Source organism: Xanthomonas rydalmerensis (genome assembly GCF_033170385.1).
GTDB classification, from domain to species: Bacteria; Pseudomonadota; Gammaproteobacteria; order Xanthomonadales; family Xanthomonadaceae; genus Xanthomonas_A; species Xanthomonas_A rydalmerensis.
In genome coordinates, this window is sequence record NZ_CP126170.1 from 2,819,931 (window position 1) to 3,049,958 (window position 230,028).

Annotated in this window: 201 protein-coding genes, 6 tRNA genes and 7 pseudogenes (2 of these 214 running past the window's edge); 92 read left to right on the forward strand and 122 right to left on the reverse strand. The window is 67.0% G+C overall.

The features are described 5' to 3' along the window. From QN245_RS11725 to QN245_RS11765, 9 genes are all read left to right on the forward strand, one after another. Positions 1-400, forward strand: partial view of an ABC transporter permease gene (locus QN245_RS11725; protein ID WP_160964839.1) — the 3' end only. Its footprint begins 914 nt before the window's first position; only the last 400 of its 1,314 coding nucleotides appear in the window; its start codon lies beyond the left edge, outside the window; its stop codon occupies positions 398-400. Between the two features lie 10 nt (positions 401-410). After that, complete coding sequence (locus tag QN245_RS11730; protein ID WP_160964841.1) at positions 411-1,646, forward strand: ABC transporter permease; 1,236 nt, start codon at positions 411-413, stop codon at positions 1,644-1,646. After that, positions 1,643-12,880, forward strand: coding sequence for a non-ribosomal peptide synthetase (locus QN245_RS11735; protein WP_317843247.1), 11,238 nt, complete (start codon positions 1,643-1,645; stop codon positions 12,878-12,880). The genes QN245_RS11730 and QN245_RS11735 overlap by 4 nt, the downstream gene beginning before the upstream one ends. A gap of 63 nt (positions 12,881-12,943) precedes the next feature. Continuing rightward, complete coding sequence (locus QN245_RS11740) at positions 12,944-13,924, forward strand: 2OG-Fe(II) oxygenase family protein (RefSeq protein ID WP_317843248.1); 981 nt, start codon at positions 12,944-12,946, stop codon at positions 13,922-13,924. A gap of 58 nt (positions 13,925-13,982) precedes the next feature. After that, complete coding sequence (locus QN245_RS11745; RefSeq protein WP_160964845.1) at positions 13,983-14,942, forward strand: 2OG-Fe(II) oxygenase family protein; 960 nt, start codon at positions 13,983-13,985, stop codon at positions 14,940-14,942. A 37-nt stretch (positions 14,943-14,979) separates the two neighbouring features. Continuing rightward, positions 14,980-15,921, forward strand: coding sequence for a 2OG-Fe(II) oxygenase family protein (locus QN245_RS11750; RefSeq protein ID WP_167087617.1), 942 nt, complete (start codon positions 14,980-14,982; stop codon positions 15,919-15,921). Between the two features lie 67 nt (positions 15,922-15,988). Then, positions 15,989-17,215, forward strand: a complete 1,227-nt coding sequence (locus tag QN245_RS11755; RefSeq protein ID WP_317843249.1) for an aminotransferase class V-fold PLP-dependent enzyme — start codon at positions 15,989-15,991, stop codon at positions 17,213-17,215. Between the two features lie 144 nt (positions 17,216-17,359). Further along, on the forward strand, positions 17,360-18,529 hold the full coding sequence (ampC, locus tag QN245_RS11760; protein ID WP_317843250.1) for a class C beta-lactamase: 1,170 nt from the start codon (positions 17,360-17,362) through the stop codon (positions 18,527-18,529). Positions 18,530-19,209: 680 nt separating this feature from the next. Beyond that, complete coding sequence (locus QN245_RS11765; protein ID WP_317843251.1) at positions 19,210-19,755, forward strand: hypothetical protein; 546 nt, start codon at positions 19,210-19,212, stop codon at positions 19,753-19,755. Positions 19,756-19,807: 52 nt separating this feature from the next. On the opposite strand, the gene QN245_RS11770 is transcribed toward QN245_RS11765, so the two are convergent. Further along, positions 19,808-21,418, reverse strand: coding sequence for a MobA/MobL family protein (locus QN245_RS11770; RefSeq protein ID WP_317843252.1), 1,611 nt, complete (start codon positions 21,416-21,418; stop codon positions 19,808-19,810). Positions 21,419-21,684: 266 nt separating this feature from the next. On the opposite strand from QN245_RS11770, the gene traD reads away from it, so the two are divergent. From traD to QN245_RS11785, 3 genes and pseudogenes are all read left to right on the forward strand, one after another. Beyond that, positions 21,685-22,011, forward strand: coding sequence for a conjugal transfer protein TraD (gene traD / locus QN245_RS11775; RefSeq protein WP_317843253.1), 327 nt, complete (start codon positions 21,685-21,687; stop codon positions 22,009-22,011). 253 nt (positions 22,012-22,264) lie between these two features. Further along, positions 22,265-22,375: pseudogene (locus tag QN245_RS11780) on the forward strand (HNH endonuclease); the annotation flags it as partial. Between the two features lie 19 nt (positions 22,376-22,394). Next, positions 22,395-23,348, forward strand: coding sequence for a GIY-YIG nuclease family protein (locus QN245_RS11785; protein ID WP_317845418.1), 954 nt, complete (start codon positions 22,395-22,397; stop codon positions 23,346-23,348). A 136-nt stretch (positions 23,349-23,484) separates the two neighbouring features. Here QN245_RS11785 and QN245_RS11790 read toward each other — a convergent pair whose 3' ends face one another. Together QN245_RS11790 and QN245_RS11795 are read right to left on the reverse strand one after the other, a co-directional pair. Continuing rightward, the gene (locus QN245_RS11790; protein ID WP_317843254.1) at positions 23,485-23,943 is read right to left on the reverse strand and encodes a hypothetical protein; all 459 of its coding nucleotides are present in this window, start codon (positions 23,941-23,943) and stop codon (positions 23,485-23,487) included. Further along, positions 23,940-24,398 (reverse strand): hypothetical protein, encoded by a 459-nt coding sequence (locus QN245_RS11795; protein ID WP_317843255.1) that lies wholly within the window; start codon positions 24,396-24,398, stop codon positions 23,940-23,942. Before QN245_RS11795 ends, QN245_RS11790 begins: the two co-directional genes overlap by 4 nt. 453 nt (positions 24,399-24,851) lie before the next feature. Here QN245_RS11795 and QN245_RS11800 point away from each other — a divergent pair. The 4 genes and pseudogenes from QN245_RS11800 (at position 24,852) to QN245_RS11815 (ending at position 27,549) form a co-directional block, all read left to right on the forward strand. Beyond that, a pseudogene (locus QN245_RS11800) lies at positions 24,852-25,327 on the forward strand (Y-family DNA polymerase). Then, positions 25,324-25,953, forward strand: a complete 630-nt coding sequence (locus QN245_RS11805; protein ID WP_317843256.1) for a DinB/UmuC family translesion DNA polymerase — start codon at positions 25,324-25,326, stop codon at positions 25,951-25,953. Before QN245_RS11800 ends, QN245_RS11805 begins: the two are co-directional and overlap by 4 nt. 63 nt (positions 25,954-26,016) lie before the next feature. Next, positions 26,017-26,112: pseudogene (locus QN245_RS11810) on the forward strand (DUF4113 domain-containing protein); the annotation flags it as partial. Positions 26,113-26,172: 60 nt separating this feature from the next. Then, entirely contained in the window at positions 26,173-27,549 is a 1,377-nt protein-coding gene (locus tag QN245_RS11815; RefSeq protein WP_317843257.1) for a hypothetical protein, read from the forward strand. 240 nt (positions 27,550-27,789) lie between these two features. Here QN245_RS11815 and QN245_RS11820 read toward each other — a convergent pair whose 3' ends face one another. From QN245_RS11820 to QN245_RS11855, 8 genes and pseudogenes are all read right to left on the reverse strand, one after another. Next, positions 27,790-28,851, reverse strand: a complete 1,062-nt coding sequence (locus QN245_RS11820; protein ID WP_317843258.1) for a Shedu anti-phage system protein SduA domain-containing protein — start codon at positions 28,849-28,851, stop codon at positions 27,790-27,792. A 10-nt stretch (positions 28,852-28,861) separates the two neighbouring features. Further along, entirely contained in the window at positions 28,862-31,513 is a 2,652-nt protein-coding gene (locus tag QN245_RS11825; RefSeq protein ID WP_317843259.1) for a DEAD/DEAH box helicase, read from the reverse strand. Positions 31,514-31,515: 2 nt separating this feature from the next. Further along, positions 31,516-33,132 (reverse strand): site-specific DNA-methyltransferase, encoded by a 1,617-nt coding sequence (locus QN245_RS11830; protein ID WP_317843260.1) that lies wholly within the window; start codon positions 33,130-33,132, stop codon positions 31,516-31,518. Between the two features lie 138 nt (positions 33,133-33,270). After that, complete coding sequence (locus tag QN245_RS11835; protein ID WP_317843261.1) at positions 33,271-35,844, reverse strand: XVIPCD domain-containing protein; 2,574 nt, start codon at positions 35,842-35,844, stop codon at positions 33,271-33,273. A gap of 35 nt (positions 35,845-35,879) precedes the next feature. After that, positions 35,880-36,539, reverse strand: coding sequence for a DUF1629 domain-containing protein (locus QN245_RS11840; RefSeq protein ID WP_317843262.1), 660 nt, complete (start codon positions 36,537-36,539; stop codon positions 35,880-35,882). Positions 36,540-36,653: 114 nt separating this feature from the next. After that, positions 36,654-37,337 (reverse strand): thermonuclease family protein, encoded by a 684-nt coding sequence (locus QN245_RS11845; RefSeq protein ID WP_317843263.1) that lies wholly within the window; start codon positions 37,335-37,337, stop codon positions 36,654-36,656. Positions 37,338-37,445: 108 nt separating this feature from the next. Continuing rightward, positions 37,446-37,645, reverse strand: a pseudogene (locus tag QN245_RS11850) (hypothetical protein). A 69-nt stretch (positions 37,646-37,714) separates the two neighbouring features. After that, the gene (locus QN245_RS11855) at positions 37,715-38,197 is read right to left on the reverse strand and encodes a JAB domain-containing protein (protein WP_317843264.1); all 483 of its coding nucleotides are present in this window, start codon (positions 38,195-38,197) and stop codon (positions 37,715-37,717) included. 484 nt (positions 38,198-38,681) lie between these two features. On the opposite strand from QN245_RS11855, the gene QN245_RS11860 reads away from it, so the two are divergent. Continuing rightward, positions 38,682-39,065: a hypothetical protein gene (locus QN245_RS11860; RefSeq protein WP_317843265.1), complete on the forward strand. Its 384-nt coding sequence runs from the start codon at positions 38,682-38,684 to the stop codon at positions 39,063-39,065. A gap of 21 nt (positions 39,066-39,086) precedes the next feature. Here QN245_RS11860 and QN245_RS11865 read toward each other — a convergent pair whose 3' ends face one another. Then, positions 39,087-39,548: a hypothetical protein gene (locus QN245_RS11865; protein ID WP_058358372.1), complete on the reverse strand. Its 462-nt coding sequence runs from the start codon at positions 39,546-39,548 to the stop codon at positions 39,087-39,089. A 374-nt stretch (positions 39,549-39,922) separates the two neighbouring features. On the opposite strand from QN245_RS11865, the gene QN245_RS11870 reads away from it, so the two are divergent. The 3 genes from QN245_RS11870 (at position 39,923) to QN245_RS11880 (ending at position 45,676) form a co-directional block, all read left to right on the forward strand. Next, a complete protein-coding gene (locus tag QN245_RS11870; protein WP_317843266.1) occupies positions 39,923-41,320 on the forward strand; it encodes a site-specific integrase in 1,398 nt (465 codons plus the stop codon). Positions 41,321-41,516: 196 nt separating this feature from the next. Next, positions 41,517-43,847, forward strand: a complete 2,331-nt coding sequence (locus QN245_RS11875) for an AAA family ATPase (protein WP_317843267.1) — start codon at positions 41,517-41,519, stop codon at positions 43,845-43,847. Then, positions 43,844-45,676, forward strand: a complete 1,833-nt coding sequence (locus QN245_RS11880; RefSeq protein ID WP_317843268.1) for a UvrD-helicase domain-containing protein — start codon at positions 43,844-43,846, stop codon at positions 45,674-45,676. The genes QN245_RS11875 and QN245_RS11880 overlap by 4 nt, the downstream gene beginning before the upstream one ends. Positions 45,677-45,734: 58 nt before the next feature. Here QN245_RS11880 and QN245_RS11885 read toward each other — a convergent pair whose 3' ends face one another. Further along, positions 45,735-45,971, reverse strand: a complete 237-nt coding sequence (locus QN245_RS11885; protein ID WP_317843269.1) for a hypothetical protein — start codon at positions 45,969-45,971, stop codon at positions 45,735-45,737. After that, entirely contained in the window at positions 45,968-46,312 is a 345-nt protein-coding gene (locus QN245_RS11890) for a helix-turn-helix domain-containing protein (RefSeq protein WP_317843270.1), read from the reverse strand. The genes QN245_RS11885 and QN245_RS11890 overlap by 4 nt, the downstream gene beginning before the upstream one ends. A 111-nt stretch (positions 46,313-46,423) precedes the next feature. Here QN245_RS11890 and QN245_RS11895 point away from each other — a divergent pair, with 111 nt between their 5' ends. From QN245_RS11895 to QN245_RS11910, 4 genes are all read left to right on the forward strand, one after another. Next, positions 46,424-47,194, forward strand: a complete 771-nt coding sequence (locus QN245_RS11895; RefSeq protein ID WP_317843271.1) for a hypothetical protein — start codon at positions 46,424-46,426, stop codon at positions 47,192-47,194. A 49-nt stretch (positions 47,195-47,243) separates the two neighbouring features. Next, positions 47,244-47,558: a hypothetical protein gene (locus QN245_RS11900; RefSeq protein ID WP_317843272.1), complete on the forward strand. Its 315-nt coding sequence runs from the start codon at positions 47,244-47,246 to the stop codon at positions 47,556-47,558. After that, the gene (locus QN245_RS11905) at positions 47,555-47,923 is read left to right on the forward strand and encodes a hypothetical protein (protein WP_425612864.1); all 369 of its coding nucleotides are present in this window, start codon (positions 47,555-47,557) and stop codon (positions 47,921-47,923) included. The genes QN245_RS11900 and QN245_RS11905 overlap by 4 nt, the downstream gene beginning before the upstream one ends. A 365-nt stretch (positions 47,924-48,288) precedes the next feature. Further along, the gene (locus QN245_RS11910) at positions 48,289-49,029 is read left to right on the forward strand and encodes a DNA/RNA non-specific endonuclease (RefSeq protein ID WP_317843273.1); all 741 of its coding nucleotides are present in this window, start codon (positions 48,289-48,291) and stop codon (positions 49,027-49,029) included. A gap of 113 nt (positions 49,030-49,142) precedes the next feature. Here the strand turns inward: QN245_RS11910 and QN245_RS11915 are convergent, their stop codons facing one another. From QN245_RS11915 to rlmE, 19 genes are all read right to left on the reverse strand, one after another. Continuing rightward, positions 49,143-49,478, reverse strand: a complete 336-nt coding sequence (locus QN245_RS11915; protein WP_317843274.1) for a hypothetical protein — start codon at positions 49,476-49,478, stop codon at positions 49,143-49,145. Positions 49,479-49,851: 373 nt separating this feature from the next. Beyond that, complete coding sequence (locus QN245_RS11920; RefSeq protein WP_317843275.1) at positions 49,852-50,322, reverse strand: hypothetical protein; 471 nt, start codon at positions 50,320-50,322, stop codon at positions 49,852-49,854. A 190-nt stretch (positions 50,323-50,512) separates the two neighbouring features. Beyond that, a complete protein-coding gene (locus tag QN245_RS11925) occupies positions 50,513-50,917 on the reverse strand; it encodes an H-NS histone family protein (RefSeq protein ID WP_317843276.1) in 405 nt (134 codons plus the stop codon). 768 nt (positions 50,918-51,685) lie between these two features. Continuing rightward, on the reverse strand, positions 51,686-52,117 hold the full coding sequence (locus tag QN245_RS11930; protein ID WP_317843277.1) for a hypothetical protein: 432 nt from the start codon (positions 52,115-52,117) through the stop codon (positions 51,686-51,688). A gap of 107 nt (positions 52,118-52,224) precedes the next feature. Next, on the reverse strand, positions 52,225-53,685 hold the full coding sequence (locus QN245_RS11935) for a DUF6538 domain-containing protein (protein ID WP_317843278.1): 1,461 nt from the start codon (positions 53,683-53,685) through the stop codon (positions 52,225-52,227). A gap of 81 nt (positions 53,686-53,766) precedes the next feature. Further along, positions 53,767-53,859, reverse strand: a tRNA-Ser gene (locus QN245_RS11940). Between the two features lie 82 nt (positions 53,860-53,941). Then, positions 53,942-54,157 carry a carbon storage regulator CsrA gene (csrA, locus tag QN245_RS11945; RefSeq protein WP_160964895.1) on the reverse strand — a complete coding sequence of 72 codons (216 nt, stop codon included), beginning with the start codon at positions 54,155-54,157 and terminating at the stop codon, positions 53,942-53,944. A 136-nt stretch (positions 54,158-54,293) separates the two neighbouring features. Further along, a complete protein-coding gene (alaS, locus tag QN245_RS11950) occupies positions 54,294-56,945 on the reverse strand; it encodes an alanine--tRNA ligase (RefSeq protein WP_317843279.1) in 2,652 nt (883 codons plus the stop codon). Between the two features lie 105 nt (positions 56,946-57,050). Continuing rightward, complete coding sequence (gene recX / locus QN245_RS11955) at positions 57,051-57,545, reverse strand: recombination regulator RecX (protein ID WP_184643208.1); 495 nt, start codon at positions 57,543-57,545, stop codon at positions 57,051-57,053. A 115-nt stretch (positions 57,546-57,660) separates the two neighbouring features. Next, positions 57,661-58,698 (reverse strand): recombinase RecA, encoded by a 1,038-nt coding sequence (gene recA, locus QN245_RS11960; protein ID WP_160964901.1) that lies wholly within the window; start codon positions 58,696-58,698, stop codon positions 57,661-57,663. A 196-nt stretch (positions 58,699-58,894) separates the two neighbouring features. Continuing rightward, a complete protein-coding gene (gene lexA / locus QN245_RS11965; RefSeq protein ID WP_184643210.1) occupies positions 58,895-59,530 on the reverse strand; it encodes a transcriptional repressor LexA in 636 nt (211 codons plus the stop codon). A gap of 346 nt (positions 59,531-59,876) precedes the next feature. Further along, complete coding sequence (ubiB, locus tag QN245_RS11970) at positions 59,877-61,553, reverse strand: 2-polyprenylphenol 6-hydroxylase (RefSeq protein WP_160965205.1); 1,677 nt, start codon at positions 61,551-61,553, stop codon at positions 59,877-59,879. A 34-nt stretch (positions 61,554-61,587) separates the two neighbouring features. Further along, entirely contained in the window at positions 61,588-62,082 is a 495-nt protein-coding gene (locus QN245_RS11975) for a CinA family protein (protein WP_048489001.1), read from the reverse strand. Positions 62,083-62,238: 156 nt separating this feature from the next. Further along, on the reverse strand, positions 62,239-63,564 hold the full coding sequence (hflX, locus tag QN245_RS11980) for a ribosome rescue GTPase HflX (protein WP_184448511.1): 1,326 nt from the start codon (positions 63,562-63,564) through the stop codon (positions 62,239-62,241). Between the two features lie 26 nt (positions 63,565-63,590). Then, positions 63,591-63,866 carry an RNA chaperone Hfq gene (hfq, locus tag QN245_RS11985; RefSeq protein WP_010341316.1) on the reverse strand — a complete coding sequence of 92 codons (276 nt, stop codon included), beginning with the start codon at positions 63,864-63,866 and terminating at the stop codon, positions 63,591-63,593. Between the two features lie 106 nt (positions 63,867-63,972). Beyond that, entirely contained in the window at positions 63,973-64,923 is a 951-nt protein-coding gene (miaA, locus tag QN245_RS11990; RefSeq protein ID WP_317843280.1) for a tRNA (adenosine(37)-N6)-dimethylallyltransferase MiaA, read from the reverse strand. Continuing rightward, complete coding sequence (gene folP, locus QN245_RS11995; RefSeq protein ID WP_317843281.1) at positions 64,923-65,825, reverse strand: dihydropteroate synthase; 903 nt, start codon at positions 65,823-65,825, stop codon at positions 64,923-64,925. Before folP ends, miaA begins: the two co-directional genes overlap by 1 nt. A gap of 281 nt (positions 65,826-66,106) precedes the next feature. After that, positions 66,107-68,044 (reverse strand): ATP-dependent zinc metalloprotease FtsH, encoded by a 1,938-nt coding sequence (gene ftsH, locus QN245_RS12000; RefSeq protein WP_184448514.1) that lies wholly within the window; start codon positions 68,042-68,044, stop codon positions 66,107-66,109. Between the two features lie 71 nt (positions 68,045-68,115). Then, a complete protein-coding gene (rlmE, locus tag QN245_RS12005; protein WP_017910618.1) occupies positions 68,116-68,748 on the reverse strand; it encodes a 23S rRNA (uridine(2552)-2'-O)-methyltransferase RlmE in 633 nt (210 codons plus the stop codon). Positions 68,749-68,814: 66 nt separating this feature from the next. On the opposite strand from rlmE, the gene yhbY reads away from it, so the two are divergent. Both yhbY and QN245_RS12015 read left to right on the forward strand, forming a co-directional pair. Next, positions 68,815-69,120, forward strand: a complete 306-nt coding sequence (gene yhbY, locus QN245_RS12010) for a ribosome assembly RNA-binding protein YhbY (RefSeq protein WP_160964913.1) — start codon at positions 68,815-68,817, stop codon at positions 69,118-69,120. Between the two features lie 19 nt (positions 69,121-69,139). Next, positions 69,140-69,514, forward strand: a complete 375-nt coding sequence (locus QN245_RS12015; RefSeq protein WP_160964915.1) for an Mth938-like domain-containing protein — start codon at positions 69,140-69,142, stop codon at positions 69,512-69,514. A 340-nt stretch (positions 69,515-69,854) separates the two neighbouring features. Here the strand turns inward: QN245_RS12015 and QN245_RS12020 are convergent, their stop codons facing one another. The 4 genes from QN245_RS12020 to surE are packed head-to-tail and all read right to left on the reverse strand — an operon-like array spanning position 69,855 to position 72,745. After that, positions 69,855-70,661, reverse strand: coding sequence for a peptidoglycan DD-metalloendopeptidase family protein (locus tag QN245_RS12020; protein WP_317843282.1), 807 nt, complete (start codon positions 70,659-70,661; stop codon positions 69,855-69,857). Beyond that, the gene (locus QN245_RS12025; protein ID WP_160964919.1) at positions 70,658-71,272 is read right to left on the reverse strand and encodes a YqaA family protein; all 615 of its coding nucleotides are present in this window, start codon (positions 71,270-71,272) and stop codon (positions 70,658-70,660) included. The genes QN245_RS12020 and QN245_RS12025 overlap by 4 nt, the downstream gene beginning before the upstream one ends. Before the next feature lie 19 nt (positions 71,273-71,291). Continuing rightward, positions 71,292-71,969, reverse strand: coding sequence for a protein-L-isoaspartate(D-aspartate) O-methyltransferase (locus QN245_RS12030; RefSeq protein ID WP_010341528.1), 678 nt, complete (start codon positions 71,967-71,969; stop codon positions 71,292-71,294). Then, entirely contained in the window at positions 71,966-72,745 is a 780-nt protein-coding gene (gene surE / locus QN245_RS12035) for a 5'/3'-nucleotidase SurE (protein ID WP_160964921.1), read from the reverse strand. The genes QN245_RS12030 and surE overlap by 4 nt, the downstream gene beginning before the upstream one ends. Before the next feature lie 225 nt (positions 72,746-72,970). Here surE and QN245_RS12040 point away from each other — a divergent pair, with 225 nt between their 5' ends. The 5 genes from QN245_RS12040 (at position 72,971) to QN245_RS12060 (ending at position 78,995) form a co-directional block, all read left to right on the forward strand. Next, positions 72,971-73,504, forward strand: a complete 534-nt coding sequence (locus QN245_RS12040; RefSeq protein ID WP_160964923.1) for a Smr/MutS family protein — start codon at positions 72,971-72,973, stop codon at positions 73,502-73,504. Positions 73,505-73,861: 357 nt separating this feature from the next. Continuing rightward, entirely contained in the window at positions 73,862-74,932 is a 1,071-nt protein-coding gene (locus tag QN245_RS12045) for a VirK/YbjX family protein (protein WP_184643220.1), read from the forward strand. A gap of 48 nt (positions 74,933-74,980) precedes the next feature. Beyond that, positions 74,981-75,529, forward strand: coding sequence for an RNA polymerase sigma factor (locus tag QN245_RS12050; RefSeq protein ID WP_184643222.1), 549 nt, complete (start codon positions 74,981-74,983; stop codon positions 75,527-75,529). Further along, on the forward strand, positions 75,529-76,497 hold the full coding sequence (locus QN245_RS12055) for a FecR family protein (protein WP_317843283.1): 969 nt from the start codon (positions 75,529-75,531) through the stop codon (positions 76,495-76,497). Before QN245_RS12050 ends, QN245_RS12055 begins: the two co-directional genes overlap by 1 nt. Positions 76,498-76,610: 113 nt before the next feature. Further along, positions 76,611-78,995 (forward strand): TonB-dependent siderophore receptor, encoded by a 2,385-nt coding sequence (locus tag QN245_RS12060; protein ID WP_317843284.1) that lies wholly within the window; start codon positions 76,611-76,613, stop codon positions 78,993-78,995. 28 nt (positions 78,996-79,023) lie between these two features. Here QN245_RS12060 and truD read toward each other — a convergent pair whose 3' ends face one another. From truD to QN245_RS12110, 10 genes are all read right to left on the reverse strand, one after another. Then, a complete protein-coding gene (truD, locus tag QN245_RS12065; RefSeq protein ID WP_317843285.1) occupies positions 79,024-80,025 on the reverse strand; it encodes a tRNA pseudouridine(13) synthase TruD in 1,002 nt (333 codons plus the stop codon). 44 nt (positions 80,026-80,069) lie between these two features. Next, the gene (gene ispF, locus QN245_RS12070; RefSeq protein WP_184448521.1) at positions 80,070-80,573 is read right to left on the reverse strand and encodes a 2-C-methyl-D-erythritol 2,4-cyclodiphosphate synthase; all 504 of its coding nucleotides are present in this window, start codon (positions 80,571-80,573) and stop codon (positions 80,070-80,072) included. A 38-nt stretch (positions 80,574-80,611) separates the two neighbouring features. Then, positions 80,612-81,082, reverse strand: coding sequence for a hypothetical protein (locus QN245_RS12075; protein ID WP_317843286.1), 471 nt, complete (start codon positions 81,080-81,082; stop codon positions 80,612-80,614). Beyond that, positions 81,082-81,780, reverse strand: a complete 699-nt coding sequence (gene ispD, locus QN245_RS12080) for a 2-C-methyl-D-erythritol 4-phosphate cytidylyltransferase (protein WP_425612865.1) — start codon at positions 81,778-81,780, stop codon at positions 81,082-81,084. The genes QN245_RS12075 and ispD overlap by 1 nt, the downstream gene beginning before the upstream one ends. Next, the gene (gene ftsB / locus QN245_RS12085) at positions 81,780-82,136 is read right to left on the reverse strand and encodes a cell division protein FtsB (RefSeq protein WP_160964937.1); all 357 of its coding nucleotides are present in this window, start codon (positions 82,134-82,136) and stop codon (positions 81,780-81,782) included. The genes ispD and ftsB overlap by 1 nt, the downstream gene beginning before the upstream one ends. Positions 82,137-82,139: 3 nt before the next feature. After that, positions 82,140-83,432: a phosphopyruvate hydratase gene (gene eno / locus QN245_RS12090; protein ID WP_160964939.1), complete on the reverse strand. Its 1,293-nt coding sequence runs from the start codon at positions 83,430-83,432 to the stop codon at positions 82,140-82,142. Positions 83,433-83,517: 85 nt separating this feature from the next. Beyond that, a complete protein-coding gene (locus QN245_RS12095) occupies positions 83,518-83,871 on the reverse strand; it encodes a hypothetical protein (RefSeq protein ID WP_317843287.1) in 354 nt (117 codons plus the stop codon). A gap of 78 nt (positions 83,872-83,949) precedes the next feature. Then, complete coding sequence (kdsA, locus tag QN245_RS12100) at positions 83,950-84,780, reverse strand: 3-deoxy-8-phosphooctulonate synthase (RefSeq protein WP_184643229.1); 831 nt, start codon at positions 84,778-84,780, stop codon at positions 83,950-83,952. A gap of 245 nt (positions 84,781-85,025) precedes the next feature. Further along, complete coding sequence (gene pyrG / locus QN245_RS12105) at positions 85,026-86,690, reverse strand: CTP synthase (protein WP_019799956.1); 1,665 nt, start codon at positions 86,688-86,690, stop codon at positions 85,026-85,028. A 136-nt stretch (positions 86,691-86,826) separates the two neighbouring features. Further along, positions 86,827-87,081 carry a hypothetical protein gene (locus QN245_RS12110; protein ID WP_317843288.1) on the reverse strand — a complete coding sequence of 85 codons (255 nt, stop codon included), beginning with the start codon at positions 87,079-87,081 and terminating at the stop codon, positions 86,827-86,829. Between the two features lie 165 nt (positions 87,082-87,246). On the opposite strand from QN245_RS12110, the gene parE reads away from it, so the two are divergent. Next, positions 87,247-89,136 (forward strand): DNA topoisomerase IV subunit B, encoded by a 1,890-nt coding sequence (gene parE, locus QN245_RS12115; RefSeq protein ID WP_160964943.1) that lies wholly within the window; start codon positions 87,247-87,249, stop codon positions 89,134-89,136. Between the two features lie 179 nt (positions 89,137-89,315). Here parE and QN245_RS12120 read toward each other — a convergent pair whose 3' ends face one another. Continuing rightward, on the reverse strand, positions 89,316-90,134 hold the full coding sequence (locus tag QN245_RS12120) for a CDP-diacylglycerol diphosphatase (protein ID WP_317843289.1): 819 nt from the start codon (positions 90,132-90,134) through the stop codon (positions 89,316-89,318). A 208-nt stretch (positions 90,135-90,342) separates the two neighbouring features. Here QN245_RS12120 and QN245_RS12125 point away from each other — a divergent pair, with 208 nt between their 5' ends. Further along, complete coding sequence (locus QN245_RS12125) at positions 90,343-91,794, forward strand: S10 family peptidase (RefSeq protein ID WP_425612956.1); 1,452 nt, start codon at positions 90,343-90,345, stop codon at positions 91,792-91,794. Between the two features lie 98 nt (positions 91,795-91,892). On the opposite strand, the gene QN245_RS12130 is transcribed toward QN245_RS12125, so the two are convergent. Continuing rightward, positions 91,893-93,014 (reverse strand): inorganic phosphate transporter, encoded by a 1,122-nt coding sequence (locus tag QN245_RS12130; RefSeq protein ID WP_160964947.1) that lies wholly within the window; start codon positions 93,012-93,014, stop codon positions 91,893-91,895. 85 nt (positions 93,015-93,099) lie between these two features. Next, complete coding sequence (locus tag QN245_RS12135) at positions 93,100-93,726, reverse strand: DUF47 domain-containing protein (protein ID WP_160964949.1); 627 nt, start codon at positions 93,724-93,726, stop codon at positions 93,100-93,102. A 258-nt stretch (positions 93,727-93,984) separates the two neighbouring features. Between QN245_RS12135 and QN245_RS12140 the strand changes: the two genes are divergently transcribed. Together QN245_RS12140 and QN245_RS12145 are read left to right on the forward strand one after the other, a co-directional pair. Continuing rightward, positions 93,985-95,328: a hemolysin family protein gene (locus QN245_RS12140; protein WP_160964951.1), complete on the forward strand. Its 1,344-nt coding sequence runs from the start codon at positions 93,985-93,987 to the stop codon at positions 95,326-95,328. Then, positions 95,312-95,974: an exopolysaccharide biosynthesis protein gene (locus tag QN245_RS12145; protein WP_317843291.1), complete on the forward strand. Its 663-nt coding sequence runs from the start codon at positions 95,312-95,314 to the stop codon at positions 95,972-95,974. Before QN245_RS12140 ends, QN245_RS12145 begins: the two co-directional genes overlap by 17 nt. Before the next feature lie 37 nt (positions 95,975-96,011). Here QN245_RS12145 and QN245_RS12150 read toward each other — a convergent pair whose 3' ends face one another. Together QN245_RS12150 and QN245_RS12155 are read right to left on the reverse strand one after the other, a co-directional pair. Beyond that, positions 96,012-96,254: a hypothetical protein gene (locus tag QN245_RS12150; protein ID WP_255421689.1), complete on the reverse strand. Its 243-nt coding sequence runs from the start codon at positions 96,252-96,254 to the stop codon at positions 96,012-96,014. Between the two features lie 145 nt (positions 96,255-96,399). Continuing rightward, the gene (locus tag QN245_RS12155; protein WP_160964957.1) at positions 96,400-97,398 is read right to left on the reverse strand and encodes an LLM class flavin-dependent oxidoreductase; all 999 of its coding nucleotides are present in this window, start codon (positions 97,396-97,398) and stop codon (positions 96,400-96,402) included. 870 nt (positions 97,399-98,268) lie between these two features. On the opposite strand from QN245_RS12155, the gene QN245_RS12160 reads away from it, so the two are divergent. Next, entirely contained in the window at positions 98,269-99,075 is an 807-nt protein-coding gene (locus QN245_RS12160) for an SDR family oxidoreductase (protein WP_317843292.1), read from the forward strand. Positions 99,076-99,281: 206 nt separating this feature from the next. Here the strand turns inward: QN245_RS12160 and QN245_RS12165 are convergent, their stop codons facing one another. Continuing rightward, positions 99,282-100,019 (reverse strand): sulfurtransferase, encoded by a 738-nt coding sequence (locus QN245_RS12165; protein WP_184448528.1) that lies wholly within the window; start codon positions 100,017-100,019, stop codon positions 99,282-99,284. Positions 100,020-100,129: 110 nt separating this feature from the next. Continuing rightward, positions 100,130-100,495 (reverse strand): DUF6164 family protein, encoded by a 366-nt coding sequence (locus QN245_RS12170; RefSeq protein WP_317843293.1) that lies wholly within the window; start codon positions 100,493-100,495, stop codon positions 100,130-100,132. Between the two features lie 67 nt (positions 100,496-100,562). On the opposite strand from QN245_RS12170, the gene QN245_RS12175 reads away from it, so the two are divergent. Then, positions 100,563-101,006 (forward strand): FKBP-type peptidyl-prolyl cis-trans isomerase, encoded by a 444-nt coding sequence (locus QN245_RS12175; RefSeq protein ID WP_160964965.1) that lies wholly within the window; start codon positions 100,563-100,565, stop codon positions 101,004-101,006. Positions 101,007-101,019: 13 nt separating this feature from the next. Next, positions 101,020-102,282 carry a TIGR03862 family flavoprotein gene (locus QN245_RS12180; protein ID WP_317843294.1) on the forward strand — a complete coding sequence of 421 codons (1,263 nt, stop codon included), beginning with the start codon at positions 101,020-101,022 and terminating at the stop codon, positions 102,280-102,282. A gap of 26 nt (positions 102,283-102,308) precedes the next feature. On the opposite strand, the gene QN245_RS12185 is transcribed toward QN245_RS12180, so the two are convergent. From QN245_RS12185 to QN245_RS12200, 4 genes are all read right to left on the reverse strand, one after another. Beyond that, entirely contained in the window at positions 102,309-104,495 is a 2,187-nt protein-coding gene (locus QN245_RS12185; RefSeq protein WP_317843295.1) for a diguanylate cyclase domain-containing protein, read from the reverse strand. 186 nt (positions 104,496-104,681) lie between these two features. Beyond that, positions 104,682-105,170 carry a GNAT family N-acetyltransferase gene (locus QN245_RS12190; RefSeq protein ID WP_317843296.1) on the reverse strand — a complete coding sequence of 163 codons (489 nt, stop codon included), beginning with the start codon at positions 105,168-105,170 and terminating at the stop codon, positions 104,682-104,684. After that, on the reverse strand, positions 105,167-106,789 hold the full coding sequence (locus QN245_RS12195; RefSeq protein WP_317843297.1) for an FMN-binding glutamate synthase family protein: 1,623 nt from the start codon (positions 106,787-106,789) through the stop codon (positions 105,167-105,169). The genes QN245_RS12190 and QN245_RS12195 overlap by 4 nt, the downstream gene beginning before the upstream one ends. Positions 106,790-106,940: 151 nt before the next feature. After that, positions 106,941-108,230, reverse strand: coding sequence for a nucleotide sugar dehydrogenase (locus QN245_RS12200; RefSeq protein WP_317843298.1), 1,290 nt, complete (start codon positions 108,228-108,230; stop codon positions 106,941-106,943). Between the two features lie 358 nt (positions 108,231-108,588). On the opposite strand from QN245_RS12200, the gene QN245_RS12205 reads away from it, so the two are divergent. Next, a complete protein-coding gene (locus QN245_RS12205) occupies positions 108,589-108,912 on the forward strand; it encodes a transposase (RefSeq protein WP_160964977.1) in 324 nt (107 codons plus the stop codon). 16 nt (positions 108,913-108,928) lie between these two features. Continuing rightward, complete coding sequence (locus QN245_RS12210; RefSeq protein ID WP_317843299.1) at positions 108,929-109,105, forward strand: hypothetical protein; 177 nt, start codon at positions 108,929-108,931, stop codon at positions 109,103-109,105. Positions 109,106-109,190: 85 nt separating this feature from the next. On the opposite strand, the gene QN245_RS12215 is transcribed toward QN245_RS12210, so the two are convergent. Beyond that, entirely contained in the window at positions 109,191-110,171 is a 981-nt protein-coding gene (locus QN245_RS12215) for a LacI family DNA-binding transcriptional regulator (RefSeq protein WP_317843300.1), read from the reverse strand. A 160-nt stretch (positions 110,172-110,331) separates the two neighbouring features. Here QN245_RS12215 and ptsP point away from each other — a divergent pair, with 160 nt between their 5' ends. The 14 genes from ptsP (at position 110,332) to QN245_RS12285 (ending at position 126,970) form a co-directional block, all read left to right on the forward strand. After that, on the forward strand, positions 110,332-112,845 hold the full coding sequence (gene ptsP / locus QN245_RS12220) for a phosphoenolpyruvate--protein phosphotransferase (protein ID WP_317843301.1): 2,514 nt from the start codon (positions 110,332-110,334) through the stop codon (positions 112,843-112,845). Further along, positions 112,842-113,795 (forward strand): 1-phosphofructokinase, encoded by a 954-nt coding sequence (pfkB, locus tag QN245_RS12225; protein ID WP_317843302.1) that lies wholly within the window; start codon positions 112,842-112,844, stop codon positions 113,793-113,795. The genes ptsP and pfkB overlap by 4 nt, the downstream gene beginning before the upstream one ends. A gap of 55 nt (positions 113,796-113,850) precedes the next feature. Next, positions 113,851-115,581: a PTS fructose transporter subunit IIC gene (locus tag QN245_RS12230; RefSeq protein ID WP_317843303.1), complete on the forward strand. Its 1,731-nt coding sequence runs from the start codon at positions 113,851-113,853 to the stop codon at positions 115,579-115,581. Between the two features lie 92 nt (positions 115,582-115,673). Continuing rightward, the gene (locus tag QN245_RS12235; protein ID WP_317843304.1) at positions 115,674-116,942 is read left to right on the forward strand and encodes a carbohydrate porin; all 1,269 of its coding nucleotides are present in this window, start codon (positions 115,674-115,676) and stop codon (positions 116,940-116,942) included. A gap of 771 nt (positions 116,943-117,713) precedes the next feature. Beyond that, positions 117,714-118,421, forward strand: a complete 708-nt coding sequence (locus QN245_RS12240; RefSeq protein WP_160947424.1) for a response regulator — start codon at positions 117,714-117,716, stop codon at positions 118,419-118,421. Then, positions 118,418-119,839 (forward strand): sensor histidine kinase, encoded by a 1,422-nt coding sequence (locus QN245_RS12245; RefSeq protein WP_160964989.1) that lies wholly within the window; start codon positions 118,418-118,420, stop codon positions 119,837-119,839. The genes QN245_RS12240 and QN245_RS12245 overlap by 4 nt, the downstream gene beginning before the upstream one ends. Next, positions 119,836-121,260, forward strand: a complete 1,425-nt coding sequence (locus QN245_RS12250; protein ID WP_317843305.1) for an efflux transporter outer membrane subunit — start codon at positions 119,836-119,838, stop codon at positions 121,258-121,260. Before QN245_RS12245 ends, QN245_RS12250 begins: the two co-directional genes overlap by 4 nt. Next, positions 121,260-122,393 (forward strand): ABC transporter permease, encoded by a 1,134-nt coding sequence (locus QN245_RS12255; RefSeq protein ID WP_317843306.1) that lies wholly within the window; start codon positions 121,260-121,262, stop codon positions 122,391-122,393. The genes QN245_RS12250 and QN245_RS12255 overlap by 1 nt, the downstream gene beginning before the upstream one ends. After that, positions 122,390-123,154 carry an ABC transporter ATP-binding protein gene (locus tag QN245_RS12260; RefSeq protein WP_160964995.1) on the forward strand — a complete coding sequence of 255 codons (765 nt, stop codon included), beginning with the start codon at positions 122,390-122,392 and terminating at the stop codon, positions 123,152-123,154. Before QN245_RS12255 ends, QN245_RS12260 begins: the two co-directional genes overlap by 4 nt. Continuing rightward, a complete protein-coding gene (locus QN245_RS12265; RefSeq protein ID WP_317843307.1) occupies positions 123,151-124,050 on the forward strand; it encodes an HlyD family secretion protein in 900 nt (299 codons plus the stop codon). The genes QN245_RS12260 and QN245_RS12265 overlap by 4 nt, the downstream gene beginning before the upstream one ends. Positions 124,051-124,142: 92 nt before the next feature. Continuing rightward, on the forward strand, positions 124,143-124,970 hold the full coding sequence (locus tag QN245_RS12270; RefSeq protein ID WP_160964999.1) for an alpha/beta hydrolase: 828 nt from the start codon (positions 124,143-124,145) through the stop codon (positions 124,968-124,970). Then, positions 124,970-125,332 (forward strand): EamA family transporter, encoded by a 363-nt coding sequence (locus QN245_RS12275; protein ID WP_317843308.1) that lies wholly within the window; start codon positions 124,970-124,972, stop codon positions 125,330-125,332. The genes QN245_RS12270 and QN245_RS12275 overlap by 1 nt, the downstream gene beginning before the upstream one ends. Continuing rightward, complete coding sequence (locus QN245_RS12280) at positions 125,329-125,727, forward strand: DMT family transporter (RefSeq protein ID WP_019802414.1); 399 nt, start codon at positions 125,329-125,331, stop codon at positions 125,725-125,727. The genes QN245_RS12275 and QN245_RS12280 overlap by 4 nt, the downstream gene beginning before the upstream one ends. Further along, the gene (locus tag QN245_RS12285) at positions 125,717-126,970 is read left to right on the forward strand and encodes a DegT/DnrJ/EryC1/StrS family aminotransferase (RefSeq protein ID WP_184643275.1); all 1,254 of its coding nucleotides are present in this window, start codon (positions 125,717-125,719) and stop codon (positions 126,968-126,970) included. The genes QN245_RS12280 and QN245_RS12285 overlap by 11 nt, the downstream gene beginning before the upstream one ends. Before the next feature lie 151 nt (positions 126,971-127,121). On the opposite strand, the gene QN245_RS12290 is transcribed toward QN245_RS12285, so the two are convergent. Continuing rightward, complete coding sequence (locus QN245_RS12290; protein ID WP_184643277.1) at positions 127,122-128,000, reverse strand: arginase family protein; 879 nt, start codon at positions 127,998-128,000, stop codon at positions 127,122-127,124. 1 nt (position 128,001) lies between these two features. Further along, on the reverse strand, positions 128,002-129,069 hold the full coding sequence (locus QN245_RS12295) for a GNAT family N-acetyltransferase (protein WP_317843309.1): 1,068 nt from the start codon (positions 129,067-129,069) through the stop codon (positions 128,002-128,004). A 112-nt stretch (positions 129,070-129,181) separates the two neighbouring features. On the opposite strand from QN245_RS12295, the gene QN245_RS12300 reads away from it, so the two are divergent. After that, positions 129,182-129,457 (forward strand): acyl carrier protein, encoded by a 276-nt coding sequence (locus QN245_RS12300; protein ID WP_160965009.1) that lies wholly within the window; start codon positions 129,182-129,184, stop codon positions 129,455-129,457. A gap of 6 nt (positions 129,458-129,463) precedes the next feature. Next, positions 129,464-130,705 (forward strand): beta-ketoacyl-[acyl-carrier-protein] synthase family protein, encoded by a 1,242-nt coding sequence (locus QN245_RS12305; RefSeq protein WP_317843310.1) that lies wholly within the window; start codon positions 129,464-129,466, stop codon positions 130,703-130,705. A 65-nt stretch (positions 130,706-130,770) separates the two neighbouring features. Here QN245_RS12305 and QN245_RS12310 read toward each other — a convergent pair whose 3' ends face one another. Together QN245_RS12310 and QN245_RS12315 are read right to left on the reverse strand one after the other, a co-directional pair. Beyond that, positions 130,771-132,126, reverse strand: coding sequence for an aspartate aminotransferase family protein (locus QN245_RS12310; RefSeq protein ID WP_184448744.1), 1,356 nt, complete (start codon positions 132,124-132,126; stop codon positions 130,771-130,773). Between the two features lie 122 nt (positions 132,127-132,248). Continuing rightward, positions 132,249-132,941, reverse strand: coding sequence for an MtnX-like HAD-IB family phosphatase (locus tag QN245_RS12315; RefSeq protein ID WP_160965015.1), 693 nt, complete (start codon positions 132,939-132,941; stop codon positions 132,249-132,251). A 709-nt stretch (positions 132,942-133,650) separates the two neighbouring features. Here QN245_RS12315 and QN245_RS12320 point away from each other — a divergent pair. From QN245_RS12320 to QN245_RS12330, 3 genes are read left to right on the forward strand one after another with little or no spacing between them, the layout of a single operon-like run. Next, complete coding sequence (locus tag QN245_RS12320) at positions 133,651-134,094, forward strand: RrF2 family transcriptional regulator (RefSeq protein WP_160965017.1); 444 nt, start codon at positions 133,651-133,653, stop codon at positions 134,092-134,094. 2 nt (positions 134,095-134,096) lie between these two features. After that, the gene (locus QN245_RS12325) at positions 134,097-134,999 is read left to right on the forward strand and encodes an NAD(P)/FAD-dependent oxidoreductase (RefSeq protein WP_160965019.1); all 903 of its coding nucleotides are present in this window, start codon (positions 134,097-134,099) and stop codon (positions 134,997-134,999) included. Positions 135,000-135,018: 19 nt separating this feature from the next. Then, positions 135,019-135,693 carry a class I SAM-dependent methyltransferase gene (locus QN245_RS12330; protein WP_160965021.1) on the forward strand — a complete coding sequence of 225 codons (675 nt, stop codon included), beginning with the start codon at positions 135,019-135,021 and terminating at the stop codon, positions 135,691-135,693. Here QN245_RS12330 and QN245_RS12335 read toward each other — a convergent pair. After that, entirely contained in the window at positions 135,648-136,328 is a 681-nt protein-coding gene (locus QN245_RS12335; protein WP_425612866.1) for an NAD(P)H-dependent oxidoreductase, read from the reverse strand. The genes QN245_RS12330 and QN245_RS12335 overlap by 46 nt on opposite strands. A gap of 74 nt (positions 136,329-136,402) precedes the next feature. Here QN245_RS12335 and QN245_RS12340 point away from each other — a divergent pair, with 74 nt between their 5' ends. After that, a complete protein-coding gene (locus QN245_RS12340; RefSeq protein ID WP_160965025.1) occupies positions 136,403-137,011 on the forward strand; it encodes a TetR/AcrR family transcriptional regulator in 609 nt (202 codons plus the stop codon). Between the two features lie 12 nt (positions 137,012-137,023). On the opposite strand, the gene QN245_RS12345 is transcribed toward QN245_RS12340, so the two are convergent. Next, the gene (locus QN245_RS12345; RefSeq protein WP_160965027.1) at positions 137,024-137,644 is read right to left on the reverse strand and encodes a TetR/AcrR family transcriptional regulator; all 621 of its coding nucleotides are present in this window, start codon (positions 137,642-137,644) and stop codon (positions 137,024-137,026) included. 171 nt (positions 137,645-137,815) lie between these two features. Between QN245_RS12345 and QN245_RS12350 the strand changes: the two genes are divergently transcribed. Continuing rightward, positions 137,816-139,051, forward strand: a complete 1,236-nt coding sequence (locus QN245_RS12350) for an MFS transporter (RefSeq protein WP_317843311.1) — start codon at positions 137,816-137,818, stop codon at positions 139,049-139,051. A gap of 97 nt (positions 139,052-139,148) precedes the next feature. On the opposite strand, the pseudogene QN245_RS12355 reads toward QN245_RS12350, so the two are convergent. The 10 genes and pseudogenes from QN245_RS12355 to QN245_RS12400 all read right to left on the reverse strand — a co-directional run. Further along, a pseudogene (locus QN245_RS12355) lies at positions 139,149-139,534 on the reverse strand (transposase); the annotation flags it as partial. A gap of 194 nt (positions 139,535-139,728) precedes the next feature. After that, complete coding sequence (locus tag QN245_RS12360) at positions 139,729-140,190, reverse strand: YbbD-related protein (protein ID WP_317843312.1); 462 nt, start codon at positions 140,188-140,190, stop codon at positions 139,729-139,731. A 30-nt stretch (positions 140,191-140,220) separates the two neighbouring features. Further along, complete coding sequence (locus QN245_RS12365; protein ID WP_317843313.1) at positions 140,221-140,595, reverse strand: hypothetical protein; 375 nt, start codon at positions 140,593-140,595, stop codon at positions 140,221-140,223. A 394-nt stretch (positions 140,596-140,989) separates the two neighbouring features. Next, positions 140,990-141,328 (reverse strand): annotated as a pseudogene (locus tag QN245_RS12370) (RHS repeat-associated core domain-containing protein); the annotation flags it as partial. 200 nt (positions 141,329-141,528) lie between these two features. After that, a complete protein-coding gene (locus QN245_RS12375) occupies positions 141,529-141,966 on the reverse strand; it encodes a hypothetical protein (RefSeq protein WP_184643309.1) in 438 nt (145 codons plus the stop codon). 1 nt (position 141,967) lies between these two features. Continuing rightward, positions 141,968-146,740, reverse strand: a complete 4,773-nt coding sequence (locus QN245_RS12380; RefSeq protein WP_317843314.1) for an RHS repeat-associated core domain-containing protein — start codon at positions 146,738-146,740, stop codon at positions 141,968-141,970. A 294-nt stretch (positions 146,741-147,034) separates the two neighbouring features. Further along, positions 147,035-147,590 (reverse strand): annotated as a pseudogene (locus QN245_RS12385) (TraB/TrbI/VirB10 family type IV secretion system protein); the annotation flags it as partial. Between the two features lie 93 nt (positions 147,591-147,683). Next, positions 147,684-147,770, reverse strand: a tRNA-Leu gene (locus tag QN245_RS12390). 189 nt (positions 147,771-147,959) lie between these two features. Continuing rightward, positions 147,960-149,366 carry an oxygen-independent coproporphyrinogen III oxidase gene (hemN, locus tag QN245_RS12395; protein WP_317843315.1) on the reverse strand — a complete coding sequence of 469 codons (1,407 nt, stop codon included), beginning with the start codon at positions 149,364-149,366 and terminating at the stop codon, positions 147,960-147,962. A gap of 44 nt (positions 149,367-149,410) precedes the next feature. Continuing rightward, entirely contained in the window at positions 149,411-149,881 is a 471-nt protein-coding gene (locus QN245_RS12400) for a group III truncated hemoglobin (RefSeq protein ID WP_160965045.1), read from the reverse strand. Between the two features lie 185 nt (positions 149,882-150,066). On the opposite strand from QN245_RS12400, the gene QN245_RS12405 reads away from it, so the two are divergent. The 3 genes from QN245_RS12405 to QN245_RS12415 all read left to right on the forward strand — a co-directional run bounded on the left by QN245_RS12405 (position 150,067) and on the right by QN245_RS12415 (position 152,728). Next, a complete protein-coding gene (locus QN245_RS12405; protein ID WP_160965047.1) occupies positions 150,067-150,390 on the forward strand; it encodes a hypothetical protein in 324 nt (107 codons plus the stop codon). A 101-nt stretch (positions 150,391-150,491) separates the two neighbouring features. After that, positions 150,492-151,523, forward strand: coding sequence for a 4Fe-4S dicluster domain-containing protein (locus QN245_RS12410; protein ID WP_184644209.1), 1,032 nt, complete (start codon positions 150,492-150,494; stop codon positions 151,521-151,523). Positions 151,524-151,747: 224 nt separating this feature from the next. After that, positions 151,748-152,728, forward strand: coding sequence for a hypothetical protein (locus QN245_RS12415; RefSeq protein ID WP_317843316.1), 981 nt, complete (start codon positions 151,748-151,750; stop codon positions 152,726-152,728). Positions 152,729-152,779: 51 nt separating this feature from the next. On the opposite strand, the gene QN245_RS12420 is transcribed toward QN245_RS12415, so the two are convergent. The 3 genes from QN245_RS12420 to QN245_RS12430 all read right to left on the reverse strand — a co-directional run bounded on the left by QN245_RS12420 (position 152,780) and on the right by QN245_RS12430 (position 154,348). Beyond that, the gene (locus QN245_RS12420) at positions 152,780-153,094 is read right to left on the reverse strand and encodes a putative quinol monooxygenase (protein WP_317843317.1); all 315 of its coding nucleotides are present in this window, start codon (positions 153,092-153,094) and stop codon (positions 152,780-152,782) included. 100 nt (positions 153,095-153,194) lie between these two features. Further along, positions 153,195-153,989, reverse strand: a complete 795-nt coding sequence (locus QN245_RS12425; protein ID WP_160965053.1) for an alpha/beta fold hydrolase — start codon at positions 153,987-153,989, stop codon at positions 153,195-153,197. Beyond that, complete coding sequence (locus tag QN245_RS12430; protein WP_184448556.1) at positions 153,986-154,348, reverse strand: nuclear transport factor 2 family protein; 363 nt, start codon at positions 154,346-154,348, stop codon at positions 153,986-153,988. The genes QN245_RS12425 and QN245_RS12430 overlap by 4 nt, the downstream gene beginning before the upstream one ends. A 105-nt stretch (positions 154,349-154,453) precedes the next feature. On the opposite strand from QN245_RS12430, the gene QN245_RS12435 reads away from it, so the two are divergent. Then, positions 154,454-155,248 carry a helix-turn-helix domain-containing protein gene (locus QN245_RS12435; protein WP_184448557.1) on the forward strand — a complete coding sequence of 265 codons (795 nt, stop codon included), beginning with the start codon at positions 154,454-154,456 and terminating at the stop codon, positions 155,246-155,248. A 169-nt stretch (positions 155,249-155,417) separates the two neighbouring features. Here the strand turns inward: QN245_RS12435 and QN245_RS12440 are convergent. Further along, a tRNA-Gly gene (locus QN245_RS12440) sits at positions 155,418-155,493 on the reverse strand. A gap of 138 nt (positions 155,494-155,631) precedes the next feature. Here QN245_RS12440 and QN245_RS12445 point away from each other — a divergent pair. Then, positions 155,632-155,880 (forward strand): hypothetical protein, encoded by a 249-nt coding sequence (locus QN245_RS12445; RefSeq protein WP_184448558.1) that lies wholly within the window; start codon positions 155,632-155,634, stop codon positions 155,878-155,880. A gap of 91 nt (positions 155,881-155,971) precedes the next feature. Here QN245_RS12445 and QN245_RS12450 read toward each other — a convergent pair whose 3' ends face one another. Next, positions 155,972-156,352, reverse strand: coding sequence for a DUF4087 domain-containing protein (locus QN245_RS12450; RefSeq protein ID WP_317843318.1), 381 nt, complete (start codon positions 156,350-156,352; stop codon positions 155,972-155,974). A gap of 284 nt (positions 156,353-156,636) precedes the next feature. Beyond that, positions 156,637-156,710 (reverse strand) — tRNA-Cys (locus QN245_RS12455). Positions 156,711-157,096: 386 nt separating this feature from the next. Here QN245_RS12455 and QN245_RS12460 point away from each other — a divergent pair. Continuing rightward, positions 157,097-158,281, forward strand: a complete 1,185-nt coding sequence (locus tag QN245_RS12460; protein ID WP_317843319.1) for a hypothetical protein — start codon at positions 157,097-157,099, stop codon at positions 158,279-158,281. A gap of 325 nt (positions 158,282-158,606) precedes the next feature. Here QN245_RS12460 and QN245_RS12465 read toward each other — a convergent pair. The 11 genes from QN245_RS12465 to QN245_RS12515 form a co-directional block, all read right to left on the reverse strand. After that, positions 158,607-158,682: transfer RNA gene (locus QN245_RS12465), tRNA-Gly, on the reverse strand. Between the two features lie 36 nt (positions 158,683-158,718). Continuing rightward, positions 158,719-159,354, reverse strand: coding sequence for a CDP-diacylglycerol--glycerol-3-phosphate 3-phosphatidyltransferase (gene pgsA, locus QN245_RS12470; protein WP_160965063.1), 636 nt, complete (start codon positions 159,352-159,354; stop codon positions 158,719-158,721). A 9-nt stretch (positions 159,355-159,363) separates the two neighbouring features. Then, positions 159,364-161,223 (reverse strand): excinuclease ABC subunit UvrC, encoded by a 1,860-nt coding sequence (gene uvrC, locus QN245_RS12475; protein ID WP_184643339.1) that lies wholly within the window; start codon positions 161,221-161,223, stop codon positions 159,364-159,366. Next, a complete protein-coding gene (locus QN245_RS12480) occupies positions 161,220-162,641 on the reverse strand; it encodes a hypothetical protein (protein WP_317843320.1) in 1,422 nt (473 codons plus the stop codon). The genes uvrC and QN245_RS12480 overlap by 4 nt, the downstream gene beginning before the upstream one ends. Next, positions 162,638-163,126 (reverse strand): low molecular weight protein-tyrosine-phosphatase, encoded by a 489-nt coding sequence (locus QN245_RS12485; RefSeq protein WP_317843321.1) that lies wholly within the window; start codon positions 163,124-163,126, stop codon positions 162,638-162,640. Before QN245_RS12485 ends, QN245_RS12480 begins: the two co-directional genes overlap by 4 nt. Further along, complete coding sequence (kdsB, locus tag QN245_RS12490; RefSeq protein WP_184448561.1) at positions 163,123-163,902, reverse strand: 3-deoxy-manno-octulosonate cytidylyltransferase; 780 nt, start codon at positions 163,900-163,902, stop codon at positions 163,123-163,125. Before kdsB ends, QN245_RS12485 begins: the two co-directional genes overlap by 4 nt. A gap of 499 nt (positions 163,903-164,401) precedes the next feature. Next, positions 164,402-165,436 (reverse strand): tetraacyldisaccharide 4'-kinase, encoded by a 1,035-nt coding sequence (gene lpxK / locus QN245_RS12495; protein ID WP_317843322.1) that lies wholly within the window; start codon positions 165,434-165,436, stop codon positions 164,402-164,404. Next, the gene (msbA, locus tag QN245_RS12500) at positions 165,433-167,205 is read right to left on the reverse strand and encodes a lipid A export permease/ATP-binding protein MsbA (RefSeq protein ID WP_317843323.1); all 1,773 of its coding nucleotides are present in this window, start codon (positions 167,203-167,205) and stop codon (positions 165,433-165,435) included. The genes lpxK and msbA overlap by 4 nt, the downstream gene beginning before the upstream one ends. Further along, the gene (locus QN245_RS12505; protein WP_019800228.1) at positions 167,202-167,639 is read right to left on the reverse strand and encodes an ExbD/TolR family protein; all 438 of its coding nucleotides are present in this window, start codon (positions 167,637-167,639) and stop codon (positions 167,202-167,204) included. The genes msbA and QN245_RS12505 overlap by 4 nt, the downstream gene beginning before the upstream one ends. Positions 167,640-167,643: 4 nt before the next feature. Then, complete coding sequence (locus tag QN245_RS12510; protein WP_317843324.1) at positions 167,644-168,312, reverse strand: MotA/TolQ/ExbB proton channel family protein; 669 nt, start codon at positions 168,310-168,312, stop codon at positions 167,644-167,646. Then, a complete protein-coding gene (locus QN245_RS12515) occupies positions 168,206-170,689 on the reverse strand; it encodes a DNA internalization-related competence protein ComEC/Rec2 (protein ID WP_317845360.1) in 2,484 nt (827 codons plus the stop codon). The genes QN245_RS12510 and QN245_RS12515 overlap by 107 nt, the downstream gene beginning before the upstream one ends. A gap of 324 nt (positions 170,690-171,013) precedes the next feature. Here QN245_RS12515 and QN245_RS12520 point away from each other — a divergent pair, with 324 nt between their 5' ends. Next, a complete protein-coding gene (locus tag QN245_RS12520) occupies positions 171,014-172,078 on the forward strand; it encodes an SDR family oxidoreductase (RefSeq protein WP_317843325.1) in 1,065 nt (354 codons plus the stop codon). A 652-nt stretch (positions 172,079-172,730) separates the two neighbouring features. Here QN245_RS12520 and lolD read toward each other — a convergent pair. The 9 genes from lolD to QN245_RS12565 form a co-directional block, all read right to left on the reverse strand. Continuing rightward, entirely contained in the window at positions 172,731-173,438 is a 708-nt protein-coding gene (gene lolD / locus QN245_RS12525; protein WP_486684762.1) for a lipoprotein-releasing ABC transporter ATP-binding protein LolD, read from the reverse strand. Between the two features lie 37 nt (positions 173,439-173,475). Next, positions 173,476-174,720 carry a lipoprotein-releasing ABC transporter permease subunit gene (locus QN245_RS12530; RefSeq protein ID WP_160965081.1) on the reverse strand — a complete coding sequence of 415 codons (1,245 nt, stop codon included), beginning with the start codon at positions 174,718-174,720 and terminating at the stop codon, positions 173,476-173,478. Positions 174,721-174,743: 23 nt separating this feature from the next. Continuing rightward, positions 174,744-175,196 (reverse strand): hypothetical protein, encoded by a 453-nt coding sequence (locus tag QN245_RS12535; RefSeq protein ID WP_317843327.1) that lies wholly within the window; start codon positions 175,194-175,196, stop codon positions 174,744-174,746. After that, entirely contained in the window at positions 175,147-175,395 is a 249-nt protein-coding gene (locus QN245_RS12540) for an FAD assembly factor SdhE (protein WP_267096640.1), read from the reverse strand. The genes QN245_RS12535 and QN245_RS12540 overlap by 50 nt, the downstream gene beginning before the upstream one ends. Before the next feature lie 127 nt (positions 175,396-175,522). Next, on the reverse strand, positions 175,523-176,305 hold the full coding sequence (locus tag QN245_RS12545; protein ID WP_010342653.1) for a succinate dehydrogenase iron-sulfur subunit: 783 nt from the start codon (positions 176,303-176,305) through the stop codon (positions 175,523-175,525). Between the two features lie 106 nt (positions 176,306-176,411). Continuing rightward, entirely contained in the window at positions 176,412-178,202 is a 1,791-nt protein-coding gene (sdhA, locus tag QN245_RS12550; protein ID WP_160965085.1) for a succinate dehydrogenase flavoprotein subunit, read from the reverse strand. A gap of 29 nt (positions 178,203-178,231) precedes the next feature. Beyond that, positions 178,232-178,618, reverse strand: a complete 387-nt coding sequence (gene sdhD, locus QN245_RS12555; protein WP_160965087.1) for a succinate dehydrogenase, hydrophobic membrane anchor protein — start codon at positions 178,616-178,618, stop codon at positions 178,232-178,234. Further along, positions 178,615-179,007: a succinate dehydrogenase, cytochrome b556 subunit gene (sdhC, locus tag QN245_RS12560; RefSeq protein WP_160965089.1), complete on the reverse strand. Its 393-nt coding sequence runs from the start codon at positions 179,005-179,007 to the stop codon at positions 178,615-178,617. Before sdhC ends, sdhD begins: the two co-directional genes overlap by 4 nt. 60 nt (positions 179,008-179,067) lie before the next feature. After that, a complete protein-coding gene (locus QN245_RS12565) occupies positions 179,068-179,376 on the reverse strand; it encodes a DUF1674 domain-containing protein (protein ID WP_317843328.1) in 309 nt (102 codons plus the stop codon). Here QN245_RS12565 and ygfZ point away from each other — a divergent pair. Then, positions 179,278-180,150, forward strand: a complete 873-nt coding sequence (gene ygfZ / locus QN245_RS12570; protein WP_317843329.1) for a CAF17-like 4Fe-4S cluster assembly/insertion protein YgfZ — start codon at positions 179,278-179,280, stop codon at positions 180,148-180,150. The genes QN245_RS12565 and ygfZ overlap by 99 nt on opposite strands. A 30-nt stretch (positions 180,151-180,180) precedes the next feature. Here ygfZ and QN245_RS12575 read toward each other — a convergent pair whose 3' ends face one another. Next, on the reverse strand, positions 180,181-181,305 hold the full coding sequence (locus tag QN245_RS12575) for an ABC transporter ATP-binding protein (protein ID WP_184643357.1): 1,125 nt from the start codon (positions 181,303-181,305) through the stop codon (positions 180,181-180,183). A 432-nt stretch (positions 181,306-181,737) separates the two neighbouring features. Here QN245_RS12575 and zwf point away from each other — a divergent pair, with 432 nt between their 5' ends. The 5 genes from zwf (at position 181,738) to QN245_RS12600 (ending at position 187,672) form a co-directional block, all read left to right on the forward strand. Further along, positions 181,738-183,174 (forward strand): glucose-6-phosphate dehydrogenase, encoded by a 1,437-nt coding sequence (zwf, locus tag QN245_RS12580; RefSeq protein WP_160965095.1) that lies wholly within the window; start codon positions 181,738-181,740, stop codon positions 183,172-183,174. Beyond that, positions 183,171-184,178 (forward strand): glucokinase, encoded by a 1,008-nt coding sequence (gene glk / locus QN245_RS12585; RefSeq protein WP_160965097.1) that lies wholly within the window; start codon positions 183,171-183,173, stop codon positions 184,176-184,178. The genes zwf and glk overlap by 4 nt, the downstream gene beginning before the upstream one ends. Further along, positions 184,175-184,894 (forward strand): 6-phosphogluconolactonase, encoded by a 720-nt coding sequence (gene pgl, locus QN245_RS12590; protein WP_048488905.1) that lies wholly within the window; start codon positions 184,175-184,177, stop codon positions 184,892-184,894. The genes glk and pgl overlap by 4 nt, the downstream gene beginning before the upstream one ends. Positions 184,895-185,023: 129 nt before the next feature. Then, positions 185,024-186,940: a phosphogluconate dehydratase gene (gene edd, locus QN245_RS12595; protein WP_317843330.1), complete on the forward strand. Its 1,917-nt coding sequence runs from the start codon at positions 185,024-185,026 to the stop codon at positions 186,938-186,940. Positions 186,941-187,018: 78 nt separating this feature from the next. Continuing rightward, the gene (locus tag QN245_RS12600) at positions 187,019-187,672 is read left to right on the forward strand and encodes a bifunctional 4-hydroxy-2-oxoglutarate aldolase/2-dehydro-3-deoxy-phosphogluconate aldolase (RefSeq protein WP_160965101.1); all 654 of its coding nucleotides are present in this window, start codon (positions 187,019-187,021) and stop codon (positions 187,670-187,672) included. A gap of 158 nt (positions 187,673-187,830) precedes the next feature. Here the strand turns inward: QN245_RS12600 and QN245_RS12605 are convergent, their stop codons facing one another. The 9 genes from QN245_RS12605 to QN245_RS12645 form a co-directional block, all read right to left on the reverse strand. Continuing rightward, a complete protein-coding gene (locus QN245_RS12605; RefSeq protein WP_317845361.1) occupies positions 187,831-190,947 on the reverse strand; it encodes a discoidin domain-containing protein in 3,117 nt (1,038 codons plus the stop codon). A gap of 227 nt (positions 190,948-191,174) precedes the next feature. Further along, positions 191,175-192,011: a carbohydrate ABC transporter permease gene (locus QN245_RS12610; RefSeq protein WP_160965105.1), complete on the reverse strand. Its 837-nt coding sequence runs from the start codon at positions 192,009-192,011 to the stop codon at positions 191,175-191,177. After that, positions 192,008-192,889: a carbohydrate ABC transporter permease gene (locus tag QN245_RS12615; protein WP_317843331.1), complete on the reverse strand. Its 882-nt coding sequence runs from the start codon at positions 192,887-192,889 to the stop codon at positions 192,008-192,010. Before QN245_RS12615 ends, QN245_RS12610 begins: the two co-directional genes overlap by 4 nt. Beyond that, entirely contained in the window at positions 192,886-194,181 is a 1,296-nt protein-coding gene (locus QN245_RS12620) for a sugar ABC transporter substrate-binding protein (protein ID WP_317845362.1), read from the reverse strand. Before QN245_RS12620 ends, QN245_RS12615 begins: the two co-directional genes overlap by 4 nt. An 11-nt stretch (positions 194,182-194,192) precedes the next feature. Then, positions 194,193-195,779 (reverse strand): glucoamylase family protein, encoded by a 1,587-nt coding sequence (locus QN245_RS12625; protein WP_425612957.1) that lies wholly within the window; start codon positions 195,777-195,779, stop codon positions 194,193-194,195. Between the two features lie 106 nt (positions 195,780-195,885). After that, a complete protein-coding gene (locus tag QN245_RS12630) occupies positions 195,886-198,858 on the reverse strand; it encodes a TonB-dependent receptor (protein WP_184448573.1) in 2,973 nt (990 codons plus the stop codon). Between the two features lie 104 nt (positions 198,859-198,962). Then, complete coding sequence (locus QN245_RS12635; protein ID WP_184448574.1) at positions 198,963-199,976, reverse strand: LacI family DNA-binding transcriptional regulator; 1,014 nt, start codon at positions 199,974-199,976, stop codon at positions 198,963-198,965. Between the two features lie 235 nt (positions 199,977-200,211). Then, positions 200,212-200,496, reverse strand: a complete 285-nt coding sequence (locus tag QN245_RS12640) for a BolA family protein (protein ID WP_317843332.1) — start codon at positions 200,494-200,496, stop codon at positions 200,212-200,214. After that, a complete protein-coding gene (locus QN245_RS12645) occupies positions 200,493-200,792 on the reverse strand; it encodes a YciI family protein (protein ID WP_317843333.1) in 300 nt (99 codons plus the stop codon). The genes QN245_RS12640 and QN245_RS12645 overlap by 4 nt, the downstream gene beginning before the upstream one ends. Positions 200,793-201,165: 373 nt before the next feature. Here QN245_RS12645 and QN245_RS12650 point away from each other — a divergent pair, with 373 nt between their 5' ends. From QN245_RS12650 to QN245_RS12660, 3 genes are read left to right on the forward strand one after another with little or no spacing between them, the layout of a single operon-like run. Continuing rightward, on the forward strand, positions 201,166-202,107 hold the full coding sequence (locus QN245_RS12650) for a segregation and condensation protein A (protein WP_167087596.1): 942 nt from the start codon (positions 201,166-201,168) through the stop codon (positions 202,105-202,107). A 23-nt stretch (positions 202,108-202,130) separates the two neighbouring features. Beyond that, on the forward strand, positions 202,131-203,123 hold the full coding sequence (gene scpB, locus QN245_RS12655) for an SMC-Scp complex subunit ScpB (RefSeq protein WP_317843334.1): 993 nt from the start codon (positions 202,131-202,133) through the stop codon (positions 203,121-203,123). Then, a complete protein-coding gene (locus QN245_RS12660) occupies positions 203,116-204,675 on the forward strand; it encodes a pseudouridine synthase (RefSeq protein ID WP_317843335.1) in 1,560 nt (519 codons plus the stop codon). Before scpB ends, QN245_RS12660 begins: the two co-directional genes overlap by 8 nt. A 172-nt stretch (positions 204,676-204,847) precedes the next feature. On the opposite strand, the gene QN245_RS12665 is transcribed toward QN245_RS12660, so the two are convergent. Next, complete coding sequence (locus QN245_RS12665; protein ID WP_317843336.1) at positions 204,848-205,294, reverse strand: pesticin immunity protein; 447 nt, start codon at positions 205,292-205,294, stop codon at positions 204,848-204,850. Positions 205,295-205,539: 245 nt separating this feature from the next. On the opposite strand from QN245_RS12665, the gene QN245_RS12670 reads away from it, so the two are divergent. Next, the gene (locus QN245_RS12670) at positions 205,540-206,247 is read left to right on the forward strand and encodes a hypothetical protein (protein ID WP_317843337.1); all 708 of its coding nucleotides are present in this window, start codon (positions 205,540-205,542) and stop codon (positions 206,245-206,247) included. A 202-nt stretch (positions 206,248-206,449) separates the two neighbouring features. Here QN245_RS12670 and QN245_RS12675 read toward each other — a convergent pair whose 3' ends face one another. From QN245_RS12675 to QN245_RS12690, 4 genes are all read right to left on the reverse strand, one after another. Further along, positions 206,450-206,887, reverse strand: a complete 438-nt coding sequence (locus QN245_RS12675) for a hypothetical protein (RefSeq protein WP_160965231.1) — start codon at positions 206,885-206,887, stop codon at positions 206,450-206,452. A gap of 418 nt (positions 206,888-207,305) precedes the next feature. Further along, the gene (locus tag QN245_RS12680) at positions 207,306-208,133 is read right to left on the reverse strand and encodes an amidohydrolase (protein WP_317843338.1); all 828 of its coding nucleotides are present in this window, start codon (positions 208,131-208,133) and stop codon (positions 207,306-207,308) included. Next, the gene (locus tag QN245_RS12685) at positions 208,130-208,438 is read right to left on the reverse strand and encodes a hypothetical protein (protein WP_160965127.1); all 309 of its coding nucleotides are present in this window, start codon (positions 208,436-208,438) and stop codon (positions 208,130-208,132) included. Before QN245_RS12685 ends, QN245_RS12680 begins: the two co-directional genes overlap by 4 nt. A 72-nt stretch (positions 208,439-208,510) precedes the next feature. Further along, on the reverse strand, positions 208,511-209,659 hold the full coding sequence (locus tag QN245_RS12690; RefSeq protein ID WP_317843339.1) for a pyridoxal phosphate-dependent aminotransferase: 1,149 nt from the start codon (positions 209,657-209,659) through the stop codon (positions 208,511-208,513). A gap of 204 nt (positions 209,660-209,863) precedes the next feature. Between QN245_RS12690 and ccmA the strand changes: the two genes are divergently transcribed. The 10 genes from ccmA (at position 209,864) to metX (ending at position 218,549) form a co-directional block, all read left to right on the forward strand. Next, the gene (gene ccmA / locus QN245_RS12695; RefSeq protein WP_160965131.1) at positions 209,864-210,511 is read left to right on the forward strand and encodes a heme ABC exporter ATP-binding protein CcmA; all 648 of its coding nucleotides are present in this window, start codon (positions 209,864-209,866) and stop codon (positions 210,509-210,511) included. Then, entirely contained in the window at positions 210,508-211,203 is a 696-nt protein-coding gene (ccmB, locus tag QN245_RS12700; protein WP_317843340.1) for a heme exporter protein CcmB, read from the forward strand. The genes ccmA and ccmB overlap by 4 nt, the downstream gene beginning before the upstream one ends. A gap of 113 nt (positions 211,204-211,316) precedes the next feature. After that, a complete protein-coding gene (gene ccmC, locus QN245_RS12705) occupies positions 211,317-212,066 on the forward strand; it encodes a heme ABC transporter permease CcmC (protein ID WP_160965133.1) in 750 nt (249 codons plus the stop codon). Beyond that, on the forward strand, positions 212,063-212,239 hold the full coding sequence (locus QN245_RS12710) for a heme exporter protein CcmD (RefSeq protein WP_048488884.1): 177 nt from the start codon (positions 212,063-212,065) through the stop codon (positions 212,237-212,239). Before ccmC ends, QN245_RS12710 begins: the two co-directional genes overlap by 4 nt. Beyond that, a complete protein-coding gene (ccmE, locus tag QN245_RS12715; protein WP_184448583.1) occupies positions 212,236-212,685 on the forward strand; it encodes a cytochrome c maturation protein CcmE in 450 nt (149 codons plus the stop codon). The genes QN245_RS12710 and ccmE overlap by 4 nt, the downstream gene beginning before the upstream one ends. A gap of 207 nt (positions 212,686-212,892) precedes the next feature. Beyond that, entirely contained in the window at positions 212,893-214,827 is a 1,935-nt protein-coding gene (locus QN245_RS12720; RefSeq protein ID WP_160965137.1) for a heme lyase CcmF/NrfE family subunit, read from the forward strand. Next, entirely contained in the window at positions 214,827-215,432 is a 606-nt protein-coding gene (locus QN245_RS12725) for a DsbE family thiol:disulfide interchange protein (RefSeq protein ID WP_160965139.1), read from the forward strand. The genes QN245_RS12720 and QN245_RS12725 overlap by 1 nt, the downstream gene beginning before the upstream one ends. Beyond that, a complete protein-coding gene (locus tag QN245_RS12730) occupies positions 215,429-215,884 on the forward strand; it encodes a cytochrome c-type biogenesis protein (RefSeq protein WP_160965141.1) in 456 nt (151 codons plus the stop codon). The genes QN245_RS12725 and QN245_RS12730 overlap by 4 nt, the downstream gene beginning before the upstream one ends. 4 nt (positions 215,885-215,888) lie before the next feature. Further along, complete coding sequence (locus tag QN245_RS12735; RefSeq protein WP_317843341.1) at positions 215,889-216,929, forward strand: tetratricopeptide repeat protein; 1,041 nt, start codon at positions 215,889-215,891, stop codon at positions 216,927-216,929. Positions 216,930-217,436: 507 nt separating this feature from the next. Further along, positions 217,437-218,549, forward strand: a complete 1,113-nt coding sequence (gene metX / locus QN245_RS12740; protein ID WP_317843342.1) for a homoserine O-acetyltransferase MetX — start codon at positions 217,437-217,439, stop codon at positions 218,547-218,549. 313 nt (positions 218,550-218,862) lie between these two features. Here metX and cydC read toward each other — a convergent pair whose 3' ends face one another. Both cydC and cydD read right to left on the reverse strand, forming a co-directional pair. Beyond that, positions 218,863-220,539: a thiol reductant ABC exporter subunit CydC gene (cydC, locus tag QN245_RS12745; protein WP_317843343.1), complete on the reverse strand. Its 1,677-nt coding sequence runs from the start codon at positions 220,537-220,539 to the stop codon at positions 218,863-218,865. Beyond that, a complete protein-coding gene (gene cydD / locus QN245_RS12750) occupies positions 220,536-222,281 on the reverse strand; it encodes a thiol reductant ABC exporter subunit CydD (protein WP_317845363.1) in 1,746 nt (581 codons plus the stop codon). The genes cydC and cydD overlap by 4 nt, the downstream gene beginning before the upstream one ends. 261 nt (positions 222,282-222,542) lie before the next feature. On the opposite strand from cydD, the gene QN245_RS12755 reads away from it, so the two are divergent. The 4 genes from QN245_RS12755 to QN245_RS12770 all read left to right on the forward strand — a co-directional run bounded on the left by QN245_RS12755 (position 222,543) and on the right by QN245_RS12770 (position 225,587). Next, a complete protein-coding gene (locus QN245_RS12755) occupies positions 222,543-224,132 on the forward strand; it encodes a cytochrome ubiquinol oxidase subunit I (protein ID WP_317843344.1) in 1,590 nt (529 codons plus the stop codon). A 19-nt stretch (positions 224,133-224,151) separates the two neighbouring features. Beyond that, positions 224,152-225,303, forward strand: a complete 1,152-nt coding sequence (cydB, locus tag QN245_RS12760) for a cytochrome d ubiquinol oxidase subunit II (RefSeq protein ID WP_317843345.1) — start codon at positions 224,152-224,154, stop codon at positions 225,301-225,303. A gap of 27 nt (positions 225,304-225,330) precedes the next feature. After that, positions 225,331-225,450: a cytochrome bd-I oxidase subunit CydX gene (gene cydX / locus QN245_RS12765; RefSeq protein ID WP_184643391.1), complete on the forward strand. Its 120-nt coding sequence runs from the start codon at positions 225,331-225,333 to the stop codon at positions 225,448-225,450. Between the two features lie 60 nt (positions 225,451-225,510). After that, positions 225,511-225,587, forward strand: a tRNA-Pro gene (locus QN245_RS12770). A 479-nt stretch (positions 225,588-226,066) separates the two neighbouring features. Here the strand turns inward: QN245_RS12770 and QN245_RS12775 are convergent. The 4 genes from QN245_RS12775 to QN245_RS12790 form a co-directional block, all read right to left on the reverse strand. After that, complete coding sequence (locus QN245_RS12775; RefSeq protein ID WP_317843346.1) at positions 226,067-226,615, reverse strand: cyclophilin-like fold protein; 549 nt, start codon at positions 226,613-226,615, stop codon at positions 226,067-226,069. Positions 226,616-226,630: 15 nt separating this feature from the next. Continuing rightward, positions 226,631-227,851 (reverse strand): MFS transporter, encoded by a 1,221-nt coding sequence (locus QN245_RS12780; RefSeq protein ID WP_317843347.1) that lies wholly within the window; start codon positions 227,849-227,851, stop codon positions 226,631-226,633. An 88-nt stretch (positions 227,852-227,939) separates the two neighbouring features. Continuing rightward, positions 227,940-228,974 carry an alpha/beta hydrolase gene (locus QN245_RS12785; RefSeq protein WP_160965157.1) on the reverse strand — a complete coding sequence of 345 codons (1,035 nt, stop codon included), beginning with the start codon at positions 228,972-228,974 and terminating at the stop codon, positions 227,940-227,942. A 14-nt stretch (positions 228,975-228,988) separates the two neighbouring features. Then, positions 228,989-230,028, reverse strand: the 3' portion of a protein-coding gene (locus tag QN245_RS12790; RefSeq protein ID WP_317843348.1) for an NAD(P)-dependent alcohol dehydrogenase. 10 nt of this gene lie beyond the right edge of the window; 1,040 of the gene's 1,050 nt are visible here — the last part of the coding sequence; its start codon lies off the right edge, out of view; the stop codon is at positions 228,989-228,991.

Consider the following 230,028-nt stretch of genomic DNA (forward strand, 5'->3'; position numbering starts at 1 on the left):
GCCGGAATCGAAGATATCGGCGCTGCTGGGCCTGGGCTTCCTGTTGATCTGCCTGGTCAACACCATCGGCCTGTTGCTGGCCAAGTTCATGCGCCGCGCAGCGGAGATCGGCATCCGTCGTGCGCTGGGCGCGCCGCGCAGCGCCATCTACATGCAGTTCCTCGTGGAAGCCGGCACCGTCGGCCTGGCCGGCGGCGTGCTCGGTTTGCTGCTGACCGGCCTGGGAATGCTCGGCACCGACCTGGTGTTCGAGCCGGAAATCGCGCGCCTGGCCGAGCTGAACGTGTCTTTGGCGGCACTGACCCTGGTGGTGGCGACGCTGGCCACCGTCATCGCGGCGCTCTACCCGATTTGGCGCGCGGCACAGGTGCAGCCGGCCTGGCAACTGAAAGCGAACTGAGGCGACAACCATGCGACAACTTGCTCCCATTCTTGCCGCGCTCAAGAAACACAAGGCCGGCACCATCCTGATCGCATTGCAGATCGCACTCACGCTGGCAGTCGTCTGCAATGCGCTGTGCATCATCCAGCACCGCATCGAACGTATCTACCGACCCACCGGCCTGGCGGAACACGAGCTGCTGACGATCCAGAGCGACCGTGTTGGCGTTGCGCCCAAGGACATGCCGCCGCTGATCGACGCTGATCTGATGGCGTTGCGCCGCTTGCCGGGTGTGGAGGACGCCACCGAAAGCAATTCGTTCCCGCTGGGCGGAGACAGCTGGCCAGAGGGCGTCCGTCTGGATCCGAATGCACGGGAACGAATGGCCCGCACCGAGCTGTACTTCGTCGACGACCATGGTCTCTCCACGATGGGCGCCAGGCTGATCGCCGGACGCAACTTCCATCCGAGCGAAATCCAGACCGGCGACGAGCACGACTTCGCCTGGCCGGGCCAGGTGATCATTACCAAGGCGCTCGCGGACAAGGTCTTTCCGGACGGCGGTGCGCTGGGCAAGGCAATTTACCTGGGGAACACTGATCCAACGCCGAGCACCGTGATCGGCATCGTCGATCATCTACAGGCCTCGTGGTCCGGCGCCGACAGCTATGGCTACATGGACAACGTCACGCTGCTACCGATGCGGCTCACGCGCAGCGACAGCACCTACCTGGTGCGTGCCAAGCCGGGGCAGCTGGACGCGGTAATGCGCTCGGCGCCAGCGACCTTGGTCAAGCTCGATCGCATGCGCGTTTTCCCGGCCGAGCGAGGCGTTCGCACCTTCACGACGGTGCGCGAACAGGTCTATAAAAGCGACCGCGGAACGGCCTACTTGATGGGGGCCATCTCCCTGGTGCTGCTCGGCGTCACCGCGGCGGGGATCGTCGGGCTGACCAGCTTCTGGGTCGGCCAGCGACGAAAGCAAATCGGCGTGCGCCGCGCCCTGGGCGCGACCCAGCGCGACATCGTCAACTACTTCCTAACCGAAAACCTGCTGATCGGCATGATCGGCGTGGCGCTTGGCAGCGTACTCGCGATCGGACTGAACGTCTGGCTGATGAGCTCGTTCGAACTGACCAGGCTCTCTCCGCTCTACATCCTCGTGGGCATGGTCGTACTGCTGCTGCTCGGCCAGGGCGCGGTACTGGCGCCGGCATTACGCGCCTCGCGCGTACCGCCGGCGGAAGCAACCCGCTCGGCATGAAAAGCCTGCGTCAGCCATCCGGCGCCACGTCTCGTATCAGCGGCAATGCCACCCCATTGCCGCAACAGCAGGGAGCTTATTACGACATGAGCAACTCACTACTCCTTTCAAGCGTCGCCGACTGGCGCCAGCGCATCGATGCCGCACGGAATGATCGCTGCGATCTCGACATCCTTCTGAAGGATACATGGCGCCACAAGATCGTCGTCAGGGACGACGGCCGCGACTTCGGTTCGGCGCATACCGTGTCGGCGGTGATAGAGCACGCCGGATATGCCAGCCTGATGGATTTCATCGCTGGCAATCCGGACACCTCGATAGCGGCGATGGCGCTGGTGAGCCTGCATAGGGTGCTGGAGGCCTATGGCAACGGTGCGCAGACGGTGGTTGGTTATATCCGTAGCAGCCGCGACGCAAGCGGCGACGCGCCACAGAGGCTGCAACCATCCATCATCGATCATCGGCTGCAATCGTCCCTGAGCTGTCTGCAGGCGACCCAGGAAATCGAACGCGACCTGCGCCAGGATGACGCGTTTGTCCTCGCGGACGCGCTGCTCGGTCAGGGCTGCTTCGACGCCGTCGTGCTCGACGCTGCCGATCGCCTGCCATCCTCGGCGACGGCCTTGCCGCTGGCGCTGCTCGTGCACGACGACCGTGCCGACCGCCGCCTGCAATTGCGCATGAGCTACGCGCCCGATCTGTTCGAAGACCAGACCATGCGCGGCGTTCTCGACATCGTCGTGGAAGTGCTGCACCAGATCGTGGCACGACCGCACGGCACGATGATCGATCTGGAATTGATCTCCGAAGACCAGAAGCAACAGCTGCAGCAATGGAACGCCACCGACGGCGACTTCCCGGAAGCTTCGCGCCTGGACGAGTTGTTCGAGCAAGCGGCCGGCGCATCGCCCGAGCGCTGCGCCGTTGTCTGCGGCCAGGATCGGCTTTCCTATAGCGAGCTGAACGGGCGATGCAACCGCATGGCGCATTGGCTGCTGCGGGAGGGCGTGAAGCCCGGCGAGATCGTCGGGCTGTATCTCGACAAGAGCTACAGGATCGTCGTCGCGACACTGGCGCTGTGGAAGGCGGGCGCGGCCTATACCCCATTCGATCCGAGTTACCCGCCCGAGCGCATCCAGTTCACCATGCAGGACACCGGTTCGCGGCGCATCCTGACCCATCGCCACTATTTCGATCGGCTTCGGGAGATGCTGTCCGACGCCGGCCTCGACGTCGAACTCGTCGACATCGAGCAGGCATTGCAGGACGACAATGTCGCCGCCACGAATCCGAACCTGGGCCTCGGGTCCGACCAGGTCGCCTATGTCACCTATACCTCCGGGACCACCGGCGTTCCCAAAGGGGTGGCCAAGCTCCATCGCAGCGTCGTCAACAGCATTACCGACCTCTCCGAGCGCTACCGGATGCGTCATGCGGGCATCGAGCACGTCGCCCTGTTCGCTGCACTGGTGTTCGAGCCATTCATGCGGCAGACCTTGATCGCCCTGATCAACTCGCACACCCTGGTCGTGGTTCCGGACGACGTGAGGCTGGATCCGCTGCGCTTTCCCCGTTTCGTCGCCGACCACCAGATCAGCTACCTCAACGGGACGCGTTCTGTACTCCAGCATTTCGACCTCAGCCACTGCAGCTCGCTGAAACGTCTGCTGCTGGTGGGAGAGGAACTGACGCCATCGGGTCTGCGGACCCTGCGCGAGAAGTTCCAGGGCAGGATCGTCAACGAATACGCGTTCACCGAAACCGCATTCGTCACCGCCATCAAGGAGTACCCGCCGGGAGACGCCACCCGCAACGACCGCAGCATCGGCCGGCCGCTGCGCAACGTGAAGTGCTACATCCTCAGCCAGAACATGAAACAGGTGCCGATCGGCGCCATCGGCGAGTTGTACATCGGCGGTGCCGGTGTGGCGAGCGGGTATCTGAACCGCCCGGAGCTGACCGCCGAGCGCTTCCTGGCCAATCCTTTCCAGACCGAGCAGGAGCGGCTTGCGGGCCGCAACGCCCGCATCTACAAGACCGGCGATCTGGCGAAGTTCCTGCCCGATGGCCAGATCGAATTCATGGGGCGCAGCGATTTCCAGCTCAAGCTCAATGGCGTTCGCGTCGAACCTGGCGAAATCGAGGCGCGGGCACTGGAATTTCCCGGCGTTCGCCAATGCGTGGTGGTAGCGCGCGGCGACTCGATCGAAACCGGAAACTGGCGCCTGATCGGCTACTACGTCGCCGACACCGATCAGCCGGTCTCCGAAGCCGACCTGCTGGCCTTCCTCGAATCGCGCCTGATCCGAGTGATGGTCCCCGCACGCATGGTACGCATGGACATCCTGCCGGTGAACGTCAATGGCAAGGTCGACCGTCATGCCCTGCCTGACGTCGGGCTGCATGCCCTGCCCACGTCGCTCCTGGACCAGGACAGCGCCGCGTTGGCGGAGGAAGGCGTCGTTGGCGTGTTGAAGGCTGAGTGGGGCGAAGTGCTCGGCATCCGCGCCGGCGAGATCGGCGAGGACGACGATTTCTTCCGCCAGGGCGGCCAGAGCATCAGTTGCCTGCAGCTGATCATGCGGATATGGCAGCGGATCCGCATCGCAGTCAGCGTCGAGGACGTATATCGGCTGAAGACGTTCGGCCAGTTGTCCCATCACCTGACCCTCAAAGTGGCGCAGGAGGCCGAAGCGCCGGTCGTCCCGCGCAGCGAGGACGGCGGCGACGGCAGCGACGGCGTCACGATGCTGGCCACCGGACTGCAGCAAGGCATGCTCTACCAGTGGATGAAGAGCGCGGCCACCAATGACGCCTACGTCATGCAGTCGCTTCACCACTACCACCGCGCCATCGATGCCGATGCCATGCGCCAGGCATGGAGTCTTGCGCAACGCAAGTATCCGAGCTTGTCCCTGCGCTTCGAGTGGCGAGAAGAGGCCCTGCAGCGGATCGAACGCAACAATCGCTCACTGGCGTGGCGCTACATCGACCTGAGCCAGATGCACGACCGCGGCGAGCGCGACGCCTACCTGGCGGCGCTGCAGCGACACGACCGGATGGAACCCTACGAACTCGATCAAGGCCAACTGTTCCGGGTCTACCTGATCAAGCAGGAAGAGCAGCTTTACTCGCTTCTGTTCAGTTGCCACCACATCATCCTGGATGGCTGGAGCCTTCCGCTGCTGCACGACACCGTACACCGGTTCTACATCCAGCTGCGGCGCGGCGAGTCGATCGAACTGCAGGAGGACACCACCTACGTCGCCGCACAGCGCTACCTGGAATCGCATCGGCACGAGCACCTGCAGTACTGGCAGGAACAGTTCGAACGTCTGAGCGACAGAGGCGATTTCGCCGGCATCGTCAACGCGCAGCTCCGCTACAAGGCCGATTTCGGCGACTACGACAGGATTCTCGAACACCGTACCAGGACCTTGTCCGTGGATGCGCGCTGTGTGGCCGCGATCAAGCGCTGGTGCGCGCAGAACCGGGTGACCATGCATTCGGTGCTGCAGTTCGCGTGGCACAAGGTACTGTTCGCACTCGGCGGCCACCCCATCACCGCAGTGGGCACGGTCGTCTCCGGTCGCGGCTTGCCGGTCGATGGCATCGAGGATTCGGTCGGCCTCTACATCAATACCCTACCCGCGATCGTCGATCATGCCGAGCAGGCAGGCAAGACGATCGCCGCAGCACTGATCGACATCCAGGAAACCATCAACCGGATGAACAGCCGCAGTGCGGTAGAGCTGTTCATGGTCCAGACCACAGGCAGCAAGCGGCGCCTGTTCGAAACCTTGCTGGTGCTGGAAAACTATCCACGGCTGCTCGGAGAAGACGAAGCCGCGCTGCACCACGAGTACCTGCACTTCGAAAAGTCTTACGACGCAGACAAAGTCGATTATCCGATCGCCGTGGTTGCACGGGAACATGGCGACGCGCTCGAAGTCGATCTGTGGTATGCCGGCGAACTGTTCGATGACGACACGATCGACAACTTGCTGGGAACGCTGGACGCCGTGTTCCAGCAGATTCCGCACGACTTCGAACGCCCGGTACAGGCGCTGGAGCTGATCAGTGACGGCGATCGCCGCCGATTCGAGGCCTGGAACCGGACTTGGACCGATTTTCCCGCCGAGCGCACCTTGCACGCGGCATTCGAAATCGCGGCGGAGCGCTGGCCGGACGTGATCGCGGTGGTGGCGGGCGAGCAGCGGCTGAGCTACCGCGAACTGAACCTGCGCGCAAATCAGCTCGCACGCCTGTTGCTCGCATACGTCGCGCTGAGGCCCGACGATCTGGTCGGCTTGGTGGTCGACAAGAGCGAGTGGATGATCGCGGCGATCCTCGCCGTGTGGAAGACCGGCGCGGCATACGTCCCGATCGACCCGTCCTACCCGGACGAGCGGATCCGCTTCGTCCTCGAAGACACCCAGGCGCAACTGGTCCTGGCCGACGTTGCCCACGCAGGGCGTCTGGACCAGCTCGTGGACGACCTTCACTGCCAGGTGCTTGGCCTCCAGGACCTGCCTCTGGAACGCCATGCGGCGGACAACCTGGAGAGCTTCGCCGCCAGCACCGATCTGGCCTATGCCATCTACACGTCCGGCACCACCGGCCGGCCGAAGGCCGTGCTCATCGAGCACCGGGGCGTAGTAAACCTGCATGCGTCGCTCGAGCAGTTGTTCGGGCTGCGCAAGGACCAAGGCGACGAAGCCATTCTGTCCTTCTCCAACTATGTCTTCGACCATTTCGTCGAGCAGATGACCGATGCCCTGCTGTCCGGGCAGACCCTGGTGATGCTCGACGACGCGATGCGCAGCGACACGTCACGGCTGTATGCCTACATGAACCTGCACGGGGTCACCTACCTGTCCGGAACGCCATCGGTGCTGTCCCTGTACGAATACGGCAGCATTCCCTCGTTGAAGCGAATCGATGCCATCGGCGAGGACTTCACCACACCGGTCTTCGACAAGATCCGTTCCACCTTCGATGGCCTGATCATCAATGGCTACGGACCGACCGAGATCTCCATCACCAGCCACAAGCGCCTATACCCCAGGCACGTACCGCGCCTGGACAAGAGTATCGGCCATCCGGTCGCCAATACCGCCTGCTACGTCCTGAACCTGGGCATGCAGCGCGTGCCGGTCGGCGGCGTGGGCGAACTCTACATCGGTGGCATCGGCGTGGCGCGGGGGTACCTGAATCGCCCCGAGTTGACCGCGGAGCGCTTCGTCTCCAATCCGTTCCAGACGGCTGAAGAGATGACGCAGGGCGTCAATGCACGCCTGTACAAGACCGGTGACCTGGTGCGTTGGCTGCCCAACGGCGAACTCGAGTATCTCGGCCGCAACGACATGCAGGTGAAGATCCGCGGCCAGCGCGTGGAGCTGGGCGAGATCGAGGCGACCCTGTCGTCCTATCCGGGCATCGCACGTGCGATCGTGCTGGCTCGCGAGTACGCGGATTCCGCCGCCGGCGGCGCTTCGCAGAAGTATCTGGTCGCCTTCTACCTCAGCGCCGGCCAGTTGCAGGAGACCGAACTTCTGCAGTGGATGAGGGCCAGGTTGCCACAGGCCATCGTTCCTGTACGCATCATCCGGATTCCCGAGATTCCGGTGACCGGCAGCGGCAAGCTGGATGTCAAGCGCCTGCCGCCCACGGAGTTCGCGATTGGCAGCGACACCGACTACGCCCCTCCTGCAAACGAGGTGGAGCGGGAACTCTGCCGGCTCTGGTCACATGTCATCGGTCTTGCCCCGGACCGGATTGGCAGCCGCGACGATTTCTTCGGCGTCGGCGGCGACAGCCTCCGCGCCATCAAGCTGGCGCAGGCCATCACCCAACATTTCGCGCAGAACCTCAATGTCGCCGCGGTGTTCGCACATCCGAACATCGCCGCGCAGGCCCGCTTCCTCAAAGCCAACGCACATGCCACCGGCACCGATCGTGCCTCGCCCGCCGGCCTGGCCGAGGCGTCCGGCGCGATGACGCCGGCTTCCCTGGCGCAGGAACGACTGTTGTTCATCGACGACCTGGTCGATGGCACCGCCGCCTACAATATCCCCTTCGCCTTGGCGATCGACCTGGACCGCCCCACCGCACAGGACGACGTCGCAGCAGCGCTTCGCGCCCTGCTGCGACGCCATGCGGCGCTACGCACCCTCCTGCAAGGCACGGATGAGGGCCGCCGCATCCAGCGCATTCTCCCGGCAGAGCAAGCCTTGCTGCGGTTCGAACTGCGATGTTCCGATGTATCCGACCGCAATGCGCTGGATACGCTGCTCGTGGCCGAAGCCGGCCATGTGTTCAGACTGAACGAAGAACTCCCGCTTCGCGCCCACCTTCTTACCGTCGGCGGCATGCCCCATCGCATCGTGGCCAGCCTGGTTTTCCACCACAGTTGCTTCGACGGCTGGTCGTGGCGGATTTTCCGCGAGGAACTGCAGGCACTGCTGCAAGGAACAGCATACGACGCACTGCCACCACTGAAGGCGACCTACGCGGACTTCGCTCTCTGGCAGCAGCAACAGCTCACCGAGCAGCGCATGGACGCGTTGTTCCACTACTGGGAACGTTCGCTCGCCGGCTGGCAGCCGCTCAACCTGCCGATCGACCATCCGCGCCCAGCGCAATTCGACTATCTCGGCCGGGAGATCGTCTTCGACATCGACGTCGGCACCTCCGACCAACTGAAGGTCCTGGCGCAGACCACGCGCACCAGTTTCTTCAGCGTACTGCTCGCCGCCTACTACCTCACGCTCAAGGTCTACAGCGGGCAACACGATCTGATCGTCGGCACCCCATCGGCCAACCGCAGGCACGCCGATTTCGATGGCGTGGTGGGGTTCTTCGTCAACCTGCTGGTGCTGAGGACCAGCATCGACGGCAGTGGCCGACTGCTGGACTACCTGCGAGACGTCGGCGGCGTCGTGCTGCAGGCGCAACTGCACGAGGACCTACCGTTCGAACAACTGGTCAAGCGCCTGGAAGTCGCCAAGGACACCAGCCGCCATCCTATCGTCCAGGCGGTCTTCAGCCTGCTGAACAGGGAGTCGGTGGAGACTGGTTGGTCGGCGATCCATGTGCACGTGCCAGAGGACGAAGGCAGAACCACGGCCAAGTTCGACCTATCCGTGACCGTTTCCGAAAAGGCCGACGGGCTTGGGGTCAACTTCACTTATGCCGCGTCGCTGTTCGATGCCGCGAGCATCGACGGCATCATCGCCACCTATCGGCATATCCTTCAGGAGTTCTGCCGTCTCGCGCCGATGGCCGAGTCCGCTGCGTTGTCCGACATCCGCTATGTCGGCACGGACCTGCGTGCACTGCCGGCGGCGCCCCTGGCCGTACCGCGACCGGCCGAGACCTTGCACGCCGCCTTCGAGCGGATCGCCGCAGACATGCCGCACGATGTCGCCCTGGTGCATGGCGACATGCGCCTGACATATGCCGACCTCAACGCACGTGCCAACCAACTGGCGCATGTCCTGCTGAACCGCATATCGCTCGAACCCGACGATTTCGTCGCGCTGGTGCTGGACAAGACAGAGTGGTCCGTGGTCGCCATTCTCGCCGCATGGAAGGCCGGCGCTGCCTATGTGCCCATCGACCCCGGCTACCCGGACGAACGCATCGCGTTCATGCTGGAAGACACGCGCGCACGGATCGTGGTGACGGAAGCCGCCCACGAACAGCGCGTCCAGCAACTGGCACGCCATCACGACATACCAGTCGTGAACGTGCAGACGCTGCCACTGCAGGACGCAACGTTGCCGAACCCGGCGACGACTGCCGACGGCGGCCACCGCGCCTACGCGATCTACACGTCGGGCACCACCGGCAGGCCCAAGGCCGTCCTGGTGAGGCACCGCAATGTGCTGAGCTTCCGCGATGGCCTGGCACGTCGCTACTTCGGCGATGCCGAGGCCGGATCGCCGCGCCAGGGTGTCCTCTTCCTCGCCAACTACGTGTTCGATTTCTCGGTGGAGCAGCTGGTGTTGTCGATCCTGAGCGGCAATACCTTGATCATTCCCGAGTCCGCACTGGTGTTCGACGACGCATTCTATCGACGCATGAACCAGGAACGTCTGAGCTACATCAGTGGCACCCCGACCCACCTGCAACTGTTCGACCTGTCCCGATTCGATCACCTATGCGCAGTGCTTGTCGCGGGAGAAACATTTCGGCGCCATCACTTCGAGAAGATCCGTCAGGAGTATCGAGGGCCCTTGTACAACGCCTACGGAACCACCGAAACCAGCGTCTACAACACCATCAGGTACTTCGCGCCCGACGCGCCATACCGCAACGACATTGGCCAAGCCATCCCGAACAGCGCGCTGCTCATCCTTGACGACACACTGCGCGAACTGCCGACGGGTGGCCTTGGTGAGATTCACTTGGGGGGCGATTGCGTCGGCGCAGGTTATCTCCACCGCGACGAACTGACGCGCGAACGCTTCATCGCCAATCCCTTCCAGAGCGCAGAGGATCGACAACAAGGGCGCAACGGCCAAGGGCGCAACGGCATCCTGTACAAGACCGGCGACCTGGCCCGGCGCCGCCACAGCGGCGAACTGGAGTTCTTCGGCCGCAACGACCGGCAGGTGAAGATCAACGGCATTCGCATCGAAACCGGCGAGGTCGAGGAGGTAGCCGCGTCCTTCCCGGGCATGATGCAATGCGCCGTGATCGCCCGCTGCGACGACGAAGGAGGCGACAGGCTTGTCTGCTACTACGTCGCCGAACCAGCGCTCGACGAACATGCCCTGTCCCGCCATCTGCGTTCGAAGCTGCCAGGGGCGATGATGCCCTCGAGCCTGGTCAGGGTGGAGCATGCTCTACCACTTACCGTGAACGGCAAGCTCGACACCGGCGCGTTGGCGCGCCTGTGCCCAGAGGAACCCGGCGCAATCTATGCGGCGCCCTCGCAACGGATCGAATCGCGCCTTTGCCGCATCTGGAGCGACGTTCTGCATGGCCGGGCGGTTGGGATCCACGATAATTTCTTCCAGATCGGCGGCGACAGCATCGCCGCTCTGCACCTGACCAGCCAGATCCGCAGAAAGTTCGGCCATAAGGTCAGCGTGAAGCACATCTTCGACTTTCCCACTGTCTCCGCGTTCGCCGAACATGTCCTGAAGGATCCGGCAGACAGGTTGCCTGCGCAGGCCCATACGGCACCTGCCGGCGAATGTCCGCTGCTGCCCATCCAGGCATGGTTCTTCGCCAAGGACTTGCACGACCGCGGGCACTGGAACCAGTACCTGACCATCCGCACTCCTGCGCTGGACACCGACCGGCTGCGCATCGCGCTCGGCAAGCTGTCGCGACACCACGATGCATTCCGCCTCAGGTATAGAACCGCGACGATCGCCCGCACGGGCATCACCCAGTTCTACGCTCAGGACAGCGACATTCCGCTCCACGCTATCGATCTGCGCGTCTCCGGCGAAGACACATTGGCGTGGCAACTGGCTGCACTACAGGGCGGCTTCGACCTCGAGCGCGGGCCGCTGTGCAGGGCTGCCGTGGTACATGGATTCGCCGACGGTTCGGCGCGCATCTGGATGTCCTTGCATCACCTGATCGTGGATTCGGTGAGCTGGGAAATCCTGTGTCGCGATCTGGAAGCCCTCTACCATGGCGCAGAACTGGATCCGCCGGCGGGCGACATCCTCCGCTGGGCCCAGGCGTTGCAAGCGTATGTCCCGGCAGCCGGAGAAGTGCAGCATTGGCAGCAGATCGCGCAACAGGTCACGGCGGACCGGCCGGTGCTACGCGCGGACCCGTCCACAGCCGCCGGCCATCGCACGCGCTTCGCGCTCAGCGACGAAGACACGGCGGTGTTGATCGGCCGCGGGCGCAGAGCCGGTGAGGCGCACACGCTCGACCTGATGCTTGCCGCGCTGGCTCGAGCGCTGCGCGGCGTTACCGGCCGGACCCGTCATTTCGTTACCATGGAAAGCCATGGCCGGGAAATACTGCACGATGCCCCGGACGTACAGGACGTCCTAGGGTGGTTCACCGCCATGTATCCACTCGCCATCGTCGGCGAGGACGACATGGGGCAAAGCCTGGCGGCGACACGTGCGAACCGAGATTGCGTTCCCTCCAATGGCGTCGGCTACGGCGCGCTCCGCGGTGTCTACGGCAGCGACGCTGCTCCACTTCCCGAGATCAGCTTCAACTACCTGGGTAGCTTCGCCGATCCTGGCACCGCCGACGCAGGCGATGCGCACGATGGCACCGCGCGCTGGCGACTGGACCCGGCGATGTGCGGCATCAGCACGTCCGGCAGCGATCAACACGCGAGCGACTGCGTAATAGATATCACCGCACGCTGCATCGGGACGCGGATGGTAGTGGATGTGGACAGTCGCTTGGCTGCCGAACAGGCCAGGCAATTTTCCAGGTCGCTGGAAGCGGCGCTGCAAACGTTCTGCGCGTATGTGGGCAAGCACGCGACGCAACGCGCCGAACCCGCAAAGCCCTCCCCCGTGCGTCCCCGCACCGTGGATTTCGAGCCCTACTTCGTCATCAACGAAGCCGCGGCCGGCCCCACGCTGTTCGTCCTTCCGCCCGGCGAAGGCGGCGCGGAAAGCTACCTCAACAACCTGGCGAAACAGCTCCCGACCCTGCGCCTGGTGCTGTTCAACAACGTGCACCTGCACAGCCCCATGCAGTCCTTCGAGGAAATCGCCAAGTACTACATGCACCACGTACGCCAGCTGCAACCAAGCGGCGCCTACAACTTCTTCGGATGGAGCTTCGGCGGCGTGGTCTCCCTGGAGATGTCGCTGCAACTGCTGCGCGAGGGTGAAGCGGTTTCGAATCTGCTCATGGTCGATTCGTTCTTCAACGTCGAGAAGGCGGTGGACGATCTATGCCTGCCTAAACATGCAAACTCGCTCGATCCGATCAATCACCGCTACAGACCAAATCAAAAGGCGCTGGCAACGCTAGCGGAAACCGCCGACAACATCGTGCTCTTCAAGGCCGTTGAGCCCATTGCCGACCATCGCAGCGACGAGCAGCGCAAGGTGTTCGAGTACTACGCGAGTTCGCCCTTCAACAATCTCGATACGTTGCTGCCGCCGTCGTCCTTCACACTGCAGACCCTCGGAGACAACAGCCATTTCTCCTGGATCCACGAGAAAGCGACCGTAGGCAAGGTGTGTTCGACGACGGCATCCCTGATCCAGGAAAGGGCGACCATCTAGACCCGAGCGCAACACGACATCCGCCTGACGCATCGACAACTTCCCTTAGCGACAGAGATGACCATGAACAGCCATGCAGACGTACCGGTGATCGACATTTCCAGACTCGCCGGCAGCGACCCGGCCGCCAAGCGCGCTGCCGCCGACGAAATAGACCGCGCTTGCCGCAGTTCCGGATTCTTCTATGCAGCCAATCACGGCGTCGATCTGGCAGCGCTGCAGAAGGTAACCACGGACTGGCACATGGCCATGTCCGAGGCAGAGAAATGGGCCTTGGCGATCAATGCCTACAACCCGACCAATCCGAGGAACCGCAACGGCTACTACATGGCAGTTCAGGGCAGGAAGGCCAACGAGTCGTTCTGCTATCTGAACCCATCATTCGACGCGGAGCACGCATCGATCAGGGAAGGACTGCCTTCCCACGAAGTCAACATCTGGCCCGACGAGGAAAAGCATCCCGGCTTTCGCCCATTCTACGAGCGCTACTACACGGACGTGTTCGACGTCGCATCCTTGGTCCTGCGCGGTTTCGCCATCGCTCTGGGCAAGGATGAAACGTTCTTTGAGCCCCACTTCACCGCGCAAGACACCTTGTCGGCGGTGTCACTGATCCGCTACCCGTACCTTGAAGACTATCCGCCAGTCAAAATCGCAGCCGATGGAACGAAACTCAGCTTCGAGCATCACCAAGACGTCTCGCTGATCACCGTCCTCTATCAGACCGCCGTTCCCAACCTTCAGGTCGAGACCGCAGAAGGCTATGTGGACATCCCCGCATCCGAAGAGCACTTCCTGGTCAATTGCGGGACCTACATGGCGCATATCACGCACGACTACTACCCAGCGCCGATGCATCGGGTCAAGTTCATCAATGCCGAGCGGCTTTCCATACCCTTCTTTGCCAACCTCTCCTACAGAAGCACCATCACACCGTTCGCCCCTGCGCAACATCGTCCCGCCTACACCAACAGGGCGCTCTCCTACGGCGACTATCTGCAGCACGGGCTTCTCGACCTGATCAAGGCCAATGGCCAGACCTGACCCACGTAACCTGAGCCGCACACGACATCTGCATATCACCAGCGCCGAGGCGACACACATGACCGACACCGGGATCCATGTCTTTGAACTGGATGAGCTCAAGCAGCGCATTCGCACCGATTCTTTACGCAAGTCTCTGTTCGAGACCGGCGTTTTCTACATCAGGGAGGACGACGACCTGAAACTACAGCATCGGAGGGCGATGGAGGCCGTCATGGACCTGTTCGAGAACGGCAGCGCGGAACAAAAGAACGCGCTGCGCAATCTCACCCCCAACATCCGACGGGGACTCTCCGACCTCGAGGCAGAAAGTACCGCAAAAATCACCAAAGGCGGCCAATACACGGACTACTCGATGGTCTACTCGATCGGCCTTTCGCAAAACCTGTTCCCCTCCAAGCCCTTCGAGGACGTCTGGACCGCTTACTTCGATCGTTTTTACGGCGTTACCAAGGACATCGCACGGTGCGCCCTGCAGGCCGCCGACGTGGATCCCGACGAGGGGCTGGATGCGTTCCTGGAATGCGATCCATTGCTGCGTTTCCGCTACTTCCCCGAAGTGCCTGAAGACCGATGCGCGGAACAGGAGCCACGCCGCATGGCGCCGCACTACGATCTCTCCATCATTACCACCATCCAGCAGACGCCCTGCGCCAACGGCTTCGTCAGCCTGCAGTGCGCCGTGGACGGCCGCTACGTCGATCTTCCACCGCTGCCTGGTTGCATGGTGGTGTTCTGCGGCGCAGTCGCTCCGCTCGTATCGAATGGAAGGATCAAGGCACCGCGGCATCAGGTCGCTTCGCCGTCGATCAGCCAGCGCAGCGGCAGCGCGCGAACTTCCAGCGTGTTTTTCCTGCGTCCGAAGCCAGATTTTCGATTCTCGGTCGCGCTTGCCAAGGCCGCCGGCCTGGACGTCGATTTCACCGGCGACACCGCCACGTTCGGCGAATGGATCGGCGGCAACTACGTCAATCTCCGCTCCGCGGCCAGCGGTTCGCTTGCCCCAGCCCTCGCTTGACCGTTGAAGCGACCCATCACAGAAGGAGTGCAAACGCATGAACGAACGGACCGTTCCGACTTTCGCGCTGGAAAACATCATGCGTGGCGAGCAGATGGAAGAACTGCGACGTTGCGCGAGCGAGCAAGGCGTCTTCTATCTCGAGGTGAACGGCCCACTGAACGATGCGCACATCCAGGCCGGAAACGCCGCGATGACGTTCTTCGCCAATGCCGACGACGCTGCAAAGCAGGCTGTCACCAACAGTAGACCGAACATGCGCCGTGGCTTTTCTCCGCTGGGCTCCGAAAGCACTGCGCGCTGCACCAATACCGGCGAGTACTCCGATTACGCGATGGTCTACTCGATGGGAATCTCCGGCAACCTGTTTCCCACGCAGGACTTCCAACGGCTGTGGAGCAATTACTTCGACATCTACTACGCGATTTCGCAGCAGACGGCGAAAGCCGTGCTGCGGAGCATGGATGTCCATCTCCACACCGATATCGACACCCTGCTCGATTGCGATCCGGTACTGCGATTCCGCTACTTCCCCGATGTCCCCGAAGACCGTTGCGCCGAACAGCAGCCCAACCGCATGGCGCCTCACTACGATCTGTCGATCGTCTCACTGATCCTGCAGACCCCATGCCCAAACGGATTCGTCAGCCTGCAGGTGGAACTCGACGGGCACTTCGTCGAGCTGGCGCCACGTCCAGGGTGCGTAGTGGTTTTCTGCGGGTCCATCGCGCCCCTGGTTTCCGATGGGAAGATCAAGGCACCGCAGCACCGGGTAGTATCACCGAGCAGGACGCAACGGATCGGCAGCAATCGCACATCGAGCGTGCTCTTCCTGCGGCCGCGTTCGGAATTCACCTTCTCGGTGCCGCTAGCCAAGGCGCTCGGCATGGGCGACGACCTGAGCGGCGAGCGTGCCACGTTCGGAGAGTGGTGCGGCGCCAATTACATGGAGATGCACGTCATGTCGCCTCAACCTTAGTACATCCGGCATGGCCACGCTATCAGTGCCCGCCAGCGCGCCGTCATCCCACCGGGAGTGCCCGTTCATGATTTCGCACATCGACGCGACGCGCGTGCGTGAGCGCATGCTGTTACCGCCCTCCGTCGTCTATCTGAACGCTGGCTCATTCGGCCCACTTCCGCGCGCCGTATTCGACACAGCCGCGGCGCTTCGGCACCGGCTTGCACAGGAACCAACTGACTTCCTGTTGCGCCAGGTGCCCGACCTGCTCTGGCGCGCACGCGAGCAGTTGGCCGAATTCCTGGATTGCGCCCCCAACCGCCTTGTTTTCACCGCGAGCGTCAGTGCCGCGACAAGCCTGGTGGCATCCTCGCTGGCGCTTGCCACTCCCGGCGAAATCCTGCTCAGCGACCAGGAATACCTGACCATGCGATGGTGCTGGGAACGCATTGCGGACCGGCACGGCCTGGCGCTTCGCACTTTCCAGGCTCCGCCCATGCCGTCGGACCCCGAGGAGATCGTGCAAGCGGCCGTTCACGCCATGGGACCGCGTACTCGCCTGCTCTTCTTCAGTCATATCGCCTCGGCAACCGGGCTGGTACTGCCCGCCCGGCGGATCTGCGAAGAAGCGCAAAAGCGCGGCATCATCAGCGTGGTCGACGGCGCGCATGCTGTGGCGGCCAGCGCACTGCGGCTGCAACAGATCCCCTGCGATTTCTACGTCGGCAGTTGCCACAAGTGGCTGCTTGCGCCGAGCGGTGCCAGTTTTCTCTATCTGGGACGCGAGCGGGAAGAGCGACTGCAACCACTGACGATCAGTTGGGGGCACCACAGCGCACAGGCCGCATCGGCGCCAGACGAACGTGATCGATTCGGGAGCACGCCTCGGCTGCGTCGGCTTGAATGCGAGGGAACACGCGACATCTGCCCATGGCTCGCCCTGCCGGAGGCCATCGCCTTCCACCGCTCTTTCAAGCCAGACCAGGCCATCGCCCATATGCGCATGCTGGCCGAGTATGCGCGGGAACGCCTCGCAACGCTGGGCCTGATCGCTGCGACGCCCACCGACCCTTCGTTGAGTGGGCCAATGATCGCCTTCGAGCTACCTTCGGCGGCAACGCCGGCACAACTGCAAGGCGCGCTTTGGGACCGGTTCCATCTCGAGGTTTCCGTCATCGAGCGCCAGGACGTGGCACTGCTTCGGCTATCTCCTCATGTCTACAACACCTGTTCGGACATCGACTATCTGGTGGAATGCTTGGCTGCGCTCATGCGCAAACCGTCATCGAGGCGCCGATCGGCGGTCGTTTAGCCGGCACCGGGCGGCTAGCGCAAATGGGCCGCTTCCCTCCCGCTGCCTTTTTGTCCATCCTGTAGAACGCGAAAGCGGCACGGTCCACGCAGTGGACGTGATCGCCACAATCTCAAGCAGGTAGGAAAAGGCAGGGTATAGACGATGAAGAGGCTTTTGGCCTTCTGTTTGCTTTTCGTTGCCGCCATCGGCAGCGCGAAGGACGTGCCCACTTCGCGGGCAGATGCGCAGAAGCAGCTACAGCACACCGTGCAGACTTTCATGCAGCAGTACGACGTGCCCGGCGTGGCCATTGCCATAACGGTCGATGGAACGGACTACTACGCCACCTACGGCGTGTCCTCGCGAACGACGCAGGCGAAGATCAGCAAGGACACCTTGTTCGAAATCGGCTCGATCAGCAAGACTTTCACCGCCACCTTAGCCGCCTATGCGCAGGTCAACCACAAGCTGTCCCTAATGGATCACCCCAGCAAATATCTGCCGGAGATGAAGGGTCACGACTTCGACAAGGTCACGCTGCTCAATCTCGCGACGCATACAGCAGGCGGCTTCCCGATGCAGATGCCTGAGGATGTCAAAAGCGACGCTCAGGTAACTGCCTATTTTCAGGCATGGAAGCCTCAGTACCCCGCAGGCACGAAGCGCACTTACGCAAACCCGAGCATTGGCATGTTGGGGCTGATCACGGCAAAAAGCATGCATGTCCCGTTTCGCAAGGCGATGGAAGGCATCCTGCTTCCCAGGCTTGCGTTGCCCAACACCTACCTCTACGTTCCGCCCGGAAAACAGGCGCTGTACGCGCAGGGCTACGACGAGAACAATGCCCCGGTACGCATGAAGCCAGGCGCTCTATGGGAACCGACATACGGCATAAAAACCACAGCCGAGGATCTGCTGCGCTTTGTCGAAATCAATCTCGACCTGATCGAAGTGCAGCCTGCGCTGAGGCAAGCCATCAAAGACACCCACACCGGCTACTTCAAGCTCGGTGACATGACCCAGGACCTGGTCTGGGAACAGATTCCCTACCCCACCAACCAGAACGGGCTGTTGACGAACAGTTCCCAGAAGGTCATCTACGAGAGCAATGCTGTGGACACGCTAACGCCACCATTGCAGCCACAGCAGAATGTGCTGATCAACAAAACCGGCTCGACCCGGGGCTTTGGCGCATACATTGCCTTCAATCCGTCGGACAGGATCGGCATCGTCCTGCTGATCAATCGAAACATCTCCATGGAAGCGCGACTGCGCCTGGCCAATGCCGTGCTGGATGTCGCACGCGGCTTGCCAAACGGGCATTCACACTAAGCGCCTTTTCCGCTTCGCCGGGTGCACACGACATAAAAGCACATGCGAGCTTCGCTGATCGGCTCGATGGCCCTGAGCTCCAACATGCGCACGACGCACCGAGTGCCGTCCGGCCAATTGCTGAAGGAGCGACAGGTGCTTGTCGTGCTCTGTGGCCACCCGGACGAAGCACCGTCCAGCAGCGTCAAAGCAGCAACGCATCGCCAAGGAAGGCGTGATCGCAGATCGTGCTGATCTTCTCGCTGGGTGCGCTTGCGCCCGAGGCGTGCCTGCAGGTCAGCAGGAACGCGCAAACGAACGTAGTAGCGGCCAGTCTCGCCGCGGGTGAGGTAGTGCGCGACTCGCATGGAAGTGTCCAAGCGAGTGTCCAAGGTGGCGAAAAAGAAAAACGCCCGCAAGCCTTTGATTTGCGGGCGTTTCCTTGACACTGGCGGAGTGAGAGGGACACCATGCAGAGCCCTCTAACCCATTGATGCCAATCGTCTTTTGCCACCTGGACACCCGCAAATTGTGCCCAAGGGATGGTCCTACCGCCGGGATCGTAGCCGAGGCGGCATGCAATGTTGATCCCCCCATACGGCCAGTCCCTCTCCCTGTGCGATGAACCGATGCGCCACTCGTCAGGACGCTGATAGGAACAACGCGGCTCACGTCCCGGGGCGCGCCGTCGACGCCGAACCTTGACCGTCGATCAACTCCTTCTAGGCGTCTCAGGACAGCAAAAAACCGACCTCGAAGCGCGTATTTATATTTGTGAAATTTCTCTGAAATTTGCACTTGCGCAATGGCGACTCGGTGCTTGGATGAAAGCTCCTCAATCGCTCAAAGGAGCATCCATGCAATCCGAACCACTCACGCTTCAAATCGCCAGCCGTCTCGTCAGCGGCCTTCTTTGCCATGAGCGGCACTGCCGCCTCCCCGACCGCGTCAACGACATCCGGCACGCTCTGGAGGTGGCCGGGGAAATGATGCGCCAATACCGCGGCGGCTCTTCCGCTCCTCCGGTGTACGACTACGCCCCGCCCAAGCCTGGGCCGACGCTGCCACCACCAGCATCGCTGTCCCAGCCGCAAGTGCCGCGCCCACAAGAGACCCGAACTCAGCAGGCCATCGTGGTGCGCGAGATTCCGTCCGTTGAAGAGTGGCGAAAGAACCGCCGGCGCAAAGTCGCCCTGCATCCGGATCCGATGGCGAACACGAAGAGGCCGAAGCCGACATTGCACTGACACGCACCAACGCCCCGACAACAAAGTGCCCCGCTTGCGGGGCACCGTTGTTTCAGTGGAAGCGTGGGCGCGGTGGACGGGGGCCGCTCGGCGCAAGATCCGGGGCCGGCGGGTCGTAGAGCGCAGTCGGTTGAGCGTCCTGGGAGCCAAGGACCAGCGGTCGGTCGAGCTCGAGGGGATAGCGCCTGAGCATCTCCTGGCTCCAGGCCTCCAGGTGGTGGGCACGCTCTGCTGCCGCCTTCTCGCAGATGGCTTTTTGCTCCGGCGTGACCCGTGCCCGCGCTTTAGCTAGCTCGGCCCTCCGCTTCTCTACGATGCTCAAGCGCCATGCCCGGCGCTGCTTCCAGTGCTGCTCCGTCCAAGGGGTGCCAGGCTTGGGATTGCTGAAGGTGAAGTTCTCCCAATACCGCTCCGCGAGATGAAGGAGCTTGGAGGCGCGTCGCTCGGCCCGCAGGTGTCGTGCAAACCTCGTCAGGCTGGCTTTGAATCCGCGCAACCGCCAGGCGAGCTCCAACACGTCAGCGTCGAACCGGGTGTGCTCGACGAATGCCGCGGCGCGCTCGGCCGCCCAAGCCAAGAGTTGGCGGGTGGCATGGAGCGCCCGCGCCACGCCCTCGTGGCGCAGCGCTGCCCACTCCTGGCTCAGCTCTGCGACGAGCACCGGGATGGACAGCGACTCCGGGGGCGGCGCCCCGGGAGCGCTCTCCTCCAGCAACCCCAGCCGTTGGGCGTTGATCTCGATGTTGCGACGGACCTCGATGTCCCCTTCCCCGCGGGCCAGCGACAGTCGCAGCAGGGCTCCAAGACGTAGTCTCTCCCGTTTGGCCTGTTCGTGGCTGTGGCCGTCGGGCACTTCCAACGCTCGCCCCTCGCTCTCGAAGCTGGCGGCGAGTTCTTGGAAGGCCTCTTCGTTGCGCTCTTCAATCCGGCGGTTTGCCTCCACGCGCTCAGAGGCCTGGCCCCGTCGGGCCATGGCGGTTGCGTTCTTGCCCACGTGTTTGGTGGGCTCACGCGAGAGCACGGCAGCAGCCACCAGGTCGCCGCGGGCCAAGGCGTCATTGGCCTGTGCTTCCAAACGGCGATGGTCCACCTGAATCCCTAGGCCAGCCGCCTCGAGGTAGGCATTGACGGTGGTAGCGATCAGTTCGCGCACCCAGTGCACCTCTGCCCTGCCCAACGGCCCACCGTCCAGTTCCTTGGTTTTTTCCGTGAAACCTTCCGGCCCCACGCGCCGCGTCGTTGCCAAGACGTGAACGTGCCAGTTCAAGCCGTCTTTGCTGCCTGGGCTATGGATGCTCGCTTGGGCTGCGAACCGGTAGCGACTGACCAGCGCACGGGTGACCTCCAGGGCCAGCTCGGATCGCTGTTCATCATCGAGTTCGTGCGGCAGTGCGAATTCGAACTCGCGTGCGATCGTGGCGTCCTTGCGCCGCTCAGCCGCCTCCGCCGCCGGCCAGAGTGCGGCGGGGACAAGTGCCCAGTCGGGCGCGTCCTCGGGAGCGACGCAGCGGGTTTCGACCACGCCGTCCCGACGGCGGTAGTCGTGGCGCTGCCCGGTCTTCTCGTCTTCGAGAAGCAGGCCAGCGCGGTAGGCAGCCGCCGCGATGGACGAATGTCCCTTGGCGCGGCTGAAGGTCTTTACGTTGGCATGGTAGATGGCCATGAGGTATGTGCTCCGAAGCAGTGGGGTTGCTTCGTTTATGCCTTGGCTTTTGATTTGCGCAAGCGCCGTCGGCGCTTGGGGTTCAAGGGGCGGAGCCCTTTGCGCACACGTTCCGCAGGAACGTCTAGGTGCGCTCTTGCTTCTTTCTTTTAAGCCTTGTTTTTCAGATCTTTTCAATTTCGAGGGAGCACAAATTTTCAAGCCGGCGCGAACTTGACGCGAGCCATTTCTTTGGTTGACTCGTAAGCAAGCAGAGGAGAAATCAGATGAGCGCGACAAACCACTACCACGACCGAATCCATCGAGCTACCGAACGACTGGCGCAGCTTCAAGCGCGCGAGCTTTTAGCGAGCCAGCGCCAGGCAGTGAAAGCGAAGGAAACACAGCGCCGCGAAGAGGCCAAGCGACGCACGCGGGTCGCAGAGCTTGTGTTCTTGGCCGGCGTCGAAACGCTGGAGGATGCTGAGTTGGTCGGCGCGCTGTTGAGCTATGTAGAAAGCCGCAATGACCATGATGTCCGCAACCAAGCACGCTCACGCGGGACCTTGCGGCTGACAATGGCAAGCGCCGAAGAAAGCCATGCCAAGCACTGACCTGGCTCTGCACTTGCTCGCTACCTTCGAGTTGCGGCGGTCTTAGAGTTGAGCTAAAACATGTTTGCCGGTCGCTGAGCGTCGGTGTTGTGCCCGCATGCCAAACGGCTCCGGGTGCCCGAGGTCCACCCAATGGGGGCGCGGGAATCGTCTTTTGATTCCGGAGCCTCCCATGAGCAACAGACGCCTCAAAACCCTTCGTGCCTACGCCTTCCACGCCCAAGCCGGCCGCTGTTTCTATTGCGGCCTCCCCATGTGGCTCTCCTCGCCTGACGAGCTAGGCTTGCGCCCCCGATCGTCCCGCGCCTACCAATGCACGGCCGAGCATCTCCAGGCTCGCCAAGACGGTGGCAAGGACGTGGCCGATAACGTGGTGGCCGCGCATGCCCGCTGTAACCAAAGACGCCACAAAAGGTCTGGGCCGCCCCTCCATCCCGACGCATTCCGGGCACTGGTTCAGAGGCGGCTCGCAGTGGGAAAATGGTGGCCGTCACTACCGCCAGGGATTGCGCGTGCTTCTTTTTGACCTCATCAAGCTTCACGAACCCTCGTTCGAGACGTCGAAGGCCAAGATTCATTTGGCACGACACAACCAGATCAGTCACCCCATCAACGAATGGCTGGCTGGTGACTTCGATAACTGGCAACGCACCCAGACCCGCAGGAACTTCAAACTCGACCTAGTTGTATCGCTGATCCAGGTGCCCAAGACGTATCGGTGGATGTTTGCCGGCCTGTTCCGCTCGCATGGATACGAGGAGTGGAAAAACGAGGTGAACAAGCTCCACTACGTTTACAACCTCGAACGCATCCCCAGCACCGAAGCCTTGGAAGGCCGCTTGTTCCTCACCGGAAAATATACCGGCCAACAGTCCTACCCAGGTGCAGACAGCCTCATTGGCGACATGGAAGTCTACGAACTGCTTCCTGAGAAGTTGGGCATCGGAGCCTTTCCAGGCTTCAAGAAGGTGGACATCGACAAGGGCACCCTTGATCTGCTGATGCGCACAAACAACAGCGCATGGCGAACGGCCCTGTCTTCTGTCAAAGGCATCTACCTCATCACTGACACCAAAACTGGCAAGCTCTACGTGGGCAAAGCCGACGGTGAGGAAGGCATCTGGGGACGCTGGGGTCACTACGCCAGCACTGGACACGGTGGCAACCGGGCTCTTGTCCAAGAGCTCGGCCTGAAAGCGAGCGACCGCCAGAACGATCTGAAGTTCTCGCTCCTAGAAATCGCAGACATCCAGACCGGCGATCAGGAGATCGATGAGCGAGAGATCCATTGGAAGAACATCTTGATGAGCCGAGCCTACGGCTACAACCGCAACTGACCCGGGCAAAAAATAGCCCGGGGGTGAGCCGGCTGAAGGGTCTCGAGGAACAAGGGATGGTCAGGAGTATGCCTATCCCGATTCGCAGTGATTGAGACCCTTGGCCAAAATCCCGTCTGCGCTTCTGACTTGGCTGTCAGGCGGATGCTGGAAGCCTGACAAGTTCCATCCAGCCGGACTGCGCCGTGGAAGCGCTCGCCATCAAGGGCCCGTACCCCGGGATGACCTTCAGCTGGTCCACGCCGTCCTGGTCTTGTGGGAAGAACGGCCCATCTGGGCTGAAGACGTAGTGGTCTCCCTGCAGCGCGCCGCAGGCCTCACAGTGGTTGGCCAGGTAGCTCTGGTTGGCCGTCTGCGAGTAGTTGGGCTTTAGCCAGGGGGCCGCGGCCTTGACCCGGGCCATCGTGCCCACGTCCAGTTCGCTGACGTATTTCAGCAAGGATGGGCCGCCCTCCTCGGGGTATTCCTCGTCCTCGTTGTCGATGAAGCCAGGCACCCAAATGGCGGTCACAGGGATAGACGCCGAGCACTTCCAGCAGGTGGTCTCGCCTTGGAGCAGGGCGTAGCTGGTGGCGTTGATGTTGAGTTCGGTCATGGGGACTCGTCCACGTATGCACCGCGATCCCAGGAGCGGTAGCGCCAAGGCAACACCTCCTCTAGGAACGTGATGCGGGGGCCGGGGAGGTTCTTCAAACCGCCGATGGCGCATTGGATGCCCTTGGCGTTAGCCTCCGATACGAAGAGCCAGGGCCGCGCACTGCAATCCAGCGGCACGCCGCTGTCCCGGGCCAACGCGGCCCTGACACCAGGCCAATGCTCGTCCCACGCCCTCAAACGCGCCCGGAGCGACGGCGCACGTGCAGCGTAGGTGATTTCGCAGAGGTAAGCCGCCTGCTCCTTGAAGCTGACCGCCACCGCGTCGCAATACCAATGCGGTCCGCTCGTATCGGGGTTGGCGCCTTCGTTGAGTTGGATGCAGCACTGGCTGTTGACGAACAGCGCGCGATCTGCGCGCAGATAATCCAACACCACGCCTTCAAAATGGTCCACGGATAATGGTCCTCTAGGATGGTGGCTACATGGTCAAGCCGCTCCGCCGCCGCGGTGGGCGCCTGGAGCTTCATTCCGGCAAACCAGTCAACTCTCCCATTTTCGTTCCCGATGACGTGGGGCTTGACGTCTGGGGCGTGGTGACCTGGAGCTTTAGGAAGCAGCTTAGGCGCTGACCGATGACCTAGGGTCGCCTGTTCAGCGGAAGTCGCGTTGACTCCCTCCGATTAGGGTCATCAAGGTGCTGCTGGATATCCGCGTCCTTGATCAAACGCTCGTTTCGCTCCCTCCTACAGTTCCTTGCAACCTCCATTTGGTAGTCGTGATATCTGGAGTTGCGCTCGCTTTCAGATAGACCCGCCTCACGCAGCTTTTTGAAGTAGTCCATTGCCTCCTGCGTGTCCTGCACAAACCACCCAGTTCCCCTGCACTCCCAACACATATCCAGCCTCTATGCTTGGCCTCGTTGACGGAAACAACTTCTACGCCAGTTGCGAGAGAGTGTTCAACCCCTCGCTGCGCGGTCGCCCGGTCGTCGTGCTGTCCAACAACGACGGCTGCGCCATCGCGCGGTCGCAGGAAGCCAGGGACCTGGGCGTAGGCATGGGCCAGCCCATCCACGAAGTCCCGCCAGAGGTGCGCCGGCAGCTCAAAGTCCTAGCAGCCAACTTCGGGCTCTACGGCGACTATCGGGCGCGTGGTGTCGATCCTGCGGGACCTGTTCCCCCCAGATCGAGGTCTACTCCACCGATGAGTTTTTCGTGTCCTTCGACGGCATCCCGGAAGCCGAATACGAGCGCGTCGCTGCCGAGGCCCGAGCGCGAATCCTGATGTGTACCGGGATTCCCTGCCGCGTCGGCATCGGGCCCATCAGGACGCTCGCCAAGCTGGGCAACAAGGCAGCAAAAAAGCCCCGCACGGGGTCATGACCGCCCTGCCCAGCTCCCCGTTGCTGGGACGGTTCGAGGTCGATGATGTGTGGGGCGTAAGCCATCGCACACGGGCCAAGCCCGACGTGGAGGGGATCTTGACCGCCGCGGGCCTGGCCCGGGCTGACTCCGAAACCCTGAGGGCGCGGTGTGGCGTCACCCTGGCCCGCACCCTGCGGGAGCCGCAGAGCATTGCTTGCTCCAGTCTGGAAGAGGTGGAGCCGGACCGACAGCAGATCGTCGTGTCGCGTTCGTTCGGAAAAGTGGTGGTGGCGCTGGAGGATCCGCAGCGAGCGGTGGCAACATTTGCCCAGCGCGCCTGCGAGAAGCTCCTCGCGCGTTCGCTTCAGGCCGGCGGGGTCTTGGTCTTCTTGCACACCAATCCTTTCGAGCCCGGGGCGGCGCAATACCACTTCAGCAAGGCCTTCAACTTCGTGACCCCAACCATTGACACCCGAGAGATGCTCATGGTGGTTCAAGGGCTGACCAAAGCGATGTGGCGACCGGGTAACCGCTATAAAAAGGCGGGCATTGGCTTGCTGGACCTGACGGCGAGCGACATCCACCAAGGCGACTTGTTCGCCCAGGTGGGTCCCCGTTCGAAAGCCCTCATGGAAGTCATATAAGGGGCGAACACCAAGTTTCGCCGCGGCTCGACGGCGCTTGCTTCATCGGCAAAGCGGGCGCGTGGTGGAGAGCGGCGCAAGCAGGTCTGGGCAATGAACCAGGCGGCGCTGTCTCCGGCTTACACGACTCGGTGGGATCAACTCGTCCGGGTGCGATGAGCCAACTCAAACAGTAAACTTCAGCAACAAATGCCAAAGGGGGCAAGAATGGATTCAGTATTGCTGATGTCGATCGTCGGGTCGGCAGTTCTGGGCGCGGCCATCGGAGCATTTCTGGTGCGTCAGAGGAGGCCTGGCTACAAGGTTGTGGCCACCACAGAGCGAGCTGCTCCGGCAGGTGGCTTGGCACTTGTTCCCGCGTCCTCGAGCTCCTTGGTCATTCAAGATCGCACGGGCTCAAACGCATTGGCTGTCACTCAGCTTCCTACGGAACTGTTTGACCAAATCGACGCACCAGCGCAAGGGAAGCCGAGCAAGAAGCTTTCGCGCTTGAATGCGCTGTTTCAAGGCGCACCTACCCTTGTCAACGCAGCCCAGGGCACCCCTGCGAACGTGTGGGAGGTCGCGATCAACGGCCCCCTTCTTCGTGCGCTTGACGAAAATAAGGAACCCATCAAGGGCGCCTTCCGAGCGATGACGCATGGAACGAAGGGTCACCACTTCAAGGAACACGCCCTGCTCACCAAGCCGGAGAGCGTCAATGCCTTGATGGGTGCCACCGCGTTCTGGCAGATCGCTTCGATTGTTGTGGCCCAGAAGCATTTGGGAGACATCAGCCAGCGTCTTGAGGGAATCGAAACGGGATTGGAGCGGGTCGAGTCCAAGATGGATGCCAAGCGCCGCAGCGAGCTCAAGGGCGTCATCGAATATCTGAAAGAGATCTCGGACTCCATCCTGGCAGGCGACTACTCGCCTCACTTTCGCTTCAAGCTGGAAGATCATGCGGAGCAGATGCTCAAGGCCAAGCATGAGATCGCGGACTTGTTGAAGGCGCGGATCAACGCCCTACTCAACATCAAGGACCCGGACGCTATCAACGCAGACGGTTACGCAGACCTCATCCGAACAGAAATGGCTGTCATCGCGACACTGTTCCGAGAATGGCTGCTTTGCTCGCGCGCCCGCTTCCAGGCATGGTCGCTTCTTGCAGTCATGCCGGGCGATGAGGTTCTCAAGCCCAAGCGCTACAACGGCATTGTGAACGATCTGGTCACCATGATGGACCCCAGTGGCCCCATGGGCGCGTTCTCCAAAAACATCCATGTCATGACGTCTCGCATCCACGCTCGTGTTTGGAGTGCGGAAGCGCTATCGAACCTTCGCATGAAGGTCTCGAATGAGTTTGAAGACCTCAAAAAGGACCTTTGGGCTGACTTTGAGGCAGAACGAAAGCTGGTGGACCAAGGCGCTGAACTGCTCAAAGACATCGAGCAGCCGACCCGGATCCTGGTGCAGATCAAGGGCGATGAAGTAGTCTCCCTGAAGCACCTGCCAGCCAATGAGCTTCCGCAGATTGCTCATCAGAACCTATTGCCGTCGGTGTTCTCGCAGCAGACGATTCAAGCGGCAGCACAAGCAAGACAGCCGCGAAACTGAGTCAAAAGAGCTGACTCACGGCTAAGCGGGCGTGTTAACCGCAAGTCGGTTTGGCGGTGCCAATCTGATGCTTTTGCGGTCCAACGCCAGGTTTAGCCGAGGGCTTATGGCGTTCGCCTCGTCGCCCATTGCGGCGGCGCGGTGGTCAGCAGCGCCGCCGGATCTGGGCGGTGAACCAGGCAGCGGTGTCAGAGGCTTATACGACTCGATGAAAGCAACTTGTCCGGGGGCAGTGACGCCCTACCAAGGGATGCCGTCGTCAATCGCTGCCGGAACAAGCGCTTCACTTACCGAAGGTGACATCATCTCGATCAGCCGCTCGCCTTGGGCCAGCAAATGGTCGTAGGTCATTACCGAAATACCATGCAGGCGGCGATTCAAGCCATGCAGTGACCGCTGCTGCTCCTCATCCCATTCATTCGAGCGCCCAATAACGATGGTCGCTCGCGGGTGATAAGCGACGACTTCCTTGTGATCCAGCAAGCCGTGCTTCGCCTGCTCATGCAGGATGTCCAAATAGCGATGGCACTGCCCAATGGCCTTGGAAACATCAGCAGAGAAGTAGTAGTTCCGATGCGCCGAGTCATAGACCAACACGTCTTTGTCGGGCCGCTTCAGCTCAACGATGTCTCTGTAGCCGGCGATGACGCTGGGCAATAGCAAGTCGAGGCTGTCGCCCGATGAAATGTTTCGCACCTCATCCCGGATGACGTAGGCATTCCCGAACGCCCAGCAATGCTTTTCGCACCAAGCCTGATACACCTGTTCGCCCACTTCACGTCCCAGGTTCGAGCGTAGTTCTGCGACAGCCGAACGCATCTCACTTAAACGAATAGAACCACGAAGCGCGGCGCTCAACTCGTGCGTAAGTTCGGCAGTCGAAAGATGTTGGACGAGCTCCGGTTGAGAAAGCACCTTGGTCAGCGCCCCCACCAACTCCTCCGGCTTGTGATCGGAGAGATTGGCCTCGCCGTTGGAGACCTTGATGAGGATGAACTCCCCCGTTCCCGATTGTGCTGCAACAGGGAGGTGGGTTTGAAGGTATTTCAGAAGCTGTAGAGAAGAGGCCTCCGTCAATGTGAGCGTCTTCGCCTTGTCCTCGACCCATGGCTGATTTTTCGACTTAACGAAGCCCTCAAGCTTGAGTGAGAACTCGGTGCGGTCGCTATGCGGAATGAACCACGCAAGCGCCTGAAGCTTGCTCTTCGTTGTCTCGTTCAAGACGACGGGAGGCGCATAGTCCAGCTTCCCGCTGCTGGCTGCCTTCCTGACAATCCTCTGCACCTTGCTCGCGTCCTGCATGCTTATCCCTCTATCTTTCGATGGCTGCCTTCAGCTGCTCGGTCACGCTGTTGCCCTTCTCGTCTTTCAGCTGGGCCATGAGGTAGACCCCTCTGCCCTTACTCTTGGTGGCCCACAGCTCCCCGATCATGCGCTTCTCCTTCTCGGAGTCGGCCGTATATCGGTCGCCGCCCTTGTATTCAACAACCAGAAGGCGCCCATCCTTTAGCCGCGCGACGAAATCCGGGTAGGTGCGCTGCTTGGACGTGGGCATCCAGAACTGGCTCTTGTCCACCAAGTTGCGGACCCAGTGCTCCACCTCGTCCAGTTGGTCAATGGCTTGGGCGCAGAGGAACTCTTCCCCCAGCTTGCCCCCGGCCGTCTTCCACTTCAGATCGCCCACCCAGGGATAATAGTGCTTGCGGAAGCGGTAAGTCCCGCCTTGCTGTTCGTAATAGGAATGCCCTGGATACTGCCTGAAGTCCGCTGGGTAGGTGAACATGGCATCGGGCTCGTCGCTGACCACGATGTCGGCGTCGGCTCCGAACAACGCTTGCTGAAAGCCGTCCTTCAGCGCCTCAGCCTTGGCTATCTGGAGCTGCTCGCCCAGTTTTCGGCGCAGGACGAACTGACCATTGAGCAACTGGGACAGCGAGAAGCCGCGGTCGTCCTCCAGGCCGCTGATGGCCCGGCGCAACCACTCGCGCAGAACCGGCTGCTTGACGCCCGGGTCTCGGATCTTCTGGTCCAACCAGCCCACTAGGTCCGCCTGAGTGCGGTCTTTCGCGAAGCCTGGCAGGTAGGTGTTCACATCGTCGTCGATCTTGGTGTAACTGACCTTCGAATCGACCAGGTCCACCTCGAACGTCTGGCTGTCCGCGTTGAACTTAAGGCTGGAAAGATCCGGGGGGTAGGCCAGCAGGTCCCAGGCGAAGCCCGGGGGCGTGGCGCCGCTCTCCACGAACTCCAGCTCGCCCTGTTCCATGACGCCAAGCCGGGGCACACTGAAAACCACTCCGTTCTGGCTGGGTGCTTTCAGCACCTTGGAGGCAATCTGGTGCCGTTCGATGGTGGCAGTGGCTTCCTCACGCTCCTTGGCCGGCACTGCCTGCGTGATCACCTCCACGGTCGAGTCGTCCAACTCGCCCGTGATCTCCACCGACCCGCCCTTACCTTCTTCGTTCAGGGTAAATACGACATTGGCTTGGTCCCGCGCCGGGATACCGGCCAGGTCCGGCTGCTTGCTCACGGCAATCGTGGTCTTCGGCGTAACAGGCGCCGGATTGGCATTACCGCCTTGAAGCTGCAGGCCAGGGCCTGGGGTGAGATCCGGAAGCACCGCGCCCACGGCTTCCAGCGGGTTGAATCCGATGTCGATGAGGGATTTGGTCAGCTCGGCCGCGGCCAGGTTGAAGGCCGTGGTGGTGACGTGGGCGTAGGCCTTGTTCATAGCCTCCTGCTTGCGACGGGTGGCATAGGGCATGCGCAACACGCGGCCCAGCAACTGCTGGATGTCCTTGTCGCTCTTAACCTGGGCCACCGAGCAGAAAACGTAGGCAAACGAGCAGTCCCACCCTTCCTTGAGCGCTTGCTTGGTGATGATGACCTCGATGGGGCAGTCCTTGGCGAACAGGTCCACGCCGTCGATTTCGCGCTGATCGCCCGTAGCAATGGCGATGGCCTTTTCAGGCACTTTCTCGTTGTCGATAAGGTGCTTTTTGACCTCCTCGACCGTGGCCGTGCCTTTGGCGCTCTCGGCCTGGATCAGCAGGATCGGCCGGATGTAGTCCGGCTCCCCGAGCGCGGTCTTGCCCAACTCGTTTCGGCGGGCCACTGCGCTGCCAACGGCCACCTCCCACTGCCCGACGTGCTCCTTGAGCACGACCGGGAACTTGATCATGTTCGCGTTCTTCAGCTCAAACGCGCTGACACTCACCAGCACATTGCTTTTGCTAGCTTCCGGCGTGGCCGTGAGCTCCACCACCACCTTGGCGCCCAGACGCTCGTAGACCTGGTAGGAGAGCGGCGTGTTGGCGTTGTGCGCTTCGTCGGTGATGACCAACGGGCCGTGGAGCTTGAGCAGGTTGGCAAAGGACGCGATGGCCTTGCCCGCCTTGTTCTGCTCCAGGTAGGCCAAATCGGACACGCTGCCGGCGAAGTGCGCTTCCAACTCCTCGTGGTGCTCGTAGACCTTCCGGCCTTCCTGGTTCTCCACGCGCAGCGCGGCCATGGTCGAGATGACCACGCACACCTTGGTGCCCAGATCGGCGGGGCGGATGTGGGAGAAGTCCTCCACGTCAAAAACGGCGACCTTGCCCCCGAACGCCTCGTCCAGCTCCTGGCGGTAGGCGTGGCGGGGGTTCTTAAAAGCTTCCAACGTCTGAGCCTTGATCTGAGTGGTGGGCACCATCCACATGACCAGCGGGAACTCGCGCTCCAGGTAGGCGTCGCCTGCAGCCTGGATGATGTGCGCGCCCATGACCGTCTTGCCGCCGCCCGTGGGAATGCGCAGGCAGACATAGGGTGAGGCCTCCAGGTGGGGCATGGGCTTGTAGCGGGTGTCTAAGCCCGCGTCTACGTTCTTCTCAAACGCGGGTGCGGGACCGGTGAGGCGTGTGTCTTCGAGAAACTGGGCCAGGCTCGACAAGGCCCGCTGCTGATACACCTTGAGGGAAAGAGCCATGCTTAGCGTGCCTTGATGTCGTAGGGGGTCTGCTTGAAGGTGATCTGAAGTTCTTCCAGCCGCTCCTTGGGCAAGTCGCAGGATTCCCCGTAGATCACCTTGGGCCCCTCAAAGGGCTGCAGGCCTTTCAACACCCGCTTGGTCAGCACGTTGCCACCTGTCTTGCTTTCGTCGCCCAGGATGCCGTTGAACAGCAGATAGTAGCCGGTCCCGTGGTGCTCGCCCAAGAACGGCTGTTTGGGGGCACGGGTTGAGCGAGCGATGCCGGTTTCAGCGAACCAAACGTGGGCGGCTAGGTGCTCGAATCTGATCCCTTCACGGATATGGCCGAACTCATCAAAAACCGGCACACCAAGCTTGTAAAAGCGAAAGCCACTGCCGCCCTTCCAATCCACAGATTTGGAGATTCCCGATTGCTCGCCATCCACCACAGCTTTCAAGCGCGGCTGGCACTTTGTTTCAGCGTGTTCGCCACGCTCGATACCGATCCAGTGTCGCTTCATTTTGTGTGCTACTGCAGCAGTGGTTCCGGAACCAAGATAAGAGTCGAGCACCAAGTCACCTTCATTTGTTGCAAGTTCAAGGCAGCGTTTGACCAATGCCTCGGGCTTCTTGCTCTTCGGAAACTCAACACCACCTTCCTTATGCAGATTGTTCGACAGGAGGTCGTCCCACAGCGTAGTAAGCGGTTCACCGGCTACGAGGACTCCATCAACTTCCTTCAACTTCCCCGAATAGAATATGATTCTCTGCCCGCCAATGAAATACATGTCCGCGTGCCCTTCACGCCCCAAATGCATGATTTCATCTGGCTTCTTCAAAGACTCATCAATCACGCGCTGAGCTTCCTTGCTCACTGCGTTGTAGTCGGGCCGAACAAACTGGGCAACCCGACTTGCGTTCTCTATAACAAAATCATTGAGAAAACTTTCTAGACCATCACCATACTCTTTCTTGAGGTCAGAAGCTTTTTTCCCTGAAAATTCGGAAACGGCAACAGTGAGAGTGACAAACTTCCATTTGCTGAAATGCTCATGGGGATTGACTAAAAACTTACCATAACGCTTATCTCTCTCGCGCCCGGTGAATACACGGTTAGGCCTCCACTTCGCCTTGTTTTTGGCATAAACAAGAATGAAGTTTGTTGTGCTCACCATACCAGGATTAATCGCCTTGTGCCCCGTTGGCGCCCCCTGCTTAAATGAAACCACAGCAACTCGATTTTTCCGGCCCATGATCTCGTCAAGGATGGCAATTAGGTAACCGAGTTCGTTATCGTCAATATGAACAAATAAAGTTGCGTCCTCCGCCATTAGCTGGCGAATCAGATCCAACGCGGGATACATCATTGACAGCCAGATGGAGTGTTCGAGGTTGTCGTCATAGTCACTCAATGCCTGCCCGGTATTGAAAGGGGGATCGGCATAAACACACTTGACCGAGCCGGCATAGTAGGGAAGCAATGCCTTTAAGGCATCAAGGTTATCGCCCTCGATCAGCATATTGGGGGAGTCGACCTCCCCATAGGACAAGCTGGAAACCGGCTCAAGAAGCCGGTAAGGCGTCAAGGCGGAACGGGTCAGGTCCTCATCACGGTTGGACCAGTTGAGCAGCGGCATCTAAGACATCCCTTCGAACAAGTGCTAAGTATCGGCCAGGGGCGCCGCAAGGCCAACGCCCGCGCAAAGCCATCAACTACATGTGACTGATTAGACTGAAATTTTCCAATCTCAGAAAACGAAACAAAACCACGGTATCTACAGCGTCATCCTTGACCCTTGTTCCTGACGATGGGTCTGCTGCTGGGTCTGCTCCAATGCCTGCTGGCGCACCTGATCCTGCTTGATGACCTCCGCCTGCTGGAGGTTCTGCTCTGCAGGCTGCTGGGCCGCTTCCCGCCCATCCACCCGCGCATGAAAAAACGGCGCCTTGTCGCCAAAAGGCGCGTAGACCGCCAGCACGTTCTCGGCCCCGTCCTTGCCCAGCGCTCCGGTCACCCGGTCCACTCGCTTCACCAATGGGTCCTCGGCCTGCTGCTTGTAAAGCGCCGCGGTAACGTTCCGGCTTTCCTCTTCGTTCCAGTTCCTCGTCCCGCTGACCCAGGAATGGATCGTCTGGTAGGTGGAGTGGTCCGGGTGCGCAGGGTTGTCGGCCAGCATCGGCCCCTGCGCCCCCTTCTCCTGAGCCGGTTCGGCCTCCGGCTCTTTGCTTCGGCTCGGCGCGGTCACCGAGACCGTCGCCAGCGTCGGCACGTGCGCCATGGCCGGCTGGCCCAGCTCGGCCTTGGCTTGGCGCAATTCCTCAGAAGTGGTAACCGCGACCTGATGGGCCACCCCGTCCTGGCCGACCTTGTAATGCGCTATTGGGCTGTCGTAGCCATATTGGCCTTGCTCGTTGGGCTTCAACTTCTGAATCGTCGGACCGGTGAGGCCTTCGGCCTCCTTGGTCCGCTGCGTGGCGAGTTCCACTGCCTGCAGGTTGTGCTCCTGCGCGTTGAGGTCGACGCCAGCGGCTCGATACCGATGCAGGAGCTCGTTGTGCTCCATCTGCGCCGCCGTGGGCGCTGGGCGAGCCTCAATGGCCGCCAGCGTCTCCTGAGCACGCTCCAGCGAGGGCTGGCGCATCTGGTTCGTGAGCTCCAGCTCCGCCGCCAGGTTGCCGGCAGCCGCCCCGTCCTTGCCGAGCCACTGCCCGGCCTCGTTGCGCTGGTAGGTCTGGCCGTCGTGGCCTTGCACCCGGTCTTGCTTGGCACGAGCACTTTCCACGGCGGCAGGAACGCCCACCCCATAGTCCTGCCCGCGCTGGGCCGCATGGCTCTCCAGGTAGGCCTGGGCGATGGCCTCGCGACCGTTGGCGATGTTGTTTTCGATGCGCGCCAGGGCTTCCTGGTTCAGGCGCTGCGTCTGCTCTGCGCTCGCGAACTGGGGCTCGTAGACACCCCGGTCGTTGGCGCCGTCCACACCGGTCTTGACCTGGCGCTCCCACTTCTCCGTGTCCGGATTGCGGTGCCAGTTCTGATTGTCCAACCCAATCCGATCGCCGGGCTGGGCCGGCAGGTCGAACGGATCCTGCGGCCGGGGCACCTTCCCCAGCGCGAACTCGACAGCTTTGGCATTGGCCATCGCGCCCAGTTCCTGGGACTTGGCATAGCTGGCGACCACGTCTTGCTCGACCGCCTTGCCCTGCCCTTCTTGGAGCTGGCCTTGGCGCTCCCAGTTGCGGCCGTTGAATTGCCAGTCCACGCCGGACCGATCGGTCTGGTGGAAGATGTCGCGGTTCTCTTTGAGGTCGACGGCCTTGTCGAAGGCCTTGCTCATCAAGACAGCATCGCCCACCACCAGGGCCGCGGGCACAAAGCCGCCGCTGCTACCCAGCGCGGCCGCCGTGGACGCGCCGCCGGCCCAGCCGCCCACGTTGCGCGCAACGGCGCGATTGACCTCCGACTGCGCAGCGGTGAGGTTGCCCTGCTCCATCAGCGCAGACGCCGTGCGGGCGGTCATGACCGCATCCGCGCCCGTGGCCAGGAGTCCGCCGGCACGCGTAAGGCCGCGGGCGGACGCCTCGCCCATCAACAGCTCCATGGCGACTTCGCCACGCTGTCCGCGCGGCACGCGAATGTTCTGGGCGGCTTCCGGACCCAGCACCTGCTCGACCTTGAGAATGCCCTGCTCGGACAAGACCACACGCCCATCGTGATGGGCATTGGCGATGGCGAGCGACAACCCGCTGCGTTGAAGCTGGATATCCCCGCCTCGAACGATCGCGGCGTTGCTGACCTGGATTTGGTTGAGCGTGGTGACGATGCGCGACTCGGAATGCGCGACGGCACCCCAGCCGTGGTCCACCCCCGTGAAGCCCTTCAAGGCCTCGACCTGCTGAGAGTGGGTCTGATAGTAGGCGGGGATGTCTTTGAAGAACTGACGGACTCTCTGGCTCGTCTGCGTCGGAAGTTCGCCTACTGGCGTGTTGGTGTTCAAGTCGCCATTGATCAGCCCGACCTTGACCGTATCGCGCAGTTGCTCCACACGTTTGGCGACCCGATCCATCGCACCAGGGTCACCCATCAAAGCAGCTTGACCATCCCGCGTCGATTGGATGCGGTTCAACCGTTCAAGCATGCCCTTCTGGTATTCCGCCAAGGGACCGCCACTGTGTGGGGTCACCCCAAGCGCGTCAGCCAGTTGAGGACTGGCTGGCAGGAACAAACGGTTCTCAGGGGCATGGATATGAAACTTCCCGACCTCTTGCAACTTCGCCAACAGCTCGCTGTTCTTCAGCGTCTGCTGTTCGATGTTGTGATGGTCTTGGAAAAGCGTCCGATAGTTCGCCATGGATCAGGCTCCTTCCTTGCTGCCCGTGTTCGCAATCAGCAGTTCACAACGTCGTAAAACCAAAGCCCATTGGACTTGCTGGGCGTAACAATACCCGCCGCTTCAACGGCCTCCTTGAACGCTCTATCGCAGAAGACACCACCATGGAAAGCCAACCTAAAAACATGCGCCGAACCCAACACATCCCGCCTGAAGGCCAGACGGATGTCGCCGGTGAGGTCGTAGTATTTCCCGGTCTCAAATTCGTCACTGATTTCAATGTTGAGCTGGGAAGCCTCTTCATCCAAGGCATCCAATGTGCTGACGACGTCGCAGAGGAAGACAGTCGGCCCCTTGGATCCATCGGCCAAACGATAGTCGACCTCAGCAAAAGCGAAGGCCTCCGCATCCACTGACTCCATCACGCGACGCAGTCGGTCGGAAACCAACCAATAGCCGCTGAAGCCGCCCTCTAGATCTTCAGGCAGCGCGCCCTCGCTAGGGTGGTAAACCAGGCGCGGGGTTTCGCGCAATGGCGGGAACCCACCTTCCGTTGGCTTCACGATGAGGCGCGGCGGCGTTCGCAGCACACTCTCATTTTCAAAGACCACTCCGTGGCCTTTGCCTCCACGCCGAGCATCCGGCTGCAGCTGGAAGAACTCGCCCTTCTTAGGCTGATTTGCCATCTTGGTTTCCATGCGTTGCACCCCGTCCATAGGCTCACGTCTATCGATTACTGTGATCGGAGTCTAGCGCCATCGTCCGCAACTTGGGCAGACAAATGGGAAGGGCCCCGCCTCTGCTGTGGCCGCCCGGCTGCGTCCAAGAGCTCAGCGCTGTGCCGGCTGCCACCCTGCCCGTGCGGCCTCCTCGGGGCGGCAGAACATGCGCTCGCCACGGCTCAGATCGATGCTGGTGCGCTCGTAGTCCCGCTGGCCTGGCACGTGGTAGATCTTCTTGCCCTGACGGGAGATGTTGCCCTTGATGCGGCATCCGCTGGGCATGGGTGGCGTGGCCACCTGGGCTTGGCGGGCGGCCTGATCGCGCTTCGCGCGCCGGTAGTCGGCGGGCATCTGGAAAGGTCCTTGCCAGAGGTTCCGCTGGTGCTGGCGCGCGTCGGCTTCGTCCGCGATGAACGCCGTGGCGTATTGGCGATATGCGACCGCCCAGCCTGAGCGCACCATCCAGCCGTTGACGGACTGCCCTTGGACGAAGCACTCCGCGACCACCCGGCCATAGCGGTCCGTGTCCTTGGGTTGGCATCGAACGGTCTTGTCCAGTACGTAGCTGTCCAGCGCGGCGGCGGCCCGCCGGCCACAGGGCCAGGAGCGTCCGTCCTTGGTGGTGCATTGCTGGGTGCTTTCCGGGGCATCGATGCCCCACAGGCGGATGCGCTGCTTCTCCACCGTGAGGGTGTCCCCGTCCGTGACCGTCGCGCGACCGACCAACTCTGCTGCCACGCCAGGAATCGAAGCAAAAAACAAAGACAGAACCAACAAACCCTTCAACGCCATCAACAACGACTTCCTCTACGCGCACGCTCTGGTGGCGAGCGCCAGTTTAAACAGGGCCAGACACTTTAGCGGAAGCGGGGAACGGGCGCCGGCCAACTCGCCAGTTCTTCAATCCCGACTTACGTTCCTGGCGTGGTCGCCTTCGGTCTCATCTACGACAACGAAGTTGCTCACCAGCCAGCCGTATGCTCGCTGAGCGCATCGGCGATCCCCTCTTCGCTCTCGCATTCGACTGTGGCTTCGGCCGGCAACGCAGGACGCTTGCCATCGGTCTCCCAGACAATCCCTCGCACGTGAAACGCTTTCATTCCTGCTCCATGGATGTGCATCTGCCTTGGCAGTCTAGCTTCGGCAGACCGCATAGGTGAAGGGGCGGGCTATGCCCACCCCCTGCTTGCCAGGCTGGTGTGCTGGTGGCCGCCGATGATCAGGTGGTCGAGGACTCGGATGTCGAAGAGGCGAAGCGCTTGCTTCAGGCGCTCGGTGACCTGGCGGTCAGCGTCGCTGGGCTCCGGGTTTCCGCTCGGATGATTGTGGAAGAGAATGACCGCGGCAGCGTTGAGGTCCAAAGCGCGCTTGGCGACGACTCGGTTGTGGACTTCGCATCCGTCGACGGTTCCAGTGAACAGGTGTTCGACGGCCAAGATGTGATGTTTGGTGTCGAGGAAGATGACGCCGAAGACTTCGTGAGGCAGGTGGGCGTAGCGGGCGACGAGGTAGCTGCCGGCGTGGATGGGGTTGTGGATCCGGCCTTGCCGCTGGAGGCGACGCTCCAAGATGCTAGCGGCGGCGAGCAAGATGCCCTCCTCGTCCATCTGGAGTTGGTATTGGGCCGTGCGGTCCTTGGTGCTGCGCTTCATCGGTTCTTCTCCACCAGCGCGTTGTGCGCCTCGTGGGAACCGGCAGGCGAAGCGTTAGGCTCGACAGCACCCGGGAGTGAGCACCGTTAGGCGCGCAGCGGAGGGCCGCAACAGAGCGCCAGCGCCGAGGAGGAGGCTCGCCCTTGCGGTCGGGACAGCGAAGCTAGGATTCCCTTCGAGAGGCCCAGCGCTGGTGGATAGCAATGATGTGCGGCTCCCCTGCCCGCGATTGAAAAGCCAAGGGGACTTGAGTGCTGCGCGCGTGCAACTTTTGCCCACCGTCCTCGCACACGTTGGCGACTGCTGGCTTGCTGTTGCCGTGAGCGACCGCTCACTGAGAGTGCTCATGCCCACAGCATTCAAGTTCGATAGTCTCTGGTGCGCATCTCAACCGTGGATTGCATAGCTGTGGGACACTCGGGCCATCTTCAGAGGCACCATCTCCATGCGAATCCACCAACGAAAAGCTGTCCCGGCCTCTTGGATGAGAGTGAAGCTATTTGCAGCGCTGACGGCCGCCTCACTTGCAGGGTGCGCGGCAAGTAATCAGGTCGCGAGCCATCCCGTTGAAGGCCCTGTTCGCCTGGGAGAGATTGCGGCGGTTGATGGCCCCAGGGTGCGCGCCGACCGCGTCATCGAGGACAGCCGTTGCCCAGCCGACATTCAATGCATCCAGGCGGGCCGGCTGGTCGTTAGGGCAACCGTATTCGGTGGCGGCTGGTCCAAAGAGGTTGACGTCACGCTGGGCGTCCCGGTGCCAGTTGCCGATGGCATGTTGACGCTGGTCGACGCCACGCCCGTGCCCATCAGTGGGGAGACCGCCGCGTCCGCAGCTCGCTTCACCTTCAAATTTCAGGGCGGCCGTTAGGCCCAGGAGATGCCTGGCTCCTCATTGCTCGGCTGGGTCTTGGTAAGCCCCTCGATCCCAAGAGCGATAGCGCCAGGGCACGACGTCTTCAAGGAAGGTGATGCGGGGACTTGGAAGGTTGCCGAACCCTGCCAGGCTGGCGCGCAGCCTCTCGGCCTGAGCCTCAGGGACAAAGAGCCAGGGCCTGACTATCCAGTCCAGCGGCACGCCGCTATCGCGAGCCAGTGCCGCCCTAACTCCAGGCCAGTGTTCGTTCCACGACTTCAACCGAGCCAAGAGCGAAGGCGCCCGGGCTGCGTAGGTGATCTCGCAAAGGTAGCCGGCCCGCTCCTTGAAGCTCACAGCCACCGCGTCGCAATACCAATGCGGGCCGCTGGTGTCCGGGTTGGCGCCCTCGTTGAGCTGGATGCAGCACTGGCTGTTAACGAACAACGCTCGATCCGCCCTCAGGTAGTCGAGCACCACGCCTTCAAAGTGATCCATGTTCGCAACTGCTTTTGCCGTTATTCGAAGGATAGATTTTTCCAAAAATAATCAAAACAAAGCAAAATAAACTAACTTTAAAATAGCTAACATTTATCTTATATTAAGCTTCAGTCACTCAATTTTAGCCGATTTAGTTAGCTTATTTATCACTAACAGTACGGAATTGACTGCGAGGGACCGACCAACATTTTCTTGAAACCATTTGATTACAAGGTTATTCAACAGGTGAGGACCGGCGAACCAGCTAATCGCCCATCGGGAGATCCCAATGCCTGAGATTTTAATCGACACTGCAAATTTTTGCGTCGCCCCCATTGACGAATTCGCGCCGTGTTTTATCCCTACTTCCATCTTACCGATGGAAGTGACCCATGACCGCTCTACCCTCCGCAGCACTCAACGATTACATTGATTCGCCATTCGGCTTCCTGCATTTGGAAGGCATCCACATCGGTCGGTTCCGCATCGACCTCGCCATCATCCGAGGCCGGGAAGCGGCCATCAACTTGCAAGAATGCATCCTTTCGGCGCTCGACGAAACCGGTCGAAAAAGCGACCTGGAAAACGGCACGCGCTATCCCGCGTTGCCCATGCGCACGCCGTCGCGCCCTTTGGCCAAAGAGATCGAAGACCACCTGGAAGACATGCGTCGCCGCCAGCTCGACCCGAAGACGGTCTTGGCCACCGAGCGCACGTTGAAGCTACTGCTATTGACCTGCGGCAACATTTCCGCGGCTCGGGTGGACTACCACCACATCCAAGCGCTCTGGACACTGCTGCGCTGGGCTCCAAGGAACTTGGTGTCGGATCCGCTGCTGAAGAATCTCACCTTTGACGAAGCCATCGCCATGGGCAAAGAGCAAGACGTGCAGCCGCTGGCCCCGGCCACCGAAGAGCGCCACCGCCGGTTCCTGGTCGCGTTCTTCAACCACCTGGTCAACGGGCAAGCCATCGTCTCTTCGCCCATGAAAGCATTCCGGAAGCCCAAGGATGACAACACCATCGATCCAGACAAGGCCATCCGGTTGTTCGAAGATGAGGATCTTCAAACCATCTTTGACCCCACCACCTTCGTGCGTTGGGCGAAGAAGCCGCAGTATTGGTGGGCACCAATGATCGGCCTCTACACAGGCGCGCGAGTCAACGAGGTCTGTCAGTTGAAGTTGACCGACATCATCCAGGAACGCGGCATCTGGTGCATCGCCTTTCAGAAGACGGTGGACAAGGACTTGGCTGCCGATCCGAAGAAGACGCGACGCAGCCGACAAAGCATGAAGGGCAGTGGATGCATGCGCATCATCCCTATCGCCAAGCCGCTCTTGGAGGCGGGCTTCCTGGAGTTCGTGGAGGACATGAAGGCCACCGGCCATGCCCGACTGTTCCCCCTACTCTCTGCCGGCGTGAACCGGAAGACCGGGGAAACGAATGCACGTTATAGCCAGCAGTTCGTCGTGGACTTTGGCCGCTACCTGAAGGGACTGGGGTTTCCCAAGGGCATCGGATTCCATGCCTTTCGCCACACCCTGGCCACCGAACTCGATGCCAACGACGTTCCAGAAAAGGAGATTGCTCTGGTCACGGGCCACAGCACCGATCACCGCGACCGGGTTCAAGTGCTGCGCAAGCACTACCTCCACAAGAAGCCGCAGGTGACGCGCAGCAAGCAGATCAGCGCTCTGGAGCTGTATCAGCCCAACGTGGAGTTGCCGCGCTACCAGCGGGGACAGTTCGCTTCGTGCTTGGCCGACCAGAGCAAGTTTTACCCCTAGCTTGCTGCAAGCTGTCCAAATCGCATGGGCTCTTTTAGAGTCTCGCTACTTAGAGTTGGTATTGGGCGGCACTTCCCTGGGGGAGCGATGCCCAGTAAAGTCCATACGAATATCCGCAGGGCCCAAAGGCCTTGCGCCTATGGGTTTGGCGTCACAAGGCCACCATAACGCTTTGCCTTCAGGAAGGAGGGGGACGATGCGCATCGACTTTATAGAAGTAGCGAACTTTCGGAAGCTGCTTGCCACAAGGATCGATATTGCTAAGGAATCAACGGTCTTTGTGGGAGCTAATAACAGCGGAAAGACATCAGCGATGGTTGCTATGAGGCACTTCCTTGTGAACCAACGCGACTTCAACATTAATGACTTCACATTGAGTCATTGGCCGACCATAAATGAGTTAGGTAACGCTTGGGAAGCAGAATCTGAGAATGACGAAGCCATAGAGTTCGACTGGGGTGCGATCTCGCCATCATTGGATGTTTGGCTTCAAGTTCCTGACAACCAACTACATTACGTCCAAGGGCTCCTGCCCACATTGGATTGGGACGGCAGCGCTATCGGCGTCAGACTCCGATACGAGCCAAAGAACGCTGAAGATCTTAAGCGCGAATACCTCAACGCAAGGTCCGCCACCAAGAGTGTGATGGCAGCGGCCGCCGGCTCGGACGACAGTAATGATGAGCCCTTTTCGCTGTGGCCAAAGTCGATGATTGAGTTCCTATCACGAAGGCTTCGTTTTACCTTTGAAGTTAAAGCCTATCTTCTGGATCCAGCGCTACTGGAGGAGCCAGAAGACGGATGCGCCAACCCGCAGATCCTACACGCAGACAGTGAGCCGCTCAAAGGAGACCCGTTCAAGGGACTGATAAGAATCGACGAGATTAGCGCGCAACGTGGACTCGGATTTGCCGCATCCAGCAGCACAAGCGGCGACAACATGGATGCTGAAATTTCTCGCTTTGGAAAGAAGCTTTCTACTCAGCTCCGCAATTACTATTCGCAACATCTGGACCCCTCTGACCAACCTGAAGAAAAGGATCTAAAGGCACTTCAGGCCCTACACCAGGCCAGGGTTGACTTTGGCAAGCAGCTTTCGGAATCGTTCAAGTCAGCTCTTGAGGAACTTGAGAACGTGGGCTATCCGGGCTTGACTGATCCAAAACTTCGGCTCGCTGCTGACCTTCGCCCCCTCGATGCCCTGAACCATGGTTCGGCTTTGCACTACGAGGTCCCCACACACTTGGCCGAGGTAGGTTTCTCCAACCGATTGCCTGAGGACTCGAACGGACTGGGCTACCAGAACCTTGTTTCGATGGTATTCGCGCTGATGAGCTTCCGCGACAGGTGGATGCGAGTCGGGAAGGCGTCGAAACAAGCTTGGTCGGCAGAGGACAACATTCCCCCGCTCCACTTGGTCTTGGTAGAGGAGCCAGAGGCCCATCTCCACGCTCAGGTTCAACAGGTTTTCATCGCCCATGCCTACGCAGTGCTCCGAAAGCATGAAAGCTTGGGCAATTCCACCGAATTTCATACTCAAATGGTTGTGAGCACCCACTCCAGCCATCTGGCGCATGAAGCTGAGTTCACCTCTTTACGCTATTTCCGCCGCATGCCGGTCAAGCCTGTAAAGGGCTCCGTCCCCATCTCTCAGGTTGTCAATCTTTCAAAGATCTTTGGCACTGATGACGACACGACTCGCTTTGTGAAGCGCTACCTAAAGATCACACATTGCGATCTATTTTTCGCCGATGGAGCGATTCTCGTTGAGGGACCTGCTGAGCGAATAGTGGTTCCGCACATGGTGCACTGCCGTGAGTCTTACATCTATCTCAGGCATCGATACCTCACGTGGTTGGAAATCGGAGGTAGCCACGCTCACCGCCTTCGCCCTCTTCTTACCAAACTCGGCCTCAATACGCTAATTGTGACGGACCTAGACGCAAAGATCGCCGATGGTTCTAAAGTAATTCCTGCACGATCCGAGGGCCAGTTGTCGAGAAATCAAACAATAAAGACATGGGTTCCCATGGAGGATTCCATTGACCTATTGCTCGACATGCCGGAGGCATCCCTGACCGAAGCACATACAAGTGGATTTGGCTTTCGGGTGGCCTATCAACAGCCTGTAAAAATTGATTTTGGAGGAAGTAAAGGCGTCGAGGCGATTGCAAACACATTCGAGGACGCACTTGTATATCAGAACCTCGATTTCTTCAGATCGTTACAGGGCGCTGGATTGGCCAAGAAGATTCGGGAGTCAATTGAAAATTCGAAGAGTGCCTCTGAACTCTCTAGCAGCATACAAGCCGCATTGAAGACTGGAGATAAGGCGGAATTCTCAATGACCCTGCTCGAAAGTAGCAAACTTGATCAAGTCAGCCTTCCAGAATACATCCATAATGGCCTCTTATGGCTTATCGCTCAGCTAAAACGTAAAGAAGACGATGTTGCTGGAAAAATTCCACTGATCCCTACGCCGCTGCACAAGGATGCCGTAACGGCTGCGAGCGAGGTGACGCCGTGAAGAATCCACTCCAGTTCGACGAGAACGATATCGACAAGACGGCTGATGCAGTGATTTCTCAATGCCTGAATCCTGAGAGCCCAAGAAGCTTCTTCCTTTTTGCGGGAGCGGGGTCTGGAAAAACAAGATCCTTAGTGACGGCGCTGGAGCATGTTCAAAAAAACTGGGGTGAAGGACTTCGCCGTCAAGGAAAGCGAGTGGGCGTAATCACCTTTACAAATGCGGCATCAGACGAGATCAAGCGAAGAATTCAGTTTGATGCTCTTTTTGACGTCCGCACGATCCACAGCTTTGCATGGTCCCTGATTGAGGGACTAAATCACGACATCCGAGAATGGCTGAAGGTCAAGATAGCTGAAGACCTCGCTGAGCTACGAGCAAAGGAGGCAAAGGGCCGTGCAGGCAAGGCATCAGATGAACGCAAGTTTAAAATTGCAGCCGGCACCAAACGCCTCGAAGTCCTTCCAAAAATAAAGACCTTTATCTATAGCCCGACAGGAACTAATCGCACAAAAGACGCATTAAATCATTCTGAAGTAATTCGCATTGCAGCTCACTTTCTGCAAACAAAAGATCGGATGCAGAGCATCTTTGTTGGTCGTTATCCAATCCTCCTTGTAGACGAAAGTCAAGACACAAATAAAAACCTAATTGACGCCCTTTTTGAAGTTGAATCCAAGCAGAGCGGAGCGTTCTCACTCGGCCTGATAGGCGACACTATGCAACAGATCTACGCTGATGGAAAGGAGGACTTGGGGAAAAATTTACCTACTTCATGGAAAACGCCTGGTAAGCAAATGAATCATCGGTGTCCGAAGCGAGTCGTAGATCTCTTGAATAAGGTGCGCGCCTCAGTAGATTCGCATCAGCAAAGAGCGAGGACCGACGCAATCGAAGGAGTAGTTAGGCTCTTTATTGTCCCGTCATCTGTCGAAGGAAAAATAGACCTGGAAGACCGGATCGCAGGAGTAATGGCGGATCTAACAGGGGACGACAACTGGAGAGTGCAAGAGGCTGTTAAGACTCTTACTCTTGAACACCGAATGGCGGCGGCCAGACTAGGATGTTTAGATGTATTCGCGGCACTCTATGAGATTGACTCAACCAGTCTTTTAAATGGCACTCTGCAGCTGGCTACTTTTTTCACTGAACAAGTCTTGCCGTTGATCAAAGCACATCAAAACGACGATAGATTTTCCGTGATGCGGCTGCTGAAGGAATTCTCCCCACTGCTGACCGCCGACAAGCTCAAAGGGACGTCAGGCCAGTCACAGTTGAAGATTGCAAAGTCAGCCGTAGATGCGCTAGCCAGCCTCTGGGCAGATGGTCAAGACCCGTCCTTGCAGGACGTGCTCATACTTATTGCCGAGTTACGCCTACTGGAAGTTCCGGAACGCCTTGCAGCCCGGACTGCTGTCTCAGACGAACAGAATCATGAGGAAGAGGCCAGCGAAGACGGAGAACGCCAGAAGCGCATTGATGAATTGCTCGCAACTCCCTTTTCACAAATCGCTCCACTGGCGAGCTATCTTTCCAGAAAAGCTCGCTTTGATACCCACCAAGGGGTAAAAGGATTGGAATTCGAACGCGTCATGGTCATTATGGATGACCAAGAGGCGCGAGGCTTCATGTTCAAATATGAAGATCTTTTTGGACGAAAAACAGAAGGGAAGACCTTAGAAGCAACTAGACGACTTTTCTACGTAACGGCCAGCCGGGCCATGAAAAGCCTTGCACTCGTAGCTTATACAGAAGACGTCATGCGGGTAAAGAGATTTATACTGGAAAACGCTTGGTTCAGCGAGGACGAGGTGGTCACCATTGCCTAAATGAACTCGATGCGCCTTACCAAGCACAGACTCGCTTGTTGGCATCTCCGTGTCCACATCAGTCTTCGAAAAGGGCTGAAAGTACCAAAGCCGCTCCGGTGCAAAAAGCGCCCAAGGCGGCCCAATAATTCATGTCAGCCGAAAGGATCAGCATAGTTTTAGAAACGTGCTCTGGAGCGCCAGGAGCATACAGCAGTTCACGCTGCATCTTTGCTGACATGAACCAAAAAAATCCGGAGAGGAGAGAGCCAACTGACGCAAAGAAGATCGCAAGCTTCCATATCACCTTTTTCAACGCTCTGTCTCCGCTTTGCCCACCATATCCTTGAGGCGCTTCAACGCCTCTTTTTGCTTGGGCACTGGCAACTTGGACACGATAAGAATGACCTCCGCGAGAAGGTCTGAAGTGGCGTGGAAGTAAGCGACGGGCAAATCCAGCGCCTTCGCCAAAGCCTCCGCGGTCGCAGGATCGGGGTCATGTTGCCCCGTCTCGTAACGGCTCACGCGCGTCGCCCCTGAGACGCTGTCCACCATCCCAATGCGCTCGGCGAGTTCTGCCTGGGTCCAGCCCATGGCCATCCGCGCACTCCGCAGGCGCGTGCCGTAGACCGTGGCCGGTGTCTTGGGTTTGGGCATCGAGAAGATTGCACGAAAGCTGAATTCCCTCAGTGTGCCGCTTGGATGCTGGCTTCTCATCTGCGATTATCGTAAATGCCGCCAGGCCGGCGGTCTACAGGGGCTTTTCCTATGAAGCACGCAGGACAAGGAGCGTTCGCTGCGCTCCTGGCATTGATGCTGGTCGCTCCCACCTCCGCCCCCGCTCAGGACGGCTCCGACCCCAAGCCGGGCTTCTTCCGTCAGCTCGGCGGGAGCCTCAAGGACGCCGGCAAGCAGATGGTCGGCATCAAGCCAAACACGGGGGGCAAGTCCACCGCGCAGGCCGGCGGCTCCGGTGCCCTCTACACGCCCCTCAGCGGCGCCGGGAAGCTTCCTGGGCTCTTCAATGGCGACAACCATCAGGCTGCCCAGGCCGGCCGCTTGGAGTGGCCTCGAGTCGCGCTGACGTTCACCGAGTGGGGCGTTTCCCTGCCTTGCTGGACGGTGGAAGCGCGTATCTGGACCGGCCCCGCGACCTCGAGCACGGAGACCTTCCGCGCCTGCGCCGACGCCCCGCTGACCGACACCGATGACCTGGGCGAGACGGCCGAGCTCAACACCTCTGCTCTCTGGAAGGGACGCGACACGCTCAACGGTGTCCGGGTGCCGCCCAGCAAAGCGAACACCGGTGCCCAGCGCTCCACCGGCCCCAACCCGCCGGCCCAGCCCTTCGTGGTCAACGTGAGCCGGCCCGGCGTTGCCGATCGCGCGGTCGACGTCGCCCTGCGCGTGGCCTGGGTCTCGGGCTTCCTCCAGACCGCGGATCTCCATCCGGGGGCCAGCGGCCTGCTGACGCCGTTCAAGGACAGCCGACTCTGGATCGCGGGGTTCAAGCCGGACGGCAACCGCGACAAGCAGTAGTCCCTGACCTCTCCCGCTTCCCCATCACCATCCCTCAGCAAGGAACGACATGAAAAATGCATGGATCGGCCTGGTCGCATCGACCATGGCCCTGGGCCTGACCGCCTGCAGCGGCAAGCCATCGAGCGACAACGCCAAGCAGGCGTTGGCCGCCCTGCTCCAGCAGAGCGGCGCCGGGCGAGTGAGCGACATTCGCGACTTCGAGTTGACCGGCTGCACCAAGGCAGAGGATGCCGACGGCTACCGCTGCGATACCCGCGGCCAAGTGGTCCTGGACATCGCCGGCAGGCAGGTCCCCGTGCCGGTCAACAAGAACTTGCGCTATGCCAAAGCTGACGGCAGCTGGAGGGCCTACGCCAAATGACGACCCATCCTGATCCGATGGCCCCTGCGTCGATGGGCGTGGTCCACCCGCTTCCCGGCGCCAATGCGCCGCGTGCTGCGCCCAAGAAAGTGCTGACGCCCCACAACCGCTTCTTCTGGTGGTTCTCGCTCAGCCTGCTCTTCCTGGGCCCGTTCGGCTTCCTCGTCGGGCCTCTGATGGCCCGGCGAGGCCTACGGAAAGCAGAGCGCCTCTACCCGGGCGCCGCCTACATGGCTCGGCAGCGCGACCAGGGCTTCACCTGGGCCCAGTGGTGGGTGATGACGCCGCTGGTCCTGACGATGGGCATGGCCGCCATGGCCGTGCTGAAGTGGTTGCCGATGGCGCTGATCGTGATGTGCAGTTGAACCATTGATTCGAATAGAGCAACCGCATCGAAAAAGCCCGGCCATCCGGGCTTTCTTTTTGCTCCATACCTCGCCCGCATTGCATTGTGGTGGAAGCTGTTTTACAGCGACGAAGTCTTCCGACCAAGTCACACCTTGGCCAATCCGCAGTTGACCCGCTCAGCTCGCTGTTAGATACATGTCGCAACCGCGTGCCACGTCGTGGCAAAGGGGCGCGGTTGTCGTCTCTCCCACCACACCGGCATCAAGCCGGTCTCGGCTGTCTGCTCCACCTCTGTTCAACTCGCGCGTCTCTCAACAGGCATGGCCATTGTCCGTGCGTGCTGGGTTCGTGCGGCCTGCCTAAACACATGGAGAAGTGCACTATGCGATTCCGGATCTTCCTCGCCGTCTTCCTGTTCACCACCGCCAGCGCTGCAGCGCAGGCCCAGGTCGTTACGCTCAACAAGGGCGGCTTTATCCTGACCTACGACTGCACCGAGCACACCGCCACGCGCTACGAATACTCGCTCAACGCGGACACCGGCTCCGCGGCTCGCCCCTCTGACTTCAAGCTCGACACCACGCTGCCGAGCGGATGTGGCGGCCAGACCTCGACCAAGTCCTACGCGAGCGTGCGCTCCGGCTACGATCGCGGCCACCTGGTCACGTCCAACCACATGGACTACAACGCGACCTACATCGTGCGCGCCAACCTGATGTCCAACATCGTGCCGCAGGTGTCAGGCTTCAACCAAGGCATTTGGGTGGAATCGGAAAACGTCGCTGAGTGCTATCGCGATATCCGTCCGGTCAAGGTCTACGGCGGTGTGGTTTTCGGCGACACGTCGAACGACTACTTCCTGTCCAGCCACGGCATCCGGACACCGGAATACTTCTGGAAGACCATCATCACCACCGACCCGAGCACCGGGGCCGAGAAGGCCATCAGTTGGATCATCCCGAATCAGACCGGCCTGGGCAGCCTGGACGACTACATCGTGTCGATCGCTGACCTGGAAGAGCTCATCGGCGCCAGCAACGTTGGCATCACCGCGTCGTCCGCGGTGAAGAACATGCTGCCGGCGACGACGTGGAAGCTGCCGAGCAACTGCGACCTGAGCTGATCACGCGCCGGCTTCGCAACGCGTTCACGAAAGCCCTGGGTCACCACCTGGGGCTTTCTCTTTGCTTGCGATGGACAGCTACAACGAGAAACCTCTCAATCCGAGAGGTTCAATCAACTGGCTGCGTCGCCCTTCAGCACGGCCAGCGGCTGGCCCGCAGCGGATCCAATCGGCAAGCGGGATTCGGCGCCAGGCGTGACGACGATGACGGTGATGACTTCGTCCTTCAACGAGTTGATCTGGACAAATTTCAACCCCGCTTTCTCGAAGACGTATGCCTTGAACAGCGGCGACAGGCTGACGTTTTCTTTGCCAGGGGGAATGCGCTCACCCATGCCCTCGATGACGTCGGCCGGGTTCAATGCCGACGGCTCCGCTGCCTTGGCGAGCGGGGACAACCCGGCGGCCATCATGGCCACCCCAATCACTATCGCTGAGAAGGATTTCATCGTTCGTTCCTTGAGGATGCGGCCTGGTAGACGCTACTGCTGGGCCGAAGGGGTCGCAAGCGCAGTCCAGAGGCTGGGAAAAACCGTCTACGGGATTGGACAAATGCATCCGTGAAGTCGAGCCGTGGCCCCCTCCCCGCTTGGCTGATCTCAAGCTGCAACCCAGCCAAGCGAAAAAGCAAAGGCCCCGCATGCGGGGCCTTTGATCGTCGGCGCTTAAGTGGAGGTTCTGGGCTCCGTCCCCCGGCCATGGCGGGTGAAGTGGCCTGGACGACAGATACAGGTTGCCACCAAGATCGCGGTCGTGCGATCAGTTGAAGGCTGACGGCAGCATCAGAAAACTCTTACGCGAGCCGGAGCGCGAACTACAGCACTACTCACGTGCTTTTTGCTTTACGGCATTCCGTCGCTCAAGTCCCTCCTCAAGCGCCGCAATTTTCGCTTCCTGACGCTGCACATACTTGGCCCCCTTCTTCACCCGAATGATGATGCCGATCGCATAGACGGCACACGTGTAGATGGCTAATCCAAGGATCGACACAGCTGGCGCCATCCATTTCGCTCCTCCATCCATAAAAGCGATCGTCGAATACGCCATTGCCACGCCCAAGATGGCGAAGCAGAAGAGGAGTTGAGTGAGAAGAAACGCCGCAACTTTTGCCGGATCTCGCTGAAGGCTCAACACCTTGTTTAGTTCAGCGCGATGGATTTTAAGGGTGATCCTGTCGTTCATCAGACCTAGCCGCATCCTTGCCCAACCCAACGCCCAACCACCTCCTCCGAGCAGCAAAGCAGCGACGATTCCGTTGAAAACGCTGTTCACATCCAAGTGCAGGTCACTCATAGTTATTCTCTCCCTCGCTGGTTGATTTTTCAGCCCTTGCGGCCAGCACCCCAGATTCGATGCGCGCCAGGGCATGAGTAGACAGGAGAGGGGTCGCACAGATTGAGACAGTGCTTGGGAATTTTCTCGGCTTCCCAAAGCAAGAAGCCCTGGCGATCCAGGGCTTCTTTTCAACGAACGTCCGAGACGGCTACCCCGGATACTTCGGGAACTTCTCATCGGGGTGGCTGGCCTTCCACTGCTTGTAGGCCGCCGTGCCCTCCCACGCCTTGAACGCCAGGGGAGTGCGACCGCGACCCGACCAGGTTTCCTGAGTGTGCGGAAGCCAGTATTTGGGGGCCACTTCCTTCTTGGCCTGGGCTGGACCAGCCTTGCGGCCACGGCCTGGGCTGCTGGCCCCGATGGCGACGGCCAGCTCGGCCTTCTGCTTCGGGGTGAAGTGCTCGCCGTACTGACTCAGCAGGCTCGTGATCTCCCTAAGAGCGGCGGCAGCCTGTTCTTGCCGGAGAGCGGCTTCCTGCTCTTCAAGCTTGCGGAGCTCCTCTTCGATCTTGGCCTTGGCAGAGGTGATCGATTCCAACATTTTCTTACTCATTGCATAGCAATCCTCAAGGAAGACTCAACAATACCGCATCTATAGATTGGCTCATGCTCCCACCACATGCGGCCAACCAAGAAAGTTCAATCGAGGGCTCAAAGTCATAGTCGCCGTTAGACCGAGCAACCCCGTCAATGACGGCATTCAGCGGGAGCAGAGGACTACGCCAAGCTATCTACCCCCACTCGCCATCCACATCTTGCTTTCCGGATGCGGCTGCCGCTATGCACCCGAAGCAGGAGCGCTGGCCGCCGCTTATACCTTTCTAACTCCCCTGTTTGGCGGCTTGTGAACTGACCCGCAAGCCGAAAGGCGGCTCGGCTCTACTCTGAGGATGCTCACGTTGCTAAGACCAAGGACGTTGGGCTCTCTTGGTCGGAGCCGTGGGTCATGACATGACTAAACTGTTATGCACACTTGGGCCTTCACCATGCTGAGCATGGCTGCCAATGATGCTATTTGCGCTCTATGTGCGCTAGCGTGGCAAACAAAGTATGGCTGAGCGAAAAGCGCCGCCTAAAGCAGATCTCTTAGCCGCCGAAGATATATTTACGAGTATCAGGCTTTCAATAACCCCTGATGGATTGGCCCTTGACTATCAGAAAATAGGAGTTAGCTTCCCCCCACAAATGGGCCACCTACTACCATGAAACAAATGCATTCAAAGAAAGAGGATCGGATTCTGAACGTATGGGCTTCGGCCTTAGCCGTTGCTTATGGCACCCTCGTGGTGTTCATTTTGCTCACGCAATCCGGCCATGCGACTTACCAGAAGGTAACCATATCAAGCAGAGCTTTAGCTACGCCATCTGCCGAAAAATAGATCCCGGCAAACCATATAGCCAGCCCCGAAACGCCGAAGACAGACGCCCACATCCGCGGCGACACGCTTGAGCACAGCCCCACGATCCATGACGCGACGACAAGACCTAGTACAATGAGGTTCACACGGGAATAAGGATCCACCTTGCCAGGCACGGGGACCAGTCCCGCGAACGCCGCAATAACAATGACAGCCAAGGCTACCAGGAGACGCCATCCATCTCGCGCATCTTTCGGCCAGCACTGCCATCGAGCGAACCCAGCGGGCTTTAAATCCTTCTCAGATTCGCTATCGCCATCCTTAACGGCAGTTGCTTTGTGCTCCACGTCGATTTCAGTTCCGGTATTCGGCACATTTTTCTTGTTCTCATTCACTTCAGCAATTCTCCATATCCGGCTTGCGATCTCCTTCAGGGGCCGAGGGTTAAAGTCGGAGCAGATCCGTCCCGCGCCTCACTCCGCCGCTTTAGCGATCATCTTGGTCAGCTCACCTTTAGTGCTAAATCGATAGCCCAAGTCAAAGCGGGGTGGCATGCCTCAGCCAACGCCCGCGGACTGAACTCCGTCTCATACGCATGGGCATGCTCCTGCCGGTCCGACAGCTCATGCCCCGTGTATTCCTCTCGCATCTCCCGGTGGACCCTAGCCGCCTTCAGCGCGCCAATGACCGTATCCCGGAAACTATGGTGCCCCACCCTGCCGCCGCCGCGCGCCTTGATGCCCAGCTTCACCAGATAGCGTGAGAACGCATGCTGGGTCCGGCCCGCGGGGCCGTTCTTGGCATCGAAGCTGAGCTCCGGGAAAAGCTTCGTCTCGCCGGCGGCCTTAAGGCGCGCCACACGCTCCCAGAGGCCCATCTTGATGAGGTCCGGGTGCACCGGGGTCTTTCGATCGCTGGCATCGGTCTTGAGGCTCTTGTCCTCGCCCATCCAGGTGAAGTGGAAGATCGGGAGCCCGTCCTCCTCCCGGCAATCCTCCAGCTCCAGCCTGGCCACCTCGTTGGAGCGCGCGCCGGTGTAGAGCAGGATGAGCGGGAGCCACCGCGCCGCATCGCCCTTGAGCTGCTTGAAGTTCTCCGGGTCGAAGATGCGCTTGACCTGGTCCGGGGTGAACGCCTGCGAGCCGTGGCTCTTCGCCCGCTGCTTCTTCAACTGCTTGGGCACGGAGGCGTGCCCGGAGGCCGGGTTGTCGCCTTGCGGGTAGTGCCCGGCCGTCTGCGCCCACTTGATGAAGTCTGCGCAGGCCGAGAACCGGTTGGTGATGTAAGTGATGACCCGCTTCTGCGCGGTCTCGTACAAGAACCACTCCGAGAAGTCGGTCCGCGTCAGTTCCTTCAGCATCACCGGCTGCTTGCCCTTGCCCTTGCCCTTGCGCTGGCTCGCCAAGAAGGCTTCCAGGTCCTTCAGGGCGCGGGTCTTCTGGACGATGGTCTTGGCGGTGTTCTTGCCCTGGATGCTGACCAGATACTTGTCGCGCGCAGCGGCGAGGGTCAGGCCAACGGGGCGAGCGTCACCGATGGGTTTGACGACCCGGCGCGGCGGGAACGGCGTAGACAACGGCGCCGGCGCCGGCACCGCGTGCTCCGCCGCCAGCTTCTGGAACAACGCCAAGTCGTTCTGGTCGTTGATCTCCACCTGCCCGAACGAAGCCCCGCCCGGCAGCTTTACGTCCTTGAGGATCAGCTCAAGCGACGACTTGCCCTCCAGGCTGCTCAAGAGCTCTTCCAGCTCCTTCCCCATGCTGCCGTTCCTGATGGCTGCGAAGGCCCGAGCATAGCGTTGCTGCAACAGCAACGCGTAGCCAAGCGCGGCGCGATCGCACGTCGTGCCTGCGCTGCGTTTGATGACCTTGCGTCCAAAGCGTGCCTGCAAGTCAGCAGGAACGCGCAAACGAACGTAGTAGCGGCCGGTCTCGCCGCGGGTGAGGTAGTGCGCGACTCGCATGGAAGTGTCCAAGCGAGTGTCCAAGGTGGCGAAAAAGAAAAACGCCCACAAATCGTTGATTTGCGGGCGTTTCTTTGACACTGGCGGAGTGAGAGGGATTCGAACCCTCGATAGAGCTTTTGACCCTATACTCCCTTAGCAGGGGAGCCCCTTCAGCCACTCGGGCATCACTCCGGATTTCTGCGCTGCGGATATTTCCGCGACCGGGCGCGAAGAATACCGGGTTGTGGGGTCTCAGGTAAACCCTTTCGACGCATCAATCGGCAGATTGATCGCCGCCGTGACCGCCACCGTGCGAGTTCGGCTCGTCGCCGCGCTGGATGCGCTGGTAGATCTCTTCGCGATGCACCGCCACGTCCTTCGGCGCGGTGATGCCGATACGCACTTGATTGCCCTTGACCCCAAGCACCGTCACGGTGACCGAATCGCCGATCATCAAGGTTTCGCCTACCCGGCGAGTCAGGATCAACATTTTTAGAATTCTCCAGGGAACCGGTGGGCTTCACCGGCACGGCGCCCGCGCTGCGGCACGCCCCATAATGAAAGTGAAAAGAGGGGTGATGTTACGGGAAGCCGCGCCCTGCCAGCAAGGCGCGCCGCGCGTATGTTCAGGGGAGATGTTGCTTGACCCAGGCGGGGACGCCGGCGAGTGCAGGGGCAAGGGCGGGCCCGTCCTCGCCACCACCCTGGGCGAGGTCCGGGCGGCCGCCGCCCTTGCCCGAGATCTGACCGGCGATGTGGCTCAACAGTTCCCCCGCCTTGACCCGTCCCATTGGGCTGCCGTTCACGCCGGCGACCAGGGCGACCTTGCCCTCGCTGGCGCCGGCCAACACGATCACGCTGTCGCCCAACTGCTGCTTCAGGCGGTCCATTGCCTCGCGCAGGGCCTTGGCATCAAAGCCTTCCAGCCGCACCGCCATGACCTTCACGCCGGCGACGTCGACCGCCGATCCGGCCAGGTCGGCGGTGGCACCGGACGCCAGCTTGGACTTCAGCGCCTCCAACTCGCGCTCCATGCGCTTGTACCGATCGCCGAGCTGACGGATCTTGTCGACCACGTCGTGGCTGTTGCCGCCGACCAGGTCGGCCGCCTCGCGCAGCCGGGCCTCCTCGGCCGCCACATAGTCCAGCGCGCCCTGCCCGGTCACCGCCTCGATGCGGCGCACGCCGGCGGAGACGCCGCCTTCGCTGGTGATCTTGAACAGGCCGATGTCGCCAGTCCGCCCGACATGCGTGCCGCCGCACAGTTCGGTGGAGTAGTCGCCCATCTTGAGCACGCGCACGCGCTCGCCGTACTTTTCGCCGAACAGCGCCATCGCGCCGAAATCCAGCGCTTCCTGCATGCCCATCTGATGGACTTCGACAGCGTTGTTGGCGCGGACCTGCTGATTGACCTTACGCTCGATCAGCGCCAGTTCCTCGGCTCCGATCGGCTGGAAGTGCGAGAAGTCGAAGCGCAGGCGGTCCGGCGCCACCAGCGAGCCCTTCTGCTGGACATGGGTGCCCAGCACTTCGCGCAGGGCGGCATGCAGCAGGTGCGTCGCCGAGTGATTGAGGATGGTGGCGCCACGGCGCTCGGCATCGACCTGCCCGGCGAGCACGTCGCCGAGCTTCAGGCTGCCTTCTTCCAGCGTGCCGACGTGGCCATGGAACTGGCCGGCGAATTTCTGTGTGTCGGTGACCGTCAGGCGGGTACCGGCGGCGGTCAATGTGCCGAGATCGCCGACCTGGCCACCGGATTCGGCATAGAACGGGGTCTTGTCGGTCAGCACGATCACCGCGTCGCCGGCCTCAGCCGACTGCACCGGGCGACCGTCCTTGAGCAGGGCGACCACGCGCAGGCCATCGGCCTGCAGGCTGTCGTAACCCAGGAACACGGTCGGGGCCAGGGTCGCCACCAGATCCGCCGGCAGCTGCACGCCGCCACCGAACTTGCCGGCTTCACGCGCGCGCCGGCGCTGCTCGTCCATCGCGGTCTCGAAACCCTGCTCGTCCACGCGCAGGTCGCGCTCGCGGGCGATGTCCTGGGTCAGGTCCAGCGGGAAGCCATAGGTGTCGTACAGGCGGAAAGCATCCTCGCCGGCGATCACCCCATCCTGCGCCTTGGCGGCGACGTCCTCGAAGATCTTCATGCCGGCGTCGAGGGTTTCGGCAAAGCGCTCCTCCTCGGCCTGCAGCGCACGCAGCACGGTGTCCTGGGCCGCGGCCAGTTCCGGATAGGCCTCGCCCATCAGCTCCACCAGGGTCGGCACCAGCTTGCTGAAGAACGGCTGGCGCACGCCGAGCATCCAGCCATGGCGCAGGGCGCGGCGGATGATCCGGCGCAGCACGTAGCCGCGGCCTTCGTTGGACGGCAGCACGCCGTCGACGATCAGGAACGCGCAGGCGCGGATGTGATCGGCGATCACGCGCAGCGACTTGTTCTCGAGGTCGGCGGTGCCGGTCAGCTCGGACGCCTTGCGGATCAGCGTCTGGAACAGGTCGATCTCGTAGTTGGTGTGCACGTGCTGCAGGATCGCCGCCAGGCGCTCCAGACCCATGCCGGTGTCCACGCAGGGTGCCGGCAGCGGCACCAACGTGCCGTCGGGCTGGCGATCGAACTGCATGAACACCAGATTCCAGATCTCGATGAAGCGGTCGCCATCCTCGTCGGGCGATCCCGGCGGACCGCCGGCGATGTGCGCGCCGTGGTCGTAGAAGATCTCGGTGCACGGGCCGCAGGGACCGGTGTCGGCCATCTGCCAGAAGTTGTCCGAGGCGTAGGGCGCACCCTTGTTGTCGCCGATGCGCACGATGCGCTCGGCAGGCACGCCGATCATGTCGCGCCACAGGCCGTAGGCCTCGTCGTCGGTGTGGTAGACGGTGACCAGCAGGCGCTCGGCCGGCAGCTTCCAGACCTGGGTCAGCAGCTCCCAGGCCCAGGCGATGGCGTCCTTCTTGAAGTAGTCGCCGAACGACCAGTTGCCGAGCATTTCGAAGAAGGTGTGATGGCGCGCGGTGTAGCCGACCGAATCGAGGTCGTTGTGCTTGCCGCCGGCGCGCAGGCAGCGCTGCACGTCCGCCGCGCGCACGTAGCTTCGCTTCTCGGCGCCCAGGAACACGTCCTTGAACTGCACCATGCCGGAATTGGTGAACAGCAGCGTCGGATCGTTGCCGGGCACCAGCGGTGCGGACGGCACGATGGTATGGCCCTTGCCCCTGAAGAAGTCGAGGAAGTCGCTGCGGATCTGGGAGGTGGAGAATTTGGCGGGTGCGTTCATGGGCTGGCTATAGACGAGCGGACGGGCTTCCTGGCATCCCTCTTAGATGAGGGCGCCCCGGAAACCGGACAAGACAACTCGCCAAGGGTAGCAGGCCCGGCCCGCTCAGTCCTCCGCAGCGTCGCGCACGGCGGCGCGGATGCTATCCCCATCGAAACCGCGCCGCGCCAGCAGATCGGCGGCCTTACGCTGCTGCGGCAGATCCATCGCCCCGGCAGCACCGAAGCGGCGCCGGACCAGATCGCGGGCGTTTTCGGTCCAGTCGCCCTCGAAGGCGCCCATCGCGGTGGCGATGGCCTCGCTGTCCAGGCCGTGGGTGCCAAGCTCGGCACGGATATGCAGCGGGCCGTAACCTGCCCCGGCGCGGCTGCGCACCAGCAGTTCGGCGAAACGGCCGTCGTCCTGCCAGCCCTCGCCGGTCAAGCGCTCCACCGCTTCGGCGGCGGCGTCGGCTTCCACCCCACGCGAACGCAGTTTACGGGTCAGTTCCTTGCGCGAATGCTCGCGCCGCACCAGCAGGCCCAGCGCCTTCTGCAACGGAGTCTGCTCCGGTTGCCGGCGACGCCGGCGTGGTGCTTCTTGTCCCTGTTCGTCGCTCATGGGCCATGCCACCCCATTCAAATGCGCCGTCCCTGGCGCGCGCCCTCCTGGTTTGCTCAAGACTGCCGAGGGAGACAAGCGGCACTGACTCCACCGCTCCCCCGGCAGAAAACCATTACGCGTCGGCGTCTTCCGCCTCGGCCTCGCTCGGCGCGATTTCCGCGGGCTGGAACTTCTCGCGCAGCTCGCTTTCCAGCTTCGCCGCCACCTGCGGGTTGTCGCGCAGGTACTGGCGAGAATTGTCCTTGCCCTGGCCGATGCGCTCGCTGCCGTAGCTGTACCAGGCACCCGCTTTCTCGACCAGCTTGGCTTCCACGCCCATGTCGATCAGTTCGCCTTCGCGGCTGATGCCCTCGCCGTACAGGATCTCGGTGATGACCTGCTTGAACGGCGGCGCCAGCTTGTTCTTGACCACCTTGATCTTGGTCTGGTTGCCGATGATCTCGTCGCCCTTCTTGATCGCGCCGATGCGGCGGATATCCAGGCGCACCGAGGCGTAGAACTTGAGCGCGTTGCCGCCGGTGGTCACTTCCGGGCTCTGGCCCGGCATCATCACGCCGATCTTCATGCGCAACTGGTTGATGAACACCACCAGAGTGTTGGAGCGCTTGATGTTGCCGGTGAGCTTGCGCAGCGCCTGGCTCATCAGGCGTGCCTGCAGGCCCGGCAACTGATCGCCCATCTCGCCTTCGATTTCGGCCTTGGGGGTCAGCGCGGCGACCGAGTCGACCACCACGATGTCTACCGATCCCGAGCGCACCAGCATGTCGGCGATTTCCAGCGCCTGCTCGCCGGTGTCCGGCTGCGACAGCAGCAGCTCGTCGACGTTGACGCCAAGCTTGGCGGCGTAGATCGGATCAAGCGCGTGCTCGGCGTCGATGAACGCGGCAGTGCCGCCGTTCTTCTGACACTGGGCGATGGCCTGCAGGGTCAGGGTGGTCTTGCCCGAAGATTCAGGACCGTAGATCTCGACCACGCGGCCCTTCGGCAGGCCGCCGATGCCCAGCGCGATGTCCAGCATCAGCGAGCCGGTCGGAATCACTTCCACTGCTTCGATGACGCGATCGCCCATCCGCATCACCGAGCCCTTGCCGAACTGCTTCTCGATCTGGCTCAGGGCGGCAGCGAGCGCGCGCTTCTTGTTCTCGTCCATTGTGGTGTCCTTGGAAGGTGAGGAGGATTTGCGGAGTGAGGTCAATGTAAAGGCCTGGTATCGCACGGACTGAGACAGTGCGTGGCGAGATGAAAATAATTCGTCCGGACCGGGCTGCGGCAGCGGCGAATGGCGATGTCTGGGGTCGGAAAAGTCCGGCCGGCACTGTAGTGCATGCCCTGCTCCCGGTACGGCATCAGCGGTTGGGACGCAGCAGGCCGCAGTACAGGCCTTCGATGGCGAACTCCTGGTCCGGCAACACCTCGATCGGCGCGTAGTCCGGATTGCGCGGCAGCAGGCGGATGCGGTCCTTGCCGATCTTCAGCAGCTTGACCGTGATCTCCTCGTCGATGCGCGCCACCACGATCTGCCCGGAACGGGCATCGCGGGTGCGATGCACGCCGATCAGGTCGCCGTCGAAGATGCCTTCGTCGCGCATGGAGTCGCCCTGCACCTTCAGCAGGTAGTCCGGCGCCGGCGAGAAGAACACCCGGTCCAGCACCACGAAGTCGTCCGAACCGATGTCCGCGCCGATCGGCAGGCCGGCCGCGACGCGCCCGAGCACCGGCAGGCGCAGCACGTCGGCGCTGTCCACCTGCGGCGCCGGTGCCGGCGCGGCGGCCCCACCGATCAGGCGAATACCGCGCGCCTGCCCGGGCACGCGGCGGATCGCCCCGGCCTGTTCCAGCGCTTCCAGGTGGTATTGGGCCGCGCGCACGCCTTTGAAGCCGAAGGCACGGGCGATCTCGGTCTGCGATGGCGGCACGCCATCGTGTTCGATGCGCTCGGCGATCAGGTCGAGGATCGCCTGCTGGGTTTCGGTGAGGTCCATGGTTAGTAGTAATACTACTAAATCGACTGGCGAGCAACTGGCGTGTGGGTCCGGGGTGCCGGCGGACAGCGTCGCCGGCCGCTGCGGCTGGGCGGCGCGACAGTCTGCGATGGCAGCCCATCATTGGCAGATGCGTCGCGGCCTCTCGCGTTCTTCCAGGTCGTTACAGAGTGTCGGAGCGATGTGTGCCGAGCGACTTGGTTACATCGTGTCGGGGCTGAAGCCCCTCCCACAGGGGGGACGCGCGCGCCGGCACTCCTGTGGAAGCGGTTCGATTGGAAGCGGCGCGATGCTTGGCCAGCAGTCTCGACGCCTGCGGCGGACCGCGCTCGAAGGCTCGCGGCGCTCAGCGCCCGCTGCGCCAGATCGAAAACAGGATCCACACCCCCGACAGCGCTGCGCCGACGAAGCCGCAGACGCCGATGGCCAGCAGCCAGCGGCTGGAAATGCCGCCGACGCTGTTCATCACGATCGACGAACCGATGATCAGCGCGGCGGTGACGATACCCATGGTCAGACGGTTGGCGGCGCGGTTGACCTGGTCGCCGAAGCCCTTCAGCGAGCCGGTCTCCACGTTCAACTGCAGGCGTCCGCGTCGCGCCGCCTGCAGCAGCCGGCGCGTATCGCGCGGCAGGTCGCCGAGCAGTTCCAGCGCGCCCAGCACGGTGCGGCGGCCGCGCCGGGCCATCGCCCGCGGCGCGAACCGCTGCAGCATCACCCGCTCCAGGTACGGGGCGGCGGCGCCGGCCATGTCGAAGTCCGGATCGAGCTGGCGCCCCACCCCTTCCAGGGTCAGGAAGGTCTTGATCATCAGCGCCAGGTCGGCCGGCAGCGCCAGCGCGTGCTGGCGCAGCAGCGCGGTGACGTCGCCGAGCATGGCGCCGACCCGCAGGTCCTTCAGCGGCACGCCGCGGTACTGGTCGACGAAGGCGGCGATCTCCAGTTGCAGGCGCGCCTCGTCGACCTCGACCTCGCCGTCGGTCCACTCCAGCAGGATGTCGGCGACCGCCTCGGCGTCCTGCGTGACCAGGCCGTGCAGCAGTTGCACCACCTGGTAGCGGCGCTGCTCGGAAATGCGCCCGACCATGCCGAAGTCGATCACCGCGATGCGCTCGCCCGGCAGATAGAAGATGTTGCCCGGATGCGGATCGGCGTGGAAACAGCCGTCCTCCAGCACCATCTTCAGCACGATCTCGGCGCCGGTGCGCGCCAGTTGCCGCCGGTCCAAGCCGGCGGCTTCGACTCCGGCCAGGTCGCGGCCGCCGATGCCGGCGACGAAGTCCTGCACGTTCAACGTCTCGCAGGTCCACTGCCAGTGCACCCGCGGGATCACGATCTCGTCGTGTCCCTGGAAGTTGGCGGCGATGCGCTCGGCATTGCGGCATTCGCCGGCGAAATCCAGCTCGCGGCGCAGCGACAGGGTGAACTGGTGCACCACCGCGGCCGGGTGGTAGCGCTTCAGGTCCGGCGCGCGCGCTTCGACGATCTCGGCCAGCCGCGCCAGCAGCCGCAGGTCGGCCTCGATCACCTCGCGGATACCGGGGCGGCGCACCTTGATCACCACCGCGGTGCCGTCGTGCAGCCACGCCCGGTGGGTCTGCGCCAGCGAGGCGGCGGCCAGCGGAGTTTCCTCGAGCCTGGCGAAGATCGCCGTCGGCTCCTCGCCGAGCGCCTCGATCAACTGCGGCAGGATCTGCGGATAGTCCAGCGCCGGCGCGGCGTTCTGCAGTTCGCCCAGTTCGTCGATCCACTCCGGCGGCAGCAGGTCCACGCGCGTGGCCAGCACCTGGCCGAGCTTGACGAAGGTCGGGCCGAGGTCCTGCAGCGCGCGCCGCACCCGCTGCGGCGCCGACATGCGCAACATCTCCTCGGCGTTGTGCCAGTGCAGCAGGCGGCCGGCGCGTTCCAGCACGTCGGCCATGCCGATGCGCCGGACCACGTCGCCGAACCCGTAGCGGATCAGCACCGAGGCGATTTCCTGCAGGCGTCCCAGGTCGCGGACGGTGCTCAATGCCTCCCACATCGCGCTCATCCTCGGGGAAGGCGCGCGGCCACGATCACAACAGCGCGTCCAGACCGCGCAGGGCCGCGGCCACGGTCTGCCGGCGCACCGCGTCGCGGTCGCCCGGGAAATGGAACAACTGCGCGCTGGCGTAGCCGCCGCGGCGCTTCCAGCCCAGCCACACGCTGCCGACCGGCTTGTCCGGCGAACCGCCGCCAGGGCCGGCGATGCCGGTCACCGCGACCGCGACGCTGGCGCCTGAATTGACCAGCGCCCCGGAGACCATCTCGATCACCGTCTCGCGGCTGACCGCGCCGTGATGCTCCAGCGTCTGCGGGCGCACGCCCAGCAACGCCTGCTTGGCCTCGTAGCTGTAGGCGACGATGCCGCAGTCGAACCAGGCCGAGGACCCGGCGACGTCGGTCATCACCTTGGCGATCCAGCCGCCGCTGCAGCTTTCGGCGGTGACCAGGCGCTCGCGCGCGGTGCGCAAGCGGTCGCTGAGCGCGGTGGCCTGTTGCAACAACTCCGAATCGGTGGGAAGCGTCATGGCACAGCTCGGGAAACCAGTGCGCTTTGTAGCCCAATTCGCCGTGGCTGTCGCGCCTGTGCGCGCCGGCGGATGGCCGGCCGTCAGCCAACGCGGCGCATGGGCCGCGGCCGCGCCGGCCCGCCCGCGTCGACCGTGGCGACGCCGACGCGACACTCAGCGCCGTTGCCACTCCTCCTGCTCGCGCGGAGGCAGCAGCGCGCGGATCGGCGCGCCGTCGTCGGCGGCGGCCAGGCGCTCGGCCTCGGTGATCGGAATGTCCACCTGCAGCAGCCAGCCATCCTCGTCGGCCTGCTCGCTGCGGATCACCTGCAACTGGTGCAACTGCGAGCGCAGGCGTCCGGCGCTGGGCGGCAGGCGCAGGCTGCCCTGCACGTGGCGCAGGCCCAGACGCTGGCCGAGCACGTGCTGCAGCAGGTCCAGGCCGCGCCCGTCGCGCGCGGAGATCCACACCCGCTCGCGCCGCGCCGTGTCCGGCACGCCGTCCTGCGCGTCGTGGCGCACTTCGGCGCCGTCGATGCGGTCGATCTTGTTGAACACCAGCAACTGCGGCAATTCGCCGGCACCGACCGCGTGCAGCACCTCGTCGACCTGGGCGATGCGCTCCTCGCGCAGCGGGTCGGCCGCGTCGACCACATGCAGCAGCAGATCGGCCTCGCGCGCCTCGGACAGGGTCGAGCGGAACGCCGCCACCAGTTCGTGCGGCAGGTTGCGCACGAAGCCGACGGTGTCGGCCAGCATCGCATTGCCGCCGGGCAGCGCGATGCGCCGCACGGTCGGGTCCAGGGTCGCGAACAACTGGTCGGCGGCGTAGGCCTCGGCGCCGGTCAGCGCATTGAACAGGGTCGACTTGCCGGCGTTGGTATAGCCCACCACCGCGATCCGCGGCAGTTCGCTGCGCACGCGTGCACGGCGCATCTGGGTGTGCTGTACCTCAACCTTCTCCAGCCGCTTCTGCAGTTGCTCCACCCGCTTCTGCAGCAGGCGGCGGTCGGTTTCCAGCTGGGTTTCGCCGGGGCCGCGCAGGCCGATCGAGCCGCCGCGCTGGCGCTCCAGGTGGGTCCAGCCGCGCACCAGGCGCGTGGCCATGTGCCGCAACTGGGCCAGTTCGACCTGCAGCTTGCCTTCGTGGCTGCGCGCGCGCTGGGCGAAGATGTCCAGGATCAGCCCGGTGCGATCGAGCACGCGCCGCTCCAGGAGCTTCTCCAGGTTGCGCTCCTGGCCGGGACTGAGCGCGTGGTTGACCAGCACCAGATCCGCGCCGCTGGCGTCGGCGGCGGCCTTGACCTCCTCCAGCTTGCCGCTGCCGATCAGCGTCGCCGGACTCGGCTTGTCGATGCGCGCGGTCACGGTGGCGGCGATGCTGGCACCGGCCGAGCGCGCCAGATCGGCGAACTCCTCCAGCACATCGTCTTCCAATGGTCCGCCCGCGTAGGGCTGGATCAGCAGTGCGTGTTCGCCGCGGCGTGACCGATCAAACACCCGCGGCTCCGCGCTTGGCTACCGAACTACTCGACTTCATCATCACCCGCACTGCCACCTTCGTTCTGCTGCACATAACCGCCGCCGGGCCCCACGCGCACGTTGCGCGCCGGCACCACGGTGGAAATGGCGTGTTTGTAGACCATCTGGCTGACGGTATTGCGCAGCAGGACCACGAACTGATCGAACGACTCGATCGTGCCCTGCAGCTTGATGCCGTTGACCAGATACACCGAGACAGGGACCCGTTCGCGACGCAACGCGTTGAGGAAAGGATCCTGCAAGGATTGCCCCTTGGACATGCTTGACTCCCAAATTATTGTTTTTATGGTCCGGGACGGCACTGCAGCTCCCCTGCCGTGGTCCGGAACGTCGATGGTACACAACCGCGGGCGCCAGCGGCGCCGATCAGCCGAGGAAGTCGTCCAGCGCGGCCCGCAGGTGCCCGGCGTCGCGAGCGGGGTCGAACCAGCGCGCGTCCTGCTCGCCGCGCAGCCAGGTGAGCTGACGCTTGGCCAGCTGCCGGGTGGCGGCGATGGCGCGGGCGCGGAAGTCGGCCGCATCGCCAACGCCGTCCAGGTACTCCCAGGCCTGGCGGTAGCCGACCGCGCGCACCGCCGGCAATTCCAGCGGCTGCGCCACCGCCTGCATCCCGGGCAGCGTACGCAAGGCGCGCACTTCGTCGAGGAAGCCCTGCCCCAGCATCGCGTCGAAGCGGGCTTCGATGCGTCCATGCAGCACGGCGCGATCGGCCGGCGCCAGCACCAGTTTCAGCACCCGCAGCGGCAGCCGCGGCGGGCCCGGATCTGCCTGCCATGCACTGATCGGCCGGCCGCTGAGCCGGTACACCTCCAGCGCACGCTGGATGCGCTGGGCGTCGCCAGGACGGATCCGCTGCGCGGCCAGCGGGTCGATCCGCTGCAGTTCCGCGTGCAGCGCCGCCCAGCCTTCGGCCTGGGCCTGCGCAACCAACGCCGCACGCACCTGCGGGTCGGCCGCCGGCATCGGCGCCAGCCCCTCCAGCAGCGCCTGGAAGTACAGGCCGGTGCCGCCGGCCAGGATCGGCAGGCGGCCGCGGGCGACGATCGCCTCCAGCGCAGCGCGCGCGTCGGCGGCGAACTCGGCCGCCGAATAGGCCTGCCAGGGATCGCGCAGGTCCAGCAGATGGTGCGGCACCCGCGCGCGCTCGGCCGCATCGGGCTTGGCCGCGCCGATGTCCAGGCCGCGGTAGACCAGCGCCGAATCGACGCTGACGATCTCGCCGCCGCAGCGTTCGGCCAGGACGATCGCCGCGGCGGTCTTGCCCGAGGCGGTCGGGCCCATCAATGCGATCGCGCGCGGGCGCCGGTCGGCCGCCATCAGTCCTCGTCCGGCCAGCGGATCGTCGCCGGGGACGACGTGGCCGCACGCGGCAACGGCACCGCCTGCAGCGCCTGCCAGACCTTCAGCGCGTCGACGGTGGCGGCGACGTCGTGCACGCGCAGCAGCATGGCGCCGCGTTGCGCGGCCAGCAGATGCGCGGCGACCGAGCCGGCCACCCGCTGCTCCGGCGCCTCGCGCCCGGTCAGCTCGCCGATGCTGCGCTTGCGCGACAGGCCGGCCAGCACCGGCACGCCCAGCTCGACCAGCCGCGCCAACTGCGCCAGTAGCTGCAGGTTGTCGGCGGTGCTCTTGCCGAAGCCGAAGCCCGGATCGACCACAAGACGCCGCTTGTCGATGCCGGCCATCTCCGCAGCGAAGATGCGCTCGGCCAGGAACCGGTGCACCTCGCCGACCACGTCGTCGTAGCCGGGCGCGCTGCCGGCGGCGTAAGCATCGGCGGGCATGTGCATCAGCACAACCGGTACCCCGAGTTCCGCGGCAACGTCCAGCGCGCCGGGCTGCCGCAGCGCCTGCACGTCGTTGATCATGCCGGCGCCGGCGGCGACCGCGGCGCGCATCACCTCCGGCTTGAAGGTATCCACGCTCAGCGGCAACGCGGTCTGCGCGGCCAGCCGCTCGATCACCGGAATCACCCGCCGCAGTTCCTCTTCCACCTGCACCGGCGTCGCGCCCGGGCGGGTCGACTCGCCGCCGATGTCCAGCAGGTCGGCACCCTCCGCGGCCAGGCGCAGGCCGTGCGCCACCGCCGCGTCCACGCTGGCATGCGCGCCGCCGTCGGAGAACGAATCCGGGGTGACATTGACGATGCCCATCACCCGTGGGCGATCGAGCACGAGCCGGTGGGCGCCGCACTGCAGGCTGGGCGAGGTGTCGAACATCGGTGGGTCTCCTGGTGGTGGCCGTGGCAGGCGGCGGGACGGCGCTGGCAGCGCCATGCCGCATCCGCCGCACACGCAGGGCGGCGGCCGCGTGCGACGGCATTTCCGCGGCACGCACATCGCATCGACGCGACGAACCGCGGCCAGCGCAGCGCCATTGTCGCCCACGCGCGCGCAGGCGGCGAGTCGGCATGGGACGATGCGATCGGCCCCGCACCGCTGCCAACAAAAAAGCCAGGGATCGCTCCCTGGCTTTTTCGGTGCCTGAAAGACCGACGCGTTTACACCTGTTCGGCAGGCCCGGCGATCGGCGGCAGCGGACGCGAATTGCCCTTGTCGTTATTGCCGCCGTCCTTGCCGGATCTGTTCCAGCCCATCGGCGGCGGCGGATCGCGGCCTTCCATGATCGCCTCGATCTGCGGCGCGTCGATGGTCTCGTACTGCAGCAGCAACTGCGACATGGTGTGCAGCTTGTCCAGATTCTCGGTGAGGATCTGCGTGGTCTTCGCATACGCCTTGTCGAGGATCGACCGCACCACTTCATCGATGCGACGCGCGGTGTCGTCGGAGACGCTCTTGTGCTGGGTCACCGAACGGCCCAGGAACACCTCGTCGTCCTCCTCGCCATAGGCGATCGGGCCAAGCTCGTCGGACAGGCCCCACTTGGTGACCATGTTGCGCGCCATCTTGGTCGCACGCTCGATGTCGTTGGACGCGCCGGTGGTGACCTTGTCGGTGCCGAAGATCAGCTCTTCGGCGACGCGGCCGCCGTACAGCGAGCACAGCTGCGACTCGATCGCCACGCGGTTCATCGAGTACTTGTCGCCTTCCGGCAGGTACATGGTCACGCCCAGCGCGCGGCCGCGCGGGATGATCGTGACCTTGTAGACCGGGTCGTGCTCGGGCACCAGCCGGCCGACGATGGCGTGGCCTGCCTCGTGATAGGCGGTGAGCGTCTTCTCGTCCTCGCTCATCGCCATCGAGCGGCGCTCGGCGCCCATCAGGATCTTGTCGCGGGCGCGGTCGAAGTGGTCCATGCGCACTTCCTTGACCGACTCGCGCGCGGCGAACAGGGCCGCCTCGTTGCACAGGTTGGCCAGGTCGGCGCCGGAGAAGCCCGGCGTGCCGCGCGCGATCACCATCGGCTCGATGTCGTCGGCCAGCGGCAGCTTGCGCATGTGCACCTTGAGGATCTGCTCGCGGCCGCGCACGTCCGGCAGGCCCACCACGACCTGACGGTCGAAACGGCCCGGGCGCAACAGCGCAGGATCCAGCACGTCCGGACGGTTGGTCGCGGCGATCACGATCACGCCCTCGCCGCCTTCGAAGCCGTCCATCTCCACCAGCAGCTGGTTGAGGGTCTGCTCACGCTCGTCATGGCCGCCGCCCAGGCCGGCGCCGCGGTGACGGCCGACCGCATCGATTTCGTCGATGAAGATGATGCACGGCGCGTGCTTCTTGGCCTGTTCGAACATGTCGCGCACGCGGCTGGCGCCGACGCCGACGAACATTTCCACGAAATCCGAACCGGAGATGCTGAAGAACGGCACCTTCGCCTCGCCGGCGATGGCCTTGGCCAGCAGGGTCTTGCCGGTACCCGGCGGGCCGACCATCAGCACGCCGCGCGGGATCTTGCCGCCGAGCTTGGTGAACTTGGTCGGATCGCGCAGGAAGTCGACCAGTTCGCCGACCTCTTCCTTGGCCTCGTCGCAACCAGCGACGTCGGCGAAGGTGATCTTGATCTGGTCTTCGCCCTGCAGCTTGGCGCGCGACTTGCCGAAGGACATCGCGCCCTTGGCACCGCCGCCACCGCCCTGCATCTGGCGCATGATGAACAGCCAGAAGCCGATGATCAGGATGACCGGCAGGAAGTTCAGCACCAGCGACCAGAAGCCCGGGCCGTTGGCCGGCTTCTGCCGGGTCATCTCCACGTTCTTGCTGTACAGCACGTCGACCAGCTTGTCGTCGCGCGGCCCGTAGACCGTGCCTTCGCTGTTGTCGGTGCGCTTGAAGCGGATCGCGGTGACCGACTGCCCGGTGTCGTCGGTGAAGTCGACCGACTTCACCCGCCCGGCGTCCACGTCCTTCAGGAACTGCGTGTAGGTCACGGTGTCGCTGCCCGGGCCGCCCGCGAGACGCGGCGAGAAGCTCTGGAACACCACCATCAGCACGACGGCGACGACTACCCACAACAGCAGATTCTTGGTCAAGTCGTTCATCCTCATTGGCTCCGGTGTCCCTTCAACTCTGTCTCGATGCGTGGCATTGCGGGTTCAGCCTTGCGTTCAGCTTACTTGATCTGGGCGCGCTTGCCCTGTCCGAGGGCGTAGACCTCCGGCGAGCGCTTGCGCGACGCGGCCGGCTTGCGAATGGTCACCTTCTCATAGCGGCGGCGCATGTCGCGGATGTAGTCGTCGAACCCCACGCCCTGGAACAGCTTGATCAGGAACGCGCCATTCGGCTTCAGGTGGCTGTCGGCGAACGCCATCGCCAATTCCGCCAGATGCATCATCCGCGGCTGGTCGACCGCATCCATTCCGCTCTTATTGGGGGCCATATCCGACAGCACAAGGTCTACCGGGGTGTCGCCCAGCATGGCCTCGAACTGCGATAGCACCGCGTCCTCCCTGAAGTCACCGTGAAGGAACTCCACGCCGGCCAGCGGCGGCATCTCCAGGATGTCCAGGGCCAGCACCCGGCCGCGGTCGCCCATCGACTTGCGCACCTGCTGCGACCAGCCGCCCGGGGCGGCGCCCAGATCGACCACCACCATGTCCGGCTTCAGCAGCCTGTCGCGCTGCAGCAGCTCCTCCAGCTTGTAAGCCGCGCGCGAGCGCATGCCTTCGGCCTGGGCCTTCTTCACGAAGGGATCGGCGAAATGTTCGCGGAGCCAGCGTTGGCTGCTTTTGCTGCGGGTGGCCATGGACGCACGGTCGGAAGGGGCAGCCATGATACCCTGATCGCCCTTGCCAACCCTGCTCCCACCTGCATGTCGATCAGCCTGACCTCGGCCCAGAACCGCTTCCTGCGCGGCCTGGCCCACGACCTCAAACCCCTGTTGCAGATCGGCAGCAAGGGCGTCACCCCGGCCTTCCTGGCCGAACTGGACGAGGTGCTGGAGCGCCACGAACTGGTCAAGGTGAAGGTCGGCGGCGACGACCGCGAGGCCCGCGACGCCGCCATCGGCAGCCTGGTGGAGCAGTCGCACAGCGCGCTGGTGCAGCGGATCGGCCACACCGCGATCCTGTATCGCCCGGCCAAGGAAGACCGGCAGATCGTGCTGCCGCGCGCCTGAGCGCGCCTCCGGTGACCCCATGCAACTGACCCAGGACCTGCCCGACTACGCCTACGCCCTGCGCATGGCCGACGGCCGCCAGGCCAAGGTGAACGACCGGCTGCTGACGCGCAGCTTCATCCTTGCACCGGATACCCTGGTCGAGGACTGGCAGGCACTACCGGCCGGCGACCTGCAGCCGCAGCATCTGCAACCGCTGCTGGAACTCAACCCGGCCCTGGTGATCCTCGGCACCGGCGAACGCCAGGTGTTTCCGGCCGCGGCGGTGATGGCGCTGTTCCTGACCCGCGGCATCGGCATCGAGGTGATGAACAACGCCGCCGCGGCGCGCACCTACAACGTCCTGGCCGCCGAAGGCCGGCGCGTGGCGGTCGGGTTCCTGCTCGAAGGTTGAGGCGGAGCATGCCTGTGGACTGCGGCCCACGCAGTCCGCTGCCGTCCTTTCATCTGGGCTGCTTGAGCCGCAAGCGGACGTCGCCGACGGTGCGGTCGCTCCTACAAGGACAAGATTGACGCGCCGCGGTTGAATGTCCTGCTCGCCCGGTGTCGCCGTCGTGGCGCATGCGTGATCGAAGCCCTCAGCCGACATTCGCTTGGGTAGGAGCGGCTTCAGCCGCGACCGGACATTCCTCGGCGCCTCCGGTCGCGGCTGAAGCCGCTCCTACAAACGCACCACAGATTGCGTACGCGCGCTGCGCCGGGCCGGGGATCCACCCAAGTAACGATGCGACCCGTTACTTCGGCGGCAAGTACAGCAGCGGGTCGACCGGCTTGCCGTTGTAGCGAATCTCGAAGTGCAACATGTCGCGGGCCGCGCCGCTGTGGCCCATCTCGGCGATCTGCTGGCCGGCCTTGACGTTCTGGCCCTCGTTGACCAAGCGCTTGCGGTTGTGGCCATAGGCCGACAGCCACTGTTCGTTGTGCTTGACGATGATCAGTTCGCCATAGCCGACCAGGCCGGCGCCGGAATAGACCACCACGCCGTCGGCCGCGGCGCGCACCGCTTCGCCGTTGCTGCCGCCGATGTCGATGCCTTGCTTGGTCGCCTCGCCGCCGACGAAGCGGCTGACCACCACGCCATCGGCCGGCCAACGCCATGAGAAGCCGCTGCTGACCGGCGCCGGGGCCGGCACAGCCGGCGGCCGGGCCGCGGCGCCAGCACCAGCGCCGGATGTCGGCGGCGGCGTCACCGGACCGCTACCCGGTCGCGCGGCCACTGCCCCACCCGGCGGATACAGCTTCAGCGACTGCCCCGGATAGATGGTGTATGGCGGCTGCAGGCCGTTCCAGCCCGCCAGGTCCTGCGGCGTGATGTTGTTGGCGCGGGCGATCGCGTACAGCGTGTCGCCGCGGCGCACGGTGGCGCTGACGCCGGGCTTGGGCACGGAGACCCGCGGCGCCGAAGCTGCAGCGCTGCCGCGCACGGGAGTACCGCCGGGCGTGCGTACCACCGTGGCGCTGCTGCAGGCGCCGAGCGCCACTGCGACCAGCATACCCAGGCCGCAACGCAGGCCGTTCCGCACCACCCGATCGACGCTCATCCGACCTTCGCTCTCCATATGACCCACACCACCAGCAACGCCAGGATCGCCGAGGCGACCCAGCCGAGCGGCTCGATCCAGCGGCGCAACGCGGCTTCCGCGCGCGGCCCGCCGAGGCGGATCGCCCCGGCCACCAGGTACACGCGCTTGCCGCGCCCCACCAGCATGCTCGCCAGGAACGGTAGCAGCGGCACTCCCACGATGCCTGAGGCCCAGGTGAATATCTTCAGCGGGATCGGGGTGAAACCGGCCAGCACCAGCAGCCAGAAGGCGCGCCACGGCGACTCGGCGATGACCTCGCGCAGGTGGTTCACCTGCGCATCGATCTTCTGCGTCCAGCCCAGCCATTCGATCAGCGGCTGCACCGCGGCGAAGGCGAAATGACCGAGCAGGTAGCCGATCACCGCGCCGGCCAGCGAGCCGGCCAGGCTCAGTGTGGCGAACCACAGCGCGCGGCGCGGCTGCGCCAGCGACATCGGTGCCAGCATCACCTCCGGCGGCACCGGGAACACGATGGCCTCGGCGAAACTGAGCCCGGTCAGCAGGGCCGGCGCGCGGCGATGCCGCGACCAGCTGATGGCACGTTCGTACAACGGCCCGAAAATCTTCATCCAGTGCAGCTCCGAGAGGTCAATCCAGCATGCCCGACAGCAACGGGACGAAGGTCACCGGCGCCAGGACGTCTTGTTCGATCTGGCCATCGGCCGCGCGGCGCAGGCGGATCAGCGATTGCGCGGACGGACCGCCGACCGGCGCCACCAGGCAGCCACCCGGGGCCAGCTGCTCGACCAGGGCATCGACCAGCGCCGGCGCCGCGGCGGTGACCACGATCGCATCGAAGGGGCCGTGCTCGGGCCAGCCGATGCGGCCGTCGTCGTGCTTGCTGCGCACGTTCATGCCGAGCTGGCGGAAGCGCTTGCGCGCCTGCCGCAGCAGGTCGCCGATGCGTTCGACGGTATGCACTTCCAGTCCCAGCGCGGCCAGGATCGCCGCCTGGTAGCCGGAGCCGGTGCCGACTTCCAGCACCTTTTTCGGCGCCGCTTCCAGCACCGTTTCGGTCATGCGCGCCACCACCCACGGTTGCGAGATGGTCTGGCCATGGCCGATCGGCAGCGCGGTGTCCTCGTAGGCGCGCGAGGCCAGCGCCTCGTCGATGAACAGATGCCGCGGCACGGTGCGCACGGCGTTGAGCACGCTCTCGTCGCGGATGCCGGCCTCGCGCAGGCGCTCGACCAGGCGGTCGCGCACGCGCTGCGAGGTCATGCCGATGCCGATGGCCTCCGGCTGCAGGCGCAACCGCGGGGTCATGCCGGGCGGTCCAGCGCGGCAGTCAGGCCGCCGACCCAACTGGCGACCTTTTCCAATGCCTGGTAGCGGGTCAGATCGACCTGGATCGGAGTAATCGAGATGAAACCGGTGCGCACCGCGTGGAAGTCGGTGCCGGGACCGGCGTCCTGTTCGCGCCCGGCCGGGCCGATCCAGTACACGGTGCCGCCGCGCGGGTCGGTCTGCGGCAGGCAGGGTTCGGAGCGGTGGCGATTGCCCAGCCGGGTGACCTCGAAGCCCTTGATCTCCTGCCACGGCAGGTCGGGCACGTTGACGTTGAGGATGGTGTCGGCGGGCAGCGGATCGGCCTTGAGCTGCGCCACGATCTCCACCGCCGCGCGCGCGGCGGTCTGGAAATGCTTGGGTTCGTGGTTGTGGGTGACCAGCGACACCGCCACCGCAGGCAGGCCGAGGAAGCGGCCTTCCATCGCCGCCGAGACGGTGCCGGAGTAGATCACGTCGTCGCCGAGATTGGCGGAATTGTTGATGCCGGAGACCACGATGTCCGGATCGAACTCCAGCATGCCGGTGAGCGCCAGATGCACGCAATCGGTGGGCGTGCCGGCGACGCTGCAGGTGTAGTGGTCGATGCGCTTGAGCCGGATCGGCAGATCCAGGGTCAGCGAATTGCTGGCGCCGGACCGGTCGCGGTCGGGTGCGACCACCGTCACTTCGTGGCCGGCGCCGCGCAACTGCTCGGCCAGCATGCGAATGCCGGGGGCGTCGACGCCGTCGTCGTTGCTCACTAATACGCGCATGGTGCTCCTCGAAAACCGGTGCATGATACCGGATGCGTCCGGTCAGGTCGCTGACGGCGGACCGGCGCTCGCGGCGTTGACCTTCGCGTGGGACGCTGCAGGCGTAGCGCTTGGCGATCCCGACGCGACTGCTGCGCGCAGGCAAGGCTGCGGCGCCCGACGTGCAGGTGCTGGCGGCGACGCCGCACTCACCTCAAACCGCGCGGCACGTTCTAAGCTGTGCGCATGGCGCATTCCGACGACGAAGACCCCGCCGCGCTGTTCCGCGCGGCCATCGGCAAGGTGGCCCCGCTCAACGCGACGCCGCCAGCCAATGCCAAGCCGCGCCCCAAGCCGCGCGCGCGCATGGCCGAGCGCGACGACGCCGAGGCGCAGGGCGAATTCCAGCGCCTGCTGCGCGATGCCGCACCGCTGGAAGCCGGCGATGTCGCCAGCTACCGGCGCGAGCACCTGCCGGCACGGGTGTTCCAGCGCCTGCGCAAGGGCCAGTTCTCGGCCCAGGACGAACTGGACCTGCACGGCGCCACTGCGGCGCAGGCCGAGGCGCTGCTGCGCCAGTTCCTGGCCGAGGCGCACGCGCACGAGTTCGGCTGCGTGCGTATCGTGCACGGCAAGGGCCTGCAATCGGGCGGCGTGCCGTTGCTGAAGAACCTGGTGGACCGCCTGCTGCGCCAGCGCAACGACGTGCTGGCCTTCCATTCGGCGCCGACCGCGCAAGGCGGCACCGGCGCGATGCTGGTGCTGCTGGCGCGGCGCTGAGCGGCACGCAGTCCCGGGCATAAAGGCGCTCGGCCCGGGGAAGCAAACTGCGCACCGGCCAAGATCGCGGGCGCCGGATCGTCTCTACGCGAATCCTGCACCGCGCACTGACCTGTAAGGCCCGTGTAGGAGCGGCTTCAGCCGCGACCGGCGTGAACGGGAAAGCCCCGTCGCGGCTGAAGCCGCTCCTACGTCAGCGCATGCACGTGATGTCACGCGCACCCACGCCCCGCCCGACCCCGGCCCGGTCGGGCCAGGACGCTGGTTGCACGACCGACCACTTCCCATACGGGTGCATTTCAATTTTCGCGCGCTGAAACGTCTTGTCAGAGAGTACCGCCCCTCTGCGAGCCGAACGTGACCGAAGCAACCACCGACTTCTTCCTGCAACCCACTGATCTGGTGGACGTTTCGGCGGGTGCCGCCGCGTTCGAAACGATGTCGACTCCCCTGGCCCGGCCGGCGCCGTCGCCGTCCCGGTCGAGCGGCACGACCGCACCGCCCCGCTGGTGGCCGCTGTTCCTGGCGTCGTTTCAGGGGCGGACCGACTGGCACGGCAACCGCCTGCAGCGCGGGATCAAGGCGGCCAAGTACCTGCTGCGTGCATTGAGCATGCCGACCGAGCACGGCCGTTTCCTCGACGCACTGCGCCGCGACCCGCGGATGCGCGGCTACGCCGAGCGCGATCCGCGCCTGCTCGAGCGCCACCTGCACCGTTTCGTCAACACCCGCTGGAGCAGCGCGGAGCGGTTGCGCCACCTCCGGCAGCACTATCGACTGATGCTCGATCGCCTGCCCGCCGCGTTGTTCGATGCCATCTACCGGCAAGGCCAGGCGGACCTGGGGACGCTGCCATTGCAAGATGGCAGCGCGCTGACGTTGTCCCTGCTGCCGCCGGCGCCGATGAGTTGCGAGGGCGAACTGTGGCTGCAGCTCAGCGACACGGCGCGGCGCCCGCTGTATCGCCTGGTGCTGACCGTGACCAGTGACGACGCCCATCCGACTGTGCTGATCGGCTGCCTGCAAGGCCCCAGCGGCGGCGATGCCCGGGACGTGGTGCGGACACTCACCAAGCAGATGCATGGGCTGCGCCCCAAGCAACTGATGCTGGCGCTGGCCTATGCCTTCGCCGAGCGCATCGGTGCGCGCGGTATCCGCGCCATCGGCAATGCGGCGCATCCACTGCAGCGCAAGCGGCAGGTGTTCCTGGCCGACTACGACGCGTTCTGGACCGAACAGGGCGCCGCACCCGGCGCCGACGGCTGGTTCGAGCTGCCGCCGACACCACCACGCAAGAGCGTGGCGGACGTACCCAGCCAGCACCGCTCGGCGTTTCGCCGCCGCGAGGCGTTGCGGGCGCATGCGGAAGGTCTGCTGGCCGCGGCGCTGCCGGCCACCTGCGGTGCGGCGTCGCGTGACGGCCAGTGAGCCTGGCTATACTGCCGCGGCCGCTTCCTTCCAGGAACACCAGCAGTCGTGAGCCGGGCCGAGCACACCGAGGGCGCGCCGTCGCCGGAGCAGGCGCCTGCGCACCACGTCGACGCGTTGTTCAAGGAACATCACCGCGCCCTGCTCGCCTTCCTGCACTGCAAGCTCGGCTCGATGGCGGACGCGCAGGACGTGGCGCAAGAGGCGTACATGCGCATCATGACGCTTGAGCGCCAGGACGCGCTGGCATCGCCGCGCGCCTACCTGTTCCATGTCGCCTCCAACCTGGCGGTGGACCGGCTGCGCATGCGCAAGGTTCGCGAGCATGCGGCCGTGGAGCTGCCGGAGCACGACCTGCCGCTACCGCCGATTCCGGAGCGGCACGCCACGGCCAGCGAGCAGTTGCGCGAGCTGACCCAGGCACTGAAGGAACTTCCCACCAAGACCAGCCGCGCCTTCGTGCTGCACGTGATCGAAGGCAAGGACTTCAGCATGATCGCCAAGGCGATGAACGTGAGCGAACGGATGGTCCGCTACCATGTGGCCAACGCGCTCGCGCATTGCCGCAAACGCTTCGACGAAGCGGAGATTCCGTAATGGACAGCGGCATCGACCAACACATCCTCGAGGACGCCGCGCGCTGGTGGACCCTGCTGCGCGAACCCGACGGCAACGAGGACACTATCGCGCGCTGGCTGGACTGGACCGCGGCCGACCCGCGGCATCTGCAGGCATTCGAACGGATCAACGCGCTAGGCGGCGACCTGGCAACGCTGGACGCAGCCGCGCGGGACCAGGTGGTACGCCAGTTCGCGCCGCCGCGCTCGCGCTGGCGGCCGCTGCAGGTGGCGGCCTGCGTGGGCGTGCTCGCGCTCGGCGGTGCCCTGGCCTGGCGGCAGCTGAGCACGCCGCCGGTCACCCAGGTCTACAGCAGCGCGACCAACCGCCACCGGGACATCGTGCTGGCGGACGGCTCGAAGATCGCGCTCGGCGGTGCGTCGCGGCTGAGCACCCGGTTCAGCGCCGCGCAGCGCCACGTGGACCTGATCGCCGGCGAGGCCTTCTTCGACGTGGCGCATCACGCCGGGCGTCCGTTCGTGGTCGACGCCGGCGGCGTGTCGATCCTGGACGTGGGCACCGCCTTCGATGTCAGCCGCGACGGCAACCGCGTCGAGGTCGCGGTCACCGAAGGACGGGTTCGCATCTACGGCGCCGGCCAGGTGCCGGCCGACGGCAGCGGCGGGCTGGAAGCGGTGGCCGGCCAGCGGGTGTCCTACGATCCGGCCAAGCCGGCCCTGCAGGTCAGCCGGATCGACGTGGAGCAGGCCACCGCCTGGCGCGATCACCGGCTGGAATTCGTCGATACGCCGCTGGACACGGTGATCGCCCGGGTCAACCGCTACAGCGACCGCCCGCTGCGCCTGGCCGACCCGGCGCTTGCGCGGCTGAGCTTCACCGGCACCGTCGACACCCGGGCGACCGCACAGTGGATCGAGGCCTTGCCGCAGGTCTTCCCGCTGCAGGTGCGCCAGGACAAGGACGAGATCGTGCTGAGCCGCCGCTAGGCGATGCCGGTCGCCACCGCGGTCCCGCCGAGGCGGCGGCCGCGTCGGTCCGGCACCGCGTCGGCGATGCCACGCGTGGCATAATCCGCGCTTCCGCTGGGGGGCGACGGGCAGTGCGTGGGCTGAGGCGACTGATCATCTGCGGCAGCCTGGCACTGCAGCTCGTACCCTGGAACCGTGCCCTCGCCGCCCCGGCGTCCGAGGCACGGCAGATCGCCTTCTCGATCCCGCCGCAGGCGCTGTCCACGGCGCTGATCGCGTACGGCAAGCAGGCCAACGTGCAGGTGCTCACCGCCAGCCCGACCCTGGCCGGGCTGCGCAGCGACGGGCTGCAAGGCGTCTTCACCCCGGACGCGGCGCTGCAGCACCTGCTGCAGTCGAGCGGCCTCGCCTACCGCGTGCTCGATGCGAACACCGTGGCCATCACGCCCGCCGCGCCGGCGCCGGCCGACCCTGCCGATACCGCCGATGCGCATCGCGCCGGCACGCCGCCCAAGCTGCTGGAACAGGTCGATGCCGCGGCGCTGAGCGAGCGCGCCATGGGCGACGTGCCCGCGTACGCCAGCGACGCGCTGCGCTATGCCGCCGACTCCATCGCGGTGCCGCAGTCGGTGAACGTGGTCGCCCCGCATCTGTTGGCCTCGCAACAGGTGCGCACCGTCGCCGACGCCCTGCGCAACGTGGCCAGCGTGCAGCAGATCGAAAACCCGTTGCGCGCGCCGCTGTTCAAGATCCGCGGCATCTACACCGGCAACGGCATGACCGACGGGATGCCGAACAGCTTCGTCGGGATCGGCGGCTATCCTCCGATGATCGGCGTGGAGCGGGTCGAAGTGCTCAAGGGCCCGGAATCGATCCTCGGCGACAGCAACGGCGGCGACATGAGCGGACTGATCAACGTCGTCACCAAGCAGCCGCTGCGCAGGCCGCAGCGCGAACTGAGCTATGTCCTCGGCGACCGCGGCGACGTGCAGGCCGGACTCGATGCGACCGGGCCGATCGGCGCCACGCCGCTGAGCTACCGGCTCGTCGTCTCCGGCCAGCACGCCGATGCCACGGCGCAGGGCTACGGTCCGCGCAACGCCGCCTACCTGGCGCCGTCGATCGCCTGGCAGGGCGACAGCAACCGTCTGGTGCTCGGCATGCAGCGCGTGACCGACCGCGAGCCGGCCGCCGACCACGCACTGCTGCTGCGCAACCGCGTCTCGGCGATGACGCCCCGGACCTTGCGCCTGGGCAATCCGCAGGACCACACCGCCTACCGCACCCAGCGCGCCTACTACCTGTTCGACCAGCGGCTCAGCGACCGCTGGCAACTGCGCAGCCGCGGGCAGTACGTGCACCAGGCGGTCGACGCGCGCAACTGGGGCATGTTGTCGCCTTCGCCGACCGGCCTGGTCCGTGCCTATGCCGAGGTCTATCGCAACGAAACGGCGTATTACACCGTGCAGAACGACCTGGTCGGTAGCTTCGGCGACGGGCCGCTGCGGCAGACCGTGACCCTGGGCGTGGACTACACGCGCGCACGCCTGGGCAGCAGCGATTACTTCATCCGGATGCACCGCAACCGCTACGACGTCTTCGGCAACGAGCGGCTAGGGCCGGTGCACTGGCCGCATTCGCAACGCGGGATCCTGCATTACCCCGGCAGCCCCTGGTCGAGCCGCAGCGGCCTGCTGCTGCAGGACCAGATCAGCGCGGGCGAACGCTGGGACGTGTTGCTGGCACTGCGCCGCTCCGCGTACGAGATTTCCAACTACGACGCCAAGGGCAAGCTGCGCCAGTTGCGCCGGCGCCGCTGGGTGCCCAACGTCGGCGTGGTCTACAAGCTGAGCCCGGAGGCGTCGCTGTACGCCAGCACCATGAACGGCTTCGCGCCGAGCGCGGTGCTCGGCAGGAACGGCCGGCCGCTGCCGCCCGCGTTGTCGCGACAGGTGGAGGTGGGGGCGAAGGTCGATCTGTTCGACCACCGCGCCCGGCTCAACGTCGCGTATTACCAGATCACCGTCGACCGCAGCTTCGATCTGGTGCTTGCGCATCCGTCGTATTTCGCCAAGCCGATCGACAGCCAAAGCAACCACGGGCTCGACCTGGATTTCGTCGGCGCGCTCGCCCCCGGCCTGGAATTGAGCAGCAGCCTGGCGCTAGCCCGCATCGGCCGGCGCGACGGCACGCCCACCACCGGCGTTCCGCGCACGCGCTTCACCCTATGGAGCAGTTATCAGTTCCAGGACAGCCGCTGGAGCGGCTGGGGCGTGGCCGGCGGCATCCTGGCGCGCGATCACACCCTCGGCCGACGCCTGGCCGGCGGCTACTTCAAGATCCCAGGGCAGGCCAGCGTGGACGCGAACGTGTCCTACCACACCGAGACCTGGGGCGTGACCGTGGGCATGCGCAACGTCTTCGACCGGCGACTGTATGCCGACGAGTTCGACGAGACCTTCGTGCCGCTAGCGGATGGCCGCAGCCTGCTCCTGAGCGGCGCCTACCGGTTCTAGCGCGCATCGCAGGACTTGCGTGCCGCGCTCAGGCCTCGGTGGACGCCTGCGGCGCCTCCTCGACCTGGCCGAGTTCGTGCAGCAGCGCCGTGGCGTAGCTGCCCGGCGGCAACGCGAAGCGCAGCTCCAGCGCGTCGCCCTGCCCGTCGAGCCAGCGCCACTGCAGGTCCGCCACACGCAGGCGCGTCGCCCGCCGCTCCTGTTTCAGCCCTTCGCGCTCCAGACCGTCACGCAGGCGCAGCGCGACCGCCTCGTCCAGCGCTGCCAGTTCCAGTGCACGCGCCGCCTCGGCGCTGCGCAGTTCGCCGGCGCCCCACAGCGGCGCGGACGGATGGATGTCGAAGCGCTGCAGACGTTCGGCCAGCGCCTCCGACCACGGCTCCGGACCGAACACGCTGCGGCTGCCATCGAGCATCCACACTTCGCCGTCCAGCGCGCTGTCCCAGTTGCCGGCAGCCACGCGCGCGGCCAGCACCCGGTTGAACAGCTCCGAACGGGCCGCGGACAACAGCAGCGAGCGTTGCTCGCGGCGCACCCGGCGGCCACCGAACATCGCCAGCGCGGCGCCGACGTTGCCGCCGTCGCGGCCGAAGCGCTGCTCACCGAACCAGTTTGGAATCCCGCGTGCGGCGATCTGCGCCAGTCGCGCATCGATCGCCTCGCGCTCGCCGCGCACCTCGCGCAGCACCAGCACGAAGCCGTTGCCGGCCAGTGCGCCACGCGGCAGCTTGCGGTTGTGCCAGTGCGACTCCAGCACCTGCAGATCCGCGTCCTGCAGGCTCTCCAGTGCTGGCGCCACGCGCTTGGGCAGATGCACCGAGAAGCGCTGGGTAGTGACCGCATGGCGGTCCTTCATGCCTGCATAGCCGATCGCCAGTTCCGCGACTCCGGCCCACTGCGCCAGGCGGCGCGCGGCGAAGGCGGTGTTCATGCCGCGCTTGCGCACCGTCAGCAACAGGTGCTCGCCCTCGCCGCTGGGCGCGAACGCGGGCAGCTCGTCGACCTGGAAATCCTCCGCGCTGCTACGCATGCGCGCCTGCAACGGCGCGGCGCCGTACGCGCGCGGCAACTCGCTCACAGTGCCACCAACAGGGCCACGGCCTGCGCCGCGATGCCTTCGCCGCGGCCGGTGAAGCCGAGCCTCTCGCTGGTCGTTGCCTTGACGCTGACGCAGTCCAGTTCGACCTGCAGCAGCGCCGCCAGGCGTTCGCGCATCGCCTGCGCGTGCGGGCCGACCTTGGGCCGTTCGCAGATCACGGTGACGTCGGCATTGCCCAGGCGCCAGCCGCGCGCATGCAGCAGGCTCACGCAGTGATCGAGGAACTGCGCGCTGTCGGCGCCCTTCCAGCGCGGATCGGACGGCGGGAAATGCTGGCCGATGTCGCCCAACGCCAGCGCGCCGAGCAAGGCATCGCAGAGGGCGTGGATCACCACGTCGCCATCGCTGTGGGCGAGCACGCCGCGCTCATGCGCCACGCGGACGCCGCCGAGCATGATGTGGTCGCCCTCGCCGAAGGCATGGACGTCGTAGCCCTGGCCGATGCGGAAGGGAGGAGCAGAAAGGGAATCGTGTGACATGGGAATCCTGTTCGTGGAGCGCCGACGCCGTCTGGCGGTCAGACGCCAGGGTGCAGCGTGCGCAGGTAAACCGGCAGGGCCTCGGACGCCGGCAGCGCGTCGTCTTCCGCGTCCGTTGCGCCCCACTGCGGGTTGAGCCAGTCGGCCTGGACGATGCGCTCGGCGATCGCAGGCAACGGCATCTGCCGGATCGGCACACGGAACGGCAGGCGGCCGTGCGCCGACGACACCAGGCTGAAGCGCAGCTGCCGCGCCTGCCCGTCGTGCCAGCAGTAGAAGGTCATCGCCGGCGCCGCCTGCATGCGCAGCGTAGCCTGGCGATGCTCGGCGACCGCCTCCACGAACCGCGCCACGCTCGCCACGTCGATCCCCGCGGATCGAGCGTCGCGTGGCGAGAACGCCCACAGGTTGGCCTGGGCCTCGTGCTGGATGTCGTCGCCATCGATCGCGATCGCAACGTCCGCGGCCTGCTGCAGCCAGGCCTGTCCCACCGCATCTTCGAACCGCATCAGCCGCTCTGCCGCTGGAACAGTTCGAACTCGAACCGCGCCAGGTCGGCCGGCGTGGTGACCTTGAAATTGTCCTCGGCGCCCTCGACCAGCAGCGGGCGCAGTCCCAGCAACTCCATCGCCATCGCGTCGTCGGTGACCTCGACGCCGGCCGCGGCAGCCTGCTCCAACGCGCGACTCAGCTGCATGCGCCGGAACAGTTGCGGGGTCAGCGCGCGCCACAGGCGCTCGCGTGGTTCGGTGCGGTCGATGCCGCCGTCGTCGCCGGCGCGCTTGAGCGTGTCGCGTACCGGCGCGGCCAGGATCGCACCGACCGGATCGCCGCGCCCCGCCTCCAGCAGCCGGTCCAGGTCGGACAGCGCCAGATTCGGCCGCGCCGCATCGTGCACCAGCACGAAATCGTCCGCCTTCACCGACTCCGGCAAGGCGTGCAGCGCAGCCAGCACCGAGCCGGCACGGCTGCCGGCGCCCAGGCAGGTCAGCACCGGCTTGCCGGCCAGTTCGGTCCAGCCCGGCCACTGCGCATCGTCCACGCTCAGCGCGACCATCGCCCCGGCCACCGCCGGATGCGCCAGCAGCGCTTCCAATGCATGCGCCAACAACGTGCGCCCGCCCGCCTGCAGGTACTGCTTGGGCGTGGGGCTGCCGAAACGGGTGCCGCGGCCAGCCGCTGGGACCACGGCCCAGACCGTGGCCATCAGGGTTGCTCGCTCGGCGCGGGGGGCGTCGCCTGCTCGCCCGGCACGGTGCCGGCCGAGGCCGGAGGCACCGGCGCGTTTTCGACCACGCGGTAGAACTTTTCGCCCGGTTTGATCATGCCCAGTTCGCTACGCGCGCGCTCCTCGATCGCCGCCTCGCCGTCCTTGAGATCCTTGACCTCGGCGGCGAGCGCGGCGTTGCGTTGCTGCAGTCCTTCGTTGTCGCGCTTCTGGTGCTCGACCTGACTTTCGAGCACCAGCACTTCGCCGGAATTCCCCGGACCGAGCCAGAAGCGGTACTGCAGCCACGCCAGCAGTCCCGCCAGCACCAGCAGCAGCCAGCGCCAGTTGCGCACGGCTTATCGCTTGAGCGAGACGAAAGCGTCACGCCCCGCGTAGCGCGCGGCGCTGCCGAGCGCTTCCTCGATGCGCAGCAGCTGATTGTACTTGGCCACGCGATCGCTGCGGCACAGCGAGCCGGTCTTGATCTGGGTGGCGGTGGTGGCCACGGCGATGTCGGCGATGGTGGTGTCCTCGGTCTCGCCGGAACGATGCGAGACGATGGCCGCGTAGCCGGCCTTGTCGGCCATGGCGATGGCTTCCAGGGTCTCGGTCAGGGTGCCGATCTGGTTGACCTTGATCAGGATCGCGTTGGCGGTGCCGGACTCGATGCCCTGCTTGAAGATCTTCGGGTTGGTCACGAACAGGTCGTCGCCGACCAGTTGCACCTTGCTGCCGATCCGGTCGGTGAGCAGCTTCCAGCCGGCCCAGTCGTCCTCGGCCAGGCCGTCCTCGATGCTGACGATCGGGTACTGCGCGGCCCAGTCGGCGAGGAAGTCGACGAACTGCTCGCTGGTCAGGCGCTTGCCCTCGCCCACCAGGTGGTACTTGCCGTTGTCGTAGAACTCGCTGGAGGCCACGTCCAGACCCAGCAGCACGTCCTCACCGGCGGTGTAGCCGGCCTTGCCGATCGCTTCCAGGATGGTATCCAGCGCTTCGACGTTGCTGCGGAAGTCCGGGGCGAAGCCGCCTTCGTCGCCGACCGCAGTGGACAGGCCGTGGCCCTTCAGCACCGACTTCAGCGCGTGGAAGATCTCGGTGCCGGCGCGCAGCGCCTCGGAGAACGAGGCGGCGCCGACCGGCAGCACCATGAATTCCTGGAAATCGACGTTGTTGTCGGCATGCGCACCGCCGTTGATGATGTTCATCATCGGCACCGGCAGCGCCAGGTTGGCGGTGTTGCCCGCGGCCAGCGACTGCCACAGCGGCTGCTTGCGCGAGGCGGCGAGCGCGTGTGCATTGGCCAGCGAGACGCCGAGCAGCGCGTTGGCGCCGAGGCGGCCCTTGTTCTCGGTGCCGTCCAGGTCGATCAGGCGGCGGTCCAGGCCCTGCTGGTCGGCGGCGTCGAAGCCTTTCAGCGCGCCGGCGATGGTGGTGTTGACGTTCTCCACCGCCTTGCGCACGCCCTTGCCCAGGTAACGGGTCTTGTCGCCGTCGCGCAGCTCGACCGCTTCCTTGGTGCCGGTGGACGCGCCCGAGGGCACCGCGGCACGACCGAACGAACCGTCCTCCAGGATGACATCGGCTTCCAGCGTGGGATTGCCGCGGCTGTCGAGGATTTCACGGGCGTGGATGCTGCGGATCGTACTCATGGGCGGGCCGGTTACCTGTAGGAAGAGGGGGGAAACGAATGCCGACTGATTATCCCCGGCCGCCCGTTGCTTGCCAAATGCCGCCTCAGCCGAGGCGCACCGCGCCCAGCGGGATCCCGCCGAGGAACAGCAGGATCAGGACCAGCATCGCCAGCAGCAGGCCGGCGGCGATGCCGGCCAGGACGCGGCCGCGCCGCAGCGCCCAGCCCAGTGCGGCGGCGATCAGGGTGCCGAGCGCGGCGACCGCCAGCACCAGCAGGCCGCCGACGATCCAGGGCTGCATGGCCAGGATGCCGTAATCGCCGTCGCCGGGCGCACCGATCGCGCGCCTGAACGCGAACAGCACCACGCCCAATGCCGCCCAGGCCAGCAGCGACAGCAACAGCGCACACAGCCCCCAGGAGCGGGAGCGGATCTGGCCGCGCGGGCTCACCTGCATCCCACTGCGCCAGAACGCGTCCGGCAGGACATTTCCCGCCAGGCGTCGCACGGATGCCGCGGCTGCACAACCGGGGTCTCACGCGAAGCGCGAGAACCCGTGCTTCTTGGTGACCGCGTCCAATTCCATCAGCGTTTCCAGCAGCGCTTCCATCTGGTCCAGCGGCCATGCGTTGGGGCCATCGGACAGCGCCTTGGACGGATCCGGGTGGGTCTCGGCGAACAGACCGGCCACGCCCACGGCCACCGCCGCGCGCGCCAGCACCGGCACGAACTCGCGCTGGCCACCGGAACTGCCGCCCTGCCCGCCCGGCAACTGCACCGAATGGGTCGCGTCGAACACCACCGGGCAGCCGGTCTCGCGCATCACGCTCAGCGAGCGCATGTCGCTGACCAGGTTGTTGTAGCCGAAGCTGGCGCCGCGCTCGCAGACCATGATCTGCTCGTTGCCGGTGGATTTGGCCTTGTCCACCACCGGCTTCATGTCCCAAGGCGACAGGAACTGGCCCTTCTTGATGTTGACCGGCTTGCCGGCGGCGCACACGTTCTTGATGAAATCGGTCTGTCGCACCAGAAACGCCGGAGTCTGCAGCACGTCCACCACCGCCGCCACCTCGTGCATCGGCGTGTACTCGTGCACGTCGGTCAGCACCGGCACGCCGATCTGCGTCTTCACCGCCTCCAGCACCTTCAGCCCTTCTTCCAGGCCCGGGCCGCGGAAGCTGGTGCCGGAGGTGCGGTTGGCCTTGTCGAAGCTGGACTTGAAGATGAAGTTGATGCCCAGCCGGCCGGTGATCTCCTTGAGCCTGCCGGCGACGTCGAGCTGCAGCTGCATCGACTCGATCACGCACGGGCCGGCGATCAGGAACAACGGCTGGTCCAGGCCAACGTCGAAGCCACACAGTTTCATTGGATCACCTATCGGTTGAGCGACGCCCAGTCGGGCGCGAGATTGGGGCGAGATTACTCCCCTCTGCCATCGGCGGGGGTCGGGGTGAGAGTCCGGACGAAGCCCCTGGAATCAAGCCCCTCTCCCGCCGGGAGAGGGGTTGGGGTGAGGGTGCGGGCGAAGCCTAGGGAACTCAAACTGCACAAGGCTTCGCCCGCACCCTCATCCGGCGCTGCGCGCCACCTTCTCCCGAAGGGAGAAGGAAGTTACGCGCGCGCTTCCTTCAACAGCTTGCCGCCAGCCTTGCGCTCGCGCGCAGCCCGCACGAAGCCGATGAACAGCGGGTGGCCATCGCGCGGCGTGGAAAGGAACTCCGGGTGCGCCTGGCAGGCCAGGAACCACGGGTGCGTCTCGCGCGGCAGCTCCACCATCTCCACCAGGGTGTCGTCCATCGACTTGGCGGCGATCACCAGGCCGGCGTCCTCCAGCTGGGTGCGGTAGCGGTTGTTGAACTCGTAGCGGTGGCGATGGCGCTCGGCCACCACGTCCTTGCCATACAACTCGCGCGCCAAGGTGCCCGGCTTGAGCCGCTGCTCCTGCAGGCCCAGGCGCATGGTGCCACCGAGGTCGGACTTCTCGTCGCGTTTCTCGACATCGCCGCTGGCAGTACGCCATTCGGTGATCAGGCCGATCACCGGGTAAGGCGACTGCCGGTCGTTCTCGGTGCTGTTGGCCGCATCCAGACCGGCCACATGCCGCGCGTAGTCGACCACCGCGGCCTGCATGCCGTAGCAAATGCCGAAGTACGGCACGCCGTGCTGGCGCGCGTAGCGCGAGGTCAGCACCTTGCCTTCGAAGCCGCGGTCGCCGAAGCCGCCCGGCACCAGAATGCCGTCCACGTCGGCCAGCGCCGCCATGTCGCTGCCTTCCAGGTCCTGCGCTTCCAGCCACTTCAGGTTGACCTTGGTGCGCTGGCGCAGGCCGCCGTGCTTGAGCGCCTCGCCAACCGACTTGTAGGCATCCTGATGGTCCACGTACTTGCCGACCACGGCGATGGTGACCTCGTCGAGCGGATGCTTGATCGCGTCGACCACCGCTTCCCACTCCGACAGGTTGGCCGCGCCGACCTTGTCGCGCAGCTTGAACTGCTCGATGACGATCTCGTCCAGGCCCTGCCGGTGCAGTTCCAGCGGCATGCCGTAGAGCACGTCGATGTCGGCGGCGCTGATCACCGCGCGCTCGGAGACGTTGGTGAACAACGCGATCTTGCGCCGCTCCGAATCCGGGATCGCCTGCTCCGAGCGGCACAGCAGCACGTCCGGCTGGATGCCGATCGAGCGCAGTTCCTTGACCGAATGCTGGGTCGGCTTGGTCTTCAACTCGCCGGCCGCGGCGATGTACGGCACCAGGGTCAGGTGCATGAACATGGCCTTCTCGGCGCCGCGCTCGGTACGCACCTGACGGATCGCCTCCAGGAACGGCAGCGACTCGATATCGCCGACGGTGCCGCCGATCTCGACCAGGGCCACGTCGTAGCCGGCGGTGGCTTCATCCACGCAGCGACGGATCTCGTCGGTGATGTGCGGAATCACCTGCACGGTGGCGCCGAGGTAGTCGCCGCGGCGCTCCTTGCGGATCACGTTCTCGTAGATGCGCCCGGTGGTGACCGAATTCTTGCGCGACAACCGCGTGCGCACGAAGCGCTCGTAATGCCCCAGGTCCAGATCGGTTTCGGCGCCGTCGTCGGTGACGTACACCTCGCCGTGCTGGAACGGGCTCATCGTGCCCGGGTCGACGTTGATGTAGGGGTCCAGCTTCATCATCGTGACCGACAGGCCACGTGCTTCGAGAATGGACGCAAGCGAAGCGGCCGCGATGCCCTTGCCAAGCGAGGACACTACGCCGCCGGTAACGAAGATCAGGGGGGTCATGGCTCAAAGGCCTCCCGGAAAGCCATAGTTTAACGGGTGAAGCGGATTTGCCCAAGCGCTTTCGCGCAACAGCCGCCCCACAAAAAGCGACGCCCCGGGCGACCGGGGCGTCGTGTGCAGGAAACCGTGCGCAGGCTCAGGGCTTGCGCGCTTCCTCTTCCTCTTCCTTCTTCGGCGCGGCCGCATCCTTGCCGGCCTTGTGCTCGGCGGCCGCGGCGGCGCGGCGCTTGGCCTTGGCGTCGGCCTCGGCCTTTTCCTTGGCGACCTGCGCCTCGTAGGCGGCGGCACCGGAGGCGGCCGGATCGGCGCTCTGCGCCTGGGCCATCACGACCGGCACGGCCACCGCGGCGGCGACCAGGGCGGCCAGGGTCAACAGCTTGCGAACGTTCATGGCGGACTCCTTTGGGACGTGCGACGAAGATGTGGGCGACGTCGCGGTTTTTCCAGGGTCAGCGTAGCGCGGCGCCGCCGCACCTGCCCTGAACACCGGCGACGTGCAAAAAACGGCCGCAGACCGCACACTTCCGGATCTGCTTCGCGCCACCTGCTGAGACGCATGAATACCCGCTACAACGCCGCCGACATCGAAGTTCTCTCTGGCCTGGACCCGGTCAAGCGCCGGCCCGGCATGTACACCGACACCGCACGGCCAAACCATCTGGCGCAGGAAGTCATCGACAACGCCGTGGACGAGGCGCTGGCCGGCCACGCCCGGCACATCGAGGTGACGCTGTACAAGGACGGCAGTTGCGAGGTGTCCGACGACGGCCGCGGCATGCCGGTGGACATCCATCCGGAAGAGAAGATCTCCGGCGTCGAACTGATCCTGACCCGGCTGCACGCCGGCGGCAAGTTCAGCGACCGCAACTACACCTTCAGCGGCGGTCTGCACGGCGTCGGCGTCAGCGTGGTCAATGCGCTGTCCAATCGGGTGGAACTGTTCATCAAGCGCGAAGGCAACGAGTACCGCATGGCCTTCGCCGATGGCCACCCCGCCTCCAAGCTGGAGATCGTCGGCAGCGTCGGCAAGAAGAACACCGGCACCCGGCTGCGCTTCTGGCCGGACCCGAAGTATTTCGACACGCCGAAGTTCGCGGTGCGCGCGCTGCGCCACCTGCTGCGCGCCAAGGCGGTGCTATGCCCCGGGCTGACGGTCAAGCTGCACGACGAAGCCACCGGCGAGCAGGACACCTGGTACTTCGAGGACGGCCTGCGCGACTACCTGCGCGGCGAACTCGCCGAGCGCGAACTGCTGCCGGCCGAGCTGTTCGTCGGCAGCCTGAAGAAGGACCGCGAGATCGTCGACTGGGCGGTGGCCTGGGTGGTGGAAGGCGAGCTGGTGCAGGAAAGCTACGTCAACCTGATCCCCACCGCGCAGCACGGCACCCACGTCAACGGCCTGCGCAGCGGCCTCACCGACGCGCTGCGCGAGTTCTGCGATTTCCGCAATCTGCTGCCGCGCGGCGTGAAGCTGGCGCCGGAAGACGTGTGGGACCGCGTCGCGTTCGTGCTGTCGCTGAAGATGACCGACCCGCAGTTCAGCGGCCAGACCAAGGAACGCCTGTCCTCCCGCCAGGCCGCCGGCTTCATCGAAGGCGCCGCGCACGATGCCTTCAGCCTGTGGCTGAACCAGAACGTGGAGACCGGTACGCGCATCGCGCAGATCGCCATCGATCGCGCCAGCGCGCGGCTGAAGACCGAGAAGCAGATCGTGCGCAAGAAGGTCACCCAGGGTCCGGCGCTGCCGGGCAAGCTGGCCGACTGCATCAGCCAGGACCTGTCGCGTACCGAACTGTTCCTGGTCGAGGGCGACTCGGCAGGCGGCAGCGCCAAGCAGGCCCGCGACAAGGATTTCCAGGCGATCCTGCCGCTGCGCGGCAAGATCCTCAATACCTGGGAAGTGGCCTCCGGCAGCGTGCTGGCCTCGGAGGAAGTGCACAACCTGGCGATCGCGATCGGCTGCGACCCAGGCAAGGAGGAGATCGACGGCCTGCGCTACGGCAAGGTGGTGATCCTGGCCGACGCCGACTCCGACGGCCTGCACATCGCGACCCTGCTGACCGCGCTGTTCCTGCGCCACTTCCCCGCCCTGGTGCGCGCCGGCCACGTGTTCGTGGCGATGCCGCCACTGTTCCGCGTGGACGTGGGCAAGCAGGTGTTCTATGCGCTGGACGAGGAAGAGAAGCGCTCGCTGCTGGACAAGATCCAGCGCGAGAAGATCAAGGGCCAGGTCAGCGTGACCCGCTTCAAGGGCCTGGGCGAGATGAATCCGCAGCAGCTGCGCGAATCCACCATCCACCCGGACACCCGGCGCCTGGTGCAACTGACCGTGGACGACGGCGACCAGACCAGCTCGCTGATGGACATGCTGCTGGCCAAGAAGCGCGCCGGCGACCGCAAGCAGTGGCTGGAGACCAAGGGCGACCTGGCGTCGCTGGAGGTCTGAGCGGCTGCAGGCGCCACCGCTCGCCTCCGTCGTAGGAGCGGCTTCAGCCGCGACAGGGCTTTCCCGACAACGCCGGGTCGCGGCTGAAGCCGCTCCTACGACAGGCGGCGGCGGAGGCTAGGCTTTCGCACCAGCACGCCTGTTAGTCAGGCAACCGGCGATCGACCGCCACCCCGGGCTCAGCCGTGCGCAGGCACCGCCGGCACCACGCCCGTGCAGTCGTGATCCTGCAACTGCTCCGCACCGACCCCGTCGCCGGGACGTGCAGTGGCCGCGAGCAGCACAAAGCCGGGGCGGCCATCGAAATCCGCCCCGACCACCGCCAGGGTCTGCTGCGCCATGCGCTGCTGCGGCGGCAGGCTACGCGCCAGCAGCGTCAGCGGATTCGTATCCAGTTCCTCGCCCTCCACGCGCATCGCGCGATAGGCGTGGCCGTGCAGCGGCCGCGGCAGCGGCGCCCACGCCGGGCCGATCGAGGCCCGCATTGCCTGCAGCTGATCGCGCACCTGCGGCGCCAGGCAGTCGATGTGGATGTGCAACTGGTCCTGCGAGCGCGCCGACGGCGGATTGATCGTCAGGCTGGCCAGGTCGCGCGGCAGCGGCCGGCCCAGCGCATCGGCGACCCGGCTCCGCGCCTGCCAGGCCAGGCCCAGCCAGTTCGGCGCAGCGGCGGAACGCGCGCGCGGATCCTCGATCCCGCTGACCGGCACGGTCGGGATCAGCAGGTACTGGTAGGCGCCGTGCAGATCCTTCATCAGGGCGTAGCGCTGACCGGGGTCGGCATGCACCTCGCTGCATGGCGCCGGATCGGCGCCGGCGCGCGCCTGCGGCAGGCAGCGCGTGCTCAGCAGCCGCCACAGGCGCTGGCGATCGTGGGCATGCGGATCGTGCGCCGCTGGCGAATCGGCCACGGGCGGCGGCGATGGCACGCTGGCGCAGCCGGCCAGCAACGCCGCCAGGAACAGGCACAGCGGCAGGCGTGAACGAAGGACAGGCATGCGCAGCGGACCGGACACGGGACGAACCGGCGATTGTAGCCAGCGCCGATGAACCGGCATGGCGCGTCCGCGCCGCCGCCGACCATGCCTTTGTGCACATCCGCGCACGCCGCGCCGCGGCCTAGCATGCCGGCTCCCTCCCTGCGAGCGACCGCCCGTGCCGACCTTCCCCTCTGTGCTGCTGGCCGTGCTGCTGGCCGCGACGCCGATGACCGCGGCGCTTGCCGCCGATGCCGATGCGGCGAACGCCGACAAGGCCGACAAGCCCGCCGCCACCGAACTGGCGCCGCTGCCGGCCGACGCGCAGACCAGCCAATCCACCCAGCTCGACGGCCGCACGCTGCGCTACACGGTCAAGGTCGGCACGCTGCCGGTGAAGGACAAACAGGGCAAGGTCGTCGCCGACGTGGTCTATACCGCCTACACCATGGACGGCAAGGACCGCCCGGTCACCTTTGCGCTCAACGGCGGCCCCGGCGCGGCCTCGGTGTACCTCAACCTGGGCGCGATCGGGCCGAAGGTGGTGGCGTTCGGCAGCGAGGGCGACAGCGCCTCGGCGCCGGCGCAACTGCGCGACAACCCCGGTACCTGGCTGGACTTCACTGACCTGGTGTTCATCGATCCGGTCGGGACCGGCTTCAGCCGCTCGCGCGTGCCCGACGAGCAGGCCAAGAAGCAGTTCTACAATCCGCAGGCCGACATCGAGTACCTCTCGCGCACCATCTACGACTGGCTGCTGAAGAACCAGCGCCTGCAATCGCGCAAGTACCTGGTCGGCGAAAGCTACGGCGGCTTCCGCGGCCCGCGCATCACCCACTACCTGCAGACCAAGCTGGGCGTGGCGATGAACGGCGTGGTGCTGGTCTCGCCGTATCTGAACCCGACCCTGGACGACAATGGCGACGTCTCGCCGCTGCCGTGGATGCTGACCCTGCCCTCGATCGCGGCCGCGCGCCTGGAGCGCGAGGGCAAGCTGACCCCGGAGGCGATGCGCCAGGTGATCGACTACACCCGCGGCGATTACGTCACCGCGCTGCTGCGCGGGCGTTCCGACCCGGCCGGCACCACCCGCATGATCCAGCAGGTGACCGCGATGACCGGCCTGGATCCTGCCTTCGTGCGCCGCGCCGGCGGCCGCCTGGAGACCCAGGCCTATCTGCGCGAAGTGTTCCGCGACAAGGGCGAACTGGGCAGCCGCTACGACTCCAACGTCACCGCCTTCGACCCGTTCCCCAACGCCCCCGAGCAGCGCGCCAACGACCCGCTGCTGGACAGCATCATCGCCCCCACCACCACCGCGATGGTCGATTTCGTGACCCGCGTGGTCGGCTGGAAGGTCGACGCCCGCTACCAGGCGCTGAACTACGACGTGAACCGGCTGTGGGACTGGGACGACGAACTGCGCAAGGGCTCGGTGACCGAACTGCGCCAGTCGGTGGCGATCGACCCGAAACTGCGGGTGCTGATCGTGCACGGCTGGAACGACCTGTCGTGCCCGTTCATGGGCTCGGTGCTGACCGTGGACCAGATGCCGGTGATGGGCAACGACCCGACCCGCGTGCAGGTCAAGAACTACCCCGGCGGCCACATGTTCTACAACCGCGCCGACAGCCAGCGCGCGCTGCGCCAGGACGTGATGGCGATGTATCGGGCCAACTAGCGGGGATTGGCAATTAGGGATTCGGGATTGGCAAGAGCGGGCTTCCGGCGCGCGCCGGACCTGCTTCTACGAATCCCTAATCCCGACTCCCCAATCCCTCACGTCCAGCCGAACAGCGCAAATCCCCGGAAAATCAGGTACGCCACGCCGGCAGCGGCCGGAATGGTCAGGATCCAGGCCCAGACGATGCGTTCGATGACGCCGAAGCGCAGCGAGCGCGGGTTCTTGGCGAAGCCCACGCCCATGATCGCAGTGGAGATGCTGTGGGTGGTGGACACCGGCATGCCGAAGTGCGCGGCCAGGGTCAGGATCGTGGCCGAGCTGGTCTCCGCGGCGAAACCGTGGATCGGGTGCAGCTTGACCATCTTGTGGCCCAGGGTCTTGATGATCTTCCAGCCGCCGGAGGCGGTGCCGGCGGCCATCACCACCGCGCAGGTCAGCACGATCCAGGTGGCGATGCCCTGCCCCTGACTGGCGCTCGGATGCAGGAACCCCAGCCACGACGGCAGTTCGTCCAGGGCGCCGGTGCTCTGCGCGCCGACCAGGGTCATGGCGATGATGCCCATGGTCTTTTGCGCGTCGTTGTGGCCGTGCGCGTAGCCCATGTATGCGGCCGAGGCGATCTGCGCCTTGCCGAAGAAGGCGTTGACCCAGCGCGGCCGCGCCAGCCGCCCGAGTCGGCCGCCCAGCTTCGCCAGGCCGGCGATCGCCGCCCACAGCAACAGCATCACCGCGATGCCGAGCAGGAAGCCGGCGATCGGCGAGGTCACCATCGGCACGAACACCTTCCACAGCAGGCCCTTGTTCTTGGCCCAGTCGCCGACGTTCTGCGACCAGATCAGCGCGCCCCAGTTGTTGTGCGCGGCGGCCAGGCCGGCGCCACACAGCCCGCCGATCAGCGCGTGCGAGGACGAGGAAGGCAGGCCCTTCCACCAGGTGATCAGGTTCCAGACGATGCCGCCGAGCAGCGCGCACAGCACCACCTGCGGAGTCACCGCGACCACGTCGGTGTTGAGCAGGCCGGAGGCGATGGTCATCGCCACCGCGGTGCCGGTCAGCGCGCCGACCAGGTTCATCGCCGCGGCCAGCATCACCGCCCAGCCGGGGCTGAGGACCTTGGTGGCGACCACCGTGGCGATCGAGTTGGCGGTGTCGTGGAAGCCGTTGATGAACTCGAACACCAATGCCGCCAGGATCACGATCAGGACCAGGGTCAGCATCGGCGCGCCTCCGCGCACGGGACGGCGACAGCCGGCGCGCGCAGGGCGCCGCGGCCGCGCAGGCAGCAACTCCGCAACGCGTCCATCAGGAGTTCTTCAGTACGATCTGGTAGACCACCACGCCGGCCTCGCGGCAGCGGTCGATGGCCTTCTCCAGGATTTCGAAGAACTCCTTGAGCAGGAACATCTGCAGGTTGTCCAGGCGCCCGGAGTAGATGTCGCGGTACAGCTCCAGCATCAGCCGGTCGGCCTCGTTCTCCAGCGAGCGCAGCTTGTCGTTGAGCGCGCTCATCCGGTCAAGATTCATGTTGCGCAGGTCGTGGACCATGTCCACCACCACCGCCGCGGCCTGCTCCAGCATCGCCGCACGCGGTGCGAAGTCGATGTGCTCCAGGTGCTGGATCGCCAGCGAGTAGCGATCGGCGAACTTCTCCACCTGCTTGGGAATCTTGTACAGCGCCGAGCCCAGCGCCTCGATGTCCTCGCGCTCGATCGGGGTCATGAAGCTGTCCACCAGCGCCTGGCCGATCTTGTCGGAGGCCGCACGCTCGCGCAGGCGCGCCAGCTTGAAGCCGTCCAGCGCCGGCTGCCGGTCGGACTCGCGCATCATCGCGTGCAGGGCCTTGGTGCTGTCGTAGGCGGCCTGCGCCGCCTCGTCGAGCAGGGTGTAGAACTGCTTGCCGGAACCGAAGATGGTCTGCAACGAAAACATGCAACGCGCTTCCCGCCGTCGCGGGAAGGACGGCACTGGGGCGGAATTATGACTGTTTGCTGACACCTGCGGGTAGTCGCGGCCGGTTACAGGGGCTGCGGGCGTGGGCGCGGCGTGGAAGCGGCGCCCTGCGGGGTTTGTTACCATCCCAGCCGCGCCCTTCGTGGGCGCACCCTATGGACGACCACCCTAGCCCCCCTCCCCCGCGCCGCAACGGCGCCCATGTCCCCGCTTTCCTTGGCGCCAAGGAGCGCGCGCATGCTTGAACTATTGATCGTGGCAGCCCTGGTGCTGCTGAACGGTTTCTTCGCGATGTCCGAGATGTCGCTGATGACCTCGCGCAAGAGCCGGCTGAAGCAGATGGCCCAGTCCAGCACGCGTGCGGCCAAGGCGCTGGCGCTGGCCGAGAACCCCGAGCACTTCCTGTCCACCGTGCAGATCGGCATCACCGCGATCGGCATCCTGACCGGTGTGTTCGGCGGCGAGGCCATCGGCGTGGCGATCGCGACCAAGTTGCAGGCGCTGTTCCCGGCGCTGGCAGCCAACTTCACCCTGTTCGGCGATCCGCAGCCCTGGTCGGCGCTGATCGGCAAGACCCTGGCGATCGTGCTGATCACCTTCATGACGCTGATCTTCGGCGAACTGGTACCAAAACGCCTGGCGCTGACCCGTTCGGAAACCATCGCCAGCTTCGTCGCGGTGCCGATGGGCTGGCTGGCCTGGATCGCCGCGCCGTTCGTGTGGGTGCTGTCGCGCTCGACCCGGCTGGTGCTGCGCCTGTTCGGCCTGGGCAAGGAGCAATCGGCCTCGGTGACCGAAGAGGAGATCCGCATGATGGTGGCCGAGAGCCACGAGGCCGGCGTGATCGACGCGCACGAGCGCGACATGATGAACCGGGTCATGCGCCTGGGCGACCGTACCGCCGACAGCCTGATGACCCCGCGCAACCGCATCGCCTGGCTCGACGCCAACGCCGAGCCGCAGCGCAACTTCCAGACCATGCGCGAGCACGAGTTCTCGCGCTACCCGGTGTACCGCGGCAGCGACCAGGACATCGCCGGCGTGCTGGAGGTGAAATCCCTGGTCACGCGCATGGACGGCGACGCCACCCAGCTGTTCCAGAGCCTGCGCGACACCTTGTTCGTGTCCGAATCCACCCACGCGATGAAGCTGCTGGAGATCTTCCGCGAGGAGCAGCAGTCGATGGCGCTAGTGGTGGACGAATACGGCGAGATCCAGGGCCTGGTGACGATCAGCGACCTGATGGGCGCGGTGGTCGGCCGCCTGCAGTCGGCCGACAACGCCGACGAGGACGCGCTGGTGGTGACCCGCGCCGACGGCTCGCTGCTGATCGACGGCTCGCTGGCCATCGAGGACCTGCGCGAACTGCTAGGCGGCGCCGAACTGCCCAGCGCCGAGGAAGGCGACTACAACACCCTGGCCGGCCTGTGCATCTACTACTTCGGGCGCATCCCGCACGCCGGCGAGTTCTTCGACTGGGCCGGCTGGCGCATCGAGATCGTCGACCTGGACGGCGCGCGCGTGGACAAGCTGCTGCTGCGCAAGCTGCAGGACGAGAACAGCGATGACATCACCGGGTGACGTACCCGGTGGCGAGCCGCACGAGCGCGACCACGGCTACAGCGCCGAGGGCATCCGCACCCTGCTCGACACCTTCGTCCTCGGCGATCCCGAGGAGCACCTGCGGCTGCGGCTGATCCTCGCCGACCTGCAGCAGAGCGCGTTCGGCGTGTTCCTGTTCGTGGCGATCCTGCCGGCGTTCCTGCCGGTGCCGGGTCTGGCCGGCGGCATCAGCGGGCCGCTGGTGACGCTGATCGGCCTTCAGATGTTGATCGGGCTGCGCAAGCCGTGGCTGCCACGCTTCATCGGCGAGCGCGGGCCGCGCCGCCGCACCATGCAGCGCTTCGTGGGCCGCATCGCGCCGTGGCTGCGACGCCTGGACCGGCTGCTCAAGCCACGCCTGTCGGTGCTGGTCGACACGCTGCCGGCGCGCGCCTTCAGCGGGCTGTTGCTGATCGTGCTGGGAATCCTGCTGTCGCTGCCGATCCCGTTCACCAACTACGCCTTCGGCGCGATGCTGCTGCTGTTCGCGCTGGCGTTGCTGGAGCGCGACGGTGGGTTGATGCTGCTTTCGTGGCTGGGCAGCATCGCCGTGGCGCTGAGTCTGGGATTGGCCTCGGACCAGATGGTCGACCTGGGCCGGGAGTGGATGCAGAAGCTGCGCTGATCGCGCGACGGCAGCGGCGATGGTCCGCTTGCCTGCCTCACCTCACCAGCGACAGTTCTGCATCGCTGGCGAACACGTTGCGCATATGCGACGGACGCGGCGATGTGGCCTGCGTCGTACGCTCGGTCGCGCGGCTGCGCGCGCGCTCCAGATACTTGCTCATCTGTTGCAAGGCTGCTTCCAGCCCGCACTCATGCACCGGCGCCTTCGGATGCTGTGCGTTCATTACTGCCCCCTGTTCTACGTCGTTGTCCGGCCATGTTTTCGGGCCGAGCGCCACGCTGATGCGCGACGTGGAGCGATGACATACCCGGGAAAATCAAGAGCTCGTGAAACCCGCACATGATGTGATGCATATCAATGCAAATCCAGCACTCCTCGCGAGAGTGCGTCTGCGCTCGTAGACACGCGCGCAGACGCGCGCATCAGGCGGCCGCAGCGACCTGCGTCCATGCGTCCGCCGCCAATTGGAACGAGCGCAAGCGCGCGGCGTGATCGTGGATGTTCGCGGTCAACAGCAACTCGTCCGGACGGTGCCGCGCGACGAAGTCGGACAGGCCCTGCGCGACCGTATCGGCATCGCCGAGCACGGTGCAGGCCAGCGCGCGTTCCACGCCCGCCTTCTCGTGCGGTGCCCAGAACGCCTCGATGTCGTCGATCGGCGGCGGAATCAATCCGGGGCGGCCGCGGCGCAGGTTGACGAAGCTCTGCTGCTGGGTGGTGAACAGGCGCCGCGCCTCGGCCGTGGACGCGGCGGCCACCACGTTCAAGGCCAGCACCGCATACGGTGCCTGCAGCCGCGCCGAGGCACGGAACTCGCGGCGATACACCGCCAGCGCCTCGTCCATCGCGTCCGGGGCGAAATGCGAGGCGAAGGCGAACGGCAGCCCCATCGCCGCGGCCAGGCGCGCGCTGAACAGGCTGGAGCCGAGCAGCCACACCGGCACCTCGATGCCGGCGCCCGGCACGGCACGCACCAGTTGCCCGTCCACCGCCGGCTCGAAGTAGCGCAGCAGTTCGGCCACGTCATGCGGGAACTGATCGGCGCTGTCGAAGTAACGGCGCAACGCGCGCGCGGTTGCCTGGTCGGTACCGGGCGCGCGGCCCAGGCCCAGGTCGATGCGGCCGGGATACAGCGAGGCCAGGGTGCCGAACTGTTCGGCCACCTGCAGCGGCGCGTGGTTGGGCAGCATGATGCCGCCGGCGCCGACGCGGATGCGCTTGGTGCCGCCGGCCACATGTCCGATCAGCACCGCGGTGGCGGCGCTGGCGATGCCGGGCATGTTGTGATGCTCGGCCAGCCAGTACCGGTGGTAGCCCCAGCGTTCGGCGTGCTGGGCCAGGTCCAGCATGTTGGCGAAGGCGCCGGCGGTGTCGCTGCCTTCGCAGACCGGGGCCAGGTCGAGGATGGAGATCGGCATCATGGTGAGGCGGTTTCCTGCAGGCGATGTGATCGTAGTGGGGACGCCGGCCGCCGATTGCAGCGGTCGCGACCGGAACGCTGATTTGCGCTGGGTGTGGGTGTGTGGATGGGGAAGGATGCTTGGCTGGCGGCCGCACCCTCACCCCCAACCCCTCTCCCGAGGGGAGAGGGGCTTTGGCGTCTCCCTTCTCCCCTCGGGACCATGGCCCCCTTTTCGGGGGAAGGTGCCCCGCAGGGGCGGATGAGGGTATGGGCGAAGCCTCGCATCGCCAGACCCGCTCGAGCGCTGCGCGCCCCGCACCCTCGCCCCAACCCCTCTCCCGGGGGGAGAGGGGCTTTGGCGTCTCCCTTCTCCCCTCGGGACCATGGCCCCCTTTTCGGGGGAAGGTGCCCCGCAGGGGCGGATGAGGGTATGGGCGAAGCCTCGCATCGCCAGACCCGCTCGAGCGCTGCGCGCCCCGCACCCTCACCCCACCCCCTCTCCCGAGGGGAGAGGGGCTTTGGCTTCTCCCTTCTCCCCTCGGGAGAAGGTGCCCCGCAGGGGCGGATGAGGGTACGGGCGAAGCCTCGCATCGCCAGACCCGCTCGAGCGCTGCGCGCGCCGTACCCTCACCCCAACCCCTCTCCCGGGGGGAGAGGGGCTTTGGCTCTTCCCTTCTCCCCTCGGGAGAAGGTGCCCCGCAGGGGCGGATGAGGGTACGGGCGAAGCCTCGCATTGTCAGATCCGCTCGGACGCTACGCGCTCCGCACCCTCACCCCAGTCCCTCTCCCGGCGGGAGAGGGGCGTTGGCTGCTTGCATTACCGCGCTACCACACGGGTTGCACGGCGCGCTGGCTACGCTGGCGACCCCGCCCTCGCCTGGTCGCTGCTATGTCGCTGATTCCGCCGCCCGCCCCTGTCCCCGCTTTGCCCTTGCGCGACCGTGTGGTGCTGGTCACCGGCGGCGCCCAGGGCATCGGCCGCGGCGTGGTGCAGGCAGTGCTGGGCGCTGGCGGCAAGGTCGTGTTCGGCGATCTCGACGCCGATGCCGGGCGCGCCTGTGTGGCCGAACTGGATGCCGGCGAACGCCTGCTGTTCCGCCGCGTCGACGTGGCCGCCGAAGCCAGCGTGCGCCGCTTCATCGATGCCGCGTTGGCCCGGTTCGGTCGCATCGACGGGCTGGTCAACAATGCCGGCATCGCCGATCCGCACACCGGACCGCTGGAGCGGCTGTCGCTGCGCGACTGGAACCGGCGGCTCGGGGCGAGCCTGGGCGGCGCGTTCCTGTGCAGCAAGCATGCCCTGCCGGCGCTGCGCGACAGCCCCGGCGGCGGCGCCATCGTCAACATCGCCTCCACCCGCGCGCAGCAGTCCGAACCGGACACCGAGGCCTACGCCGCGTCCAAGGGCGGACTGGTGGCCTTCACCCACGCACTGGCGATCAGCGCCGGGCCGGCAGTACGGGTCAACTGCATCAGCCCCGGCTGGATCGCCACCGACGCCTGGCGCAAGCCGAACGCGCGACGCACGCCCAAACTGTCGCGGCAGGATCATGCGCAACACCCGGCCGGGCGGGTCGGCACGCCGCCGGACATCGGCGCGCTGGCGGTCTATCTGCTGTCGGCACAGGCCGGCTTCATCACCGGCCAGGAGTTCGTGGTCGATGGTGGGATGATGCGGAAGATGCAGTACGCCTGACGGCGTGGGGATTGGGGAGTCGCTAAAGCGCTGGGATTGGGGAGTCGGGATTGGGGATTCGCTGGAGCGGATTCCTTTGAAGCTCCGAGGGGACGCGGCGGCATGCAGCGAGCCGAAACCCAACGCGCAGAGCGCGAGTGTTCGGGCGGTCGCGGGGCAGCCCGCCTTTGCCAATCCCCAATCCCGACTCCCCAATCCCGCGGCAATCAGCCGCCCACCAGCGGCCGCAACTGCGGATCCAGCGCCACGCGCTCGTCGAAGACGAAGCAGCGGCCGTCATAGCCTTCGCCGCCCACCTCCTCGAAGTAGCCGAGGATGCCGCCGTCCAGTTGCAGCACGTTGTCCATGCCATCGGCGCGCATCCACAGCGCTGCTTTTTCGCAGCGAATGCCGCCGGTGCAGAAGCTGACCACGGTGGCGTCGGCCAACGCCTCACGATGCGGGGCCAGCGCTTCCGGCAGGTCGGTGAACTTGACGATCGGCAAGGTCAGCGCACCGGCGAAGGTGCCGTGGACCACTTCCTGCGTGTTGCGCGTGTCCAGCAGCACCACGCGCCGGCCGGCGTCGTCGTGACCCTGGCGCAGCCAGCGCTGCAGCGTGGCCGGCGCCACCGCCGGCGCGCGCGCCGCGTCCAGTGGCGAGGCGGCGGCGCGGCGGAAGCTGATGATCTCCGGCTTGACCTTGACCTTCAGCCGCGCGAACGGCTGCTGGGCGCTGGGGCTGGTCTTGATCCGCAGATCGGCGAAGCGCGGGTCGGCGCGCAGTTGCGCGTAAAAGGCGTCGATCGCCTCTGCCGCGCCGGCCAGGAACAGGTTGATGCCCTCGCCCGCCACCAGGATCGTGCCGCGCAGGTCGCCGTCCTGCGCCCAGGCGTGCAATTGCGCGGCGAGCGCGTCGGGGTCGGCAATGGCGACGAAGTGATAGGCAGCGGTGTTGGCGATCATCGGCGCATTTTAGGGCCTGCGACGCGCGACCGCTGCAGTGACAGCTCTGCCACTGTTGCGCACCGGCGCGTCGGCGAAGCGTGCCGATGCGTTGCCCCGCAGCGCCGCCGCTAGCCGCGCAGCAGCAGGAACGGCAGCAGCACCAGCGAGGCGATCAACAGCATGCCCAACAGCGTCGCCAGCACGAACAGCGGGCGCTGCCGCAGCAGGCTGGCGAAGGTCTCCGCACTGCCATCGCGCAGCGCGGCGGCGCGCTCGGCGCGGACACGTTCGCCGCGTCGGGCCTGGTAGTCGGCCAGCAGCGCCTTGGCCCGCGGCTGCTCGGCGTCCTCGCGCAGCCAGATGCCGCCGGCGGAAATGCCGAAGGTACCGGCGCGGGTTTCGTAGTAGCCGATGCCGGCGTCGTCGAGCAGCGCGCAGACCTCGGCGCGTTCGTCGTCGGGCACGTGACGCAGATTGAGCAGCAGTTTGGCCATGCGCCGCATGATAGCCGCTGCGGCGATGCGCTACCCTTGCACGCCCTGCCCGCCGTGGACGTCCCGCATGCGCCGAATCCTGCTGCTGTTGAGCCTGTCGTTGCCGGCGTGGCTGCTGAGCGGCTGCACGCCGCCGGGTCCGCCGCCCGGTGGCAGCATCGCCGCCTTCCAGGCCACCGACGAGCGCGTCGGCGACGGCGCCGAAGCGCGTCCCGGCAGCCGGGTCACCGTGCACTACACCGGCTGGCTGTACGACGAGCACGCCAAGGACAAGCGCGGCGAGAAATTCGATGCCTCCGCCGACCACGGCCAGCCCTTCAGCTTCGTGCTCGGCGCCGGCCAGGTGATCCGCGGCTGGGACGAGGGCGTGGCCGGCATGCGCGTGGGCGGCAAGCGCCTGCTGATGCTGCCGTCGGACTACGGCTACGGCGCCAACGGTGCCGGCGGGGTGATCCCGCCGGGCGCCTCGCTGGTGTTCGAAGTCGAACTGCTCGATGTCCAGCCACGTTGAGCCGCCCCCGCGCATGTCCGCTGCCAAACACGCCGCGCCGGTGCGCGGCCGACTCGTCATCGTCGGCGGCGGCCCGGCCGGGCTGATCGCCGCCGAGACCGCGCGCGCCGCCGGCGCCGAGGTCGATGTGTACGAGGCCAAGGGCTCGGTGGGACGCAAGTTCCTGATCGCCGGCAAGGGCGGCCTCAACCTGACCCACTCCGATCCGCTCGAGCGCTTCGTCGCGCGCTATCGCGAACGTGCGACGGCGGTCGGCGACTGGCTGGCCGAGTTCGATGCCGATGCGCTGCGCGCTTGGGCGCAGGCGCAGGGCGTGGAGACCTATGTCGGCAGCTCCGGGCGGGTGTTCCCGCTGGACCGCAAGGCGGCGCCGCTGCTGCGCGGCTGGGTGCGGCGGCTGAAGGATGCCGGCGTGCGCTTCCACGTGCAGCAGCGCTGGCTGGGCTGGGACGCGGACGGCGCGCTGCGCTTCGCCGGCGACGATGGCGAGCAGCGCGTCCAGGCCGAGGCCTGTGTGCTGGCGCTGGGTGGCGGCAGCTGGCCGCAACTCGGGTCCGACGGCGCCTGGCAGGACACGCTGCGCGCGCGCGGCGTGGAAGTGGCGCCGCTGCAGCCGGCCAACTGCGGTTTCGACGTGGACTGGAGCGCGCATTTCCGCGAACGCCACGCCGGCGCGCCGCTGAAGCCGGTAGTCGCGCACTGGCACGATGCGCAGGGCCAGGCGCAGTCGCTGCAGGGCGAATGCGTGGTCGGCGAACACGGCATCGAGGGCAGCCTGATCTATGCGCTGGCCGCGGATCTGCGCGAGGCCATCGCCGCACACGGCCCGACCACGCTGTGGCTGGACCTGGCACCCGGCCGCGACCTGCCACGGCTGCAAGCCGAACTGGGCAAGCCACGCGGCGGCCGCAGCTTCGGCGAGCACCTGCGCCGCCAGGCCGGTATCGACGGGGTCAAGGCGGCCCTGCTGTTCGAGATCCTCGGCAGGCAGGCCGGCCAGGATCCGGCGCTGGCTGCGGCCACGCTCAAGCGCCTGCCGCTGACCCTGCAGCGTCCGCGCCCGCTGGCCGAGGCGATCAGCAGCGCCGGCGGCGTGCGCCTGGAGGCGCTGGATGCGCAGCTGATGCTACGGGCCCTGCCGGGCACCTTCTGCGCCGGCGAAATGCTCGACTGGGAAGCGCCGACCGGCGGCTACCTGCTCACCGCGTGCTTCGCCAGCGGCGTGCGCGCCGGGCGCGGCGCGGTGACCTGGCTGCAGCGCCACGCCGCGCACTGACGTCCGGTACGCGCGGCACGCGACGCTCAGAGCACCGCGATCTGCACCCGCGCCTGCGGATCACGCTTGGCCACGTACATGGCCTCGTCGGCGCGCTGGGTGAGCAGGACCGGGTCGAAGCCGGGCCCGGCCTGCACGGCGATGCCAATGCTCGGCTGCAGCGGCAGATGCCGGCCGCTGACCACGCAGCCATCCGCGCACGCCTCCATGATCCGCGCCGCAGCAGCCAGCACTTCGTGTTTGGCGTCGGCCAGCCCTTCCAGCAGGACCACGAATTCGTCGCCGCCCAGCCGGGCGATGCTGTCCTGCCCGCGCAGGCAGCGCTGCAGCAGCCGCGCGAAGTGCACCAGCAGCGCGTCGCCGACGTGGTGACCGAAACGGTCGTTGACGCTCTTGAAGTCGTTCAGATCCAGGAACATCACCGCCACCTGGCCCTGGCTGCGGTGCTCGTTCATGCGCCGCCGCAGGGCCTGGTTCCAGGCCATCCGGTTCGGCAGTCCGGTCAGTTCGTCGCGCAGCGCACGCTCTTCCAGCAAACGCGCCAGCCGGGTCTGCCCGGTGATGTCGCTGATCATCAGGTGCAGGCCGACCCGCTGCGGCGCCAGCGCCACGTCCGGGATCAGGCTGAAATGCATGATCCGCAGGGCATCGGCGGCATCGCACAGTTCGGCATCGAACTGCGCCGGCTCGCCCTGCAGCGCCGCCGGCAGATGCGGTTGCAGCAAGGCCAGTTGCTGCGGGTCCAGCACCTCGTGCAGGCCGCGGCCGACGATGTGCTCCGGCGCCAACGCGAACCACTCCGCATACGGCCGGTTGACGAACTGGTAGCGCAAGTCGCGGTCGAGGTAGGCGATCAGCGCCGGCGCGTTGTCGGCGATGGTGCGCAACTGCGCCTCGCTGTCGCGCAGGCGGTGCTCGGCCAGGTGCTGCTCGGTGATGTCCTGGACATGGGTGACCAGATGCAACGGACGGCCCTGCTCGTCGCGCACCAGCGAGACTGCCAGGCGTGCACGTACGGTATGGCCGTCGCGGTGGCGGTAGCGCTTTTCGACGCGGAAGTCGCTGCACTGCCCGCTGCGCAACGCCACCGCCCGTTGCATGTCCTCGGCGAGATCGTCCGGATGGGTCAGATCCTGGAAACGTAATTCCAGCAACTCCGCGCGGCTGTAGCCAAGCATCGTGCACAAGGCGTCGTTGACATCCAGCCAGCGCCCTTCCAACGACACCAGCGCCATTCCATGTGCGGCCGCCGAGAACGCGCCGGAGAAACGCTGCCCGGCCAGCAGCGCGGCCTGCGTCGCCGCCCGTTCGGCGCTGACATCGCGTATCACGCAGACCGCGCCCAGGCTGCGGACACCGCCGCCTTCCAGCCGTTCCGCATTGCACAGCACGCTACGTGGCGCCTGCCCCTTGGCGGCGATCACGATTTCCGCATCGCGCACCGATTCGCCGCGCCAGGCGCGGAACAGCGGCACCTCCTCGCGGGACAGTGGGCGCTTGCCGCTGGCGTCGAACAGATCGAAATACTGCGACCACTGCTCGGGCGGCAAGGCGCGCGGATCGGCCCCGTGCCAGTGACGCGCCACCTGGTTGAATTCGCCCAGGGTGCCGTCGGCCAGGCACGACACCACGCCATCGGGCATGGTCTCCAGCAGCATGCTCAGGGTCCTGGCCTGCTCGTGGGCGATGCGCGCGTCGCGGCGCGCCTCCAGTTGCGCGGTGACCTGCCTGGCCAGCCGCTGCAGCCCTTCGCGCTGGCGCGCGTCCAGTTGCCGCGGACGGATGTCGATCACGCACAGGGTGCCGTAGCTGTGGCCCTGGTCGCCGACCAGCGGCATGCCGGCATAGAAGCGCAGGTGCGGCGCCCCGCCCACCAGCGGATTGCCGGCGAAGCGCGGGTCCAGCGTGGTGTCGGGGATCTCCAGCAATTGCGGCGACAGCAAGGCATAGGTGCAAAAGGCCAGCTCGCGGGGATAGCCGGTGGTGCCGGCGGGCAGGCCGCAACTGGCCTTGAGCCATTGCCGGCGTTCGTCGATCAGCGAGACCAGCGCGATCGGCGCCTCGCACAACTGGCTGGTCAGCCAGATCAGGTCGTCGAACGCCGGCTCCTGCGGGGTATCCAGCATTCCCAGCTCGGCCAGCGCACGCAGGCGCCCCGCTTCGTCGGCAGGCAACGGCACGGGGGCCGGATCGGGGACCGAGGGTCGGTTCATGCGCGGCACCAAGGGAGGTTCCCGCACGATAACGGGCGGCCGCAACGATGGCGAGCCCACCGCGAATGCCACGGCGCAAAACAGCATGGCGACCGCGACCGCCACCTCCGTGCTCCGCCCCTGCCATTCCCACGACGTTCCACGCCCTGCGCCCGCGCCACCCGGGCCACGCCCCGCCGGCAACGATTACCCAGCGACGCCGCGCTTCTCCATGAACACGCACGCGAGGACAATCCCGCTGGGATGCGGATAGCCTCCCTCGCGCAGCACCGCGTAGCCCTGGGCGCGGTAGAACGCCACCGCATTGAGCGCCGCGGCCAGGTGAATGCGCGGGCACGGCGCCAAGCGCTGCTCCAGCGCCTGCAGCAGGCGCCGGCCGAGGCCGCTGCCGCGCAGCGCAGGGTCCACGAACAGGCCGTCGATTTCCGCACCGGCCACGTCGACGACACCGAACCCGAGCACGCGACCACCGGCGTCCTCGGCGACGAGGGCACCGCCGGTGGCGACCAGCCCGCAGTACGACGCCGGCGCCGGCGCCGCGGACCAGCGCGCGATCACCTCCGGCGGATAGTGGCTGCTGCAGACCTCGCGCACGCAGCGAGTGCGCAGCGCCCACAGCGCCGGGATGTCCTCGGGCACCGCCTGCCGCAATCGCGTCGGCGCCGCTTCGCTCATTGCGATTTGCTGTCGCGCAGGCGGCGGATGCGTTCCGGCGGCTGGAACGAATCGCTGCGCGCATCGCCCCAGTAGTCGTGGAAGACCGCGTGGTCGGGCACCGTGCGCAGCAGTTCGCCCGGCTCCAGGTAGCGGTACAGCGAGGCCAGCGAGCGGATCTCCACCTGCGAGATGCGGCGCAGGATGTGTTCCGGCCCCAGCTGCGAGGGATGCGCCAGCCCGGCGGCGCTCAGCAATTCGCGCAACGCCTTGAGCGTGTTGGCGTGGTAATGCGCGACGCGGGTGGCCTTGTCGGTGGGATCCAGATGCTGCCAGCGGCGCCGGTCCTGAGTGGCGATGCCGGTCGGGCAGCGGTCGCTGTGGCAGCTCAGCGACTGGATGCAGCCCAGCGCGAACATGAAACCGCGCCCGGCATTGCACCAGTCCGCGCCCAGCGCCAGGGTGCGCGCGATGTCGAAGGCGCTGGTGATCTTGCCGGCGGCGCCGAGCTTGATCCGTTCGCGGATGTCCAGCCCGACCAGGGTGTTGTGCACCAGCAGCAGGGCTTCGTGCATCGGCACGCCGACGTGGTCGATGAATTCCGCCGGCGCCGCGCCGGTGCCGCCCTCGGCACCGTCGACGACGATGAAGTCCGGATACAGCGCGCTTTCCTGCATCGCCTTGGCGATGGCGAACCACTCCCAGGGGTGGCCGATCGCCAGCTTGAAGCCGGTGGGCTTGCCGCCGGACAGCTCGCGCAGCCGCGCGACGAACTGCAGCAGTTCCAGCGGCGTGGTGAACGCCGAATGCCGCGACGGCGAGACGCAATCCTGGCCCATTGCGACGCCGCGGGTGGCGGCGATCTCGGCGCTGACCTTGGCCGCCGGCAGCACCCCGCCGTGGCCGGGCTTTGCCCCCTGCGAGAGCTTGATCTCGATCATCTTGACCTGCTCCAGCGTCGCGTTGGCGACGAAGCGCTGCGGGTCGAAGCGCCCTTCCTCGTCGCGGCAGCCGAAGTAGCCCGAGCCGATCTCCCACACCAGGTCGCCGCCGCACTCGCGGTGATAGGGCGAGATCGAGCCCTCGCCGGTGTCGTGGTAGAAGCCGCCCTGGCGCGCGCCGGCGTTGAGCGCGCGGATGGCGTTGGCCGACAGCGCGCCGAAGCTCATCGCCGAGATGTTGAACACGCTGGCCGCGTACGGTTGCGCGCAGTCGGCGCCGATGGTGACGCGGAAGTCGTGGTCGGCGATCTCGCTGGTGGCAAGCGAATGGTTGATCCACTCGTAGTCCGGCGCATAGGTGCTGCGCTGGGTGCCGAACGGCACCACGTCCATCACGTTCTTGGCGCGCTGGTAGACCAGGGCGCGCTGCTGCCGCGAGAACGGCGCCTCCTCGATGTCGCTCTGCAGGAAGTACTGGCGCATCTCCGGGCCGACCGATTCCAGGCCGTAGCGGAAATGCGCCAGGATCGGATAGTTGCGGCGCAGGGTGCTGCGGGTCTGCAGCAGGTCCACGGTGCCCAGCACCGCCAGCACGGCGAAGGCCGCCACGCCCCAGCCCCACAGCGGCCAGATCGCGCACAGGGCAATGGACAGCGCCAGCAGCAGGCAGCTGGCGATATAGGCTAGGTAGCGGTGCATCGCGGTCCTCGCAGGAGTCGGAAGCCGGCGAGTGTAGAGGGTGTCGCGGGCGTGGCGTTGCCACTGCCGCCGGGTCCGCTCCGCGCAGGTACAGCTTGCGCATGCCCGCCGCGCCGGTGGCGCGGCATGGCGAGCCCCCCTGGGGAGGCGCCTACAGCCGGTCGTCCACCGCCGCGCGCGGCCACACCGACTTGACGTCGTAGACCACCAGGTCGGGCGTGCCGAGTGCGCGGATCTGCGCCGCGTCCAGGTCGCGGTAGGCAGCGTGCGCCACCGCCAGCACCACCGCGTCGTAGCTGCCGGGCACCGGTTCCGGCAGCAGGTCGACGCCGTGCGCCTGCGCCGCCCGCGGATCGGCCCAGGGATCGCAGGCGTCGACGCGGGCGCCGGCCGCGGCCAGCGCCTGCACCAGTTCCAGCGCGCGGCTGTTGCGCAGGTCCGGGCAGTTCTCCTTGAAGGTGACGCCGAGCACCAGCACGGACGCTTCGGCCATCGCCACGCCCTTGCCGGCCAGCAGCGCCTGCACCCGTGCGGCCACGTGCGCGCCGACCCGGTTGTTGACCTGGCGCGCGGTGTGGATCAGGTCCGGGTGGTAGCCCATGCTCTCGGACTTGTGCAGCAGGTAGTACGGATCCACGCCGATGCAGTGGCCGCCGACCAGGCCGGGCCGGAACGGCAGGAAGTTCCACTTGGTGCCGGCGGCATCCAGTACGTCCTGGGTGTCGATGCCGAGCCGGTCGAAGATCAGTGCCAGTTCGTTGACCAGGGCGATGTTGACGTCGCGCTGGATGTTCTCCACCACCTTGGCCGCCTCGGCCACGCGAATCGACGGCGCGCGCCAGGTGCCGGCGGCGATGATGCCGGCATACAGCGCGTCCACGGCGTCGGCGGCGGCCGGGTTCGAGCCGGAGGTGATCTTGCGGATGTCGGCCAGGCGCCGCTGCCGGTCGCCGGGGTTGACCCGCTCGGGGCTGTAGCCGCAATGGAAATCGACGTCGCAGCGCAGCCCCGAGCCCTGCTCCAGCAGCGGCACGCAGACCTCCTCGGTGGTGCCGGGATAGACGGTGGATTCGTAGATCACCAGGTCGCCGCGCTTGAGCACGCCGGCCAGCAGTTCGCTGGCCTGGCGCAGCGGCTGCAGGTCGGGTTGCTCGTGCGCATCGATCGGGGTCGGCACGGTGACGATGTACACGTTGCGGTCGCGCAGCTCGGCCGCGTCGTCGCTGTAGCGCAGGTGCACGCCGGCGCGCAGTTCTTCGGCCTCCAGTTCCAGGGTCTGGTCGTGCCCGGCGCGCAGTTGCGCCACGCGCTCCCCATCGATGTCGTAGCCGAGCGTGTCGTGGCGGGCACCGAACGCCACCGCCAGCGGCAGGCCGACGTAGCCGAGGCCGATCACGGCGATGCGCGGCGGCGCGGAATCGAACACGGGGGCGACGGACATACCAATCCTTTGCGGCACCAGCGGTAGCCGTCGGTGCATGGGGGTGAAAAGCATGGGAGTCCGCGGGCGGACGCCGCCCATGGTAAGCCGCACCGCTGGCGCCGACCAAGCCGGTCCGCGCAACGCCAGTGTTGCAGGCATGTGTGCGTCTTCACGCGCGCGACGTGCGGCGCCTTCACAACATGGTGTGTGAAGGTCGCTGCCTGGCGTCACGCTTTGCGTCCGGGCCGCCGCGTCTTGCCGCGCAGACGACATAAGCACCACTCCGCCTTTACGCGGGGCGGCCTAGTCTCGGGAAGTGGACGCGTCAGGGGGCGCCTCCGCATCCCCCTTTTCCTCTCACTCAAGGAGAACTCGCGTGAGTCACGCTCCGAGCCTGCTCGTGGATGTCGAAGCCGAATTGGCGCATTGGAAAGCGCTGCACGCGGCGGGCAAACTGGGGTCGCAGTCGTTCAGCGAACATGCGCGCCTGATCAAGATGGCGTGCGACGTGTTCCTGCAACTGCCGCGCGAATCCAACGACGTGCGGCTGCAGCGCCTGCGTCAGCGCTACGACGGCGAGCACCCCTGGCCGCGCATCGCCTGGAGCGATGCCGAAACCCTGGTCGTTGCCTGCTGGGCACGCCTCGACGGATCCGAGCAGCGCGACCACCACCCAGATCCGGCGCACACCCCCGCCTGATCCAGAAGGTCCGCACATGTCCCTGCCCGCCAATCGCGACAACGCCCACGATTCCCAGCAACGCAGCCAGACCCCCGACAAGATGCACAACGACGACGCGCAGTGGAAAGCGCGCGATCAACCCGACAGCGATCCCAAGCACGACCACGCCGACCCGGAACACGACTATCCGCGCCCGGACGGCAGCGAGTAGGTAAGCACGTCACCCCTCCCGCTGCGGCCGACCACGGTCATCGCCGCAGCGGCACCCCTCCCGCAACACCACCGACCTGCGGCAGTCAGCGCAGGCTCGACCCGCGCACGATGCAGCGGCCGCTGAGCACCACCTTGCGGGTCGGCTGCGCCGGCGCGTTCATCCGCTCCAGCAGCAACGACATGGCGGTACGGCCCATCTCTTCGACCGGCTGTTCGATCACGGTGATGCCGGGTTCGACCAGGTCGGTCCAGCTTTCGTTGTCGAAGCCGGCCAGTGCCAGGTCCTGCGGAATGCGCAGACCGGCAGCCCGCACGGCCTTCATTGCGCCCATCAGCAGCAGGCTATTGCTGGCCACCAACGCATCCGGGCGTGGCGTCTGTTCCAGCCAGGCCTGGACCTCGGCGATCGCCGCCTCCGCACTCGGCGCCACCTCGCGGTAGTCCGGCGCCAGGCCGTGCCCGCGCATCGCCTCCAGATAGCCATCGCGGCGTTCGGCGGCGGTGCTGCTGGTCTTGCCGAACAGGCCGCCGATGCGGCACACGCCTTGCCCGACGAGGTGATCGACCAGAGCGGCCATCGCCGCGGCATTGTCCAGGACCACGCTGTCGTGCGTGCCGCCCTTGCCGGCACGGTCCAGCAGCACCACCGGATGGTCGAAATGCAACTTGCCCAGTTGGCTCTGGGTGGTGCGGGTGGGGGCGAAGATCAGCCCGCTGACCCGCTCTTCCTGCATCAGTTGCAGATACAGCGCCTCGCGCTGCGGATCCTCGTCGGTATTGCACAGGATCACCCGCATGCCGGCACGGTAGGCCACGTCCTCGACCGCGCGAATGGCCGCGGTGAAGAACGGATTGCGGATGTCGGCGACGATCAGGCCCACCACCCCGGAGTGCTGCGAGCGGAGCCGCCGCGCCATCAGGTTGGGGCGGTAGCCGGTCTCGCGGACCGCGGCCTCCACCCGCGCCCGCACCTCTTCGCTGACCGGGCCCTGGCCCAGTGCGCGCGACACCGTGGAAGTCGAGACGCCGGCGACCCGGGCCACGTCGTGAATGCTGACGCTCACTGGCAACGTTCCCGCATCGTTTTCATTTCAACTCCCTGTCACCTGGCGTTTCTTGATAGTAGCACCGGCTTTTTCCGAAGGATTTGTGCACTGCACATTGACTAGAGACTGGGAACGTTCCCACACTGCGCCCACTCGCCGCCCACCCCAAGGAACCCGCGTGTCCCAGACGCCCTCCTCTCCCCTGGTTTCCAGCGACCTGGTCCGGGTCGATGTCCAGGCCCGCGACAAGGCCGACGCGATCGCCCAGGCGGCGCAGTTGCTGGTCGCCGCCGGCTGCGTGCCGCCGGCCTACGAGGCCAGCATGCTGCGCCGCGAAGCGCTGGCCAACACCTTCCTGGGCCATGGCGTGGCGATCCCGCACTGCACCGGCGAAGACCGCCACCTGGTGCGCCGCGACGGCATCGCGGTGCTGCAGCTGCGCGCCGGCGTGGAGTGGAACCCGGGCCAGACCACGCACCTGGTGGTCGCCATCGCCGCCCAGTCCGACACCCACATCACCGTACTGCGGCGCCTGACCCGGTTGATCCAGGACCCGCCACGGCTGGAGGCGCTGTTCGCCAGCGACGACCCACAGGCGATCGTCGCCGCGCTGAGCGAGGATGCGGCCGTCGCCGCGCCCACCGCCCCGGCCAGCGACCTGGCCGAGCGCTTCGACTGGACCGTGCGCTACCCCACCGGCCTGCACGCGCGCCCGGCCACGCGCTGGGTGGAAACCGCGCGCGGCTTCGCCGCCCGCATCCAGGTACGCGCCGGCGACCAGGTCGGCGATGCCAAGAACCTGGTGTCGTTGCTGCAACTGGGCCTGCACGCCGGCGACAGCGTGACCATTTCGGCCGAGGGCCAGGACGCCGCCGCGGCGCTGGCGCGGCTGCGCAGCGTGATCGACGGCCTGACCGCGCAGGAGCAGGCCGACGCCGAGGCCGCCGCGCAACGCCGCGCCGCGCCAATCGCCGGCTGGACCCCGCCGCAGGCGCAGCCGGCCATCGTCGGCATCGGCGCCAGCCCCGGCCTGGCGATCGGCGTGGTGCACAAGCTGGCCGGCCATGACGTGGCGGTGGCGGACACGCCGGTACCGCTGAGCGACGGCGGCGCCCTGCTGCACGACGCCCTGCAGCGCACCCGCACGCAACTGCAGGCCATCGAAGAGGACACCCGGCGCCGCCTCGGCGCCGGCGATGCGGCGATCTTCCGTGCCCAGGCCGAACTCCTCAACGACACCGACCTGATCACCCTGGCCTGCCAGTTGATGGTCGAAGGCCACGGCGTCGCCTGGTCCTGGCAGCAGTCGGTGGAGCGCCTAGCCAACAAGCTCTCGGCGCTGGGCAACGCCGTGCTGGCCGGACGCGCCAGCGACCTGCGCGACGTCGGCCGCCGGGTGCTGGCGCAACTGGATCCGGGCCTGGCCGGCGGCAGCCTGGAGCAGTTGCCGGACGCGCCGTGCATCCTGCTCGCGCACGACCTGTCGCCGTCGGACACCGCCAACCTGGACACCCGCCGCGTGCTCGGCCTGGCCACCGCGGTGGGTGGCCCGACTTCGCACACCGCGATCCTCTCGCGCACCCTCGGCCTGCCGGCGCTGGTCGCCGGCGGTGCCGACCTGCTGGACCTGGAGGATGGCGCCACGGTGATCGTCGACGGCACGAGCGGCCGCCTGTACGTGGCGCCGTCGGACGAGGACCTGGCGTCGGCCCGCGCCTACATCGACGAACAGCAGCAACTGCGTGCGCGCGAGGCCGAACAGCGCAACCAGCCGGCGCAGACCGAGGACGGCCATCGCCTGGAGATCGGCGCCAACGTCAACCTGCCCGAGCAGGTCGCCGCGGCGCTGGCGCAAGGCGCCGAGAGCGTGGGCCTGATGCGCACCGAATTCCTGTTCCTGGAGCGTGGCAGCACGCCCAGCGAGGACGAGCAGTACGCCACCTACACCGCGATGGCGCAGGCGCTGGACGGCCGCGCGCTGATCGTGCGCGCGCTGGACATCGGCGGCGACAAGCAGGTCGCGCACCTGAACCTGCCGCGCGAGGACAACCCGTTCCTGGGCGTGCGCGGCGCGCGCCTGCTGCTGCGCCGCGCCGACCTGCTGCAACCGCAGTTGCGCGCGCTGTACCGCGCGGCCAAGGACGGCGCGCGCCTGGCGATCATGTTCCCGATGATCACCTCGGCAGCGGAACTGCTGACGCTGCGCGCCGAATGCGAGCGCCTGCGCGCGGAACTGCAGGCGCCGGAGGTGCCGCTGGGCATCATGATCGAAGTGCCGGCCGCGGCGATCCAGGCCGATGCGCTGGCCAAACACGCGGATTTCTTCTCGATCGGCACCAACGACCTGACCCAGTACACCCTGGCCATCGACCGGCAGAACCCGGACCTGGCCGCCGAGGCCGACAGCCTGCATCCGGCGGTGCTGCGCCTGATCCGCACCACCGTCGAGGGCGCGGCGCGCCACGGACGCTGGGTCGGCGTGTGCGGCGGCCTGGCCGGCGACGCGTTCGGCGCGGCGCTGCTGGCCGGCCTGGGCGTGCACGAGCTGTCGATGACGCCCAACGATATCCCGGCGGTGAAGGCGCGCCTGCGCGGCAGCCGCCTGGATGCGCTGCAGGCGCTGGCGCAGCGCGCGCTGGACTGCGAAAGCGCGGCCGAGGTGCGGGCGCTCGACGGCGGGGCCGGCGCATGAGCGTCGATGCCGTCACCGTCACCCTGAATCCGGCGATCGACCTGACCGTGGCGATCGACCGGCTGCAGCCCGGCCAGGTGCATCGCGCGCGCAGCGCCCACGCCATCGCCGGCGGCAAGGGCATCAACGTCGCCGCCTGCCTGGCCGACGCCGGCCTGCGCTGCGCCGCGCTCGGCGCGCTCGGCGCCGGCAATGCGCCGGTGTTCGAGGCGCTGTTCGCCGAACGCGGCATCGACGACCGCTGCCTGCGCGTGCCCGGCGACACCCGCAGCAATCTCAAGCTGGTCGCCGCCGACAGCGGCGCCACCACCGACATCAACCTGCCCGGCCTGGCCCTGGAGCAGGCCCAGCTCGACACCATCGGTGCGCGCCTGGCCGACGTGCTGCGCCCCGGCCTGCCGGTGGTGCTCAGCGGCAGCCTGCCGGCCGGCCTGGCCGAGGACACCTGGCGGCAGCTGCAGGCGCAGGCCGCCGCCGCCGGCGCGCGGGTGCTGCTGGACACCAGCGGCGCGCCGCTGCATGCCGCCCTCGACGCGCCGCGTGCGCAACTGCCGTTCGCGATCAAGCCCAACCGCCACGAACTGGAGGAATGGGCCGGCGTGCCGCTGGCCACCACCGCCGACCTGCTCGGCGCCGCACGCGCGCTGCTGGCGCGCGGCATCGGCCTGGTCGCGGTGTCGCTGGGCACCGAGGGCGCGCTGTTCGTGCGCGGCGAGCAGGCGCTGCTGGCGCAGCCGCCGCAGGTGACCGGCGGCAGCAGCGTCGGCGCCGGCGATGCGATGGTCGCCGGCCTGGTCGCGGCATTGCGCGCCGACGCCGACCTGGCGACCTGCGCGCGCCAGGCCACCGCCTTCGCCGTGGCCACGCTGGGCAGCGGCGTCGCCCGCCGCCTGCCGCGCGAGCGCCTGCCGGCGCTGGCCGCCGCGGTCCGCCTGGAGACCCTGTCATGACTTCCGCCGCGTCGCTGCCGTGCGCCGCGCCCTCTTGCGCTCATCGGGAGCCCGCATGAATCCGATCCTCGTGGTGATCGCCGCCGGCGATCGCAGTACCGAAGCCGTCCTCGCCGCCGAGGCGCTGCGCCATGCCGCCACGCTGCGGGGCGCAGTCCTGCAGGCCGAGGTGCGCACGCCGCAGGGCGTGATCGCGCCGCTGGACCTGGCCGCGGCATCCGCGGCCGCGCCGCTGCTGCTGGTCGGCGACGGCGAGGCCGACACCGCCCGCTTCGCTGGCCGCAGCCTGCACCGCAACAGCCTGGATGCGGTGCTGGCCGATGCCGGCGCCGTCCTGGCGCCGCTGCTGGCGAACGCCACGACCGACGCCGCCGTTCCGGCCGCTGCCGGCAGCGCCGAGGGCGCCGGCAAGCGCATCGTCGCCATCACCTCCTGCCCCACCGGCATCGCCCACACCTTCATGGCCGCCGAAGGCCTGCAGCAGGCGGCCAAGGCGCTGGGCCACCAGATTCGGGTGGAAACCCAGGGCTCGGTGGGCGCACAGGACGCGCTCAGCGCCGAGGAGATCGCCGCGGCCGACCTGGTGCTGATCGCCGCCGACCGCGAGGTCGACCTGGGCCGCTTCGGCGGCAAGCGCCTGTTCAAGAGCGGCACCAAGCCGGCGATCAACGACGGCCCGGCGCTGATCCGCAAGGCCCTGGCCGAGGCCAGCGTGCACGCGGCCGGCACTGGCGGCAGCGCCCCGGCCCAGGCCCAGGGCGGTCGCTCCGCCGGCCCGTACAAGCACCTGATGACCGGCGTGTCGTTCATGCTGCCCTTCGTCACCGCCGGCGGCCTGCTGATCGCGCTGGCGTTCGCGCTCGGCGGCATCTACGCCTTCGACGACGCGCACAAGGGCACCCTGGCCTGGTCGCTGTTCCAGATCGGCGCCAAGGCCGGCTTCAGCCTGATGGTGCCCGCCCTGGCCGGCTACATCGCCTACTCCATCGCCGACCGCCCCGGCATCGCCCCGGGCATGATCGGCGGCATGGTCGCAGCCAATCTCGGCGCCGGCTTCATCGGCGGCATCTTCGCCGGCTTCATCGCCGGCTACGGCGTGGCCGCGCTGAACCGGGCGATCAAGCTGCCGCGCACCCTGGAAGGCCTGAAACCGGTGCTGATCCTGCCGGTGCTGGGCACTCTGCTGGTCGGTCTGGCCCTGCTGTACGTGGTCGGCCAGCCGGTGGCCGAGCTGCTGGCCTGGCTCACCGAATGGCTGCGCGGCATGCAGGGCAGCAGCGCGGTGCTGCTGGGCCTGCTGCTGGGCGCGATGATGGCCTTCGACATGGGCGGGCCGGTCAACAAGGCCGCCTATGCCTTCTCCACCGGCCTGATTGCCAGCCAGGTGTACACGCCGATGGCCGCGGCGATGGTCGCCGGCATGACCCCGCCGCTGGGCATCGCCCTGGCCACCTGGGTGTTCCGCAACCGCTTCACCCAGGACGAGCGCGGCAGCAGCGCCGCCACCGGCGTGCTCGGCCTGGCCTTCGTCACCGAAGGCGCGATCCCCTACGCCGCGCGCGACCCGCTGCGCACCATCCCCGCGCTGATGCTCGGCTCGGCGCTGGCCGGCGCCATCTCGATGGCCGCCGGAGCCGAGCTGAAGGTGCCGCACGGCGGCGTGTTCGTGCTGCCGATCCCCAATGCGGTCAGCCACCTGGGCATGTACCTGGTGGCGCTGCTCGCCGGCACCGTGGTCACTGCGGTGGCGTTGCGGGTGCTGAAGAAGCCGGTCGTCGTCGCCTAGTCCCTTCCATGCGCCGGCGCGTCGCCATGCGATGCCCCTCCCCCCGTCGCCGCTGGCGGCGCGCCGGCCTTTCCCTGCTGAGGAGTTCCGCCATGTCCCGTCCCCTCGTCTCGCACCTGCCCCTGGCCACCCTGGCGCTGGCCCTCGCCGCGCCGCTGGCCCACGCCCAGGACGCCAGCGACGCGTTCAAGCTCAAGCTCGCCTATACCGGCGAGGCCGCGGTCTCGCTGGACGGCGGCAAGCATGAGGGCAGCGCCTACGCCGGCCAGCTGATGTTCGGCACCGACGTGGACCTGCAACGGCTGATGGGCTGGAACGGCGCCACCCTGAAGGTCTACGGCATCAACCGCCACGGCACCAACCTGGCCAACGGCAACATCGGCAACAGCACCTCGGTGCAGGAAATCTACGGCGGCCAGGGCACCCGCCTGGCCAACTTCACCATCGACCAGAAGCTGTTCAACGACCGCCTGGAACTGGAAGCCGGCCGCAGCGTGGCCAACATCCACTTCCTGGGCTCGGAGCTGTGCGGCTACTTCCAGGGCAACTCGGCCTGCGGCAACCCGACCTTCGTGTTCCGCACCAGCAACTTCACCTACTGGCCGGTGTCCAGCTGGGCCGCGCACGCCAAGGCCTGGGTGACGCCGAACGTCTACGTCCACGTCGGCGCCTACGAGGTCAACCCGATCCAGGCCGAGCGCGGCCAGCACGGCCTGAACTGGAGCACCAACGACCGCACCGGGGTGATCGTGCCGTACGCGATCGGCTACAGCACCCAGACCAGCGGCGCGCGCCTGCCGGCGCTGTACGAGATCGGCGGCTGGCAGGACAACTCCGATTACCGTGACCCGCTCAACGACCGCAACGGCAACCCGGCGCGGCTGAGCGGGCTGGACTACGCCAATCGCAACGGCCGCTCCGGCGCGTTCGTGCGCTTCGAGCAGCAGGTCACCCGCCCCGACCCGGACAGCAACCGCGGCCTGGTGCTGTTCGGCTCGGCGCTCAAGGGCACCTCCGGGCAATTGATCGAAGACCACTTCCTGGAGCTGGGCCTGGTCCAGCGCGGCACCTTCGCCAGCCGCCCGCAGGACAACATCGCCTTCGTCGTCACCCAGCAGCACTACAGCGACGACGCCCTGGAAGACCTGCGCCTGGCCCGCGCCGCCGCTGGCGGCAGCGGCACCCCGCACCGTTCCCAGACCATGATGGAACTGAGCTACGGCATCGAGGTGACCCCGCAGCTGCGCATCGCGCCGAACCTGCAGTACATCGTGCACCCGGACCAGTTCAACGAGCCGGCGCGCACCCGCGACCTGCCCAATGCCTTGGTGGCTGGGTTGCGGCTGGACTGGACACTCTGAAGGGCGGAGAGTCGGGATTGGGGATTCGCAAAAGCGGGCGGGTCGCGGCTGGGGCGGTGCGTGCCGGGTGATGGCGCATGTTGTTTCAGACGCCCCGCGCTCGGCTCCCTGCCCTGGCGTGACGGCTGGACACGGATTGGCGCAGCGGCGGCGATGGCGGGTCTGCGTCCACCCGCGCGTGTGAAGGCCCGGCGCGGTGAACGCCTTTCCCTTGTCGCGCCGTTCGGGCGCAGCGCCCTCCACGCCAGGGAGACCGCACTGGCGCCGATTGCGCGCCGGCCGCCTCCGATGACCCGGCGCTGGATGACAGGACGCTAACCAACTGGCCGAGCGAAAAATGGCGGAACGCACGAGGCCACGGCATGCCGGGGCCTCGTGCGTTCCCTTCCCTGTGATTCCTATCGCAGTGCTGCTACGCCAGTCCATCGGCGCCTGCGGGAGCGAAAAGTGGCCGGCGAATCGAGTTCCCTTCGATTCCGTGCGAGCCGTCTCCCTGGCGCGGGAGCGGTGACGTTGCCAGCGCGTTCATGATGCCGCCGCCCGGAGGGCGTGAGGATCGGCGGATGCCGCGGCAGGCTATAGGGTTTTCCCTACCCGGCGGAGTCAGGACCAACACCGCGCAAACGATGTCATGGATGACAATCGTCATCACCGCATCGCAGAATCTGGATACAGACTCCACCGAAACTACATCGACGTATGTGAACGTAGCGACTTCGCCGCCGCCGATTACGACGGTTTTCCCACATCCCCGTTGCAAGCATTCGCGTCATGCGCATCCTGGTTGCCGAAGACGATACGTCCATTGCTGTTGCGTTACGCGATTCGCTCGCCGAGTGCGGTCATGTGGTGGACCATGTCAGCGACGGTGCCGCCGCCGAACGCGCACTCGGTAGCGAAAGCTATCAATTACTGGTCCTGGATCTGGGCCTGCCGCGCCGCGACGGGCTGCAGGTACTGCAGCGCCTGCGCGCCCGCCGCGACGAGATCCCGGTGCTGGTGGTGACCGCGCGCGACGCGGTGGAAGACCGCATCCGCGCGCTCGACCAGGGCGCCGACGACTACCTGATCAAGCCCTTCGAACTGTCCGAGTTCCTCGCCCGCACCCGCGCGCTCCTGCGCCGCAGCAGCAGCGGCGGCGTACCCGAACTGGTGCTGGGGCAACTGCGCATCAACCTGGCCGGGCGCCGGGTGTGGCTGCAGGACCAGCCGCTGGACCTGACCGCGCGCGAGTTCGCGCTGTTGGAGACGCTCTTGCTGCGCAGCGGGCGCGTGGTCAGCCGCAGCCAGCTGACCGAAGCGCTGTGCGATTGGCAACACGAAATCACCGACAACGGCCTGGACATCTCCATGCACCGCCTGCGGCGCAAGCTGCACGGCGCCGGCGTCGGTATCCGGACCATCCGCGGCCTGGGCTACCTGCTGGAGGAGTCGCGCGCCGCCTCGCCGGCCGCCGACCACGCACAGATCCCGCAGTGAGCGCGACCGCGGCCGCGCAGTCGCCGGCATACCGCCACCCCAGCCTGCGCCAGCGACTGCTGGCGTTCCTGCTGATCCCCACCGTGCTGCTGATGCTGGTGGTGTCGGCGCTGTTCTACCTGCTGATGCTCAAGTACACCAATCACGTCCACGACATGGACCTGAAGGAGGACACGCAGGGCCTGGCCAACGCGGTCAACGACCCCGGCGAGCGCATGCCGCTGACCCTGCAGGCGCGGCAGCTGCTGGAGTACAGCAGCGACGGCCGGGTGTTCTTCAAGCTGGACAGCCGCCGCCACGGGGTGATCAGCGGCAGCACCCTGCCGATTCCCGCACACCCGGATCCAGCCGAGATCGGCCGGGTGATGCTGTACGACGACCACATGGACAACGGCGTGCCGGTGCGCGTGGCCAGCCTGTTGCTGCCCTCGGCGCTGGAGCCGGGCGATTGGCTCACCGTGTCGGTGGCCGAGACCCTGGACGACCGCCACCGCCGCGCTCGCGAGATCCTGGTGCTGATGCTGCCGACCGAACTGCTGCTCACCTGTTCCCTGCTGGTGCTGGTCTGGCACGGCGTGCGGGTCGGCCTGCGCATGCTGGAGCCGGCGGTGCGCCGGCTCGACGACAGCCAGCGCGACCTCAGCCCGGTATCCGGCCCGGACATCCCGGTGGAGATCCTGCCGCTGACCCAGGCCATCGACGGCCTGCTCGGCCGCCTCAAGCACATGATGGCGCTGCAGGAGCGCTTCCTCGCCGACGCCGCGCACCAGCTGCGCACGCCGCTGGCCGGGCTGAGCATGCACGTGCAGCGCGCCCAGTCCAGCCAGCGCCCGGAAGACACCGCGCAGGCGCTGCAGCACATCCGCCAGCTGACCGACCGCGCCACCCGCACCTCCACCCAGTTGCTGGCGATGACCCGCACCCAGGCGCCGCGCGAGAGCATCCGCGAACTGCTGCCGCTGGACCTGGCGCAATGGCTGCCGCAAGCGCTGTCCGAGCGCATCCCCGACGCGTTGCACGCCGGCGTGGACCTGGGCTACGACGGCGCCGACGACGACGCGCCCGCCTGGGTGGCCGCCGACGTCTATGCGCTGCGCGAGCTGCTCGACAACCTGCTGGACAACGCCTTCCGCCATGCCGCCGGCCGTGTGGTCACGGTCAGCCTGCGCCGCGATCCACAGTCTGTCCGCCTGGCCGTGGACGACGCCGGCAACGGCATCGACGAGGCCCTGCTGCCGCGCCTGGGCGAGCGTTTCTTCCGTGCCCCGGACGCGCCCGAAGGCGGCACCGGCCTGGGCCTGGCGATCGTCGCCAACATCGCAGCGCGCCACCACGCCACGCTGCGCTACCGGCGTTCGGCGCTGGGCGGGCTGCGCGCGGAACTGGACTTGCCGGCCGCCGCGGAGCCGCAGGCATGAGCCGGATCCTTATCCGCCCGCTCACGATGCTGACGCTGGCCGCCGCGCTCGCGCTGGGCGGCTGTGCCAGCAAGCCCATCCCCGACCTGCGCCAGCCGTCGATGCCCGCACAGTGGAGCAGCGCGACGCCGCAGGCGGCCGCGCCACGCCCGCCGGGCAACGCCTGGTGGCAGGACTTCCACGATCCGCAACTCGACGCGCTGGTCGCGCAGGCGTTGCGCGATGATCTCGAGGTGGGCCAGGCGCTGGCGCGGCTGCGCGCGGCGCGGCGGCTGGATGCGGTCGCCGACGCGACCCTGCGGCCGCAGCTGCGCGCGCGCACCGAGGACCCGATCGACCCCGACGCCAGCGCCTCGTTCCTGGTGGTCGGCGTCGATTCGGAATGGGAGCTGCCGCTGTTCGGCCGCGGCGAAGCCACCAACCGGGTGGCACGCGGCGACCTGCAGAGCGCCCAGGCCAACCTGGCGCAGGTGCGCGCGGCGACCATCTCCGACGTGACGCACAACTGGATCGACCTGCGCCACGCGCAGCAGGCCGAACGCCTGCTGCAGGACATCGCCAGCGCGCGCCAGCGCCAGGCCAGCCTGCAGCAGACCCTGGTCGATCTGCACCTGGCCGCACCGGCCACCGCCGCGCAGGCGCAGGCCGCGGCGCTGCAGGCGCAGACCGCGGCGAACGAACCGCGCGACGCCGCAGCCGCGGCCGCGCGGCGCCTGGCGGTGCTGCTGGGCCGCGACACGCCCGACCCGGCGTGGAGCACGGCCGCGGCCGCCACCGCGCCGGGGCAATTGCAGATCGCCGCGGTCGACAGCGTGCCGGCCGACCTGCTGCGCCGGCGCCCGGACATCGCCGCGCACGAGGCCGAGGTGATCAGCGCCGCCGGCGCGCTGGGCATCGCCCGCGCCGACCGCTACGGCAGCATCGGCCTGGGCGGCGCGATCCGCTGGTCGACCAGCCTGCTGACCCATCGCCGCACCGCCACCCATGGCATCGCCTCGTTCGGCCCGGTGATCGACATCCCCCTGTTCGACTGGGGCATCCGCCAGGCCAAGGCGAAGGCGCGCGGCGACCTGCTGGAAGCGGCCACCCTGGCCTACCGGCAGAGCGTGCTGGACGCGGTCAACGAGGTCGAGAACGCCCTGACCACGCTGGAACAGCAGCGGCGCAACACCGAGACCCAGCAGCAGGTGCTGCAGGCACAGCAGCAGGCCAGCGACGTCGCCCAGCAGCGCCGGCGGCTGGGCCTGGGCAGCGACCTGGACGTGGCCACGCAGCAGGCCGCACGCGACCAGGCCGCGCTGGAGCTGCTGGAAGCGCAGCGCCAGCGCGACCTGGCCTACGTCGCCCTGCACACCGCGCTGGGCAGCGCCACCGCGCCGATTCCCGACACCGGCAACGAACACCAAGGCGCGCAGCCCTGATGGTCGCACTGGCCCGCCAGACCCTGCGCTACGAGTGGCGCCGCTTCCTGCCGGTGGTGGTGTCGGTGGGCTTCGCCAGCCTGTTGCTGCTGCTGCAGACCGCGCTGGTGCTGGGCATCTTCGGCAGCGCCAGCGTCTATGTCTCCGGCTCCGACGCCGACCTGTGGCTGGGCTATCCCGGCACGCAGAGCGTGGACCAGGGCCGCGCCATCGATCCGGACGCGGCCGCGCCGCTGTACCTGGATCCGCGGGTGGCGCAGGTCGAGCCATTCATCTGGTTCGACGGCGACTGGCGCGGCCCCGGCGACACCGGTGCGGTGTCGGTCTACATCTCCGGCATCGACACCCGCGACGGCGGACTGATGTTCTCCCGCCTGCTCAGCCCCGCCCTGCGTGTGGGCCTGCGCGAACCGGACACCGTGGTGGTGGACCGCGCGGAACTGGACAAGCTCGGCGTCGGCGTCGGCAGCAGCGCGCGCATCAACGGCCACCGCGTGCGGGTGATCGGGGTCGGCCGTGGCCTGCGCGCGCTCGGCGGGGTCAACGTGCTGGCGTCGCTGGACACCGCGCGCGCGCTCAACAGCGACACCGCACACCCGGATTGGCCCACCTACATGGTGGCCAAGCTGCGCCCCGGCACCGACCCGCAGGCGGTGGCGCAGGCGATCGACAGCGCGGTCGCGCGGCCGCGCGTGGAAGCCTGGAGCGCCGACGATTTCGCCCGGCGCAGCATCCTGTTCTGGATGTTCGACACCGGCGCCGGCTCCGGCGTGCTGTTCCTCGGCGGCATCGTGCTGCTGGTCGGCGTGGCCATCACCAGCCAGACATTGCTCGGCACGGTGCTCGGCGCGGCGCGCGAGTACGCCACGCTCAACGCGCTGGGCGTGAGCATGCGCAACCTGCGCTGGGTGGTGCTGGAACAGGCGGCCTGGGTCGGCGCGCTGGGCCTGATCGGCGCCAGCGCCCTGGGCGCGGCGCTGGTCGCGCTGGCCCGTGCGCACGACGTGCCGGTGGCGTTCAACGCCAGCGGCTGGGGCCTGTGCGTGTGCGCGGTGATGCTGCTGACCGTGGTCTCGGCCCTGGCCGCGCTGCGCGGATTGCGTCGCGCCGATCCGGCGTTGCTGCTGCGATGAGCCGCATCGTCGCCCCCGCCGCACTGCACCCGGCCGCTGCCACCCTCAGCGGCAGCGGGCTGTGCAAGAGCTTCGTCTCCGGCAGCCTGCGCACGCCGGTGCTGCGCGACGTGGAACTGCAGGTGTGGCCGGGCGAGCTGACCCTGATCTCCGGCCCGTCCGGCTGCGGCAAGAGCACGCTGCTGTCGATCCTCAGCGGCCTGCAGCGCGCCGACGCGGGTCGCGTGCTGGCGCTGGGCGAGGAGCTGGGCGCGCTCGGCGCCACCGCGCTGGAGCAGTTCCGCCTGCGCCACACCGGCTTCATCTTCCAGGGCTTCAACCTGTTCCCGGCGCTGTGCGCGCTGGACCAGGTGCGGCTGCCGCTGCAGTACATGGGTCTGGCCCCGGCCGAGGTGCGCAGCCGCGCCGAAGAGGCGCTGGCCGAGGTCGGCATCGCCCACCGCCAGCACCTGCGCCCGTCCGAACTGTCCGGCGGCGAGAAGCAGCGCGTGGCGATCGCCCGCGCGCTGGCCAAGCACCCCGCGCTGCTGTTCGCCGACGAACCGACCAGCGCGCTGGACGCCGGCAATGGCCAGATCGTGATCGACCTGTTGCATCGCATCGCGCGCCGCCACAACACCATGGTGCTGTGCGTGAGCCACGACCCGCGCCTGATCCGCCACGCCGACCGCGTACTGTCGATGGAGGACGGCCGCATCCACGACGACCGCCGCGTCATCGCGCCGCCCTCGCCCCTGCCCTCACGGAATCCCGCACCATGAAAGCGTTCGCCGCCGCGCCCCTGCTGAGCCTGCTACTGGCCGCATGCGCGCCATCGGACCGTACGCCGGCCCCGGCGCCGGCCGCCACCCCGGCCTACCTGGCAGTGGCGCGCGGCCGCATCGACGTGGAAGGCGGCGTACTCAAGCTCGGCCTGCCGGTCGCCGCGACCCTGCGCGAGGTGCCGGTGCACGAGGGCGACGCGGTGCAGAAAGGCGCCTTGCTGATCGCCGGCGACGATCGCGCCGCCGCGGTCGACCTGGACATCGCCCGCACCCGCGCGCAGGCCGCCGCCGCCCACCTGAAGCAGTTGCAGCAACGCCTGCAAAGCGCCCAGCAGAAGCAGCGGCGGCTGGCCGAGGCCGCGCGCCTGGGCGCCGGCGACGGGCAGACCGCCGACGACGCCAGCGACGCGGTGCAGAGCCTGGTCGACGCGCTGGACACCGCGCGCAGCGACGCGGCCCTGGCCGAGGCGCAGGTGCGCGCGACCGAGTTGCAGCGCGCGCAGTATCGTCTGCAGGCGCCGGTCGCCGGTCGCGTGCTGCAGCTGTCGGCCGCGGTCGGCGCGCGCAGCGAGGCCAACACGCCGCTGCTGACCCTGCTGCCGGACGCACCGCGTCTGGTCCGCGCCGAATTGAACGAAAGCTATGCCGGCAGCGTCACCCCGGGCATGGCCGCCGAGGTGATCAGCGACGACGGCCGCCAGACCGTGCTCGGCGAGGCGGTGGTGCGCTGGCTGGCGCCGGCCTACGGCCCCACCCAGCTGCACGACGACGCCACGCCCGCCGGCAACGACCGCAGCGTGGCCTGCGTGCTAGCCTTCACTCAGCCCTCGACCCTGCGCCTGGGCCAGCGCGTGCTGGTGCGCTTCCGCAACCCGGCCGCAGCCAAGCGCTGAGCCTGCACGCCGCCACCGCGGCGAAAGGCTGCTGAAACGCGCGGCGGCGACCCTGCACGGATTGCCGAGACTGCGCAGCCGCGCCTATTCACATGATCGAATCTGCCGAGTTCCACTTCGAAGGCGGCCGCAACGGCGTGCTGCTGATCCATGGCCTGACCGGCACGCCCAGCGAGATGCGCCTGCTCGGCAAGAGCCTGAACCGCGAAGGCTTCAGCGTGCACGGCGTGCAGCTGGCCGGCCATTGCGGCGACGAGGACGACCTGCTGGCCACCAGTTGGCGCGACTGGTACGCCAGCGTCGAGGCCGCCGCCGAGCGCATGCGTCCGCAGGTCGACCGGCTGTTCGTGGCCGGGCTGTCGATGGGCGCGCTGCTGGCGCTGCGCCTGGCGCAGGAGCGTCCGCAGTGGGTGGACGGGGTCGGCGTGCTCGGCGCCACCTTCCGCTACGACGGCTGGAACATCCCCAAGCGCGCGCGGCTGGCGTTCCTGCTGCCGTGGTTCAAGCGCCTGGGCATCGGCAAGCGCCGCATGTTCCTGGAGGAGCCGCCGTACGGCTTGCGCGACGAGCGCATCCGCGCCCAGGTCAGCAGCGCCATGCTCGGCGGCGACAGCAGCGCCGCCGGCCTGCCCGGCAACCCCTGGCACGCCCTGGCCGAGATGTACCTGCTCTCGCGCGACGTGCGCCGCAACCTGCCCAAGGTCGTCGCGCCATGCCTGGTCGCGCACGCGGCCGAGGACGACATCGCCGACCTGCGCAACGCGCGGCTGGTGATCGCCAACGTCTCCGGGCCGACCGAGCTGCTGCTGCTGCACGACAGCTACCACATGATCACCCTGGACCGCGAACGGCGCGTGCTCGGCGCGCGCCTGGCGCAGTTCTTCGCGGCCCTGACCACCCCGCAGCAGGCGGCCGCCTGATGGCGATGAGCGGCTCGGTGGTGGCGATCTGGTTGACGACGGTGGTCCTCGACACCGCCGGCCAGTTGGCCTTCAAGTACGTCGCCAGCCGACCGCAAGGTGCCGGGGTGACGCGCTGGCAGAACATGGCCCGGCAGCCATATTTGTGGTTCGGCGTGGCCTGCTACGTGCTCGAATTCCTCGCCTGGACCGCGTTCCTGTCGCTGGTGCCGCTGGGCCGCGGCGTGCTGCTGGGCTCGATCAACATCGTGGCGATCATGCTGGCCGGGCGCTGGCTGTTCGGCGAACGCCTGGGGCGCATGCAGGTGGCCGGCATCTGCCTGGTCAGCGCCGGCGTGGCCGTGGTGGGGTTGGGCTCATGAGCCGGCCGCCGCTGCATCGCTACGCGGTGGGCTTCGCCCTGCTGCTGAGCTTCGACACGCTGGCCCAGATCGGCTTCAAGCTGGCCGGCACCCATGCCTTCCCGCCGCAGGCCGAACTGGCCTGGGTACTGCGTTTGCTCGGCAGCCCATGGCTGTACGCCGCGCTGCTCGGCTACATCGGCGCGTTCTTCACCTGGATGAAGCTGCTCGAGCACGCGCCGATCGGCCCGGCCTTCGCCGCCTCGCACCTGGAGGTGGTCAGCGTGATGCTGCTGTCGGCGTGGTGGTTCAACGAACACATCGGCGTCCTGCAGGCGCTGGGCGCGGCGCTGATCGTCGGCGGCATCGTCTGCCTGGCGATGGGCGAACGCGCGGATCCTGCCGATGCGCATTGAGATCCCGCCGACCGCCGGCCTGCCGCTGCAGTGGCGCGACCTGTGGCCTGGCCGTGCGCGCACCCGCCTGGCCAGCGCGGTCGGCCTGCCGCAGGCGCTGCTGACCTGCTCCGGCACTGCGGCGCTGATCGTGGCCCTGCGCACCCTGACTGCGGCCAACCGGCGCCGGCAGGTGCTGGTGTCGGCCTATACCTGCCCGCTGGTGGCGCTGGCGGTGGCGCACTGCGGCCTGCAACTGGTGCTGTGCGATCTGCTGCCCGGCTCGCTGGAACTGGACCCGGTGCAGCTGGCGCAACGCTGCGGCAGCGACACCCTGGCGATCATCGCCACCCACTTGGGCGGGCGCCTGACCGACCTTGCGCCGCTGCGCCGTGCCGCCGAAAGCTGCGGCGCGCTGCTGATCGAGGACGCCGCGCAGGCGCTGGGCGGCGTGCACCCCGACGGCCGCCCGGCCGGCCTGGGCGGCGACATCGGCTTCTGCAGCCTGGCCGCCGGCAAGGGCCTGACCCTCTACGAAGGCGGGCTGTTGATGTCGCGGCATGCGCCGCTGCAGCGCAGCCTGGCCGACACCGCCGCCCGCCTGGGCCAGCGCGACTGGCGCTGGGAACTGCGCCGCAGCCTGGAACTGCTCGGCTACGCCGCGCTGTACCGGCCGCAGCCGCTGCGCTGGGCCTATGGCGCGCCGGTACGCCGCGCGCTGCGCCGCGGCGACCGCGTCGGCGCGGCCGGCGACCGCTTCGGCACGGCCATCGCCCAACACGCGGTCGGCGCCTGGCGCGAAGCGGTGGGCGTACGCGCCAGCGCGCGCTGGCCGGCATTCCTTGCGCAGATTCGCGAGCAGGGCCGACGCCGCAGCGCACGCCTGGCCAGCATCCCCGGCCTGAGCGTGATCGCCGATACCCCGGGTGCTCAGGGCAGCTGGCCGATCCTGATGGTGCTGCTGCCCGACGCGGCCGCACGCGAATCGGTGCTGGCTACGCTGTGGCCGCGCGGGCTCGGCGTGGCGGTGCCGTTCGTGCATGCCCTGCCCGGCTACGACTACCTGCACGGCATCGTCGAGCGCACGCCGATGCCCAACGCCAGCGACTTCGCCGCACGCTGCCTGAGCATCAGCAACAGCCCCTGGCTGGACGAGGCGCGCTTCGAGACCATCGTGGCCACGCTGCAGGCGGCCTGCGCCGGCGCGGTCGGGCCGGCGCCGCTGGATGTCGATCTGGTGCACGCCGCTGCGCCGAGCGCCTGACTGGGCGACGGGCGGCTTCGCCAGCGTCGCGATGAAAATGCGCCTCGCGTAACGACGGGAAGAATCCTGCAGGAGCGGCTTCAGCCGCGAGGGCGTTACCGGTAATGCCTCTCGCGGCTGAAGCCGCTCCTACAGACGGACAGGGCCCGCGTTAACCGACGCTGGCCGCGTCCAGCGCCGCCAGCAGCCGCAGGTTCAACGCATGCTGCTGCGCCTGCCAGGCCGACAGATCGGCCGGCGACGGTTCCGGCTGCGCATCCAGCGATGCCAACGTGCGCTTCCACCATTGCGGATAGTGGGCCAGCGAGACCTCGCCAGTGATGTCGCTGCCGCACACCTGCCCGCGCAGCGCGTCGATCGCCTGCAGCAACTGCGGCACGCGCAGTTGGCCCTGGTCCCAGTTGGTGCGCACGTCCTGCGGATCCAGCACGTCCTTGTCCAGCGACAGATAGGTCGGCATCGGCGTGCGCCGCAGGTGCTCCACGAACGCATCGCTCAGTTCGCTCACGCTGGCGAAGCCGCGCACCGCCTGGCCCAGGCCCAGCCGCCGCGCCCAGCCCACGTCCACGCCGCTGCACCAGTAGCGCAGCTTGCCGCGGTACAGCGGCAGCAGATGGTTCTCCCAGGCATGGCCGGGGCCGACGTCGCCGGAGGTGATGCCGGCCACCTCGACCTGCGCCACCTGCGGCAGCGCGGCGATGCGCCGCACCCACGAGCCGCAATGTACCCCGAACGGGAAGCGCATGTTGTCCGGATGGTTGTCGAACACCACCACCCGCAACGGTGCCTGCGCACGCTCCGCCAGGCGCACGATCAGCGGCAGGCTCAGGTGATGGAAATCGCCGCTGCCCAGCAGCACGGTGCCGTACTGCGTCGGCAGTGCCTGCTCCAGCGCCGCGCCGAAGCGACGCAGCCGCGCCATCGAGCAGGCGAAGCGCAGGCCGTCGCACCAGTCACGCAGCGGCAGACGCACGGCGTCGGGCACTGCGCCCAGCGAATCGTCGAGATCGAGCAGGACCGGAGTGCGCATCTCAGTCCTCCTCGGCGGCATCGGCCGCCGGCCCGACGTCGTCGGATTCGAACAGCGGCCGCAGCCGGCGCAGCACGGCGCGCAGCAGCGGATTGCGCAGGTACACCGCATGCCAGGTGTAGGTGAAGCTGGCGCCGAGCTGGGCCTTCACTTCCGGATCGGTCCAGCCGGCGACGTAGGCGGTCAGGCCGTGGCGGCAGGCGTAATCGAGATTCTCGATCCAGCTCAGCGCGTACAGGTTGTGGTCGCGCGCATCCGGGTAATGCAGGCCGATGTACTTGTCCAGCAGCCGGCCCTGGTGCACATAGCACAGGTTCCAGCCGATGATGCGGCCCTGGTGGCGGTACACGAACACCTGCCCACCGGACGCGGCGTCGGTCAGCAGCGCATCGAAGAACGGCTCGGTGAGCAGGTCGAAATGGATCTCGCTTTGCGCATACACCTCCTGGTACAGCGCATAGCAGTGCGCGCGCAGCGCCGAGTCGGCGAAGGCCGGGCCGGTCGGCAGCACCTCGATCTCCAGGTCGGCGCGCGAGCGCAGCTTGCGGCGGATGTTGCGCCGGCGCCCACGCGAGAGCCGCGCCAGGTACTCGTCGGTGGAGGCGAAATCGATCGGCACCCAGGCCAGCGCCTGCCCGCGCAACAGCACATAGCCATTGCGCTCGCAGGCGTCCAGGAAGATCTGCGACCAGGCGTTGTCGGCCTCATCCAGCAGCGGCGAGCGCTGCGGCACGTCCTTGACGATCATCAGCGCGCGGCGCCGGCCCAGTTGCGTGCGCCACTGCCGCGGCAACTGGGCCGGGTCGGCCGCGCGCGGCAGCCAGGCGTATTCGCTGACGGTGCTGCCGACGAAGCTGGTGCGCGGCCGCAGCAGGCGTTGCCACAGGCGCTGCAACGGTAGCCGCGCCACGCGGTCGCGCAGCGCCGGCTCGGCCGTGGTCAGCAGGTCGAAATCGGCCTCGAAGGCCGGCACCCCGTGCTCCAGGGGCTGGATCAGGAAACCGGACGGCGGGTGCTGCAGGAACTGCCGCTGCAAGGCCTGCGGTTCGAGTTGGTTGACGAAAGGCATCTGCAAGATTGATCGTCTAGCGTGGAGAATGGATGCTGCGGCCCAGGCCGCAGCGTGCGATCCACCGGCGGCGGGTGCCGCACGGTGGCCCTTCATTTCGCGGAGCACTGCCATGACCCCGTCCATCGAGTCGCAAATCCACAGCATCGTCACCAAGCATGGCGAGATCGACCCGGCGCGCCTGACCCCCGATGCCAAGCTGCAGGACCTGGGCGTGGATTCGCTCGAGGCCATCGAAATCCTGTTCGACATCGAAGAGCACTTCGACATCACCTTCCCGCAGCGCGACCCGAACCTGGACGACGGCTCGCTCGGCAAGCTGGTGCAGGCGGTCGAGGACGCGCTGGCGGCCAAGGCGGCGGCCGGCGCGGCGCAACCGGCGCACTGACGCACCATGGGCGCCTCCCCGCACGTGCGGCGCGTGGTCGTCACCGGCACGGGCGCGGTCAGCGCGCTCGGCCTCGGCGCCGAGGCGCTGTGGAGCGCGATGCGCGAGGGCCGCAGCGGCATCGCCGCCCTGCCCTCGCCCGATCCGCTCAGCACCCTGAAGATGCGCCTGGCCGCGACCCTGCCCGGGTTCGCGCCCGACGCCACGCAGACCGGCGGCATCGCCCCCGGCCAGCTCGATCGCATGACCCAGATGGCCCTGGTCGCCGCCCAGGAAGCCATCGCCCAGTCCGGACTGCTGCCGCGCGACGATGCCACGCTCGGCGCGCGCTGCGCGGTGGTGGTCGGTACCGGCGTCGGCGCCGAACTCAGCCGCGACGAGCAATCGCGCCGGCTGTACCGCGACCAGGCCGAACGCCTGCATCCGCTGACCATCGTGCGCAGCATGAACAATGCCGCGGCCAGCCAGATCAGCATCGCCTTCGGCCTGCGCGGCCCGGCCTTCGCCGTGTCCAGCGCCTGCGCCTCGGCCAACCACGCCTTCGCCCAGGCCGCGCTGATGGTCCGCCATGGCCTGGCCGACGTCGCCATCGCCGGCGGCAGCGAAGCGTGCCTGAGCCTGCCGCTGATCCGCGCCTGGGAAGCGATGCGGGTGGTCAGCGACGACACCTGCCGGCCGTTCTGCGCACAGCGCAGCGGCCTGGTGCTGGGCGAAGGCGCCGGGATGTTCGTGCTGGAAAGCGCCGAACACGCGGCCGCCCGCGGCGCGCTGCCGCTGGCGGAACTGGCGGGATTCGGCATGAGTTCCGATGCCGGCGACATCGTCGCGCCCAGCATCGACGGCGCCGCCACGGCGATGCGCCTGGCGCTGCAGGATGCCGGCCTGGCCCCGGAACAGATCGACTACATCAACGCCCACGGCACCGGCACGCAGGCCAACGACCGCTGCGAAACCAAGGCGCTGCGTCAGGTGTTCGGTGCGCATGCCGAGGCGCTGGCGGTCAGCTCGACCAAGGCGGTGCACGGCCATGCGCTCGGTGCGGCCGGCGCGCTGGAACTGGTGGCGGCGATCGGCGCGCTGCGCGAGCAGGTGGTCCCGCCCACGGCCAACTTCCTCGATGCCGATCCGGAATGCGACCTGGACTACGTGCCCAACCGGGCGCGCGCCCGCCACGTGCAGGCGGTGCTGAGCAATTCCTTCGCCTTCGGCGGACTCAATGCGGTGATCGCGCTGCGCGCGGCGGGCTGAAGCGCCCGCCGCCGCGGCGAACGGCGGGAGGCAACGCGAACCGCGCGCGTCGTCTCCCGCCCGGCTCATGCGACCTGCTTGGCGCGGGTCAGCAACTGGTCCAGCAAGGACAGGCCCAGGTCGATCTCTTCGTGGCTGATGTGCAGCGACGGCGCCAGCGTGATCACGTTCTTGTAGTAACCGCCCACGTCCAGGATCAGGCCGATGCGCTTGCCGTTGTGGCGCAGCTCGCCTTCCAGGCCCATGTCGACCATGGTGTCGAGCAGCTTGCGGTTCGGCGTGAAGCCGTCCGCCTGGCAGATTTCCGCGCGCAGGGCCAGGCCCAGGCCATCGACGTCGCCGATTTCCGGGTGACGCTTCTGCAGGTCGCGCAGTCCGTCCAGGAAGTGCGCGCCCTTGGCCATCACCATCGACTCGTAGTCGGTCTCGGCCAGCATGCGCATGGTTTCCAGGCCGACCGCGGTGCCCAGCGGGTTGGAGGCGAAGGTGGAGTGGGTCGAGCCCGGCGGGAACACGGTCGGGTTGATCAGCTCCTCGCGCGCCCAGATGCCGGCCAGCGGATTGAGGCCGTTGGTCAGCGCCTTGCCGAACACCAGCACGTCCGGGGTCACGCCGAAATGCTCGATCGCCCACAGCTTGCCGGTGCGGAAGAAGCCCATCTGGATTTCGTCGACCACCATCAGGATGCCGTACTTGTCCAGCACCCGCTTCAGGCCGGTGAAGAAGTTCGGCGGCGGGATCACGTAGCCGCCGGTGCCCTGGATCGGCTCGACGTAGAACGCCGCGTACTCGCACTGCCCGGCCTTGGGATCCCACACGCCGTTGTACTCGGTCTCGAACAGGCGCTCGAACTTGGCCACGCACTGCTCGCCGTACTCTTCCTTGGACATGCCCTTGGGGCCGCGGAAGTGGTACGGGAATTCGATGAACTGGGCGCGGTCGAAATGACCGAAGCGACGGCGATAGCGGTACGACGAGGTGATCGCCGAGGCGCCGAGGGTACGGCCGTGGTAGCCGCCTTCGAAGGCGAACACCAGGCTCTTGCCGGCGCTGGCGTTGCGCACGATCTTCAGCGAGTCTTCCACCGACTGCGCGCCACCGACGTTGAAGTGCACGCGGCCCTTGCGGCCCCACTTGCGCTCGGCGTCGACCGCGATGGTCTTGGCCAATTCGATCTTGGTCGGGTGCAGGTACTGGCTGGCGACCTGCGGCAGCGTCTCGATCTGGCGGGTCAGTGCCTGGTTCAGGCGCGGATTGGCGTAGCCGAAGTTGACCGCCGAGTACCACATCTGCAGGTCCAGGTACGGCACTTCTTCGGTGTCGTACAGGTAGCTGCCGTCGCAGCGGCCGAAGATGCGCGGCGGCTCGCTGTAGTGCACGGTGTCGCCGTAGGAGCAGTACTGGGACTCGTCGGCCAGCATCTGCGCATCGCTCAGCGCGCGATGGTGGTCTGCGCCGGTGCGCAGCAGCGCCTCCGGATCGGGCGCGGCATCGCCATGCAGCGGTGCGAGCGAGGAAAGCGGGACATTCCGGTTCATCGGGATCAGGCTCGTTGGGTGAGAGGAAGCGGGAAGGACACGGCGGCCGTCGCCGGCTCGGCCAACTCGGGCAGCAGGGCGATGGCGTCGTCGAAACCGGTGATCGCGCAATGGGCGATCCCGTTGGCGCGGCAATGGCGCAGCAGACCGTCCTTGGCGAACACCAGGTCGGCCTTGCCAGCCAGGCAGAAATCGGAGCGGCCGTCGCCGATCAGCAAGGTGGCGCGCTCGGGCGGCTGTTGCGCCATCACCGCGCACTTGCAGGTGCCGCTGGGGCAGTCCGGCTGCGCATGCGGCGAGGCCATGCGCCACTGCCCGGCGTCGGTACGCAGCAGGCGGTTGGCGATGATCGGCAGATGGTGCAGGCCGTGGCGGGCCAGGATCCGGGCGATGCCGTAGTCCAGGCCGTCGCTGACGATGCTCAGCGGGATGCCCAGGCGCTCGGCCAGCGCGACGAAGCGCACGAAGGCCGGATCGATCCGCACCGCATCCAGCACCCGGTGTAGCGCATCGACGTCGCCGTCGAGCAGCGCGACCTGCTTGCTCATGCACTCGCGGGCCCCGATCCGACCGGCGACCCAGTCGTCCTCCAGCTCCCGCCAACCGGGGCTCCCGAGGTGTTCGAGCAGGCTGTCGGTCACGTCCTGCAGGGACACGGTACCGTCAAAATCGCAAAGGATGTTCCATTGGGCGCGCAAGGTGGCTCTCCGGCTGATGGGGGCAGAGCCTAGGCACGCTGTCTTTCGCACTCCTTTCGGCGAGGTGAAAGAAAGCGGAGCGTTCACATTGCACGTGGTAACGCCTACCCGCGCGTCGCGCTCCCGTCAGGGAGTGATGCATTGCACAGCCCAAGTCCATCACGATCCGGGTCGCTGTCCTGCCAGACGGCGGGATCGCCCGGGGCCGCCGCGAGCACATGCCCGTCCGCATTTACCGATATCCGCCGCGCGCATCCACCACCTCCCTGCTTGGTCTGCCGCCATGCCGGAACCAGGGTCGAGACAACCCACGCGGCCGTTACGGCAGCAGGCTTGTGCCGGCATTGGCCTATCCGCGGCGCGCGAAGGTGGGAGTGCAACACCTGACCTCGCGACCAGTGCGCCGAAGGCGGCGGTCTTCAGGAAATGATGGCGTTGCAGTATTGGATGACTGCGACACTGAAGTCTTCAAAGTCGATTGTTGAAAGCAGCGGATTCCTCGTCGACTCCTGGGATGGCTGTGCGCCAGGATCACGGCGGCCGGACTCAAGCGCAGCGCCCTCCCCTCTAGGCTGCATCTCACATCCCGCGATCTCGATAGGCCACCCGACTGAGGCCGCATTGGGTGTCGGCCTCCATCGGTCGTTCCAGAGCCGCCTGATGTTGATGAAGGTTGATCTTTCGCGCATCATGAAACATCATTAGTTACATGAAACGCGACGGCCGCCTTTCCTCGGTCCTTCATGCCTTGCTGCACATGGCCGAGCAGGAGGGCCCGATGACCTCGGACGCCCTGGCCCAGTGCCTCGGAACCAATCCCGTCGTCGTCCGGCGCACCATGGGATTTCTGCGGGACGCCGGCATCGTCCAGTCCGAGAGAGGCCATGCGGGTGGATGGCGCATCCAGGCCGACCTGCGTGCCGTCACCCTCCGCCAGTTGCACGAGGCGCTGGGCGAGCCTGCGATGTTCGCCATCGGCAACCGCCACGAGACGCCGGAGTGCCTGGTCGAGCAATCGGTGAACGCCGCGCTCGAAAGCACGTTTGCCGAGGCCGAGGCGTTGCTGCTGCAGCGTTTCTCCGAGATCACCCTGGCCGATCTTGCCGCCGACTTCGCGCGCCGGCATGCGGCTGTTCGACGCAAAAGGAGCTGAGCATGCAGCACGACGCCATCATCATCGGTGGAAGTTATTCGGGCATGGCCGCGGCGCTGCAATTGGTCCGCGCGCGGCGCAACGTGCTGGTGATCGACGCGGGCGAACGGCGCAACCGGTTCGCCAGCCACGCGCATGGGTTTCTCGGCCAGGACGGCGTGCCGCCAGGCGAGATCGCGGCACAGGCGCGCCGCCAGCTGGAGATCTATCCCACCCTGACCTGGCGTGAGGAGCGGGCCGGGTCGGTCACGGGACGGGTGGACGGGTTCGAGGTCACCACGGCCGATGGCGTCTCGCACCATGCGCGCCGCATCCTGTTCGCCAACGGGGTAGCCGACCAACTTCCCGCCGTGCCGGGCCTGGCCGAGCGCTGGGGGCAGTCCGTCTTCCATTGCCCGTACTGCCACGGCTATGAACTGCACAAGGGGCGCATCGGCATCGTCGGCAGCAGCCCGCTGTCGCTCCACCAGGCCGAACTGCTCACCGAGTGGGGCGCCGTGACACTGCTCGTCAACGGCGCCGTGGAGCTGACCCCCGAGACCCGCGAAAAATTGGAGCACCGGGGAGTGGCGATCGAGTCCACGCCCATCGACCGCATCGAAGGCCCTGCCGATGTGGTGCTGGCCGACGGGCGGCAGCTGCCCTTCGCGGGCCTGTTCGCGGCAACGCGCACGTCTCCATCGAATGCCTTGGCCGAGGGCATCGGTTGTGCGTTGGAAGAGACGCCCATGGGCATCCAGATCCGCACCGATGCGGAGAGCAAGACGTCGGTCGCCGGGGTGTTCGCCTGCGGCGACGTGGCGCGCGTGCCGCATTCCGTCTCGCTGGCCGTGGGCAGCGGGGCCATGGCGGGCGCCCAGGTGCACCGTTCGCTGGTCTGGCCCGAAACGCTCGCACCGTCGTGAGCGAGCGAGAGCGCATTCGGTGACCCTGTTCTCCGACCCGGCAGCGGTGGAAGGTTATGCGGAGCGGGCCGCCCGGATGGTGCCCGGGCTGCGCGACCTGCACCGCATGGCCGGCCTGCTGTTGCGCGAGCGCGCGGCTGCCGATGCGCGGATTCTCGTGCTCGGCGCTGGCGGCGGGCTGGAGCTGAAAGCCTTCGCCGAGATGCAGCCGGATTGGCAATTCGATGGTGTCGATCCCTCCGCGCAGATGCTCGACCTCGCGCGCACGACGCTGGGGAACCTGGCTGCCCGCACGCGCCTGCACCACGGGTATATCGACCATGCGCCGATGGGGCCTTTCGATGGGGTGACCTGTTTGCTGACGTTGCATTTCCTGCCGGCGGCCGAACGCCTGCAGACGCTGAAGCAGGTGTTCGCAAGGCTCGCGTCCGGGTCGCCTCTGGTCGTCGCGCACCACAGCTTTCCGGGGGAGGAGCCGGCCAGGACCCGCTGGCTCCAGCGCAATGCCGCCTTCGCGGCGGCTTCCGGCGCGCCTGCGCTACAGGCCGAAGCGAGCATCGCCGCCATCAAGGAGAAGCTGCCGGCACTCTCGCCGCAGCAGGACGTGGATCTGCTGCGGGAGGCCGGATTCGTGGACATCGAGCTTTTCTACTGCGCGTTCACGTTCAAGGGGTGGGTTGCGCGCAGACCGTGAGCGGGCATGGACGTGTCCGAAGTCCTGTGCTCGACATCGCCTGTACCGTGCTGCGCGAACGCGTTGCGACCCATTTCACGCGCGGTGGTGATGTGGGATGCGGCGCTTGCACTGTCGATGCCGCATAGGATCCTCGAGGTGACCACCTTGGCGCCGCAGTAATCGAAGATCCCGTGATCGATCTGTGCGCGCAGCGCCGTGTCGTAACCGTGCCGCGCATATGTTCTCTCGTCGGCAGCGCCGATGCCGAGCAGGTGGACGGGAAGACGGCCGAGCCGTTTCTCGATGGCACCTTCCGGGGTTTCCGAGTACGCCCACCCATTGCAGAAAACGCGGTCGATCCACCCCTTGAGCTGCCCTGGAAACGACCACCAGTAGACAGGGTAGACAAGCACCAGCGCATCGGAGCGGTCGATACGCTCCTGCTCGCGTAGGACGTCGGGCGGCGCGGATGCCTGCAACAGGAACGTGGCCCGGTCTGCCGGATTGAATGCGGGCTGGAATCCCTCTGCCGCGATGTCTGCCAGCTCCGTGGTGTGCTGGCCAAGCGCTGCAACGCCCTCGGCAAACGCGTGCGCGACTGCGTGGGTCAACGACTGCGGATCGGGGTGACTGACGACGATGAGGGCATGCATGGGAAATCCTTGGGGATGGGCATAAACTACCATTGGTATATTAGTCCCTTTAAATTACTTTTGGTAGGTTATCGATGCCCAACCACCCGACGAGGCCAGACGCGGACCGTGCGATCAAGCGGCGCCTTCCCAAGCAGGCCCGGCAGCGCCAACTGCTGGATGTCGCCTGGTCCATCGTTCGCAGCGAAGGCAGCGATGCGCTCACGCTGGGCTACCTGGCCGAGCGCGCAGGCGTGACGAAGCCCGTCGTCTATGACCATTTCGGGGCGCGCAACGGTTTGCTCGCGGCGCTCTACGAGGAGTACGACCGCAGGCAGCACGCACTGCTGGACGAAGCCCTCGCAGCCTGTGCCAGGACACTTCCCGCGGTCGCCAAGGTCATCGCCGCGAGCTACGTCGACTGCGTCATGACCATGGGGCGGGAAATGCCGGGAGTGAGCGCGGCACTGACCGGTTCACCGGAGCTGGAAGCCCTGAAGAAGGAACATGAAGCCCTTTTCCTGGACAAGTGCCGTCACGCGCTCGCGCCTTTTGCGAAGAAGCCTTTGAAGCCGGTGGCCATGCATGCCTTGCTGGGGGCGGCCGAAGCGGTGTCCTTCGCGGCGCTGGCAGGGGAGGTGCACCCCGTGGATGCAGAGAACGAGATCTACGACGCGATCCAGCGGATCACGCTCAGGGGTTGATGCACTTCGCCATCAGGGCTTGGCGCGGTGCGCGGCGGCGTCCCAGACCTGCATGACCTCGGTCACCGCGTTGTCCAGGGCCGCCGGCGTCAGGCCGTCCCGGGCCAGGGTGGACAAGCCCACCAGAAAGCTCCCGAACACCATCGCCAGCGCGCGTACGTCGGTACCGGCCGGCAGCTCACCCGACGCCACCGCGCGCTCGACGCAGGCTGCAATGCCCTCGCGCGTGCGTGCGCGGGCCTTGGCCAGCAGTTTTTGCACGTGGGCATGCTCAGGCGAACAGACGGCAGCTGACAGCACCATCAGGCAGCCCTTGGGATGGCCGCGTTCGCTTTGCATCTTCGCCGAGCGGCGCAAGGTCAGTTCGATGGCCTGGCGTGCCGGAACGCTCGCGTCCCACAGACTTTCCTCCACGCGCCCGTGCGTGGCCAGGTAGTGCGCCACGACCTCCTTGAACAGCGCCTCCTTAGAGCCGAACGCCGCATAGAAGCTGGGGGCCGTGATGCCGCCGCCCATGCCGGCCTTGAGCTGGGCGAGCGAGGTGGATTCGTAGCCATGCTCCCAGAAGATGTGCATGGCCTGACGGATGGCCTCGTCACGGTCGAAGCTGCGGGGGCGGCCCATCTGCGCCATGGAAGACTCCTGCGGAAGCTAGATAAATACTAGTCGATACAAAAGTCGTTGACGAGGGGCGCCAGGCATCACTACATTTGTACCAATCGATACTTATGTTCGACCTTCAAGCGGCGGTGGCTTTGCCAGCCGTCTGCGCCTCCTCCCCGACTCCTCTTTGGACGTGATCCGATGACTGAAACGATCCTGCCGCCCCGCAAGGGCGCGCCCACCGCTGCCGCTGCCGGACGACTGCCGATCGCGGCATTGCTGGCCCTGGCCATGACCGGCTTCATCTGCATCGTGACCGAGACCCTGCCCGCGGGCCTGTTGCCGCAGATCGGCGAAGGCCTGGGCGTGTCCGCGTCGTATGCGGGGCAGATGGTCACGGCGTATGCCCTGGGGTCGCTGCTGGCGGCCATTCCCCTGACCATCGCGACGCGTGGCTGGCGGCGCCGCAACGTACTGCTGCTGACCATCGTGGGCTTTCTCGTCTTCAACTCCGTCACCGCCCTGTCCTCGCACTACTGGCTGACGCTGGTGTCGCGCTTTTTCGCCGGCACGGCGGCAGGGTTGGCCTGGAGCCTGCTGGCGGGCTACGCACGCCGGATGGTCGAGCCGCACCAGCAGGGGCGTGCCATGGCCATCGCCATGGTGGGAACGCCGGTCGCGCTCTCGCTAGGAGTGCCGCTGGGAACCTGGCTCGGTGCGCTCGCAGGCTGGCGTACCGCCTTCGGCATCATGTCGCTGCTGACGTTGGCGCTGATCGTCTGGGTGCAGCTGAAGGTGCCCGACTATCCGGGCCAGTCGGGCCGCGAACCGATGCCGCTGCGCCGGGTATTCACGACGCCGGGCGTGCGCCCGGTGCTGGGCGTGGTGATCGCGTGGATGCTGGCCCACAACATCCTCTACACCTACGTGGCACCGTTCGTGGCGCCCGCCGGGTTGACGGCCAAGGTGGACCGCGTCCTGCTGCTGTTCGGGCTCGCTGCGCTGGTGAGCATCTGGATCGCCGGTCGCTGGGTCGATCGCCGTCTGCGCTCGGGTGTGCTGATCAGCCTCGCCGTGTTCGCCCTGACGGCGCTGGCGCTCGGCTTGTGGACGGCGTCGCCCCTGGTCGTCTACGTGGGCGTTGCGGTCTGGGGACTGACGTTCGGTGGTGCGGCCACGTTGCTGCAAACGGCCCTGGCCGATACCGCGGGCGATGGCGCCGATGTGGCGCTGTCGATGAACGTGGTGGCCTGGAACGGCGCGATTGCCGGCGGCGGCTTGCTGGGTGGCGTCCTGCTGGAAACCCAGGGGGTTGCTTCTCTCCCCTGGGCTGTTCTGGCATTGCTGCTGGTCGGTTGGCTGGTGGCCTGGTCGGCCCGCGCGCGTGGGTTTCCTGCCGGTCCTCGGGCATCGAACATGGCGGTGGCGGGGCATTGATACCCCCTTGGTTGAAACCCGGCTGGCAGGTGCTTCGGTCAGCCCCTGGACGCTGGCGCGCGCTGTGGGCCTGCTACACCCCGTGTCCTGGAGCGTGTCATGAACTTCCCGCCGCAGCGAACGCCCGCGCAGCGGCGGGCAACATACGCACTGCAAAGACTAGGAAATGCAGTTCGCGAGCACGTCTGGCAACCGCTCATAGTCCCGCGAGAGCCTGTGGAACCTCGCTAGCCAGTCGAAGCTTCTCTCTCCACCTAGGGCCGAAGCAGCAACTCTAAATCCTTTTTCACCTCGGGCAGCTTCACGATCTGCAGGTCGATGCCGTTGTTTGGCGCTGCCTTGGATGCCGCTGCACCCTTGTAGCCCCTGATCCGCACAAGCCAGTTGCACCGTGTGGCCTGTGGCGTGCTGCACGTCTTTGCACAGCGTGTCCACTTGGGCGCGGTCTTGCTCGTCTGCCGACGTGACATGCACCGACAGCACCATGATGTAAAACACATCAGAACTGCAGTTCTCCGCGCCATCAGTCACTTGCACATCCAGCATATAAGGCCGCGAGCATTACCATCCCGACAAAGCGCAATACCAACACTCCCTTATGCCAAAAAAGTCATTAATGCATAGTCACCCGAGCCCAAAAAATTAGATTGACCTATACTCAGGAGCCACCTAGCGTTTCAATGCCCCTCCGACAAACCAGATGGCGCCCTGCATAAAACCTTAAGTACCTCACTAGAAGCCGGCTCAATATAATAGAATTTATTCCCATCATGCACTTTAAGCAGGCCGAGCCCCTCACCGCCACACCTGTAATAATAATTATTCACTCCCCCAGGATACTTTGCGGGCGAATGCACCAAAGAAAATGCTCGTTCAGCAGATGTAAAATACGAATGATCGAGCTTGGAAAAGCCCTTAAGAAAGTTGTCACTGGGCGCAGAAAATACAACTGCAACTCCACCAGCATCAACACTATGCCGCTCATAGATATCGGTAGCACTCTGCGGCAAAAAGTCCGGAACCCACCCTTTTGCGATAGCATCATCCGCCACCGCATCACCATAAGTCGCATAGAATTTTGAAAAATTATGCGCGCATCCTGAAACATAAATAATTAACGCAAAAATCAGAAAATACATCTTCGCAGTGCATGCCATACACTGTGCACTTTAGGAATCCTTGAAGGCTTGATATTCAACAGCCGCATCACGGACATCACTCCATGCAGCGTGGCTAAAATCCGATACCCCATCAACACCTGCATCCGGAACACCTTCAACCGCCATGACTATTTTCCTTATCGCCTCACGTCTTGAATTTGGAATTCCCTCCCATGCAATGAGCGATTTACCGGATAGAAACTCCTGTTTAACTTCCCAAGCCACACCCGGATGATCACCAAATTTTTTATGTAAATAGTCAACACCAAGACAGAAAGAAGATACAGCCTCATCGAAATACAAAAGGCATTGCAATAACGACTCTTCAACAGAGATCCCCGAATCGCCCCGCGGATCCTGCTTAATTTCGAATTTATCTTTCATTGCCTTCATTCCTTATCGCTATATCTTGCTCTTCGGTAGCATTAAGCGAATCCGAATAAGTTGCAAAGAATGCGCCCACACCCCACCTAGACGTGATTCCGAGCAAGCGAATCCATGGAATTTTGGTTGCGGGTGCAGGATGAGCCTGCTGTGCAGTTTGAGGTATCCCGTTAAGCTTGTAACGCTGCCAAGGCGTGCCTGGAGTCTTGGTTTTCCAGTAAGCCTTTGGCGCGGTTTTGGGACCACCATTATTTCCATCTGGCACATATCTACATATTGCTCTATCGGCGCCATTTTTTGGACCAAAAAATGTTCCAGGCGGCTGCCCTGGAGCTGGCGTCCACGGACCGCCGGGGATACTACTGGGCGGAGTTGTTCCCGGCGAGTAGGCTTGCAGACCATACGTATCAATTTCGGAGGCGGGATTTTGGCCTGCATACCCATATAGGCTTACTCCCCCCAAAAATCCAATCGGATCACTCTGCACATACCGACCCGCACCCGGCTCATAGTCGCGGAAGTAGTTCTGATTGAGCCCGCTCAGCGCGTCATAGCGCTGGCCCGGGAAACGCATGTCGAACACGAAAGCGGTGCCGTCCTTGTCCGGGTCCTGGTCCGGCGCGGTGCTGCCGAAGGCTTCGCCCTTCAGGTCCCAGCGCCAGATCGCCAGGTCGCGGGTCGGGTCGATCACCTCGCGCGGCGTGCCCAGGTGATCCGGCTGCACATAACGCAGCGCGCTCTTGACCAATAAGCTGGTCGTAGTCGTTTTGGGTGACATCACCGAGCGCGTCGGTGACGGTCTTGGTGCCGTTGGAGTAATAGCTTAAGTCGCCCGGGTAACCCTGCACTTTTGCCTGCGTGGCCAGAGTGCATCGACTATCCTGCCGCCGCACCCGGGCAACTCGTTCATTCAATTCACGGAGACAGGCCGTTCTACAGGTAGTTGCTCTCCTGGGGCGGATCCTCGGTGATTTTCAGAAGCTCGTCTTTGTTTCTGGTGTACTTGATCGTCGCAAAGGTTTCCAAGTACGTCATGGTCCTACCGCCTGGACGCGCAGCAAAGACAAAAAAATTCTCCTTGCTAGCTTTCAACCCTATCTTGCCAATGAAAAAACGAATATTGAGCAATTGAGAAATCGTCGAACTGGGGCTGGCCAGCACGACGGTCTTGCGCGCGCAGTTCTTGAAGAAGTCATCGAATGCTGCACCCGATTTCGGCTCAACCTCATTTATCCTCATGACCTCGTGTCCATCGTAGACATCGAGCTCCACCACGACCACAGCACGGGCATCACACGAGCTGGAGGCACTCGCTGGGCCAACGATGGAGAAGGTGAGTAGTGCTGCTGCAAAGCTCGCGACTAGCTTCATGTCATTCACCCGTATATCTCAGAACGGTCATGTTTGTAGGATCGGGAAAGCTGTCGATACCGACAGGTCCCACGTACACCTCATGAGCTCCCAGCGTAGACACGCCACCGTTTCCGCTGGGAACCACTATCGCTGTATGTCCAGTCGAGTTTGGCCCAAGGTTCCTATAGGCCGCAATGTCGCCAGGCAGTCGCTCTTCATACTGCCCGAGCCTCCTCCAATTTGGAATCGTTCCCTGAGCGAGCTCTGCCGCAGTAGCGCAGCGATCAACGGATGCACCATTTCTGCCTTTTACCGAGACCGTCGTCGGAGCACCTGCTGCGGACGCAGCGTCGCAAACAAACGAGGAGCACTTCCACGAGCCTTTCGGGTACTGCTCTGACCTCGATTCGTAAAACCCGTAAGCTGTAGATCCGACCTTCTGCATTGCCCAGTCAGAAATCATCACTCGTGTCTGCAGGTTGCGTGGACTTCCCTCCACAAGGCCGAAGGGATCGATCTTTGCGAGCGGGGCACCTCCAGCATAGGTGAATGTCCCGACACCACCGAGCAGTCCCAGCGGATCGCTCTGCCCGTATCGCCCCGTACTAGTGTCATAGTCTCGGAGGTAGTTCTGATTGAACCAACTCGCGGCGTCATAACGTTGACCCGGGAAACGCATATCGAACACGAAGGCGGTGCCGTCTTTGTCCGGGTCCTGGTCCGGCGCGGTGCTGCCGAAGGCTTCGCCCTTCAGGTCCCAGCGCCAGATCGCCACGTCGCGGACCGGGTCGATCACCACGCGCGGCGTTCCGAGGTGGTCCGGCTGCACGTAGCGCAGCGTGGTCTTGGCCAGCACGCCCACCGGCAGATCATCCAGCCAGATCGTCTGCTGCACGACCGCACCGTTGTTGTCGTAGTCGCCCAGCCATTGACCGTTCTCGTCGTACAGCGTGTAGGTGTTGGTACTGCCCACGCGCCGCACCTGCTCGCCGCGGCCGTTGTAGGCGTAGTTCGCCACCACCGTGCCGCTGCGCTTGACCTGTGTCAGCCGCCCATTGGCGCCATACACGTACTGCACGGCGGTGCCGCCGATGGCCGTGGTGTTGCCAGCCGCATCGTAGCTGCGTGCGGTACCGGCCACGCTGCTCAGGCGGTGGCTGGTGGTCGGATAGCTATAGGTCTGCGTGCTGGTGTTGACCTTGGCGCTGAGGCGGTTGCCGGTGGCGTCGTAGCTATAGCCATCGATCACCGTATCGGTCGGGCCGTCCTTGAACGCGGTCAGCCGGCCCAGCGGGTCGTAGTCCAGTTTGATGACCGGCGCAGTGTTGCCCGGCGCGGTCAGCGCGCTGAGATTGCCGACCGGGTCGAAGGCGAAGCCCACCGCCAACCCGTCGCTACGGGTGTCGTTGACCGCCAGCGGGCGGTAGTCCTGGTCCAGCACCCGCTGCATTGGCCGGCCGTTGCCATAGGTCCAGCCGGCGACCGGGCCGAACGGATAGTAGGTGGCCTGGTTCAGCAGAACCTGTCTTGTACCGCCAGGTGGCGTCACCCCGACTTCGGCGGTCTGACCTTGGGCATTGCGCACGTAGTCCACCACCGCTCCATCCGGGTAGGTCAGGCGGCTCAGCTGCCCGGCCTTGGTGTAGGCGTAGCGGACCACGAACACCTTTCCGTTGGTGGTCTGCACCTTGCGCACCAACTCGCCGAAGCGGTCGTAGCAGTAGTCGGTGCTGCCGCTGCCGTCCTGCATCCGGGTCAGGCGACCAACACCATAGGTCTCGCCGCTGGCGCAGGTGCTCTGGCTTACGTCGTAGGTATAACTGACGTTGAGGCTGGTGGTCGGATAGGTGACCTGGGACAGCCGGTTCAGCGCATCGTAGCCGTAGGTCGTCTTGATGTTGCGCGCATCGGTCTGGGTGGCGCGGTTGCCGGCGCTGTCGTAAGTGTAGGTCGTGCTGCCGGTGTCCGGGCTGGTGAGCTTGGTCAGGTCACCCAGGGCGTTATAGGCGTAGGTGGTGTCAAGCCCCTTGGGATCGGTGACCTTGGTCAGGTTGTCCAGCGCGTCGTAACCGAACTTGGTCTCCGCGGCGATGCCGCCCACGTCCTGCAGGGTGCGCGCCAAGCGGTTAAGCGGGTCGTAGTCGTTCTGAGTGGCATGACCGAGCGCGTCGGTGACGGTCTTGGTGTTACCGTTGCCGTCGTAGCCGAAGTCGGTCGGATCGCCCTGCGCGGTGGCCTGCGTGGCCAACTGGCCGAGCTGGTTGTAAACCCGAGACAAAGTACGCTTGAGCGTGCCCGACGCGTCCTTGGTGTCCTCCTTGGAACGGTTGCCGGCATTGTCCAAGGTGTAATGGATGGTATTTCCGGCGTTGTCGGCGATATCGGTCAGCCGGTGCGCGGCATCGTAGGTGAAGCGGGTGAACGCACCATCGGGCTGCGTCACCTGCTTGACCAGCCCGGTCGGCCAGTAGTCGATCGCAGTGATGCGATCGTCGCTCTCGCTGCTGTCGTCGGCCCCACGCACCTTACTGGCAGTCAGCCAACCACGCGAGTGGTAGCTAAAATCGGTGACCACGCCGTTGGCGCTCTTCACCGAGAGCGCACGGCCGGCACCGTCGTAGGCCAGGTATTCGGTGATCTGACCGAGCGCATTGGTCACCTTCCACAGGTCGCCCTTACGGTATGGGCAGGCGGCAGAGGTGGTGGCGCAGTTGGGCGCATCCGCCATCCGATAGGTGTAGGTCGTGACGTCCGCCTTGTCCGAGCGCGGCCCATCCACCTTGATCACCAGGCCCAGCAGCGGGCATGTGCCTGCGCTGATGTCATCGTTCTCGCAATAGGTCGTCGTACTCGTACGAACGGCAGCCGTCTGCGAGGACTGGAATTGCGTCGAGGCCAACATTTGGCCACGCGCATTGAAGGTGCGCATGTAGCCGGCTACGGGCTTACCGGCAGCGTCATACACCAAGCGCCTGGCAATCTGCCCGTAGGTGCTGCGCGTGATCTCGACCCGGCGCTGCTGCGCGGATCCCAGGCCCTCAACGATTGATTCTGACGGATCGGACGAATACGTGTACTGCGTGACCGAGCCAGTCGCCGCGATGGACTTGATGATCCTCTGGTTCTCGTCGTACTGCTTCGATATCTGCCCGGAGGGATCCAACTCGCTGGTCGGACGATGATATGCGTCGTCGCGCAGCGTATAGCTGCGTGTTGCGCCAGCAGCGGTCACGACCTGCGTATGCGCCGCATCGGGATAGCTCACGCGGACGGTGTTGACCGGGGTGTCCCCACCACCCTCGGACTTGTAGGTCAACCGATCATTGGCGTCGTAGCCAAAGCTCTTTTGGCGTTGCCCCTGCTCATCGACGACACCCGTCAAGACGTTCTGCCGTGCAACCCCGATCAGACCCTGTTCGCCATACAAGAACTGGCGAACAGCGCTAGCGTCCTTCCATATCTTCGACAGATTGCCCGAGGCATCATATTCAAGAAGAACCTCACGATCCCCACCGGTGACCTTGCTGATCCGGCCATTCACGTACTCGAAGTTCAGCGTCCGACCCGCCGGCGACGTCAGTCGAACGACTCGACCACCGTCATCACGTTGCACCACGAATGGGGCCTGACCCATCGGGCCGAATTCGGCGACCCGGCCATCGTCGTTGAACTTGTACTGAAAATTTCCGGACGTATAGATACTGCCATTGTCATCGTTGGTCACCCGATCCGCTGGGCGCCCCTCCAAGCCAAAGCCCTCGCCGTCGTCTACAAATAACCTTGAATACGTGCCTGGCGCGACCTCAATGTAAGAATCATTTCCGCCTGAAGCCATGCGCTTTTCAAAGCTCAAATCCCACGAGCGCGATTTGGAGTCATAAGCAAGCGAAACGGGAAATCCTTCGATAGACAACAGGTCTTCATTCAGGGCATGAGCACCTGTTCCAAGCTGAACGCCCGCCGAGTTACAGCCCTCTTCTCCGCAAGACAGGTCAAGACGCTGGACGATCTTGTAGACATGAGGGTCCATGCAGAGTTCCGAAGGTGGATTGGAACCACCCGCCGAACCCCAGTCGCCATCCTCGTAATCGCGAGCAACCATACCCTGTGGGCACTGGAAAGGATCGACCCGCGTATAATCACCAGAAGTTTCGTATGTCTCCCCAGACTGCCTCACCAAGTGATGCAAATTCATCTTCCGGCCCGAATAAACCACCGCGCCGTAGTGAGGCGCCGTTAGATCTGATGGCTGATCCCCCCCCATGGTCGGCTTTGTGCCTGAACTCACAGCCACCCATGAGCCGGTGCTCGCTTTAGGAGTCACGACTTCGCGACCACTTACCACTTCCGGCAAAATCATCGCCGCCACATTAGACAAATCATTTTCCGACTTACAATGATACCCATAGGCATAGGGAATCTTGTAATCACAAGGAGAATATTTAGGCATTCCCTCGGGAGTGAGAGAATACCCTTTATCCAAAAATCTGGCGGGAGGAAGATCTTTTGCCTCATATTCGTAAAGAAGCAAATCCTGCGCCTTATTATCCATCACATCCGCGTAATAGGGGCCTTGCTTACTCAGCATCAGTTGACGCCCGTTCGCATCGGCAGTCGCCGCATCGAATGCGGCCTGAAAGCTTGAAAAACACTGATCCGAGCCTCCAGCAACAGACTCCACGTAGCAATATTTATTTTCAGCACGAGCGCCGAAGGAAGTGGCAAAAAAAATCAGCAAGGCCACAACTAGAGCCGAGATGATTCGGTACCCACCACCAAGCAAGACCTGCATGTCAGACTCCCTGTCGTGATCTGATTTCAGCGCCCGAAGTACATATATTCGGGCCTTCCATTAGGAGATAAGTGCCACCGGCGAGGTTGCGCCTTGATTTCAGCGCGAATCAGATTGGGGGTGCCGAGTACTTTTGGAAGGATCGCCCGAATTCTTCAACAGGCAACGCAATAAACTGCCAAGGCGCTGGCCGACATACCAAAAGCCAGGAATTTTGTTCATATTCAGTCCGTGAACACTTGAACATTGTGGGGGCCACACTACCCCCAAACATATTGCAGGGGCAAGCTTCTATCAGCCCTTCCATCGAAACCCTCGATCCCCGGCCATGAACACCTCTAGGATGTCCGGGTACGGCCGCAGCACCAGATCTCGATTGACGACGATGCGCACCGGCAGCCCGGGCCGGGCCGTCAAGGTGGATCGCACATTGAGGTTCCGCCGGGTCAGTTCCTACCCAACATGATTCATAGAGTCCTGCAGCCCATCCCGGCCAGCGATGACGATGCGGTTGCCGTCCTGGCGGTTCTCCGACCCGGCCAGTTCGGCTCCCACGCCTAAAGAGCGTGGTGAGCGCCGAGCCGACCAGCAGGCGGTTCCAGTGCCGGTCCACAACATCCTCCAGGCCTGCGTAGCCGGCCGGATCGGTGCCCACGAGGTTGTCGAGCTTGAGCGAGGACGTGTCGGGCAAGATGATCCAATGCCAGACCACCTGAAGGCGGCTCTGCCCGTAGCTGACCTGGCTGTTGTACCGGCCGAAGATGCGCGAGCCCTGCGGGATGAGCAGGTGCCGGCCCGTGGCGGTGTCGTAGACGGGCTGGGTCACGGTGCCGATGACGTCGCCCAGCAGGCTGAAGCACTAGCGATTTAGCCGACTGCACAAAAACTGCACAGCGGCGAAGTCGATCGGCGCCGCCTGAGCGCTGAAACGCTTACGTACCCATGGTGCCCGGAGCCGGAATCGAACCGGCATGGGGTCGCCCCCGGCGGATTTTAAGTCCGATGCGTCTACCAGTTTCGCCATCCGGGCCTGGTGGCGCGTAGCGTGCCTGATCGGGCGGCGCTTGTGAACCGCAGGGCGCTGCCGACCCGGCAGACGCGCCGAACAGAGACACCACATACCGGCATCGGCAGGCTTGAGTACCACCACCGAAAAGCCCCGGCGCCGCCGCCACGGCGGCACCGGGGATGCCAACGGAAAGCGAGAAGCGCGGCGCGCTCAGATGGCGCGCGAATAGCGCGCCGGTTGATCGGGCTGGCGCAGGTAGCGGTCGAAGCACATGGCGATCAGGCGCAGCAGCGGGCGTCCGCGGGCGGTGGCCTGGACCACGCCGTCGCGGTAATCGGCCAGGCCGTCCGCGCACAGCGGCGCCAGCGCGCGCAGTTCCTCGCGGAAATAGCTGGCGAAGTCGATGCCGTGACGCTGTGCCACCGCCGCGGCGTCCACCCGCCCCTGGCACATCAACTGCTGGATCAGCTCGGCGCGCAGGGCGTCGTCGGCGCTGAGCTGCAGGCCGCGCAGCACCGGGCTGTCGCCGGCATCCACCGCCGCTTCCCAGGCCGGCAGGTCGCGCTGGTTCTGGCTGTAGCTGGCGCCGATGCGGCTGATCGCGCTGACGCCCAGGCCAAGCAGATCGGTGTCGGCGTGGGTGGTGTAGCCCATGAAGTTGCGGTGCAGGCTGCCCTGCCGTTGCGCGCGCGCCAGGTCTTCCTGCGGCAGCGCGAAGTGGTCCATGCCGATGTACTGGTAGCCGGCCGCCGAGAGCCGGCTTACCGACAGGCCGAGCAGCGCCAGCTTCTGTTCGGCGTCGGGCAGGTCGGCGTCGGCGATGCGCCGCTGGGCCTTGAACAGCTGCGGGATGTGCGCGTAGCCGTAGACCGCCAGGCGGTCCGGCCGCGCCGCGATCACCGTCTCCAGGGTCTGCTCGAACCCGGCCAGGGTCTGCCGCGGCAGGCCGTAGATCAGGTCCACGTTGACCGAGCGCATGCCGTGCACGCGGCAGGCGCGCAGGATGTCCAGGGTTTCGTGCACGCCCTGGCGGCGATTGATCGCCTGCTGCACCAGCGGGTCGAAATCCTGGATGCCCAGGCTGGCGCGGTTGAAGCCCAGCTCGGCCAGCGCGGCGATGTCCTGCGGCGTCACCGTGCGCGGATCCAGTTCGATGGACATCTCGCGGTCCGGCGCCTGGCTGCAGCGGAACAGGCCGCGCAGGCCCTGCACCAGTTCGCCGAGCAGCTCCGGCGCGAGGAAGTTCGGGGTGCCGCCGCCCAGGTGCAGCTGCACCACCTCGCGCTCGCCCTCTAAACACGCGGCCATCATCGCCGCCTCGCGCAGCAACCGCTGCACATACGCGCGGCCGCGCTCCGGGTCGCGGGTGATGACCCGATGGCAACCGCAGTAGAAGCACGGGCTGCGGCAGAACGGCACGTGCACGTACAGCGACAGCGGCCGGCGCGGATCGCTGGCCTGGACCGCGGCGAACAACTGCGCCGGGCCGAAGCCGGTCTGGAAATGCGGCGCGGTCGGGTACGAGGTGTAGCGCGGGCCGGGACGGTCGTAGCGGCGCAGCAGGTCGGCGTCGAAGGTCCAGGCGGCGGAAGGATCGGGCGCGGTGAGGATGTCCATGGACCGAGCATGCGCGGCACCGGGCGCGGCCGCCTTGACCTGGATCAATCCGCGCACGCGGCCGGCGGCAGCGGCGACACCGGCTCGAATGGACGCCAGCTCATCTGGTGCCGGCGCCAGAAGGTCTCGGCGATGCGCTGGGCAACGTCGTCGGCCAACAACCGCATCGGCGCGTTGTGCAGCTCGGCGGTGCTGGCGCGGAACAGGCCCAGCCAGCGCTGGAACAGCAGTTCGCTGAGTTCGCGCATGGCCATGTGCCGGGGCATCGGCGCACCGCGGAAGCGGCGGGTGCCGCGCAGCATCGCCGACCAGAAATCGCACAGCTGCTGCTCATGCGCCTCCCAGTCCTCGATGTGCGCGGCGAACACCGTCGACAGGTCGGCGTCGGCGCGCACACGGCGGTAGAACGCTCCCACCAGCGCTTGCACGTCCGTCTCGCTGCACAGGTCCGGCCCCGGCAAGGGCATGCCTTCGATCTCGTCCTGCATGGTCGGCTCCACAGCGTGCGATCTCATCAGTCTCCACGTCGCGGCGGCAGCGGCCTTGATCAGGATCAATGTCGGGCCGGCCCGCGCTGCCTAGTCTGCAGCTGCGGCATGCGCCGACGCCGGTGTCGACGGGGGATCGGCGGCCAGGCGGCTGGCAGGCGCGGCGACGTGTGGCGCCGCTGCCTTGGCGCATGCCGCATCCTTCTTTCGCGATGGAATCCACCGTCATGGTCTCTCCCGACGATCCGCTGCTCGATCCGCTCGATCCCGGCGCGCCGCGCCCGCTGGTGCAGCGGCTGGGGGTGATCCTGTGGCCGAGCTTCCTGGTCGCAGGCGCCATGAGCGTGCTGTTCTTCGCCCTGGTCGATCCGTTGGCGCTGCGCGACATCACCTTCCCCGGCCGCCAGATCAGCCGGGAACTCGGCTATACGGTGGGTTTCTTCATGTTCTGGCTGGCGACGCTGGCCTCGAGCCTGCTCACCGGTTTCCTGTTGCGTCCGGCGCCGCACGGCGACGCCGCCGCGCCGCTGTCGTGAGCGGGCTGCCGATGGCGCGCACGATTCCCTTGCATGTCGTCACGTCGCCCGCCGCCGCGGCGGGGCCCGCGCCGCCACATCGGTACACGCAACTGCGGCGCGTGGTGCTGTGGCTGCTGTTGGCGGGGTTCTACCTGCTGCCGTGGCTGCGCTGGCAGGGCCGGCAGGCCCTGCTGCTGGACCTGCCAGCGCGGCGCTTCGATCTGTTCGGCTGGACCCTGTGGCCGCACGACGTCGGCTGGCTGCTGCTGGCGCTGGGCGCCGCCGCGGCGTCGCTGGCAGTGCTCACTACGCTGACCGGGCGCCTATGGTGCGGCTTCGCCTGTCCGCAGACGGTGTGGAGCCACGCCTTCGCCTGGATCGAACGCCGCTTCGCCGACTGGCCGGCCGCGGCGCGGCACCTGCTGTGGGCGACCGTGGCGCTGTGGACCGGGGTCAGCTTCGTCGGTTACTTCGTGCCGATCGCCGATCTGGTCGTGCGCCTGCATCCATTCGCCTGGAGCGGCTGGGAGACGTTCTGGGTGCTGTTCTACGCGCTGGCCACCTGGGGCAATGCGGGCTTCCTGCGCAGCCAGGCCTGCCGCTACCTGTGCCCGTATGCGCGCCTGCAACCGCTGCTGTGCGACCGCGACACGCCGCTGATCGGCTACGACGCGATGCGCGGCGAACCGCGCGGCGCCCGCGCATGCGGCCAAGGCAGCGTCGCGCAGCGCGGGCGGCGCTTGCTGGATCCCGTCACCGCACGCGACTACGCCTTGCGCGCCAGCATCGCGCAACTCGCCGGCCAAGGCGGCAGCCGCGGCGAGGCGCTGGCCGCGTATGCCGGCACCCTACCCAAGTTCAGCGCCGAGCAGCTCGGCGACTGCATGGCCTGCGATGCCTGTGTGCAGGCCTGCCCCGCCGGCATCGATCCGCGCAACGGCGCGCACTACGCGTGCACCGCCTGCGGTGCCTGCGTCGACGCCTGCGACCGCAGCATGGATCAGCATGCGTTCGCGCGCGGCCTGCTGCGTCGGGCCGGCGCCAATGCCATCGACCGCCAACCGCGGCGCTGGTGGCGACGGCCGCGCTTGCTGGGCGGCGGCGCTATCTTGCTGGTGGCGCTGCTGGCGTGGTGGTGGCTGGCGGCGTGAATCGGCGCAGGCCGGCACGGGGCTCTTTCACAACATCGGATGCCTCCCGGCTTACGCTCTGCAGCATGCGCGCCGCAAGACCGAAGCGCAGGAGTGGGAGCAACGCGCGACGTTGAGGGCGCGACATCCATCGCGTTTCGAACACCATCGAAGTGGCGCTGTTCCCACGGCTCGGTATGCGGCTTGGCCGAATTTGGACAGGAGCAAATTGGACAGGAGCAAACATGAGGCAGGTCAGCAATGGGCGAGTGCTGCTCGCCGTTTGCCTAGCGATTGGCCTTTCGACCAGCGGTCTTTCGGCGAGCACGGCACCGGCGGCGCGCTATGTCGATCTCGCCACGCCGTTCGAAAAGGCCGCGATCGAGACCGCGGGCCAGCCGGAAGATATCCGCATTGCGACGATCCGTTCCCGGATCGATGCGATGCTGCCTGGCCTGTATCCAGAAGGTGCCGGCACAGACAAGCGGATCGGCGCCGCCCTGCATCGGTTTTCCGTTGGCCATGACGACTACGATCGGGTGGTCGCCGATTTTCCGATCGCGCTGAACGGTGCGATCGCGCGATTCCAGGCCGTCTTCCCTGGCTTTTCGTCCCCGCTGCCGATCTATCTCTATCACTCGCTCGGGCAGCGCGATGGCGGTTCGGATTACCTGCAACCGGGCAATCGGCACGTCATGCTTTTCGGTGCCGACATGATCGCGAAGTACCATGCCGACGATTCGCTCGAACCGTTCCTGATCCACGAGATCTTCCATCTGCAACATGCCCGCCATTTCGCCGATTGCGACCCGCTGTGGTGCACGCTGTGGCAGGAGGGGTTGGCGGTCCAGGCGACCGCCACGATGGTGCCGCATGCATCGGATCATCAACTGCTGCTCGACATCCCCGCTCCCATTCGCGCACCGACCGATCGGCGCTGGTCGGCTGCCCTGTGCTTCGTGGCAGCCCATTTCGACGATGGCGACGGCGCGGCGACCGCCAGCGCCTTGCAGATGGGGGGCCATCCGCCGGATGGGCTGCCGGATCGCTTTGGCTACTACGTCGGCTTGCGCCTTGCGCAGGCGACGGGCCTGCAGATCACCGAGCTTTCCCGACTCGACCACAAGGCCGCGCGCGCCGTTGCGCGGGCAGCGCTGTTGAAGCTTATGACAGAGGCGCATACCACCTGCCCCACGCCTCCTGCGATCCGGTCGGCGGTGCGCTAGCAGACCAACGGCGGTGCCAGCGATGGAGGCTGGCGCCCTTGCGGTCCGACCTCAATCGGTTCGCATCACTGTCCAGATCGCGATATGCCTCGGCGCAACCAGGATGTCGTCCAGCGCGGCATTCCACTCGTGACGATAGCGCCGATGCAGTTGAACCTTGAGGACATCGTCGCGATCGGTCCAGGTCTCGTGAAGCTGGAAGACCGTCGGTCGCTCGGGATCGACGTGCAACGCCGCACGCACGAAGGTCCGCTCGTGACGCATCGCATCGAGCACCGGGTCGAGCAGCGCGCGAAAGCGTTCCACCTGATCCGCTTTGACGTGGAAGGTGATGACGTAGGTCTCCGGGCGTGTCGTCGAGCTCATGCGGGCGCCACCTCCGGATCGACGACCATTCCCAGCGAGCGCGCGACAACTGCGCCCGGCGGCCGGTCTGCGCTGCCGGCCTGTGCAGTGGCCAGCCAGCTCATGACGCCGCTCGGCTGACGATGTCGCCGGCGAGCCGTGCGGCATGCGTCACCATCACGCCGTGGGCTGCACCTTCATAGACGAGCAGTTCGGCGCCGGGGATGGTCGCGGCATAGACACGACCACTGACATCGAGTGGCGCGGACGCGTCGCGGTCGCCATGAATGATCGTGACCGGCAGCTGGAGCGCGGCGGCTTCCGCCGAAAGATCGCTCAGCGCGATCGTGCGCTGGAATGCGACCACGGCGCGGCGCGAGCAGTCGAGCACCATGGTGGCCATCCACGCGTTGACGCGGCCCGACGCACCGGGCGCAAAAGGAGCGATGTTGGCGTCGATCCAGCCCGGCAGATCGCAGGCAAGCTGCGCGCACAGCGCATCCAGCATCGCAGGGGTCACACCGGTGTCGCCGATGACCCGCGGGCCTGTCGCACCCACGAGCATCAGTCGTGCGATCCGCCGACGACCGTGCCGCGCGAGGTAACGGATCGCCTCGCCGCCAGCGCCCGAATGCGCCACCAGGGTGACGCCCTCCAGGTCGAGCGTTTCCAGCACGGCGGCCAGGTCGTCGGCGAGCGCGTCGTAGCCATAGTCGGCTCGGTCGGTCGATCGTCCGTGGCCATTGCGATCGCACGCGATGGCGCGCAGGCCGGCGGCATTGAGATGGAGCATGGTGTCGCCCCAGATCCGGCCATCCATCGCCCAGCCCGCCAGCAGGACCACAGGCGGTCCCTCGCCCCAATCGCGAACGAACAGCGCATGACCGGGGCCACGCGGGATGAATGCCGGCGTCATGCGATGTCCTTGTCGAGGAAGCCGATGACCTCGGCGATGCGCCCGTCCGGGGCGATCCGGGCGATATCGGTGCCGCCGGCAATCGGCGCGCCGTGTTCGGGCGCCAACGTCCAGGAGAAGCGTACGAACGGACCATGCGCATCGGGCGTGCCGCGCAGCGCAAAGAGGTGGCCGGGGACCTGAGCGCGTGCGGCCGCGATCATCGCGGCGATGCCGTCACGACCTTCGCCCGCCATCATCGGATCGGCGTAGCGGGCATCAGGGGTCCAGCCGTCCGCCAGGCGACGCGCGCGCGATGCGGCATCGGCATCGTTCCAGAGCGCCAGATAGGCACGTGCCAGCGTGTTCGGGTCGTTCATCGCCATCTCCTCGTCGTCGATGGGCCGAGCATGCCGATGGCAATCGGGCAATGCGATTACCTCGCAGGTAATGGCATCGCCGCAGCGGGCCGGTAGGATGAAGGCATGGCGACACGACCGATCACCGTTGGCGACGTACTGCGCGACTGGCGGGCCAGGCGCCGACTGAGCCAGCTCGATCTCGCCGGCGCGGCGGAGGTGTCGACGCGCCATCTGAGCTTCGTCGAGAGCGGGCGAGCGGCTCCCAGCCGCGACCTGCTGCTGCGTCTGGCCGAACCGCTGGCGATGCCGCTCAGGGAGCAGAACCGGCTACTGCGCGCGGCGGGCTATGCGCCCGTGCATGGCGAGCGTGCACTGGACACGCCGGACATGGCGGCGGCGCTGTCGGCCGTCGACATGGTCCTGCGCGCGCACGCCCCGTTTCCTGCACTCGCGGTCGACCGCCACTGGAACTTGGTGCGCGCCAACGATGCAGCGGCCGCACTGCTGGTCGGTATCGATCCGGCGCTTCTGGCGGCGCCCGTCAATGTGCTGCGCGCGACCCTCCATCCCAATGGCCTGGCGCCACGCATCGTCAACCTGGCCGAGTGGCGGCATCATCTGCTGGCCCGGCTTCGCCTCGAGATCGACCAGTCGGCCGATCCCGAACTCGAAGCGCTGCATGCCGAACTCAAGGGCTTGCCCTGCCCGGCCAGCGACCGCCCGCCCGGGCCTACGGAGCGCATCGCGGTGCCGCTCTCGATCCGCAGCGGAACCAGCGGCGGCATCCTGTCGTTTCTCTCCACCACGACCGTCTTCGGCACCGCGACCGACGTGACCCTGGCGGAGCTGACGCTGGAATGCTTCTACCCTGCCGACGATGCGACCAGGCAGGCGCTACTCACCGGCCCACTTCCGTAAGCGAACGTTGGGCATGTCCGTGATGCCGACGAAATCGTAGTGCCCAGCATCGGCGCCGAGGCCGTGCCTGGCGTCTCCGGGACAAGAACGAATCGCGGAAACGAAAAAAGGAGCCGAAGCTCCTTTTTTCAGGGGTTCACTCGCGCAACAGGTGGCAAGTGACGCAATTTGGAGCGGGAAACGAGACTCGAACTCGCGACCTCAACCTTGGCAAGGTTGCGCTCTACCAACTGAGCTATTCCCGCTTGGGAGCCGCGCATTCTACACGCCTCCCAGGAGGCGCGCTAGCCCTTCGTTGCAAAAACATGTCCGCCGCCGGCGGCGTGGTGTCATGGTGCGATTCGGCACTTTCCCGTTCGCGGTGCTACGGGCGTCGGATTCGCATGGACAGCGATCCCGTTCGCGCCGGATCGGGCGGCCGGCAGACGACGCTGCACGCCACCTCGGCCGTTCCAATCCTGAACGCGCAGAACGATGGCCAGGCGGTGTCGGCACCGGGCATCAAAGCGGCGCCATCGTCCGATGGACTCGTTCGGCCGAGCGACGCCGCCTCGGCGAATCGCAACGCCGCCGCCAGGAGGTGGAGCGGCGCTTTCCCCTCGCCGACAGCAAGCCGATCCAGGCTGCAGTGAAACCGCCGGCCAACCTGCCTCGATCCACATCCTCGGCAGCAGCGTCTCCTCCGATGGCACCGCTGCGGCAACGCGCTGCGGAGCGAAGGCGCTACTTCAGCGGATTCTCCGGCTCCTTGACCTGCAGCGCCTTGTCCTGCCGGCAGATCTTCAAGGGCTGAACTGTGGCCGCCACGATGGTGGTCACCTCCTGGGTGTTGGCACGCGCGCGCACCTTCAGGCAGGCGCAGCCATAGCCGGCACTGCCCGTCCCGGTCGCCACCCAGCGCGCGCGGGGAAACGTAGGCCAGTTGCCCTCGGCCTGGTGCCCGCCCTGTTGGCCGACCGTCCATTCGCCGTCCTTGTCCACTAGCGTGGCGTTGCCTGGCGAGGGATTGTCGAACCAGCCGCAGCGCGTGACGGTGTCCGTGGGCGGCGCAGCCTGCACACCAGCGCACAGACCGAGCGCCACGGCTAGGGCCGCACTGAACACGCGTGTGCACTGCAGGACAGGTCGCGATGAAGTCATGACGTCAGGATCGAATGTCGAGGCCGGCATCATCGCAAATTGGCGTCTGCCGGCATTGCCGAGAAACCGCTACAGGCGGCCAAGCTTCGCGATGATGTACCGCGCAAGTAAAGCCGATCGACCAAGAGCCTGACGATCGACACACCCTCGTTTGGCGCTTCGTCGGTATGGAGCAGCGCATGGGAAATAGCTTGAGATTACGCAACGCAAAAGGGCCGCAGAAAGCGGCCCAATGCGCTGAAACGAAATGGAGGCCTGGGTCGGAATTGAACCGGCGTACGCGGATTTGCAGTCCGCTGCATAACCACTCTGCCACCAGGCCGGTGGACTGACGTCTTGCCGCAACGCCTGTGACGTCCGACAAAAACAAAGCCCCGCTGCCGGGGCCCTTGCGGCGGGAACTGGACGATGCCTCGCGGCTATCTTCCAACGCATTGATTCAAAAGATGTTTTTGAATCAACCCGGCGCACAACGGACTGCATTGTGTACCAAGCTCCCCGGCTTGGCAACCCTGCGCCGCGCGTGCGCGGGATTTGCGGAGACGTGCTGCGGACACTGCAACTCGCACGCGGTATCGCCGCCCGACTGGAATGCCGACCACAGCGCCACGCCGGTGGCAGTAGACAAGCGAGGCCTCGCGCGGATCGGCGCACGATCGGCACGCTGCCGCGCTCTAGCATGGCGCCACACCCGAACGAGAGATCGCCATGAACCGATGGACACGCTGGAGCGGGGCCGCGCTGTGCCTGGCCGCGAGCGCCACCGCCGCCGCGCAGACCTGCGCGCTGCAGACGCAGACCGTGAATCTGCCGCTGGCCTCCAAGGCCACGCCGACATTCGCCTACCAGGTGCGGGTGCAGCTCGGCAGCGACGCCGATGGCCGCAGCAGCGGCAGCCAGGTGCTGGAGGTGGATACCGGCTCCACCGGCGTGGTGGTGCCGTTGAGCGACGCACTGCGCAGCGCCTGGGATGCCTCCAACACGCCCGGCCACATCTTCTATTCGAGCGACAGCAAGTATCACCCCGGCAAGTACGTGGACGTGCCGATGCGGCTCGGCGTCTCCGCCGACGGCAAGCATGCTGCGGCGCGAGTGGACCGCATTACCGTGCTGGCTGCGCAGTGCACCTGCGATGTCGCCAGCGTGGCCCAGCAGCCCAAGCCGCTGGCGCAGGTGCCGGCCACCTGCGCCGGCTACGACGGCAGCCCTGCGTTGAGCAGCAGCACGCAGGTGTTGCGCAACTGCAGCACCATCTCCCCCAAGTTCGGCATGATGGGCGTGGGCTACGACCGCGGCGTCGACGCCGCGCGCAACCCGTTCCTCAACCTGGCGCAGATGCGCGCGCAGCGCATGAGCCCCGGCTACATCGTCAGCGCCAAGGGCATCACCCTGGGCGTCAGCAAGGCGGCGCTGCAGGGGTTCGCCCTGGTCCCGCTGCAGCGCGGCGCCGCCACCGCCGATGCGCCGAGCGACTGGCAAGCGCCCACCGCCTGCGCCAGCTTCCCCGGCAGCGGCAGCGACTACCGCGTCTGCGGCAAGCTGCTGCCCGATACCGGCGTGTCCTACATGATGCTCAACCCGGTGGTGTCGCCCGCCACGCCCGACAGCCTGCAACAGACCGTGGAGATGGCCGGGCATCCCACGCGGGTGGTGCCGGACGCCACCCAGTTGCGGCTCGACGTCGTCGACGCGAAGGGACAACCGGTGTTCGGCTACGGCTTTGCGGTCGGCGACGGCAAGGCGGCGACGCCGGACAGCGTGCAGTGGCGCGGGCCGCTGAAAACGCCGCCAGCGCACATCAACAGCGGCCGCCACTTGCTCGCCGCCGGCGACTACGCCTACGACGCCGCCTGCGGGCATGCCGGCTTCCGTGCGGCCACCCCCGCGCCCTGAGCCTGCGCGAAACGGAGAGGCGTCATCTGCCGCATCGCGATCGCGTCTGGACGACGCGATCGCTGCTGGCGCGCGACATGGTCGGTGCGCGATCGCGCTGCCCGCGTTCCGATGCAGCGCTCGCGGCGTGGATCAACCCAGCCCGGATGTCTGCGCAATGCGATGGCGGCGGCCAAACTGGCGCCGTGCGTGTTGGCCATTGCGCTGCTGGCGGCCGCATGAAGCGAGGCGGAATTGCGCGATGGCTTAGCGGGGTGTGGCGCGTCTGCCACGCAGTGCAGCCGCCCAAACGAAAACAGGACCCGAAGGTCCTGTTTTCATGATCTGGAGCGGGAAACGAGACTCGAACTCGCGACCTCAACCTTGGCAAGGTTGCGCTCTACCAACTGAGCTATTCCCGCTTGAGGCCGCGAATTCTACCGGGTACGCGCAGGCTGTCAACCATTGCCTTCGATTTTTTTCGCGTTCTTTTCCGCCATCGCCGCACGCTCGTCGTCGCGCAGGCTCGGCCAGGCCGCATGCAGATACTGGATGCCCGACAACAGGGTCAGGATCGACGCGATCGCCAGGGTCCAGTCGCCGACGTGGAAGATGAACAAGCCCATCCACACGCTCTCCGGCGGGGAGCCGTCGGGCATCACCGAGTACAGCAGGCACAGCAGCGCCACCATCTGCGCGGTGGTCTTGATCTTGCCGATCATCGCCACCCGCACCTTGGCGCGCTGGCCGATCTCGGCCATCCATTCGCGCAGCGCCGACACCGCGATCTCGCGGCCGACGATCACCGCCGCCCAGAACGCCATCCACGGCGTCGGATGGCCCTGCACGATCAGGAACAGCGCCACCGCCACCATCAGCTTGTCGGCCACCGGGTCCAGGAACGCGCCGAACGCGGAGTACTGGTGGTAGCGCCGCGCCACCCAGCCGTCCAGCCAGTCGGTGAACGCGGCCAGGCCGAAGATCGCCGCCGAGGCGAAGTTGGTCCAGGTGTACGGCAGATAGAACACCAGCACCAGCACGGGGATCATCAGGATCCGCAGCAGCGTGAGCCAGGTGGGGATGGTCAACTTCATTGCGCTGCTCTACTCGCCTGCCGGATCGGGCACCGGCAGTCCGTGCAGGTTAGCGTAGATTCGTGCGGCCAGTGCGTCATTGATGCCCTCCACTCGCGCGATCTCGGCCTCGCCGGCGGCCTTGAGCCCGGCCAGCCCGCCGAAATGCTTGAGCAGGCTGGCGCGGCGCCGCGGGCCGATGCCGGGGATGTCCTCCAGCTTGCTGGTCATGCGCGCCTTCTGGCGGCGCCCGCGGTGGCCGGTGATGGCGAAGCGGTGCGCCTCGTCGCGCACCTGCTGGATGAACTGCAGCGCCGGCGACGCCGCACCCGGTCGCAGTTCGCGCCCGTCCGGCATCACCAGGGTCTCGTGGCCGGCGCGGCGCTCGGCGCCCTTGGCCACGCCGATCAGCAGCACCCCGTCCACGCCCAGGTCGGCCAGCGCGCCATTGGCCTGCGCCAACTGGCCGGCACCGCCGTCGATCAGCAGCACGTCCGGCAGGATCGCATCGCCCTTGCCCTCGCCTTCGGCGGCACGGCGGAAGCGGCGCTCGATCGCCTGGCGCATCGCCGCGTAGTCGTCGCCCGGCTCGATGCCGCTGATGTTGTAGCGCCGGTACTGGCTGCGCACCGGGCCGCTGGCGTCGAACACCACGCACGAGGCCACCGTGGCCTCGCCCATGGTGTGGCTGATGTCGAAGCACTCCACCCGCTTGACCGGCTCGGCCAGGCCGAGCATCTCGCGCAGCGCCTCGCTGCGCGCGTGCTGGGCATTGCGGCTGGTCAGTTCGGTGACCAGGGTGGCCTGGGCGTTGCGGCTGGCCAGCTCCAGGTACCCGGCGCGCTCGCCGCGCACGCTCCACTTCAGCTGCACCTTGCGCTCGGCGGCCGAACTCAGCGCCGCCTCGATCAGCTCGGCGTCGGGAATCTCGCGGTCCAGCAGCACCTCGCGCGGCGGCGCGTGCTCGACGTAATACTGCGACACGAACGCGCCCAGCACCTCGGCGGCACTGTCCTCGCCGTTGGTCTTGGGGAAGAACGCACGGGTGCCGAGGTTGCGGCCGTCGCGGAACGCCAGCAGCAGCACGCAGGCGTTGGCGCCCTGGGTGGCGCAGGCCAGCACGTCCAGGTCGGCGGCGCGGCCGTCCACGTACTGCCGGCTCTGCATGCTGCGCAGCGAGCCGAGCAGGTCGCGCAGGCGTGCGGCGCGCTCGAACTCCAGGCGCTCGCTGGCGTCCTGCATGGCCTGCACCAGCTCCTCGCCGAGCTGGTCGCTGCGCCCTTCCAGGAACAGCGTGGAGCGACGCACCGCCTCGGCGTACTCGTCGGCCGCCACCAGCGCCACGCACGGCGCGCTGCAGCGGCCGATCTGGTACTGCAGGCACGGCCGCGAACGGTTGCGGAACACGCTGTCCTCGCAGCTGCGCAGCTTGAACAGCTTGTGCATCAGGTTCAGCGTCTCGCGCACCGCGGTGACGCCGGGATACGGACCGAAATAGCGACCGGGCACTGCGCGCGGGCCGCGATGCAGGGTGATCCGCGGCCACTCCTCGCGGGTCAGCAGCACATAGGGATAGCTCTTGTCGTCGCGCAGCGACACGTTGTAGCGCGGCGACAGCGACTTGATCAGCTGGTTTTCCAGCAGCAGCGCCTCGCCCTCGCTGCGGGTGACGGTGACATCCATGCGCGCCACCTGCGCCAGCATGGCCATGGTCCGCGCGTTCTTCGGCGAGCCGCTGAAATAGCTGGACACGCGCTTGCGCAGCGCGCCGGCCTTGCCGACGTAGAGCAAGGTATCGTCCGCGGCGTACATGCGGTAGACGCCGGGCGCGGTACTGAGGTTGGCGGCAAAGGCCTTGCCGTCGAACGGGGGCAATTCGGGGGTGCTCATTCGCCGATCGCGACGTCGTGCAGTTCGCCGCTGGCGATGTCGTAGCGCAGCACCGCATGCGCGTCGGTCTCGGCGATCCACACCGTGCCGGCGCTCACCGCCAGCCCGCCCGGGCCGTGCAGGCGCCGCGGCAAGGCCGCGGTGGACAGTTCGCCGCCGCCCAGGCGCAGGCTGCGCAGGCTGCCGTTGCCGCTGTCGGCGATCCACAGCAACGGCGCGTCCGGGCTCAGCGCGATCGCCTGCGGGAACTGCAGGCGGGCGCGGCTGCGTGGTCCGTCCTCGTTGCCGAAATCCCACGGCCCCTGGCCGCCGAGCAAGGTCTGCACCAGATCGCCGCGCAACTGCATCGAGCGCACCGCCGAACCCAGCGCATCGCACACGTACAGCACCTGCTGCACCGCGGCCAGGCTGCACGGCTGCGCGAACGCGGCCAGATGCCCGCTGCCGTCGCGCAGTTCCAGCGCGCCCGCGCCAGCCCGCCAGCGCAGGCTGCGGCTGCCCAGGTCGTAGCTCCAGATGCGGTTGTCGCCGGCCATCGCCAGGTGCACCTGGTTGTCGGCGATCACCAGACCCTGCGGATGATTCAGTGGTGCCAGCAGCGGTTGCTCCACCGGGCCTTCCACCGGCTCGCCGGCGCGGCCGTTGCCGCACAGCGTGTCGACCTGACCGGTGAGCAGGTTGATCCGGCGCAGCGCGTGGTTGCCCGTGTCGGCCACGTACAGCACGCCGCGCTCCAGGGCCAGCCCGCGTGGGCGGTGGAACGCCGCCTCGCCGATCGCGCCGTCGATGAAGTCGGCGGTGCCGATGCCGAACTGGCGCAATACGCGGCCGCTGGTGCTGCATTCGAGGATGCGGTGATGGCCGCTGTCGGCGATGTACAGGCGGTCCTCGGCCACGGCCAGCCCAGTCGGGAAGCGCAGCGGCAGGCGCGGTTCCGGCTGGGTCTCGCGCGCGTCGCGCAGGTCCTCGTCCAGCGGCAGCGGCTGCCCGGCGCACAACGCGTGCAGCGCCTTGTCCAGTTCGGCGCCGCCGATCCCGACCAGGCGCTCGCGCTCGACCCCGCCGGCATCGATCAGGACCAGGGTCGGCCAGGCCTGGATGTCGAAGCGCTGCCAGGCGGCCCAATCGGCATCGAGCAGGATCGGCGCGGACACGCCCTGGCTGCGCAACAGCTTCAATGCCCGTTGCGGCTCGCGCTCGCTGTCGAAGCGCGGCACCTGTACCACGATCAGCTGCAGCCTCCCGGGATTGCGCGCCTGCCACTGGCCGAGTTCGGCCAGGCGCTGCGCGCACCACACCGAGGCGGCGTTGACGAAGGCCAGCACCAGCGCCCGCCCCTGCAGGTCGCGCAGGCGGAGCGGCGCCGCGTTGAGCCAGGCGCCGGACGCGGGAAGTTCCAGGGCGGCGATGGAATTCATCGGCCGATTATGCCGGAGCCGAGGTCGACGGACAGTCGTGCCACGCTGCCGGCGGCGGCTTCGTCTACCAGTTTCCAGACCTGCTCGAACTGCGCGCTGCCGCCGGTGTACGGATCCGGGATCTCGCTGCGGCTGTGCACCCCGGCCCACGGCAGCCACAGCGCCACGCGCTCCCGCGCCGCCGCCGGGGCGCGCTGAAGCACGTCGCGCAGATTGGCCGCATCGGCGCACAGGATCCAGTCGAAGTCGGCAAAGTCGCGATCGCGCAGTTGCCGCGCGCGCAGGCCGGCGATGTCCACGTCATGCGCGGCCGCGCAGGCGACCGCGCGCCGGTCCGGCGGCTCGCCGCGGTGCCAGTCGCCGGTGCCGGCCGAGTCGACCTCCACCCGCCCGGCGAGCGGCGAGCGCTGCAGGTGGTGGCGCAACGCGCCCTCGGCCATCGGCGAACGGCAAATGTTGCCCAGGCACACCAGCAGCAGCTTCATGCCTGCCCCTGCAGGTAGGCCTCGGCGCGCGCCAGGTCCTCGGGCGTGTCCACACCGGGCGGGAATGGTGCCGGCGACAGCGCCACCGCGATGCGGAAGCCGGCTTCCAGCACCCGCAGTTGCTCCAGCGACTCGATCCGCTCCAGCGTGCCCGGCGGCATCGCCGCGAACCGGCGCAGGAAGCCGGCGCGATAGGCGTAGATGCCGATATGCCGCAGCCACGGGCCGGGCAGCGGCAACTGCGCCTGCGAGGCGGCAAAGGCGTCGCGGTGCCACGGGATCGGCGCGCGGCTGAAGTACAGCGCATCGCCAGTCGCGCTGCGCACCAGCTTGACCACGTTGGGATCGAACAGGTGCTCGGCCGCGTCCACCGGCGTGCCCAGCGTTGCCATCTCGGCGCCGCTGTCGGCCAGGGTCCGGGCCACCGCGACGATGCCGGCGACCGGCGCGAACGGTTCGTCGCCCTGCAGGTTGACCACCAAAGTCGCATCGTCCCAGCCGGCGATGTCGGCGCACTCGGCCAGGCGGTCGGTGCCGGAGGCGTGGTCGGCCGACGTATTCGCCACGTGCACGCCGTCCAGGTCGGCCACCGCGGCGGCGATGCGCGCATCGTCGGCGGCCACCCACACCTGCGTGGCACCGGCGGCGAGCGCACGCCGCGCCACGTGGCGGATCAACGGCTCGCCGCCGAGCGCGCGCAAGGGCTTGCCCGGCAGCCGCGATGCGGCATAGCGGGCCGGAATGGCGACGACGAACGGCGGCGCGGCGGCGCTCATGCGCGGGCGGCGCCGGCAGCGGCGCGCGGGCGCCGGGGATATCGCGAGAAGACGGTCATCGAAAGCTCTCCGCATGGCTGGCCGGAAACGGCCGGGTGGGCGCCGGACAGCGGCCCGGTGGTGGCCGCGCGCAGCAACGGCCCGAAGGGCCATTGTATCGACCGGGCCGGCATCGCCGGTGAGCGGGTCGTGGCGACGACCGGCGACCGCACCGGCGCCCTGCCCCGCGGTGCGGAAAGCCTCGGCATGTTGGGTCGTGCACTCACTTCACGCGCATGCCGCACACCGTGTTGGCGCCTATCTGTGGCAAAGAAGCGCGAGGACGTGGGCGCCATGCCTAGCGAGACTCTGCGTTTGCACAACGCTGCGCCCTTTGGCTGGCTGGCGGATGCGCAACGAACGCCTCTCGCGGTTGGACACGGCCAAGGCCGCGCTGCGCCACCCACGTCGGTGGCGTACCCGCAGACCACAGCGCCGCGCGCGGGGATGGGCAGACGTCCTAGTCGCCTGTCCCGCCCGCGCGGCCACGCAGCTTGTCCAGCCGGTCGAGCAGGCCGATCCAGAACGCCGCCGGCAGTTCGGCGGCCAGCGGCACGCTGAAGCACCAATCGTTGACGAAGGCGGCGCATTTGACCGCGTCCTTCTCGGTCATCAGCACCGGCAGTTCGCTGCCGAAGGCCAGGTCCGTGGCGCGGTACTGGTGGTGATCGGGAAAGGCATGCGGCACCACGCCGATGCCCTGCGCGCGCAGCATGTCGAAGAAGCGCTGCGGATGGGCGATGCCGGCGACGGCGTGCACGCGTTGGCCGGCGAAGCTGCGCAGCGGCCGCGCACGGCCGCCGCGCAGCGGCTGCGCGCTGTCGATGCGCAGGCGCATCGCCCATTCGCCGAAGCCCGCTTCGAGCTCGCCGCTGTCGCTGGCCTGGCCCAGGTTGATGACGCGGAAATCGCATTCGTTGCCGCGGGCGACCGGTTCGCGCAGCGGCCCGGCCGGCAGCAGGCGGCCGTTGCCGTAGCGGCGCTGGCCATCCACCACCTCGATCTCGATGTCGCGCTGCAGGCGGTAGTGCTGCAGGCCGTCGTCGCAGACCACGATGTCGCAGCCGGCCTGCAGCAACGCCCGCGCCGCGGCGACGCGGTCGCGGTCCACCCGCACCGGCACCCCGGTCTTGCGTGCGATCAGCACCGGCTCGTCGCCGCCCTGCTCGGCCGAGGTACCCGGCTCGATCCAGCGCGGCTCCTGCGGCTGGCTGCGGCCGTAGCCGCGGCTGGCCACGCCCGGGCTCCAGCCGGCGTCGCGCAGGCGCTGCACCAGGGCGATGGTCAGCGGCGTCTTGCCGGTGCCGCCGGCGGTGAGATTGCCCACCACCACCACCGGTGCAGCGATGCTGTGGCGCTTGCGCCAGCCGCGCCGGTACAGCGCGCGGCGCAGCGCGATCGCCGCCGCGTACAGCGGGGTCAGCAACCGCGCGTGCAGCGGCGGCGCGCCCTTGCCGTACCAGTAGGCCGGTGTGTGTGGCCCGCGCTCGCTCATCCGTACTGCCTTTCGCGGAATTGCATGCTGTGCAGGTGCGCGTAGACCCCGCCAAGCGCCAGCAACTCGTGGTGGGTGCCGCGCTCGACGATGCGGCCATGGTCCATCACCAGCACCTGGTCGGCGTGCTCGATGGTCGACAGCCGGTGCGCGATGACCAGCGTGGTGCGGTCGGGCATCAGCCGGTGCAAGGCGTCCTGCACCAGCCGCTCGGATTCGTTGTCCAGCGCCGCGGTGGCCTCGTCGAGGATCAGGATCGGCGCATCCTTGAGCATCGCCCGCGCGATCGCCAGGCGCTGCCGCTGGCCGCCGGACAGACGCCCGCCCTTGGCCCCGACCTGCGCCTGCAGGCCCTCCGGCAGGTGGTCGACGAACTCCATGGCATTGGCGTCGGCGACCGCCTGGCGCAGCTGCGCCGGGCCAGCCTCGCGCATCTCGCCGTAGGCGACGTTGTCGGCGATGCTGCCGTCGAACAGCATCACCTGCTGGCCGACCAGGGCGATTTGCCGGCGCAGATCCTCTAGCCGATAGTCCTGCAGCGGATGGCCGTCGAGCAGGATCTGCCCGGACTGCGGGTCGTAGAAACGCGGGATCAGCTTGACCAGGCTCGACTTGCCGCTGCCGGAGCGGCCGACGATGGCGGTGACGGTGCCGGGTTCGGCGACGAAGCTGACCTCGGCCAGCGCCGGCCGCGCCTGCCCCGGATAGGCGGCGGTGACCTCACGGAATTCGATCCGTCCCTGCGCGCGCTCGATGTGGCGGGTGCCGCTGTCCTGTTCCTCGGGCGCGTCCAGCACCACGAACAGCCGCTGCGCCGAGGCGACGCCCCGCTGCAGCATGTTCTGCACGTTGGTGAGGTTCTTCAGCGCCGGGATGATCGCCATCATCGCGGTCATCAGCGAGACGAACTCGCCGGCGGTCAGGCGCCCGGCCAGCGCTTCGTGGCCGGCGATCAGCAACAGCGCGGCCAGACCGATCGCGCCCAGCAACTGCACCGCGGCCGAGGAAATGCCGCGGGTGGATTCGACCTTCATCGCCAGATGCAGGTTGGTGTTGGCCAGTTGCTGGTAGCGCTCCATCTCGCTGGGACGCGCACCGTAGACCTTGACCTCCTGGTTGCCGGACAGCGCCTGCTCGGCGGCCTGCATCAGTTCGGCGTTGCTTTCCTGGATGCGGTGGCTCACCCGCCGGTAGCGCTTGGCCACGCGGTCCATCACCCACGCCAGCGGCGGCGCCACCAGCAGGATGGTCACGGTCACGGTCCAGCTGTACCACAGCATCACCGCCAGCGCGCCGACGATCTGCAGGGTCTGCTGCACCATCACCTTCATCGCGTCGACCGCGGCCTGCGCGACCTGCTCGCTGTCCGAGCCCAGCCGCACCAGCATCGAGGCCACCGGCTCGGCGTCGAAACGGCTGCCCGGCAGGCGCAGGTACTTGTCCAGCACGTTGACCCGGAAATCGCGGGAGATGCTTCGCGCCGCACGCCCCATCGACATGTCGGTGACATAGCCGGCGATGCCGCGCAGCACGAACAGACCCACGATCTGCAGCGGCAGCCACATCGCCACATCGCGGTTGCGCGCGATGAAGGTCTCGTCGGTGATCGGCTTCATCAGCGCCAGGAAACCGGAGCCGGCCAGCGCCTCCAGCAGCGCGCCGACCGCGGCGATCAGCAGCAGTGCACGGTAGCCGCCGGCATAGGACAACAGGCGGCGATAGGTCCGCCAGGGGGAATCCTGGACGGGCACGTCGGAGGGTAGATTCACTTGGAGCTTCCGTCCCTGTTGACTTCGGGAGCAGTGGCGATGGCGATGCGGCGGAACCCGAGCTGGCCCAGCGCATCCTGTGCGGTGACGACCGCCTGGTAGGGCGTGCGCGCGTCGGCGCGCAGCAGCACCGGCTGCTCGCGGTCGTCGCCGGCGACCTGGGCGATGCTGCGTTTGACCGACTCCACGTCGGTGCGCAGCACTTCCTGGTCGTTGATGAAGTAATGCCCGTCGGCGTTGATCAGCACGCTCAGCGCGCGCGCCGGTGGCGGCGCGTTGCGGTCGCTGGCGTTGGGCAGTTGCAGTTGCAGCGTGGAACGCGCATCGAAGGTCGTAGTCACCACGAAGAAGATGATCAGCACCAGGATGACGTCGATCAACGGCACCAGGTCGATCTGCGGCTCGTCCTGGCCACGGTCGTCGCGTATCCGCACCGGCTCAGCCCTTGGCCGCCGCGGCGCTCGACGCGGCGCCGCGCGCCGGTGCGGCCGGCGCAGCGGCACGGCCGTGGCCGTCCAGCGCGTCGGTCAGCGCGGTGGCTTCCTGCTCCATCTCGATCACGTAGCCGGCGATGCGGCTCTTGAAATGGCGATGGAAGATCAGCGCCGGCACCGCGATGATCATGCCGGTGGCGGTGCACACCAGCGCCTTGCCGATGCCGCCGGCGAGCTGGTTCACGTCGCCCAGGCCGTGGTCGAGGATGCCCAGGAACATCTGGATCATGCCGACCACGGTGCCGAGCAGGCCCAGCAGCGGCCCGGCCGATGCGACCGTGCCCAACGCGTTCAGGTAACGCTCCATGCGGTGCACGACGTGCCGGCCGGTGTCCTCGATGCGCTCGCGCACGATCTCGCGCGGGCGGTTGCGCACGTCCAGGCCGGCGGCGAGCAGCGCGCCCAGCGGCGAATTGCGCCGCAACGATTCGATGTGGGTGGGGTCGAGCTTGCCGCGCGTGGCCCAGTTGCGCACTTCCTGGCCGAGTCCCGGTGGCAGCACCTCGCTACGGCGCAGGCTCCAGAACCGCTCCAGGACGATCGCCAGCGCGACCACGCCCAACAGCAGCAATGGCACCATCGGCCAGCCACCGGCCTTGACCAGTTCCCACACGTCGCAACCCTCCGGCACGCTCGGCCGTTCGTTCACTGGCCGATAGGATAGCAGCCGCCCGCACCCGCTCCACCGCATCCCACAACCGCGCCCGCCAGGGCCGCCGTTCGCGCAGTTGCAGGCCGGCACGCCCCAGCCACACGCGCAGCGCACCACTCTGCGGCGTGCCGGCGACCTCGGCGCCGGCCGCCTGCCAGCGCGCCACCACGCCGGGATGCGGATGGCCGAAGCGGTTGCCGTAGGCCGCCGAGACCAGCACCAGCCGCGCACCGGTGGCGGCGACGAAGGCCGGCTGCGAGGAATGCGCGCTGCCATGATGCGGCGCCACCACCACGTCGGCGCGCAATGCCTGCGGCGCCTCGCGCAGCAGCTTGCGCTCGATCACGTCGCCGATGTCGCCGGCCAGCAACAGCGCACCGTGCGCGGTTTCCACGCGCAGTACGCAGCTGGCCTCGTTGCGCAGATAGGGAAAGTGCGGCGCCGGATGCAGGAACCGGAAACGCACCCCATCCCATTCCCAGGCGCTCCCGGCCACGCAGGCCCGGTCCACCGGCAACGGCGCGCCGGCCGGTGCCTGGACCAGGCCGATCGGCAGCGCCGCACGCACCGCCGCCAGACCGCCGGCATGATCGTTGTCGGCATGGCTGATCACCGCGCGATCCAGCCGCGCCACGCCGAGCGCATGCAGCGCCGGTACCACCACGCGCTCGCCGGCGTCGTAGCCGTCCTCCACCGCCGGCCCGGTGTCGTACAGCAATTGGTGGTGGGCGGTGCGCACCAGCAACGAGAGTCCCTGCCCCACGTCGAACATCACCATATCGACCTCGCCCGGCCGCGGCCGCTCCAGCGGCGGATAGAGCAAGGGCAACCACAGCAGCGCGGCCAGCGGCTTGCCCGGCACCCCGCGCGGCAACAGCAGCCAGAACGCACCCAGCAGGGCCAGCGGCAGCGCCCAGTCGCGCGCCTCCGGCAGCCAGCGCAGTGCGAAGCGGCTCTCGCCCAGGGCCACGAACAGCGGCCAGGTCAGGTCGAAGCAGGCCGCGGCCAGGCGCCACAGCCAGGCCCCAGCGCCGGCATGCAGCGCCTCCAGCGCGGTCCCGAGCAGCGCCAGCGGCACCACCACCAGGCTCCACCACGGAATCGCCAGTAAATTCGCCAGTGGCCCGACCAGCGAGGCCTGCCCGAACAGCATCGTGCTCACCGGTAGCAGGCCGACCGTCGCCACGCCCTGCGCGGTGAGGAAACTGCGCAGCGTCTCGCGCCAGCCGCGCCCGGCGTCGGGCATGCACCAAGCCAGCCAGGCGACGCCGAGGAAGCTCAGCCAGAAGCCGGCCGAGAGCACCGCCAGCGGGTCGCAGAGCAGCATGGCGATCGCCGCCAGCGCCAGCGCGTCGGCGACCCGCACTGGCCGCCGCCACAGCCGTGCCGCCACCACCACCGCGATCATCAACGCAGTGCGCACGGTCGGCAGGGCCATGCCCGACACCAGCGTGTAACCACCGGCGCCGAGCAACGCGAGCGCGGCCGCGGCCTGGCGTCGCGGCCAATAGCGGCCCAGTCGCGGCCACAGCCGCCACACGCCGCCGCCGAGCAAGGCGAAGGCGCCGGCGACCAGGCCGACATGGAAGCCGGAAATGGCGATGAGATGGGTCAGCCCGGCGGCGCGCAGGATGCGCCAGTCGCGATCGTCCAGCCGCCGCGTGTCGCCCAGCGCCAGCGCCTGCACGTAGCGCGCCGAGGCCTGCGGCACGGCGGCGGCGATGCGTGCGGACATGTCCTCACGCCAGGCATCGATGCCCTGCCCCGGCGCCAGTGGCGCTGCCGCGTGCGGCGCCACCACGTAGCCGCTGGCGCTGATCCGCTGCGCCAGCGCATAGGCTTCTGCGTCGAAACCGCCGGGATTGCTCAAGCCGCGCGGTGCACGCAGGCGCACCTGCAACTGCCAGCGCGCGCCGGCGCGCAAGGCGCTGCGCGGTCCGGCCTGATGCGTGCCGAAGTCGTCGTACCAAGCCAGTTGCAACAGGCGCCCACGCAACGGCGCCGGCTGCGCCGCATCGGCGTCGACGCGGAACAGGAAGCGGGTGCGGCGGGTTTCGGCCTGCGGCAGTTCCACCACTTGGCCGCGGACGTCGACCACGCGCTTTTCCCAGTCGGCCGGCAACTGCCGCGCCAGCACCATGCCGGCGACCAGCGCCAACCAGCCGGCGCCGATCACGAACGCTCCCAGCCAGCGCCAGCGCGGCGCCGCGACGTACAGCGACGCCCCGGCGAGCAAGATCGCCAAGGCCAGCGGCCAGGGAAGCAGGCGCGGCAGCCACAGCGCGGCCAGCACGCCCGCGGCAAGGCTGGCGGCGACCGCAGGACCGAACGGCGCCATTACCGGCCAGCGCGAGTCGGGAACAGCGGCATCCTGGCGCGGCACGCTGTCTGCAGACGCTTGCATGTGCTTGCCCTCCTTGGCCTCAACGGATCGAAAGCAGCGACATGCCGCCGCACGAGATGCGCATCGCGCGACACCATCGCGATCGCAACGCCAGCGTCGCATCGCCTCTCGCCGCGGACCATCGGTCTACCCCGGGACACCTCGTCAGAATTTGCCTAACACGCAGGCGCGCGCCGCGTCACAGTCCTGGCGCAGTTCGCCGCAGCTTCATCGCCCCGCGCCTATGGTGCGATACCCCACGTCGTAAGGAGTTCGCGCATGCGCAAGGGCATCGCACTGATCGTCGGAGTCACTGGCATCTCCGGCTACAACCTCGCCAACGTGCTGGTTGCCGATGGCTGGACCGTCTATGGGCTGGCACGCCGCCCGGTGCCGCAGGAAGGCGTGATCCCGGTGGCGGCCGACCTGCTCGATCGCGAGGCCACCATCGCCGCGCTGCGCGGGTTGCCGATCACCCACGTGTTCTTCTGCACCTGGACGCGGCGCGACACCGAGAAGGAGAACGTCGCCGCCAACGGCGCGATGCTGCGGCATCTGTGCGAGGGCCTGGACGGCGCCACGCTGCAGCACATGGCGCTGGTCACCGGCACCAAGCACTACCTGGGCTCGTTCGAGCACTACGGCAGCGGCAAGGCGGAGACGCCGTTCCGCGAGAGCGAACCGCGGCAGCCGGGCGAGAATTTCTATTACACGCTGGAAGACCTGCTGTTCGACGCCGCCGCGCGCCATGGCTTCGGCTGGAGCGTGCATCGCTCGCACACCATGATCGGCCAGGCCAACGGCAGCAATGCGATGAACATGGGCGTGACCCTGGCGGTGTATGCGACGCTGTGCAAGCACACTGGCCAGCCGTTCGTGTTCCCCGGCTCGCGCGCGCAATGGGACAGCCTCACCGACCTCACCGACGCCGGCCTGCTCGGCCGCCAGCTGGCCTGGGCCGCGACCAATCCGGCCGCACGCAACCAGGCCTTCAACACGGTCAACGGCGACGTGTTCCGCTGGCGCTGGATGTGGGGCGAAATCGCCGCGTTCTTCGGCCTGGAACCTGCTCCGTATCCCAACACGCCGATGCCGCTGCAGCCGCGCCTGCAGGACACCGCACCGGCACTGTGGCGCGAGATCGCCGAACAACATGGGTTGGTCCAGACGGACGTGAACCAGCTCGCGTCGTGGTGGCACACCGATGCCGATCTTGGCCGCGAAATCGAGTGCGTCAACGACATGACCAAGAGCCGCGACCTGGGCTTCTTCGGCTACTACGACAGCCGCGCCTCGTTCCTGGAACTGTTCACGCGACTGCGTGCGCAGCGGATGATTCCCTGAGGGACGCAGTCTGATCAGGAGCGCCGAAGCAGCGGGAAACGGCACTCCAAAGGTTGCCGTTTATGGGGCACGCGACGTGCTCCAGGACGATCGCCGTTGTATGGCGTTGTATGGACATGCGCCGCATTGCCGTGGCGACGCGTTTGCTGGGCATGCTGTGCGAAGTTTTTCGGCGCCGACAGCAACCAAGGCAGGCTACCTACCCGGCTTCGTTCGTCGCGGCTGAAGCCGCTCCTACATGGGACCACGTATAGGAGCGGCTTTCAGCCGCGACGGGCTCTACCTGTGATGCTCCTTCGCGGCTGAAGCCGCTCCTGAGGGCCGCTTGCGCTAGAAGTGCTTTGCCTGTCCGAGGATCTTCGGCGTCGGCAGATGCACGGAAGCCGCTGCGACTTGCTACCTCGTTCGTCGCGCCTGACGTCGCTCCATTGCTCGGCGAAGCGGCGATATGCACTGTGGGAGGCACTTCAGTCCCGACGCGCACTGCATCGGGTAGCGGGACACTGCTCTTGTCGTGACCGCTGGCGCACAGCAAACCAGGCTGTCACGCCTGGCCCCGCATGCAACGGGCTTCAGCGGCTCACGACCCTCAGGCCGCGATCGTGGCCCGACAATGCTCGACGCGGCGGCACATGCGGCCGCCACCGCCCCCTCAAACGTCCGCAGGCGCCAGTTCGCGCAGCTTGCCCTGGTGCAGCTCCAGCACGCGGTCCAGCCTGCGCGCCAGGCTGCGGTCGTGGGTGACCAGGACCAGGCTGGTACCTTGCGCGCGGTTGAGTTCGAGCATCAGCGCGAACACATTGGCCGCGGTCTTGTCGTCCAGGTTGCCGGTCGGCTCGTCGCCGAGCACGCAGGCCGGGCGATTGACCAGCGCACGCGCCACCGCGGCGCGCTGGCGCTCGCCGCCGGACAGTTCGCCCGGCTTGTGCTCCAGGCGATGGCCCAGGCCCACCGATTCCAGCAGGGCGCGTGCGCGCGCATCGGCGTCCTGCATTGGCGCGCCGCCCAGCAGCACCGGCATCATCACGTTCTCCAGCGCGGTGAACTCGGGCAGCAGGTGATGGAACTGGTAGACGAAGCCCAGCGAGCGGTTGCGCAACTGCCCGCGCGCCGCATCGGTCAGCGCCGACATACGCTGGCCGGCCACATAGACCTCACCCGAGGTCGGCACGTCGAGGCCGCCGAGCAGATGCAGCAAGGTGCTCTTGCCGGCACCGGAAGCGCCGACGATGGCCACGGTCTCGCCCGCCGCCACGCTCAACTCCAGGCCGTCGAACACCGGCGTGCGCATCTTGCCTTCGGCGTAGGTCTTGGCCAGGCCTTCGGCGCGGATCGCCGCGTCCGCTTGTGGCTTCTGCATTCCCGATTTCCGATTTCCCATTCCCGATTCCCTGCCCTCATTCATAGCGCAGCGCCTCCGCCGGCTGCGTACGCGCCGCGCGCCAGGCCGGGTACAGCGTGGCCAGGAAGCTCATCAGCAAGGCCACGATGGTGATCACCATGACGTCGTGCGGTTGCATGTCGGTCGGCAGGCCGGTGATGTAGTACACGTCCTCCGGCAGCAGCTTGATGTTGAACACCGCCTCGATGCCGGCCAGGATCCGCTCCAGGTTGAGCGTCAGCACGATGCCGCCGATCACGCCGGCAACGGTGCCGATCACGCCGATCAGCGTGCCCTGCACCATGAACACCTGCATCACTCCGCCCGGGCTCAGCCCCAGCGTGCGCAGGATGGCGATGTCGGCCTGCTTGTCGGTCACCAGCATCACCTGCGAGGACACCAGGTTGAACGCGCCCATCGCGATGATCAGCGACAGCAGGATGCCCATCACCGTCTTTTCCATCTTCAGCGACTGGTACAGGTTGGCGTTCTCGCGGGTCCAGTCGCTGACCATGTACGGGCCGTGCAGGTTCAGCGCCAGGTCGCGTGCCACGTTCCAGGCCTGGTCCATGTCGTACAGCCGCAGGCGCACGCCGGTGACGCCGTCGCCCATGCGCAGCACGCGCTGCAGGTCGGGCATGCTGGTCACCGCCAGGCCGCGGTCGATTTCGTTGTAGCCGGCCTCGAAGATGCCGCTGACGGTGAAGCGCTTGTAGCGCGGCACCATGCCCATCGGGCTGGCCTGCGGCTCGCCGAGCATCACCACGACCTTGTCGCCGACGCCCACGCCCAGCCACAGCGCCAGCTCCTGGCCGAGCAGGATGTTGTAGGAACCCGGGGTCAGGCTGTCGACCGAGCCCTGCTTCATCTTCTGCGCCAGCACCGAGACCTTGGCCTCTTCCTTGGGCAGGATGCCGCGGACGATCGCCGGCTGGTTGCGCTGGCCGGTGAGCAATGCCTCTTCCTCGACGTAGGGCGCGGCGCCGGCGACGCGCTTGTCGCGCATGGCCACGTCAACCGCGTGCTGCCAGTCCTCCATCGGCGCGCCCTGCGCGCTGACCGTGGCGTGCGCGGCCATCTGCAGCAGGCGGTCGCGGATCTCCTTCTGGAAGCCGCTCATCACCGCCAGGGTGGTGATCAGCACGGTGACGCCCAGGGCGATGCCGAGGATCGAGGCCATGGAGATGAAGGAGATGAAGTTGTTGCGGCGCTTGGCGCGCAGATAGCGCAGGCCGATGGCCACGGGTAAGGGTTTGAACATACGCAGCCACCATCCAGGGAGCGCTATGGTGCCATTTGCGGCGGCGCAGACGAAGCGGCAAGGGCCGAAGCGGCCAGACGCAGTTCACGTCGTGCCGCCGCCGGCAGCGTGTCCGGCCACCACGCCAGGCGCTGCGTGCGCCCCTGCGCGTCGCGCCAGCGCACGAACGCCAGCGGTCCGCGCCAGGCGACCTGCAGCTCGGTCACCGCCACGCCGTCGACGCTGGGCGCACCGGCGCCGGTGGGCAGCAGCAGCCTGCGCGGCGCGCGCCGGGCCTCGCGGCGCAGCAGCCAAGCCGCGTACAGCAGCGCCAGCGCGGCCGCCGGCCAGGCCAGGCTTGGCGGCAGGTCGGAGCCCAGCAGCGACAGCGGCGCCAGCGCGCCGAGCAGGGTCAGCGCGGCCAGCAGCCAGCGCGAGGGACGCCAGTCAAGCCGGCATGGCGCGGATGGAGGCGATGAGATCGGCGGCGCGTGCATCGGGACAGGCCTCGTAGCCCATGAACCAGCGCCACAACTTATCGTCCTCGCAATCGAGCAGGTATAGGAAAACCCCGCGCTCGGCCTCGGACGCCTCCCCCCAGCGCCGGTCCAGGTAGCGGCCGAACAGCTGGTCCAGTTCGCGCATGCCGCGCCGGCAGCGCCAGCGCAGCTTCTTCAGTTCGGTGGTCTCGTCCATCGCATGCGCCCTTGCCTGGGGGCGGCGCCGCACGGCAGCCGCCGAAAACGAACGCGGCACCGAACCCGAAAGCCGGTGCCGCGCGGTCGGCGGGCAGGCCCGCCGCTTGGAACGTCCGCCGCTGCGATCAGGCGCGGCGCGCCATCATCAGCTTCTTGATCTCGGCGATCGCCAGCGCCGGGTTCAGCCCCTTCGGGCAGGTCCGCGCGCAGTTCATGATGGTGTGGCAGCGGTACAGCTTGAACGGATCTTCCAGATCGTCCAGGCGCGCACCGGTGTCCTCGTCGCGCGAATCGATGATCCAGCGGTAGGCCTGCAACAGGATCGCCGGGCCGAGGTAACGCTCGCCGTTCCACCAGTAGCTCGGACAGCTGGTCGAGCAGCAGGCGCACAGGATGCACTCGTACAGGCCGTCGAGCTTCTTGCGGTCTTCCGGCGACTGCAGCCGCTCGCGATCCGGCGGCGGCGGGGTCTGGGTGCGGATCCACGGCTTGATCGAGGCGTACTGCGCGTAGAAGTGGGTCAGGTCCGGCACCAGATCCTTGACCACGCTCATGTGCGGCAGCGGGTAGATCGGCACTTCCTTCTTGCCGCAGTCGGCGATCGCCTTGGTGCACGCCAGCGTGTTGGTGCCGTCGATGTTCATCGCGCACGACCCGCAGATGCCTTCGCGGCACGAGCGGCGGAAGGTCAGGGTCGGGTCGATCTCGTTCTTGATCTTGATCAGCGCGTCCAGAACCATCGGGCCGCACGCGTCCAGATCCACCTCGTAGGTGTCGGTCCGCGGGTTGCTGTCGTCGTCCGGATTCCACCGGTAGACCTTGAAGGTCCGCACATTCTTCGCGCCCTTGGCGGGAAAGTGCTTGCCCTTGCCGATCTTGGAATTCTTGGGGAGGGTGAACTCTGCCATGGCTTTTAAATCCGGGATTGGGGATTAGGGATTGGAGATTCGGGCGAGAGCAGGAAACGAAGCATGTTTCGAATCCCGAATCACCACTCCCCAATCCCGGCTTTGGTCAGTAAACGCGCGGCTTCGGCGGCACCACGTCCACGTCGCTGCTGAGCGTGTACATATGCACCGGGCGATAGTCGAAGCTGCACTGGCCCTTGTCGTCGACGGTGACCAGCGTGTGCTTCTGCCAGTTGACGTCGTCGCGGTCGGGGAAATCCTCGTGGGCGTGCGCGCCGCGGCTTTCCTTGCGCTGTTCGGCCGAGTTGATCGTCGCCACTGCGTTGAGCAGCAGGTTGTTCAGCTCGTAGGTCTCGATCAGGTCGGAATTCCACACCAGCGAACGGTCGGACACCTTCACGTCCTCGAAGCTGGCGAAGATGTCGGCCATCTTGTCCACGCCTTCCTTCAGCGTCTTGCTGGTGCGGAACACCGCCGCGTCGGACTGCATGGTGCGCTGCATCTTGTCGCGGATCACCGAGGTCGGGGTGCCGCCGTTGGCGTTGCGCAGCTTGTCCAGCAGGCCCAGCGCCTTGTCGCAGGCGTCGCCCGGCAGGCCCTTGTGCGGGGCGCCGGTCTTGATCGTCTCGGCGCAGCGGTTGGCCACCGCGCGGCCGAACACCACCAAGTCGAGCAGCGAGTTGGAGCCCAGGCGGTTGGCGCCGTGCACCGACACGCAGGCGGCCTCGCCGATGGCGTACAGGCCTGGCACCACCGAATCCGGGTTGTCGCCATCCTTGCGCACCACTTCGCCGTGGTAGTTGGTGGGGATGCCGCCCATGTTGTAGTGCACGGTCGGGATCACCGGGATCGGCTGCTTGTGCACGTCGACGCCGGCGAAGATGCGCGCGCTCTCGGCGATGCCGGGCAGCTTCTCGTCGATCACGCCCGGGCCGAGGTGGGTCAGGTCGAGCAGGATGTGGTCCTTGTGCTCACCGACGCCGCGGCCTTCGCGGATCTCGATGGTCATCGAACGCGACACCACGTCGCGCGAGGCCAGGTCCTTGTAGTGCGGCGCGTAGCGCTCCATGAAGCGCTCGCCGCCGCTGTTGCGCAGGATGCCGCCTTCGCCGCGCACGCCTTCGGTGATCAGGCAGCCAGCGCCGTAGATGCCGGTCGGGTGGAACTGCACGAACTCCATGTCCTGCATCGGCAGGCCGGCGCGCATCACCAGGCCGCCGCCGTCGCCGGTGCAGGTATGCGCCGAGGTGGCGCTGAAGTAGGCGCGGCCGTAGCCGCCGGTGGCCAGCACCACGCCGTGGGCGCGGAACAGGTGCAGCGAGCCTTCGGCCATGTCAAGGGCGAGCACGCCGCGGCACACGCCCTCTTCGTCGAAGATCAGGTCGAGCGCGAAGTACTCGATCATGAAGCGCGCGTTGTGCGCCAGCGACTGCTGGTACAGCGTATGCAGCATGGCGTGACCGGTACGGTCGGCGGCGGCGCAGGTGCGCTGCGCGGACGGGCCTTCGCCGTACTTGGTGGTCATGCCGCCGAACGGACGCTGGTAGATCTTGCCATCCTCGGTGCGGCTGAACGGCACGCCGTAGTGCTCCAGCTCGATGATCGCCGGAATCGCCTCGCGGCACATGTACTCGATGGCGTCCTGGTCGCCCAGCCAGTCCGAGCCCTTGATGGTGTCGTAGAAGTGGTAGCGCCAGTCGTCCTCGCCCATGTTGCCGAGCGCGGCGGAGATGCCGCCCTGCGCGGCCACGGTGTGCGAACGGGTCGGGAAGACCTTGGTCAGGCAGACCGTCTGCAGGCCCTTTGCGGCCAGGCCGAAGGTCGCGCGCAGGCCGGCGCCGCCGGCGCCGACCACGACCATGTCGTACTTGTGTTCGGTGATCTTGTAAGCGGACATCTACTTTGAATTCCTGTTCCGGGCGCCGATCAGGCGCTGCCCAGGGCGATGCGGGCGACCGCGAATACACCGACGATCGCGCCGAGCACGGCGACGAACTTCACCGTGGTCTGCAGCGCCAGGGCCAGCAGCGAGTTGTGCACGTAATCTTCGAGGATGACCTGCAGGCCGATCTGCGCGTGCCAGAACATCGCGATCAGGAAGCCGACCAGGAGCACCGCGTTCCACGGCTTGGCCACGGCCTCGGTGGCGGTGACGTAGTCGGCGCCGAGCAGGCTCAGCACGAACACCAGGAACCACACGGCCAGGCCGACCAGCGCGGTGGCGGTGAGCCGCTGCAGCACGAAATGTTCGGTGCCGGACTTGGCCGCGCCCAGGCCGCGGACGTTCTTCAGAGGGGTGCGGTAGCGGCTCATGCGGCGGCTCCGTTGAGGACGTAGGCCCAGATCAGCGCCACGATCACCAGGCTGGCGATCACCGACATCCAGCTGCTGCGCACGAACGCGGGGATGCTGAAGCCGTGGCCGAAGTCCTGCACGATGTGGCGCAGGCCGTTGCACAGGTGGTAGGCGAAGGCCCAGCTCCAGGCGAACAGGAACACCTGCCCGTACCAGGCGCCGGCCATGCCGCGGAAGCAGTTCCAGGACGCCGGGCCGAGCATCAGCACCAGCAGTGCGGCGGCGATGATCAGCGCGCCGAGCGACAGCACGATGCCGGTGGCACGGTGCAGGATCGACGTGACCATCTGGATCTGCCAGCGATAGACCTGCAGATGGGGGGAAAGAGGACGTTCGCGGGTCGCCATGCGCTTGGCTCGTTGTCTCGGCTGGGCGGCGTGCTTAAGGCCGCGTTGGCTCAAAGCTGATCAAAAATCGATGCAGCGTCCGTTTTTCTCCCAGTCGCCGTAGCGCGTCGGCTCGAGGCCGCCGCGTCCGCCGATCTCCCGCGGCGCAGGCGGGCTCTGCGGAGGGGTGTCCTCGGCGGGCCGCTGCGTTTCGGGATCGGACTCGGGTGTGGGGGTTGGTTGGCCTATCATGCGGGTCTCACAACTCGTCAATTTTAGTCCTCCCCTCTCGTGCCTGACAACCTGAATCTCGATTCCGGCGGTTTTTCCGCCTTGCCACACCTGCAATACGTCGCATTGCGCGGTCCAGATGCAGTGGCCTTCGCCCATGCCCAGTTCGCCAACGACGTGCAGGCGCTGGCGGCGGGCCAGTGGCAATGGAACGCCTGGCTCACCGCCAAGGGCCGGGTGATCGCGGTGTTCGCGCTGCTGCGCCAGGCCGACGACGCCTTGCTGATGCTGCTGCCCGACGGTGGCGCCGAGGAGTTGGCGACAGCGCTGGGCCGCTTCGTGTTCCGGCGCAAGCTGCGCCTCGCCGTCGAGGACACGCTGCTTGCTTTCGGTCGTCCGAGCCTACCGGACCAGGCACGGGGCGCGACGTCGGCGCACGATGAGGCCGGCGTGATCGAGCTGGACATGGGCGGCGACGGCCTGCCGCGCACGCTGCGCCTGGTGCCGGCAGCGGTGGCGGATGCGCCGGCGGCCGACCCGGGGCTGACGCAGGCCTGGCGCGCGGCCGACCTGCGCCTGGGCCTGGTCCGGCTTGCGCCGAGCCAGCGCGAACAGTGGACGCCGCAGCAACTGGGCCTGGACCGGCTGCACGCCTTCAGCGTCAAGAAGGGCTGCTACCCCGGCCAGGAAATCGTCGCCCGTACCCATTTCCTGGGCAAGGCCAAGCGCGCGGTGCAGTTGCTGGAGCTGGAGGACGCCGTCGCGATCGACGCAGCGGTGCTGCGCGACGGCCAGCCGTTCGGCAGCGTGGTCAGCGTCGCCGGCACCCTGGCGCTGGCGGTCCTGCCGTTGGAGGACGCACCGCCGACCGGGCTGGAGGTCGAGGGCCATCCGGCGCACTGGCAGCCCCTGCGCGACGGCCTGGCGCGCTGAGCGCGCGCCAACCGCCGTACTTGCCGTCGCTTACGGCTGTTGCGGGCCCCGGGTCCCGGGTCCCGTGTCCCGGCTCTCCAGCCGCTCCCCGCTCTCGCCGTCGAAGAAGTGCAATGCCTCGCCGCGCACCACCACCCGCAGGCGCTCGCCCAGGCCCGGCAGCGCACGCGGCGCCACCCGCATCACCAGCGGCTGCGCGCCGTGGCTGAGATTGACGAAGATCTCGTTGCCGACCGGCTCGATCACCTCGATGGTGGCCTCGAAGCCCGCCTGCGCCTCCTCGCTCGGCTGCAGGTGCTCCGGCCGCACGCCGATCGCCAGCTCCCGGCCCAGCCACTGCGGCGCGATCTGCGCACCCGGCAGCGGCACCCGCCCGCCGTCCTGCAACTGCAGGTGCAGGCCGCCCTCCTCCACCAGCCGCCCGCGCAGCACGTTCATCGCCGGGCTGCCGAGGAAACCGGCCACGAACAGGTTGGCCGGGCGGTCGTACAGCGCCATCGGCGTGTCGATCTGCTGGATCAGCCCGTCCTTGAGCACGACGATGCGCTGGCCCAGGGTCATCGCCTCGACTTGGTCGTGGGTGACGTAGATCATGGTGGTGCCGAGCTTGCGGTGCAGCTGCGCGATCTCGGTGCGCACCGAGTGGCGCAGCTTGGCGTCCAGGTTGGACAGCGGCTCGTCGAGCAGGAACACCGCCGGCTCGCGCACCAGCGCGCGGCCCAGCGCCACGCGCTGGCGCTGGCCGCCGGACATGGCGCGCGGCAGCTTGTCCAGCATCGGGGTCAGGCCCAGGGTGTCGGCGGCGGCGGCCACGCGCTGGCGGATGACCTCCTTGCTCTCGCCGCGCAGCTTGAGCCCGAACGCCAGGTTCTCGGCCACGGTCATGTGTGGGTACAGCGCATAGCTCTGGAACACCATGGCGATGTCGCGGTCCTTGGGCGCCACGTCGTTGACCACGCGCTCGCCGATGCGCAACTCGCCGCCACTGATCTCTTCCAGGCCGGCGATCATCCGCAACAGCGTGGACTTGCCGCAGCCCGACGGCCCGACCAGCACCATCAGTTCGCCGTCGGCCACTTCGAAGCTGGCCCCGTGCACGGCGACCTGGCCGTTGTCGTAGACCTTGCGGATGTTGTCCAGTTGTACTTTCGCCATGGTGCGGTATCCGGTTTCCGGCAGTGAGGAACGGGCTGCCGCCGGTCCCTCCCGAAGGCAGTGCATACGAATGCGGGTCGCATCGTGCCAGCGCGCAGGCAACAATGGATCGCGATGCGGTATTCTGCCATGTAACCGTTTTCACGGGGCAACATCGAGCCTGGGAGGGCACGCAATGCGATCCGCCAGCCGCCGATCCGGCGCGCCGTCGTTATCCGGCCTGCAGCACGCGGCATGGGAGAGGTATGCTCAGAGGTCTGGCAGTCGTATTCATCTCCTGGATCGTGCGTTCCCGTCTGGCGGCCTTTCCGCGTCACGCTTTCGCCCGAACCGGCCGGATACAGGCCGTTCCCGCCGTCCGCTTCCCCACGCCACGTCACTCCTAGCCCCCAGGTGATCGACACCATGTCACCCGAAACCGAAACCCGGTCGATGCACGATACCTTCCTGTTGTTCGGCGCCACCGGCGATCTGGCCCAGCGCTATCTGTTCCCCTCGTTGCTGCGCATGCTCGACGACGGCTTCCTGCCGGAGGACTTCCGCATCCGCGCGCTGGCGCTGTCGCCGCACGACACCGCCAAGTTCCACGAACTCCTCAAGCCGCGCCTGCAGGCGGCGATGCCGCAGATCGGCGAATCGATCGTGCAGGCGCTGCTGGCGCGCATCGACTACCGCTCGGTGGACCTGCGCGATGCCGAATCGGTGGCCGCCGCGGTGCGCGACCTGACCGCGCGCCGCTGCGTGAGCTATCTCGCGATCCCGCCGGGGCTGTACATCAGCACCTGCCAGGGCCTGGCCCTGGGCGGGGCGCTGGCCGCGCCGCACCGGCTGATGCTGGAGAAGCCGATCGGCCACGATTCGGACAGCGCCCGCGAAATCGTGCAGGCGATCGGCGCGCTGATCGACGAGGACCGCGTATTCCGCCTTGACCACTACCTGGGCAAGGCCGCGGTGCAGAACCTGATCGCGCTGCGTTTCGGCAACACGCTGCTGGAAGCGGTGTGGAACCGCACCTACATCGAGTCGGTGGACATCCTGGTCGCCGAGAGCGAGGGCGTGGACGGCCGTGACGCCTACTACGCGCGTTCCGGCGCGCTGCGCGACATGGTGCAGAGCCATATCCTGCAGTTGCTGTGCCTGGTGGCGATGGAGCCGCCGGCGTCGTTGGAAGCCGACCGTATCCGCGACGAGAAGGTCAAGGTGCTGCGTGCGCTGCGTCCGCTGAGCGCAGAGCATGCCGCCCGCGACAGCGTGCGCGGGCGCTACACCGCCGGCACCATCAACGGCCAGCCGGCGCAGGCCTACCAGCCGCCGGAAGGCAGCGACGTGGAAACCTTCGCCGCGGTCACCGCCTACATCGACAACTGGCGCTGGGCCGGGGTGCCGTTCCGGCTGTGCACCGGCAAGCGCCTGGCCGAGCGCTCCACCCGCGTGGTGGTCACGCTCAAGCCGGTCACCCACTGGCTGTTCGAGCGCCCGGCCGCGCAGCAGGCGGCGCCGAACCGGCTGACCTTCCAGCTGCAGCCGCAGGAGAACATCGAACTGGGGCTGATGAGCAGCCTGGCCGGTCCGGAATGGGGCGCGCTGGAACTGCAGCCGCTGGAACTGGAACTGTCGGTGCCCACCGGCCTGCACCGGCGCATCGCCTACGAGCGGCTGATGCTCGACGCGCTCAACGGCAACCACGCGCTGTTCGTGCGCGACGACGAGGTGCGTGCCGCCTGGGCCTGGATCGACAGCGTCAGCGCCGCCTGGGCGCAGGCGCAACTGCCGCTGCTGCCCTACCCGGCCGGCAGTTGGGGGCCGGAGGAAGCGCAGGCCTACGTGTCCTGCGACCAGTCCGGCGCCGCGCCGCGGGGCACGCCGTGAGCGCGCCGCAACGCCCGGTGCTGGTGGCCGACATCGGCGGCACCAATGCCCGTTTCGCCCTCGCCGATCTCGACGCCTCGGTGCCGCTGCTCGACGACAGCACCCAGACCTACTCGGTGGTGGAGTTCCCGTCGCTGGGCGACGCCGCCCGGCACTACCTGGAACAGACCGGGGTGGACGCGCGCAGCGGCACCTTCGCGGTCGCCGGCCGCGTCGACGGCGACGAGGCGCGCATCACCAACCATCCGTGGGTGATCTCGCGGGCGCGCACCCGCGCCATGCTCGGCTTCGACGAACTGCACCTGATCAACGACTTCGCCGCGCAGGCGATGGCGATCAGCCTGCTGCGGCCGCAGGACGTGGTCCAGGTCGGCGGCGCCAGTTGGACGCCGTCGCCGATCGAGGTGCCGCGGAACTACGGCGTGATCGGCCCCGGCACCGGCCTGGGCGTGGGGGGCCTGCTGGTGCGCGGCGGGCGCTGCTTCCCGCTGGAAACCGAGGGTGGTCACGTCAGCTTCCCGCCGGGCACGCCGGAGGAGATCCGCATCCTGGAACTGCTCTCGCAGCAGTTCGGCCGCGTTTCCAACGAGCGCCTGATCTGCGGCCCGGGCCTGGTCAACATCCACCGCGCGCTGAGCGAGATCGCCGGCGACGACCCGGGCCCGCTGCAGCCGGAAGACATCACCGCGCGCGCCGCGCAGGGCGACTACCGGGCGATGCGCACGGTGGACGTGTTCTGCGCTGTGTTCGGCGCCATCGCCGGCGACCTGGTGCTGATGCAGGGCGCCTGGGACGGCGTGTTCCTGACCGGCGGGCTGGTGCCGAAGATGCTCGACGCGATCCAGCATTCCGGGTTCCGCCAGCGCTTCGAGCACAAGGGCCGGTTTTCGTCGATCATGGCGCGGGTGCCGTCGCTGGCGGTGACCCATCCCCGTCCCGGCCTGCTCGGCGCCGCTGCCTACGCGGTGGACGCCGCGCGGCAATCCCCAGGAGCCATTGCATGAGCCCCACGCTGTCCGACCGCATCACGCTGATCCGCTACGACGATCCGGATGAATGGATCGACGCGGCGGCGGCCGAGATCGGCACCGCGCTGCGCGAGGAGATCCAGCGCCGCGGCGGCGCGCGCCTGCTGCTGTCCGGCGGTACCACCCCGGCGCCGGTGTACCAGGCGCTGGCCGAGCTGCCGCTGGACTGGTCCAAGCTGGAGGTCGGCCTGGTCGACGAGCGCTGGCTGTCGCCGCAGGACAGCGACAGCAATGCCTACCTGATCCGGCACAGCCTGCTGGATCGCACCGAGGACGCGCGGTTCGAGCCGCTGGTGCGGGTCGGCAAGCCGCTGCAGGACTGCGTGCACGCGGCCAACCTGCATGCGCAGCACGCCCCGGCCGCATGCATGGCGGTGCTGGGCATGGGCGGCGACGGCCACACCGCCTCGCTGTTCCCCGGCGCCACCGATTTGAACAAGGCCCTGACCAACCCGCTGCCCTACGCCGCGCTCGACGCCACCGGCTGCCCCGGCGCCAATACCTGGCCGCTGCGCATCACCCTGACTCCGGCCGGCCTGGCGCCGATCGGCCAGCGCATGCTGCTGTTGCGCGGCAAGCAGAAGCTGGAGGTGCTGGAACGTGCGCTGGCCGGCACCGATCCGCACGAGTATCCGATTCGCGTCGCCTTCGATACGCCCGGTGCGCGCCTGCGCGTGCATTGGTGCGAGTGAGGCCGGGAGTGGAGAGTCGGGATTGGGGATTGGCAACGGCCGCGTGCTGACGCATCCCCGCTCTCCCGAGTCCCCATTCCCGAGTCCCGATTCGCGACGCCCCCCCACACTTCATAGCCATTTCCGCCAATGAGCCTGCATCCGACCCTCCACGCGATCACCGAACGCATCCGCCAGCGCAGTGCGCCGTCGCGGCGCGCCTATCTGGCCGGCATCGACGCCGCGTTGCGCGACGGCCCGTTCCGCAGCCGCCTGAGCTGCGGCAACCTCGCCCACGGCTTCGCCGCCTGCGGCCCCACCGACAAGAGCCGGCTGGAAGGCGGGATCACTCCCAACCTCGGCATCATCACCGCCTATAACGACATGCTCTCGGCGCACCAGCCGTTCGAGCACTACCCGGAGATCATCCGCAACACCGCGCGCGCGCTCGGCGCCACCGCGCAGGTGGCCGGGGGCGTGCCGGCGATGTGCGACGGCGTGACCCAGGGCCGGCCGGGCATGGAACTGTCGCTGTTCTCGCGCGACGTGATCGCCCAGGCCACCGCCATCGGCCTCAGCCACGACATGTTCGACACCAGCCTGTACCTGGGCGTGTGCGACAAGATCGTGCCCGGCCTGCTGATCGGCGCGCTGGCCTTCGGCCACCTGCCGGCGGTGTTCGTGCCGGCCGGGCCGATGACGCCGGGCATCCCCAACAAGCAGAAGGCGGAAGTGCGCGAGCGCTACGCCGCCGGCCAGGCCACCCGCGAGGAGTTGCTGGCCGCCGAATCGGCGTCCTACCACGCCCCCGGCACCTGTACCTTCTACGGCACCGCCAACTCCAACCAGGTGCTGCTGGAAGCGATGGGCGTGCAGTTGCCCGGCGCCTCCTTCGTCAACCCCGGCACCCCGCTGCGCGACGCGCTGACCCAGCAGGCGACCGAGCGCGCGCTGCGCATCACCGCCCTGGGCAGCGACTTCCGCCCGCTGGGCCGGCTGATCGACGAGCGCGCCATCGTCAACGCCGTGGTCGCGCTGATGGCCACCGGCGGCTCCACCAACCACACCATCCACTGGCTGGCGGTGGCGCGCGCGGCTGGCATCGTGCTGACCTGGGACGACCTGGACGCGCTGTCGCAGCTGGTGCCGCTGCTGGCGCGGGTGTATCCGAACGGCGAGGCCGACGTGAACCACTTCGCCGCCGCCGGCGGCATCGGCTTCGTGTTCCGCGAGCTGATGGACGCCGGGCTGATGCACGACGACCTGGCCACCATCGTGCCCGGCGGCATGCGCGCCTACGGCGACGAGCCGTGCGTGCAGGACGGCAAGCTGGCCTACGTGCCGAGTCCGGCCAAGAGCGCCGACGAGGCGGTGGTGCGTCCGGCATCCAACCCGTTCGAGGCGCAGGGCGGCCTGCGCCTGCTGCGCGGCAACCTCGGCCGCTCGCTGATCAAGCTGTCGGCGGTGAAGCCGCAGTTCCGCAGCATCGAAGCGCCGGCCGTGGTGATCGACGCGCCGCAGGCGCTGAACAAGCTGCATGCCGCCGGCGCGCTGCCGCACGACTTCGTGGTGGTGCTGCGCTACCAGGGCCCGCAGGCCAACGGCATGCCGGAGCTGCATTCGCTGGCGCCGCTGCTGGGCCTGCTGCAGAACCAGGGCCGGCGCGTGGCGCTGGTCACCGACGGGCGCCTGTCCGGCGCCTCCGGCAAGTTCCCCGCGGCCATCCACGTGACCCCGGAAGCGGCGCGAGGCGGCCCGCTGGCACGCGTGCGCGAAGGCGACATCGTGCGCCTGGACGGCGAAGCCGGCACCCTGGAAGTGCTGGTGGACGCCGCCGAGTGGGCGGCACGGCCGCTGGCGCCGAACACCGCGCCGGCCGCGCACGACATGGGTCGCAACCTGTTCGGGCTCAACCGCCGCATGGTCGGCCCCGCCGACCAGGGCGCGCTGTCGATCTCCTGCGGCCCGCCGGCCGCCGATGGCGACCTGTGGAACTACGACGCCGAGTACGACCTGGGCCGCGATGCCGAGGCCGCCGCCGCGCCGCACGAATCCAAGGACGCCTGACCGGCGGCGCTACCGCGCGCCCCACCCTGCCCCGCCCGTACGCGGCCGGGGCCTTGCCCCCTCGCAACCGAGACGCTTATGACCATCGCCGAACACCAGACCAAGGCCGAGCAGCTGCTGCGCGCGGCCGGCATCCTGCCCGTCGTCACCGTCCACAGCCTGGAAGAGGCGCGCCGCGTGTCGGCCGCGTTGCTCGAAGGCGGCCTGCCGGCGATCGAACTGACCCTGCGCACGCCGGTGGCGATGGAAGCGCTGGCGATGCTCAAGCGCGAGCTGCCGGACATCGTGATCGGCGCCGGCACCGTGCTCAACGCCACCCAGCTGCAGCAGTCGATCGACGCCGGCGCCGACTTCATCGTCACCCCAGGCACCACCCCGACCCTGGCCGACGCCCTGGCGCAGGCGCCGCTGCCGGTGGTGCCGGGCGCGGCCACTCCGAGCGAACTGCTGGCGCTGATGGAGCGCGGCTTCCGCGTGTGCAAGCTGTTCCCCGCCTCCGCGGTCGGCGGCCTGGCGATGCTCAAGGGCCTGGCCGGGCCCCTGGCCGAGCTCAAGCTGTGCCCCACCGGCGGCATCGGCGAAAGCACCGCCGCCGAGTACCTGGCGCAGCCCAACGTGGTCTGCATCGGCGGCTCGTGGATGGTGCCCAAGGACTGGCTGGCCGACGGCGCCTGGGACAAGGTGCGGGAGAGTTCGGCGAAGGCGGCGGCGATCGTGGCGGCGGCGCGGTAGCGCCGCGGCCGCGGCCGCGGCCGCCGGGATTGGGCATTCGGGATTGGGGATTCGCAAAAGCAGCTCCACCCAGCACCTCAAAAAAAAGCGCCGGCATGCCAGCGCTTTTTTTGCTTTAGCTGTTACGAATCCCCAATCCCGACTCCCGAATCCCAGCCTCACCGCATCTCGATCTGCACATCCGCCGGCAACGCATGGATGCGCAGTTCGCCGTGCTCCCACTGCGCCGCTTCGCCATTGACCACGGTGCGGCCCGGTTCGCCCGGGTACGGCCACGGCAGCACCAGGCCGCCGCTGGGCATGCGCAGGCCCTCGGGGATGTTCAGCAGCAAGCGGTTCTTCTGCCGGCGCAGCTGGTAGCTCAGCGGCCCCTGCGGGGTGCGCAACTGCTCGATCGCCACGCCCTTGCCGTCGAGCCAGTCGGCCGGAATGCCGGCGGCCAGCACCAGGCTGTCGTCGACGTCGCGGGCGTAGGCGAACATGTCCAGCACCGAGCGCACGAAGTCGGACGCGACCCAGGCATGCGGCAGGTCGCCGAGGAAGAACGGCTTGCGCGGCGTGCGCGAGACCACCTCGGCCCACTGGTTCCAGGGCTGTGGGGCGCGGTCCTTGAAGAAGAACTGCGTCGCCTCCCAGGCGCGCTCGCGCCAGCCCAGGCGGACGAACGCGGACACGTTGCGCCACTCGTATGGGGTGTAGTCCTTCCACTCGCGAGTGCCGTCGCGGCGGCCGACGAACTCGCTCCAGTAGCGCTCGAAGGTGTTGTCGAGCAGGGCCTGCGGCAGCCGGCCCTGTTCGCCGCCCGGTGCCAGCGCGATGGTGGTCGAGGTCGGATCGAAATCGCCCAGTTCCGCCGAGCCCGGCAGGAAGTTGATGTGGTGTTGCTGGGTGGCCGCGTCCAGCGAGGCGTACAGGTCCTGGCGGAACTGATCGCGCGAGGCGGCGAAGCGCGCGGCATCGTCGATGCGGCCCAGTTCGGCGGCGATGCTCACCGCGTCCTTGTAGCCGCGCAGCGCCCAGAAGTTGTCCCAGTACGAATGCATCGGCTTGGCCGAATAGCCCTCGTGGCTGATCGACACCGGCATCATCCCGTAGAAAGCCGCGTTGCGCGCGTGGTTCTCGTCGGTGCGCTCGCTCAGCCGCAACTGCTCCATGTAGGTGTAGGCGCCGAGCACGTGCGGCCACATCTGCTCCAGGAAGGCGCGGTCACCGCTGTAGCGGTAGTAGTCGGCGACGCTGTAGATCAGTTCGCCGTGGCTGTCGTTCTCCGGCACCGGGTCGCTGCCGCGGTCGTCCACGCAGCACGGCACCATGCCGTTGGCGAACTGGTAGGGCGCGTACCACTCCACGTACTCGCGGACCACGTCGGCGCGGCCCAGCCGCAGCAGGCCTTCGGAAATCATCGCGCCGTCGCGGATCCAGCTGCGCGAGTACGAGCGCGTGCCCGGCTGCAGGCGCGGCCCGATCCGCGAGATCAGCATGTGCGCCAGCGCGGTGCGCAGCGTGTCGGCGACCGCCTTGCCCTGCGCCGGCACGCGCAGCTGCACGCGGTCCAGCTTCTCGTGCCACTGCGCGGCGACCTGCTGCTGCGCGCGTGCGGCATCGAAGCCCGCCGGCAGCGCGGCGTTGCCGGTCTGCGGAATCACCAGCGCCACCTCGCGCACCTCGCCCGGGGCCAGGCGCCCGCGATACAGCAGTGCGCCGGAGGCCAACCCGTCGGGATCCTGCGCCTGCTGCGGCAGGCCGCTGGCGTCGGTGCTCAGCCGTTCGACGTCGATGCCGGCGTCGAATGCAGTGGCATAGGCCGCATCCGGCTTCTGCACCGCGAACACACGCGGCTGGCCGTTGACCTGCACCTGCGTGCCGGCGATCGCCAGCGAACGGATCTGGCTGACGCCGCCGACGGTATTGAGGAACTGGCTGGGCGGATTCACCTGGAACGGACGCACCGCCAGCGCCAGGGTGTAGTCGTGCGGCTGCTTGCTCGGATTGCTGAGCCGGTAGCGCGCCACCAGTTGCGCCTGCTCCGGCTCGCCCTGCACGAAGGCGGTCACGCGCAGCGCGGCGTTGTCGTGGGTCCAGTCCACGCTGGGAATCGGCAGGTAGTCGTCCTGCAGGCTCTGCGCCGTCTTGACGTCGGCCCAGCTCAGGCGCTTGCCGTCCAGCAACAGGAACGGCTCGATGCTGAAGCCGCCCTTGCCCACCTCGATCGCGCCATCCTCGCCGACCAAGCCCTGTTCGCGGCCGCCGTCCAGGCCGACGATGGTCCAGTACGGCTGCTCGCCGCTGAAGCCGCGCGGGAACCAGCCGCGGGTCGATTGTGCCGCCACCGACTTGATGAAGTCGTTCTGGGTCGCGGCGAAGGCCAGCGGCTGCAGCGCGATATCGGCGATGCCGTAACGGAAGCTGGGGCCGTCCTGCAGGTCGAAGCGCACATAGCGTGCCTCGGTGTCCGGCAGCGCCAGCCAGTCGGTGCCGCCGTTGCCGGCGGTCACCTGGCGCAACTCGCGCCAGCTGCGTCCGTCGGCCGAGCCCTGCACCGTGTAGCGCGAGGCGTACACGCCCGGCGCCCACTGCACCTTGGCGCCGCCGAACTCGCGCACCTTGCCCAGGTCCAGCATGATCGTCTGGTTCTTGGCGTTGCCGCTGTACCAGACCGTGTCCGGCTTGCCGTCGGCGATGCGCTGCTCCAGCGCCGGCGCGGTATCGGTGTTGACCTTGACCGTCAGCGGCGAGGTGTCCTGCGGCGGCAGCGGGGTCAGGGTCAGCTGGTCGAAGCACACCGTGCCGGCGCCACCGACCTGGTTGTAGATGGTGAACTCGATCTGCGCGCTGCGGGTCAGTTCCTTCTCCGGGCTCGGCCCCCAGGCCTTGTCGATCTGCCGCTTCTTGAAGGTAACCGTGCTCCATTGCGTGGGGAACGCATAGCGTGGCCGGTTGACCCACCACACGTTGTCGCCGCTGGCGTCGGCCAGCTTGAACTGCAGGTCGTTGCTCGGCGACTCGCCGCGCAGCTGGAACGCGAACTGGTAGTTGTCCGGGTAGTCGATCGGCACGCTGCGGCGGATCCCGGCGTAGCCGGACACGCCGTTGAAGTCGTAGTCCAGGCATAGCGCCTTGGCGCGGCCGCCGCTGGGCGCCTGCACCAGCCGGGTCGAGGCGGTGACCTGGTTGGAGACGACGATCTGCCACTTGTCCAGATCGTTGAAGCTGTCCAGCGTCACCGTGGAGGTCGGCGGCGCGGCGACGGCATGGGCGGCCGCCAGCCCCAGCATCGTCAGCATCGCGCGTGCGCACGTTATCGCCATCCCGTCCCTCATCGCCTTCCCCGTTGCTGTCGTGTCGTTGCGTGTCTGCTTGTATGCGAGGGCGTCCGCCCCCGGTGCCCCAGTGGCATTGCCCGTCTGCTGACGCGGCTGAAGCCGCTCCTACATCTGCGGCATGACCATCCATGGCCGGGCGTTCGGCGCAACGCGCGCCAGTGGCGCGCAAGCGTTGCGCCTCACCCCTTCACGCTGCCGAGCAGCAGGCCCTGGATGTAGTAGCGCTGCAGCGCCAGGAACAGGGCCAACACCGGGATCACCGTGACCACCGCGCCGGCCATCATCATCTCCACGTCCATGATGTGCTCGCGCGACAGCGCCGCCAATGCCACCGGCAAGGTGTAGTGCTCCTGGTCGGTCAGCACGATCAGCGGCCACATGAAGTCGTTCCACGCGGCCATGAAGGTGAAGATGGTCAGCGTCACCAGCACCGGCTTGAGCATCGGCAGCACGATCTGGAAGAAGATCCGCAGCTCGCCGGCGCCGTCGATGCGCGCGGCCTCCAGCAACTCGTCCGGGATCGACCGCGCGTACTGGCGCACCAGGAAGATGCCGAACACCGTCGCCAGCGCCGGCACGATCACCCCGCCGAAGTTGTTGACCAGGTGCAGCTGCTTCATCAGCAGGAACAGCGGCAGCATCGCCACCTGCGCCGGGATCACCAGTGCCGCCAGCAGGATCTGGAAGATCCGTTCCTTGCCGACGAAGCGCAGCTTGGCGAAGGCATAGCCGGCCATGGTGTTGACCAGCAGCGAGCCGAAGGTGATCGCGCAGGACACCAGCAGGCTGTTGGCGAAATTGCGCGCCATGCCGGTGCGCGAGAACAGCTCGCCGTAGTTGGCCAGGGTGGCGCCGGTGGGCAGCATCGGCGGCGGGAAGCGGCTGGCCTGCCCCGCCGGCATGAACGACACCGACACCATCCACAACAGCGGCGCCAGGCTGATCACGGCGAGCAGCAGCAGCCCGCCGTTGACCAGCAGCGTGTTCCAGCGCGAGGCGCCGATCTCACGGCTCATACCAGGTCCCTCTTGCGGCCGAAGCGCAGCATCACCGTCGTCACTCCCAGGATGATCAGGAACAGCAGGAACGCCACCGCCGACGCGCGGCCGAGGTTCCACCACTTGAAGCCTTCCTCGAACATGTAGTACAGCACGCTGACCGTGCTCTGCAGGGGATCGCCACGGGTCATCACGTAGGGTTCGGCGAACAGCTGGAAGTAGCCGGACACGGTGATCACCCCGACCACCAGCAGCACCGGCCCGAGCATCGGCAGGGTGATGTGCAGGAACTGCCGCCACTTCGAGGCGCCGTCGATGCGCGCGGCCTCGTACAGGTCCTGCGGGATCGCCTGCAGGCCGGCGAGGAAGATCACCATGTTGTAGCCGAAGTTCTTCCACACCGCGAACAGCATGATGGTCGGCATCGCCCAGTGCGGGTCGCCGAGCCAGTCGATCGGGCCGATGCCCAGGTGCGCCAGGCCATAGTTGACCAGGCCGTAGCTGGTGTGGAACAGGTAACGCCAGATCACCGCCACCGCCACCAGCGTGGTCACCACCGGCGCGAACAAGGCAGTGCGGAACAGCGCCTTGAACCGCGCCACCGGCGCGTTCAGCAGCAGCGCCGCGCCCAGCGAGGCGGCGATGGACAGCGGCACGCCGACGATCACGAAGTAGGTGGTGTTCCACAGCGACTTCCAGAACATCGGCGTCTGCAGCAACTCGCTGTAGTTGCCGAAGCCGACGAAGCGCAGGTTGTGGCGGTCGGCCAGCGAATACAGGTCGAAGTCGGTGACGCTCAGCGCCAGCGCCGACAGCACCGGCAGGCCGAAGAACACGCCGATCACGATCAGCGCCGGGCCGGCGAACAGCCAGCCGATCAGGCAACCGCGCTTCATGGCGTGGCTCCCGCGGCCGGCGCCGCCGTGCCTTCGCGATGCTGCTGGTGGATCCAGCGGCGTTTCTCCAGGATCTCGTCGACCCGCTTGTCCAGTTCCTGCATTGCCTTCTCCTGCGGTTCGCCGCCGCGTACCACCCGCTCGGTGGCCAGCCGCATCTCCTGCACGATGCGCTCCCACTCCAGGACCTTCGGTGCCGGCTTGACCCGCTCCAGCTGGTCACGGAACGCGTGCGCCAACGGATCGTCGGCCAGCGACGGATACGCCCAGGTGCTGCGCCGCGGCGGCATGTCGCCGATCAGCGCATGGAAGCGCGCCTGGATCTGCGGCCGCGACAGGAACTCGATCAGCTTCCACGCCGCGTCCTTGTGCTCGGACTTGCGGAAGATCACCAGGCTGGTGCCGCCGGCGATGCCGGCGCCGGGACCGTCCGGACCGGGCAGCGGCATGGTGCCCCACTGATCCTTCAACGCCGGCGGCTGCACCTTGCGGAATTCGCGGATGTTCCACGGGCCGGAGATGTAGAAGGCGTAGAAGCCATTGAAGAACTCGTCCCAGACATTGGAGATCTGCGTCTCCGACATCTTCGGCGCCCAACCCTGGTCGAACATGTTGGCGTAGAACGCCAGCGCCTTGCGGAAACCGGGGCTTTCGAAATTGCCGTAGTTGTTGTTGTCGCGCAGCAGCGGATCGGGCAGCTGCAGGCCCAGCGACAGCTGCTGCTCGAACTCGTTGAGCGGCATCAGGATGGCGTAGCGCTTCGGCCCGACATGCTGCTTGACCGCCGCCATCGCCTGTTCCCACTCGGCCCAGGTCTGCGGCAGCTTGGTCACGCCGGCGTCGCGCAGCATGTCCTTGCGGTAGAACAGCAGGCGCGTGTCCACGTACCAGGGGATGCCGTAGAGATGGCCATCGATGACGCTGGTGTCCCAGATGCCGGGGAAGTAGTCCTTCGGGTCGACCACCTTGGAGCGGTCGACGTAGGGCTGCAGCGGCTGCAGCGTACCCAGCTCGGCGAATTCCGGAATCCAGGTGTTGCCCAGCTGGCACACGTCCGGCAGGCCGTCGGCGGCGAACGCAGTGAGCAGCTTCTCGTGCGCGGCGGTCCACGGGATGTTCTGGATGTCCACGTGGATGCCGGGATTCTCCTTCTCGAACTGCGGGATCAGCTCGGCCACCACCTCGGCCTCGCGGCCCATCGCCCAGAACCGCACCACCTCGCCCTGCGGCGCGCGTGCGCAGCCACAGATCGCCACCACCAGCAAACCCAGCGAAAACCAACGACCGATCATGCGTGCTGTGCTCATTCCGGTTGCTGCGGCTGGCGCTGTGGGGGGGTGGACTGCGCCTCGGCGGCGGCGGCGCGCGACTCGGCGATGCCCAGCGCACGCGCATTGGCCGCCTGCTCGTCCTTCTTGGGCAGCGGCTGGGTCTCGCCTTCCGGGGTCAGCCAGCCGCCGGTGAAGCCGGCGCGCTCCAGTCCGGTGCGGATGTACTTGTTCTTCTTCATCACGTTCCAGACGAACTCGTTGCGGTAGTTGGCGATCATGGTGACGATCGCGCCTTGGTCGATGCCGATGTAGTCGCTGGCGACCCAGCCGCGGTTGGGGATCATGCGGCCGGTCTTGAGCGGGATATCGTAGTTGAAGCTGGGGTTGAACGAATCCAGGAAACCGTAGCTCGAATACAGGAAGTCGCCGAAGCGCTTGTGCATTTCCTGGGTCGCCGGAATCACCACCTCCGGCGCGAACACGATCGAGGACACCGCCGCGGTCGGCGCGATGGTGCCGTCGTCGAAGGCCTCGAACAGGCCGGCGCCGCGGGTGCGGTAGTGGAAGAACTGGCGCTGCTCGCCGCGGTAGTCCTGGGTGGTGTTCTGCGGACCGTCGCTGGCGGTCAGGCCCCACACGTTCTCGCCGTACTCTTTCCACTTCATCGGATTGTCGATGGCGTACTCGCGCTGCGCCAGCGTGGCGCGGCGGCTGTTGAGGAAGTAGTCGATGCCATGCTCGCGCATGTACTGGTCCTGGATGTCGCGGAAATCGATCCAGACGTGGTTGTACTGGTGCGCGAACAGCGGGCCGAACGCCAGGTATTCCTGGCCGTAGTACACGCCCCAGTCCTTGTTGTAGGTGCGCGTCCACTCCTGCCACGCGTCCGGCTCCACCGGATGGGTCGGCGAACCCAGCGCCAGCAGGTACACCATCATGCCTTCGTTGTAGCCCATCCAGTCGTGCTGGATGAAGCCGCGCTCGGGATACCAGCCCATCGAGATCAGCGGCTTGCGCTGCTGCATCCATGGCCAGTCCACGCGCCGGTACAACGTGTCGGCGATCTGGCGGATCTCCTTCTCGTCGGCAGTGTCGCCTTCATAGTAGGACTGGGCGAACAGCACGCCCATCATCAGCAGCGCGGTGTCCACGCTGGACAGTTCCACCCACTGGTCGTAGCGCAGCCCCTTCTGCATGTCCAGGAAGTGGTAGTAGAAACCCTTGTAGCCGGCGCGGCCGGTGCGTTGCGGGCCGACCGGCAGATCGCGCAAAAAGCGCAGCGTGGTCAGGGTGCGCTGCACCGCCTGCTCGCGACTGATCCAGCCGTTCTCGTAGCCGATGGGGTAGACGGTGAGCGCGAAGCCGACCGACGCGATGGACGCGAACGGCCGCGACGGATAGCGATCCACCGCCATGCCGTTCTGCTCGTTGGTGGTGTCCCAGAAGAACTGGAAGGTGCGGCGTTCGATGTCCTCGAACAGGGGCGGCAGTTCCGGCTTCAGCAGTTTCGGTGGCAGTTCGGCTTCGACCAGGATGACCTTGACCGGCTTCTTCTCCACCGCCTTCGGCTCCTCGGTCTTCTTGCACGCCGTCAGCAGCACCCCTGCTGCCATCACCATCAACGAAAACCTGATGAAACTGCGCTGCTTCTTCATCGTGCCCCCCGTGAAATCGTTTACATGCATCGCCGCGGCCCCCGTTGCACGGGAGCCGCGGCGACCCTGCTTACCAGTTCAAGCCAAACGACAGCTTGAACGTCCGCATCGGCGAGGCGAGCACGCCGTTCGGCGTGCCGAACGCCGTGTTCAGATCGGCGTAGGTGCCGGTATCGGTGTTGTAGTCCGCGTAATTGGTCCAGTTGAACAGGTTGATGACATCGGCACGGACGTTGAACTTGATGCCCGAACCGGTATCCCATTCCTTGTTCGCCGCCAGGCTGAATTCCTTGTAGCCCAGCGTGGAATCCGGCTTGTACTGAATGATATAGCACTGGTCGTTGCCCGCCAGGCAGTCGGTGCCGTAGCGCGGGGTCTGACTGGCCAGCGACAGCTTGGCCGACAGGGTGACGTCGTACGGCAGGTCGTAGATGCCGGTGACCACCAGGCGGTTCTTCGGGATGCCGCCGGCCTCGCGCCAGCCGTAGCCGGCCATCGACGGCTGGTCCAGCGCGTAGTGCTCGCCGTACTGACGGTTCTCCTTCGCATCGGAGAAGGTGTAGGCCACGGTCAGGCCCCAGCCGGATTCCTTGTCGTAGGGCTTGTCCAGCTTCAGCGCCAGCTGGTTGTTGCGCGTCTTCAGGCCGTTGGTGCCGAGCACGATCGCGCTGTAGCCATTGGGCGAGTCGGTCGGCACGCCGGAGGTGGTGCCGGGCAGGAAGAACGAGCCGTCGGCACGGCGGTTGCCGCGCAGGAACACGAAGCCGTCCTCGCTGACGATGTGACTCAGGGTCACGTCCGTGTACCAGTCGTTGCCCCAGAAATGCACCATGTTGCGCATGCCCAGACTGAACTGGTCGGAGTACGGCACCTTGATGTTGTTGTCGATCAGGTAGACCTCGCGGCCGCCGCCGGCGCCGCCGGTGTTGGACGCCGCCAGCCCGGCCAGGCCGGCCTGGGTCGCATAATTCGGATCCCATGCCACGCACGGCTGGCCGAGGCACGGCGTGTTGGCGCTGTTGAAGTAGTAGCTGTAGGAACGGAAGTTGTTGTTCAGCTGCTCCAGCGCCAGGTAGTCGAACAGGTTGCGATCGTACGCGCGACCGGCGCCGCCGTAGATCACGTGCGCCTGGTCGCCGAACAGGTCGTAGGAGAAGCCCAGGCGCGGCTGCCAGGCATCCTTGAACGCCTTGCGGTTGTTGCCGGTGCTGATGTAGTTGGCGATGTCGTAGTTGGCGTTGTCCAGGTTGCGCCAGTTCAGCAGCGCGCTGGCGACGTCGGCCGGGGTGACGAAGTCGAGGAACGACGGGGTCTTCTCGTAGTCGTAGCGCACGCCCAGGTTCAGGGTCAGGTGTTCGTTGACCTCCCAGTCGTCCTGCAGGTAGATGCCGTACTGCTTGTTCTGCGACTGCACCGAACCGCCGTCGCCGGTGTCGCCGAAGCGCACCCGGTACGGCGTGCCGACATCGCTGAGGATGTTGTAGTAGTACTGCGGATTGGCCGGATTGATCTGGGTCGAATCGAGCTGGATGTCCTTGTACTTCACACCCATCTTGATGGTGTGGCTGCCGTGCCAGTCGAGGCTGTTGAGGGTCAGGTCGTCCTGCAGAGTCCAGCCCTTCTGGCCCTTGTTCTGGAAGCTGCTGCCGGCGCCGGCGCTGAGGATGGTGGTCTCGTTGCCGGCCTGCGGCACGTAGGACAGCACGTAGCCGCTGCCGTCGGTGAGCGGGGTCTGGGTCCAGAACGCGCTCTCGTAGCTCAGGTTCAGATCGTTGAGGAACGCCTCGCCGCTGTACTGCCAGCGCAGGTTGGCGCGCTTTTCCTTCTGTCCGTTGGTGCTGCCGTGCTGGTAGGTGGTGGTGTCGCCGATGTCCGACAGCTCGTCTTCCTTGCGGTACTTGCCGGTCAGCTCGAACAGGTTGTTGTCGCCCAGGGTCCAGTCGATCTTGCCGAAGTACAGGTCTTCCTTGAACGGGGTGCTGTAGGTGGCCACCAGCGGCTGCAACTGCGCCGGCAACTGGTCGACGCGATCGGCGTAGATGCCGCCCGGGATCACCGTGTTCGGCGTGTTGTATTCCTTGGCCTCGTACGCCACGAAGAAGTGCGCGCGATCCTTGAGGATCGGGCCGCTGAAGGTGGCGCCGTACTGGGTCTCGGAGAAGTCGTCGCGCTGGCCGGCCTTGCGCTCCAGCGGGCTTTCGGCACGCCAGTCGTCGTTGGTCGTATCCCAGAAGAAGCTGCCGTGGAAATCGTTGGTGCCGGACTTGGTCGAGGCGACGATCGCCGCGCTGCTGACCTGGTCGAACTCCGCCTTGTAGTTGGAGGTGATGACCTTGTACTCGCCGATCGCCGACTGCGGGAACGGATTGCCGCGGCTGGAATCCTGGCCGCTGACGCCGCCGGTCAGCACGTAGTTCTTCTGGCTGATGCCGTCGATGTAGACGTTGGTGCCGTTGGCCGAGGTCGCACCGGAACGCACCGTGGTGTTGCCCTTGGCATCACGCTGGAACTGCACGCTCGGCACGCTGTCGGCCAACTCCAGGAAGTTGCGCGTGGCCTGCGGCAGCTTCTCGATCTGCACGTTGGAAATGTAGGTGGCGTTCTCCGAAGTGCGGGTTTCCACCAGCACCGGCGGCGCCTGCACCTGCACCGCGTCGAGCGTGGTCGCGCCCTGCCCGTTGGCGGTGGCCGCTTCGCCGCCCACGCCCAGGTCCAGGGTCGCGGTCTGGCCAACCTGCACGGTGACGTTCTGCGAGGTGGTCTTGCCGTCGGCGGTGACGTCGATGCGGTAGGAACCCGGCGGCAGGCCGCCGACCGAATAGGTGCCGTTGCTGGTCTGCACGCTGCGGGTCAGACCGGTGGCCAGGTTGGTGGCGGTGACCTGCGCGGACGCGGCCGGTGCCGAATCGACCTTGACCTGGCCGCGGATGGTGGCGCCGGTGCTCTGTGCGAATGCCGGCGCGGCGCCCAGCAGCAGGCAACTGGCGAGGGCGCAGGTCAACAGCTTGCGCGTGGGCCGGGCGGAGTGCGGGGTGTGTTGCATGTGGGGTTTTCCCTCCAGGAAGACGTGATGCTCGTTATGGGTGGTGCGTGGTGCTTCGATGGAACGAAGTGGAACAAGCGATGCGGCGCGGACACCGCGTCGCATCAGGAACGGGCCGTGCTGGAATCGCGCACGACCAACGTAGGAACCAGGGTCTGCCGCTGTCCGTCGTCCGCGTCGGGCCGATCGATCAGCTGCAGTAGGCGATGCATCGCCTGCTCACCAAGCCCGGCGATGCTGACGCGCATGGTGGTGAGGGATGGGTGAACGAAACGCGCCAACGGGATGTCGTCGAATCCCGCGAGCGCGACGTCGTCGGGCACGCGCACATCGCGCTGGGTGAAGGCGTAGAGGCAGCCGAGCGCGGTCATGTCGTTGGCGGCGAACACCGCATCGGGCAGCGCGTCGGCCTGCAGCATCGCCTGTCCGGCGCGGTAGCCGGAGGCTTCGTCGAAGTCGCCCGGAAACTCCTGGCCGTGCGCCTCGCCGGGATGGCGCGCGATGGCGTCGCGGAAGCCGCGCAGGCGTTCGCGCGCGTCGAAGTTCAATTCCGGACCGCCGATGAAGGCGATGCGCCGATGCCCCATCGCCAGCAGGTGCTCGGTCATCGCCACCGCACCGGCATGGTCGTCGATGCTCAGCACCGGGTACTCGGTGCCCGGCAGGTGGGTGTTGATCAACACCGTCGGCAACGCCTGCGGCAGGTTGTCGGTGAGGAAACCCGGGCGCTCGGCATACGGCGACAGCACCAGCAGGCCGTCGACGCGGCCGCGCATCGCGCGCAGCGCCCGCCCCTGCTCTTCCGGGTCGCCGTGGTAGCTGGACACAAGCAGGTGCTGGCGGCGCGCGCGGGCGGCGCCGTCGATGCCGCGGATCAGTTCGGAGAAGAACTCGCCGTACAGGTCGGGCAGCACCACGCCCAGGGTCTGGGTGCGGCGGCTGCTGAGGCTGCGCGCCGCCGCATGCGGGCTGTAGCGCAGGCGTTCGGCCACTTCCAGGACCAGGGTCCGCACCGGCGCGGCCACGTTCTCGTGACCGTTGAGCGCACGCGACACGGTGGCCACGGAAACCCGGGCCTCACGTGCGACATCTTTGATGGTGACCGCGCTCTTCGCCATCGTGCCGCCCTCCGCGGCAGAGACCTTGAGAAACTGGCGCGGACTGTAATCGTTTTCAGCGCGAGGCAGAAGCCTTTTGTTATTTTTACAATAAACGTCTTTTTTTTCAGTCACTTGAATAATGAGAAAGCGACCGAAATCGTGCCGCAACGCAACATAATCCAGGTGCAGATTCCGGTTTTCCGCGGGGTGCGCACCCCGATTCGGGCTGGTGGCACCCGATCGGCCACAGGCGTCAGCCGGTCGTACCCGGCACCTCGGCGCGGATCGACAGCGCATGGATATCTGTCTGCATCATCTCGCCCAGCGCGGCATAGACGGCGCGGTGCCGGGCCAGCGGCGCCATCCCGGCGAAGGCGGCACTGACGATGTGGACATTGAAATGCCCGCGGCCATCGCGCGCGCCGGCATGGCCGGCATGGCGATGGCTGTCGTCCTCGACCTCCAGCGCCTGCGGCGCGAATGCCGCCTCCAGCGCGGCGCGGATGCGCGCCACCCGCTCGGCACCGACCTGGCTCATGGCAGCACCTTGCGGAACGGCCGCACCTCGACCCGGGCGTAGACCCCGGCAGCGACATACGGATCGGCCTCGGCCCAGGCCTGCGCCTCGGCCAGCGAATCGAACGCAGCCACCACCAGGCTGCCGCTGAAGCCGGCCGGGCCCGGATCCTCGGCGTCGATCGCCGGGCACGGCCCGGCCAGCAGCAGCCGCCCGGCCTCCTGCAACTGGGTCAGCCGCTGCAGATGCGCCGGCCGTGCCGCCGCCCGCCGCGGCAGCGCATCGGCCACGTCGTACCCCTCGATCACGTACCACATCGCGTCTTCGCCCTCGTTCTATCTTCACAGACGTGCCATTGTAGGACCTGCCCCGGTGCGGCGGCGCTGGACACCGACCCCGCCGGCGCATTACCCTTGGTTCCATTGCACGCGGCCGGATGCAGCGGCCCGTCGGTGATCGGCGACCCCAAGCCCCCTCCGACGACCGATTCGCTGCCTGACACCGCCCGCGCAGACGTCCTCCTCTGTAGTTCCCGCCGCCACGACACGCGTGGCGTGCGTCGTGTGTCTTGTTGAAGTACCGAGCGCGTTGCGGGGACGACGCGCCATTGAACCGCAGCACTGCCGGCAAGGAGCCGCGCCGGGTCGCGCCTGCCCGGCCCTTCGCTACCGCAACACCGATGTCCAACCGATGACCTCCGAACTCGCGCTCGACGCGAACCCGCCAATCCAGACGACCCCGCCACAGCAGCAGGAAATGCCGCTGGCGGTCGTGCATGGGCAACCGGTACTGCAGATCCCGCAGGATCTGTATATTCCGCCGGATGCGCTGGAAGTCATCCTGGACGCGTTCGAAGGCCCGCTGGACCTGCTGCTGTACCTGATCCGCCGGCAGAACCTGGACATCCTGGACATCCCCGTCGCCGAGATCACCCGGCAGTACGTGGACTACATCAACGTGATGCAGGAGCTGCGCTTCGAGCTGGCGGCCGAATACCTGGTGATGGCCGCGATCCTGGCCGAGATCAAGTCGCGGATGCTGCTGCCGCGGCCCCCGGCCGAAGACGGCGAGGAAACGGACCCGCGCGCCGAACTGGTCCGCCGCTTGCAGGAGTACGAACGTTTCAAGCAGGCGGCCGAGGACATCGACGCGCTGCCGCGGCAGGACCGCGACACCACCCCGGCACACGCCCACGTGCCGGACCGGGCCGCGGTCAAGCTGCCGCCGCCGGTGGAGCTGAAGGAGATGCTGCTGGCGCTGTACGACGTGCTCAAGCGCGCCGAACTGTTCAGCGGCCACGCCATCAAGCGCGAGGCGCTGAGCGTGCGCCAGCGCATGGGCGATGTGCTGGGCCGTCTGGACGACGGCAAGTTCCACCGTTTCGAATCGCTGTTCAGTGCCGAGGAAGGCAAGCTGGGCGTGCTGGTCACCTTCCTGGCGCTGCTGGAACTGGCCAAGGAGCAGTTGCTGGACATCGTCCAGGAGCCGCTGGCGCACGTCCCCGCCGATGCCGCCGACCGGCCGCCTCTGCCGCCGATCTACGTCAAGTCGCTGGCGCTGGGCAACACCAACGCACCGCTGCAGTTCAACAGCGAGTTCGACGACAGCGACGCCGCCGACGCCACCACCTGAGTCCACCGAGAACCCGTCCACGCATGGATCAAGCGCTGATCAACCGCATCGTCGAGGCCGCCCTGCTCGCCGCCAACCAGCCGTTGCCGCTGGCGCAGTTGCACGGCCTGTTCCCGGAGGAGGAACCCGCGCCGCCGGGCAGCATCGAGCGCGCGCTGGAACTGCTGCGCGAGGCCTGCGAGGGCCGCGGCGTGGAACTGGTCGAAGTGGCCTCCGGGTTCCGCTACCAGGTGCGCAGCGACGTGCACGCCTGGGTGGCGCGGCTGTGGACCGAGCGCAAGACCCGCTACACCCGCGCTACGCTGGAGACCCTGGCGCTGATCGCCTATCGGCAGCCGATCACCCGCGGCGAGATCGAGCAGGTGCGCGGCGTGGCGGTCAGCAGCAACATCATCCAGGCGCTGGAAGAGCGCGAATGGATCCGCGTGGTCGGGCACCGCGACGTGCCGGGCAAGCCGGCGCTGTTCGGCACCACCAAGACCTTCCTGGACTATTTCGGGCTCAAGCGCCTGGACGAACTGCCGCCGTTGTCCGAACTCAAGGACATCGGCGAACTGGAACCGCAGCTGCCGCTGGACCGCGACGCGCTGCCGGTCGGCGACATGGCCCAGGCCGATGCCGCCCCGGGCAACGACGCCGATCAGGGTGAGCAGGGCGACACCACGACGCAGGCCGCGGCCGCCGGCGAATCCGCCGAGCCCAGCGCGACGGCGCAGGCAGACGCGGCCGCTGCAGCAGACGCCGATGCCGATGCCGATGCCGATGCCGACGCAGCAGACGCAAGCGACACCGCAGTACCGCACACCCCCGCGACCGACGACGCCGACGCGCCGCCGGCCACGGATCCCACGACCGCCCCGACGGGCGAACCCGAAGCCGCGCCGGGAGAGCGCGCGGCGGATGCGAACGAAGCCGAAGACAACGCCGTCGCGACGACGACCGTGGCTGTTGACGATGCCGATTCCGAACCACAGGCCGACGCGCAACGCGCCGGCCGGAGCCAAGTAAATGAGTGACACCTCCCGCAAGCTGTCGTTGAACAAGCTCTCGCTCAAGCGCGATGCCGCTGCCGCCGAGCAGCCGAAACTGGAAGAACGCCTGCACAAGGTCCTGGCCCAGGCCGGGCTGGGGTCGCGCCGGGCGCTGGAACAGCGCATCGCCGACGGCCTGGTCAAGGTCAACGGCGAGGTCGCGCAGACCGGCATGTCGATCCGCAGCGGCGACAAGATCGAGCTGGACGGCCGCAGCTTCGTCGCCAGCGCGCTGACCGAGCCCTCGCGCGTGCTGATCTACAACAAGCCCGAAGGCGAAGTGACCACGCGCGAAGATCCCGAAGGCCGCCCGACCATCTTCGAGGCGCTGCCGGCGTTGAAGGGCGCGCGCTGGATCGCGATCGGCCGCCTGGACATCAACACCACCGGCCTGCTGCTGCTCACCACCGACGGCGAGCTGGCCAACGCGATGATGCACCCCTCCTACGAGATCGAGCGCGAGTACGTGGTGCGCGTGCGCGCCCCGGAAGGCGAAGAGACCGTACCCGACAGCATGATCGAGCGGCTCTCGCGCGGTGTGCTGCTGGAGGACGGCGGCGCCAAGTTCGACGAGATCGAACGCATCGGCGGCACCGACTCGCACGACTGGTTCCGGGTGGTGGTCAAGGAAGGCCGCAACCGCGAAGTGCGGCGCCTGTGGGAATCGCAGGGCTGCCAGGTCAGCCGGCTCAAGCGCACCCGCTACGGCAAGATCGCGCTGCCGCGCGAGCTGCTGCGCGGGCACTCGATGGAACTGGCGCAGGACAAGGTCGAGGCGCTGCGCGCCGAGCTGAAGCTGGAGGAAGGCACCCCGTCGGCGCTGACCCTGCAGCCGGTGATCGGCCAGCGCAAGGCGGCCAAGGCCACCGTGCAGGTCGGTCGCGGCGGCAACGCCTACGTCAACGGCCACAACACCGCCGACGAAGGCCGCGAGCTGCGCCGCTTCGACAATTTCCGCGAGGACCGCGGCTGCGGCCGCGGCGGCAAGAAGCCGCACGGCGGCCTGACCGTGAGCGGCGAAATGGCCGCCAAGCAGGCGCAGAAGCCGTTCAAGCAGCGCACGCCGAAGGGCCCCAAGCCGTTGCCGGACGGCAACCCGGCCGCGTTCCGCACCTGGTACGTGCCCGATGGCGTGAGCACCGGCCCGACCGGCCACCGCAACGCCGGTCCCGGTGGTCGCGGCCAGGGCCAAGGTCAGGGCCAGGGGCGTCCTTACGCCAAGCCGCGTCCGGCCGGTGCCGGTGCGGGCGCCGGAGCCGGCCAGGGCCGCGGTCAGGGCCAAGGTCAGGGACAGCGCAAGGCGCACCCGTACGGGCATCCGGCCAATGCGCCGAGCTTCCCGTCCGATCACGCCAACCCCGGCTTCAGTCCCTACGGCGCCGCGCCGCGCGCAGCGCGCCCGGCCGGCGGCCAGAAGCGCGGCCCGGGTCCGGGCGGACGCCCCGGCGGCGGCAACCGCCCGGCCGGCGGTCGTCCGCCGGGCGGCGGCGGCCGTCCCGGCGGCGGCGGCAACCGCGGCGGTTCGCGCGGCGGCTGAGTGACGGTGCCGGCGCGGCGCGCGTCGGCCTGCCCCGCTCCCGACAAGGGCGTCTGCGCAAGCGGCGCCCTTTTTCGTTGGGCGCTAGCGCCAGCGGGAATGGAGCAGACCACTGGACGCCGGCGTCCGCGTGACCTACGTGAGACGGTCCGCATCGCGGCCGCCCGCTCGCTCAAGCATCGGCAGGATCGTTCCTGCAGTCCGCAAACCCGGCGGGCACCTGCCTGGCGGTCCAGTCGCCATGAGCAGACTTCGCGACGAGCAGCGCCGAGGTTGCGTTATAGCTCGGGGCGCTTGTGTCGCCGGGCCTGGCCAGCGCGTTGTCATGGAAACACAGGCGTACGGACGTGGGGTCGGCAGATAGCACCTCGAAGCGCATCATCCAGCCTTTGTCGGCCTGGAGCAGGCGGGCGCCATTGGCGGTTTTTGTGACGTCCACGAAGCCATAGTCCGCGAACGTCGTCTTCCCCGGCATGCGACGGGGACCGACCGAGTTGGGAAAAGAGGTCAGGTCCAGGTGCTGGATGACCGCATCCCTGACGCCTGCCTCCTGCGAGGCGGCCAGGGACGGAGCACCGACCCCAAGCGCGACCAGGCCAACCAGCATTCCGGCATTCATGGGACGATCTCGCGCACAGAGGGAGGACCGCGATGATAGGCAGCGCGAAGCCCCACGCTCAATGGCGATGGCCGTGGCGGCTACCGCCCACGCGGCGCTCGATGGCGTCCTCGCTGGTGAGCGACATGCATGTGGCGACACCAGCGCGCGCAGTAGTGTGCCGTTCGCCCTGCGCGGACGAAGCCGATATCCTGGCGCATCCGGCGGCCACCGCTGATGGCCGCTCTTACCAACCAGGAATCCCGATGACACGGAAGATGAAGATCGCCCTGCCGCTGCTGATCGCCGGCGTGCTGAGCCTCGCCGCCTGCCAGAAGGCGCAGCAGAAGGCCCAGGAAGAAATCGCCGCGGCGCAGAACCCCTACCCTGCCAGTTCGCCGCTGCACGCGCCGTTCGATCGCATGCTGCGCAAGCTGGCCAACGATCCGCGCTACGTGGCGCTGCTCAAGCAGAGCGGCCCGCAGGCGCAGCAGGCCGGCTTCCAGCTGGCGCAGAACGGCATCGCGCGGCTGGACCATGCGACGCTGGAACAGCGCCTGCAGATCCTGTCCCAGGTCAGCGACAAGGTCGACGTGTCGCAGTGCGCGGTGCTGGCCCGCGGCGGCAATCCCAACGACGCGCAGGCGCTGAGCGCGGCGATGCTGTCGGGACTGGAAAAGCTGCCGCAGGCGCAGATCGACCGCTGGTTCGATGCCTCCCTGAAGGCCACCGACGCGGAGTTGAACAAGACGCCGCCGCAGACGGTGGCGCCGGAGCAGATCCAAGCGGCGATGGGCACGCTGGTCAAGTCGCTGCCCGCCGACCAGCAGCAGCGCCTGATGCGGGTGTTGCCGGAGATCGCCAAGGCCAGCGACGAGGACGCCTGCTGGACCGCGCGCACCCTGTACCGCCAGGCATTGGCGACCCCGGAGCCGGTGCGCGGCCAGCTGGCCTGGGTGTTCGCGCAGCAGTAAGCACAGAGCAGACACGAAGCGCGTCCTTGCGCAGGGCGCGCTTGGTCGGGTCGCCTTGCATCTCCAGCGCGTGGCCGACTTGCGGTGGATGGCCGCGAAAACCCAGTGACGCAAAAAAGAATCCAGGCGCACTGCGCCTGGATTCGATTCGTTGCGTCGTAACCGCCCCGCCTGCGCCGCAGCGCAGGCAGGAGGCGGTGCCTTACTTGCGGCGCTCGATCACGAAGTTGCCGACGTTGACGCCCAGATCGACGCCTTCGCCCGTGCCGGCCAGGGCCAGCGAGATATCGCCCTTGGTGACGACCTGCGCGGTGCTGGACTTCACCAGGCCCGCGTGTGCTTCGGCGGCGGCATAGGTTCCGAACAGGTCGTTGAGGCTGTAGGCGCCGCTGAAGGTGCCGCGGCCGCCGACGATCTTGGACTTGCCGACCGTCAGGCCACCGCCCTTGCTGCTGATCTTGACCGGAATCACCGCACCGTCGTTGCAGGTGATGGTACCGGTGCCCTTGGCGGTCTTGTAGAGCACCGACCAGCCCGACAGGTTGAAGGAGAGTTTGCAATCGATGTTGCCGGCGGCCTGGGCCTGCGGCGCGAGGGCGGCCGCGCCCAGCAGTGCGAGCAGAGAAAGCGACTTGATCATGTGAGCATTACCGGTGGGTGGACTGGCCGCGAGAGTAGCAACGGGGTTGTCGCGGCCGCGACAAGGTTGCAGGGGCGCCGCGCGTGCGTTCAGCAGGCATTTCCACTTGCGGCGGGCAAGGCCAGCCGCGGATGCGAGGGCAACTCCCATGACGGAGTCGACCGTGGCTCAGTAGCAGACGTCGCTCCCTCGACCCAGGCTTCATGGCGCCTCGCAGCGCCGGCTTTCGTCGCGATCAAGCCGGAGGCCGCTTGTCGCGTAGGAGCGGCTTCAGCCGCGACGGGCTTTCCCGAGAACGCCTCGGTCGCGGCTGAAGCCGCTCCTACGAGGACACTTTCATCGCTATCGGAGGTGTCGTCCAACCACGACCGGGGTGTTTCCGGCGAACCGAGTCGCGGCCCAAGCCACTCCTCTCCCGCTAATCGTCCAGGCTGAAGGCGTCCGCATCGAGCATGGCCGGGAAGCGCGCGCGGTGCGCGGCCAGCGCGGCGGCGGAGATGGTGGTGGTGGCCACCTGCTCGCGCTCGCGGATCTCCAGCTGCGGCTGGCCGAGGAAATCGATCACCGCGCTGTCGCCGGCATAGTGCAACTCGTTGCCGTCCACGCCGACGCGGTTGACCGCGGCCACGAAGCACAGGTTCTCGATCGCGCGCGCGCGCAGCAGCGTGCGCCAGGCGTAGGCGCGCGCCGACGGCCAGTTGGCGACGAACAGCTGCAGGTCGAAATCCAGCTGGCTGGGGCGCTCGACATCGTAGCGGTTGCGGCAGAACACCGGAAAGCGCAGGTCGTAGCAGACCTGCGGATTGATCCGCCAGCCTTTCCACTCCACGCACAGGCGTTCGCGCCCGGCGGCATAGCGCAGATGTTCGTTGCCGTAGCGGAACAGGTGGCGCTTGTCGTAGTGCTGCAGCGCGCCGTCCGGCGTGGCCCACAGCAGCCGGTTGAACACCTTGGCCTCGCCGTCGGCGCCGGGCACGCGCAACTGCACGCTGCCGGTCACCGCCGCGCCCAGTCGCGCCGCCTGCTCGCGGATCCAGGCCACGGTCGGCCCGTTCATGTCCTCGGCCTGCGCCAGCGCATCGTTGGAGAAGCCGCTGGTGAAGGTCTCTGGCAGGATCACCAGGTCGGTGACGCCGGCCAGCGGCGCCAGCAATTCGGCGTAATGCACGCGGTTGCCGGCCGGATCGTGCCAGCGGGTGTCGCCCTGGACCAATGAAATCCTCAGATCCTGTGCCACCTGTGTCATCCCCAACGTACTCCGATGCAGATCGTGCCGACCAGGCACAGCAGCCCAAGTGTAGGCGTTACCCATGGCAGGTGGCGGACCAGGCGGTTGGCGAGCGTGCCCCGCTCCTGCGGCGTCAGGAGGCCGAGATAGCGGTCCACGTAGGCCTGCCGCCGGAACGGCACCACCCCGAAATCCATCCCGACACGCTGACCACGATCAGCCAATCCAGTCAGCACATGCCCGTAGAACAGCGCGCCGTCGACCACCGCGCAGACCGCCGCCAACCCGAACGTGACCCCGAAATAGATCCCAGCGACCGACATACCCTACCCCGCCCAGTAACCGGCTTCCACGAATCCCGATTCCCCATTCCCGAATCCCGGTGCTTACGCGCGCTACAGCGCGCGAAGCCGCTCGATCGCCGCATCCAGCGTCGCCTCGTTCTTGGCGAAGCACAGCCGCGCCAGGCGCTGCCCTTGCGGCGGGTCCTGGTAGAACGGCGACAGCGGGATCGCCGCCACGCCCTTCTCCATGGTCAGCCACTTCACGAACTCGGTATCGGGCAGGTCGCTGACCGCCGAATAGTCCACCAGCTGGAAGTAGCCGCCCGGGACCGGCAATGGCGTCAGCCGGGTGCCCAACAGTTGTTCACGGAAGCGGTCGCGCTTGGCCTGGTAGAACGCGCCGAGCTGTTCGTCGTGCTCGGGCTCCTCGCGGATCATCGCGGCGAAGGCGTGCTGGGCCGGGCCGAAGCTGGTGAAGGTGTTGTACTGGTGGACCTTGCGGAATTCGGCGCTGAGCGCCGGCGGCGCGATCGCGTAGCCGATCTTCCAGCCGGTGCAGTGATAGGTCTTGCCGAAACTGGAGACGACGAAGGCGCGCTCGCGCAGCTCCGGCCAGCGCAGCACCGATTCGTGGCGGCGGCCGTCGAACACGATGTGCTCGTAGACCTCGTCGGAGATCAGGAAGATGTCACTGCCACGCAGCAGCTTGGCCACTGCCTGCAGGTCGTCGGCGCCGAACATCGCCCCGGACGGGTTGTGCGGGCTGTTGAGCATCAGCAGGCGGGTGCGCGGGGTGATCGCCGCGCGCACGCGCTCCCAGTCCACCGCGAACGTGTGCGGGTCCAGCGGCACGTGCACCGCACGCGCGCCGGCCAGGTCGATCGCCGGCTCGTAGCTGTCGTAGGCCGGATCCAGCACGATCACTTCCTCGCCCGGGCGCACCACGGCGTGGATGGCGTTGAACAGCGCCTCGGTGGCACCGCTGGTGACGGTGACCTCGGTGTCGGCATCGACCTGGGCGCCGTAGCAGCGCAGCGCCTTCTCGGCGATCGCCTGGCGCAGCGCCGGCACGCCGGTCATCGGCGGGTACTGATTGTGGCCGTCGCGCATGGCGCGGGCCAGTGCCTCGATCAGCCGCGGCGGCACCGGGAAATCGGGAAAGCCCTGGCCCAGGTTGACCGCGCCGTGCTCGGCGGCCAGTTGCGACATCACGGTGAAGATGGTGGTGCCCACCTTGGGCAGCTTGGTCTGCGGATGCATGCGGGGGATCTGCGGGCAGCGGGAAAACGCCGAGTGTACGCAAAGCCGCTTGCCGGCGATGCGCCATCGCCTGGCCGCCGCCACGGGGCAATGTGCGCATCGCCGCGTGTGCCGCCGCCGGCATCCGCCGGACGCCCGCATGCCGATACAATGCGCGCCTTCCCTTGCCGCCCGCCGCCGCGCCATCCGCCGCGGCCTTCGCCGATGACCGATCCGCTGTACACCCCGCCGCCGCTGCTGGCCGCGCACGGGCTCACGTTTGCCCGCGACGACGCAGCGGTGTTCGGTCCGCTGGACTTCCACCTGGATGCCGGCGAGGCGCTGCTGGTGCAGGGCGACAACGGCGCCGGCAAGACCACCCTGCTGCGGGTGCTGGTCGGCCTGCTGCGTGCCGAGGCCGGGCGCATCGAGATCGACGGCCACCCGGTGCGGCGCGGCGACCGCGCCCGCTTCATGGCCTACTTGGGCCACCTGGGCGCGCTGAAGGCCGACCTGAGCACCCTGGAGAACCTGCACTACCTGTGCGGCCTGCAGGGGCGCCGCGCCAAGCAGATGCCCGGCAGCGCGCTGGCCATCGTCGGCCTGGCCGGCTACGAGGACACCCTGGTGCGGCAGTTGTCCGCCGGGCAGAAGAAGCGCCTGGCGCTGGCGCGGATGTGGCTGTCGCCGGCGCCGCTGTGGCTGCTCGACGAGCCCTACGCCAACCTCGACCTGGACGGCATCACCCTGGTCAACCGCATGATCGCCGCGCACCTGCGCAGCGGCGGCGCGGCCCTGGTCACCACCCATGGCGCCTATGCCGCGCCACCGGTGCGTACCCGCATGCTGAGCTTGAGCGGAGTCGCCGCATGAGCCTGGCCACGCCCGTTCCCTCCCTGTGGCAGGCCACCCGCGCACTGCTGGTGCGCGACCTGCGCCTGCTGTGGCGACGCCGCGGCGACGCGCTGCAGCCGGCGCTGTTCGCCCTGCTGATCGTGGCGCTGTTCGCGCTGGCGCTGGGCAACCAGCCGCGCCTGCTCGGCGAGGTGGCCGGTGCCGCGCTGTGGCTGGCGGTGCTGCTGGCCGGCCTGCTGGCGCTGGACAGCCTGTTCCGCAGCGATGCCGAGGACGGCTCGCTGGAGCAGTGGCTGCTGACGCCGGTGCCGCTGGCCTGGCTGGTATTGGTGCGGGTGCTGTTGCACTGGGTCACCACCGCGTTGCCGCTGATCGTGGCCGCGCCGCTGCTCGGCGAATTGCTGCACCTGCCGCATGACCGCATGCCGGTGCTGCTGGCATCGTTGGCGCTGGGGACCCCGCTGCTGAGCCTGCTCGGCGCGGTGGTCGCGGCGCTGACGGTGGGCATGAAGCGCGCCGGCATCCTGGTCGCGCTGCTGGCCTTGCCGCTGTATGTGCCGGTGCTGGTGTTCGGCGCCGGCAGCGTGGCGGCGGCGGCGCAGGGCCTGGACCCGGCCGGCGGCCTGCTGTTGCTGGCCGCGGGTCTGGTGGCGGGCCTGGTGCTGGCGCCACTGGCGGCGGCCGCGGCGATCCGCATCTCGCTGAGCTGAGCCGTTGGCGCAGCGCCGGCGCGGCGGCGGCCGTACCATGCAAGCGCAGTGCTCCATCGCCGTTCCGTCGTTGTCGCATCGAAGCCCGCCTCCCGCCAGCTAGAATCGTCCGCATGGTCTCTCTCGTCCGCTGGTTCCACCAACTCGGTTCGCCGCCGACCTTCGATCGCTTCGCTGCGCGCTGGACCCCGTGGTGTTACCTGGCGGCGCTGCTGCTGGCCGGCGTGGGCATCTGGCAGGCGCTGTTCGTGGTGCCGGCCGACCGCCTGCAGAGCGACGCCTTCCGCATCCTCTACATCCATGTGCCCAGCGCCTGGATGAGCCTGTTCGTGTTCGGCCTGATGGCCGTGTACGCGGCCATCGCCCAGGTGTGGCGGATCAAGTTGTGCGAGATCCTGGCGATGGCCTGCGCGCCGATCGGCGCCGCCTTCACCCTGATCACCCTGCTGACCGGCAGCATCTGGGGCAAGCCGATGTGGGGCGCCTGGTGGGACTGGGACCCGCGCCTGACCACCGAGCTGATCCTGCTGTTCCTGTACATCGGCGTGATGGGCCTGTACCTGGCGATCGAGGACCGGCGCACCGCCGCGCGTGCGGCCGGGCTGCTCGCCATCGTCGGCGTGGTGCTGCTGCCGGTGATCCGCTATTCGGTGGTGTGGTGGAACTCGCTGCACCAGGGCCAGACCATCCGCCTGTTCGGCCAGTCCAGCATGGACCCGAGCATGCTGCCCCCGCTGTGGCTGATGGTGGCCGCGACCAAGTTCTGGTTCGCCGGCTCGCTGCTGGCGCGCGCGCGCGCCGACAACCTGCGCCGCGAGGCCGGCAAGGACTGGGTGACGCAACTGGCGGAGGCGCGCGGATGAACTACCTGCCGTATGTGGTCGGTGCCTATGCGGTGTTCGCCGGCGTGCTGCTCGCCGATTTCGTGCTGGCGCGGCTGCAGGTGCGCACTGCGCTGCGGGCGGCGCGGCTGCGCGCGCAACGCAAGCGCCAGGCCAAGGCCGAACCGGCGCCGCCGCTGGAGCTGAGCCGATGAACCCGCAGCGCAAGCGCCGCCTGCTGTGGCTGATGCTGCTGGTGCTGGCCGCCGGCCTGACCACCACGCTGGTGGCGATGGCCCTGCAGCGCAATACCGCCTACCTGTACACCCCGGCCGAAGTGCTGGCCGGCAAGACCGGCGCGCACGCGCGCTTCCGCCTCGGCGGCATGGTCGAGAAAGGCTCGTTCCAGCGCGCCCCGGGTTCGCTGCAGTCGCACTTCCGCGTGACCGACGGCGATGCGCAACTGACCGTGCGTTACGACCGGATCCTGCCCGACCTGTTCCGCGAGGGCCAGGCGGTGGTGGCCACCGGCAGCATGCGCGACGGCGTGTTCGTCGCCGAGGACGTGCTGGCCAAGCACGACGAGACCTACATGCCGAAGGAGCTGGCGGACAAGATGGGGGATGCGCATCGGAAGCATGACGTGGGGACGATGCAGTGATGGCGCGGAGAGGTCGGGACTCGGGACCCGGGACCCGGGACCGGGAAAAGCGGTTGCACAACGTCTGCAGCTTGGCTGCGCATTTCCGCAGCGAAACTGGCTTTCTCTGCTTTGCCCGGCTCCCGGCTTCTCCCGCGACCACACCACAGCCGTCGCATATGCGCTCTTCCGGGCCCCGGGTCCCGGGTCACGGGTCCCGGCCGCGCCATGCTGCCTGAGGTCGGCCAACTCCTGCTGATCCTCGCCCTGCTCACTGCCGTGCTGCAGGCGGCGCTGCCATTGGCCGGCGCGCAGCGCGGCGATGCGCGCTGGATGGGCGTGGCGCGGCCGGCGGCGTTCGCGCAGCTGGCGCTGGTCGCCGGCGCCTTCGCGATCCTCACCCACGCCTTCGTGACCCAGGATTTCTCGGTGGCCTATGTCGCCGAGAACTCCAACTCGCTGCTGCCGCTGGTGTACCGCTACTCCGCGGTGTGGGGCGCGCACGAGGGTTCGCTGCTGCTGTGGACGCTGATCCTGGCGCTGTGGACCGGCGCGGTGGCGCTGTATTCGCGGCGCCTGCCGGCGCAGGTGGTGGCGCGGGTGATCGGCACCCTCGCGCTGGTGAGCGTGGGCTTCCTGGCGTTCCTGCTGTTCACCTCCAACCCGTTCGCGCGGCTGCTGCCCGCGCCGCTGGAAGGGCGCGATCTCAATCCGCTGCTGCAGGACCCCGGCCTGGTAATCCATCCGCCGCTGCTGTACGCCGGCTACGTCGGCTTCGCGGTGCCGTTTGCGTTCGCCATTGCCGCGCTGCTGGACGGCCAGGTGGACGCGCGCTGGCTGCGCTGGACGCGGCCGTGGACCAATGTGGCCTGGGGCTTTCTGACCATCGGCATCGCGCTCGGCAGCTGGTGGGCGTACTACGAACTGGGCTGGGGCGGCTGGTGGTTCTGGGATCCGGTGGAGAACGCCAGCTTCATGCCATGGCTGGCCGGTGCGGCGTTACTGCATTCGCAGGCGGTCACCGAAAAGCGCGGCAGCTTCGGCGCCTGGACCCTGCTGCTGGCGATCGCCGCATTCTCGCTGTCGCTGCTGGGCACCTTCCTGGTCCGCTCCGGCGTGCTGACCAGCGTGCACTCCTTCGCCGCCGATCCCACCCGCGGCCTGTTCATCCTGGTGTTCCTGAGCCTGCTGTGCGGCGGCGCGCTGCTGCTGTACGCACTGCGCGGCGGCCGCGTGGCGGCGTCGGCCGACGAGGCGCGGCAACGCTTCGCCCCGGCCTCGCGCGAGACCCTGCTGCTGGCCAACAACCTGCTGCTGACCTGCGCCTGCGCGATGGTGCTGCTGGGCACGCTGTATCCGCTGCTGGCCGATGCGCTGGACCTGGGCAAGCTGTCGGTGGGACCGCCCTACTTCGGCACCTTGTTCATCGTGCTGATGGCGCCGCTGGTGGCGCTGCTGCCGTTCGGCCCGCTGACCCGCTGGCAGCGCGAACAGGCGTCGCGGCCACTGGCATTGCTGGCACCGTGGGCTGGCCTGGCTCTGCTGGCCGGCGCGATCGGCTTCTTCCTGGCACCGCAGGGCGCGTGGAAGACCGCCGCCGGCGTCGCCGCGGCAACCTGGGTGCTGCTGGGCACCGCGCGCTTCGTGTGGAGCCGGCGGCAGCTCAAGGGCAGCCGCTTCACCGCCGAGATGCTGGGCATGACCCTGGCCCACACCGGCATCGCCGTGTTCCTGGCCGGTGCGCTGCTGGTCGAGGCGCTGGAACAGCAGCGCGAAGTGGCGCTGGCGCCCGGACAGCACCTGGACCTGGGCCGCTACCGCTTCGAGCTGCAGGGCCTGGACGAGCGCAAGGGCCCCAACTACGTGGCCGAACGCGCGCACGTGCAGGTGCTGCGCGACGATCGCCCGCTGGCGCTGCTGCACCCGGAAAAGCGCCTGTACGCCAGCGGCGGCCAGAACATGACCGAGGCCGGGATCCACCCCGGCCTGTTCGGCGACGTCTACGTCGCCCTGGGCGAGCCGCTGGGCGGCAACGCCTGGGCGATGCGCGTGCACGTCAAACCCTTCGTGCGCTGGATCTGGCTTGGCGCGGCGCTGATGGCGCTGGGCGGTTTCGTCACCGCCGCCGACCGGCGCTTCCGTCGTTCTCCGGAGACCCCCTGATGTCCGCTCCCGCTCCACGCCGCCTGCCGTTACCCGCCATCCTGCTGGGCGCCCTGTTCTTCCTCGGCCTGCTGGCGTTGATGGTGTATGCGGTGCAGCGCTCCGGCAGCGCCGATCGCGACGCGCTGCCGTCGGCCCTGATCGGCAAGCCGGCACCGGCGTTCGAACTGCCGCTGCTGCACGACGCCTCGATCCGCGTGCGCAGCAGCGAGTTGCGCGGCGCGCCGTACGTGCTCAACGTGTGGGGCAGCTGGTGCCCGGCCTGCCGCGAGGAACACCCGGTGCTGACCCGCTTCGCGCTGAGCAAGCGCGTGCGGGTGATCGGCTACGACTGGAAGGACAGCCGCGAGGACGCGCTGCGCTGGCTGGAACAGCTCGGCAATCCGTTCCTGGCGGTGCTGTTCGATCCCGAGGGACGCACGGCGATCGACTGGGGCGTGGCCGCGGCACCGGAGACCTTCCTGGTCGATGCGCGCGGCGTGGTGCGTTGGAAGCACGCCGGCCCGCTGACCGACCAGATCATCCGCGACGAACTGCTGCCGGCCTTGCAGCAGGCCGAGCGCGACGCGCCGCCGACGCGGGCGCAGGGCAAGGCCACGCCATGAGCCACGGCCGGCGTGCGCTGCGGCTGGGCCTGCTGGCGCTGCTGGCGTGGTCCACGCTGGCCGGCGCCGAACCGGTGTCCGATCCGACCCCGCTGGCCTACCGCTCCGCCGCCGAGGAAGCGCGCTTCCATGCGCTGACCGCCGAACTGCGCTGCGTGCAATGCCAGAACCAGTCGCTGGCCGATTCGCATGCGCAGATCGCCATGGACCTGCGCCGCGAAGTGCTGGAGCTCATGCACCAGGGCAAGTCGGATGCGCAGATCAAGCAGTTCCTGGTCGATCGCTACGGCGAGTTCGTGCTGTACCGGCCGCAGCTGGAAGCGCGGACCTGGCTGCTGTGGTTCGGCCCCTTGCTGCTGTTGGCCGGCGGCGCGGTGGTGCTGATCCGGATGGTGCGCCGGCGCGCGCCGGCGGCGACCGCGCTGCCGCTGCAGGACGAACAGGAGTGGTGAGGCGATGCTGAGTTGGGGCATGTCGGCCGCGGCGGTGGCGCTGGCGGCGCTGGTGTTCGCGGTGGTGCTGTGGCCGCTGCGCAGCGGCGGGCGCAAGGGCGCGGTGCTGGCGGTAGCGGTACTGGCGTTGGGTGTGGCGACCGCAGCGCTGTACGCCCTGGTCGGCACTCCGCGTGCCTTGCAGGCGCAGAACCGCGAGGCGCCGCGCACGCTGGAAGACGGCGTCAAGCAACTGCAGGCGGCGCTGGCCAAGGATCCGAACCGCGCCGACGGCTGGGCCCTGCTCGGCCGCAGCCAGCTGTCGCTGGGCCACGCCGCCGAGGCCGCCAACGCCTTCGCACGCGCCGTGCAATTGGCGCCGGAGCAGGCGCCCTTGCTGATCGAAGCGGCCGAGGCGCGTGCGCTGGCCAATCCGCAACGGCAGTTCGACGACCAGGCGCTGGCCTGGCTGCAGCATGCCCTGCAACTGGCACCGGGCAGCGAACGCGGCGCCTGGTTCCTGGGCATCGCCCAGCGCCAGCGCGGCCAGGACGCCGCCGCAGCCGCCACCTGGGAAGCGCTGTTGCCGCGCGTGGATGCGGCCACCGCCGCGGCGCTGCGGCCGCAGATCGATGCGGCCCGCACCGCGGCCGGTCTGCCGGCCTTGCCCGCCGCCGGCAGCGCGGCCGCCCCGGCGCAGGACGCGAAGGCCCCGGCCAGCAGCGGCCTGACCGTGGCGGTGTCGCTGGATCCGGCGTTCGCCGCCCGCGTACGCCTGCGCGGCGACGCCAGCGTCTTCGTGATCGCGCGCGTGCCGGGCGGCCCACCAATGCCGGTGGCGGTGCAGAAGCATCCGCTGCAGGCACTGCCGTTGCGGGTGACACTGAGCGATGCGGACAGCCCGATGCCGACGCAGAAACTCTCGCAGCTGCAGCAGGTGCAGGTGGTGGCGCGGCTGTCGGCCAGCGGCAATGCAATGCGTCAGGAGGGCGATCTGGAATCGGCGCCGGTGACGGTGACCCTGCCGGCGACCGCGCCGGTGGAGCTGGTGATCGGCAAGCCGTAGCCGTTGCCGCATGGCGCAAGAGCGGCTTTGGGCTTTTTGGGGATCGGCTGCGACCAGCCCGACCGCGGAAACCCCGTCGCAAGGACAGCAGACCTCTGGCAATGATAAGAGGCTTACGCGGAGGAGCGGCTCGTGTTCCTCTTCGAGATCAGGCCACGACGTGCCTTATGGGGAATACCAGTCGCGGCTGGAACGAGACGCCAGCAACGACGTGAAGCGCATTTTGCAGGAGCGTCTCTTGTCCCCTTTTGGGGATCAGTCGCGACGAGGCGCTGCCGATAACGCCCGTCGCGGCTGAAGCCGTTCCTACAAGTGGCCCGCCGTCCCCTCTTAGAAGTGCCCTAAGCCACTCCTGCGACAACGATGGGTCAAGCTGCACACGGCACAAACAAATTTACAGGCGGCCTAGCGAGGCTCCTGTGCACCCTAGTAGACGCCATCGCCATCGACACGCTGCATCTCGCACCGCACACACGCCGGATGCGATGGCGCAGCTAGAATCGGCGCATGACCGAATTCATCCCGCCTGGCAGCCGCTTCCTCGCCCTGCCCTCGCCGTTCCCGATGAAACGTGGCGGCCAGTTGCGTGGCGCGCGGGTCGCCTACGAGACCTGGGGCACGCTGTCGGCCGCGCGCGACAACGCGCTCCTGATCGTCACCGGGCTGTCGCCCGACGCGCATGCCGCGGCGAATGCCGACGATCCCACGCCGGGCTGGTGGGAAGGCATGCTCGGCCCGGGCAAGCCGATCGACACGCAGCGCTGGTTCGTGATCTGCGTGAACTCGCTGGGCAGTTGCAAGGGGTCGACCGGCCCTGCGTCGCCGCATCCTGACGACGGCCAGCCGTATCGCCTGCGCTTCCCGGAGCTGTCGATCGAGGACGGCGCCGATGCCGCCGCGCAGGTGGTGCGGGCGCTGGGCATCGCGCAACTGGCCTGCGTGATCGGCAACTCCATGGGCGGCATGACCGCCCTGGCGCTGCTGCACCGGCATCCTGGCCTGGCGCGCAGCCACGTCAACATTTCCGGCAGCGCGCAGGCGCTGCCGTTCTCGATCGCGATCCGCTCGCTGCAGCGCGAAGCGATCCGCCTGGATCCGAACTGGAACGGCGGCGACTACGACGAGTCAACCTATCCCGAGTCCGGCATGCGCATGGCGCGCAAGCTGGGCGTGATCACCTACCGTTCGGCGCTGGAATGGGACGGCCGCTTCGGCCGCGTGCGGCTGGATTCGGACCAGACCGACGACGATCCGTTCGGCCTGGAATTCCAGGTGGAAAGCTACCTGGAAGGCCACGCACGCCGCTTCGTGCGCCGCTTCGACCCGAACTGCTATCTGTACTTGAGCCGCTCGATGGACTGGTTCGACCTGGCCGAGCCTGCCGGCGGCGACGTGCTCGCCGGTCTCGCCACGATCCGCGTCGAGCGCGCGCTGGCGATCGGCGCCAACACCGATATCCTGTTCCCGGTGCAGCAGCAGCAACAGATCGCCGACGGCCTGCGCGCCGGCGGCGCTCAGGCGCAGTTCCTGGGGCTGAATTCGCCGCAGGGGCACGACGCGTTCCTGGTGGATTTCGCGCGGTTCGGGCCGGCGGTGCGGGAGTTTCTCGACGCGCTGTAGCGATTGAGGGCCCTGTTTTGGCCATGGGCGGGAGGATACCGTTCCGCTCGCCGATGGTTACGCACCAGGTCGATCTGGGCTGGACCGACGGCATGTATCCAGAAGGTTTTGCCCCCCACTCGTCGCGACTGAAGTCGCTCCCACAAGGGCCTCCTGCGACATGGAGGCAGGCACCTGCCCGTTGTGGGAGGGACTTCAGTCCCGACTGCACGAACCATCAGCCTGCTAAGACCGGATCGCTCCCATACAAACGCGTGATTCCGCATCGCGTGTCGCGATTGAAGCCACTCCTACAGAGCGCTGCGCAGCAGCGCTATGGCTCGACCTGCAGCCGTCCGTCCTGCAACCGATAGCGCAGATGCACCACGCCCTCGGGCAGCGCATCGTGGCTGATCAGCAGCAGGCTGCGCTGACCCAGCGCGTGTGCCAGGTCACGCAACAGCGCCTGCGCGGTGTCGACGTCCAGGCCTTCGGTGGGTTCGTCCAGCACCAGCAGCGGCGCTTCGCGCAGCAGTGCACGGGCCAGGGCCAGGCGCCGCGCCTGACCCGCGGACATGGTCGCGCCGTTCTCGCCAAGCCAGGCGTCGAGGCCGCCGACTTCGTGCAGCCAGGGATCGAGCCGCACGTCGGCGAGCACGCACTGCAGCCGCGCATCGTCGGCCGTGGGATCGCCCAGGCGCAAGTTGTCGCGCACGCTGCCGGCAAACACCGGCGCGCCCTGCGGCAGCCAGGCGATACGGCGGTGCCACTGCGCCTCGGCCACCTCGCGCAGGTCGACGCCGGCATAGCGGATGCTGCCCTGCTGCGGGTCCCACAAGCGCAGCAGCAACGCCGACAGGGTGGTCTTGCCGCTGCCACTGTCGCCGGAGATGGCGATGCGCTCGCCCGGCGCGATGCGCAGGGAAACACCGTCGAGCACGCGCCGGGTCTCGCCCGGCCAGGCGAACACTACGTTGTCGAACTGCACCTCACCCGTGGCCGGCAGCGCCTGCGGTTGCGCCGAGTCGACCACCGGCGGCGCCTGCCCGGCGATCGCCTGCAGGCGCCGCGCGGCGACACGGCCGGACTGCAGCGCCTGCCAGGCCAGACCGGCGCCGGCCCAGACCTCGAGCAGGGCCACGGTGAGGAACACCAGGCCGGCGGCCTGTTCGGCGCCGATCGCATCGGCGCGGGCCGCACCCAGCGCCACCCACAGCATCGCCAGCAGGCCCACCGCCGCGCACAGCGCGTGCAGGGCGTTGCCGCCGATCAGCCGTTGCCGCTGGCGCCGGTCCTCGCCGCGCACGGCCTGCGCGCTGGCATCCACGCGCGCGATCCAGGCGGCCTGCGCCTCGAGCGCGGCCAGGTCGGCGGCACCCTCCAGGCCTTCATAGGCCAGCGTGCGCAAGGCTTCGCGCTGCTGCGCGCGCGCGCGTTCGCGGGCTTCGCCGCCGCGCGCCACCACCCACGGCACGCCGAGCCCGATCGCCAGCGCCAGCGCGGTCAGCACCAGCGCCGCCGGCCAGTGGATCGCCGCCGCCGCCGCGATGCCGATCGCGCCGACGCCGAGTAGCGCCGCCAGCGGCGCCAGCGCACGCACCACCAGACCGTCGACCTCGCCGATGTCCGACATCAGCCGCGCCAGCAATTCGCCGGTGCGGCTGGCGCCGAGCCGTGCCGGCGCCAGCGGCAGCGCGCGGCGGAAGAACCACACGCGCAGGTCGCGGGCGATACGCAGGGTGGCGTCGTGCCCGACCAGCTTTTCGCCGTAGCGCGAGGCGATGCGGGCGAAGGTCAGTGCGCGGATGCCGGCCGACGGCGAGAAGAAGTTGAAGCCGCTGCCCATGCCGACCGCACCAGCCAGCGCCGCGGCGGTGAGGAAGCCACCGGACAGGCCGAGCAGCCCGACCCCGGCCAGCATCGTGCACAGCACCAGCAGTGCGGTCAGCAGCAGGCGGCCGAGATGGCGGCCGAACACGCCACGCAAGGTGTCGCGGGTGTCGCCGCTCATGACAGCGTCTCCTGGGTTGCGGCGGACGCATTGCGCGCCGGCAGCCGCAGCACGGCATCGGCCCAGTGCATCGCCGCCTCGCTGTGGGTGGCGACGATGACGCTGCGGCCGCGGGCGAAGTCCGCCAGCGTGCGCAGCAGGTCCGCTTCGGTGTCCGCATCCAGGAACGCGGTCGGTTCGTCCAGCAACAGCAGTTCCGGATCGCGCAGCAACAGACGAGCCAGGCCGATGCGTCGCGCCTCGCCGCCGGACAGGCCGAAGCCGCGCTCGCCGATCGGCGTGTCCAGCCCCTGCGGCAGGCGTGCGGCGAAACGCAGCACCTGTGCAGCATCGGCCGCCGCGCGCACTTGCGCATCGCTGGCCTGCGGATCGGCCAGACGCAGGTTGTCGGCGATGCTGCCGTGGAACAGATACGGCCGCTGGCCGGCGTAGCCGATGCGCAGCCCCGCACGCAACTGCATGGCACCGGCACGCGGCGGCAGCCATCCGGCCAGCGCCTCCAGCAACGTGCTCTTGCCGCTACCGCTGGGCCCGACCAGGGCCAAGCGCTGGCCGGCATGCAATTCGAAATCCAGGCCCTGCACCGCATCGCAGCGCGCACCCAGCGGCCGCAGGTACAGCGCGCGTGCGCGCAGCAATGGCTCCTCCGCACGCAGCGCGCCCGCTGCCTGCACGGAAAACGTCGCTGCAGTGGTATCGGTCTCGATCGACGTCACGGCAGCGACATCGTTCGACACGGCAGTGCCCTCGTCGCGCGCGACCGGCGCATCCACGGCCTGCGGCAGACCTTCCAGCAGGCGCTCCACCTCCGCCGCCGCGGCCAGCGCATTGGCGCGATCGTGGTAATGCGCGGCCAGGCGCCGCAGCGGCGCGTAGAACTCCGGCGCCAGCAGCAGGCAGAACACACCGGTGCCCAGGGTCGGCACGCTGGCATGCAGGGCGATCATGCCGAGGTAGCTCAGGCCCAGGTACAGCGCGACGATCGCCACGCTGACCGAGGCGAAGAACTCCAGCACGGTGGACGACAGGAACGCGATGCGCAGCACTTTCAGCGTGCGCTCGCGCACACCCTCGGCGGCAGCGGCAATCCCGCGCAGCTCGTCGTCGCCCCGTCCGTACAGGCGCAACACGCCCAGGCCCTTGAGCCGATCGGCGAAGTGCCCGCCCATCCGCGCCAGCTCGCGCAACTGACGGCGGCCGGCGGCTTCGGCGCCCCAGCCCACCAGCATCATGAAGATCGGCACCAGTGGCGCGGTGAACAGCAGGATCAGGCCGACCACCCAGTCGCTCCACGCCACTGCCAGCACGATCAGCAGCGGCACCACGCTCACTTCCCAGCGAGCGGGCCGGTAGCCGGCGTAGTAGCCGTCCAGCGCATCGCCATGCGCCAGCAGCAGCTCGCCCAGTTCGCCGTTGCGCTGTCCGCGCAGCCACAGCGGCCCGCGCTGCAGCAGTTGCCGATACACGCGCCGGCGCAGCTCGAGTTTCGCCGCATCGGCGACATCGCCGGCGGCACGCTGCGCGGCGGCGCCGAGCCCGGCGCGCAGGACCAACACCAGCGCCAGCAGGCCGAAGGCCGGCAGCGCCTGCGCCAGCTCGCGGCGCTCCACCAGCAGCGCCTGCACCAGCCAGGCGATGGCCCCGGCCTGCACGATCAGCAGCGCACCGGACACGCTGATGGCGGCTGCGGCCAGGCGCTGGCGGCCGCGCGCGGCCGCGGCCAGGGCATCCAGCCAACGCATGCGCTGCTGCCGCTGCTGCGGTGTGTCGGCGGACGGCTCGGCGGAATCGGTCAAAACGGGCTCGGCACGGCGAACGAAGCCATCAGTTTAGCGGGGAAGGCACTTCCGGGCTGGAACCGCGGTGGCCGCCACGATGCCGGGCCTTCCCGTGGCGCACATTGATCTGAATCAAGGTCGAACGCGCCGGCGCGGCGGAAGATCGCCTCCAATCTCCCGCCACTCGGCCACCCAGATGCACATCTTCCACGAGGTAGCACAGCCATGATCGACACCACTGTCGTAGAGCTGTCGCGGCTGCAGTTCGCCATGACCGCCATGTACCACTTCCTGTTCGTTCCGCTCACCCTGGGCCTGTCCTTCATGATCGCGATCATGGAGAGCGTGTACGTCATGACCCGCAAGGACGTGTGGCGGCGTATGACCCTGTTCTGGGGCGTGCTGTTCGGCATCAACTTCGCGATGGGCGTGGCCACCGGCATCGTCATGGAGTTCCAGTTCGGCATGAACTGGTCCTACTACAGCCACTACGTCGGCGACATCTTCGGCGCGCCGCTAGCGATCGAAGGGTTGATGGCGTTCTTCCTGGAAGCGACCTTCATCGGCCTGTTCTTCTTCGGCTGGAGCAAGCTCACGCCGGTCAAGCACCTGATGGTGACCTGGCTGATGGCGCTGGGCACCAACCTGTCGGCGGTGTGGATCCTGATCGCCAACGGCTGGATGCAGAACCCGACCGGCGCGGTGTTCAACCCGGACACCATGCGCATGGAAGTGGTCGACTTCATGGCGGTGGTGTTCAACCCGGTGGCGCAGGCCAAGTTCGTGCACACGGTCAGCGCCGGCTACGTGACCGGCGCGGTGTTCGTGATGTCGATCAGCGCGCTGTACCTGCTGCGCGGCAAGCATCGCGACCTGGCCCGGCGCTCGTTCGCGGTGGCCGCCGCGTTCGGCCTGGCCTCCTCGCTGTCGGTGGTGGTGCTGGGCGACGAGAGCGGCTACGCCGCCAACGAACACCAGAAGATGAAGCTGGCCGCGATCGAGGCCATGTGGGAAACCGAGCAGGCGCCGGCCGACTTCACCGCCTTCGGCATCCCCAACCAGGCCACCGGCAGGAACGACTACGCGATCAAGGTGCCGTACCTGATGGGCCTGATCGCCACGCGCTCGTTGAACACGCCGGTGCCCGGCATCCTGGAGCTGGTCAAGCGCGCCGAGCACCGCGTGCGCGGCGGGCAGATCGCCTACGGCGCGCTGCAGCGGCTCAAGGCCAACCGCAACGATGTCGAGGCACGGGCGGTGTTCGACAAGCACTGGCAGGACCTCGGCCACGGCCTGCTGCTCAAGCGCTACCGCGAGGACATCCTCAACGCCACCCCGGAGGAGATCGCCAAGGCCGCGCTGGACACGGTGCCGCGGGTGCTGCCGCTGTTCTGGACGTTCCGGGTGATGGCCGGCCTGGGCTTCTACCTGATCGCCTTCTTCGCCGCCGCGCTGTGGTTCTCGTGCAAGCACAACTTCGAGGACAAGCGCTGGTTCCTGAAGCTGGCGGTGTGGACCCTGCCGGCGCCGTGGATCGCGATCGAGTGCGGCTGGTTCGTGGCCGAGTACGGCCGCCAGCCGTGGGCGGTGGAAGGCGTGCTGCCGACGTTCTATGCCGCCTCCGGCCTGGCCCTGCACGACATCCTGATCACCCTGGGCGGCTTCGTGGCCATCTACACCACGCTGCTGATCATCGAGATCAAGCTGATGCTCAAGGCGATCCGCAAGGGGCCGGACGCCCTGCCCGCCTTGCTGCAACCCACCCCGCGCCCCGCGACCCCGATCGCCGCACCTGCGGCCGCCGGCCACCTCTGACCCCGGCAGGAGACACACCATGGACTTCATTGCATTGGACTACACCACGCTGCGCGTGATCTGGTGGCTGCTGCTGGGCATCCTGCTGATCGGCTTCGCGGTGATGGACGGATTCGACCTGGGCGTCGGCGCGCTGCTGCCGTTCGTGGCGAAGAACGACGCCGAACGCCGGCTGGTGGTCAACACCATCGGCCCGGTCTGGGAAGGCAACCAGGTCTGGCTGGTGCTCGGCGGCGGCGCCATCTTCGCCGCCTGGCCGCCGCTGTATGCGGTCAGCTTCTCCGGCTTCTACCTGGCCATGTTCGTGATCCTGTTCGCGCTGATCCTGCGCCCGGTCGGGTTCAAGTTCCGCGGCAAGCTGCCCAGCCAGCGCTGGCGCAACAGTTGGGACTGGGCGCTGTTCGTCGGCGGCTTCATCCCGGCGCTGATCATGGGCGTGGCGGTGGGCAACGTCGTGCTCGGCGTGCCGTTCCACTTCGACGACACCCTGCGGGTGTTCTACACCGGCAGCTTCTTCGGGCTGCTGATGCCGTTCGCCCTGCTGGCCGGCCTGCTCAGCGTGAGCATGCTGGTGGCGCACGGCGCGGCGATGCTGGTGCTGAAGACCGACGGCCCGGTGGCCGAGCGCGCGGCGCGCTACGGCAGCGTCGCCGCACTGGTGGCCTGTGCGCTGTTCGCCGGCGCCGGAGTGTGGGTGGCCACCGGCCTGCCCGGCTACGCGGTCACCTCGCAGGTGGTCACCGACGGCGCCACCAACCCGCTACTGAAGACCGCCGTGCTCGGCGAGGTCGGCGGCTGGATGCACAACTACCAGACCATGCCGCTGACCGCCCTGGCCCCGGCCGCCGGCCTGCTCGGCCTACTGCTCAGCGCGGTGCTGCTGCGCAAGCGCCGCGGCGGCCTGGCCTTCATCGCCTCCGGTGCGGCCATCGCCGGCATCATCCTGACCGTGGGCTTTGCGCTCTTCCCGTTCCTGCTGCCGTCCTCCAGCCAGCCGGGCTCCAGCCTGACCGTGTGGGACGCCTCCAGCAGCCACCTGACCCTGTGGATCATGCTGCTGGCCACCGTGGTGTTCCTGCCGATCATCCTCGGCTACACCACCTGGGTGTACCGCGTGCTGAAGGGCAAGGTCACCGCCGCCTCGCTGGACGACAACCCCAACGCGTACTGACGCGCCCCCCTGCAAGGAGAAACGATCATGTGGTATTTCGCCTGGATTCTCGGTGTCGGCCTGGCCTCCACCGCCGCCATCCTCAACGGCATGTGGTTCGAGGCGCGCGAGCGCAACGCGGTGGATGCCGCCGACGCGACGGACTGAAATTTTTTTGCAAAGGCGCTTGCCGAATGCGGAAGACCTCCGTATCATGTGCGGCTCCTTCGGGGTGTAGCTCAGTCTGGTAGAGCGCTACGTTCGGGACGTAGAGGTCGCAGGTTCGAATCCTGTCTCCCCGACCAGTTTCAAGGTCACAAGAAGCCTGGAAAACCACCGTTTTCCGGGTTTTTTTGTGTCCGCGGCCCGGCGTCCGGCAGACCGCGCACGTTGCGTGCACGCCTGCTGCCCGGTGTGACGCAGGTGGAGGCATGCCGACCACCAGCATCTCCCTGTCGGGTACGTCGTCCACTGCGCATACCGATCCTGCTTTCGACGCAAAGAACGCGCGCGCAAGGCCATCGGACCGCCTTGCCGTACGCACGCAGCCGCATCGTGCTTCAGCGCGAGCGAACGCCAGTCGCCACGCAATGCGCGCGCCCCAGTGGCAGCACGCGCCGCCAGGGCGTGTCATCCATTCCCGCGTGCGCCGCATTGGGTCTGGCAGACGCGCGCCCGTGGCCGCGTCATCGCTCGGGCGTGGACGCAATGCCCACTTCCTCCCTCTTCCTTGTCACAGGCACGCGCGATCACCGCGCGGCATGCTCGGGATGGCGGACACGCCCTAGTCCCTGGAGAACGCGACCCGGACCCGACGCCTGCCCAGTGCCTGGGCCAGCCCGGCCGGGTCGTCCACCCACCCGAGCCGGGTGTAGGAATAGGCGGACGCGAAGCGCGCATAGAACACGACCAGGGTCTGCGTGCGGTAGAGCATCAGATCGCCGGGCCGGATCGTGCCCGGCCGATGCGGCGCCGCCGGCAGCGGCTGCGGCAGCTCGGCGTGTTTCTCGTTGCCATTGAGTTCGTCCATGTCCAGCGCGAGCGGCAGCTGCGCGGCGAACGCGCGGGCGGCGGCGTTGTCGGCCAGGGTGATGACGAAACGACGATCGCCGACGGTCATCCACATGCGTGCGTACTCCGGAACGATGGATGGCGCCGCGGCGGCGCGCGGCGCCACCGCGGTATGCAAGCCGGCCGCGCCGGCGGCGGCAATCGGCAAGCCGGCCAGCAGGACCAGCCAGCGCAACAACCGCTGCCACGAGCGGCGGCCACCACGGCGGGCGGACGGCAGCGATACGCGCATGGCGTGGCCGGTGTCCAGTCGCGGCCTCATCGGCATGCTCGAACGCTACGCCGATGGCGCCGGTCGAGCGGCGGACGCACGCGATGCCAGCCCGGTCAACACCGCCGCGAACAGCAGCAGCGCCGCGCTCGCCACGAAGGTCGCCGCATAGCCGTGGCGATCGAACAGCATGCCGCCGACGGTCGAGCCCAGCGCGATGGCCAATTGGATCACCGCCACCATCAGGCCGCCACCGGCCTCGGCGCTCCCGGGCATCGCGCGCGCGATCCAACTCCACCAGCCCACCGGCGCGGCGGTCGCCAGCAATCCCCACAGTGCCAGCAAGACCGCCACGGCGGCGACACGCGTACCGAACGGAATCAGGGCCAGGGCGACCGCCGCCATCAGCAGCGGAATCGCGATCAGGGTGCGATACAGGCTGCGCTGCAGCGCGGCGCCGACCAGCAGGGTGCCGAGCAGACCGGCCACGCCGATCCCCAGCAGGAGCCACGACAACACCGGCACCTTGGCCAGCGTCACCGTTTCCAGGAACGGGCGCACGTAGGTGAACAACGCGAACTGGCCCATGAAGAAGGCGGCGCAGGCCGCCATACCCAACGCGACCGCGCGCTGCCGGAGCAGGCCGAACACGTTGCCGGCCCCTGCCGCGCGCGCTGCGCTCATGGCCGGCAGGCTGGCCCACTGCCAGGCGAACGCCAGCACGGCCACCGGCACCAGGCACAGGAACGCGCCGCGCCAGCCGATCACCCCGCCCAGGTAGCTGCCGAGCGGCGCGGCGATCACCGTGGCCAGGGCGTTACCGCCATTGAAGATGGCCAGGGCGCGGGGCACCTGGGCCGGCGGCACCAGGCGCATCGCGGTCGCGGCCGACAACGACCAGAAGCCGCCGATCACCACGCCGATGAGCGCGCGCCCGGCCATGTAGGCCGCATAGTTCGGGGCCAACGCGACCACCGCGCCGGACACCGCCATCAGCCCGGTCAGCGCCAGCAACAGGCGCTTGCGGTCGATGGCCCCGGCCAGGGCGGGAATGGACACACTGGTGAGCACCGCGAGCGCACCGGAGATGGCGATGCCGTAGCCGACCAACCCCTGGCTGACGTGCAGGTCGGCGGCCATCGGGGTCAGCAGGCTGACCGGCATGAACTCCGACGCGATCAGCGCGAACACGCACAGCGTCATCGCGTACACGCCGCCCCAATGGGCGCGCTGTGGGGCGGCGGCGGCCTGCCCGCGCCCCGCTTCCGCCGGCAGCGCCGCGCTCACCGCCCCGCTCCGTGGCGGCCGCAGCGCGCGAGGTGTTCGTGTGCGATCGGCCGCGTGCGATGGCACCCGCGCCTGCCCATGCGCACGCTCATGGCGCCCCCAGGGTTTGCCGGAAGAACGAGGCCAGCTTGTCGAATGGGATCAGGTCGGTCCGGTCGTACAGGTCCACGTGGCCAGCGCCCTTCACCCAGTACAACTCCTTCGGCTGGCCCGCCAGGCGGAAGGCCTCTTCGCTGAATTCCTTCGAGTGCGCCTGGTCGCCGGCGATGAACAGCATCGGCCGCGGTGCGATGGTCGCGATGTCGTTGAACGGATAGAAGTTCATGAACTTGACGTTGCTGCTCAAGGTCGGGTGCGTGGTGAGCGCGGGCGAGGAACCGGCCGGGGTGAACTGGCCGCGCGCGGTGCGGTAGAAGTCGTAGAACTCGCGCTGGATGGGCGGGGTCTGCGCATCGAGCACGTGCACCGTGCCGCCGGTGTACTCGGTCTTGCCGCCGCCGAATTCCACGTCGCGCTGCCGCGCCGCGGCCGCGATGATCTGTTTGCGCTGCTCGACGGTCTGCGCGTGGTTGAGCCCATCGCGGTTGGCCGCCCCCATGTCGTACATGCTCACGGTGGCGATGGCCTTCATGCGCGGGTCGATCTTGGCCGCACTGATGACGAAGCTGCCGCTGCCGCAGATGCCGAGCACGCCGATGCGCTCGCGGTCCACGAACGCCCGGCTGCCCAGGTAGTCCACCGCCGCGCTGAACGCCTCGGCATACAGATCCGGCGCCACCGCATTGCGCGGCTGGCCCTCGCTCTCGCCCCAGAACGACTGGTCGATCGCCAGGGTGACGAAGCCCTGTTCGGCCAGCTTCTGCGCATACAGGTTAGAGCTCTGCTCCTTCACCGCGCCCATCGGGTGCCCGACCACGATGGCCGGATAGCGGACACCGGCCTTGCGCTGCCTGGGCAGGAACAGGTTGCCCACGATCGTCATTCGGTACTGGTTGCGGAAGGAAACCTTTTCCGTGGCGACGGCGTCGCTCTTGTAGAAGTTGTTCGCGCCATTGGCCATGTCCTGTCCCATCGCAGGTGAGGTGCCGGCCGCCAGGGCCAGGATCAGCAGCAGTCGTTGCATCGGTCTTCTCCCGGTCAGGCGGCCAAGGTGGCGTTGTCGATGACGAATCGGTATTTCACGTCGCCTTGCAGCATCCGTTCGTAGGCGGCGTTGATCTGCTCGGCGCGGATCAACTCGATGTCGGCGACGATGCCGTGCTCGGCGCAGAAATCCAGCATCTCCTGGGTCTCGGCAATGCCGCCGATCATCGAGCCGGCCAGGGTGCGACGCCGCATGATCAGGCTGAACACCGCCGGCGACGGATGCGGGCTGGCCGGCGCACCGACCAGCACCATTGCGCCGTCGCGCTTGAGCAGGCCCAGGAACGCGTCCAGGTCGTGCGCCGCGGCGACCGTGTCCACGATCAGGTCGATGCTCCCGGCATGCGCCGCCATTTCCTGCGCGTTGCGCGACACCACCACCGCGTCGGCGCCCAGTGCCAGGGCAGCCTCGCGCTTGGCCTCGGCGGTGGTGAACGCGACGACGCGCGCGCCCATCGCATGGGCCAGTTTCACGCCGACGTGGCCGAGCCCGCCGATGCCGACGACGCCCACCGTCTTGCCGGGACCTGCGCCCCAGTGGCGCAGCGGCGAATAGGTGGTGATGCCCGCGCACAGCAGCGGCGCCACCGCCGCCAGTTGCCCTGCCGGGTGGCTGATTCTCAGCACGTAGCGCTGGTGGACCACGATCTGCTGCGAATAGCCGCCGAGGGTGTGGCCGGGCGCATCGGCGCTCGGGAAGTTGTAGGTGCCGACCATGCCGTCGCAGTAGTTCTCCAGTCCGCCTTCGCACTCCGCGCAGTGCCTGCAGCTGTCCACGATGCAGCCGACGCCGACCAGGTCGCCCGGACGCATGCCGGCGACATGCGCACCGACCGCCGCGACGCGGCCCACGATCTCGTGTCCCGGCACGCACGGGAAGCGCGTACCGGCCCATTCGCCGCGGGCCTGGTGCAGGTCGGAATGGCAGATGCCGCAGTAGGCGATGTCGATGCGCACGTCGTGCGGGCCGAGCGTGCGGCGCACGATCCGCATGGGTTCGAGGGGCTGGTCGCCGGCGTGGGCGCCATAGGCGT

Coding starts and splice junctions, on each gene's coding strand:
- QN245_RS12735 (WP_317843341.1), top strand. CDS start 215,889: ATGCTGAGTTGGGGCATGTCGGCCGCGGCGGTGGCGCTGGCGGCGCTG.
- QN245_RS12650 (WP_167087596.1), top strand. CDS start 201,166: ATGACCTCCGAACTCGCGCTCGACGCGAACCCGCCAATCCAGACGACC.
- QN245_RS12725 (WP_160965139.1), top strand. CDS start 214,827: ATGTCCGCTCCCGCTCCACGCCGCCTGCCGTTACCCGCCATCCTGCTG.
- QN245_RS12265 (WP_317843307.1), top strand. CDS start 123,151: ATGAAAGCGTTCGCCGCCGCGCCCCTGCTGAGCCTGCTACTGGCCGCA.
- ispD (WP_425612865.1), bottom strand. CDS start 81,780: ATGGCCACGGTCTGGGCCGTGGTCCCAGCGGCTGGCCGCGGCACCCGT.
- QN245_RS12170 (WP_317843293.1), bottom strand. CDS start 100,495: ATGGCCAAACTGCTGCTCAATCTGCGTCACGTGCCCGACGACGAACGC.
- QN245_RS11755 (WP_317843249.1), top strand. CDS start 15,989: ATGATTTCGCACATCGACGCGACGCGCGTGCGTGAGCGCATGCTGTTA.
- hfq (WP_010341316.1), bottom strand. CDS start 63,866: ATGTCCAAGGGGCAATCCTTGCAGGATCCTTTCCTCAACGCGTTGCGT.
- QN245_RS11935 (WP_317843278.1), bottom strand. CDS start 53,685: ATGCGAGTCGCGCACTACCTCACCCGCGGCGAGACCGGCCGCTACTAC.
- QN245_RS12420 (WP_317843317.1), bottom strand. CDS start 153,094: ATGAGCTCGACGACACGCCCGGAGACCTACGTCATCACCTTCCACGTC.
- QN245_RS11825 (WP_317843259.1), bottom strand. CDS start 31,513: ATGGCTCTTTCCCTCAAGGTGTATCAGCAGCGGGCCTTGTCGAGCCTG.
- QN245_RS12320 (WP_160965017.1), top strand. CDS start 133,651: ATGAAACGCGACGGCCGCCTTTCCTCGGTCCTTCATGCCTTGCTGCAC.
- eno (WP_160964939.1), bottom strand. CDS start 83,432: ATGAGTACGATCCGCAGCATCCACGCCCGTGAAATCCTCGACAGCCGC.
- cydB (WP_317843345.1), top strand. CDS start 224,152: ATGGACTTCATTGCATTGGACTACACCACGCTGCGCGTGATCTGGTGG.
- QN245_RS11840 (WP_317843262.1), bottom strand. CDS start 36,539: ATGGACGGGGTGCAACGCATGGAAACCAAGATGGCAAATCAGCCTAAG.
- QN245_RS12145 (WP_317843291.1), top strand. CDS start 95,312: ATGACATCACCGGGTGACGTACCCGGTGGCGAGCCGCACGAGCGCGAC.
- QN245_RS12180 (WP_317843294.1), top strand. CDS start 101,020: ATGTCCGCTGCCAAACACGCCGCGCCGGTGCGCGGCCGACTCGTCATC.
- QN245_RS12675 (WP_160965231.1), bottom strand. CDS start 206,887: ATGATCAAGTCGCTTTCTCTGCTCGCACTGCTGGGCGCGGCCGCCCTC.
- zwf (WP_160965095.1), top strand. CDS start 181,738: ATGCACGATACCTTCCTGTTGTTCGGCGCCACCGGCGATCTGGCCCAG.
- QN245_RS12720 (WP_160965137.1), top strand. CDS start 212,893: ATGCTGCCTGAGGTCGGCCAACTCCTGCTGATCCTCGCCCTGCTCACT.
- QN245_RS12255 (WP_317843306.1), top strand. CDS start 121,260: ATGGTCGCACTGGCCCGCCAGACCCTGCGCTACGAGTGGCGCCGCTTC.
- QN245_RS12730 (WP_160965141.1), top strand. CDS start 215,429: ATGAGCCACGGCCGGCGTGCGCTGCGGCTGGGCCTGCTGGCGCTGCTG.
- QN245_RS12415 (WP_317843316.1), top strand. CDS start 151,748: ATGAGGCAGGTCAGCAATGGGCGAGTGCTGCTCGCCGTTTGCCTAGCG.
- QN245_RS12515 (WP_317845360.1), bottom strand. CDS start 170,689: ATGGCGCCGTTCGGTCCTGCGGTCGCCGCCAGCCTTGCCGCGGGCGTG.
- QN245_RS12260 (WP_160964995.1), top strand. CDS start 122,390: ATGAGCCGCATCGTCGCCCCCGCCGCACTGCACCCGGCCGCTGCCACC.
- QN245_RS12030 (WP_010341528.1), bottom strand. CDS start 71,969: ATGACCCCGCGGTTGCGCCTGCAGCCGGAGGCCATCGGCATCGGCATG.
- QN245_RS12630 (WP_184448573.1), bottom strand. CDS start 198,858: ATGCAACACACCCCGCACTCCGCCCGGCCCACGCGCAAGCTGTTGACC.
- QN245_RS12400 (WP_160965045.1), bottom strand. CDS start 149,881: ATGAGATCGCACGCTGTGGAGCCGACCATGCAGGACGAGATCGAAGGC.
- QN245_RS11730 (WP_160964841.1), top strand. CDS start 411: ATGCGACAACTTGCTCCCATTCTTGCCGCGCTCAAGAAACACAAGGCC.
- QN245_RS12055 (WP_317843283.1), top strand. CDS start 75,529: ATGGACAGCGGCATCGACCAACACATCCTCGAGGACGCCGCGCGCTGG.
- sdhA (WP_160965085.1), bottom strand. CDS start 178,202: ATGTCCGCTTACAAGATCACCGAACACAAGTACGACATGGTCGTGGTC.
- recX (WP_184643208.1), bottom strand. CDS start 57,545: ATGAGCGACGAACAGGGACAAGAAGCACCACGCCGGCGTCGCCGGCAA.
- QN245_RS12230 (WP_317843303.1), top strand. CDS start 113,851: ATGAATCCGATCCTCGTGGTGATCGCCGCCGGCGATCGCAGTACCGAA.
- QN245_RS11845 (WP_317843263.1), bottom strand. CDS start 37,337: ATGGCGTTGAAGGGTTTGTTGGTTCTGTCTTTGTTTTTTGCTTCGATT.
- QN245_RS12175 (WP_160964965.1), top strand. CDS start 100,563: ATGCGCCGAATCCTGCTGCTGTTGAGCCTGTCGTTGCCGGCGTGGCTG.
- QN245_RS12545 (WP_010342653.1), bottom strand. CDS start 176,305: ATGGCAGAGTTCACCCTCCCCAAGAATTCCAAGATCGGCAAGGGCAAG.
- ampC (WP_317843250.1), top strand. CDS start 17,360: ATGAAGAGGCTTTTGGCCTTCTGTTTGCTTTTCGTTGCCGCCATCGGC.
- QN245_RS12270 (WP_160964999.1), top strand. CDS start 124,143: ATGATCGAATCTGCCGAGTTCCACTTCGAAGGCGGCCGCAACGGCGTG.
- QN245_RS12785 (WP_160965157.1), bottom strand. CDS start 228,974: ATGCAACGACTGCTGCTGATCCTGGCCCTGGCGGCCGGCACCTCACCT.
- QN245_RS12110 (WP_317843288.1), bottom strand. CDS start 87,081: ATGAACGTTCGCAAGCTGTTGACCCTGGCCGCCCTGGTCGCCGCCGCG.
- QN245_RS12710 (WP_048488884.1), top strand. CDS start 212,063: ATGAACTACCTGCCGTATGTGGTCGGTGCCTATGCGGTGTTCGCCGGC.
- uvrC (WP_184643339.1), bottom strand. CDS start 161,223: ATGAGCACCCCCGAATTGCCCCCGTTCGACGGCAAGGCCTTTGCCGCC.
- QN245_RS11975 (WP_048489001.1), bottom strand. CDS start 62,082: ATGACGCTTCCCACCGATTCGGAGTTGTTGCAACAGGCCACCGCGCTC.
- QN245_RS12680 (WP_317843338.1), bottom strand. CDS start 208,133: ATGACACAGGTGGCACAGGATCTGAGGATTTCATTGGTCCAGGGCGAC.
- ccmC (WP_160965133.1), top strand. CDS start 211,317: ATGGTCTCTCTCGTCCGCTGGTTCCACCAACTCGGTTCGCCGCCGACC.
- QN245_RS11750 (WP_167087617.1), top strand. CDS start 14,980: ATGAACGAACGGACCGTTCCGACTTTCGCGCTGGAAAACATCATGCGT.
- QN245_RS12480 (WP_317843320.1), bottom strand. CDS start 162,641: ATGAATTCCATCGCCGCCCTGGAACTTCCCGCGTCCGGCGCCTGGCTC.
- QN245_RS12520 (WP_317843325.1), top strand. CDS start 171,014: ATGCGCAAGGGCATCGCACTGATCGTCGGAGTCACTGGCATCTCCGGC.
- traD (WP_317843253.1), top strand. CDS start 21,685: ATGAGCGCGACAAACCACTACCACGACCGAATCCATCGAGCTACCGAA.
- QN245_RS12240 (WP_160947424.1), top strand. CDS start 117,714: ATGCGCATCCTGGTTGCCGAAGACGATACGTCCATTGCTGTTGCGTTA.
- recA (WP_160964901.1), bottom strand. CDS start 58,698: ATGGACGAGAACAAGAAGCGCGCGCTCGCTGCCGCCCTGAGCCAGATC.
- QN245_RS12015 (WP_160964915.1), top strand. CDS start 69,140: ATGCAACTGACCCAGGACCTGCCCGACTACGCCTACGCCCTGCGCATG.
- QN245_RS12140 (WP_160964951.1), top strand. CDS start 93,985: ATGCTTGAACTATTGATCGTGGCAGCCCTGGTGCTGCTGAACGGTTTC.
- QN245_RS11745 (WP_160964845.1), top strand. CDS start 13,983: ATGACCGACACCGGGATCCATGTCTTTGAACTGGATGAGCTCAAGCAG.
- QN245_RS11855 (WP_317843264.1), bottom strand. CDS start 38,197: ATGAAGCGCAGCACCAAGGACCGCACGGCCCAATACCAACTCCAGATG.
- QN245_RS12195 (WP_317843297.1), bottom strand. CDS start 106,789: ATGCACCGCTACCTAGCCTATATCGCCAGCTGCCTGCTGCTGGCGCTG.
- QN245_RS11900 (WP_317843272.1), top strand. CDS start 47,244: ATGAAAAATGCATGGATCGGCCTGGTCGCATCGACCATGGCCCTGGGC.
- ccmE (WP_184448583.1), top strand. CDS start 212,236: ATGAACCCGCAGCGCAAGCGCCGCCTGCTGTGGCTGATGCTGCTGGTG.
- ubiB (WP_160965205.1), bottom strand. CDS start 61,553: ATGTGGGAGGCATTGAGCACCGTCCGCGACCTGGGACGCCTGCAGGAA.
- QN245_RS12660 (WP_317843335.1), top strand. CDS start 203,116: ATGAGTGACACCTCCCGCAAGCTGTCGTTGAACAAGCTCTCGCTCAAG.
- QN245_RS11735 (WP_317843247.1), top strand. CDS start 1,643: ATGAAAAGCCTGCGTCAGCCATCCGGCGCCACGTCTCGTATCAGCGGC.
- cydD (WP_317845363.1), bottom strand. CDS start 222,281: ATGCGTTGGCTGGATGCCCTGGCCGCGGCCGCGCGCGGCCGCCAGCGC.
- QN245_RS12755 (WP_317843344.1), top strand. CDS start 222,543: ATGATCGACACCACTGTCGTAGAGCTGTCGCGGCTGCAGTTCGCCATG.
- truD (WP_317843285.1), bottom strand. CDS start 80,025: ATGCGTAGCAGCGCGGAGGATTTCCAGGTCGACGAGCTGCCCGCGTTC.
- alaS (WP_317843279.1), bottom strand. CDS start 56,945: ATGAACGCACCCGCCAAATTCTCCACCTCCCAGATCCGCAGCGACTTC.
- QN245_RS12160 (WP_317843292.1), top strand. CDS start 98,269: ATGTCGCTGATTCCGCCGCCCGCCCCTGTCCCCGCTTTGCCCTTGCGC.
- QN245_RS12620 (WP_317845362.1), bottom strand. CDS start 194,181: ATGATCGGTCGTTGGTTTTCGCTGGGTTTGCTGGTGGTGGCGATCTGT.
- ispF (WP_184448521.1), bottom strand. CDS start 80,573: ATGTCACACGATTCCCTTTCTGCTCCTCCCTTCCGCATCGGCCAGGGC.
- QN245_RS12685 (WP_160965127.1), bottom strand. CDS start 208,438: ATGTCGGTCGCTGGGATCTATTTCGGGGTCACGTTCGGGTTGGCGGCG.
- QN245_RS12345 (WP_160965027.1), bottom strand. CDS start 137,644: ATGGCGCAGATGGGCCGCCCCCGCAGCTTCGACCGTGACGAGGCCATC.
- QN245_RS12200 (WP_317843298.1), bottom strand. CDS start 108,230: ATGTCCGTCGCCCCCGTGTTCGATTCCGCGCCGCCGCGCATCGCCGTG.
- QN245_RS11865 (WP_058358372.1), bottom strand. CDS start 39,548: ATGGATCACTTTGAAGGCGTGGTGCTCGACTACCTGAGGGCGGATCGA.
- sdhD (WP_160965087.1), bottom strand. CDS start 178,618: ATGAGCCGCTACCGCACCCCTCTGAAGAACGTCCGCGGCCTGGGCGCG.
- csrA (WP_160964895.1), bottom strand. CDS start 54,157: ATGTTGATCCTGACTCGCCGGGTAGGCGAAACCTTGATGATCGGCGAT.
- QN245_RS12295 (WP_317843309.1), bottom strand. CDS start 129,069: ATGCCTTTCGTCAACCAACTCGAACCGCAGGCCTTGCAGCGGCAGTTC.
- scpB (WP_317843334.1), top strand. CDS start 202,131: ATGGATCAAGCGCTGATCAACCGCATCGTCGAGGCCGCCCTGCTCGCC.
- QN245_RS11830 (WP_317843260.1), bottom strand. CDS start 33,132: ATGCCGCTGCTCAACTGGTCCAACCGTGATGAGGACCTGACCCGTTCC.
- QN245_RS11770 (WP_317843252.1), bottom strand. CDS start 21,418: ATGGCCATCTACCATGCCAACGTAAAGACCTTCAGCCGCGCCAAGGGA.
- QN245_RS12075 (WP_317843286.1), bottom strand. CDS start 81,082: ATGCGGTTCGAAGATGCGGTGGGACAGGCCTGGCTGCAGCAGGCCGCG.
- rlmE (WP_017910618.1), bottom strand. CDS start 68,748: ATGGCCACCCGCAGCAAAAGCAGCCAACGCTGGCTCCGCGAACATTTC.
- sdhC (WP_160965089.1), bottom strand. CDS start 179,007: ATGGCGACCCGCGAACGTCCTCTTTCCCCCCATCTGCAGGTCTATCGC.
- QN245_RS12380 (WP_317843314.1), bottom strand. CDS start 146,740: ATGCAGGTCTTGCTTGGTGGTGGGTACCGAATCATCTCGGCTCTAGTT.
- lpxK (WP_317843322.1), bottom strand. CDS start 165,436: ATGAGCGAGCGCGGGCCACACACACCGGCCTACTGGTACGGCAAGGGC.
- QN245_RS11895 (WP_317843271.1), top strand. CDS start 46,424: ATGAAGCACGCAGGACAAGGAGCGTTCGCTGCGCTCCTGGCATTGATG.
- QN245_RS12250 (WP_317843305.1), top strand. CDS start 119,836: ATGAGCCGGATCCTTATCCGCCCGCTCACGATGCTGACGCTGGCCGCC.
- QN245_RS12360 (WP_317843312.1), bottom strand. CDS start 140,190: ATGTATTTTCTGATTTTTGCGTTAATTATTTATGTTTCAGGATGCGCG.
- kdsB (WP_184448561.1), bottom strand. CDS start 163,902: ATGAGCGCCGCCGCGCCGCCGTTCGTCGTCGCCATTCCGGCCCGCTAT.
- QN245_RS12665 (WP_317843336.1), bottom strand. CDS start 205,294: ATGAATGCCGGAATGCTGGTTGGCCTGGTCGCGCTTGGGGTCGGTGCT.
- QN245_RS12280 (WP_019802414.1), top strand. CDS start 125,329: ATGAGCCGGCCGCCGCTGCATCGCTACGCGGTGGGCTTCGCCCTGCTG.
- QN245_RS12565 (WP_317843328.1), bottom strand. CDS start 179,376: ATGGGCGAAGGCCACTGCATCTGGACCGCGCAATGCGACGTATTGCAG.
- edd (WP_317843330.1), top strand. CDS start 185,024: ATGAGCCTGCATCCGACCCTCCACGCGATCACCGAACGCATCCGCCAG.
- metX (WP_317843342.1), top strand. CDS start 217,437: ATGACCGAATTCATCCCGCCTGGCAGCCGCTTCCTCGCCCTGCCCTCG.
- QN245_RS12635 (WP_184448574.1), bottom strand. CDS start 199,976: ATGGCGAAGAGCGCGGTCACCATCAAAGATGTCGCACGTGAGGCCCGG.
- QN245_RS12155 (WP_160964957.1), bottom strand. CDS start 97,398: ATGATGCCGATCTCCATCCTCGACCTGGCCCCGGTCTGCGAAGGCAGC.
- QN245_RS12605 (WP_317845361.1), bottom strand. CDS start 190,947: ATGCTGGGGCTGGCGGCCGCCCATGCCGTCGCCGCGCCGCCGACCTCC.
- QN245_RS12375 (WP_184643309.1), bottom strand. CDS start 141,966: ATGAAGCTAGTCGCGAGCTTTGCAGCAGCACTACTCACCTTCTCCATC.
- QN245_RS12485 (WP_317843321.1), bottom strand. CDS start 163,126: ATGAAGCTGCTGCTGGTGTGCCTGGGCAACATTTGCCGTTCGCCGATG.
- QN245_RS12335 (WP_425612866.1), bottom strand. CDS start 136,328: ATGCATGCCCTCATCGTCGTCAGTCACCCCGATCCGCAGTCGTTGACC.
- QN245_RS11925 (WP_317843276.1), bottom strand. CDS start 50,917: ATGAGTAAGAAAATGTTGGAATCGATCACCTCTGCCAAGGCCAAGATC.
- QN245_RS12610 (WP_160965105.1), bottom strand. CDS start 192,011: ATGAGCCGTGAGATCGGCGCCTCGCGCTGGAACACGCTGCTGGTCAAC.
- QN245_RS12210 (WP_317843299.1), top strand. CDS start 108,929: ATGTCCCTGCCCGCCAATCGCGACAACGCCCACGATTCCCAGCAACGC.
- QN245_RS12670 (WP_317843337.1), top strand. CDS start 205,540: ATGACACGGAAGATGAAGATCGCCCTGCCGCTGCTGATCGCCGGCGTG.
- QN245_RS12405 (WP_160965047.1), top strand. CDS start 150,067: ATGGAATCCACCGTCATGGTCTCTCCCGACGATCCGCTGCTCGATCCG.
- ccmA (WP_160965131.1), top strand. CDS start 209,864: ATGACCGATCCGCTGTACACCCCGCCGCCGCTGCTGGCCGCGCACGGG.
- QN245_RS11920 (WP_317843275.1), bottom strand. CDS start 50,322: ATGAGTGACCTGCACTTGGATGTGAACAGCGTTTTCAACGGAATCGTC.
- QN245_RS12305 (WP_317843310.1), top strand. CDS start 129,464: ATGGGCGCCTCCCCGCACGTGCGGCGCGTGGTCGTCACCGGCACGGGC.
- ccmB (WP_317843340.1), top strand. CDS start 210,508: ATGAGCCTGGCCACGCCCGTTCCCTCCCTGTGGCAGGCCACCCGCGCA.
- QN245_RS12185 (WP_317843295.1), bottom strand. CDS start 104,495: ATGAACCGACCCTCGGTCCCCGATCCGGCCCCCGTGCCGTTGCCTGCC.
- cydC (WP_317843343.1), bottom strand. CDS start 220,539: ATGAGCGGCGACACCCGCGACACCTTGCGTGGCGTGTTCGGCCGCCAT.
- QN245_RS12025 (WP_160964919.1), bottom strand. CDS start 71,272: ATGAAGATTTTCGGGCCGTTGTACGAACGTGCCATCAGCTGGTCGCGG.
- QN245_RS12190 (WP_317843296.1), bottom strand. CDS start 105,170: ATGAGCGAAGCGGCGCCGACGCGATTGCGGCAGGCGGTGCCCGAGGAC.
- QN245_RS11905 (WP_425612864.1), top strand. CDS start 47,555: ATGACGACCCATCCTGATCCGATGGCCCCTGCGTCGATGGGCGTGGTC.
- QN245_RS11860 (WP_317843265.1), top strand. CDS start 38,682: ATGAGAGTGAAGCTATTTGCAGCGCTGACGGCCGCCTCACTTGCAGGG.
- QN245_RS12310 (WP_184448744.1), bottom strand. CDS start 132,126: ATGCTGGCCGACGAGTCCCAGTACTGCTCCTACGGCGACACCGTGCAC.
- lolD (WP_486684762.1), bottom strand. CDS start 173,438: ATGCAGAAGCCACAAGCGGACGCGGCGATCCGCGCCGAAGGCCTGGCC.
- QN245_RS12340 (WP_160965025.1), top strand. CDS start 136,403: ATGCCCAACCACCCGACGAGGCCAGACGCGGACCGTGCGATCAAGCGG.
- QN245_RS12290 (WP_184643277.1), bottom strand. CDS start 128,000: ATGCGCACTCCGGTCCTGCTCGATCTCGACGATTCGCTGGGCGCAGTG.
- ftsH (WP_184448514.1), bottom strand. CDS start 68,044: ATGAACGACTTGACCAAGAATCTGCTGTTGTGGGTAGTCGTCGCCGTC.
- QN245_RS12645 (WP_317843333.1), bottom strand. CDS start 200,792: ATGTGGTACGTGATCGAGGGGTACGACGTGGCCGATGCGCTGCCGCGG.
- QN245_RS11790 (WP_317843254.1), bottom strand. CDS start 23,943: ATGACCGAACTCAACATCAACGCCACCAGCTACGCCCTGCTCCAAGGC.
- QN245_RS12690 (WP_317843339.1), bottom strand. CDS start 209,659: ATGCATCCGCAGACCAAGCTGCCCAAGGTGGGCACCACCATCTTCACC.
- QN245_RS12640 (WP_317843332.1), bottom strand. CDS start 200,496: ATGAGCCAGGTCGGTGCCGAGCGGGTGGCGCGCATCCGCGCCGCGCTG.
- QN245_RS11870 (WP_317843266.1), top strand. CDS start 39,923: ATGACCGCTCTACCCTCCGCAGCACTCAACGATTACATTGATTCGCCA.
- QN245_RS12425 (WP_160965053.1), bottom strand. CDS start 153,989: ATGACGCCGGCATTCATCCCGCGTGGCCCCGGTCATGCGCTGTTCGTT.
- QN245_RS11805 (WP_317843256.1), top strand. CDS start 25,324: ATGACCGCCCTGCCCAGCTCCCCGTTGCTGGGACGGTTCGAGGTCGAT.
- QN245_RS12125 (WP_425612956.1), top strand. CDS start 90,343: ATGACCGCGGCGCTTGCCGCCGATGCCGATGCGGCGAACGCCGACAAG.
- QN245_RS12285 (WP_184643275.1), top strand. CDS start 125,717: ATGCGCATTGAGATCCCGCCGACCGCCGGCCTGCCGCTGCAGTGGCGC.
- QN245_RS12460 (WP_317843319.1), top strand. CDS start 157,097: ATGAACCGATGGACACGCTGGAGCGGGGCCGCGCTGTGCCTGGCCGCG.
- QN245_RS12530 (WP_160965081.1), bottom strand. CDS start 174,720: ATGTTCAAACCCTTACCCGTGGCCATCGGCCTGCGCTATCTGCGCGCC.
- QN245_RS11785 (WP_317845418.1), top strand. CDS start 22,395: ATGCCCGCTGTAACCAAAGACGCCACAAAAGGTCTGGGCCGCCCCTCC.
- QN245_RS12130 (WP_160964947.1), bottom strand. CDS start 93,014: ATGCTGACCCTGGTCCTGATCGTGATCCTGGCGGCATTGGTGTTCGAG.
- QN245_RS12600 (WP_160965101.1), top strand. CDS start 187,019: ATGACCATCGCCGAACACCAGACCAAGGCCGAGCAGCTGCTGCGCGCG.
- pfkB (WP_317843302.1), top strand. CDS start 112,842: ATGAGCGTCGATGCCGTCACCGTCACCCTGAATCCGGCGATCGACCTG.
- QN245_RS12445 (WP_184448558.1), top strand. CDS start 155,632: ATGGACAGCGATCCCGTTCGCGCCGGATCGGGCGGCCGGCAGACGACG.
- QN245_RS12235 (WP_317843304.1), top strand. CDS start 115,674: ATGTCCCGTCCCCTCGTCTCGCACCTGCCCCTGGCCACCCTGGCGCTG.
- QN245_RS12575 (WP_184643357.1), bottom strand. CDS start 181,305: ATGGCGAAAGTACAACTGGACAACATCCGCAAGGTCTACGACAACGGC.
- surE (WP_160964921.1), bottom strand. CDS start 72,745: ATGCGCGTATTAGTGAGCAACGACGACGGCGTCGACGCCCCCGGCATT.
- QN245_RS12365 (WP_317843313.1), bottom strand. CDS start 140,595: ATGAAAGATAAATTCGAAATTAAGCAGGATCCGCGGGGCGATTCGGGG.
- QN245_RS12615 (WP_317843331.1), bottom strand. CDS start 192,889: ATGAAGCGCGGTTGCCTGATCGGCTGGCTGTTCGCCGGCCCGGCGCTG.
- QN245_RS11915 (WP_317843274.1), bottom strand. CDS start 49,478: ATGAAATCCTTCTCAGCGATAGTGATTGGGGTGGCCATGATGGCCGCC.
- QN245_RS11910 (WP_317843273.1), top strand. CDS start 48,289: ATGCGATTCCGGATCTTCCTCGCCGTCTTCCTGTTCACCACCGCCAGC.
- QN245_RS12275 (WP_317843308.1), top strand. CDS start 124,970: ATGGCGATGAGCGGCTCGGTGGTGGCGATCTGGTTGACGACGGTGGTC.
- pgsA (WP_160965063.1), bottom strand. CDS start 159,354: ATGAAGTTGACCATCCCCACCTGGCTCACGCTGCTGCGGATCCTGATG.
- miaA (WP_317843280.1), bottom strand. CDS start 64,923: ATGGCGGCCGACCGGCGCCCGCGCGCGATCGCATTGATGGGCCCGACC.
- kdsA (WP_184643229.1), bottom strand. CDS start 84,780: ATGAAACTGTGTGGCTTCGACGTTGGCCTGGACCAGCCGTTGTTCCTG.
- QN245_RS12165 (WP_184448528.1), bottom strand. CDS start 100,019: ATGATCGCCAACACCGCTGCCTATCACTTCGTCGCCATTGCCGACCCC.
- QN245_RS12435 (WP_184448557.1), top strand. CDS start 154,454: ATGGCGACACGACCGATCACCGTTGGCGACGTACTGCGCGACTGGCGG.
- QN245_RS11890 (WP_317843270.1), bottom strand. CDS start 46,312: ATGCCCAAACCCAAGACACCGGCCACGGTCTACGGCACGCGCCTGCGG.
- QN245_RS12540 (WP_267096640.1), bottom strand. CDS start 175,395: ATGGACGAGACCACCGAACTGAAGAAGCTGCGCTGGCGCTGCCGGCGC.
- lexA (WP_184643210.1), bottom strand. CDS start 59,530: ATGGACCTCACCGAAACCCAGCAGGCGATCCTCGACCTGATCGCCGAG.
- QN245_RS12300 (WP_160965009.1), top strand. CDS start 129,182: ATGACCCCGTCCATCGAGTCGCAAATCCACAGCATCGTCACCAAGCAT.
- QN245_RS12040 (WP_160964923.1), top strand. CDS start 72,971: ATGGCGCATTCCGACGACGAAGACCCCGCCGCGCTGTTCCGCGCGGCC.
- QN245_RS12625 (WP_425612957.1), bottom strand. CDS start 195,779: ATGGTGATGGCAGCAGGGGTGCTGCTGACGGCGTGCAAGAAGACCGAG.
- QN245_RS12350 (WP_317843311.1), top strand. CDS start 137,816: ATGACTGAAACGATCCTGCCGCCCCGCAAGGGCGCGCCCACCGCTGCC.
- QN245_RS12430 (WP_184448556.1), bottom strand. CDS start 154,348: ATGAACGACCCGAACACGCTGGCACGTGCCTATCTGGCGCTCTGGAAC.
- hemN (WP_317843315.1), bottom strand. CDS start 149,366: ATGGACATCCTCACCGCGCCCGATCCTTCCGCCGCCTGGACCTTCGAC.
- QN245_RS12120 (WP_317843289.1), bottom strand. CDS start 90,134: ATGCCTGTCCTTCGTTCACGCCTGCCGCTGTGCCTGTTCCTGGCGGCG.
- QN245_RS12535 (WP_317843327.1), bottom strand. CDS start 175,196: ATGCACGCGCCGCCGATCTCATCGCCTCCATCCGCGCCATGCCGGCTT.
- pgl (WP_048488905.1), top strand. CDS start 184,175: ATGAGCCCCACGCTGTCCGACCGCATCACGCTGATCCGCTACGACGAT.
- QN245_RS12020 (WP_317843282.1), bottom strand. CDS start 70,661: ATGAGCGTCGATCGGGTGGTGCGGAACGGCCTGCGTTGCGGCCTGGGT.
- QN245_RS12095 (WP_317843287.1), bottom strand. CDS start 83,871: ATGCAGGTGAGCCCGCGCGGCCAGATCCGCTCCCGCTCCTGGGGGCTG.
- QN245_RS11820 (WP_317843258.1), bottom strand. CDS start 28,851: ATGCAGGACGCGAGCAAGGTGCAGAGGATTGTCAGGAAGGCAGCCAGC.
- parE (WP_160964943.1), top strand. CDS start 87,247: ATGAATACCCGCTACAACGCCGCCGACATCGAAGTTCTCTCTGGCCTG.
- folP (WP_317843281.1), bottom strand. CDS start 65,825: ATGTTCGACACCTCGCCCAGCCTGCAGTGCGGCGCCCACCGGCTCGTG.
- QN245_RS11875 (WP_317843267.1), top strand. CDS start 41,517: ATGCGCATCGACTTTATAGAAGTAGCGAACTTTCGGAAGCTGCTTGCC.
- QN245_RS12135 (WP_160964949.1), bottom strand. CDS start 93,726: ATGTTTTCGTTGCAGACCATCTTCGGTTCCGGCAAGCAGTTCTACACC.
- QN245_RS12775 (WP_317843346.1), bottom strand. CDS start 226,615: ATGAGGCCGCGACTGGACACCGGCCACGCCATGCGCGTATCGCTGCCG.
- pyrG (WP_019799956.1), bottom strand. CDS start 86,690: ATGACCCCCCTGATCTTCGTTACCGGCGGCGTAGTGTCCTCGCTTGGC.
- cydX (WP_184643391.1), top strand. CDS start 225,331: ATGTGGTATTTCGCCTGGATTCTCGGTGTCGGCCTGGCCTCCACCGCC.
- QN245_RS11835 (WP_317843261.1), bottom strand. CDS start 35,844: ATGGCGAACTATCGGACGCTTTTCCAAGACCATCACAACATCGAACAG.
- QN245_RS12325 (WP_160965019.1), top strand. CDS start 134,097: ATGCAGCACGACGCCATCATCATCGGTGGAAGTTATTCGGGCATGGCC.
- yhbY (WP_160964913.1), top strand. CDS start 68,815: ATGTCGATCAGCCTGACCTCGGCCCAGAACCGCTTCCTGCGCGGCCTG.
- QN245_RS11740 (WP_317843248.1), top strand. CDS start 12,944: ATGAACAGCCATGCAGACGTACCGGTGATCGACATTTCCAGACTCGCC.